This window comes from Bordetella muralis (genome assembly GCF_054781015.1).
Genome location: NZ_BAAGVF010000008.1, coordinates 286935 through 513320, shown reverse-complemented (window position 1 = coordinate 513320; position 226386 = coordinate 286935). Strand labels below are relative to the sequence as shown.

The following is a 226386-nucleotide window of genomic DNA, read 5'->3' as shown; positions in this document are numbered from 1 at the left end:
GTTAGCCGCGGCCAGAGCACGGGGAGACAAGATTCCTGAAGGCTCAGCAAAATACAAGGCGCTCTGGGAGTCCGTTGTACCTCCCTATGATGCGAGCAAGTTCCCGAATAAGTGGCGAAAAATGTGGCGTGACCAGCCGGTACGTACGCTCATGGCGCACCTGGGTAAAGATGGGTACAGCCACATTCATTACGACAGCAAACAGGCGCGGACTATCTCCGTGCGTGAGGCGGCACGCCTTCAGTCGTTTCCGGATGGTTTCCGCTTCAGCGGCACCATGAATCCTGCTTTCAAACAGATCGGTAATGCCGTACCGCCTCTGCTGGCCAAGGCGATTGCCACACATATGATGCAGACACTTCAGTCGGCACTTAAAGTCAAGGAGACGGCTGATGAGCCTCGTCGAGCGGCAGCGGCAGTTTCTTGAAGCAGCACAGCGGCATTTCGGAACTTCGAGAGCTGTCCGGCCTCGTGAGTTGTTCGGTGTTTCCAACAGCGCGAAGATTGTTGAGGGTGGTATTCAGCTTGGCGTAGTGAACCTGGACAATGTGCGGGATGATATTGAGGCGATGATATTTGGTTGCGTGCTGCGCTTTCCGCCCGAGGACGAGGTCTATTTCGCGGTGCTGGTACGCAATGACAAAGCGAATTTCCTGCAGCGTCTTGCTGATATGAAACGCTTTGGGGCCGCAGCAAGAAGCGATGGCGCTGATGAGTCTGCGTTCGCCTTGGAGTCCTCCACTAGTGATGACGACTCTTCTGAGCTCCCCGGGGCTACCATCAGATACAGCGCCAGAAATAACCTGGTGCCCATCTATCTGGCGCAGGATGGGAAGTTGTGGTTACGGAACGCTAAGTTCTGGGACAGTCTTGCCTTCGATCTGACGCCTTTCGGCCCGAGTACTGATCCGGATGAAATCGTAGTCGCATTGCACCCCCCCACCGCATCGGCCAGGCGCAGTCTGCTTGCCCGTGAGTTCATCGGCTGGCTGGGTACTCTGGTGGGCCGCGAGAAAATCCACGAGTTGCCGGTCTGGACAGATACGGCGACGCTCGGTCCAGACATGTGCCGCATGCCTGCGACGATTCCGGTTGAGGAGATTGAGGCTGCCGTCAGCGCCCTGGGCGGTCACTATCCCAATGGGGAAGTCCGGCGGTTTCATGCTGCACTGAATTTTCTGGATCACAAACACTTCGTGATTCTTTCGGGCTTGTCGGGGACGGGCAAGACGCAGCTGGCGTTGAAGTATGCCCGGGCGGTCCATGGTCTGACTTCTGATACAGCCGCTGATCCTCTGATTTTTGAGTGTCCGGTACGTCCAGAGTGGACTGACCCGTCTGGTCTGACAGGCTACTACGATGTATTGACTAACCGATATGTTGTGCCGACATTTCTGGAGGCGGTGCTGGTGGCGACAGCGCACAGGAACTCGCCAGTATTTGTCGTGTTGGATGAAATGAATCTGGCACGGGTGGAGTACTACCTGTCGGATGTGTTGTCTGCCATTGAGTCCAGGGGGGCGTTGCAATTGCATTCCAATAACGTCCCGCTGGAGGGGACGACGGGAACGAGTGTCCGGGCGGAAATCCCGCTGCCTCACAATCTTTTTATTATTGGCACGATTAACGTTGATGAGACGACTAATCCGGTCAGCGATAAGGTGCTGGACAGGGCGTCTGTGATTGAGATGTCTGCTGTGGATGTACCGGGCTTCCTGAGCTCTCTGGAAGCGCGTTATCCTGAACTGGCTGCCGCCCGTGCCGCGTCCGAGCCGAAACTGACTGAGGTTCACGGGCTCATGCAACAGCATGGTCTCGGGTTCGGCTACCGTCTAATTGAAGAGTTTGTGCGTTATCACGCCTTTGATGCCCGGCATTTGGGAAATGCGCCTGATGAGGTGACCGATCAATTGCTGGTGCAGAAGGTGCTGGTGAAACTGCGTGGCTCGGAACGCCAGCGGGCTTTACTTAATCGTCTGGATCAGAGTTGCGAAGGCTTGCCACGCGCGCAGGCCTTTATTCGCACACTCCTTAATGATCTTGACGAATTCGGGTCATTCCAGGCAATGAGGTAAAGGCGTGGCCGCACTATATATCCTGCGAGAAAATGGCGGATCCGCCTGGCAGGTCTGGCCGGTGCAGGATGAAATCCCGCCCGGTGAGGTGCGCGAAGCCGTTTCTTATCTGTTTGAGTTGCGCGAGTGCGACGATGCCCTTGATGCAGATCTGTCGATTGACGATGTTCCGGTGGAGGCGTTGCGGTCCCGCCAGCCTCGGGTAGCGCGGTGGCGCTGGACGCCCGGCTTTCACGCAGGCGTTGCTGAGGTGGCACTGCGTCTTCCGGGCACCGGGATACGCAGTTTTGAGATCACCACCGATCCGGACCTGCGCAAACTGACTCGGGCCGACTTCGACACTATGGTGCGGGAGGTTCTCGAAGATACTTTCGCCCTGTTTTCACTCAGCGCATTTCGCAAAGGCATCGCCCGGCAACCCGGTAACCGGCCGCCACCGCTGGCACGGCTGGAGTTTCTGCGGTCACGTGCGGATGAAATTATGCGGACTGTCTCTGCGATCAATCGTTCGCCGCGTCATTTTCTGCGTGCCATGGAGGTGGCGGTACCTCTGCACAGAGCGGTTCGGGCGACCGGTCCTGAGGTTATCAAATCGTTCAGGAGCGGTCGGATAAGAACCGAGACGAATACGACTTCCAGGCTACCTGCGGCACTTGGGGGGCGTTTGCCGGCCCGGATTACCTTACGTCAACGCCAGAACAGCGTGGATATTCCAGAGCACCGGCAGATCAAAGCCTGTCTGAGAGCCTGGGCTGCCTGGTTGTCCGGAGTTGCTGAGTTGCTTGCAAAGGCAGATAAGGAAGACGATCTGGAAATTCGCACCGCCACAGGAAGCTGGTCGCAGCGCGCGCGGCGTATAGCCCGTGGGTTTAACGATGCAACCAGTACAGGCTTTATGGCCGAAGTTAGCGACGGCCCGGCGATGTTGCAGATGTCTTCGCTGTTTCGTAACGACCCGGTCTATCACCGCTTTTACCGTCTCTGGCAGGACATGAATCTGGGGCTGGCGGCATTGTTCGGTGACTTTCTGCAGATGCCACTGGCCCGTACTTACGAACTGTATGAGTTGTGGTGCTTTCTGAGGCTGCTGCGAGCTGCTGTGCAGGAGTACAGTCCGGCTGGAGCGGAGCTTGGCAATTTATTCGTTGCCGATGCAGCGGGTGGGGTGACGATTGCCGCCGGTTCCGTCATTGTGCCCGTGGGGATAGACAAGCTGTTCTGCTTTCAGCGGCAATACCGGGAATACTGGGTTGAGCCGGAGAGCGAAGGCAGTTTCAGCCGTATGATGGTCCCTGATATCGTGTTCGCGCAAAAAAAGGCCGGGAGCTCCAGGCGGCGGGTGATCGTACTAGATGCGAAGTATCGTATTAACGACGGCTTGAACGAAGCGCTGAATTCGATCCACACCTATCGGGATGCACTTGTCCAGGAAGTACAGAGCGGTCAGGTGGAAGGCATCGTTACCGCTGCCTATCTGCTCACACCACACGTGCCAGTGCTGGGGACTGATTTCCAGAAGACGGCGATGCCGGGTCGTCTGTTTCATCCGGAATACCGTGAGCAGTTCCGCTTTGGTGCGCTGACGCTTCGGCCCGGTATGAGCACCGACGAATTGCAGGCAAGCTTGCGGACTCTTGTTGAAGACGCTGCAGCATAGGACGGCATATATATGGTTGATGTCCTGACGGAAGAGCAGCGTCAGCTCAATATGAGTCGCATCCGTGGGCGTGATACCAAGCCGGAGATGTTGATCCGTCGGGGGCTGCATGCACGTGGGTTTCGTTATCGCCTGCAGGATCGCAGTCTTCCCGGCCGGCCGGACCTCGTGTTTCCCAGATATAAGGCTGTCATTCTGGTGCACGGTTGCTTCTGGCACGGCCACGATTGCCCGATGTTCCGCCTGCCTGCCACACGTAGCGAGTTCTGGTCGGAGAAGATCGCTGCGAACCAGAGTCGCGATGCCAGAGCGCATGAGGCTCTGCTCGCTTCGGGCTGGCGCGTGCTCACTGTCTGGGAGTGTTGCTTAAAGGGTAGGGCACGCTTGCCGTTCGATGCTGTGTTACGGCTTTGCGATAGCTTTATTTGTGGCAACCAGACAGAGCTCATTATCTCAGGAGCATGGTCCGACTTCCGCTCAGCGCAGGCACGCTGACCGCCAGTTGGCAGCCGGTTTTCGCCAACGCCTTGAGTAGCTGCAGTCTTTCCATTGTTTTCCCCTGCGGCTGTCAGTGTACGGAGGACGGGATGACGTCGTGGACGCCGTTGTCAAAGACCGTCCGGTCCATCATTGTCTGAAAAATTTGCATGATTGCGGCTTCGCTGGGTGCCCCAGCACTTTGACGGCCAAGCGCACAGACTATGTCAGCGCAGCTTCGATATGCTGGCTTATCACGTGCGGCGGTGCCGTCCCGCCGGGAAAAGGGGTATCGAGTGGCCCCGATGTTTCGTCATTGTCGTCGTGATGGAACATGCCTCTGTCCTTTGATGTATTGGTTTCGTTCTCTGCGACGGGATAAAGGCTGTCTATTCATAGTTCTAACAGGGTTCAATTTTTCCTGCTTGGCTGTTTGCCATCCAGAAAAACTGAGCGTCACCCGCTGATGGCGGGTCGGGCGGATTCAGGTTCGCTGTTCGCTCATCCTTGGCGGGACTGGCGAAGCCAGTCTTGCTACCTCCTGACGCCTGCCGCGTGCCTGCCGGCACTTGCCTCAAACCCAGTGAGGGTGGGTGGCGGCCTTATTTCCTCCCAATGTGCCATGCCGTTCTCGGGTTCAAGGGCGGCGCGCATGCATGCGCTTGCGGCCTGGAGCCGTCTGGCGACCCTGTGACCCCTTGCGCTGCGGCATGACTCCTTCGGATCCAGGCAATTCCGCCTGATTCCGAACCGGAGGCTGACATGCAGCAATACGATCTTTCCCTTGAACCTCTGAACGCTGATGCACTGTTGGTACGCGAAGCAGACGGCGCTGTGCGCCCTGCCAGCCGCAAGGAGATCCTGGCGGTAGCGCGTGAACTGGTCAATGCTGACGATCTGCGCGGGCACAATTTGTCCAATCCTGTACTGGTCAGGGAGTTCCTGCAGTTGCGTCTGAATGCAGCGTTAGAGTACGAAGTCTTCGGGCTGATTCTGCTCGATGGCCAGAACCGCTTGATTGAATACCTGGAGCCGTTTCGCGGTACCGTCAATCAGACAGCGGTCTATCCACGGGAGGTAGTGAAGCTTGCATTGGCAAGGAATGCAGTGTCCGTCGTGCTGGTACATAACCATCCTTCCGGTTCGTGCGAGGCTAGTCGTGCAGACATCGTACTGACCAAGCATCTGAAGGATGCGCTTGTATTGGTGGACGTGCGGGTGCTCGATCACTTCATCGTGGCTGGCGCGCAGGTCGTGTCCATGGCGGAGGCAGGATTGCTTTGAGCCAACATAGGGGAAGCCGTCCGGCTTCCCCTATGACGGAACAGTCCCGATAATATGCTTGCGTGCAACTTGCTCCTCACCAGGAGTGGACAAGCTCAGACTAGAGAATCCGTCTGGTTTTGAGCATGAAGTCTTTGCTGTGCTATTCCTGAATACGTGCTACCGGGTGTGAGCCTTGCCGGCGTCAGGGCGCAAGTCGGTGAAGCCGTCATGCGGGAGTACCGAGCCGGCCACCCTCCATTCGGGAGAGTGTGGCCCCTGCCTCCTTGGCCTGTCGTGAACCTTGACGGTGGCACGGCTACGCTGTGGGCTTCATGGCCACAACCTTGCAGCGAAAGCAATTCCCCACCGCTATGCGGCTTCCTCGAGGGCCAAATTCTTTTCGCTTCTAGATTTTCCGCTGCGCTTCGACCGCAAGCGGTGCGGCCAGCCCATCCGCCGCCGGACGGCTCACAACAAGGACGCACTGGCGCGACCTTGTTCAACCCGAAAGGAGAAATCGCAATGGCTAACATCGGCACCTTCTCCGCAGAGAAAAAACGGCTTCACCGGCACGCTGCACCCCCTGACCATCAATGACAAGGGCGAGAACGAAAGCGCCCCCGACTTCCGCCTTCACACGGCCGGCCACAACATCGGCGCGGCGTGGAAGAAAATCAGCAGGGCCGGACGCCCCTATGTGTCCGTGACCCTGGACGATCCTTCGTTCCCGGCAACGGTCTATGCCCGACTGTTCGAAGGTGAGGAAGGCACGCACGCCCTGATCTGGTCGCGCAGCCCAAGGCGGCGTAACCACTGCAGCGCCTCGCCCACTAGGACGGGGCGCTACACCTCGATGGCTGAAAGTCGGTTTTCCGCTTCGGCCATCAGCGCTGCTGTGCTGCACTGCAGCGCACCGGCAATCTTGAAGATGATCGCCAGAGTCGGCGCATGCTCGCCACGCTCGATCTTGCCCATGTGCGAGCGCTCAATGCCGGCCAGGTTGGCCAGCGTTTCCTGGGCGATGCCGCGTTCCGTGCGCAGTGCACGCACCGCCACACCGAAAGCCTGAGCCAGCTCGGCGTCGAAGGTGGTGGAGCCGGCCGGTCGGCCGCGCTGGACGGTTCGCTTCTGCATAGACAGAAGCGTCGATTCGCAGCACAATTAAAACCACGTTATATTTAACTCATTCATCCAATCTCACCTGTTTTTGTGCCTTTACTGAAATCCGCATTGGCGGCTTTCTTCAAAAGCGGAGAGCCTGATCCGTGTCTTTCCCGACTTCCGTGCATGTGCCTTCGTGCTTCTACGTCTCTGCGGATACGTGGGATTGCGCATTGGTGCTTTCGTTGGAAGGCGCGAAAGCGCCTCTGATGCTCCACACGTCTGTGGGAGTACAGCCATGACCCAGCTCATCACCGCCGATGAGCGCACGCGCCTGCTGGCCAACGGCCGAGTCCGCGCCGCCGGGCAGGACACCGACCCGCTGCCTATGGTGCGCCTGTTCACGCCAGATGCGCATGCCACTTGGCTGCTGGCTTCGCTCGACCCAGCAGATGGCGATACTGCCCACGGCCTGATCGACTTGGGGATTGGCATGCCTGCACTGGGAACGGTGAAGCTGTCGGACCTGGCCGCCATCGTCGGGCCACACCGGCAGCCCGTAATGCGGGATCGCTACTTCCAGCCGGTGCGGCGGCTGTCGGAATACCTGCGACTGGCCGAAGACAACGGCTCGATCACCGATTGAGGGCGACCGCGAAGCGGTGGCGCACTGTGTCTATTTCGGTCTGGTCTATGACCCGTTCGGTCTGAATCGGCAGTGTTGCAGCGAGGCGGTGCGTGCCAGATCGAAACGGTCATGATGCCTGGCGCGGGCTGCGGCAAGCTGACCGACGCGGCATGCCATTGGAGTGCGTTGCCGCCGTCGCACTCGGACGATTTCAGCAACGCATCGGAGTTCATCGGTCTTGATACTGCCAGTTTACGCTTCACCCATGACGTTTTGACTATGGCCTCGTAGCACGCCGTTTCGCCGTGGCGACGCACCCCCAGCACAGGGAGGTTGCCGCATGGTTGATCGCAGTGCCGAGCCGTGGTATGCCACGGCGGCCTATCTCTACGTTCTGCACCTGGATGGCCCGGCGTTGGCCTGGGAGTACCTGCGCCGTCATCCAGACTATCGTCACGACTGGCTGCGCCGTCGTCGCCAACCGGATGCTGCTGGGCATTGGGGGCTGCGCCTGCTGGAAGATCCCGCGCTGGACGCGCGGGACGCGCACCCGGCCTGGTTCCCCGATCACGATGCCGTGGTGCAGCTCTACCCGGATGCCGATCCGCCGCCCGATGCCCTGTGCTTTGAGTTCTGGAAGCTGCCGGGCCACAAACACCTGATCCATGACGGCAAGCGCTTGGTGCTGGTGGCGCGCTGGCCCGGCTGCTGCCTGCGCTTCGTGCTCGCGCCAGGCTTGGCCGATGGCATGGCTTACGCCTATGCCATCCGGGCCTGCGCCGCGCCTTGCGAACGCTATGCGGCCCTGGCGAGCGAATTGAAAAAGATCGCCGTAGCAGCCGGTGCCGTACCTGCGGCGACCGTCCGGCCACGTCCGCCGCTGTCCGCATTGCTGGAACTGCACACGCTTCAGGCGCTGGACGCGACCCTGGCGGGTGCGTCCTTGCGGAAGGTGGCCGAAGGGCTGTTTGGTGTGGATGCCGTTACCGCCGACTGGCACGCCGACAGCGCTCTGCGCGCGCGCGTGCGACGGCTGGTGCGCCGGGGCGATGGGCTGATGCGCGGCGGTTATCGCCGTCTGGCACAGCTTCCGGTTGTCACTTCGCATGAGGGGGGACGTTTCGCATCCGCAGCAGAACGTCCCTGAGCAAGAGCCTCAAGTTTCTTGAGGCTGCCTCCATCCGGCTGCGCTGTGTGGCCGGGCTTGATGGAGGTACATCCCATGCGACCCGCTCCCTTGCGGCCTGCCGCCGCTCCCGTTGCCACACCCGCACAACCCCAGCGCTATCTCACCAACGATGAGGCTGCCGACTACCTGCGCCTGTCACCGCGCACGCTGGAGAAACAGCGCGTCATCGGTGGTGGCCCGAAGTTCCGCAAGTTCGGTCGCCGCGTCATGTACGCCGTGGCTGATCTCGATGCCTGGGCGGAAACGCGCAGCTTCGAGACCACTTCCGATCCTGAATATGCCGAGCACCACTCGGCTGACAGCCGTGCGCGCTGATCGGCGCATCGTCGGTGGCCATCGCCATGTCCCGCCCAGCAGGGCACGCCTTGCAGCAGCGCGAACAGCTCGACCTGTTCCGCGCACTGCCGGGCGAGGACATGGCACCGCGCGATGCCCAGGACTTGATGGCCTACCCGTTTTTCTCGCTGGCGAAGTCGCGGCGCACTGCGCCGATCAACTTTCGCAGCGGCAACATCACCATTCGCGTGGAAGGCACGCAGGAGCATGGTATTGCCACCATCTGGGATGCCGACATCCTGATCTGGGCGGCCAGCCAGATCGTCGAAGCCAAGGACGCGGGCATCCAGCCGTCCCGGCGGATGCAGGCCACGCCCTACGAGATCCTGCGCTTCATCGGGCGCGGCAAGTCGCTGCGCGACTACCAGCGCCTCAAGGCCGCGCTCGACCGACTGCAATCTACCACGGTGGCCACGTCCATCCGCGAAACGACGGGAAGGCGCTTGCACCGCTTTTCGTGGATCAACGAATGGAAGGAACTGGCCGATGCCAACGGCACGCCGCTGGGCATCGAGTTGATCCTGCCGGACTGGTTCTATGCGGGCGTGCTGGACGCCGCTCTGGTGCTGACCATCGACCCGACGTACTTCCGCCTCACGGGCGGCATCGAGCGCTGGCTGTACCGCCTGGTGCGCAAGCATGGCGGCAAGCAGGAATACGGCTGGCAGTTCGACTTCCGGCATCTGCACCGCAAGTCGGGCAGCAGCACGCGGCTTTCGGATTTCGCCTACGACCTGCGGGCGCTGGTCGCCCGGCAATCGCTGCCGGGATACGAGCTGGGCATCGTGCGGATTCCCGAGGACGACATGGAATTGCTCACCTTCCGGCCCGTGCCGCAGACGGCACGGGGATAACAGCGGGACAAGCTGTGGATGGGGTCGTGCTATCAGGAGTAAGAGGTGTCGTGCTATCAGGAGTACGCCTATCGTGCTATCAGGAGTACGAAAACGCCGGAAAGCCAGTAACGGCGAGAGTTTGCGATCCCTCTAACATTACTAACTTAAATTCTCTAACTATTGATAGAGAAACAGCATTGCGGTGGACAACTGCCGCAGGCCGAAAAAACAGCCAGCAAGAACCGAAAAAAACACCCCGTTCGGCACGGCAGAAACAGGCCGGTCTTCCAAGCTGGAGGGCCGCGCCATGATCGTCGCCTTGCTCAATCAGAAAGGCGGCGTCGGCAAGACCACGCTCGCCACCCACATCGCGGGTGAACTGGCGCTGCGCGGCCAGCATGTCGTCCTGCTCGATGCCGACCCGCAGGGTTCATCGCTGGATTGGACGCAGCGCAGAGGTCAGCAGGGCTTGCCCCGGCTTTTCGGCGCAGTGGGCCTGGCACGCGAAACACTGCACCAGGAAGCCCCAGAACTCGCCAGACGGGCCGAGCACGTCATCATCGACGGGCCACCCAGGATTGCCGCCTTGGCGCGTTCTGCGCTGCTGGCGGCCGAACGGGTGCTGATCCCGGTACAACCCAGCCCCTACGACCTGTGGGCCAGCGTCGAGATGGTGGCGCTGATCCGTGAGGCCCAGGTGTTCCGGCCTGCGCTACGCGCGGCCTTCGTCATCAACCGGCGCGTCAGCACCACGGTAATCGGGCGCGAAGCACGGCAAGCCTTGGCCGAGCAGCCGTTGCCAGCGCTGCGCAGCGAGGTGCGTCAGCGCATCGTCTTTGCCGACAGCGTGGCTGCGGGTCGATTGGCGCGGGAGACAGCCCCCGATAGCGCAGCGGCGCAGGAAATCACCGCGCTGGTCGATGAGCTGCTGCGGTGGCCGTCATGAGCGACAACAGCAACCTACCCAACGGCAAACGCCCGGCCAAGGGGGTCGGAATCGGCGCGCGTCCGCCCGCTAATCCGCACGCCGAGGCGTGGATTCGCAAGGGCGACGCGGATGCGCTCAACAAGGGCGACCTCTACACCGCTCGCCTGACCCTCGATATCACGCCCGCCATGCGGGCGCGCATCAAGGTGTCGGCCTTCACGCAAGGCGTGACCGTGGCCGATCTGCTGCGCGGTTTGCTGGAGCGCGAGTTTCCAGAACACCGCAGGGAGAACACGCCATGACCACATCCACATTGTCTGCTACCGCACCGCCCGCCATCGCGATCACGGCTGCGCACGCGGCATCGTCCAGCCAGCTTAGCAGCGCGCCGTTGACGCGCGTATCGCTCACCTACATCGAACCGCGTTTCAAGCTCTACCTGCGCTTCGGCGAACCAGCGTGCACGCTCCAGCTCGACCGCTGGCGGCGCTGCGCCATGTTCATGCCGGGTGCAATCCTCTGCCGCGTTCGTTGGCAGGCCAACGACTACGGCACGATCCGCTGGCAGCTCATGGTGATGCAGGCTGCTACACCGCTTGATGCCGTGCAGCGCATCCCCGGCGTGCAGCCAGGCGCGTGCCTGCTGCTGCATGCCGAAGGTGATGCCAATGTGCGCGCCGTGCTGGAACGCATCGACGGCATCGAGGCGCTGGGGATCGCTGCCATCGACGCGTCGCCCGCCTACTGGCGCACGCTCGCCAACCGGCTCGCCGCGCATTTGCCGCTGCCCGAATACACCGCCGAGCGGCACGCTGCCTGGCTGGCCGGGAGGGCGCTGCCATGACGGCCCATCCCACCGCCGCACGCACACCTAAAGCCGCGCCGCTTCCTCGCTCGCGCCTGCGCGCTCGCCTCGTGCTGGCGGGCTTCGCCGCCGTCGGCCTCGCTGCGCTGGCCTGGGCAGCTTTCGTGCAGCCGTTGCCGCGCCTGATCTACAACCCGTCCGACAGCGTTCCGGTCGGTTGGTATCGCGTCGATCCGCAGCGCCACGGTGCCGATTCGCTGCCACGTCCCTTGTCCGTGGGCAGCGTCGTCCTGACCACATTGCCGCCAGAGGTAGCCGCGCTCGCTGCGCAGCGCGGCTACCTGCCGGCACACGTTCCGCTGCTCAAACGTGTGGGCGCGGTCGCGCCGCAACACGTCTGCATTGTCGCGGGTCAGGTACGCATCGACGACGTGCCGGTGGCCGCTGCGCTGCCTACCGACCGGCTGGGCCGACCGTTGCCATCCTTGCAGCTTTGCCGTCGCCTTGAGGCGGGCGAACTGTTCCTGTTGAGCGTGACCAATCCGGCATCGTTCGACAGCCGCTATTTCGGCCCGGTCAGCGCATCCGCCGTGATCGGCGTTGCGCATCCGGTCTGGATGGAGGCACGCCCATGATGGCCGCCGATTCACTGTACGTTGCCGTGCCTCTTGTCGTGCCATCGGGCATGTCGTTCTGCTGGCCGTCGCGGTGTCGTCGTGCGGGTGCATTCGCACCGCACTTCGCGCTGCCTTCGGCGCAGCCGTCCAGCGTGCAGGCGTCTTGTCTCGAACGCGCTCGGCCTGCGGCCATTGGCGTGTTCGCCGGCGGGCTGGCTGCGGGTGCAGCAACGCCGCCGGGCCGCCGCTGCCCGGAGCGTCAGCGAGGGGCAAAGGCGGAAGGCAAGACAAAAGGACGCGGCACCGGGCCGCGTCGAAAGCCTGTCTGCACGTGGGGGTGGCGCGGCACGGAGCGGCTTCGCCGCCGTGCCGTGTTCGGCGCGAAGGTCGCGCCAATGCAGGCATGTCCGCGTGCTTCCCACGACCGGACACGCCATAACTTGCAGGGAGCGCAGCCATGACCGACCGCCGCGATGACGACTTCCGGGTGCGTCCCAGCGCCCCGAAGAGCCGGGGCAAGGGCCAGGGTCAGAGCTTCGTTTCCAAGGTGCTCAAACAGGCCGGCAAAGCCAGCAGCGGCAAGTCGGCGGTGCGCCGTCCTGGGACGGCTGGCACTGGCCAACGCCCCGGCTCGCGCCTGGGGCGCGGCCATACGGCGGCGCGCTTCGCGGGCGCGAAGCTGACGCCCATGTCGCGGCGCGTGACCATCAAGACCTTGCTGGTCAATCACCAACGGGCCAGCCCGCAATCGCTCGCCAAGCACCTGCGGTACGTCGAGCGCGACGGCGCGGGCCGCGATGGCGAACCGGGCCGGGCCTACGGGCCACAGGCGGACGAAGCCGACCTGGATGCTTTCAAGGAACGCTGCGCCGACGACCGGCACCATTTCCGCTTCATCGTTTCCCCGGAAGACGGCGCGGAACTGGACGACCTGCGCACCTACACCCGGCATCTGGTGAGCCGCATGGAAGCCGACCTGGGCACGCGGCTGGATTGGGTGGCGGTGGATCACTGGAACACCGACAACCCGCATACCCACTTGATCGTGCGCGGGCGCGACGACACCGGCAAAGACCTCATCATCGCGGGCGACTACATCACCCACGGCTTCCGCCATCGCGCCGCCGAACTAGCGACGGAGTGGCTGGGGCCGCGCACCGAACTGGAGATCCGGCAGACCTTGGGGCGCGAGGTGGAACAGGAGCGGTGGACGAGCTTGGATCGCACGCTGCAACGCGAGGCCGGCGAGGATGGCCGGGTGCGAATCGAACGCTTCAACGAGCCGAATTTGCAACGCCAGCGCCTGCTGCTGATCGGCCGCCTGCGGCGCTTGCAGCGCCTGGGCCTGGCCGACGAGACGCAGCCGGGCTCCTGGGCCATCCATACCGATGCCGAGAAGACCTTGCGCGCCCTGGGCGAGCGTGGCGACATCATCCGCACCATGCAGCGCGCCATGAGCGGGCAGCCGCGCGAGCTGGCGGTGTTCGAGCTGGGCGAGGATGGCCGCACCATCGTCGGCCGCGTGGCTGCCAAGGGGCTGGCCGACGAGCTACACGACCGCGGCTATCTGGTCATCGACGGCGTGGACGGGAGAGCCCACTACGTCGCACTGAACGCACGTGACGAGCTGGCGAACTACCCCACGGGCGCGGTAGTGGAGGTGAAGGGTTCGGCCGACGTGCGCGCCGCCGACAAGAACATCGCCGCGCTGGCGAGCGATGGCCTGTACCGCGCCGATCACCACCTAGCCATCGAACAGGGCCGGGCCAAGCCCGGACGCGACCCGCAGGAGGTTGTCGCCGCCCACGTCCGGCGGCTGGAAGCGTTGCGCCGGGCTGGCATCGTGGAGCGTGTGGCAGAGGGGCTATGGAAGGTGCCGGACGACCTGGCCGAGCGTGGCCGCCAGTACGATGCACAGCGCCTAAGCGGCGTGGCCGTAGAGTTGAAATCGCACCTGCCCATCGAGCGGCAGGCCCGCGTCACCGGTGCGACCTGGCTTGACCAGCAGTTGATCGGCGGCGGCCGTGGGCTGAGCGATATGGGCTTTGGCAGCGATACCAAGAACGCTTTGCAACAGCGCGCCGACTTCCTGGCCGAACAGGGGCTGGCTGAGCGGCGCGGGCAGCGCGTGATCTTGGCGCGCAATCTGCTGGCTACGCTGCGCAATCGAGAACTGGCGAAAGCCGCAGAGGACATTGCCGCCGAAACCGGCCTGATGTATCAACCCATCACGGACGGGCAGCGTGTGGCTGGCATCTACCGGCGCTCCGTCATGCTGGCGAGCGGGCGCTACGCGATGCTCGATGACGGTATGGGATTTAGTCTGGTGCCGTGGCGGCCGGCGGTCGAACAAAGGCTGGGGCAGCAGATCGCCGCGACAGTGCGCGGCAGTGGCGTGTCGTGGGAGATCGGCCGGCAGCGTGGATTGTCCAGATTGCTCTAATAGAGGAGGTATTCGCGCCAAGCCGCCGAGTCAAGCGCAGCAGTAGCGCAACCATCGCATCGTTAGGGATAGAGTCTTCGTCCGGCACGTAATCGAGCGGCTCGCTCAGCAAGACGGCAAGTGTCTGCGCGCGATTGGCTGGACGTGGGCAAAGTGGTGATCGGACTGAAGGTGATCAGGAACAGCCTGTTGCGGTTGACGCGGTCGCAAGAGGCCGGACTGGTACCAACATGAGGCGCGCAGCGGGCGCCGATCGCGGCTGCCGCTGCGAAACGAAGCTGAAATCGTCGCCGAGGCGCTGTATCCGGGCGCTTCAGCCAGCATGGAAAGCCGAAAGCTCATCGACCCATGTAATGCGAAGGGTCGTACGAAGTGTTGATGGAGATTTCTACATGCTCGGGCACCGCCGAGCTTAATCGGCCTTAGCTTTGGAGCTATGGTCACGGCGCGTGACCGAACCGGCTACGACCACCGGGCAGCGGCAGGTGTGCTCCTCAATGATGAAGACGGTGTCACAACAGTTGTGATTTGAAGTAAGGCGCCGCCGTTGAGAGGATTCTTTACTATCGCGTTCAAAGCGCAAGCCGCAGGTACGAAAAGGCAGTAGCGCATCTTGAGGTTAATGAATGAACGCGATTGAACTTACCGGCCCGGCTACTGATCGTTTGCAACGGATCGTTTTACCTGCACCTGACGCACCGGGTATCGGGCGTGTCCACGTCAGAATGGAGGCTGCCAGTCTCAACTATATTGATTTGGCTGTAGCGACAGGTCGTTACGGTAGTCTGTCTTACCCCTTGATTCCGATCGCCGATGGTGCAGGTGAGGTGATAGCGGTGGGCCGAGATGTCTGGCAGGTTAAACTCGGTGACCGTGTTGCGATCCACTCAAAGCCCTACTGGACGGCGGGCCACGGTAACGGCTTTGTCGCAAACCACACACGCGGCGTCACCGAGCGCGGGTCGCTGATTGAAATCGCCGAGGTTGATGCGTCTTCCGTTATCAAAGTGCCTGACCATCTCGGATGGGAAGCGATCGCGACGCTACCCGTTGCGGCAATGACGGCTTGGAGAGGATTGGAGGAAGCTGGGATCGGTCCAGGATCGACTGTGGTGGTGCTTGGAACTGGGGGCGTGTCAATCATTGGCCTGCAACTCGCCAAGGCGCGTGGTGCCAGAGTTATCGTCACTTCCTCTTCGGATGACAAACTAGAGCGGGCGCGGGCGCTTGGCGCAGATGACACCATCAACTATCGTCGGAATCCTGAATGGCAGCAAGACGTTCGACGGCTGACCGACGGCATCGGTGCAGATCTCGTCGTTGATACGGCCGGTGGGAATGAGTTTGGCCGCGCCATCATGGCCGTACGTTACGGCGGTACTGTCTACGCCGTTGGTTTTGTCGCTGATACAACTGTTCAACTTGCGCTTCTCTCTCTTATAAGCAATGGCGTCCGGGTAATCGGAATCAACGGAGGCTCTGCTGAAGATCTCGCCGGCGCAGTGGCTGCCATTGGTGCCAAAGGCATCAATCCGGTGATTGATCGCGTCTTACCGCTCTCCGCTTTGGAGGAAGGTTATCTACTACTCCAGCGCGGAGGGCACTTCGGCAAGATAGCCATAACGCTCGATTGGTGAGCCTTACCGTCGACTTCTTTCTCACGCCTCGTAATGCCTCATTGGTAAGCTTTGGCGGGAATTCGGTTATGGACGTTTCTAAAAATCCCTAACATCCTGTCACAATAGCTCCGCTGCCACGAGAGAGCGTCCTGTATGATCAGCCAGACGTCCCGGAAACTAGATATTTTGTGAAGTTGGCGCGCAAAAAGTCTACGAAGAGCCGTATCTTCGGTGTCATTTTTCGATTGCTGGGCCACACTACATGAATGGTGTTGGAGTCAGAAATATAGGTACCAAGTACTGTTTTCAATCGCCCATCTGCGACTGCGCTTTTTACAGAAAAATCAGGCACGCATGCGATCCCACGTCCTTCCAGAGCCATGTAGAGAAGGGCATCTAGGCTATTGCATACCATCGTCACGGGGAGCGAAGACGGCATCGCTATCATCTTTGAGCATTTCATTGGCCACTGATATATTTTTCCCGTAGACGCCCAGCGATAATGTAGGCACGCATGGTGCAAAAGATCGTCTGGCTTATGGGGTGTCCCGTTTTTTTTAACGTATGCGGGCGAGGCTACCAAACAAGCGCGATAGGGGCCCAGCGGACGAGATACCAGACGTGAGTCTCGAAGCGCACTTCCACGAATGACTACATCAAACCCCTCTTCGATGACATCGACAAGCCGATCGGTGAAATCAAGATCGAGTTCAATCTCGGGATGGCGCGCCATGAATTCGGAAAGCACAGGGAGCGGCAAACCCGCAGAAAGGGCCAAGCCGACCCTTAACCTACCTTGTGGGTGCTGAGCCATTGCGCTGAGCTCATCTTCAGCAGCCTGAATTTCCCCAAGAATTCGTCCGCACCTCTCCAAGAACACTTCGCCTTCGGACGTAAGGCGAACACTTCTGGTACTGCGCTGGAAGAGTCGTACACCGACGCGATCCTCCAGCCGAGAAATGCTTTTGCTTACTGCAGAGGCCGAAATTTCGAGATTTCGGCCAGCTTCGGCAAAGCTCCGCGTCCGTGCCGCCTGCACAAAGACATCTAGACCTCCTAAAGCGCTAAAACTTTCCATACCAGTCCTCAGGGCCTCTGATTGATGACATCCACGTCATGTTAGAAATGACTCATGCGTCCATGATGCTAGCAGAAGAAGGGAGCTAAGATTACCTCCTAGACGACCCATCCCCTGCGGGAAAATGGTCTTGATTGATTATTTGGAGGAATTTCTATGCTCACCACTGAGCATCTCGACGCTTACCTCAAGGCCATGGAAAATCGCGATATCGAAGCGACGAAGGACCATATGGCGGCTGATGTCGTACTCCGTAGCCCAATTGTCCCCACCCCTTTCGAGGGCAAAGAGAATGTCGTACGAGTCCTTACTCAACTTCTCGACACGGTGGACGCTTTCCAGCCAAAACTTCTGTTGCGTGAGGGGCGTGAGTTTGTGTCCGTATTCACGATCGAATTCAATGAACACATTCTGGACGGCATGGATCACATGCATTTAAACAATGAGGGATTGATCGACAGGATGACGATGGTGTGGCGTCCACTCCTATCCATTGTCGCAGTACAGCAAAAACTTGCCCCCAAATTGGGAGGCAAGGCCATGGTGTTAGTCCCAGCAGGATCGCAAACAGCTTGAATATCGACTTCCACTCAGATGAGAATCATCAAAAAATGAAGGAATATTTTTTGTCTGTTTGCAGGTCTGATATTCCAATCTCTTCCAATATTCGGTCGCACTATAAAAAAACCGACTTGCGAGATGCCTATTCTGTTTTATTGCCAAATAGTGCAACCGACGACCCCGAACGTTTGGCTCGCCATCTGCACGAAAATCCTGCGCCATGGTTTCACACGTTACTGCGTATACGCGACTTGCTGGTGGCTCCGTTGGGGATCAAGACCTCACGGCAGTTCGAGAGAGACGCCAAGCAGCAGAAAAGAGATCACATCTCGTTTTTCCTGATTTTCTCTTGCTATCGGCATGAAATCGTCTATGGGCTGGACGATGTCCACTTGGATTTTCGCGCATCAGTACTTGTCGTTCCTCCTAGTGCAGACAGTCCTTGTCGTAAGCTGGTGGCAGTCACAGTCGTCAAATGTCATAACAGCCTTGGAAGGCTGTATATCAGGCTGATCGCCCCATTCCATAAGTTGGCCGTCATCGGAGGACTCCGGCAGGCAGCCAAGATTGGCTGGCCTGCCATATAGGTGCTGGACATGATGAATTCCACCCCGGCGATCACGGGGACGCCATCTACCACTCGCGCCGTCGCTCTCCATGGCACCACGCTGGTAACCTTCTTCGCCGCCGCAAGTTCACCCACGCCGCTTTACCGGCTCTACCAAGCGCAGTGGCATTTCTCACCGCTGATGCTGACGGTGATCTTCGGCGTCTATGCACTGTCACTGCTGGCAACGCTGATAACGGCCGGATCGCTATCGGACTACATCTGCCGCAGACCAGTTATTACGCTCGCGCTGGTTCTGCAGATGGTCGCGATGGGATCGTTCCTAGCCGCATCCGATATCGTCTGGCTGATCGCAGCACGCATGTTGCAAGGCGTGGCCACAGGCTTAGCGACGGCTGCCCTAGGCGCGGCAATGCTGGATCTGCACCACGAGCGCGGGGCGCTCATTAATAGCCTCGCACCGCTCGGTGGTCTGGCCGCGGGCGCACTGGGAACGACCGCACTCGTCCAGTGGGCCTTCGCGCCACTGCAACTGGTATTTGCGCTGCTACTGGCAGCCTTCGCGATGCAGACGCTGCTCACGTGGACCACACCCGAAACCGCTTCTGGTCGCCCCGGCGCGCTGACCTCGCTGCGTCCGCGTGTGGTGGTGCCACTGCAAGCGCGTGCCACTCTGAAAGCAGTCTCACCCATCAATGTCGCGATCTGGGCGCTGGGAGGCTTCTATCTCTCTCTGATGCCCTCCCTTATTGCGCGCGCCACGGGCTCAGCCTCGGCTTGGCTGGGAGGCCTGAGCGTAGCGGCACTGACACTTAGTGGAGCGGTGGCCGTTGTTGCTTCGCGGGCGCACAATCCGCGCGTCTCTCTGCTTGGCGGGGCCATGTTCCTGGCGGCGGGACTGGTCTGCATCATGTCTGGTGTGGCCTTAGGCCGGGCCGGGCCGCTATTGGCTGGATCGGTAGCCGCCGGCGTGGGCTTCGGTGCTTGTTTCCTGGGAGCGATGCGCAGCGTGTTATCGCTGGCCGGCCCCGGCGAGCGTGCTGGGCTGATGGCGGCCTTCTATGTGGAAAGCTACCTCGCCCACGTGCTGCCCGCTCTCGCTGCAGGCTATCTGGCCCAGCACTTAGGTCTAGTAGTTACCACAGAGTGCTTTGGCGTGGCGATCATTGCTCTGGCCCTGATCGGTTTTAGAGCGATCGCGCGCCGTAAGCAATGAGTAACGACCAATCTAGTTGGATACATAGCATGATGAATACCTCGAATCCAGCAATGCCATCAGTCAAATTCGTTGAAACCAACGGAATTCGAATGGCGGTTTATGAAGACGGTCCTGCAAATGGACGCCCAGTCGTTCTCCTTCATGGGTTCCCAGAGCTTGCTTATTCTTGGCGACATCAGATTCCCGCTCTCGCCGAGGCGGGGTATCGCGTTATTGCGCCAGATCTTCGCGGATATGGCCTGACTAGTTGCCCGCCAAAGGTGGAGGATTATGACCTTGAGCATCTAATGGACGATCTCATCGGTCTGCTTGATGCCCTAAGTATCGAAAAGGCGATCTGGTTTGCCCATGATTGGGGCGGAATCCTCGGCTGGCAACTACCTCTCTTTCATCACGACCGCACCGCTGGTGTCATTGGCGTAAATACACCGTTCATTCCACATTGGCAGCTCTGGCTTCAACCGGACCAGATTGCTGATCTGGCTCCGGGCTTCGTGCCAGACCCATATAAGGACCCGATCGAACAGATGCGGCAAGTGTATTGCCCAGAAATGTATGTGTTGATGTTCCAGAATGGCGGTGTGTCTGACAAAGTTTTGGATCGCGATCCACGAAGAACCTTCCAGGCTTTCTTTCGCAAGAACGGCCTGCCCTATTCAGAATACCGAAAGCTTCCGCCGGCATCCAGGAACATGGATTTATTGACTCCATTGGCGAGGCTCAAGTCCGGCGCGTTCCTCGGCGACGATATTCTGACGCCTGAGGAGCTGAATTTCTACGCCGATCGCTATGCGAACACTGGATTCACGCCGGGAATTAACTGGTATCGAAATATCTCTCGAAATTGGAAAGCTGGTTTGGGAGTTGATCAAACAGTGCGAGTGCCGTCTCTCATGATCAGTGGCGAAGATGATCCTATATTGACGGCTGGCATGGCGAGTGGAATGAGGGCCCACGTTCCCGACCTGGAGTCTCAAGTTATTCCACGATGCGGTCACTGGACTCAGGAACACAAGCCGGACAAACTGAATGCACTAGCGCTTAATTGGCTGGCGAGACGTTTCCCGTCCCAAAAGACGGCGCGCATCATTTATCACGCCCAAGACCATTAAGCTAAATGGGCGCCATTTCAAAATGGTGCCACACGAATATTCACCACTCACAAATTAAGTAGAGGTTTAGGAATATGTCTAATTTCTCTGAAACGCATCAGAAAATCGCTCTTGTCACCGGCGCCAGCCGCGGTCTTGGACGGGCCGCCGCTGCCCGTCTCGCTAAAGCCGGATACGAGGTGTTGCTCGGCGTTAGGAACGAGACCGACGTGGCGGATTTTGTTGCCGAGGCCGCAGCTGCGGGCGAGAAGGTTCGGCCACTTATCCTCGATGTCACCGATCCCGCGACGATCACGCGGGTCGCGCAAGTGATCGAGTCCAATTATGGCTCACTAGACCTGTTGGTAAACAACGCCGGGATCATGCTTGACGGTAGCTGGCAAGGTAATACAGCGACGACCATCGATCCAGACAGTCTCCGCCGTACTTTCGAGGTGAATGTGTTCGGGGTCGTCGCAGTCACCCAGGCGATGTGGCCGCTGCTCGTCAAGGCTGGCCATGCGAACATCGTCAATGTGAGCAGCCAAATGGGATCGAACACGTTGCATGCGGATCCCCAAAGCATTCTCGCGGATCTGAAACCTTTCGCCTATGACGCGAGCAAGGCAGCTCTAAATGCCTTCACCACCCACCTGGCAGATGCCGGACGGGCCGTCGGCATCCAGGTCAACAGCGCCCATCCGGGCTGGGTCAAGACGGAACTCGGCACCGAGGATGCCTTCCTGTCGATTGAGGACGGTGTGAAGACGATCGTGGACCTCGCTCTTTTGCCGCCGAACAGCAGAACTGGTCGCTTCGAACATCGCAGCGAGGCTTTGCCGTGGTGATCTCAGGGCCGTGTCTTAAAAGGGTGCAAGACCATGCCTGAGTTCTCAAAAACTCGTCAGAAAGTTGCGCTTATCACCGGGGCCAGTCGTGGTCTTGGCCGTGCCTCCGCCGCGCGTCTGGCTCAAGCTGGCTACGTCGTGTGGCTCGGTGTCAGGAACGAAGCCGAGGTTGTTGACTTCGTTGCCGAAATCGAGGCTTCCGGCGGTCAAGCTAGGTCCATCACGCTCGATGTAACAGTTCCGGAAACGATCGAGCGATGCGCAAGTCTGATTGAGTCCGAGCATGGCTTCCTCGATCTGTTGGTGAACAACGCTGGCATTATGCTGGATATGCTAGACCGTAGCTGGCAAGGCAACACTGCTACGACCATCGATCCCACTAGCTTGCGGCGCACTTTCGAGGTGAATCTTTTCGGAGTCGTTGCCGTAACGCAGGCAATGTGGCCTCTGCTCGTCAAGGCGAGCCATGCGAACGTAGTCAACGTAAGCAGTCATTTAGGGTCGAATACATTACATGCAGATCCCGAAAGCCGTCTCGCTGGAAGGAAGCCTTTCGCCTATGCAGCCAGCAAGGCGGCGCTAAATACGTTCACCACTCATCTAGCGGATGCCGGTCGCTCGATCGGCATTCAGGTCAACAGCGCCCACCCGGGCTGGGTAAGGACGGCACTCGGAACCGAAGATGCCACGATGTCAACCGAGGAAGGGGTTGAGACCATCCTGGACCTCGCTCTTTTACCACCGAACAGCAGAACTGGTTGCTTCGAGCATTGTGGATGTGCTTTGCCCTGGTGATTTCGGGAGCGCGTCGGTACAGCTATGGGGGGCTGATCAACCTCGGCCTGCGGATTTTTAGCTGAAAACCACCTGCAAGAACTCCGCGCGCAAAGATCGTTGATGTGAGAGCCGATGGAGCGTGCGACACTTAGCCAATTCATCGTGAAGTGGGTGAAATATTAAGGCAGTCCGATATGGAATTTCGTCATTTGCGTTGTTTTCTGGCTGTGGCGGAAGAACTCCACTTTGCCCGCGCTGCTGAGCGGCTGCATATCGAGCAATCCCCGTTGTCGCGCACCATCAGAGAGTTAGAAGAAGACCTTGGCGTGCAGCTATTCGTCCGCACCAGTCGCAGCACGCGTCTGACGCAGGCGGGAAAGCTGTTTCTGGAACATGTGCCGCGTGTGTTCGCCGCTTTGCAACAAGCCCGCGACAGTGTGAAAGCAGCGGCCAATGGCTTCCAGGCGCAGCTGCGCATTGCATTGTCCGACGGTATCACGCCGTCGCGGCTGCCGGCCTTATTGGCAATGTGCCGACAGGAGGAGCCCGAGGTAGATATTCGGTTGTTCCAGGTGCCGCTATCGCAGCAGATGAAGGGGCTGCAGGACGATCTGTACGACGTAGGCTTCGCGCAGTCGGATGAGGCGGGCGAAGGCGTGGTTGCAGAAGCTGTATGGAGCGATCCGTTGATGGTGGCAGTGCCCGCCCGGCATCATCTGCTCAAGCACAAGCGCATCCCACTGGACGAAGTTCTGCAATTCCCATTGGTGTTATGCGATCCATTGGTATGCGAAGGTCACGCGCGGCAAGTCGAACGTGCGCTACGTCGCTCTGACAGAGAACCACTGGTGGTTGAGCGTGTCGCTTCGTTCGAGCTGATGATGATCGTAGTGTCGGCCGGCTTCGCCTTGGGGCTGGCCGGCGGCCCACACATCACGGCAAGTCGGGAGTCTGGCGTGGTAGCCCGTCCCTTGGCCGGGCGTTCGCCGATGCTGACGACCTACCTCCTGCGGCGCGAAGGCGAAGTTTCGGAAGTGCTGTCCCGGTTCATCGAACGGGTGCAGGCCATCGAATTGCCCGAAGGCACTAGGCCCGCTTTGCCGCCCGAACTTGATCCACAGGAGGAAATCGAGCTATGAAGAAATTTTTTTCGCTCCTGCTTGCTCTGCTGTTGACTGCTTGCGGCCCATCGGAGACACCGAAGCAGGCCAACGTCCCGACCGTGGATGAACTGGCCGCCGATCCAGGGCGGTTGAAGGAGTTGCGCCAGCAATGCAAGACCGACCGCGCTGCGCTTGGTGACGTGCTTTGCAACCGAGTAGCCGAGGCCACACGCAAGCGGTTCTATGGCGACGGAAAGACGCCCTACACGCCATCAGAAACACCACCGAAGTTCTGATCGCTAATCCTTCGCAAAAAACTCTCGTTCCTTTGCAAGCACGCCGCAGCGCGACCGCGCCTGCGGCATTTTTATTGGCTTCTTCGCAGCCTGAAACCTTGTTTTTTTCGTCATCTAGTTTCCGATAACGGTCTTTGACCGGCACTGACCCGGCACTGATCCTCGCGTTATGCGGCGCGTCCTTGTGCCGCTTTCTGATGAGGAATCAGCGCAGGGGAATCGGAGGCCAGTCATGCAATCTCAGGGCGTGCTGTTCGGGCAGATCGCCGCCGTCTTCGGCATCGTGATCGCCGGTGTGTGGAGTGCAACGCAATGGACAGCCGCCGCCCTGGGCTACCAACTACGCCTTGGCTCGCCGTGGTTCGACTTCTTTGGAACGCCGGTCTATCATCCCTGGCGGCTGTTCGAGTGGTGGTTCGTCTTCGATGCCTACGCGCCGCGCATCTTCAACACTGGCGGCACTATCGCGGGCGGCAGCGGCTTGGTGGCCGTGCTGGTTGCCATCGTCCTGTCGGTGTGGCGCTCGCGGCAATCGCGCCTTGTCACCACCTACGGTTCGGCACGCTGGGCCGATGCGGATGACGTTCGCAAGGCCGGGCTGACCCAGCCCGCCGGTGTTTTCCTCGGCCTGCATCGCGGCCAGTACCTGCGGCACGCAGGCCCGGAACACGTCCTGACCTTCGCGCCGACGCGCTCCGGCAAGGGTGTCGGCCTGGTCGTGCCGACCTTGTTGAGCTGGCCCGCGTCGGTCGTCGTTCACGACATTAAAGGCGAGAACTGGACGCTCACCGCAGGCTGGCGCTCGCGCTTCTCGCATTGCCTGCTGTTCAACCCGACCGATGCGAGGTCGGCCGCATATAACCCTCTGCTAGAAGTGCGGCGCGGCGCGCATGAGGTGCGCGACGTGCAGAACGTGGCGGACATTCTGGTCGATCCCGATGGCGCACTCGAACGCAGGAACCACTGGGAGAAGACCAGTCACGCACTGCTGGTCGGCGCCATCCTGCACGTGCTCTACGCGGACGAAGATAAAACGCTGCGCGGCGTCGCCAACTTCCTCAGCGATCCCGCTTGCCCGTTCGAGCTGACCTTGCACCGGATGATGACGACCAAGCACCTGGGCGATGCGCCGCATCCTGTCGTCGCATCTGCTGCGCGCGAAGTGCTCAACAAGTCGGACAACGAACGCTCCGGCGTGTTGAGCACCGCCATGTCGTTCCTCGGCCTGTATCGCGATCCCACCGTCGCCGAAGTCACATCGCGCTGCGACTGGCGCATCGCCGACCTGATTTCCGCCAAGCACCCGGTATCGCTGTACCTCGTAGTGCCACCTTCGGACATTAGCCGCACGAAGCCGCTGATCCGGCTCATCTTGAACCAGATCGGGCGACGGCTGACCGAATCGCTCGATGGCAGCGATGGCATCGAGCGCCGCCACAAGCTGCTGCTGATGCTGGACGAGTTCCCAGCGCTGGGCCGGCTCGACTTCTTCGAGTCCGCGCTGGCGTTCATGGCCGGCTACGGCATCCGCAGTTTTCTCATCGCGCAGTCGCTCAACCAAATCGACAAAGCCTACGGCCAGAACCATTCGATTCTGGACAACTGCCATGTGCGCGTGACCTTCGCCACCAATGACGAACGTACGGCCAAACGGATCTCCGAAACGCTCGGCACCGCTACCGAACTGCGCGCCCAGCGCAACTACGCCGGTCACCGGCTCGCGCCGTGGCTCGGTCATCTCATGGTGTCGCGGCAGGAAACGGCCCGGTCGCTGCTGACGCCGGGCGAAGTGATGCAGCTTCCGCCCGATGAATCGGTGGTGATGGTGTCCAGCCTGCCGCCGATCAAGGCGAAGAAGCTGCGTTACTACGCCGACGCCAATTTTAAGCGCCGTGTGCTGTCGCCGCCTGCGCTCGCCACCGGGCGCTATGCCGACGCGCCGCCAACTCGCCCCGACGACTGGAGCAGCCTGGCGATTCCCGCCACTCCCACCGCACCGGCCACGGCATCCGCCGATGACCTGGGCGGCACCGACGACGGCGGCCCACGCCATCAACCCGAGCTATCCGAAGTCACCGAATACAGCCCCGAACCGCAGCCCGCAGGCAACGACCTGGGACTGCTCGATGACGACGACGACCTGCCGTTGCCGCTCCCCCGCCAGTTCGACCCGGCCATGCAGCGCACGGCCCGGCTGGCTTCCCTCGACCCCAACGACGGAATCGACCTATGAGCCAATACCGCCTCAATCTGTTCATCCAGCACGAACACGCCAAACGTCTCGAAGAACTGGCCGCCAAGAAAGGCGTGTCCAAATCGTCCATCGTTGCGGCCGCGCTGGCGTCCTGGCTATCGCCGGACGCGGGCGATCAGCGCGAAGCCGCCATTGCCAAACGGCTGGATCGCCTGTCGCGGCAGACCGAACGCCTGGAGCGCGACCAGAACATCCAGATCGAGACACTGGCGCTGTTCGTCCGCTACTTCCTGACCGTCAGCACGCCCATTCCCGAGGCGCATCAAGACGCGGCCCGCGCCCAGGGCAAGGCCCGCTTCGAGCAGTTTATCGAGCAGCTCGGCAGGCACCTGCTGCGCGGCCGGAGCCTTGTACGTGAGGTGATGGAAGAACTGCATCCCGATCCAATGCGGATGGATGACGCGGCGGCACGGGCCGAAGCCCATGAACGTGCTGCGGAGCGTGCCTCATGAGCGCCGTTCCGAAGTCATCCGCAACCACCGCGCTGGATCGCCGCATCCAGATGCTGCGCACGGCAATGGGGCCGCTGATCGCCGCCGCGCTGGAAGACCCGGACGTGGTGGAAATCATGCTCAACCCCGACCGCACCCTATGGGTGGATCGGTTGTCGTCGGGCCGCACGCCGCTGGGCGTTGAACTGCCCGAGGCGGATGGCGAACGCATCATCCGGCTGGTGGCCGCCCACGTCGGCGCGGAAGTGCATCGCGGCCAGCCGCTGCTGACCGCCGAGCTGCCGGAAACCGGCGAGCGCTTCGAGGGCATCTTGCCGCCCGCCGCGCCCGGCCCAGCCTTCGCGTTGCGCAAGCGCGCCGTGAACATCATCGGCCTGGATCGCTATGTGGCCGACGGCATCCTGACAGCCGGACAAGCGGACTTCCTGCGCCGCGCCGTGCGCGAGCGGCAGAACATCCTGATCGCCGGCGGCACCAGTACCGGCAAGACCACGCTGGCGAATGCGCTGCTGGCCGAGATTGCCGCCACCGGCGACCGCGTGCTGGTGCTCGAAGACACCATCGAGCTGCAATGCGCCGCCCGCGACCATGTGCCGCTGCGCACCCGCGCCGGCGTGGTGTCGATGCAGGAGCTGGTGCGCGCCACGATGCGCCTGCGCCCGGATCGCGTCGTCGTCGGCGAAGTGCGCGGCGGCGAAGCCCTGGACTTGGTGAAGGTGTGGGGAACCGGCCATCCGGGCGGCATTGCCACCATCCACGCCGGTTCGGCGCTGGGCGCGCTGCTGCGCCTGGAGCAATTGATTCTCGAAGTGGCGGTAAACCCGCCCCGTGCGTTGATCGCCGAGGCGGTCAACGTCGTCATCCACATCGCCGGACGTGGCCGCAAGCGCCACGTCGAAACCATCGCCCGCGTCGGCGGCTTCGACGCTGCGGGCTATCGCCTGGCGGATGGGCTGGAAACGCCGTTTCCCGAACTGATGCCAGTTCCTCTTGCAGCCGATGCCGCTGCGCCTTCCTCGTCCCCTGACCATCCTGGAGAACTGCCATGACGCAGATGAACGCCCATGCTTTGCGCATTTCCGTAAATCCGGCTTCGGCCTTCGCCCGCCTACGGCGGCTGGCCGCGCCGACACACCACGGCCTGCTGCTGGCCGCCACCATGCTGATGACGGCCGGCACGGCGAAGGCTGCCGGTTCCTCGATGCCGTGGGAAGGCCCGCTGCAATCCATCCTCGATTCCATCCAGGGGCCGGTGGCGCGCATCGTCGCGGTCATCATCATCATCGCCACCGGCCTGGCGCTGGCCTTCGGCGATACCTCGGGCGGCTTCCGCAAGCTGATCCAGATAGTGTTCGGCTTGAGCATCGCTTTCGCCGCGTCCTCGTTCTTCCTGTCGTTCTTCTCGTTCTCCGGCGGGGCCGTCGTATGAGCACGGCCAACGACCTTCCGGGCTTCGAGGTGCCGCTGCATCGCTCGCTGACCGAGCCGATCCTCATGGGCGGTGCGCCGCGCACCGTGGCAATCGCCAACGGCACGCTGGCCGCCGCCGTCGGGCTGGGCCTGCAACTGTGGATTCCCGGCGCGGTGCTCTGGCTCGTCGGTCACTCGCTGGCCGTCTTGGGCGCTCGCGTCGATCCGCAGTTCATGCAGGTCTTCGCCCGGCACATCAAGCATAAGCCGCTGCTGGACGTGTAAGGAGACGCCGCCATGCTGAACCTTGCCGAATACCGCCAGCGGCCCGCCTTGCTCGCCGACTGGTTACCCTGGGCCGGGCTGATCGCGCCCGGCGTGGTGCTGAACAAGGACGGCAGTTTCCAGCGCACGGCCCGCTTTCGCGGCCCCGACTTGGACAGCGCCACGCAAGGCGAACTGATCGCCACGTCGGCGCGGCTCAACAACGCGCTGCGCCGGCTGGGTTCGGGCTGGGCCTTGTTCATCGAGGCCGACCGCCGGCCGGCGGCGGACTACCCGCACTCCGACTTTCCCGAGCCGCTGTCCTGGCTGGTGGACGAGGAACGCCGCTCTGCCTTCGAGGAATCGGGCCACCACTTCGAGAGCGGATATCACCTGACGCTGGCCTACCTGCCACCGGAGGAATCCCGCGCTCGCGCCGCGAAGATGCTCTACGAGAACGCCCCCGGCGACGGCGTGGACTGGCGCGGCCGGCTCGATGCCTTCGTGGCGGAGACCGATCGCGTATTCGACCTGCTCGACGGCGTGATGCCGGAAATCGCCTGGCTCGACGACGCGCAGACGCTGACCTACCTGCACGCCACGGTTTCGACGCGGCGCTACCGGGTGGCGGTGCCGGCAGTGCCGTTTCATATCGACGCGCTGCTGGCCGACTCCGCCCTGGTCGGCGGCCTAGCGCCCACGCTGGGCGACCAGCACCTGCGCGTGGTGTCGGTGCGGGGCTTCCCGACCTCAACCTGGCCGGGCCTGCTGGACGACCTCGACCGCCTGGGCTTTGGCTATCGCTGGTCAACCCGGTTCCTCTGCCTCGACAAAGCCGAGGCGGAAAAGGAACTCGGCCGCCTGCGCCGCCAGTGGTTTGCGAAACGGAAGAACGTCGTCGCGCTGCTGCGCGAAACCATCTTCCAGCAGGAAAGCCCGCTGGTCGATACCGACGCCAGCAACAAGGCGGCCGACGCCGATGCCGCCTTGCAGGAGCTGGGCAGCGATCAGGTCGCCTTCGGCTACCTGACGGCGACCGTCATCGTCATGGATGCGGACGCCGCCGTGGCCGACGAGAAGCTGCGTATGGTGGAGCGCGTCATCCAAGGGCGCGGGTTCGTCACAATCCCCGAAACCCTCAATGCGGTGGATGCTTGGCTGTCGTCCATTCCCGGTAACGCCTACGCGAACGTGCGCCAGCCCATCGTCTCGACGCTGAACCTGGCGCACATGATGCCGCTATCGGCGGTATGGGCCGGGCCGGAGAAGAACGACCATCTCGACGGCCCGCCGCTGATCGTCACCCGCACCGATGGGGCAACGCCGTTCCGGCTGGTCACGCACATCGGCGACGTGGGGCATACGCTGGTCGCCGGCCCCACCGGCATGGGTAAGTCGGTACTGTTGGCGACGTTGGCCTTGCAGTTCCGCCGTTACTTCGGCTCGCGGATCTTCGCCTTCGACATGGGCGGCTCCATGCGGGCCACGATACTTGGACTGGGTGGCGAACACTACGACCTGGGCACGGACGGAGAAATCGCCTTCCAGCCCTTGGCACGCATCGACCGCGAGGGCTATCGCACCTGGGCCGCCGAGTGGATCGAAGGCCGCCTACTGCATGAAGGCGTGACCGTCGGCCCGGACGAGAAGGTGGCCATCTGGTCGGCACTTGGCAGCCTCGCTGGTGCGCCGCAGGAACAGCGCACGATGACCGGGCTGTCGGTGCTGCTGCAATCGAATGCGCTGCGCCAGGCGCTGTCGCCGTATGTACTCGGCGGCGCACACGGCAAGCTGCTGGACGCTGATCGCGACAGGCTGGGCATGGCCGACGTGCAGGGCTTCGAGATGGAAGAGCTGATGCACAGCCCCGCCGCCGTGCAAGCGGTGCTGCGCTATCTGTTCGCGTGTTTCGATGAGCGGTTCGACGGTGCGCCCACGCTGCTGATTCTCGATGAGGCGTGGCTGTTCCTTGATGAGCCGTCTTTCGCGGCCCGGATCCGCCAATGGCTCAAGACGCTCAGGAAAAAGAACGTCAGCGTCATCTTCGCCACGCAGAGCCTGGCGGACATCAAGGATTCGACCATCGCGCCCGCGATCATCGAAAGCTGCGCGAGCCGGATTTTCTTGCCGAATCCGCAGGCGACCGAGCCGCAGATTCGCACGATCTACGAGGGCTTCGGCCTCAACAGCCGGCAAATCGAGATCGTCGCCACCGCACAGCCCAAGCGTGACTACTACTACCAATCACGCCTCGGCAATCGCCTGTTCGACCTCGACCTTAGGCCGGCCGCACTCGCATTCGCGGGCGCATCCACACCGCAAGACCAACGCGACATCGACCGCGTGCTGACGCAGGCCGGCGCTCCCGGCTTCGCCGGCGCGTGGCTGCGCCTTCGCGGCCTCGATTGGGCCGCCGACCTGCTGCCGTCCGCACCGGCGGCGGCTTCCTTCTTCGCTTCTCAACCGCTGGAGGTTTCGCCATGAAGACCCGTGCGCTTTCCGTTTCGCTCGCCATCGTGCTGTACGGCTCGCTGATGCTCGCCCAGCCGGCGGCTGCCATCACCGTGTTCGACCCGTCGAACTTCGTGCAGAACACGCTGACCGCCGTTCGCACGCTGGAGCAGATCAACAACCAGATCAACCAGCTCCAGAACGAGGCGCAGATGCTCATCAACCAGGCGCGCAACCTGACGAGCCTGGACTTCAACATCGTCAACCGCCTGCGCTCCACGCTCGCCGCGACCGAACGCCTGATCGCCGAGGCGCAGGGGCTGGCCTACGACGTGCAGAGCATGGATGCCACGTTCTCGCGCCTGTACCCGGAGCAGTACGCCGCCACCGTCAGCGGCGACCAGATGCTGCGCGATGCGCAAGAACGCTGGAAGAACACCTTGAACGGCCTGCACACCGCGATGCGGATGCAGGCGCAGGTGTCGCAGAACCTGACCCAAGACGAAAGCGCGCTGTCCGACCTCGTGAGCCAGAGCCAGTCGGCCACCGGCGCTTTGCAGGCCATGCAGGCGACGAACCAGCTTCTCGCCTTGCAGGCCAAGCAGTCCATCCAGGCGCAGCAGCTCCAGATCACGCAAGACCGGGCGGCCTCACTGGAACTGGCGCGGCAGGCGGCGGCCACCGAGCGCGCCCGCGAAGTCCGGCGGCGCTTCCTCGGCAGCGGCACGCCATACACGCCGCAGTCCGTCAACTTCTACAACAACTGACGGAGGCGGCCATGCGATGCGCTTCCGTCCTGCTGGCCCTGCTGCTGACCGCGTGCGGGCAGCAGCAGGGCGAAGACCTGGCCGACACCTTGACCACTGATCCCGCGCGGCTCAAGGCGCTGCGCGCGCAATGCGCGGCCGACCGGCAAGCCGTGGGCGAGGACGCCTGCTGCGCTGACGCCGAAGCGTTCCGGCGGTGCTTCTTCGCCGGTCAGGCCGGGCCGGACGAATGCCGGATGCTGGCAGACCTGCCGCCGATTCCACCGAGCTTCGATGAACGCCCCGATGACGGCGAAACGCTGGCCTTGCCTGCATACGAGGACGCGCCATGAACGACGTGACCATCATCGACCGCTTCCTCGACACGTTCTCGCGCTACATCGACTCCGGCTTCGGGCTGCTGCAAGGCGAAGTGGCGTTCCTGACCGCCGCGCTCATCGTCATCGACATGACCATCGCCGGCCTGTATTGGGCCATGAGCCACGCGACCGGCCAGGGTGAGGACGTGATCGCCAAGCTGCTGCGCAAGGTGCTCTACGTCGGTGCCTTCGCCTACATCATCAGCAACTTCAACTGGCTGGCCGGCATCGTGTTCCGCTCGTTCGCTGGCCTGGGGATCATGGCCACCGGCTCGGCCATCACGATGGAGAACTTGCTACAACCGGGGCGACTGGCGAAAACCGGGATCGACGCCGCCGCGCCGATTCTGGAGCAGATCGGCGACATGGCCGGCTTCCCCGAGGTGTTTGTGAATCTCGACCCCATCGTGGTGATGTTCATCGCCTGGCTGGTGGTGATCCTGTGCTTCTTCGTGTTGGCGGTACAGCTTTTCATCACGCTGATCGAGTTCAAGCTGACCACGCTCGCCGGGTTCGTGCTGGTGCCGTTCGCGCTCTGGAACAAGACGAGCTTCCTGGCGGAAAAAGTGCTCGGCAACGTGGTGTCGTCGGGCATCAAGGTCTTGGTGCTGGCGGTCATTGTCGGCATCGGCTCGGGCCTGTTCTCGCAGTTCCAGGTTCATCCCGATGAACCGTCCATTGACCATGCCCTGGTCGTGATGCTGGCTTCGCTCTCGCTGCTGGCCCTGGGCATCTTCGGGCCAGGCATCGCCACGGGCCTCGTGTCCGGTGCGCCGCAGCTTGGCGCGGGCGCGATGGCCGGTGCCACTGTCGGCGCTGTTGGCACGGGCGTTGCCATTGGTGCCGCCGCCACTGGCGTGGGCGGTGCGGTCATGGCCGGGGCGCGCATGGCGCCGGCCGCCGCCAAGTTGGCCGGTAGCGGTGCGCGTGCCGCTGCCTCGACAGCCGGCGGTGCCCGTTCGGCGTTTCAAGCCGGTTCCGCCGCAGCCGGTGGCGGTGCCAAGGGTGCGATGGCGGGCCTGGGTAACGTCGCCAAGACCGGCGCGCAGGCCGCGGGCCAAAAGGCCGCCGCCGGGGCGCGCTCGCTCAAAGACCAGACAGCCGCCGCTTTCCACGCCGATGGTGCGGCTCCGGCCTCTGGTGGCGGTGCGGCAGCGGCCAGTGGTGCCGCCGCCCAATGGGGTGCAGCCGAAGGCGATGCCCCGGCCGCCGCCGGGCAGAAGCAACCGGCCTGGGCCAAGCGCCTGCACCGCCGCCAGCAGATGACCCACGCTGCGACCACCACCGCTCACACGCTGCGCGGTGGCGATGGTGGCGGCTCGGGGCAAAGCCCGAGCCTGCGCGATTCCGATTCATAAGGAGAGACGACCATGCGATTCAAGCGACCGCAGGTGCGCTATGCCGACACGCCGCAGCCTGCCACTCCATATCAATCCGCCGCGCAGATGTGGGACGAGCGTATCGGCTCGGCCCGCGTGCAGGCCAAGAACTGGCGACTGATGGCCTTCGGCTGCCTGGTGCTGGCACTGCTGATGGCCGGCGGCCTGGTCTGGCGCTCGGCACAGTCCATCGTCACGCCCTATGTGGTGGAAGTGGACAACGCCGGCCAGGTACGCGCCGTGGGCGAAGCGGCCACGCCGTACCGGCCCAACGACGCGCAGACGGCGCACCACATCGCACGCTTCATCACGCTGGTTCGATCGTTGTCCATCGACCCCATCGTCGTGCGGCAGAACTGGCTGGACGCCTACGACTACACCACGGACAAGGGCGCAGCCGTGCTCAACGAGTACGCCCGCAGCAATGACCCGTTCGCCCGTATTGGCCGCGAGTCGGTGACGGTGCAGATCACCAGCGTCGTCCGCGCCAGCGACACGTCTTTCAACGTGCGTTGGACGGAGCGCCGCTACGTCAACGGCGCCGCCGCCGGGCTGGAGCGATGGACGGCCGTGGTGTCCATCGTGCAGCAGACCCCTCGCACCGAAGAGCGCCTGCGCCGCAACCCGCTGGGCATCTACGTCAATGGCCTGTCGTGGAGCCGCGACCTGGATTCTTCCGAAGGAGCCAAGCCATGAAATCAATGCAGACTCACCCCACAGCGCTACCGCTGTCTGGCAGTACCAAAAGAAAACAGGCCTATCTGGGTCGCAGCCAACGAGAGGCCGCTGAAGGCGAATATCGCCGGCGCTTGAACGATGGCCTGGCGCTGGTGTTCCCGTTGTTCTCGCCGCGCTTCGGACTGGATCGCCAAACCCTCTACGCGATCAGTTTGTTGACATTGGTAGCCGCGCTTTCCGGTTGCGCCTCGCAGGGCAAACCATCGCCGCGCATTTCACTGGACGAGCCAGTGCAGGCGCAGCCGCTGCCCGAACTGCCCAAGCCGGTCGAAGTGGTGGAGGTGCCAACAGTACTGCCGATGCCGGCGCAGTTGAAGCCGCTGCCGGAGGTGGGCAAAGACAAGCCCGCGCCGGAGCCGGCCGACGAAACCGTGCGTGTATCGAAGGCCAACGCTGAGGCGCGCATTGCGCCCACGCGCGAGGGCTACGTCAATGCCATTCAGGTCTGGCCCTTCACCGATGGCGCGCTCTACCAAGTCTATGCAGCGCCGGGGCGCGTGACCGTGGTTTCGCTTCAGCCGGGCGAAGAACTGGTGACTGTCGCTGCTGGCGATACCGTGCGCTGGATCGTCGGCGACACCTCCAGCGGCAGCGGCGACGAGCTGCGCATCAATGTGCTGGTTAAGCCGATCCGTTCTGGGTTGAAGACGAACCTGGTCATCACCACCAGCCGCCGGACATATCTGCTGGAACTGACCTCGACCGAACGCGCCTGGATGGCGTCGGTGTCCTGGGACTACCCGAGAGATCGGATGCTGGCCTTGCAGCGCCAGGCACAAGCCGCGCAGGCGACTGCGCCGGTCGATACCGGCCTGTCGCTTGAGCACATCCGCTTCCGCTACGCGATCAGCGGCAGCAATCCACCGTGGAAGCCACAGAGGGCTTTCGATGACGGCGAAAAGGTCTATATCCAGTTCCCGGCGGGCATCGTGCAAGGAGAACTGCCGCCGCTGTTTGTCATTGGCGCGCAGGGCGACGGACAACTGGTGAACTACCGATTCCGTCCGCCGTACTACATCGTCGATCGGTTGTTTGGTGCTGCCGAATTGCGCCTCGGCGGTGATGGCGGCGACGTGGTGCGCATCGAGCGCACGGATAGCACGCCGAGGAACTAGCCATGAGCCAGGATGACACTCCCGACGTTGCTGCACCGCCAGCGGGCAAGGTCGAACCCGAGGCGGTGGCATTGCGCGCCCAGCCTCGGCCGGTCACACGGCTGAACCGGCGCACGCTGGCCATCCTCGCTGGCAGCCTGTCGGTCGCCGTGCTCGGTGCGCTAATGTGGTCGCTGCAACCGCAGCGGCACGGGGCCAGTGAGCAGGCCGAGCTTTACAACGTGGATCGCGTCTCGCGCTCCGAAGGACTCGACCAGCTTCCGGCCGACTACTCGAAGTTGCCGCCAGAGGTGCCGGAACTGGGGCCACCGCTGCCGGGCGACCTTGGGCCGGCCATCGTGAATTCGCAGCAGCCGGCCGTGGCCGCCCCCGGGCACGACCCCGCCGAGGCGGAACGTCTGGCCCGGTTGAAGGAAGCTGAGGAAGCGGCCACATCGTCGGTATTCTTCCGCACCGGCACCCAGCAAGCCGCGCCGGTGGCGCAGTCGCAGCTGGCCGCCGCGCCGGGCTTCGCCACCAATGCGGCCTTCGACCCGATGGCCGCCGGGCCGGCCTCGACGGCGGCCCAGTCTGCCGACCCAACCACCGTGCAGAATCGCCAAGACCAGAAAGAGGCGTTCCAGCAGGCCGGAACCACGGAAACCCGTAATTCCGGCAACCTGCAAATGCCGGCATCGCCGTATCAGGTCATGGCCGGCACGGTGATCGCCGGGGCGCTGGTCACAGGCATCAAGTCCGACCTGCCGGGCGATGTCATCGCCACGGTGACGGAGCCGGTCTATGACACGGCCTCCGGGCGCTTCCTGCTGATCCCGCAGGGTTCGCGCATCCTGGGCAGATACAACAGCCAGGTCAGCTACGGGCAGAGCCGCGTACAGGTGGTGTGGAACCGCATCGTCCTGCCCGACATGTCTTCGCTTACGCTCGACAACCTGGCAGGCACCGACTCAGCCGGCTATGCCGGCTTGGAGGATGGTGTCGATTGGCATTGGGATCGCATCTTCGCTGGTGCGGCGCTGACCACGCTGCTAGGCGTTGGCGCCGAACTGGCCGCGCCGGAAAACCGCCAGGACGGCGATCGCGTCATTATCGCCGGGCGCGACAGCGCGCAGGACAGTATCAATCAGGTCGGCCAGGAGATGACCCGGCGCAACCTCAACATCCAGCCCACACTGACGGAGCGACCGGGTCTGCCGGTGCGCATCATCGTCAATCGGGATCTGGTGCTGCGGCCGTACCAGCCGCTCTTCTTCAATCGGGGGACTTCACGATGACGACGCGCAAATTGCGGCTCGGACCGCTGCCCAAGACCGAAAGCATCAAGTTGACCTTCGCGTGTCCAGCCAGCCTGAAAGCCGATCTCGACCGTTACGCTACGCTGCACTCGCAGGTGTATAGCGAGCCTGTTAGTGCTGTGACGTTGATACCGCACATGCTGGAGGCGTTCATAGCGGGGGACCGAGCGTTCAGAAAGGGGTAATAAAGACACGCTCGCATGTCCGAGGCTAAGTTGACGATGTCGGCTTGTTCCAGTCGGCGTGCCACTATGTCAGAAAATGTAATGCCAAGAAGCGTTTCTTGCGCTATGGGCTGGTTTCCCACTTGCGCAGTTATTCAATTCTTGCGTTGGATTTTTCTACTACTGCTTTCCAACGTCTTTGCTCCTCAGCCACGTACGCTTCGAATTCAGGTTTATCCATGAGCAGAACCTGTGCGCCGATCTCATCAAGCTTGGCGGCGATTTCGGGATCGCCTACGACTTTGTGCAGGGCGGCGCGTAGCACTTCCGTCGTTTCGCTAGGGGTTGCGGCAGGTACGAATATGCCTAGCCACGATGTTGCCAGGGCTTCTGCATACTGTAGTTCGGCAAGGGTAGGAACTTCCGGCAACGCCTGTAGTCGCTGGGCACCTGTGACGGCGAGCGCGCGGAGCTTGCCAGCCTGTATATGCGCCATGGTGCTGGAGGGGTAATCGAACGCGAGTTCGATGTTGCCCCCGAGCAGGTCGGTGATGGCGTGCGCACTGCCTCGGTAGGGCACATGCGTGAATTTGGTGCCACTGACCGATTGAAACAGCTCAGCTGCGAGATGCGCGCCGGTACCGTTCCCGGGAGACGCATAGTTGAGTTCGCCGGCACGTTTGGATTGGTGTAGAGCACCATCGGCGAGATCGCAACCTGTGCCACAGCACGGAAGTCCTTGTCGCTGTCATAGCTGATCGACTTGAACAGGAACGGGTTCACCGAAAACGATTGGGTCGTCACCAGTAGCGTATATCCATCCGGCGTGCTACGTGCGACAACGTCGCTACCGATACTGCTGCCCGCACCCACCCTGTTCTCGACGATCACCGGTTGCTTGAGCTCTTGCGATAGCTTCTCTGCGAGCAGTCTGGCGCCGTAGTCAGTGAAGCCACCTGCGGAGAATGGCGCAATCATGCGAATGGGCTTGTCCGGATATGAATCTTCCGAACTGGCGGCTAGGGTATTTCCGAGCGCGAGCACGCCCGCCAGGAAAGCGCCGCATACGCGTGCGATACAAGATTTATTCGATTTCATTGTCATCCTCTGATTCTCCAGTGCGGTGCCTTAAGACACTTTCCGGTTCGTTATTTGCGTGCATTGCGTCGTGACACAGGCGGTTGGGCGTGGCCCGGCACACTACTTACGCGTGCCGGGGTATGGGAAAGGCGATAGGGAGGCTTGAGCACGGGCCACAGCGTTCCGTTCGGATCGGACGCCATCGTTAGCACATCCATCTGAAAATCCGGGTCTTGTAGCAGCGCTTCTACGCCCGTCACTGGCACGGATCGCCGGCCCGTGCGCGGGTCCGATGTAGTCCAGGTGCTGCCATCCGCATCCACGTGGACTTGCCCCGGGGTCTCGGGGTTGCCGGCCGTGTATAGGGTGGCCCATGCCGCGACGTCCTGCATCGCGACCTCGACGAACTGGCCGCGGTCTTGTCGTTGCACAAGTGCCAGGATGACCGCGAATAGGGCGACTTGACCGCCGAGGATATCGCTTGCGGAGACGCCGGTCTTGACCGGGAAGTCGTTCTCAATCGTGCGCGTACGGTCCATGATTCCGCCCATGGCCTGGATCACCGTGTCGAACGCGGGACGGGCAGGGTAGGCGGAGCGGATGCCAAAGCCCGAGATCGAGCAATACACCAAGCGTCCATTGAGGCGGGACAAGGCTTCGCGTCCGAAGCCCAGTTTGGCCAGCGCACCGGGACGCAGGTTCTCGATCAGGACATCGGCCTCGGCTACCAAGGCAGCGAAATGATCACGGTCGGCGACGTCCTTGAGATTCAAGGCGATCGGAGTTTTGTCCGTGTTGTTCAGAGCGAAGAAAAAACTGGTGCCGTCGATCGCAGGGGTCCAGGCACGCGACGCTTCGCCCTCGAGCGGTTCCACCTTCAGGACTTCGGCCCCGAGTGCGGCCAGGTGTTTCGCGGCCAATGGAGCGGTGGTGTATTGGCCGATCTCGATGACCCGAAGACCGGCCAGGGGACCCGTCATCGACGAGTTCGCGGTGGTACCTACGTCTGGCGTCGACGTAGGGGCAGGCATTCCCGACGGGCTCGCCTCACTGTGCAGGCCTACGATCTGGAAAATCCGGACACCGCGGTAGGAATCGTGCGAGATACCTTGTTGCGTGATCTGCTGCGCCACCTCGGCGTGACGCAACTGGAAATTAGGTTCATCCGCTAAATGGGATACTTGCAGGATCGGTCCCGCTGCGATACCGATACCGTCGCAGGCAGCCACGCATTCGGCCGTCGAATGGTGGGAGGTCCATCCTTCGACCAAGCCATCCACGCGTTGGACGGCGGCGACGCGTTCGACGACCTTGTCGAGGCCGGCCCGGTCCGCGGGGGCCACGTTGATTAGATCGGCCAACTTACGCCATTGATCGTCGCTTCCTGTGCAGATCAGCACCCATCCATCCTCGGTGCGATAGGTGTTCCAAGGCGAGGCGGACGGATGCAGGTTGCCCATGCGGCTCGCGCGCGTGCCCACGAATGCTTTTGGCAGGAAGGTGGACAGCGCATTGACCGCGCAACTGTACAGCGAGACCTCGATGGTCTGTGTTAGGGCCTGCTGCGTAGGCGTGCACCGGGTCGCCATGATCGCGGCCGCCGCATACAAGGCGGCGGACGTCTCCGCGAAGGGAATGCCGATCGGCGTCGCCTGACTGAATCCGGTGGTGTCCATCAGTCCGCACAAGGCCTGAATCTCCGAATCAGATAAAGCGAGGTGTCGGCGTGGACTTTGCGCGCTCGTCGAGCTGATCTCGCAGACCAGAACACGTCTTTCGAGTTCGAGCTGACGCAGACGCAGGCGTCCGGCATCCTCCAGTTCGTCACCGCATACAACGACGATTGTGCAGTCCTGGCCGACCTCGCTGGGAAGGCGAGCCGCACGCGTCACGGGTATGCCTGCCTGTTCGAGCAGCGATGCGGCAAGCAGTACGCATGCGCGCGTGCCGCAGGCCAGTGCTCTGTCTTGTAGTGTCACGCCTGTCTCCTTCTCATGGCGGGTTTTCAGCGGCCTTTATATTCAGGACGACGCTTCTCGGCGAAGGCTCGTCGTCCTTCGATTCGGTCTTCCGAGTCGCGCATCGCGCCCCAGGCTAACTCCGTGAATTCGATGGCCTGCGTCAACGGCACATTGGTGCTGACCTGTGCCACCTTCTTGATCATCTGTATGGCCACTGGGCCGTTCGCCGCGATCGTGGCGGCGAGCTCCCTGGCGGTGCGGGTCAGGTCGACCAGGTCGACGCAATCGGATATCAACCCGACCCTCGCCGCGTGATCCGCATCGATCCTCTCCCCGGTCAGCAGCATCCTCATGGCGATGGCCGATGGCACTGCACGCTGCAGCAATTGGATTCCGCACACGCCCGGGATACTGCCCACCGTAGGTTCCGGCAGCCCGAAGGACGCGTTGTGTGATGCGATTCGGATATCGCATTGCAGCGCCAATTCGAGCCCCCCGCCCAGGCAATAGCCATTGATGGCGGCAATCAGGGGCTTGGATATATTGAGCTTGCCCAGATCCACCAGCCGCACATAGACGCCTTCCGCGATCGCTGCATCGTGTGATTTGACGAATGAGGCTCCGAAGTTGATGTCGGGTGGAAACGACTTCTTGAGATCCATGCCCACGCAGAACGACTTTGCGCCCGCGCCACCGACGATGATGACGCGAACGTTGGCATCGTCGCGAGCACGCTCCAGCAGTGTTCTCAGCGTGGTCAGATCTTCGACATCCAGGGCGTTCAGGGACTCGGGACGATCCAGTGTCAACGTGGCAATGTGGTCCGAGACTTCGTAATGTATTGTCATGCTCGTTCTCAGACGGTCGGCGACGACAATGAGCGGCCGCCACACACGTAGATCAGTTGGCCGGTGACATAGCTGCTGCCGGAATTTGCGAAGAACAGCGCTGTCTGGGCGATGTCATCGGGCGTTCCTATGCGTTGTGCCGGAACGGACGCTTGCAGCCGCCCCTTGAGTTCGTCGCCGTAGGCTTGGAAGAGAGGGGTGTCGATGATGCCCGGCGCGATGGCATTGACGGTAATACCGAACTTGGCCCATTCCAATGCCAGGCTGCGCGTCAGGCTTACCACGCCGCCTTTCGCGGCTGAATAGTTAGCCTGGCCGACGTTGCCCAACCAGGCACGCGACGAGATATTGATGATCCGGCCGCTGCGAGCCTCAACCATATGCTGCAGCGCGGCGCGGCAGCAAAGAAATTGCGAGCGCAGATTGATCGCGATGATGTCGTCCCAGTCATCGTCGCTCATCTTGGTAATGCGAGTGTCGCGAGACACTCCGGCATTGTTGACCAGTACATCGATGCGGCCGAACTGACGCGCCACGGTATCGACCGCTCGGTTGACGGCTTCGCTTTGTGTGACATCGACGGGGATTCCAATCGCCGTGGCACCGTCGCCGGTCAAGCGAGAGGTCGCTTCGTCGAGCGCATCGCGGTCAATATCGAACATGATGACGGTGTCGCCTTGGCGTGCGAACGCGCTCGATATCCCGTACCCGATGCCTTTCGCACCGCCAGTGACCACCGTCACGCGAGGTTCGTGTTCCATTTTCGCTTCCTTCAAGTGGTGAGGATGGTGACCAGCGCGACGGCGGAATCGCCCGCCAGCTGACCGCCGTTGTTCTCGGCTAGTGCGACCTTTGCATTGGGCCGCTGCCGTGTGCCAGATTTCCCGCGCAGTTGTTGGGTCAGCTCCACTATCTGCGCGACACCGGTTGCGCCGATGGGGTGACCGCGGGACAGCAGCCCGCCACTGGGGTTGACTGAGATGCGGCCGCCCAGGTCGGTGTCCCCCGAGCGCAGTAACCTCGCGCCTTCTCCGGGTGCGCAGAAACCAAGGTTCTCGTAGTGAATCAGTTCTGCTGGGGCTGACGCGTCGTGCAACTCTGCCACGTGGACGTCGGTCGGATCGACACCCGCTTCCTCATATGCGGCGTTGGCCGCGCGCGCCGCCACGACCTCGCCCTGCCCGTCTACCGTGGCGGTGACGATGGCGCTTGCGCGCAGATAGACGGGCTTGGTGGCTAGGCGCTTGGCGTAATCCTCGGAGCAGATGAATGCCGCTGCAGCGCCGTCTCCGATGGACGAGCACATGAATAGCGTCAGCGGATCGCTGATCATGCGGCTGTTCAGCACTGCCTCAATGCTGGTTTCTTCCCGGAACTGCGCGGCCGGATTACGTGCACCGGCCTTGCGACTTTTGACCACCACGCGGGCGAAGTCCTCGGCGGACGCCCCCGCCGATTCCATCCATTTGCGCGCCTTGATGGCGTACAGATCCATGAACAAGGAGCCCGAGCCACTCTGATATCCTTCGGGCAAGGGCTCTTCCAGGTCCACACCGCGTGCGAATGCACCGAATGAGACGGCCTTGTCCTCGTGCGTGAGCTTCTCCGTACCTACGACTAGGGCGGTCTCGCACGATCCTGATCTCACCGCCAGCCAGGCCAGATGTAAGGCCGAGCTGCCCGATGCGCAGGCGTTCTCGATGTTGAACATCGGCTTTCCAGCGAGACCTGTATTACGCAGCGAAGATTGCGCCCTGATCATTTCCTGGCCTGTCACTACCCCGGCCGCGGCATTGCCGAAAAACACGCGTTCCACGCAATCGACCCCGACCCCGGCATCGCCTAGCGCCGCCGCGACGGCTTCTTCGGACAGGCTTTTCATGTTGCGCTCGGTGAATTTCCCGAACGGCGTCATGCCGACGCCCGCAATGACTACTCTACGCATCGTTTGTCTCCGCTACCTATTGATGTGATTCGGCTTTTCAACGAAAGGCGGCTTCGCCTGTGATTTCCCGCGCCTGGATCAACGCCAGAATCCCGGGCGTTCCATCTGGCACTTGCAGCACGCGCGCGTCGCGCCATAGTTGTTCCAGCCCGAGTTCTTCGGTGATTCCCATCGCGCCGTGTACCTGCATGGCCAGATTGACCGCACGTACGGCGCTTTCGGTGGCGAAGCGCTTAGCCATGGCCGACGTGCCGTTGGCGCGCTCCCCGCGGTCCAGCGCATCCAGTGCGTACAGGCACAGCAGTCGCGAGCTGACGATGGCGGTCTGGATATCGGCGAGGTCCTGCTGTACCAATTGATGAGCACCCAGAGTCTTGCCGAACTGCTTGCGGACGCCGGCGTACTCGACGGCCAGCTCGAACGCGCGCTGGGCGATGCCCACGCCAAGCAATCCCAGCAGCGGGCGGTTGCCATTCCAGGCCAGCGTCATGTATTTGCCGGCATCTCCCGATGAGCCGATGACGTGATCCAGCGGGACTTGCGTCTGGTCGAAGATCACTTCGCTAAGGTGTCCTTGCCGTAACCCGGTAATCTCGGTCTCACGGATTTCGATTTTCGAGGTGCTGCGATCCACCAGCACCCGGCGCGTGATGGGCCTCCCTTTCTCGTTCATCCCGGCCTGACACGCGACGACCATTACGTCGCAGATGGACGCATTGGTGATCCACGCCTTCTGTCCGGTGATAGTGGCGTGCTGGCCGGCCAGCTCCAGGCGGGTACTGATGGTGTTGGAATCAGAGCCTGCGCCAGGCTCCGAGTTTGCCGTGCACGCAATCTTCCTGCCAGCAATCAGGTCCGGCAGGTAAGCTGCCTTGATGTGCTCGGGCGCCCCTGCGTTCAGCCGCGTGATGGAGCCATCATGAGAGATCAGCGACAGGGCGAGGATCGCGGGAATTTGTTCAAGTATCAAACCATAGTCGACCATGGACAGGCCAGGACCGCCGTCCTCTTGAGGCAGACGGGCGGCGGTGATACCGAAATTCGCGAAATGGGCGTAGGCCTCCAGCATGGCCGCCTTGGGCAGCGGGGCATCCTTGGGATGGGCGGCGAGCAGGGGCGCCAGGTAATCCCTTGAAAGCTTTTTGGCCGAATCGACCAGCATCTGTTGTTCGTCGGAAAGTGCGAAGTCCATCTGACCTGATTCCTGGTTCTGTGCCGCTTGCGGCGTGAGGTTCATCGGTTCAACGGTTCGAATGGTAGGGGGGGCAGACCCTACTCACAACCGACATTTTTTGGACGTTTGGCTTAGTTTTCCTGGGGCATGAGCTATCATTTGACATCCAATGACCAAGATCACATTTACGCGAGCGCTACCGTCCCTCAATGCACTACGTGCATTCGAGGCTGCGGGCCGTCTCAAGAGTTTTCAATTGGCGGCGCAGGAGTTGCACGTCACGGCGGCGGCCGTCAGTCGGCATGTCAAGCTACTGGAAGAAGAGCTAGGTTTTCCGCTGTTCGATCGTGGTCACCGATCGGTTGCCTTGACCTCCTTAGGACAGCAGTACTTGGCCGATATCGCTGAAGGATTCGACAGCCTGAAGCGAGCAACCCAGGATGTGGTCGAAGCCAGCCAGAAACGTAAACTCCGGATCCAGGCCTATACCACTGTCGCTATGAAGTGGCTTGTGCCACGACTCGCGTCGTTCCATGCCGCCTCTCCCGAGATAGAAGTTAGTCTGACTACTTCGCTAGAAGACGTGGACTTTTCCATCGACGCCCTGGACGGTGCCATTCGGCTTTCCAATCCACCGTTAGCCTTGGGGGCTGACAAGCTGATGGCAAATGAGCTTGTGCCGGTATGCAGTCCAGCGTTTATGGATAGGCATTCACAGATCCAGGGCGATAAGACGGAAGGGCTGCGTGGCCTGACACTGCTGCATTCTTTGGCGCGCCGGCAAGATTGGAGGAAGTGGCTGTCCGCCGCCGGCGTGCAGGGCGTGAACCCGCTTGCCGGACTCAGTTACGAGAGCTCGACCTTGGCGTATCAGGCCGCGATTCACGGTCATGGATTGGCGATTGCACAACGTGCACTGGTCATGCAGGAACTCGCGGCCGGCGACCTGGTTATGCCATTCTCATTCGTACTTGACGAGGGTGACTTCACGTACTACTTGGTCTACCCGCACGAGCACCTGAACCGGCCGGAATTTGCGGCCTTCAGAAGCTGGTTGATCTCCGTGTAGGAGCGGGTCGGATATCGCCTTAGGAGCGTCAGGCCTCAGCCCCATTTGGTTTCAATTAGAACATATGGCTTATAGCCCGCTAGCGAGCGCCAGAATGGCGCGCATTTCAGCGGCGGTGTTGATTGGACGCAGATTGTTTTTCGTTATTTGCGGATGGTCGAGGGCAGGTTGTATGAACGACTCGATCTGCTCATCCTTCAATCCCAGGTCAGCCAGTGTGCGTGGCATGCCGAGCTGGGCTAGCAGGGACTCCAGCACGACCGCGAAAGATTCTGTGCGTTTGAGCAAACGTAGAATCCTGCCATGCTGCTCGTTTGCGTACCCCTCCAGCCAGCGGGCTTGGGCGAGCATTAATACGCAAGCGGCATCGCTATGTGGCACCCCGGCCAAGGGCCCGACGATATGTACCATCCAATGGCTAAATCCATGCGGAACCGACATTTGACCCATGCCGGTGTACCAGGTGGCCAACTGCGCGCTCGTGAACGCTTCCATATCGCCGCTATTATGTAAGCGCGGAAGGTTCTCGACATATAGCTGGATCGCTTTTTCAGCAAGCAGGCTCGCCAAAGGATGGGGGTGCAGCGAACATGCTGTGTTGATCGCATGGTCCAGTCCCCGGATACCGGTGGACATCAGCAGTGATACGGGGGTTCGCGCTAGCAGGGAGGGGTCGTAGATAATTGCCTGCGGCGCTCCGTCGGTCACCAGAAAACGCGCCTTTTGATGCGTTTGCTCATTAATGGGTGTGCTGACGGGCGTCCATTCCGAGGTGGCCAGGGTTGTGGGAATCGCTATTTGCCGGATAGCGGGGGGCGCGTTCGAGCCGGCAAGCATTTCGGTGCCATCGTCCGACATCTGCATTTGGAGTTGCAACAGCTTTTCCAGGTCGAACGCCTGTTCGGATATGCATAGTTGAATCGCTTTACACATGTCCATCACAGAACCGCCTCCAACCGAGATGATGACATCTGCTTTGAGGTCAAAAATCTGTTTGGCTGCCGATAGTACATTCGATAGTGGCGAATGTTCTCCCACCTTGTCGGTCAGCCCAACACACCGTGCGCCCAGTCCCGCAACCAGCGTGTCTATAACGTCGCTGCGTGTATTCAGCGTGTGCGAACATACGATGAAGGCGCGACGGTAGTCGAACCAGTCCATCAGCTGGGGCAAGGCCTTGGATGCTTGGACGCTGTGCAGGACGCGTTCGTGGCCTGTGAAACGGTAACGAAGACCGGGAGGAGTCATTATGTTCATTACCTCGCATCAGTTCATGGTTGCATTGGCGTCGAATTATTCGGCCTTGATACCACTTTCCCTCACCGCTTTGGACCAGTTGTCGTGTTCGGAGGCCACACGGCGCGCCAGTACAGATGGCGGTTCGTAGTGCGCCTCAAATCCAGCAGCGTTAGCGGCCGCACGTGTTTCCGGTTTCTCCAGCGCGAGCTTCATTTGCGTCGTCAACTTCTCGACGATGGCATCTGGCGTGCCGGCGGGAGCAAAAACGGCCACCCAGGTTTCAAGTTCGTAGTCCGGTACCCCGGCTTGTGCTGTCGTCGGTACATCAGGTAACTCGGAGTATCGCGTTTTCCCGGTGACCGCCAGAGCACGCAGCTTTTCAAGTTTGATGTGGCCACTGATTGATGGGGGGGTTGTGATGATAATTTGGACTTGGTTAGCGAGAACGTCCTGCAATGCAGCACCGGATCCCTTGTAGGGTATGTGCAAAATTTGCGTGCCAGTGCGCTGCTTGAGAATTTCTGTGCCGATGTGAGCCACTGAGCCGTAGCCCTGCGACGCGTAGCTGAGTTCGCCTGGATGTGCCTTGAGATAGGATATTAGCTCGGCTAAGGTGTGAGCGGGTACGGAGGGATTGATAGCGATCACATTTGTCGATGTGGCGATGAGCGCAACGGGCCGCAAATCGTTCTGACTCCATGGGAGGTTAGGCATCAACAGAGGGTTCCCGACATGAAACCCGGAGTAGGAAGCCAAGAGCGTATATCCATCAGGTGCGGCTCTGGCTACCTGTGAGTAGGCCACATTGCCGCTGCCGCCTCCTTTGTTCTCGACGACAAAGGGCTGGGCCATCGCACGTGCTAGCTCCGCCGCGACGAGCCGCGTAGAAGCATCGATGATGCCTCCGGGCGGAGACGGCACGATTAGTGTCACGGCTTTGTTGGGATAGTCCAGTGGCGCGCTTGTGGCCTTAAGGGGTAACGTGGACAGCGCCATCAACAGCCATAAACCCGCAGTACTCCACCGCACAGATCGCCGGCATGTCTGTGCTTTCAAGTTATAGATCATTATGTCTCCCGTTATTCTATTGTGAACCCGACGCGGCGTTATCGCGGAACAGGCCCAGTCTTGCCGTTGATCGAGTTGCCGCTGTTCAGCGCATCAGTTCGCCAACGTCGGCGGCCGATTCCAGATGGAGTATCAAGGTCTCAAGTCTTTGCGCGGCGTTCGCAGTAAGGCAATTTCCACAAAGTGCGCGAAACTTGCGAATCAACCGTTCTTGTTGATCATCGAGATTCGGGTTTGGAATACTCGAGTCATGCAGTAGCTCAAACGTACTTGTATTGGCCAGGCGTATTCGCACCAGGGTCTGTGGCACGCGCAGGGTCGGATCGAGCACCACCTGAGCTAGCTCTTGCAAACGCAGCAGGTCTGGGCAACTTAGGTTTTCCAGATTGAAGGAAGCGGGGTTGGCCGTATCCCTGCCTGCCAATGCCAAGGCGACCGTGTGCCGAAGGCTGAACTTTGCCTGTAGCGCGGTAAGTGGGGATTGGATATTGCATATGTCATTGCAATGCGGGTTCACATGAATCGATATCGCGGTGATATCGGTATGCGAAAAATCGTTGTCCTGTGCGAGCTTCAACGCACTTTCGATAGCAGCGTGGGTTTCGTAGCATGCAGCATGGAACTTGAAAAGATTGGTCTCCATATGGAAGTCAAATATCGCAGGGTCGGCTGTCGCAACAGAGAAATCTGGCACATATCGTGCTGGTCCGAGTGCCGCTTCAGGATAGAAATCATCAGAATGCGTGTGCGCGAATCCCAGTCGATGTCCGATCATGTCGGCCGGCGCGTCAACCCCGGATTGGGCTAATCGCGCGGCTTCCAGACCGCTGCGTGCCGCCTCGCCGACTTGCAATGGTTTGCAAGACGAGCCGAATGCCGCCTTCAAGCCAGCCGCCTTGATCGCGGCAATACCCAGAGCCTGTGCGGTGGCGTTCTCATCCAGGCCCAAAATTCGCGCAGAAGCCGCGGCCGCTCCAAAGCATCCCATTGTTGCCGTGGCGTGAAAGCCTCGCGCGTAGTGATTGGGGGCGATCAATTGCGCGATGCGGCATGATGTTTCGTAGCCCACCAAGACGGCTTGCATCAGTTGGTGTCCCCCGGCATGAGTCTGCTCCGCCAATGCTAGTGCGGCTGCCAGAACCGGTGCCGTGGCATGTCCAGGAATGGAGAAACTGACGTCGTCGTAATCAATCGCATGTGAAGCCGTCCCATTCACCAGCGCGGCGACCGAGGCCGGCATTCGCGCTTTGCTGCCTACGATGGTGCATTGTGGATGTCCACCCTCGGACAATCGGTATTTCATCAACTGCCGCGTCACGAGTTCGGCCGAACCCGCCAGAGTCACCGCGAACCAGTCCAGGATTACTAATTTGACTCTTGTAGATAAAGTGCGCGGAGCCGTCGCCAGATCGAGTCCAACGGCCGCCTTTGCGAGTTCAAGGGTGATGTTCTCAGGTGCGGTTTGCATAGCTATCTCAGTCCGCACTCAAATTGGCGCGTCGGACCAGCTCGCCTGAAAGTGCGATCTCATCGCGGATGAATTGGTCGAATTCCGGCTGAGACATAGGAAACTCATCGATGCCATAGTCCTTATATTGTTGTTGAACGTCAGGCGATCTGACTGCTTGCTGGATGGCGGCATGTAGACGGGAAACGGTTTCGGAGGGGGTGTCGGAAGGGACGAACGCTCCTACCCAAAGCGGGTACTCCGCTCCGGCAAGTCCCGCCTCGGCAATCGTCGGGACGTCAGGCAACGCCGGACTGCGTTTCGTGGAAGTAACGGCGAGGGCATCGAAGCGCGCGCCCTGCATTAAGCCCATAATGGTATTGATGGGAGCCACAAAATAATCCGATCGACCCGCGGACACGTCTGCGATCGCCTCGGGCGTCCCTTTGTAAGGAATATGCGTCCCTTTCCATTTTGCGAGCATGTTGATCTTTTCAGCGCTCATGTGCGTGGAGCTGCCGTTGCCGGCCGAGGCAAAGTTCAAATTGCCTTGGGATTCTTGCCCTGCCTTGATCAATTGCGAGAAGTCTTTGTATCGACCGGCCGGTGCGATAACGACACCAGGCAGCGCGCCAAATGCCGCAACGCTGGTAAGGTCGCGCTGCGGATCATAGGCTAGAGATTTGTATAGCCAAGGCGCTGTCACATAGGAGCCAGAATGTACCAAGATGGTATAGCCGTCTGCTTGAGACTGGGCCACGTAGGCCGCGGCAATTGCCCCACCCGCACCAGGGCGATTCTCCACGACGACGGATTGCTTGAGGTCTGCCGTCAATTGGTTGGCAACGATGCGCGCCATGAGGTCCGAAGAGCTACCCGCCGTAAATGCGACGACCATCCGCACCGGACGGGTCGGGAAATCATTTTGTGCGCCTGCTGGGGAGCAAGCCACGGCCAGGGCCATCCCGATGGCACTGATGAAAAGGTTCTTTTTACTGTAGGTGGTTCGATCGAAAAGCGCGGTTAAATGGGATAGCCGTACGGAAAAAAGTTGGTACTTCGGTGATCGAATAGGCATTGTGGTCTCCTCTTGTCCACCGCGCGAGGCGGGGTTTTTTTCTCAATCGGATCGACACGTACGCACGTAGGTGCGCCTCCGATAGTGAGCTCGCATTCTGTAGTTTCGCGTCAAAGGCTTACAAACGATTTTTTTGCCGAGGGCGATTGAGTTTTTATCAATCGTCGATATTTGGCTATAAACTTCCCTTGAAGCGAAAATTCTCAGGATTTTTCAGTCAATCGACCGCCTGGTTGATTGATAAACAATCTGGTTTTTAGGAAGACTGTTGAAGAAACTGCCGCCACTGAGTGCATTGAAAGCCTTCGAGGCCGCAGCCCGGCACCTCAGTGTTACGCTCGCCGCCGAGGAATTGAACGTGACTCCTGGGGCGGTCAGTAGGCAGGTTCGCCAGTTGGAGGATTTTTTAGCTATACCCCTGTTCTTGCGCGGGCATCAGCAAATCGTATTGACCCGCCAAGGTTCCGAATACTTTCGCGCGATATCCCGAGCATTGAACGAGGTGCGTGAGGCAACGTCGAGCATTGGTCGGGGTGCAAAGAAGCAAGAGCTTCGTATCCGTGCCTATACGACGTTTTCTATGCATTGGCTTATTCCGCGACTGCCTGATTTTCACGCCAGACATCCTGAGATTCAGGTATCTCTCACGACGTCACTTGATGATGTGGACTTTGATCGCGAAGACATAGATGGCGCTATCCGACTTGGCCACGGAAAGTGGCGCGGCGCGCATAGCTACCGCTTGATGCCCAATCTGCTTTGTCCAGTTATGAGTCCAACGCTGCTCAAGAGTGGCCCGTCCCTGCGAACACCACACGACCTGTCACGCTATACGTTGCTGCACTCGCTCGCCCGCGCGGATGACTGGGCTGCGTGGCTGACAAGCGCGGGGGCACACGACGTTGATGCCAGCGGCGGCATGACGTTCCAGAGTTCGGTCATGGCATACGCATCTGCAATTCAAGGTCAGGGTATCGCCATGGCTCAGCGCTTTCTCGTAGAGGACAAACTACAAAGCGGAGAGCTGGTTGTGCCTTTCGATCATATTCTCGACTGTGGCACTTTTACGTATTATCTGATCACCGCCTCGGATCGTCCGGAGCGTCCTCAGATGGCCGCCTTCAGGCTATGGATGCTGGAGTATTTTTCCAGCGTTGCTTGATGTCGTGGCATCTCAGGGTATTAGCAGCTCACCCGCGAGGAGCGTCACGCGGAAAGCTAGATTGCCTGCTACAAAGATGTGCTCAGCATGCGTATCTCTAACAGCGCTAACGGGCTCTTAAACCGTATGATCCACTACTCTCCTTGGCAACTCTTGGTTCGGCGCCGTCTATGGTGTTCCCAACCCAGCAGCACGCGTTGCGGGGGAAAGAGCGCGAAATCCGAGCATAGAGCTACCCTGATGGAAGAAGGAAGATCAAGGTGGGAGTGGCAAGAGCGCAAGCCAGCGCTGTGCCCGGATGGTGCAGGGATCAAATCATTGTCATATCAGCAATTAGGCTAGGGTAGCGATGCAGGCGTTTCAGCAAGAGAGAACGTGACCTTGTAGCGCGTAGACAGCATATGCCCCGACGTTACGGGAGGGTACTTGGCGCCGGTTCCCGCACAACTGGGAATGCACTCAATGACCGCATCGTGGTTCGGAATGCAAAAATAAGGAATGGAAAGCCTGTCGGCCTTGTTGGCCACCGCGATGGGCGGGTTTACCACGCGGTGCATCGTCGAGACAAAACGGTCATTGGTCCACCGCATCATGATGTCTCCGATATTGACAATGAACGCCCCACGCACTTTCGGCACACCCACCCACTGTCCGTCGGGCAACTGCACTTGCAGGCCACCCGGAGCTTCGTCGACTTTCAGGATCGTAATTGCCGTCGCATCGGTGTGGGCGCCCGCGCGCTCTTCCCCTTCTTTTGGGCTCTGTGTCTGGGCAGGATAGAAGTTTGCCCGCAATATGCTGGCGTGCTTGCTGACACGCTCCCGGAAATAGGTGTTAGGCACGTCCAGCGCGTAAGCAAAAATATCTAGGATGGTGACGGAAAGGCGCTCCATCTCGCGGTAGTACTCGATGAAAGCCGGTTTTAGTCCATGGGGATTCGCTGGCCACAAGTTAGGCGAGTAGTTGGGCCCCGCGTTTGGACTCGTGTAGTATGGATCATCGGACACGTCCAGAGGGCCTATCGCGAAGCTTTCGAGCAGCGAAGGTTTGAGCCTGGCATCCCGGTCTTTGCCCACCGTCTTCTTCCCTTGTGGGGTAAAGCCCTTAGGGTTCGTTCCTGCGGGTTTTTCAACCAGCAACTTCTCAGCTTCCGGCAACGCAAAAAAAGATTTCGACTGGTTGTAGAGCACGTCGATCGTGGACTCGGCCACGCCATGCCCGGTAATGACCAGGAACCCTACCTGCTCGCACGCCGCGTTGACCTCGGCGGCCACGGCCCGGCGGCCTTCGGGCGACCCATCGATGAATGGGGAAATGTCGATCACAGGTACGTGGTCGAGGACGATATGCGTAGTTTCCATGGCTATCCTTTGGGAGGTTGAGCGATTTAATGTATCAATTGCTCCATTAATTTTCATGCGGGAAGACTGCAGACGCAAGCGTTTTCTGACCCAGCGGACGGGTTTCGTCGCAAGTAGCTCCACCGTTCTGGTAGTCGGGAATTCCCGAATCAAAAATTGATTGCGCATGTCTGAAAACATCGACACAATAAATAAATGTAGCTTTTACTACATTAAATATTTTGTTCCGTTCCGTACTTGTTGTCCTCCCTTGTGACTTTCCCACCACGACTAGGCGCAATGCTGCGCCGCCCCGGAGCTCGACCCATGGCCTGCCGGTATCTTCTCGCCTCGCTGCTAACCTTTTTCACGGCCACCTGTGCGACTGCTGCAGACTGGAGGCCGGAACGCCCGATCAAGATCACCGTCCCGTATGCGGCGGGCGGATCGGCCGACGTCATCGCTCGCGTCGTGGCGCAACGGATTCGTACTGAACTTGGCCAGCCGGTCATCGTCGAGAACAAGCCTGGCGCCGGCACGATCATTGGCGCCATGGCCGTCGCTAAAGCCCCGGCCGACGGATATAGCCTGTTGTTGGCAACCTCGACCACGATGAGCATCGCCCCGCTGGTCCAGAAACAAATTCCCTACTCGCCGTCCCAGTTCGTCCCGGTTGCAGGCTTCATGTCCGTGCCGTTCATGGTCCTGGTGAACAAAGACCTGCCGGTGAATACGGTGCAGGACTTGGTCGCGCTCTCGCGTAGTAAGCCCGGCGTGCTTAATTACGGCACGCTGGGCACCGGAACCTCGAACCACGTGCTGGGCGCCCTGCTGTCCACAGCAGCCGGTGATTCGATGGTGGCCGTGCATTACACAAGTGCCGGCCCTGCCCTGATCGGCCTGGAACGCGGCGATATTCACGTGTACTTCGATGGAATCCCCACATCGGTCCACAAGGTGGCCAGCGGTCAGTACAAGGGCATTGCCGTCACCAGCAAAACGCGCATTCCTGGTGTGTCGAACGTCCCGACTGTGTTCGAGCAGGGATTCCCGCAGGTGGGCTTATCGGTCTGGTACGGACTGGTGGCTCCGGCCGACACGCCCGCGAACATCATTTCCACCTTGAATGCCGCGGTGCGGGCTGCCATTTCAGACCCTGACGTAACGGCGCAGATCACCCGCGATGGTACGCAACCATTGTTGCTGGATCCCCAAGCCTTTCAACGGTTGATTGATCAGGACGCCAGCTCTTGGCGCACCGCATTCTCTACGCTCCAACTGAAACTCGACTGAAGTCCGAACCCACGTCTACAGGGACACAGATGAACGGCGCCGACACTCTCTTGCATACGCTGGTCCACGCCGGCGTCACCACATGCTTTGGCAATCCCGGAACCAGCGAAGTCCATTTCGTAAAAAGCCTGGATAAGGTCCCGCAAATGCGATGCATCCTGGCGCTAGCCGAAAACGTGGCCACTGGCGCCGCCGATGGGTATGCGCGCCTGTCCTCTGGCACGGCAGCGACATTGCTTCATTGCGGACCAGGATTAGCAAACGGGCTGGCCAACCTGCACAACGCACAGAAAGCGGGCAGTTCGATCGTCAATATCGTGGGCGACCAGGCCCAGTTCCATGCGTACAGGAACCCGCCGCTGGCGTCCGAAACCGAAAACATCGCTCGCACCGTCTCGACGTGGACCAGGCGGTCCAACGCATCGCTTTCCGTCGGCGTGGACGCCGCCGCAGCGATATCCCAATCGCGATTTGGCGGTGGCGCGATAGCCACCCTGATCCTGCCGTCAGATGTCTGCTGGGGTCCTGGCGGGCCCGTCGGTACGGTTCTCGAACAGCCTCGGCCATCGCAGGTTCCAGAACTGGCGATCGCCAGCGCGGTGGATCTTCTGAAGCAGGGGCATGCCACCGCATTGATTCTGGGAGACGACGCGCTTTGCGGCGCGTTACCGCAGCTGGCAGCCGCCATTGCTGAAAAAACAGGTGCACGCGTCCTGGTCCACAGCTTCATTCGACGTGTCGAACGCGGCCGTGGCAGGCCAGCCTTCGAGCGCGTTCCATACGCCGTTCCCGCTGCGCGCGAGATGTTCAGCGCTATAAACCATGTCGTGCTGGTGGGCGCCGAACAGCCCGTGTTCGCCTTTGCCGGACCGGACGAACTAAGCGGCCCGGAACAACCGGGCACGAGGTTCGTTTCGTTGGGTAGCCGGGGACAGGACCTGGAATCCGCGCTGCGCTCCGTCTGCGACCGACTGCAGTGCGACGGCCGTCCGCGCGCAATGGATGCCGACGCAGCTACGTCGTCGCCTGCAAGCGGCCAAGTTACCTCGACCGCGTTCGGGCAATCCTTGGCGGCACTGCTTCCCGAAGACTCCATCGTGGTCGACGAGGGCATCACATTCGGCAGATCGGTATATAGCGCCACGCATCAGGCACGCAGGCATGACTGGCTTCAATTGACTGGAGGCGCCATCGGATCGGGTATGCCACTGGCAACCGGCGCCGCGATTGCCGCGCCCCACAGGCGTGTAGTAACGCTGCAGGCAGACGGATCTGGCCTGTATACGGTACAGGCGTTATGGACTCAGGCGCGGGAGCGGCTGAACATCACGACCATCGTATTCGCGAACCGCAAGTACGAAATCCTGTTCAACGAAATGAGGCGCATGGGGGTTTCGCCGGGTGCCAGCGCCGACTACCTGTTTGCACTGGACAACCCGGCGCTGGACTGGGTGCAGCTGGCGCAGGGCTTCGGTGTTGAAGCCGCCACGGCCACCAGCATGGATCAGTTCAATGACCTGTTTACCCATACGCTGAACCACGATGGTCCGTTTTTGATAGAGCTGCGTATGTAGCCTCGGCTGCGTCAGTCGGTCGATTTTTCAAGAATGCGCAACACCGAATCGGAAACGAATACTGTCCATTCCTCGTGCGCCTTGACGTCCAGGGGTTCGCCCAGGAACCGCGACAGCGTGTAGCGGTTGGAGATGAAGAAGTACCCGGATGCCAGGATCATCAAATAAATATGCCGGGCCTTGACGCTGCGACGAAACAACCCCAGGCGCTGCCCCTCGGCCACGATGGTCTGGATGCGCGCCATGATAGGCGACACTGCGCCGTCGACCTGGGCCGGGCGGCTTTTTGCAAGGTGTCGTCCCTTGTGCATGTTTTCATCGTTCAGCAGTACGATCAATTCCGGGTGCGACGCATAGTAGTCAAACACAAACCGGATAGTTTTCGCGATGGCCTTTTTAGGGTCGTCCAAGTCTGTCTCTATCGCCGATTCTGCCACGCCCATGCGGCGGTACATTTCCTCCAAGGCTGCGTTATACAGACCCAGCTTGTTCCCGAAGTAGTAATAGATCATGCGATCGACGGTCTTGGCCTCTTTCGTGACCTTTTCAATGCTGCCGGCGTCGTAACCGTGCCGCGAAAACACCTTCACGGCGGCTTTCAGGATCGCGGTCTTGGTCTTTTGGTTTGAGGGGGCTAGCTTCGGCCGTCCTCTAACCGGCTTATCTGCGGAGTCATCAGCGGGTATCTTGTCGTTCACGTTGGGTTGGCTCCTTTCAGCTTTTCTTATTGTGTCATAACCCTTCCCGGCGGGCTGCTAGACCGGTACTCGACATGCCTTTTGCTGATAGAACTGGCGTTGCTGCGTCCGTAGTCGTAGGTTCCATGGCCTTGCCGGACCTGTTCTTGCGTCGGCGGAACCCGCAGTCGCGGGTCAAACGCATGGGATTTCATGCCTGGTGCCGTGCTGCCTGTGAACAGACAGCGGCGACGGCAATTTGGGGCGGACTCTTGCTCCAAGTGAAGGAGGATCACGGTGGCAGGTCATTAAAAGTGGTTACATATGGCGCCGCGCCGAAAGAGGAATGCCGCTCTACAGCGAGGCTTATCCTTCTTTGGGGAGCCAGCAGCTTTGGCGCGAGAGAATGGCTGCCGTTGTACCGTCGCGATCTCCCTTGCTTGTATGGTTAGGGTAGGGTGCGCGTCCTAGAGTGGAGGCGCTGGGGTGGAGGGACGTCCCTCCACCCCAGCGCATGTCTGCTGCCTTTCATGAGCAGCAGGACAGGATTCAGTACGTCACCTCATTCGCGATCATGGCGTTGTTGGTGTCGGCCCGCTATGGCATCGGGATTTTCGCGCAATCCCGTATCGCGCGTGCCCATTCCTGGGGCCTCACGATGCGCCCCTTGTCTGATGGTCTGTTCCAAGAATAAAAAAGCCGTCCCTGTATAAACAGGGACGGCTTTCGAAATTGGTGCCCGGGGCCGGAATCGAACCGGCACGCCTTGCGGCGGGGGATTTTCTTCCCACTTCGGCTTTCGCCGCCGACGTTCCGAAGAACGGCGTTCGTGGTCTGGAGCACGCCTTCACCATAGCATCGCGTATTACCGCTATGCCTTAGGTGCCCGCCGTCTGCTCTCTACACCTTCCGAGGGGCCTTTCGGCTCCAGGGCTTGGCTCGGCATTAGCTCGGACTTAATGTCCAGGGCCTTCACCGAGTTTGACGGGCTTCACCTCTGGAGTTTCCTCCGGAGGGCTCAAATTTGGTCTGAGTCCCCTGCGTCTACCAATTTCACCACCCGGGCAAAATTGTGAAGCAGTCCTACTTCACTACTACTTACTACCACTACGTAGGATCCAGTACGAAACATTCTGGCTCCTATTTGGCTCCTAGAACAAAAACCAGTGTTTCTGTTCCGACGCCTGCATTTCCCTAAAACCCTCATCCCATGCGGCTTGGCGAGCATTCGACTCATGCTGCAAATAGGTAGAAGTCCCTATTTTTGAGTCCCCTGCGTCTACCAATTTCACCACCCGGGCTAGGAGGTCGCGAGCAGTCTGATGACTTGCTGCGGGAGATGCGAAGACAGCGATTGTATGCTGTTTTTTAAAAAATGTCAGCTCACCCCAATTCTCGCCTTCGCGACGCGCAAATGCCGGGCGCGCACCACACAACATCCACTTCTATCTATGTCAAAAATTCACAACAATCGCAATGGACAGTTGCCTGGCGCGTTATAAAGCCTACTGGACGGCGGCAAGGGCTCATTGTGCATGCCTATAGACCGTCGCGCAGCTCACAGAGGAAGCCAGGACCATATGAAGCGCAGTAATTCGCCATCGATCTCGTCGCCGCGTCGGTTTCTGGCGGGGTTGGCGATAGTCATGTTGAGTGCCTGCTCATCGACCCCGCAGACGCCGAAGACCTCTGGAAACACCGGCCCTGTGGCCTATCTAAAGGCAAACAATGGTGCTAATAACATGCGTATCCCAGGCAGACCCCGCTCTGTGCTGGAACTGCATGTGATCGAGGGCCGTCACCATGTCGAGCCGGTCGCGCAATGCGACCAGATCTACACCGGTACGGCTCTGGGCGGAGGCACGGCGCGCGAGCTGCAGGTCGTGCTGTGCGACGGGGACTGGAATAACGACGGGGAATATTGGCTGATCAGTGAGGCGGGCGTCGTCAGCGTGCGCCGCGTTTCGGCCGGCGACTACCAGCAGACTGTCCTGGAATACCGCCTGCGCGATACAAAGGCTCGCGCTGTGGCGAAGACAGATTAGCAATCCGTCCGGAAGGCATTCGCTCACCAGCCTCGCCCTGGCCTCCGCCTATTGCAAGCAGAAGCCAGGATAAACGCATGCACGATTAGGCCCGTTTTCTCTCGGGCAAGAACCAATTCATCACCAACGCGCAGATCCCGCCTGTAGCTACACCGGACTCCAGCACGCTGCTCAGCGCATGCGGCAGATGCGACAGGATCTCCGGCACTTGCGATACCCCCAGCCCCAGGGCCAGAGACACCGAGATGATCAACAACGCCCGGCGGTCCAGCTGAATGCTGGCCAGAATATTGATCCCCGCCGCCGCGACGGCGCCGAACATCACCATGGCGGCGCCTCCCAGCACGGGCTCAGGCACGGCCTGTAGGGCCCCAGCCACGGCAGGAAATAGCCCCAGCACGATCAGCATCCCGGCGATCCAGATCCCGACGTGACGGCTGGCAATCCCCGTCAGCTGAATCACACCATTATTCTGCGCAAACACCGAGCTGGGAAAGGTGTTGAATACGCCCGCCAACAGCGAGTTCACGCCATTGACCAGCACGCCGCCTTTGATCCGCTGCATCCACAGGGGCCCCTCGACAGGTTGCTTGGAAACCTTGCTGGTGGCGGTAACGTCGCCGATGGCCTCGAGCGAGGTGACCAGATAGATGATCAGCATGGGCACAAACAGCGACCACGAGAATCCCAATCCAAAATGCAGCGGCACCGGAATCTGGAACAGCGCAGCCTCGCGTGCACCTGTGAAATCCAGTCGGCCCATGTAGGCGGCCGCGATGTAGCCGACGATCAGTGCGATGACCAGCGCCGTGCTGCGGATCCAGACGATGGGCAGGCGGTTCAGCAGGATGATGGTACCCAGCACCAGACCGGACAGGGTCAGGTTTTCCGCGCTGGCGAAAGTCCCGTCTTTCATGGCGTTGTAGCCGCCACCCATGCTGATGAGGCCGACTTTGATCAGCGTCAGGCCGATCAACAAGACAACGATGCCGGTGACGAGCGGGGTGATCAGCCGTTTGACGAACGGCAGGATTCGGCTGATAAAGATCTCGACAAAGGATCCCGCGATGACGACGCCGAACATGGTCGCGAGCACCGTTTCGACCGGGGTGCCGGATTTGACCATCGCCGACCCGGCGGTGATCAGCGGTACGACGAAGTTAAAGCTCGTGCCCTGCACGATGAGCAGGCCTGCGCCCAGCGGGCCGAATCGGCGGCACTGGATATAGGTGGCGATGCCGGAGACGACCAGCGACATGGAGACGATCAGAGTGGTGTCGCGGACGCTGACGCCCAGGGCCTGGCAGATCAGCAGGCCCGGGGTGACGATGGGCACCAGGATGGCCAACAGGTGCTGCAGGGCGGCGACAAAGGCGACCGGCGCGGCGGGACGGTCGTCAGGACCGTAGACCAGATCGTGCGCAGGGACGTCGTCGTCCGCAGCGCTGTGAGGGGCGGTTTGGGTGAGAGAGGCTGGTTGCATGAGCGGGCGCCGGCCGGCTGGGGAAAATGGGAATGGGCAGGATTTTAGCGAGGCAGCGGGCCACCTGTCTGAGGGAATGCCTTTTTTGGGGCTCGCAGGGCAGTTTGGCGCGGGAAAGATGCCGGAAAAACCACAAAAGGGCTCAAAAAAGGGCCGATTGAGAGGCGGCTCTCGCTCAGGTCGCGCCTGATGGCGGTCTTGAAACCCTGGCCATCACCCCCATATTGTTGGGGTTTCTCAGGTTTCGCCCTGGCGAATTGCGCGGGTGTCCCCTTTTTTTGGGGGGACTCTGGTGAAATTCGCGGGCCTGTCCAATTTTTCTCTTGTTTTTCTGACCGTTAAAACTATGAGCCAAACCGCCACGTCTTCCAATTCTGAAACCCTGGGGTTCCAGGCCGAGGTAAAGCAACTGCTGCACCTGATGATCCACTCGCTCTACAGCAACAAGGAAATTTTCCTGCGCGAGCTGGTTTCTAACGCGTCGGATGCCTGCGACAAGCTGCGTTTCGAGGCGATTGACCAGCCGGGGCTGCTGGATGGCGATAGTGAGCTGGCGATCCGGGTGGACTACGACAAGGACGCGCGCACGATCACGATCTCGGATAACGGGATCGGGCTGTCGCGCGATGAGGCGATCGCCAATCTGGGCACGATTGCGCGTTCGGGCACGCGTGAGTTTTTCTCGCAATTGACCGGTGACAAGCAAAAGGACGCGCAACTGATTGGTCAGTTTGGCGTGGGCTTTTATTCGTCGTTCATCGTGGCCGACAAGGTCACGGTGGTGAGCCGCCGCGCCGGCAGCGGCGAGGCGATTCGTTGGGAATCCGATGGCCAGGGCGAGTTCAACATCGCTGCCGCGGAAAAAGCCACGCGTGGCACGGATGTGACGTTGCATCTGCGCGCGGACGAAGACGAGTTGCTCAATGGCTGGAAACTGCGCGAGATCCTGCGCCGTTATTCTGACCATATCTCGCTGCCGATCCGCATGTTCAAGGAAGACTGGGATTCGGAAAAGAGCGCGCAGGTAAAGACCGAAGAGCTGGAAACGGTGAACCAGGCCAATGCGCTCTGGACGCGCAGCAAGGGCGATGTCACCGACGAGCAGTACCGCGAGTTCTACAAGACGGTCTCGCACGACTATGACGATCCGCTGGCCTGGACGCACAATCGCGTAGAGGGTCGCAGCGAGTACACGCAGTTGTTGTATGTGCCGAAGCATGCGCCTTTCGATCTGTGGGATCGTGATGGCCGTCGCGGTGTGAAGCTCTACGTCAAGCGCGTATTCATCATGGACGATGCAGAGCAATTGCTGCCGTCGTATCTGCGTTTTGTGCGTGGGGTGATTGATTCGGCGGATCTGCCGTTGAATGTGTCGCGCGAGATTTTGCAGGAAAGCCGTGATGTGCGCGCGATCCGCGAGGGCTCGGCCAAGCGTATTCTGTCCCTGCTGGAGGATATGGCCGAGCACAAGGCCGAAGACTACGCGACGTTCTGGACGGAATTCGGCCAGGTGCTGAAAGAAGGCACGGGCGAGGATACGGGCAATATCGAACGTATTGCAAAGCTGCTGCGTTTCGCATCGACGCATACGGGCGATGCGATTCAGAACGTGTCGTTTGCTGATTACGTGTCGCGCATGAAGGAAGGCCAGGACAAGATCTACTACGTCACGGCCGATACGTTTGCTGCAGCTAGCAACAGCCCGCATCTGGAGATTTTCCGCAAGAAGGGCATCGAGGTGCTGTTGTTGTCGGATCGCGTTGACGAGTGGATGTTGTCGTATCTGCGCGAGTTCGATGGAAAATCGTTGGTGTCGGTGGCCAAGGGCGGTCTGGATCTGGCCGAGTTGGCGGACGAGGACGAGAAAAAGCATCAGGCCGAGGTCGAGGAAAACTTCAAGCCTTTGGTCGAGCGTTTGAAAGAGACGCTGGCGGATCAGGTGAAAGAGGTGCGCGTGACGTTGCGTCTGGTGGATTCGCCAGCGTGCGTGGTGGTGGGACAGAACGAACTCAGCCCGCATTTGCTGCGCATGCTAAAGGCCGCGGGCCAGGAGGCGCCGGATGTGAAGCCGGTGCTGGAGATCAATCCGGAGCACGCCTTGATCGCGCGTGTGCGTGATGCCGACGATAGCGAGTTCGAGCAATGGGCGCGTCTGTTGTTGGATCAGGCCTTGTTGGCTGAAGGTGCACAGATTGCGGATCCCGCGGCGTTTGTGAAGCGGTTGAATGCGTTGTTGTTGAAGTAAGTAGATGGCCTCTGCTGAAAGCTGAGGCAGGTCAGCCGCGAGTCTCTGCGGCTGGCTAATACGCCGATCGCACTGCACCCCAAGGATTGAACATTGGTTCAGTCTTTGGGGTGTTTTTGTTTTCGAGGCGAAGATTTCTCTGGACGTCTGGGGACGCTGGGGCCGGTGGCTGGTTGTGTCATGTCTCTGGCGGCAGGCCCTTCGGTTGCAGATAGCGGGGGCAGGGGCAGCAACCGTTGTGAAATATCGTTCAGTGCGGCTTCGAGTTGCACGATGAGGGCTTGCGCAGCGGGCGACAGGGACCGGTCGCGGCGATGGAGCACACCGATATAGCGTCGCGCGGATGCGTCGCCCAACGGGACACAGCATAGTCCTGTGAGGTTCAGTTCGGGCAATGCCATGCGGGGCAGCACGCTGACCCCCAGCCCTTGACGCACCATGCCGGCAGCGGTGCCCATGTTGGTGACGTCATAACGCAGGGCGGTGACGGGGGCGCCTACTTCGTCCCGCACGGCGCGATCAAATTGTTGCCGCGCGTTGGATCCCTGGGATAACAAGATCAGGTCGTAGCGTAATACATCGCGCCAGTGCAGCATGCGGCGCACGTTACCCAAGGGATGGCCGGCCGGGTAGACCGCGCAAAAGCAGTCCTCGGCCAGCGGGGTAAAGGTGAGGTCGGGCGCCGGCTCGGCCTGGGCGGCGACTGCGAACTCGATCTGATTGGTGCGCAACATGGCCAGCAACTCGTCATTGTGGGCCTCGACGACGCGTACTTTTAATGCGGGATGTACGTGACGCAATGCCCCGACGGCGGCGGGTAACAGTGTCAGGGCCGTTGACGGCAGGGCGCCGAGCGCGACGTTGCCGCGTCGCACGGCAGCGAGGTCGGCCAGGCTGCGATAGGCTTCTTCCAAGTCGGCGATGGGGCGCTGGATGCGGGAATAGAAGTCTTCCCCGGCCGAGGTCAGGCTGATGGTGCGCGTGGTGCGCTCGAACAAGCGCAGTCCGAGGACTTCTTCCAGGTCCTGGATCAATGCGGTGAACGACGGCTGCGTGACGCCCAATTGATTGGCGGCATGGGTAAACGAGCCGGTATGAATGGCCAGCAAAAAGGCTTTCAGAGGGCGATATTTGATATTTATAGCCATGGACTAATAGTAGGGTAAAAATATCTATTTGTGTCTAATAATTGATCGGCTCATGATGGCGTCACCGAAGAACTCTCGGATTCAAAGACGTTATGGACGTATCAAGCCACAAGCCTTTTCGGTTGGGCGCCAAATGGCGTAGCAGCCAGGACGGCGACGCCGTCATCACTTCTATCAATCCCGCCGATGGCAGCATTGCCGGCATCGTGACGCGAGCCCTGCCTCGGGACGTTGATACGGCCGTCGAGGTCGCGCGGGATGCTTTTTTGCACAAACCGTGGCGCAAGTTGCGCCCCGATCAACGTGCCATCACGTTGTACGAGATCGGCCGGCGTCTGTCGGCCGAGCGCGAGTCCTTGGCGCGCCTGCAAATGCAGGACAGCGGCAAGCCGTGGAAAGAATGCCTGAACATGGTCGACAGTGCGGCCGGCCATTTTCGTTATTACGGGGCGGTCTGCGAGACGTGGCAGAACGAGATGACCTCGCCACGTGGGGAATATTTTTCCATGGCATTGGCCGAGCCGTTTGGCGTGGTGGCAGCGATCACGCCGTGGAATTCTCCGATCATGAATGAGGCGCAGAAGGTCGCGCCCGCACTCGCGGCCGGCAATTCGGTGTTGGTGAAGCCCTCTGAGGAAACGCCGCAACTCGCGTTGGAGTTGGCCCGCATCTGTGGCGAGGCCGGGCTGCCTGAAGGACTGGTGACGGTATTGCCGGGCCATGGCGAGGATGTGGGCGCGGCGCTGGTCAAGCACCCTGGCGTGCGTATGGTCTCGTTTACGGGGGGCACCGAGACTGGACGGGTGATCGGCGCGATCGCGGGTCAACGGTTGATCCCGGTTGGGCTTGAGCTGGGCGGCAAATCCCCGCACATGGTGTTTGACGACGCCGATCTGGATCGTGCTGTGGCCGGCGTGCTTTCAGGGATTTTTGGCTCTGCGGGGCAGAGTTGCGTCGCGGGTTCCCGCCTGTTTGTGCAGAAGTCGATCTACAGGCCGTTCATGGAAACGCTGGTGGCACGTACGCAGCAGTTGCGCGTCGGCATGCCCGACGATCCCACGACGCAAATGGGGCCGTTGGTATCGCGTGTGCATCGTGACAAGGTCGCGGACTATGTGGACGTTGGGCGCGCCGAAGGCGGCCGTGTATTGGTGGGCGGGTCTGCACCGGATCGGGCCGAGCTGGCGAATGGTTGGTTCTATCTGCCTACCGTGATTGACGGGTTGGATAACAAGGCGCGCGTGTGCCAGGAAGAAATTTTTGGCCCGGTATTGGTCGCGCTGCCGTTCGAGGACGAGGACGACGTGATCCAGCAGGCCAACGATACGCCGTTTGGCTTGGGCGCAGGCATGTGGACGGGGGATTACGCACGCGCGTGGCGCGTAGCGCGCGAAATCGAAGCCGGGTCGGTCTGGATCAACACGTATAAACAATCACATATCGCAACGCCGTTCGGCGGGTTCAAGGACAGCGGCATCGGACGCGAGAAAGGCCTGCATGGTCTGCGTCTGTACAGCCAGGTCAAGAGCTTGTACTGGGGCATGCACGAAAAACCTATGGGACTTTGACGAAAGATGAACAAGGAAAAGAAAGGCGCCGCGCTGGCGCTGGCGGATTCTCGTATCTTGATTGCTGGCGCGGCCAGTTTGGTGGGCTCGCACACCGCGGATGCGTTGCTGGCAGCGGGTGTGAAAGAAGTCATCCTGCTTGATAATTTCGCGTTCGGCACGCCGGAGGCCATCGCGCATTTGCAGGATAACCCGCGTGTAAAACTGGTGCGTGGAGATCTGATGCGGCTGCCGGATCTACTGGCGGCGACCGAAGGTGTCGACGGTGTGCTGCATTTGGCAGCGTATATGACGCTGGGTTTTGCGCAGACACCTTGGCAAGCGGTTGACGTGAACGTGCGCGGTGCGCAGAACATGTTGGAGGCCTGCCGCGCGAATAAGATAAAGAAGGTCGTGTTCGCGTCATCGAATGCTGTCTATGGCTATGGCACAGGCATTGTCGGAGCGTTGGAGGAAACCGGACCTTTTCATTCGGTGGGAGCGCCTCCAGCCGCGATTCTCTATGGCGCCTCCAAGATCATGGGCGAGCAACTGTGCCGTCAGTATTATCAGAAAGCAGGGCTGGACTATGTGGTGCTGCGCTATTCCACCGTCTACGGCGAACGGCAGCACTATCGTGCGGCGAACTCGCTGTACATCATGGAAACCTATGATCGCGTGCGCAAAGGCGAGCGTCCGGTGTTGCCGGGCGATGGCACGGATACCAAGCATTTTGTTCATGTCTCTGATGTGGCTCGCGCCAACGTCGCGGCGTTTCAGAGCGCGGCGACGGATGTGGCGGTGAACGTGTCGGGTCCTGAACCAATTACGACGGGCGAATTGGTGCGTCTGGTGCTGGACTATTGCAAGAGCGATCTGCAGCCTGAGATCAAGCCGGATCCTCCCGGGACGGTGCGTTTGACATCGGGTGGAGCGTTCCATATTCCCCATGATCGGGCCGGGCAGCATATCGGCTGGCAGCCCAAGGTGGGAATGGCCGAAGGTGTCGCTAGGCTGTTGGCTTGGCGCGAAACGCAGGAAACCCGCTAGCGTCCTTCGTTGTGCGGCGCTTTGTGATGTCACGAGCCGCCGCACAGCATCGAGAGTCCAGCGCAGACACACATAAGGTCGCAGAAAAAAGCGATCCAGGCGTTCATGAGGAGACACGAGGATGAGGTTCACAAAATGGGCCATGCTGGCATGTTTGTCGTTAGGCGTGGCGGCGCAGGCTGCCGCGGCGAATGAGTATCCCTCCCGATCTGTTCATTTGGTGGTGCCTTTTCCCGCAGGCAGTACGACGGATGCGATGGCTCGGTTTTTGGGCGAGCGTGTGGCAAAAGCGCTGGGGCAAAGCGTCATTGTGGAAAACAAGGCAGGCGCCCAAGGCAGTATTGCCGCTTCCGAAGTGAGCCGTGCCGCAGCGGACGGCTATACGTTATTGGTCGGAACCAACTCTACGCAATCGGCGAACGTACACCTGTTCAAAAAGCTGCCTTACGATCCGGCTCGGGATTTTGCGGCGATTACGCAGTTCACGATGAACCCGTTGATACTGGTGGTTCGGCCTGATTTGCCGGCGCAGGATGTGGAGCAGTTTCTCGCCTATGCCAAAGCCAATCCCGGCAAGCTCAATTACGGGACCGGCAATACCGGCAGCCTGGCGGCGGCGCAGATGTTGAAAAGCATGGCAGGGATTCAGGCGATGGAAGTGCCATACGCCGGGACCCCGCAGGCGATCACGGATTTGCTGGCAGGGCGGCTGGATTTCATGATCACCGACATCTCTGTGACGCGGCCATATATCGAGGCGGGCAAGCTGCGTGCCTTGGCCGTGACGCCGCGCGAGCGGGTGGTGTCGCTGCCCGATATTCCGACGTTTGCCGAAGCCGGTTTGCCCGACTACGAGTTTGTGGCGTGGGGCGGACTGTTCGCGCCGTCGGGGACGCCAGCGCCTGTGGTGGATCGGTTGAATCAGGTGTTCGTACAGGCGTTGCAAAGCGACGAAGCCGCGGCGTTCTTTGCCAAGCAGGGACAGCAGGCCGCGCCGCGAACACCACAGGATTTTGCGGATTATGTCGTGGCGCAGACCGATTTATGGGGCGAACTGCTCGCCGCAGCGGGTCAGAAAAAACAATAACGGCCGTTCTGCCAACTGGAAAATGAGGAGGTAGGCATGAACATCATGCATGTGGATGCAGATCGTGTTCGTCAACAAATCCTGAGTATTTTGAACGCTTGGGAAATGGCATCGGATCTGGCCCAGGTGGCGGCAGACATCATGGTCGAGACGGATCTGCTCGGTGTGGATTCGCACGGCGTGTCGATGCTGATGATGTACGAGGAGATGCGTAACGCCGGCATGCTGTCATTGCAAGCCAGGCCGACGGTAGTGCGTGATCGAGGATGCACGGCATTGTTGGATGGCGGCGCGAGTCTGGGACACCCCGTATCGTCCATGGCCATGAATCTGGCGATCGACAAAGCTCTGCTGCATGGCGTAGGCATTGTGGGGGTTCGTAATTCGCATCATTTCGGCGCTGCGGGGTTGTATGCGCGGATGGCGAGTGCTCGAGGCGTGATAGGGATGGTCACCACCGCGACCCGCGGTATATCGCTGGTGCCGCCGCGGGCATCGGTGCCTGTGCTGGGCACCAATCCCCTGGCGTTTGCAGCACCCGCCGGGCGCAATCGGCCTTTTGTGCTGGACATGTCTACGACCACGGTGGCGGCGAACAAGGTAAAGGTCTATCACCTGAACGACAAGACCATGCCGGCAGGATGGGTGGTCGATCGGTCAGGGCAGGTCGTGCGCGATCCGCATGTCGGCATGGACTATGTCTTTAAACAGCCCGATGGAGGGTTGACGCCACTCGGCGGGTCATTGGAGTTAGGAAGCCACAAAGGCTATGGCTTGGCCATGATGGTGCATATCCTGGCGGGCACGTTGATGGGCGGGTCGTTTTCTCCTATCCGCAATCGGACGCAAAAACAGGGCGATCCCGACAATATCGGCCATTTCTTTATGGCGATCGATCCCAGGGCGTTTCGTGACGAAGACGAGTTCGAGCGTGATCTGGATGCGGTCATCGACACGATGCACGCGACAACGGCGGCCAATCCGGACGAGCCCGTTCTCGTCGCCGGAGATCCCGAGGCGATGACCCACGAAAAACGCATGCGTGAAGGTATCCCCATCCCCGAGACGCTGGACGCGCATATTCGGGATATATGCAGCCGCAGCGGTGCGGCGTATCTGCTTCAGCAGTCATGACAACAACCTAGCACGGAGACAGGATGATGAAGAAGCTGAAAGGTATTATCGGTGTGTGTGCGGCTCTGAGTATGGGCCTGGCAGCGCCAACCGCGCTGGCTGCAGACTATCCCAATAAACCGGTCACGCTGGTCGTGCCGTATCCGCCGGGTGGTGCTACGGATGTGATTGCACGGTTGATCGCAGAAAAGTTGCCAGCGGAATGGGGGCAGCAAGTCGTCGTCAACAATCGTCCAGGCGCAGGAACGACGGTCGCTGCCGAAGCCGTGGCGCGCGCTCCTGGAGACGGCTACACGCTGTATATGACGACAGCCGCGCATACGATCAGCGCCAGCCTCTATAAGAAGCTCAACTACGATCCGCTGAAGGATTTTGCGCCGATTACGTTGACGTCAACGATTCCGCTGGTATTGGTGACTACGCCGTCTTTGCCTGCAAAGAATCTGGACGAACTGATCGCCTACGCCAAGAAATCACCCGATGGGCTAAGCATGGCCTCGACGGGAAACGGTACGCCACAGCACCTGACGGGCGAACTCTTCAAGGCGAGAACCGGAATCAATCTGGTGCACGTGCCGTACAAGGGCGATGCGCCGATGCTGACCGACTTGATTGGTGGACAGGTACAGATGGCATTCGTGACCTTGTCGGCGGCGTTGCCGCACATTCAGTCTGGAAAGCTGCATGCCATCGCGCTGGCGCATTCTCGCCGGGTCGATGCGATCAAGCAGGTGCCGACCATGGAAGAAAGCGGCATGAAGGATTTTGAGGCAGCTACCTGGTTTGGGTTGTTTGCGCCCGCCAGCATGCCGGACGGGCTGCGCGAAAAAATCTATCGCGACGTCGCCAAGATCGTCTCAACCCCCGATATGACGAAGAAGCTGCAGGACATGGGTGGCGATGTGAACAATAGTTCGCCCAAGGAATTCCAGGCATTTATCAACGACGAGGCTGCTCGTTGGGCAGAAGGCGTAAAGCTCTCAGGCGCGCAGATCGATTGATCGGTGATACGGCACATAGTCGAGAGGAGAACCAAGCATGAGTGATTCGGATCAGGCGTTGTTGGCGCGTTGCGCGGCAATCGGCACTAGCACGTGGGCGGACGCGATGGATACGTTGGGTATCGCGGGCGTCACGCAAGGGATTACGCGTCGGGCAGGGCTGGGGCGCATCGTGGGGTTTGCGGTGACCGCCAGGCATGTATGGGGAGAGCTGGGGGATTTTGAGAAGGCAGATTTTGCGGTAGGCCGGCTCGTCGCCGCCACCGGCCCTGGCCGGGTGTTGATGGTCGATGCGGGTGGCACATGCATCTCGACCTTTGGCGGTATTGCATCCTTGGCAGCCTCGAAGCGGGATGCGACTGCTGTCGTGATCGACGGCGCATGCCGTGATGTGGACGAAATCCAGGCAACGGGCCTGTGGCTCGCCAGCCGCCATGTCACGCCGTTGACAGGCAAGACGCGATTGCGTCTGCAGGCCATGGGTGAGCCAGTCACGATAGGGGGCGTCGAGGTCGAGGAAGGCGATCTGGTGGTCGGCGACGACACCGGTCTGGTGGTGATTCCGCGGGGGCGTGTGGACGAGGTGTTGGTCGCCGCGCAAGAGGCGCTGGCGGTAGACGAGCGCGTGGAGCAAAGCGTCCGCGAAGGCATGTCATTCGCGGAGGCGGCCGCTGCAGCCAACTATATCCCGGCGAGCACGGGAGCGGGGAAGTGACAGCAGCGTACGACATCGTCCAGGTGGCATCGCTGGGGCAGGTGTTTGATGATCGTCTGGCGGCGCACTATCGGGTCCTGCAAACCTGGCATTCCCCACAGGGAATGATGGCATATCCCGAGGCGCTGCAGGGCGTGCGCGTGGCGGTAACCTCAGTCCGATATGGATTTACGCGTGCCATGTTTGACGCGCTGCCCGCGTTAAAGGCTGTATGCAGCTGGGGCGTCGGCCACGATACCTTGGATCTGCAGGCGGCGGCGCAGCGTCATGTCGAGGTGAGCACTACCCCCGATGTGCTGGATGATTGTGTGGCCGATCTCGCGTGGGCGCTGTTGTTGTCTGCAGCGCGGCGTACCGCGGTGGGCGATCGTTATGTGAAGGCAGGGCAATGGCGTGAGCTGGGGCAGTTCCCACTGGCCACTAAAGTATCGGGAAAACGATTAGGTGTTTTAGGGCTGGGTCGCATCGGCGAGGCGATTGCCAGGCGCGCATCGGGTTTCGAGATGGAGGTCCGTTATCACAATCGGACGCCGCGTGCGCAGGCTCCTTATGGTTATGAGGCGTCGCTGGTTGATCTGGCGGTGTGGGCTGATTTTCTTGTCGTCGCCTGTGTGGGCGGGCCGAGTACGCGGCATCTGGTGAATGCGTCAGTGATTCGCGCGTTGGGGCCGCAGGGCATTCTGGTCAATATCGCGCGGGGCAGTGTGGTCGATCAAGCTGCGTTGATAGCGGCGCTGCGCGAGGGCGAACTAGGCGGCGCGGGTTTGGATGTGTTGGAGCAGGAGCCCGCATCCGCGACGGAATTCGCCGCGCTGGATCAGGTGTCGCTGATGCCTCACGTGGGCAGTGCTACGCGGGAAACGCGGGCGGCGATGGCTGATCTGGTGTGGGACAACGTCGTCGCGTTCATGCAGTCCGGCAGATTGTTGACGCCGGTAATGCGGGAGCAGACGCCATGACACCGTCAGTGCTGTTGGCGGATCTGGCGGCGTGCGTCGGCGAGGGCCATGTGCTGACGGGAAACGACGCCGATCCGTATTTGACCGATTGGCGTCGCGCCATCACGGGCCGTGCATTGGCAGTTGTGCGGCCGGCCAGTCGCGACGAGGTTGCACAGGTCGTGCGGCGATGTGCGGCAGCCGGCGTGCCGGTGGTACCCCAGGGAGGAAATACCGGTCAAGTGGCCGCTGCCACGCCCGATGACAGCGGCCGTGCGGTGGTGTTGTCATTGTTGCGTATGAACAGCGTACGCAATATCGATCTGGATACCGACACCATTACGGTAGAGGCGGGTTGTGTGTTGCAAGCCGTCCAACAGGCCGCGCGCGAGGCAGGTCGATTATTTCCTCTGTCATTAGGGGCAGAAGGCAGCTGCACGATCGGCGGCAATCTGGCGACGAATGCGGGTGGAACACAGGTATTGCGGTACGGCAATGCACGGGAGCTCGCGCTGGGGTTGGAGGTCGTCACGCCGCAAGGCGAAATCTGGCATGGACTGCGTTGCCTGCGCAAAGACAATACGGGATATGACTTGCGCGATCTGTATATCGGCAGCGAGGGCACACTCGGTGTCATTACGGCTGCGGTGTTGAAACTTTTTCCCTTGCCACGCGCACAGCGCACGGCATTGGCGGTGACGTCCGGACTGCACGAGGCTTTATCGCTGTTGCAGCGTGCCCGAGCGGGGTTTGGGGCAGGCCTGACTGCGTTTGAAGTCATGTCAATGCACTGTCTGTGGGATGTGACAACGGCTTTTCCGCAACAGCGTCTACCTTTTTCGGCGACGGCGGAGCATTCGTGGTGCGTGCTGTTGGAGTTATCGGATAACGAAAGCGAACAGCACTCGCAGGATCAGTTAGAGGCGGTATTGTCCGCAGCACTGGAGGCCGGCGAGGTACAGGATGTCGTCGTGGCGATGTCCGAGTCGCAGAGTGTCGAGTTCTGGACCTTGCGCGAGAGCATCACGCTGGCGCTCGCGTTGGCACCGGCGTGCGTCAAGCACGATATTTCATTGCCGACCTCCAGGATTCCTGAGTTCGTACGCGGTACGGATCAGGCTTTGGCTGCTGCGTTTCCCGGTGTGGAGATGCGCGTTTTTGGTCATCTGGGTGACGGTAATCTGCACTACAACCTCTTGCCGGCGCCAGGTGCAGTGGAGGCGGATATCCAACGTCTCGTCCACGATCGTGTGCATGCGGCAGGCGGATCCGTCAGCGCTGAACAAGGTATTGGCCAACGCCGCATCGAGGATTTGCGGCGCTACAAAAACGATGTCGAGCTGGCCTTGATGCACCGAATCAAAACAGCACTGGACCCGCAAAGCGTGATGAACCCCGGCAAGGTATTGCCCCCTTGGCCATAGCGTCCTGTCGTTGGATACAGATGCTCTTTACAGAGTCATGTTCCGGCGGCCTTCATTCTTATTCATATCCAGGAGAATAGTCATGTTTCATTCATGCAAGTCCATTGCGCGCGCGGTATTTTCGGTGGCAACGCTGTGCGCCACACTGCCGGCCTGGGCCTGGCCGGATCGGCCCATTGAGCTGATCGTGGGGTTTGCGCCCGGCGGTGGCACGGATATCACGGCTCGATCGCTGGCCGTGTTTTTGGAGAAAGAGCTGGGAACGACAGTGGTCGTGCAAAACAAGCCCGGGGCGTCCAGTGCTATTGCGCTGTCTTACGTGGCTCGCGCCAAGCCGGATGGTTACACGCTGGCCATGACGAATATGCCGGGGTTGGTGTCGTTACCGATCGAGCGCGATGCGGGGTTTACCACGGCTGATTTCACGTATTTGGCGAATTTGGTACGTGATCCGAGCGCATTCAGCGTCGCCAGCAACAGTCCCTATCAGACGCTGGAGTCGCTGATCGCCGACGCCCGCGCGAATCCCGGGTCGATAAGCTATGGCTCTACCGGTGTGGGGACCGATGATCATCTGGCATTGGTGCTGTTCCAGAGTTTGACGGGAACCAAGTTGAACCATGTGCCTTACAACGGCGCGGGGCCGCTGCGCAGTGCCGTGCTGGGTGGCCATACTGTGATCGGTGGGCTGAATCTGGGCGAGGTCATGCCGTATCACGGCAAGAATATGCGTGTGCTGGCGCAGGCCAGCGAAAAGCGCTCGCCGCTGGGCCAGGATGTGCCGACATTCAAGGAGCAGGGTGTCGATCTGGTGTTTGCATCCGAGCGCGGTATTGTGGCACCCAAGAATTTACCGCCGGAGGTATCGGAGAAATTGCGTCAGGCATTGGGCAAGGTGGCGGCCAATCCCGATTTTCAAGCGCAGATGAAGCAGCAGTTTACGGAAATGGATTATCTCGATGGGCCGCAGTGGCAAGAGCGGCTGAAAGGCGATGATGCCCGTTTGCGTGACATCTGGGCCAAGACGCCATGGGTTGAGTGACGCGCTATGTTGATTGTCGCAATGACAGTTTGAATGCCTTGTCAAAGGCAGCATATCCGCTGGGTGTGACGGCTACGGCACGCGTGCCCTCCAGGCGCCTCACCCAGTCTTGCTTTACGTAGTGCGATAGCATCGCAGCACCGAGCGTGCCTGCGATATGGTGGCGGCGCTCGCTCCAGTCCAGGCATGCGCGGCAGAATACGCGGCCGGATCTTTTGGGCTTGGATTCGATGCTGATGCTGTCGATATCCATGCCCAAGATCGCGAGTGCGTCGACGCCCTTTGGCGTCAATGCTCCTACCTCGGCCGTTAATTCGATGTGCCCCGCGTCGACCATGCTGTCGGTGATCGCCACGGCAATTTCACCGGCCAGATGGTCGTAGCAGGTGCGGGCGTAGCGTAACGCCTTGTCGCGCGGCCCGGTGATGACGCGGGGGCCTCGCGCTGCGGCGCCTTGTTCGCGCTCGATGGAGACGGACATGATCTGTTCCAGCATGCGGGCGACCGATGGGGTAGCAAGGCGGTGATAGTGATGACGGCCTTGTTTTTCCCGGGCTAAGAGTCCTGCGTCAGTCAGTTTTGCCAAATGTCCGCTGGCGGTCTGAGGCGAGATGCCGGCGATGTGAGCGAGCTCGGAGGCGGTCAGGGCGCGGCCATCCATGAGGGCGGCGAGCATGTTCGCGCGCGCCAGGTCGCCGATGAGGGCGGCGGTTTCGGCGAGTGAGGCGGTGCTGACCATGACGGCTCCTGTGATAAATCCGTTTTTGGATTTCAGTCAGCTTAGCAATTTTTTTTGCTGGCGATACTACGGTCTGGACCGTAGCATAGGCGCGTCGACACACGGCACAGTGTGGGCTCTGATTCTTTGGAGCGTCTACGGGATGGCTAACGAATTTGCGTTACCACAGTATCGTTTTTTCGGGCCCTGGGTGATCCGGGCGGCGTTTGTGATGGCCATGTTCGGCTGGGGCGTGGGTTTTTACGGGCCTTCGATTTATCTGGCCGAGGTGATTGCGCGTACGGGATGGTCGTTGCAATGGGTGTCGACGGCAGTGACGGTCCATTTTTTGTTCGGCGCATTGGTGGTGGCGAATTTGCCACGCGTGCATGCCCGGTTGGGATTGGCGCCGAGTATTGCGGTAGGGGCGGTGTGTACGGCGCTGGGCGTGTTTGGCTGGGCGATGGCTGCGCAACCCTGGCAATTGTTTGTGGCGGCCCTGGTCAGTGGTTCGGGCTGGGTGATGATGGGTGCGGTGGCCGTCAATGCGGTGATTGCGCGATGGTACGCCGCGGGCCGGCCCTCTGCGCTGGCCAAAGCATATAACGGCGCCAGTATCGGCGGGGCGATTTTTGCGCCCTTGTGGGTCGCGCTGATACACGGCCTGGGGTTTCCTGCGGCAGCAGGGCTGGTCGGGGTGGTGATGATCACGGTCATCGCGGCGTTGAGTGTGACGGTTTTCTCCAAGACTCCACAGAGCGAGGGGCAATCGCTGGATGGCCGCGTGACTGCGCACGAGACGGTAGGCAAGGCCTCGTCGTCAGCGCGTGGTGTGCTATCGGGCAGGGCACTGTGGCGGGATCGCGCCTTTGTCACGCTGTCGTTAGGGATGGCAATCGGCTTGTTTGCACAGATTGGTTTGCTGGCACATCTGTTCAAACTGTTGCTGCCGATGCTTGGTGCGCAGCCCGCAGGGTGGTTGATGGGAGGGGGCACGGCGTGCGCCATTATCGGCCGCATGGTGGCGGCACGGGCGATGGGCTATGTAGGAGATCGACGCACGATCGCGGCGGCCAGCTATTTCATGCAGGCGATCGGCTCTGCGGTGTTGTTGGTCGCGCCGGCGGGTGCTGTTTGGCCCTTGGTGGTAGGTGTCGCGTTGTTGGGGGCGGGGATCGGTAATGCTACGTCGTTGCCGCCCTTGATCGCACAAACGGACTTTGCATCACAGGATGTGCCGCGCGTGGTGGCGTTGATTGTGGCGATCAGCCAGGGGACTTATGCGTTTGCGCCGGCTATTTTTGGGGCGTTGCAGCAGTCTGCAGTCGATGCGCCGGTTGCTATTGGACATCAAGCGAGTGCGCTTTTTGTGACGGCGATGGTGATTCAGTTGGCGGCCGCTCTCGTATTCTTGGTGGGCCGGCGTCGTGACAGCAGATGACAGACGCAAAGCTGACTTCTACGCTTTGCGTCCGGCTCGATATCAATTGGCCTTGAATCCCGTGGCCTTGACGACGGCAGACCAGCGTCGGGCTTCGCTGTCTAGCAGGCGTTGCAGATCTTGCCGCGTGGACCCCACTACGATAAAGCCCGCATCTCCTAGCGTTTTTGCGGCTTCGGGGGTGCGCAGCGCAGCAGCGCTTTCTGTTTGCAGGCGATCCAGAATGTCTGCGGGCGTGCCCGCCGGGGCGAACAGAGCGAACCATGCGCCGAAGTCGACTTTTCCGTAGCCGGCTTGGACAAAGGTGGGCACTCCGGGTAGGGCGCTGGAGGGCTTGGCACCTGTGATGGCCAGGGCGCGCATTTTGCCGCCTTTTACTTGTGGTGCGGCCAAGGCGGTGGTGACGAATTCGGCTTGTACGCTGCCCGAGACCAATCCGGACACGGCATCACCGGTGGATCGGTAATGGACGGGTTCGATTTGCATGCCGACTTCGCGTGCGAACAGTTCAGCGCCAAAATGGCCCGGTGTGCCCGCGCCGAATGTGCCGAAGTTCACGCGGTCCTTTGAGGCCTTGCCGGCCTTGATGAAGTCGGCCAGCGTTTGATAGGGTGAGCTCGCGGGTACGACCAGGACGAAATCGGCGCGTACTACTTCGGAAATCGGTGCAAAGTCTTTGGCCGGATCGTAGTTCAGGTTGTTATACGTAGCAGGTGAAATGCTGATGGATCCGACTTCGCCCAATAGCAGGGTGTAGCCATCGGCCGGGCTGCGAGCAACGGTTTGTGCGGCGATCTGGCCGCCCGCGCCTGCGCGGTTTTCTACGACGACGCTTTGTTTCAGACGTTCGCCCAGTTGCTGCGAGAGCGTGCGAGCAACAATGTCAGGTCCTGTGCCGGGCGGGAAGCCGACGTTCAGGCGTATGGGCGCGTTCGGATACTGTGCGAGGGAGATGGCGGGCAAGCACAGCATGGCTGTGACGAGCAGTCGGCGCAGGAGGGATGGCATGGGATGTCTCCGTGTCGGTGATGTGAGCTGCCAGTACGTTGCTGGTGGCGATAAGTATTGATGGAACAGTGGTGTGATGAGCGTGGGGATGGGGGCGGCTGATAGAACCGTCAACGCTTTCTCAGCAAACTCGGTAAAAGCACAACTCAACGTGATCGGGAAAGCGTGCGCCGGTGCCGATGAATATCTGTTCGTGCAACCAGCTCAATTCAGGCGCGGCCGTTTCGAATCGTGGATAGCTGCGAAAGTAGATGCGCGATGGATCGACTTTTTCGCCGCGGGCCAGTTTCGCGATGTCTTCGGCGCTGCCGGTGCGGATACCTGTGTTCTCGACATATACGCGATGCCCGTCGGTCGTTTCGATCACGTAGCGTGCGTGAATATCGGTATACGTGGCTGAACGGATCGACTGAAAATCCGCGCCGCCGGGCAGGATGGTGCCGTTGAGCTTGGGGCCTGTGACGGTGCCGCCCAGAATCGGAATGACGCGGCGACGGCCCTGCGGGGTGTCTCCAACCTCTTGCGGCGGGCCGACTTGTACGTGCAGCGTGGCGAGGTGTTCGAGTTTCGGAGGCGTGGGCTCGGTTGGGGTAGCGGCGTTCATTTTTTTTCTCCGGTGTGACGGCGCAGCGCGGCGGGATCAAAGCCCGCCAGCTGCTTATAGCGCAGCGATACGGCTTGCAGTTCGTGTTCGGGGATGACGTCGGCGATGTTGGCAAAGCCTTGCGGGGCGCGCTCTTCGGCCATTTGCATGACTTGCTCGGGGCCGTTCAGGCGATTGCGCAGCACGATGCCTGCGGTGCGCGGTAGACGTTCTGCTTCGTATTCGAGCAGGGCCGTCTCGAGTGCGCGGACGTTGCCTTGTTGTGCCTGAGCCAGGCTGTTTGCCAGACAGCGTGCATCCAGGATGGCCTGTGCTGAGCCGTTCGAGCCTATGGGATACATGGGGTGTGCTGCGTCGCCTAGCAACGTGAGACGGCCTTTGGTCCAGCGCGGCAGGGGATCGCGATCGACGAGCGGGAATTCGTAGATGGCCTGCGCGCCGTCGATGATCGAGGGAATGTCAATCCAGTCCCAACGCCAGTCGGCGAATCGATCGGCAAACACGGATTTGTCTACGCGGCGATTCCAGTCGGTGGCAGGCAGCGTCGCATCGGGAATAGCCAGCTCGGCGATCCAGTTGATGAGCGAACGGCCTTGGCGATGCAAGGGAGCCGAGATGGGATAACAGACAAACTTCTGATCCTGATGGCCCGCCATGAACATCGTGCAGCCATCCAGATAGGGCGAAGCCTCGGTGACGGCGCGCCACAGCATGCGGCCAGAGAATCGTGGCTCGTCGCCGGTGGGATAAAACTGTTTGCGCAAGGCCGAATGGATGCCGTCGGCGCCGATCACGGCATCGCCCACCGCAGTGTGCAACGAGCCATCGGCGCGGTTGCGGAAATGCGCACGCGCTGTATTGCCGTCATTCTCTGCAGATTCCAACACCACGCCGGTGACGATGGCATCGTCGCCGAGCCGCGCGCGTACGGCTGCGGCCAGCAGCATCTGAAACTCGCCACGATGTATCGAGAACTGCGGCAGCGGATAGCCCGCTTTCAGGCCGCGTGGTTCTTGCCAAATGGGCTGGCCGAGCTTGTTGTAGTAGTGCAGTGCGGATGTCGGGATGGCGTGTTCGGCCAGCGTATCCAAGAGGCCCAGAGGCTCCAGTTCGTTTACGGCGTGGGGTAGCAGGTTGATACCCACGCCCAGCGGACGCAGTTCTTGCGTGCTCTCATAGACGCGACTGTTGATGCCTCGCTGATGCAGCATCAGGGCCAGCGTCAGCCCACCTATGCCGCCGCCGGCAATCACGATATTCATGGGTCTCTCTCCAACTTGCGGGTCCAGCGTATGCCGTCAATTTATATTGTTATGTACCATAACAAATTGGGTGTCTGCATCGGCACTGGTACTAACCCGTACGAAACACGGTTCGGCAGGTAGCGTTATCCGCTGGTCTCAGGTAGTGTGTAGTTCCCTTTGATCTCTTTCATAGCCATGCCTTCCGCCTCTGCATCGCGCCCGCGCCGACCCGCTGCCCGTGGCGAACACTTCGATCCGCATGTCGCCGGTATCGAATACGGCGCCTTGGACTCGCTGGTGGGCTATGCCATCCGGCGGGCACAGATTTCTATTTACGAGGATTTTCTGGCGGCGTTGGCGCCATGGGACATTACGCCGCAGCGATTCTCGGCGTTGACGTTGATCGCCGAGAATGCAGAGTTGAAGCTTACTGACCTCGCGCGTATTCTCGGTATCGCGCGCTCGGGCGCTGTGCAATTGGTGGATCAGTTGCAGGCGATGGGCTACGTCACGCGCCGCGATGCGGCAGCAGACAAGCGGGCCTATGCGTTGACACTGACGTCCGCCGGGCGGCGTGCGTATAACAGTGTCACTCGTGCGGTAAAGGCCCATGATCAACGTATCAGCGCGCAATTGAGTGATGCCGAGCGTGAGCAACTGATCGTGTTGTTGGGGCGGCTTGGGTGAATTCGAAATTACCGATCGGGAATATTTTCCAGGGAGTGTCGTTTTTTGAATATTAAAATTCCCGATCGGTAATTTTTGGTCGACATCGACCCGTCAGGCCACATAAAATTACCGATCGGGAATTAGGAAGGCACAATCATGGCAACCGATTCGATACCGCTCGATGTGTACGCACCGACCAAGGTCCGCACTGCCGCAGAGTTGGGCAGACTCGTCAAAACGGTACGAGCGGATCAAGCCTTGCTCCAGACAGACTTGGCTGGGCTTGCTGGGACGGGCAACCGATTTGTGGTCGATCTGGAGCGAGGCAAGCCGACGTTGCAGTTGCAAAAGGTGCTCGACATGTTGGATCTGCTGGGATTAGAGGTTGTGATTCAACGTAAACGCGGGGATTTTTGATGGCGACAGTGGATGCGTTGGATGTCTATGCCGCAGGACGTTGTGTCGGGCGTCTTTTTGACGAGCAGCCTTTGCGGTTTCGCTATGATCCGGCTTGGTTGACGTGGTCCGAGGCGAGGCCGATCGCGCCGAGCCTCGGTTTAGGGCAACAAGATCACGTTGGTGACCATGTGCTCGCGTATTTCGAAAACCTGCTGCCAGAGGGGCATATCCGGCGGTTTTTGTCCGTCAGCCGCCATGCCAGCACGGCATTTGGGTTGCTGCGCAGTGTAGGCGGAGATACCGCAAGTGGGTTGACGATTGTGCCGCAAGGCGAAAAACCGGCACCACCCGGTTATCGGCCGACGACGTGGGTGGATATTGCCCAGCAGTTGCAGCACGCAGTGATCCCCGCCTTGGCTGCCGAAAACGCGGAAGGCACTCGCATATCTTTGGCGGGGGCACAGGACAAGCTATTGCTGATGGTGCTGCCGGATGGTGTTCCAGCGATTCCGCAAGGCACGGCACCCTCGTCGCATATTCTCAAACCAGATATTCGCGGTTTGGACGGAGTCTGGTCATCGGCATTGAATGAAGCGATGGTCATGAAGCTGGCCTCGGCGCTGGGGCTGCAAGCAGCCGAGGTCGAGTATCAACCGGATACGCGTGCTTGTCTGGTGCGACGATATGACCGCAGGGCTGATGGGGCAGGAGGCTTGGCTCGGCTGCATCAGCTGGATTTGTGCCAACTGGCGGGCACGCCATCGGCGGTGAAGTACGAGAGCGATGGCGGTCCGACACTGGCGCAATGTCGCGAAATCCTGCGGCGCATGGGGGTGAAGGCGCAGGATATGCAACGATTCGTGCGCTGGGTGTTCTTTAACTTGTTCGTGGGTAATAACGATAGTCACGCCAAGAATCTATCGGTGATGCAGGATACCGGAGACGCCTGGCGGATGACGCCGTTCTACGATTTGATGTGTACGGCTATCTATCCCGGGTTATCGCGACGGTTCGCATTTCGGATCGGTGGTGAGGCGCTGCCCGGCAAGATCGGTGTGGAACAACTGCAGGGTTTGTCGCAGGATCTCGGTTTTTCAGATCGTTATGTATTGCGGGCAGGACGTGAGTTGGCCGAGCAGTTGCCTGCCGCATTGGGGCAGGTAGCCGCGGAGTTACGGAATCAGACTCGGCCAGGTACGGAGCATACGTTGCTTGAACGATTGGAGCAGTGGATCCGCAGCAATACGCGCAAACATGTGGCTCGGTGGGAATTACGATAGGGGCAGCGTCAGCACGCCCTGCGTCGCCGGGCGCATCATCAGGCGGCGGTACCAGACGTTCAAGGCGGGTGTCGCGGGACGCTCGATCGGCATCGCCAGCCAGCGGTGAGCAACGCAGCCCAGGACGATGTCGGCCATGGTGAGATGGCTGCCGGCGATGTATTCCTTGTTTTGCAGGGCGCTTTCCAGGATCAGGCCCAGGCTGTTGGTTTTGCGCGTCGATGCTTCGATGGCCGCGTGATTGCGTTGATCTTCAGGTGTGCGGATCAGGCCCAGAAATGCCGGGCCCATAGCAGACTGCCATTCGGTCGCGGTCCAGTCCATCCAGCGGTCGGCCTGCGCCCGCACGGCGACGTCGGTGGGCCAGAGGGTGCCTTCGCTGTAGCGTGCCGCCAGGTAGCGGACGATGGCATTGGATTCCCACAGGATCAGGCCGCCGTCGTCGATGACGGGGACTTTGCGGTTGGGGTTCATGGCGCCGTATTCGGGCGTGTCCAGGCCACCGAATTTGCCGCCGACTTGTTCCGTGGTGTGCGGCAGCGCGAGTTCGCGCACGGTCCACATGACTTTTTGTACATTGACCGAGCTTGAACGTCCCCAGATTTTCAGCATCATGATTCCTTAGGTTTGCGGCGCAAGTTGGCGCCGCGCAAAGCCAGTCATACGGCCAAAGCGCGACCACTTGAATGCGGGCCCAGGGTCGGTCTTGCGCCCTGGGGCAATGTGCTCGTGGCCCCACGCCGCGCGCAGCGGATAGCGGGTGCGCAACACGCGGGTCAGTTTGGCCAGACTGGTGTACTGGGCATCAGTGTAGGGCAGGAAGTCCGTGCCCTCGAGTTCGATGCCCAGAGAAAAATCATTGCAGCGTTCGCGGTTTTCAAATCGCGAGACGCCAGCGTGCCAGGCCCGCTTGTCGGTCGATACGAATTGTACGATCTGGCCGTCACGCCTGATGAAGAAATGCGCTGATACCCGCAGGCCTCGCAGTCGTTCGAGCCAGGGGTGGGCGGAATAGTCCAGGCGGTTCAGAAACAAACCGGCGACGTGCGGGCCGCCAAATTGGTTCGGCGGCAGGCTGATGTTGTGGATGACCAGTAATGAAACCGTGGACCCGGCAGGGCGCGCGTCATGGTTGGGCGAGGGTAGCAGGCGCACCGCAGGAGCAGGCCTCAGCCACCCGTGTCGATCAAGCTGTAAAGACATAGATGCGGCTCGTTAATGGTAACTGTAAGCCTAATTATGCCTGCCTTGCTTGATGCATCAACTGGATGCCACGTTACGGCATGTGTGATCAGGTTAACGCTTGCCCAATCGCGCGTGCTCGTTGCTGCACCAGGTCTTGCCTGCGATCAGCAGCGCCTCTGAGCGCGGCAAATGCACGCCGCAGTGCGCACAGCGCACCATGGATTCGACGGGGCCGCTGCCGGGCTGGCGCGCAGGGGCGCTCGGGGGAGGCTTGGCTGCGGCGCTGCGCCTGGCGCTATTGCGGGCCGACACGATGCGCATCACCACCATGACCGCCAGGATGATGACGACCCAGATTAACAACTTGCCCACTTCAACTCCGATGAAGAATGACTTCCAGTACAAACCGGCTGCCGGTGTAGGCCAGGATTAGAAAGGCGAATCCGGTCAGTGTCCAGCGCAACGCGACGCGGCCGCGCCAGCCGCGAATGTGGCGGCCCAGCAGTAATACTCCAAAGGTCAACCATGACAACAGTGTGAAAACCGTTTTGTGGTCAAAGGGCAGGATCTTGCCCGTCAGGTCCATCGAGGCGATGGAGCCGGTGATGACGGCGGCCGTCAGGACAGCGAAGCCGATCCAGATGACACGAAACAACAGCCGTTCCTGGACGAGTAGCGGCGCCTGGGCATCGAGGACGCGGCCGATGAGGCTGCGTTCCGCAGGGGCTTCGAGCGGACGGTGCAGGTGGCGGTCGAGCAGGGCCATTAGCAGGGCGTGCAGGGCCGCCACCGTGATCAGGGCATAGGCCGCCAGGGCAATGAGCAGGTGCACGCGCAGGGAACTGTCTTCGGCGTGGGGGACGAGCTGCCCCTGGGGAAACAGCGCCGCGAGGGCGCAGATCACCGTGGCGGCTGGCAATAGCAGTAGCTGCAGCCCGTCAATGTGAACCAGCAGGCTTTCCAGCCAGAACACCACCATGCCCAGCCATACCGTGGCGGACAGGGCGAGCGCCCATCCGATGAACAGATGCGAGCCGCCCAGCATGGCCTGATACAAGCCGATACCGTGCAGAACCAGGGCGCCCAGCAGGCTCGCACGGGCGACTTTGCCCGCTTTTTCGACGCTGCCTGCACCTTTCAGGCGCCACCAGAGGGCCCCGCCGAGCACGGCGTAGGCCAGGGCGGCCGCTGCGTGAAATACAATGCCTAATGACATAAAAACCGTTGTCTGGATGGGGCCTCTCAGGCGCTAGTCGCTGGCAGGGGTGAAAACCCCCTGCTGCCCGGGCCACCGTTCAATCAACTAGTGTAAGCGGAAACGCCTCTCATGCTCGATAACCTGACTCAACGTTTGTCGCGCGTCGTCAAGACGCTGCGCGGCGAAGCCCGCCTGACCGAGGCCAACACGCAGGAAATGCTGCGCGAAGTGCGCATGGCCCTGCTCGAGGCTGACGTAGCCTTGCCCGTCGTGCGCGATTTCGTCGCACGCGTCAAAGAAAAAGCCCTGGGCGAAGAAGTCGTCGGCAGCCTCAGCCCTGGCCAAGCCCTGGTGGGCGTGGTCAGCAAAGAGCTGACCGCCCTGATGGGCGGTGACCTGGGCGCTGGTGCCGGCGACCTGTCGCTGGCCGTGCAGCCTCCCGCCATCATCCTGATGGCCGGTTTGCAGGGGGCGGGTAAAACCACCACCACCGGCAAGCTCGGCCGCTGGCTGGCCGAGGGCAATCACACCCAAAATGGCCGCAATACCGGCAAGAAAAAGGTTCTGACGGTTAGTGCCGACGTTTATCGCCCGGCCGCTATCGACCAGCTGAAGGCCGTCGCGGCCCAGGCAGGTATCGATTTCCTGCCCTCGGATCCCAGCCAGAAACCCGAGGACATCGCCCGCAACGCCGTCGATCACGCCCGCCGCCATCACTATGATGTGCTGATTCTGGATACGGCCGGCCGCCTGGGTATCGACGAAGCCATGATGCGCGAGATCCGCGCGCTGTACGATCTGGTCAAACCCGTCGAAACGCTGTTCGTGGTCGACGCGATGCAGGGGCAGGATGCGGTCAACACCGCCAAGGCCTTTGCCGACGCGCTGCCCCTGACAGGGGTGGTGCTGACCAAGCTGGATGGTGACGCACGCGGCGGCGCGGCCCTGTCCGTGCGGCATGTGACTGGCAAACCCCTGAAATTCGTCGGTGTTTCGGAAAAACTGGATGGCCTGGAGCCTTTCCACCCCGACCGTATGGCGCAGCGCGTGCTGGGCATGGGCGACATTGTGTCGCTGGTCGAGCAGGCACAAAAGAACATCGATATCGCCGAGGCGCAAAAGCTCGCGACCAAGCTCAAATCGGGCAACAAGTTCGATCTGAACGATTTCCGCGAGCAATTGGGCCAGGTGAAAAAGCTGGGCGATATGGGGTCGCTGCTGGAAAAGCTGCCTTCGCAGTTTCAACAGGCTGCCGGTCAACTGCAGGGCGGCCAGGCGGAAAAGCAGCTGCGCCGTACCGAAGGCATCCTGAACTCGATGACGGCTGCCGAACGCGCCAAGCCTGAATTGATCAAGGCCTCGCGCAAACGCCGTATTGCTGCGGGCTCCGGCGTCCCGGTGCAAGAGGTCAACCGTTTGCTGTCCCAGTTCGAGCAAATGCAGGGCATGATGAAGCAAATGAAAAAGGGCGGTATGGCCAAGATGATGCGCGCCATGGGCGGGATGAAGGGCCTGGGGCGCTTTGGCGGGATGCGCTGAATCTCACCCGGACGGCAACGCTCGTACAAAGTCAATGAATGCCCGTAGCGGCGCAGGGACTAATTGCCGGCCGGGGTAATACAAGAATGGCCCCGAGAACGATTGCCACCAGGATTCCAGTATGGGTTCCAGTGCGCCGCTCTCGAGGTGCGGGCGCAGCCAATCCTCGAACAGGTGAATGACACCTGTGCCGGCGATGGCCGCATCCACGGCGAGGTCGACGCCACCCCCGAGTTGCACCAGCAGTGAACCGCTCGGGTTGATGGTTACCACTTTGCCGCTACGCTCGAATTCCCAGGGGTAAATGGTGCCGCTGCTGAAGCGGCCACGAATGCAGTTGTGGTTGAGCAGGTCTTTGGGATGTTTGGGGCGGCCGTGCCGATCCAGGTAGGCGGGCGCGGCGGCCGTGGCTGCGCGTTGGAGGCGCGGGCCTATCGGGATGGCAATCATGTCCTGCTGCAGGCGTTCTTCGTAGCGGATACCCGCATCGCAACCGGCAGTAATCACGTCGACGAAACTTTCTTCGACCATGATTTCTACCCGTACATCCGGGTAGGCAGCCATGAATCCCGGCAGAATCGAGGGCAGCACCAGGCGCGCGACGCTGGCGGGTACGTTCAGGCGCAACGTGCCTGTAGGACCGCTGCGAAATTGATTCACGACGTCAATGGCGGCTTCAACCTCATTGAGGGCAGGGCCCAGCCGTTCCAATAATCGTTGCCCGGCCTCGGTGGGGGCGACGCTGCGCGTTGTGCGATTGAGCAATCTGACGCCCAGTTGGGTTTCCAGACGGCGTACGGCTTCGCTCAAGCCTGAGGCGCTGGTGCCTGTCAGACGCGCGCCATCGCGAAAACCGTTTGCTCGTGCAACCGTCACGAATGCATGCAAGTCGCCTAGATCTGTCTTCATTGTTCGGATTTTCGCACAACTTGTGCGCTTTATGATGGATTGTCGTACATGTGCCCCACGCGTACATTTCCGATGTCGTTTAGGAGAAATCACATGACGAGTCTTGAAAAAGCCGGCTGGTATTCATTAGGTCCCCGCAGGGTCCATCGTCTGGGCTATGGCGCGATGCAGTTGGCCGGTGCTGGCGTATTTGGTCCGCCGAAGGATCGAAACGCCGCAGTGGCTGTATTGCGAGAGGCGATCGAACTAGGTGTCGATCACATCGACACCAGCGATTTTTACGGTCCGCATATTACGAACCAGATCATTCGTGAGGCCTTGCACCCGTATCGTGATGATCTGACTATTGTGACCAAGATCGGCGCCAAGCGCGGCGCCGACGCTTCCTGGCTGCCAGCGACATCGCCGGATGAGCTAACGCAGGCTGTTCACGACAATCTGCGCAATCTCGGTCTGGATGTGCTTGATGTCGTTAATCTACGCAGCACAATCAGCATGTACGGTCCGGCGGAGGGATCGCTAGAGCCGCAGGTGACGGCAATGGCCGAGCTCCAGCAGCGCGGCTTGATTCGTCATATCGGATTGAGCAATGTGACGCGCCGACAGATTGAGGACGCTCGGCATATCTGCCCCATCGTTTGCGTGCAGAATCTGTATAACCTGGCCCACCGTGATGATGATGGGTTGATTGATACCTTGGCGGCCGAGAGCATTGCCTATGTGCCGTTTTTTCCGCTAGGCGGGTTTTCACCATTGCAGTCGTCGACGCTGTCTCATGTCGCTACGAGGCTGGAGGCGACCCCGATGCAGGTGGCATTGGCGTGGTTGTTACGCAGATCTCCCAATATTCTGTTGATTCCCGGGACGTCTTCGGTGGCGCATTTGAGGGAAAACCTGGCGAGCGCAGAGATCTCTTTGCCTGAGGGTGCGATGGCGGCGCTGAATGATCTGGATGGCGTGAAAAAGGGAGTGGACGTATCGCCGGCCGTTTAGCTCGGACGTAGGCATCCACGAAAAAAACGGCCAGACGGGAGTCTGGCCGAGTCAACCAGTGCGAACGGGGATTGTTCGCGCTGGTCCAAACCGGCAAACGCTGCGGGGCTTGCCGGTTTGTGCTGTGGTGTTCAGTTCAGCGGCGGGATGCGCAGTACTTGGCCCGGATAGATCTTGTCCGGATGCGTCAGCATGGGTTTGTTGGCTTCGAAAATCACGGTGTGCTTGGCGCCCTGGCCGGCACCGTAGTGAGCCTCGGCGATTTTCCAGAGGTTGTCGCCTTTTTTGACGGTGTACATCTGGGCTTCGGGGGCGGCTTGTTTGGCGGTCAGTTGGTTGTCCACTGAGGCCACACCGACAGTGTTGCCGAGCGCCAGCGTGATTTTCTCGGCTTCTTCGGTCGAGGCCGCTTCGCCGGTCACGGTGACTTTGTCGCCATCGACTTGAATGTTCAGGCCATCGGCACTCAGACCGTGCTTGTCCAGTTCCTTCTTCAGTTCATCTACCGATGCCGCCTGGGCTTCGCTGGCGCCAAACAGTTTTTCGCCGACATCTTTAATAAAGCTGAGCAGACCCATAGTGTTTCCTCTTTTAGACTGTTAAGAAACGTTAAGTGCTTGTTGGCAGGAGATGGCGTGATTTAGCTTGCTGACGACATCTTCTGGGAACCCATTATGGGCCGATTCCGTGAACGCTGTGCTCTTCTCGTGCTGATAATAAGTAATTAAACGTTACTCAATGGGCGCATGCAGGGCGCCAGCCGCTGTACGCCGGGTCAATTTCCAGACATGGGCGGGCGGCACATTGGCAATGACCGTGTCGACACGCCGCGCCCGCAGGCCGAGGCGATCGAGCACACGTTGTCGAACCGGGCAACGTGGTCCATATGTAAATAGGACCATTGAACCGCCGGGGCGCAGTTGAGCAAATGTGCTGCGCAAAATGCCAATCTGCTGTTTCACTGGCATATTCAACAAGGGCAGCCCACAGACGGCGACGCCAGCCAAGCAGTCGGCAAACAATGGCACGCCGACCAGTTTCGCGGCATCCCCTTGATAAACATAGGCGTCGGGGAAATCGTGCCGCAATTGCTGCGCGAACTGCGGATCCATTTCCACCAAGGTCAACTGCGCCGATGTCAGGCCGCGCGCCACCAGGGCACGGGTAAAGGACCCGGTGCCTGCCCCCAATTCGAGGCACGGCCCCGAACTGGGCGTGATATCGCGCGTCATGGCGGCGGCCAGGCGGGCGCTGGACGGCCAGATAGCGCCGATGCCTTTGGGATTGGCGCGCCAGGCGCGCAGAAAACGTATGCGCTCAGCCACCCAGGAATGGCGGCTAATGCGACTCGCAACATGCCCGGTGGCGCGGCCTGCAACCCCTGCGATACGAAACAGTCGCGAGCCTACGGGCAGACCGGGCTCTTCTCCGGTCCGGAACTTGAGCAGCATATGAACTCCTGTGAGCAGAGCTGGCTTGCCGCCACGCAATAGACGTGCTTCTTGCGAGCCAACATCAAACACAGGCGCCAGCGTACTACGTGGTTGGCCTTGCGCAAGTACTAACTTCGTTTGGGTAGCTCACCGTTGATAATTTTCACATTCTGTGTCGGATATTCCTGATCGGGACACGCTTAGTCACGCCTGCGTGCCCCAGGTCAGTGCAACCCGCGATTCAGCCTCCGCCGACGGCCACTACGATTTCGATTTGGTCGCCGTCTTTCAGTACGGTGGCGTCGTGCTGGCTCTTGGGAACGATTTCGCCATTGCGTTCGACCGCCACGCGTTTGCCTGCGTAGCCCAGCGTCTGGAGCAGTTCGATGACCGTGGTGTCCAGCGGGAATTCGCGTGCGGCACCGTTGAGCGTGATGTGCATGATGGCTCCTTATTGTGCGGCGTAGGCGTCGGTGGCTTCGATGAGTTTGGCCAAGGTGCCGGGCTCGTCAAAGGCATGGCCCGCATCCGGCACCAGGTGAAACTGCGCCTGGGGCCATGCGCGGTGCAGGTCCCACGCGGTGCGTGCGGGGGTGCAGATATCGTAGCGCCCCTGCACGATGGTGCCGGGGATGTCATGCAGTTTGTACGCGTCGCGAATGAGCTGGCCTTCTTCCATGAAGCCGTTATTCACAAAGTAGTGGTTTTCGATGCGGGCAAAGGCCAATGCGGCGCGATCTGCGGCGTGGCTTTGCTGGTGGCGCGGGCTGGGCATCAGGGTAATGGTGCTGTCTTCCCATTTGCTCCAGGCCTTCGCAGCGCGCAGTTGTGCCACCGGATCCGGGCCAGTCAGCCGCTTGTGATAAGCGCCGATCATGTCGCCCCGTTCCTCTGGCGGAATGGGTTCGAGATAGGCTTCCCAGTGGTCGGGAAACAGCCACGAGGCTCCCTCTTGGTAGAACCACCGCAGCTCCGAACGGCGCAGGCTGAAGATGCCGCGCACGACCAGCTCGCTGACATGGCTGGGGTGCGTCTGTGCGTAGGCCAGCGCCAGCGTCGAGCCCCAGGATCCGCCGAACACCAGCCAGCGGTCGGCGCCCATGACTTCTGTGCGCAGGCGTTCAATGTCCGAGACCAGATCCCACGTGGTGTTGTTGTCCAGGCTCGCGTGCGGCGTCGAGCGGCCGCAGCCGCGTTGATCGAACAACAGCACGTTGTAGCGCTGCGGATCAAACAATTGACGGTGCACGGGAGCGCTCCCGCTACCTGGGCCACCGTGCAAAAACACGGCAGGTTTGCCCTGCGGATTGCCGCAGAGTTCCCAATAGATCAGGTGCCCATCGCCAGTGTCCAGCATGCCGTGGCGATAGGGCTCGATAGCGGGGTACAACATAGTTAAGCGGTCCTCTGGAAGATCAGGTCCCAAACGCCATGGCCCAGACGCAGGCCGCGGGTTTCGAATTTGGTTTGCGGGCGGTAGTCAGGGCGCGGCGCGTAGTCGGCAACGGTGTTGCGCAGCAGCGGTTCGGCGCTCAGGACTTCCAGCATTTGTACGGCGTAGTCTTGCCAATCGGTGGCACAGTGCAGGTATCCGCCGGGGGCGATGCGGCTGGCCAACAGCGAGACGAATGGGGGCTGCAGCAGGCGGCGTTTGTGATGGCGTTTTTTGGGCCACGGATCGGGGAAATAGACGTGGACGCCAGCCAGGCTGTCGGGGGGGATCATGTCGCGCACGACTTCTACGGCGTCGTGCTGGATGATGCGCAGGTTCTGCAGGCTGGATTCTTCGATGCGGCGTAGCAATGAGCCTACGCCAGCGTTGAAGACTTCCACGCCCAGGAAATTGTCGTCAGGGCGGGCCTGGGCGATTTTCTGGGTGGTTTCGCCCATGCCGAAGCCGATTTCCAGCACAGAGGGGGCTTGGCGGCCGAAGGGGGCTGCCAGATCCAGGCGCTGGGGGGTGTAGGGGATGGACCATTTCTCCAGCAGCTGCTCGAGTGCGTCGCGTTGGCCTTGGGTAATGTGGCCACGGCGGTGGACGAAACTGCGGATGTGGGTCGCGCCGGGGCTGTGCGGGGCTTGCGTGGCCGGTTCTAGGGCGGCGCGGGTGGCTTCCGACAGGGGCGCGGTATCAGGGGAGTCGGGGGTGTTCGTGTTCATAGGGGGGATTGTAGTAGGCCCGGGGGCAGTTGTTCTCCCGGACGTCGGTCCGGGGCCATCGGGCCGGCTGGCAGTGTTGGAAAATTCCGCGGCCGCAAAAAGCTATCGGGTTGTGGGGTAGCATTTCGATCATGAATGTCGCTCGGTTTGATCTCACTACGCTGGCTTTGTTCGCCGCTGTTGCGCGGGCGGGCAGTATTTCTGCGGGCGCGCGGCAGTCGCATCTGGCGGTGGGAGCGGCCAGCAAGCGGATTTCGGATCTGGAGGCGGCGTTGGGAACGCCTTTGCTGTATCGGAATACGGCCGGGGTGGAGCTGACCGACGCGGGGCAGGTTTGCCTGGTGCATGTGCAGCGGGTGCTGCAAGAGGTCGAGCAGATGGCGGGCAGCTTGTCTGACTTTGCCCAAGGGGTGAAGGGGCAGGTGAGGATTGCCGCGAATACGTCGTCATTGACGCAGTTCTTGCCGGAGGACCTGGCAGCGTTCATGGACGAGCACCCGGCCGTGCGGATCGATCTGGAGGAGCAGAACAGCACCGATATCGTGACGGCGGTACTGGAAAATCGCGCAGATATTGGCGTGTTTGCAGATCGCACGCCGGCGCAAGGCTTGTTGACGGTGCCTTATCGACCGGATGAGTTGGTGTTGATTGCGCCGCAGCGTCATCCGTTGGCGAATTCGCCGTCTATCGCGTTCGCGCAAACGTTGGATTACGAGTATGTGAGCCTGCCGCCGTCGACGTCGTTGGCATCGCGCTTGAACGAGGAAAGTGTGCGCTTGGGCCAGGCAATGCGGCTGCGGATCCAGGTGCGCAGTTTTGATGCGATCTGTCGGATGGTGGTGGCGACGGGGGGCGTAGGGGTGTTGCCGCGTATCGCGGCGGAGCCGCATGCGCGGTCGATGTCGATTCGCTTGATCCCGCTGACGGATGAATGGGCGCACCGCTGGTTATTGTTGGGCGTGCGCGATGCGGATACGCTGACGGTGGCGGCGCGATTGTTGCTGGCACACCTGCGCAGTGACGAGAGCTCGAACGTGTAGGGACGCGGATACGCTGGTATTTCTGATGTACCCGCGTCATGCGGTGTTTGATGGGCCGCGTCGTCCACCAACCGATCCATTGATTCGTCCACACGGTGTCAGACGTTGACGGCTAGTTATCATCGTTCGGAAAGTAAATGCCTTCTGTGCCAGATACCCATGGGGCGTATTTTTCCATGACTTGCTGAAACCGCGTGTCTGTCAGAAAGGCCTCTAGCCACTGCGTCAACGCAGGCCAGGGCTGCGCCTCGAACCATGCCGGGTCGACATGCGCAAACTGGCGCACGAAGGGTGCGATGGCCATGTCGGCCAGGCTGCGCCGTGCGCCAAACAGATAGTCTTGTCCTTGCAGGAGGCGGTCCAATTCCGTCAAGTATTGTGCCCCCGCCGTGCGATGGGACAGGGCATCGGCGTTTTCGTAACGATCAGGGTATTTATAACGATCCAGATCGCTCTTGAACGAGCCATCGCATTGCTGAATCAAGGCCTCCATATCGGCTGCCGAGCCTCGATCGGGTGTCAGCCAATGTTCCGGGTCGTGCTGCGCCAAGGCCCAACGCATGATGTCCAGGCTCTGGTCTATCACTTTTCCGCCCGGCAGCACCAACACCGGTACCGTGCCCTTGGGCGAGGCCGCCAACAATTCCGCAGGTTTGGCGCGCAAGACTACCTCGCGTAATTCGCAACGCTGGCCACTGGCCGCTAATGCCAATCGTGCGCGCATCGCATAGGGGCAACGGCGAAATGAATAGAGGACGGGTAAAACGGGCGAGGGCATGAGCTGGGTAATAGACGGATTTCTTTGCACGACTTCTCAGGTTAGTACATTCCCTAGTTTTTCCGTGAGATTTCTCCGTTCGTCAGTCGGGCCTTTCTCGTTTGGGAAACCCCATTTCTTATAAGAACAATTCCCCTGCCGCATGCTTTCGCGCACACTCCCATCCGCTGAAATCCATCATTCATAGGAACACACATGGCAGGGCAAATTCTGGCGGGCATACGCGTGTTGGAGTTGGGGCAATTGATCGCTGGCCCCTTCGCCGCCAAAACCTTGGCCGATTTCGGCGCGCAAGTCGTCAAGATCGAGCCTCCTGGCCTAGGCGATCCACTGCGTAAATGGCGATTGTTGCACGAGGGTACCTCCGTCTGGTGGGAGGCCCAATCCCGCAACAAGCAATCCGTTTGCGTCGATTTGCGCCAGAAAGAAGGCCAGGAAATCATTCGCCTGCTGGCTGCCCAAGCCGACGTGTTGATAGAGAATTTCCGCCCTGGCACCATGGAAAAATGGGGCATGTCGTGGGAGGAGCTCCACGAACTCAACCCACGCCTGATCATGCTGCGCGTATCCGGCTATGGCCAAACCGGCCCCAAAGCCCGCGAGCCCGGTTTTGCTGCGATTGGCGAGGCCATGGCCGGTCTGCGTTATCTGAACGGCGAACCCGGCCGCGCTCCTGTACGCGGCGGGCTTTCATTGGGCGACACGATCGCTGGTCTGCATGGTGCGCTGGGCGTGCTGCTGGCCCTGTATCAGCGCGATGCTCGCGGTGGACAAGGCCAAGTCATCGACGCAGCGCTCTACGAGAGCCTGTTCAACCTGACCGAAAGCCTGCTACCCGAATACACCGCCTTTGGTGCAGTGCGCGAGCCATCCGGCGCATCCTTGCCAGGCATTGCGCCCTCGAATGCCTACCGCTGCAAAGACGGGTACGTCCTCATTGCTGGCAATGGTGACGGTATCTACACACGATTGATGTCTCGCATCGGCCGCGATGATCTGGGCAAAGATCCCGGCCTGGCACACAACGATGGCCGCGCTGCCCGCGTGCACGAAATCGACGGCGCCATCAGCGCCTGGACGGCGGAACGGGATATCGACGAAGTTCTGCAAGCCATGCGCGAGGCTGACGTTCCCAGCGGCCGTATCTATTCGGTCGCCGACATCGCCCGTGATCCGCATTATCGTGCGCGCAACGCTATCGCTGAAATACAGGGCGCTAGCGGCATTCGCGTCGAAATGCCTGCTGTTTTCCCCATCCTGTCCGATAATCCCGGCGCTATTCATGATCGTGCACCCACACTGGGCGAGCATACCGATACCGTACTCGCCGACGCCGGGATGACTGAAGAACAACGCGCCGAATTGCGCGCCCGTGGAGTCATCGCATGAACACCGGTACGCCCAGCATCGAAATCAACGAAGTCGGCCCGCGCGACGGCCTGCAAATCGAAAAGGCGTTCGTTTCTACCGAAGACAAAATCGCTTTGGTCGACGCGCTCTCCGACTGCGGATTCGCACGCATTGAAGTCACGAGCTTTACCTCGCCGAAAGCGATCCCTGCTCTGGCCGATGCGCAAGAAGTCATGCGCCGCATCCGCCGGCATCCCGATGTCATCTATACCGCGCTGGTTCCCAATATCCGCGGCCTGGAGCGCGCTATCGAAGTCGGCACCCAGGAAATGAATCTGGTGATGTCCAGCAGCGAAACGCATAACCGCGCCAATTTGCGTATGACGCGAGATCAATCCCTGACTGAGCTGACCAGCATTCTGCATGCGGCGCAGGGCACCTCGACCCCTTGCAACGTCTCGCTGTCTACCGTGTTCGGTTGTCCCTTTGATGGCGATGTGCCGGTGGACGATGTGTTGAGCCTGGCCCACCAACTCGCCGAGGCGGGCGCGGCTGGCATTACGCTGTGCGACACCACGGGCATGGCCTATCCCACCCAGGTTGCGGCGTTGTGCGAGACCGTATTGCGGGAACTGCCGGGCTTGCCCATCACCATTCATTTGCACAACACACGTGGCATGGCGCTAGCCAACGCCATTGCCGCATGGCAAACCGGCGTGACGCGCTTTGACGCAGCGGCGGGCGGATTGGGCGGCTGTCCCTATGCGCCTGGCGCCAGCGGCAATGTCAACACCGAAGAGCTCGTTCACATGTTCGAGTGCATGGGCGTGAAAACCGGTGTGTCCTTGCAGCCGCTATTGAACATCGTGCGCGGGCTGCCGCAACTGGTGCAGCGCGAATTCTCGACCCCATTGCTGGCGGCAGGCCATCGGCTGGCTACGCACCAGCCGCCGGCATGGTTGGCGGAAAAATTTGGGCCGGCTGACGGCGTTCATGCGTAATCAACCGTATGTAGTGACGGATTCTACAGTGCGCTATCGCAGGACACGTGTTCAAGCTGAGCAACGCATTACCGCAGATTAAAAATTTTTCGCAGCATTACCCATAACAAGCTAGCCATCAGAATCATTCCAACAACATCGTCCAGAAAAACTATCAGGAGACCCTGTCCATGACGCTATCTTTACTGTCTAAAACTCTGCGCGCCGGTTTGGCCGCGACCACCCTGGCTATTGCCGCCAGCCCCGCTATTGCGCTGGCCGACTATCCTGATCGTCCTGTTACGCTGCTCGTTCCCGCAGCACCTGGCGGTACGACGGATCTGGCCGCGCGTCTGATCGCACAACCCTTGGGCGAAGCCCTGGGCAAAAGCGTCGTCGTGGAAAACAAACCCGGCGCCTCGGGCAGCATCGCCTCACAAGCCGTCGCCAAAGCCGCGCCGGACGGCTATACCTTGTTGCTGCAGTATTCCGGCTACAACGCGATTTCTCCGCATGTGCAGCCCGTCGATTGGGATCCGATCAAGGATTTTGCACCCATTGCCAACATCCTGTCCGCCCCGCAGGTCATCGTTATTCGTCCGAGTTTGCCGATCAATTCCTTAAAAGAATTGGTCGCCTATGCCAAGGCCAATCCCGACAAGCTGAACTATGCCTCATCTGGCAATGGTGCCCTGCAGCACGTGGCAACGGAACTGCTGAAGCAGATGGCGGACATCAAAATCGCACACATCCCGTACAAAGGCACCGGACCCGCCTTGAACGATTTGCTGGGTGGTGCGGTGGATATGACGATTACGACTCCGCCACCGTTGCTGGGGCATATCGCTGCAGGCAAGCTCCGCGCGTTGGCAGTGACTGGGCCGAATCGTCTGGCGTCATTGCCGGACGTACCGACTGTCGCTGAGGCGGGCTATCCGGATTTGCTGGTGTCGTCGTGGTTTGCCATGTATGCGCCTAAAGGCACGCCCCAGGCCGTTATCGACAAGCTGGCAGGCAAGATCGAGACCATCATGAAGACCGACGATTTCCGCAAAAAAGCGGAAGCGCAGGGCGCGGAAGCCGAGTTCATGGGACCGGCAAAGCTCGGTGAATACACCCAGCAGGAATATGACCGTTGGGGCAAAGTCGTGAAGGCTGCCGGGATCAAGGCGAACTAAAACACGGTGTTGAAACCCGCGCTATAATCCAACCCCTCTGCCGCGCCTATGGGCGCGGCACGACACCCAAGCGGGTGTAGTTCAATGGTAGAACGGCGGCTTCCCAAGCCTCAAGCGTGGGTTCGATTCCCATCACCCGCTCCAGAATTTTGGCTATTTTGCGTGCTGATACTCATTGATTGGGGATGAGCGCGCTTAATCAGGTGGGCCATAAGGGAATGAGCCTGGGTGGGTTCTAAATTCCATTAGCTGGCGGCGAATATGCTTAGTTGGCTTAGCTCCGAGGTAGCAGTCCTTGAGCGTATCGTCGCTGATCGGCAAGCGCTTGCCAACGCAATTCATTTTGCGCTTGATTCCGCATTCCCTCATCCTGAGCATGCTTTCGCCCAAAGTGTTTACGTCGGGATCAATATTCCAAGCTAAGTTAAAGCTTGCTCCTGATCAACGACCAGGTGACATTGATCACTCATCAGGTTCAATCCAAAAGCTGCGCTATCAGTGGTGGTCATCATCAGGTGGTTCGACCGTGGCCGGGTGATCGCCGCGAGAGCAAGACATGGCTGGCCGAGGATATCGTTGCTCAGGCGTGCGCAAGAATGTTGACCAGCCTTCCAAAAGGATCGCGAACATAGAATCGACGTACTCCCCACGGCTCATCAACCGGCCCATACTCGACGGAAAACCCGGTTTCCCTCATCCGTCGCAGCGCTTCGTCCACGTCATCGACTTCGATCGATAAATCCGGCACAGGCGTTCCAGATCCGCCTTGCACTGCAAAGCTCAACTGAACGGTCATTTTTTCCGCCGCGCAGCCATAGGTCTGAAGCCAACCATGATCCATCAAAAGCTCCAGGCCGAGAATGTCTTGATAAAAGGCGCGAGCTCGACTCGGGTCCGGCACGTCCAGGTTGGCCACTATACGTTTGACTTGCAATCTTGACTCCTTCTACCGCGCGGCGAAGTTAGCAAAAAGTTGCTGCAGGTGCTTTAGAGAACGCTGACAAGAACATTGCAGGCTGAGCGCATCACTCTCCGCAGCGTATTTACTGTCGAAGCGCTGCTGCTACTACGTCGGCCAGGCCTCGTCCTGCGCTGCCGTCTTCGTCCAGAAGTGGGTTATAGATGGTGATCTCGATGCCGACTGCCTTGCCACTCGCCAGGGCAATCCGAAGCGTGGTGCTTAGCGCATCCCACGACAACCCTTCCGGCACACGGAAGTCGACTGCCGGCATGATGCCATCATCGAGGCAATCGGCGTCGAGATGAATGAAGAATCCGTCGAGCTCCTCTCGGGTCAGGTGGTCGACTGCTTCCCGCGCGGCGGCCTCGATGCCCTTTGCGCGTACGGCAGGAAGGTCAATCGCCTTGAGCGCTTTGGGGAGCGGCTGGCTTCCGTACTCCTCCTGGTCTTTATGATCACGATACGCGAACGCTACTGCGTCTTCGGGACGCACCAGCGGGCCGCGACCTTCAATGTCGGTTAGATGCGATGGGCCGTGGCCAGTGACCCAGGCTAGGTCCATCGAGGCGCCTTCGCCATTGGGCTCCGCCTCAGGCTGAAAGAAATCAGCGTTGCCATCGATGAAGAACAGGCCGTAGCGGCCGCGCCGTCGAAGGGCGAGCATCGAGCCCAGCACAATTGTGCAGTCGCCGCCGAGGACCACCGGAAATTCCCTCGCGTCCAGTATCGCCTCCACGGCGTCGGCAAGCTGGGGCGACCACGCCGCAATTGCCTCGGCATTCAAGACGCCCGTCGTGGGATCGGGCGTAGGATTCTTGGGAGGCACAGCCAACCGCCCGGCGCGTCGCGCACGGATGCGCTGGGCGAGACCGAGTTCCAAGAGCCGATCAGGCAAGCATTCCACGCCGTCGGTCGCCAAGCCCAACGTGGAGGGGGCTTCGAGAATTGCATAGGAGAGGGTTTGCATGCGCATCTCCATTAGCAGCAATTTGCAGAGTAAGTCACTACTGCGACGGTACGTCGGCCGGCCCCCTCGATTTCCGATTGACGGTCGGGCTTGAGCGACGAAGCGAACATCATTCGGTGCCAACTACCGAGGCGCGCTTTATTGAGCAGTGACTCTGGCCGGTGACAGGAACGGTACGCGCATGAGGATTTGAGCTATGCCGATCCCCATTTTGCAAGATTTATATCTGACCGATAGCGAAACAGTGTGACTCTTTGTTCCAGTCACCGCATCCGCAATGGCCTTTCAGGTATAAAAAACTCGTACGTGTTCGAGTTTGTCCATTCAGCCCGCCATCCCTCAAGGAGAGCCCAGCCATGGCCAATATGCCGAAAAGACGTTCCGGTGCATCCGTCAGCAAGAGCAAGTCCGATCGCCGTGGAAACGGTGATGAGCTTCACCAGGAAGCAGGCGGGACACATCCGCCGCTGACGACCAACCAGGGTATCCCGATCTCCGACAACCAGAATTCCTTGCGCCCGACAATGCGCGGGCCGACGTTGCTGGAAGATTTCATCCTGCGCGAGAAGATCACTCATTTCGACCATGAACGTATTCCGGAGCGTATCGTGCATGCGCGCGGTTCTGCAGTCCATGGTCACTTTGAGTTGAGCAAATCGCTGAAGAAGTACACCACCGCCAAATTGTTGACTGAGATCGGTACCAAGACACCCGTTTTTGTCCGATTTTCCACCGTTGCCGGCGGCGCAGGCTCGATCGACACACCGCGTGATGTGCGGGGCTTTGCAGTGAAGTTCTATACGCAGGAAGGCAACTTCGATCTGGTCGGCAACAACATCCCCGTGTTCTTCATTCAGGATGCCATTAAGTTTCCCGATCTGGTACATGCGGTGAAGATGGAGCCGGATCGCGGATTCCCCCAGGCGGCCTCGGCCCATGACACATTCTGGGATTTCATTTCGCTCACCCCCGAATCGATGCACATGATCATGTGGGCAATGTCCGACCGGGCAATTCCCCGCTCTCTGCGCATGGTCGAGGGTTTTGGCGTTCACAGTTTCCGACTGCTGAACGACAAGGGAGAGAGTACGTTCGCCAAGTTCCATTGGCGGCCGAAGCTCGGCCTGCAATCGACGGTATGGGACGAGGCGGTGAAAATCGCGGGCGCCGATCCGGATTTCCACCGACGGGACTTGTTCGAGGCGATACAGCGAGGAGATTTCCCGCAATGGGAACTGGCCGTGCAGCTATTCACGGAAGAGGACGCCGCGAAGTTTCCATTCGATCATCTCGATGCGACCAAGTTGATTCCCGAAGAAACCGTACCGCTCACTGTGATCGGGACCATGGTGCTCGATCGATGGCCGGATAATTTCTTTGCGGAAACCGAACAGGTAGCGTTCTGTCCGGCCAACATCGTGCCGGGGATCGATTTCAGTAACGATCCTCTGCTGCAGGGGCGTTTGTTCTCGTATCTCGATACTCAGCTGTCCCGGCTCGGATCACCGAACTTTCACCAGATTCCCGTCAACGCGCCCAAGTGTCCGTTCGCTAACCTGCAACGCGACGGTCATATGCAGATGCAGGTTCCAAAAGGGCGAGTGAACTACGAGCCTAGTTCCCTGCAGGTCGATACGCCTCGAGAAACAGCGTCGGGCTTTCGCAGCTACGCGCAACCCGCCGAGGACGGAAGCAAGGGGCGCATCCGGCCGGAGAGCTTTGCCGATCATTACAGTCAGGCGCGATTGTTTTACAAGAGCCAGACGGCACCGGAGCAGGCACATATCGCTTCGGCGCTGGTGTTCGAGTTGTCGAAGGTGGAAACGCCTCATGTTCGGGAAGCCGTCGTTGGGCACCTGCGCCATATCGATGGCGACCTGGCCAAGCGCGTGGCCGATGGTCTGGCGTTGGATAGCCTGCCGCCCGCGCCGCCGGCCGCAGTCAAACCCCAGGATATGCCGCCGTCGCCGGCATTGCAGATCATCGGCAAGATGAAGGCCACGCTGGAGGGCAGGGCGGTTGGTATCCTGGTTGACGACGGCTCGGACGCCGCTGTGATTCAGGCGCTACGCCAAGCGGCGCAGGCGGCTGGGGCCAGCGTCAAGATCGTTGCGCCCAAGGTGGGCGGCGCCAAGCTGAGTGACGGGACCAAGCTGCCTGCCGACGGGCAGCTTGCGGGAACGCCATCGGTCGTCTTCGACGCAGTCGCTATCGTGCTGTCCGCCGAGGCCGGCAAGAAACTGGCCAAGGAGGCTGCGGCAGTTGACTGGGTACGCGACGCCTACGGACATCTCAAGGCGATAGCCGCCAACGTGGGTGCGCAAGCGGTCCTGCAGGCAGGAGGCGTCATGAAGGACCCGGGCGTGGTAGAAGCCGACGATATTCGCGGCTTTATCAAGGCAGCCAAGACGCGGCAATGGGACCGTGAGCCCAAGGTGCGAACGCTGGCTTGATTCCGTACCTGTTTTGCAGAGAGAGTGCGCTGGCGCCTGTATCCGCCGGGGACCTGGGCGGCGCCGCGCACTCAGTTTCGCGAGGCTGCGATCTCGGAGACGATCCTGCGTCGAGCCGCGAACCCAGGTTCGGACTGTTGTTTTACAAGCTCCACGATTGACCGTGGAGCGACATCCGGGCTGCCAGCATTGAAAGGCGGCGCCGGATCATATTCGAGCTGGAGTTGAATAGCCTGCGCTTGCTCAGCGCCCGCCAGTTCCGCGACTACGGTCAATCCGAAATCAATACCCGCTGTCACGCCGCCACCTGTGATGATGTTGCCATCACGGACTACCCGTTCGTGAACCGGAATGGCGCCCAAGGGCTCAAGCAATGAGTGGGAGGCCCAGTGCGTAGTCGCTCGCCGGCCATGCAGTAAACCTGCCGCACCCAACAATAACGCTCCGGTACACACGGATGTGACGTAACGGGCGCTGGTGGCTTGTCTTTTGACAAAGTCGATGGTCTGACTGTCCTGCAGCAAGTCCGTCACGCCACTCCCGCCAGGTACGCAGATAACGTCCAGCGGCTGGCAGTCTTCATAGGTGGCGGTGGGCGTCAAGATGAGGCCACTGCTGGACACAACCGGCTCACGTGTTTTCCAGATCAATTGGATCGTTGTGTCAGGCAACGACGCCAGGACATCGTGAGGACCGGTCAGGTCCAGTTGTTGTACGCGGGGAAATACCAGAAATCCGATTTGAATCGTCATGAGGATGCCTTTTTCAAAGACGCGGGACAACGACGGGGCCCGGGATAGACATAGACATTCTATGCAGGTAGTCTTTGGCGGAATTGCCAATTACCCCTCGGTTTCTGCCAAATCATGTCAGCCCAAGCTCGATCCATTTTGCTGCTGGCGTTTCCGGACGTTCAATTGCTGGACGTCAGCGGGCCATTGCAGGTTTTTGCCTCGGCCAATGAGCTCTTGGCAGCGCGAGGGCTCGCACGGCCCTATGCGCCCAGAGTCGTGTCAGCCGATCCCGGGCTCGTGACCTCGTCCTCCGGCTTGGCCCTGTTGAGCCACTCCCTGCGTACCGTGAAAGGGCCCATCGACACGCTGGTGGTACCGGGCGGGCGTGGCGTCCACGCCGCGTCGGCGGATGCGCGGCTGACTAATTGGATTCGGCGGCAAGTAGGCAGGTCCAGGCGTATCGCCTCGGTTTGTTCCGGTGCGTTTCTGCTGGCAGAGGCCGGATTGCTGGATGGACGTCGCGTGGCAACGCATTGGTCGCGCTGCGAAGAGCTCGCGAACCGTTATCCAACACTGCGTGTAGAAACGGATCCCATTTTCGTTCGCGACGGTGATATCTGGACATCCGCGGGAGTCACTGCGGGCATCGATCTTGCTCTTGCGTTGTTGGAAGAGGACCTGGGGCGCTCGATGGCGCTGGCGGTCGCTCGTGAACTCGTCGTCTTTCTGAAGCGGCCGGGAGGCCAGTCTCAGTTCAGCGCCACGCTCTCGATGCAAAAGGCGAACGATCAGTTTGGCGAATTGCACACGTGGATGGGGGAGCACCTGGGCTCCGACCTGTCCGTTCCTGCGTTAGCCAGACGGCTCCACATGAGCGAGCGCAGTTTCATGCGCCACTACAAAGCAGAAACGGGCATGACGCCCGCGCGTGCTGTTGAGAAACTGCGGGTCGAGACGGCACGGCGGCTGCTTGTCGATACTGCGTGGTCAGTCAAGCGTGTCGCAGCCCGCTGCGGATTTGGCAACGAGGAAGGCATGCGGCGCAGTTTCATTCGGTTGCTACGGATCAGCCCTCAAGCCTATCGGGAGCGATTCTCGATTTCCTGACAGGGCTCCAGGGCCGGAACTGCCTTCCCATTTACTTTCCACCTGTATAGTCTTTCATCACCTGAGTCATGAATTCTGCTTTGGCGATGCGGCCGTCGCGGTTCGCGTCCATCGCTACAAACTGACTCTCGCTGACTTCTTTGGGGAAATCGTTTTTGCCGAGATAGCCGTCCGAGTCCGCGTCCAGTTTGCCAAAGGCCGCTTCCATGAAGGCCCGGTATTCCGTTTGGCTCACGTTGCCGCTGCGGTCGGTGTCGAGTTGTTGGCGCTGCTCAGCTGTCAGCGAGGTCGATGCGGGAGGCGACGCCGCTGCGGCGCAGAGAACGGGAAACAGGACGAGTGCCCCAATTGCGGCCGAAAGTGTGGTTTTATTCATGGGTGCTCCTTCAGTTCGCGAACAGCTTACTTCAATGAGCATAACTGCTTTTCCCGTGGTCTCCAACCCTTCTGCGACAAGGACAGCATTAAATGCAAGCTAGTGAAATCATCGAAACCCTAGGCATGCAGCGCCACCCGGAAGGCGGCTGGTATGTCGAGACCTTTCGTGATGTACGCGGCGACACGCGCGCTCATTCAACGGCTATCTACTATTTGCTTGAGGCCGGTGACAGCTCCCACTGGCACCGCGTGCGCGATGCGGCGGAGGTCTGGCACTTCTACGCCGGCGATCCATTGCTTCTCTCGCTGTTCGATGGCAATCAGGTGGAAGCCGTCACGCTGGGTACCGATTTCGCGAACGGCGAACGGCCGCAAGCTGTGGTGCCGGCTGATGTCTGGCAGGCTGCGCGTCCGCTTGGACGTTACACGCTGATAGGTTGCACCGTCGCGCCCGGGTTCGAGTACGCCAGCTTCGAGTTGGCCCCTCCCGATTGGAGTCCCGAGGGGCGTCAGCGCGGCTAGCTCTGCGTGTCGCGTCTGGGCCAGTTATTCCTGCACGGCCGGGACGATTGAAAACATCAACGCCGATACCGTGGTGCCGTGTAATTGGAGCCGATTCCGCGCGATCCCTTCGAATTGCGCGCCACCTTTGCGAGCTACCGCTTCGCTTGCTGTGTTGCCTACGGCAATCACTATCTCTACGCGCTGCATGCCCAGCGTATTGAATGCATATGGCGCCAAAGCCTGCACGATGCGAACCGCCACACCTTGTCGTTGAGCCGATTGTCTTACCCAATAGCCTAAATTGCAGAAGAGATACTGACGATTTATCGAGTTCAGTGCTGCCCCTCCTAGCAGTTCACCCGTCTTTTCTGAAAACACCCCCAGTTCGTACCCCGTCTCGGCGCGCATACTCGCACGGCATTGGTTGAACCACGCGCGCGCATCTTGTTCTGAAAAGGCGGACGTGCACCATGGCATCCATCGCCCAACCGTCTCGACAGATTCCCGCGCGGCACGTGCAAATTCCTTCGTGTCACTGTTCCGAAAACTACGGAAAACCAGTCCTTCAAAGGTAATTGGAGACATAAGTAGTCCAGCGCTGTTGTTTGCGTTCTAAGGTGCCAGTTCAGCTCAACCCTGCGACGTTGATCGCCCTTGCTCCGCAAACCTGGACCAGCTCGTAATCGTGACTGGCGAACAGCACCACGCGATCCAGAGACCAGATTCGGAATTGTTCGGCCAGCGCGACGCGGGCCTGCGCGTCCAGTCCGTTGCTGGGACCATCTGCGATGATGGCAACCGGGTCGCCAATGGCGGCGGCCGTCAGAAAGACTTTGCGGCGTGTCCCTGTCGACATTTGATCGAAGCGCTTGTCCAGATGAGGCGTCAACCCCAGCCGGGAAGCAAGGTCGAGCACGGCCTCGTCTATGGGAGCTTTCTTCTGCAAAGCTACCTGTTCGAGCAAACCTTTGCCCGTCTGCTCGGGAAATGCCAGACAATTGTCGGGCACGTAGGCCAGGCGGAATTTGGCCTGCTCAGGAGCGTTGACGATCGAATGTCCATCGATCCAGACGTCTCCTTCATCCGGTGCAATGACGCCTGCGATAATGCGCAGCAGGCTGGATTTGCCCGTGCTGTCTTCTTCGCATAGCGCCACACAACCTGAGGGAAAAGATTGTGTCAGCCCCTGAAATACGAGGTGATCGCCATAGCGTTTGCTGAGGTTGTCGATGCGTAGCATATTGGATGGATGTGCTGATGTTCAGGTCATGCAGGGTCTGGGCCATCAATCCGGCAGGGCGTACGCCACCAGATAGTCTCCCATCTTGGTGCCGAACGAGCCATGGCCTCCGGCCATGACGACTACATACTGTTTGCCATTGACGGCGTAGGTCATCGGCGTGGCTTGGCCACCTGCTGGCAGGCGTCCTTCCCACAGCAGTTCGCCGTTGCTGACGTCAAAAGCGCGCAGATAGTTGTCCTGCGTGGCCGCGACGAACATCAGATTCCCGGCTGTCGAGATGGGGCCTCCCAGGCCGGGCACGCCGATCTTCAAGGGCGGCAGTTGGAACAGCTGCGGCAAGCTGTCGCGTATGGTGCCTATACGTTTTTTCCATACCACCTGGTGGTTCTGCAGATCGACGCCTGCGACGTAACCCCAGGCCGGAGCCTTGCATGGCAGGCCTAGCGGTGACAGGAAGGGATTCAGTTCGACGCCATACGGCGTGCCGTACATGGGCTGCACGCCGCTTTCCGTGCCTGCGCCTTTCTCTTTGTGCGGGCGATTCGCGTCTTCGGGTACGAGCTTGGAGACGAAGGGCAGGCCGATGGGGTTCATCAGTGCCACTTGGCGATCCTGGTTCACCGACATGCCACCCCACTCAAACACACCGAGGTTCCCGGGGAACACCAGTGTGCCGTTTTCAGAAGGCGGCGTGTAGATGCCGTCGTAATTCAGGCGTTTGAATATCACACGGCACATGAGTTGGTCGAGCATCGTGGCGCCCCACATGTCCTTGTCCGTGAGCTTTTCTTGCGGCGCGAGATTCAGGCTCGAGAACGGCTGCGTCGGTGCATAATGCTCGTCGCGTGTTTGCGGACCGCGTGCCACGTTCTGCGGCACGGCTTTTTCCGTCACGGACACGATAGGCTGGCCGTTGCGGCGGTCAAGCACGAATACGTTGCCGGTTTTGGTGAGCACATAAATCGCCGGCACGGTTTGGCCATTCGCCAGTGTCACGTCCATGAGTGATGGTTGCGCCGGCACGTCCATGTCCCACAGGTCGTGGTGTGTCGTCTGGAAATCCCAGATGAGACGCCCCGTGGTGGCGTCCAGCGCCAGCATGGAATTGGCATAACGTTCCTTCAGCGGGTCGCGGTCACCGCCCCAGATGTCGGGGGTGCCTACGCCAGTCGGGACGTAAACGATGTCGCTCTGCGCGTCATAGGCCAGCGGCGCCCAGGCATTCGGCGAGTTGTGCACGAACTGCGTGGACTCGCCTGGCATGGCGTTCGGGTCCTGCGCGCCGGTGTCGAACACCCATTTCAGCGCGCCAGTGCGCACGTCGTAGCCGCGAATTACGCCAGAGGGTTCTTTGTTGGAAAAATTGTCCGTGACCGAGCCGCCAATGACGATGGTGGTCGATGTCACCACTGGTGGCGAGGTCGGGTTGTAGCCGCCAGGGTAGGCATGCGGCATGCTTTTTTGCAGGTCGATCTCGCCATCGTTACCGAAGTCGGTGCATTTCTGGCCGTTGTCGGCGTTCACGGCGATCAGGCGGCCATCATTGGCGGGAAGCAATATTTTCCGTGGGCAGATGGTGGACGCGGTGCTGTCCTCCTTGGTCTGGCTGGCCGGGAAGCGCTCAGTGTTGCCAGCATCGTGGTAAGACACGCCGCGGCAGGTCAGATGCTGAAACGTCCTGTCGGCTTTGAGTTTCGGGTCGTAGCGCCATAGGCGTTTACCGGTGGCAGCGTCCAGCGCGTCAAGAAACTGGTGAGGGGTGCACAGGAATAGCTTGTCGCCGACTTTGATGGGCGTTACCTCGTTGGTAGTCTCGCCGGAATCATTTTCCGTACGAAAATCGCCCGTGCGATAGGTCCATGCGACTTGCAGGTTTTTGGCGTTACTGTCGTTGATCTGCGTGAGCGGCGAGTAGCGTACGCCGCCTTCGGTGCGCCCATAGGATGGCCAGTCCTCAGCGGCGACCCCGGATACGGGCTTTGCCTCGGCCGGTTGCGCGCGGCTCAAGGTGCCGTTGATCTCCTGCGGGTCGTTGAATATGCCGTATCCCAGCACGCCAAGCATGGCTATCATGGCTATGCCGATAGCGCCTTTCGCGGGGCGGGGAGCGGCAAAGCCACGCGTGGCTGGCGGTAACAACAACCATAGGCCCAGCAGGAAAAGAATGTCATAGCGCGGCGCCAGCGCCCAGAAATCGGTTCCGGCTTCCCACACGCCCCAGACCACGGTGGCCGCCAGCACCAGCGCGTAAAGCCACAGTCCCGTCTCACGATTGCGCCACAGCAGCCCCGCGCACGCCAGCAGCACGATACCCAGCACGGCGTAATACCACGAGCCGCCCAGCGTCGCCAACCAGACGCCACCCACTAGAGAATAGAGCGCAATGAGCAGCAAGATTACCCAGCCGATGGTCTGGGCCACGCTCCTGTATTGACCGTTGGTATTCATGGCGTGATCCTTTAGGAGTGAGATCAACAACCCATCCATCATACCGGTTCGTAGTACAACAGTATTCGGCCAATTTAAAGTAGCCTCTACAGCCACCGCCTGTGCGATGGCTGTGTGGGACGTGGCTCAAGCCATCGCACTGGCTCGGCCAAGGGCATTACTCACCGAACTTGATGCCTTGGGCGAGCGGCAGTTGACGCGTATAGTTGATCGTGTTGGTGGCGCGGCGCATGTAACTGCGCCATGCGTCCGAACCGGATTCCCGACCGCCGCCCGTTTCCTTTTCACCGCCGAACGCGCCACCAACCTCAGCGCCCGAGGTGCCGATGTTCACATTGGCGATACCGCAGTCGGAGCCCGACGCCGACAGGAAGGTTTCGGCTTCGCGCAGATCATTGGTGAAGATGGCCGATGACAGGCCTTGAGGCACACCGTTGTGTAGCGCCAGCGCCGCGTTGAAATCGGTATAGCGCATTACGTAGAGGATAGGCGCGAAGGTTTCGTGACACACTACATCGGTCTGGCCGGGCATCTCGGCGATGGCTGGGCGCACGTACCAGGCATCCGGGTACTCCTCGGCCAGCACGCGTTCGCCGCCGGTCACCTTGCCGCCCTGTTCGCGCGCGGCCTTCAGCGCCGCCTGCATAGTGTCGAACGACGCGCGGTCGATCAGCGGGCCGACCAGTTTGGTCGCATCCAGCGGATTGCCGATAGGTGCGCTGGCATAGGCTTTGTGCAGACGCTGCAACAGATCGTCGGCCACGCTTTCGTGCACGATCAGGCGGCGCGTGGTGGTGCAGCGCTGACCCGCCGTACCGATGGCGCCGAACACGATCCCGCGCGCGGCCATGTCCAGGTCGGCCGTCGGGCCGACGATGATGGCATTGTTGCCGCCCAACTCCAGCAGCACGCGGCCGAAACGCTGGGCCACGCGCGGCCCCACCTGGCGGCCCATGCGGGTCGATCCGGTGGCCGACACCAATGCCACTGTAGGTGAGTCCACCAGCACTTCCCCGATGTCGCGGCCACCGATCAGCACTTCCACCAAGCCGGCGGGCGTATCGCCGAAGCGCTGCGTGGCCTGGGCAAAGAGTGCCTTGCAGGCCAGCGCGGTCAGCGGCGTTTTCTCCGACGGTTTCCACACTACGGCATTGCCGCAGACGAGTGCCAGCGCAGCGTTCCAGGACCACACGGCGACCGGGAAATTAAAGGCGCTGATCACGCCGACCACGCCCAGCGGATGCCACGTCTCCATCATGCGGTGGCCCGGGCGTTCGGACGCGATGGTCAAGCCATACAGTTGGCGTGACAGGCCCACCGCGAAATCGCAGATGTCGATCATTTCCTGCACTTCGCCTTCGCCTTCCGCGATGATTTTTCCGGCTTCCAGGCTGACCAAACGGCCCAATTCGCGCTTGTGCTGACGCAGAATCTCGCCGAACAGACGCACCAGTTCGCCGCGGCGCGGCGCTGGGACGTCGCGCCAAACCAAGCTGGCCTGATGCGCACGCGTGATGGCGGTGTGGGCCTGCGCGGCGCTGTGTTCGTGCACCCGGGCTAGTTCGGCCCCGTCGATGGGGCTGCGCGCAATCAGCGTTCCTCCAGTCAGCGAATCCGCATTCAGGCCGAGCGCTCGCAAGATTTCTTGGGGGGTGTTCATGCCGGTTCCTTCGCTTTTTAAGGGTTATGCCTAAGTGGCGATTCTGGAAAAAAATTTACTATACGAAACTCTGGCGTGAAATGCGAAACCTTTTCTGCAGGGGACTCCGTGACGGATCCGTTGTTGGTTGTGCAAGCAGTCACCAAGACCTATCAGCGTGATGGGCAGGCCCCTCATCGCGCGCTGGACGCTATCAATTGCGAGCTCGGCAGGGGTGAGGTGATGGCTGTGGTGGGGCCGTCGGGCTCTGGCAAGAGCACCTTGCTGCGCACCCTGAACGGTCTGGAGAGCATTGATAGCGGCACGATTCGCGTGGAGGGTGTTTCGCTCACCGATCCGACCACCGACGTCAATCTTTGGCGTACCGAGGTGGGCATGGTGTTCCAGCATTTCAACCTGTTCCAGCACCGAACCGCGCTGGACAATGTCGTGCTGCCTCAACGCGTGGTGCGAGGGCGCAGCCGCGCTGAAGCCGAGCGCCACGCCCGCGATCTGCTGGGCCGCGTCGGCATGGCCGATTATGGCGATCGCTACCCGAGCCAGCTGTCCGGCGGCCAGCAACAACGCGTCGCTATCGCCCGCGCGCTGGCCATGGATCCCAAGCTGATGCTGTTCGATGAGGCGACCTCGGCGCTCGATCCGGAAACGGTGGGCGGCATCCTGGAGTTGATGCGCACGTTGGCGAGCGAGGGCATGACTATGGCCGTCGTAACCCATGAAATGAACTTTGCCCGCGACGTGGCAGACCGCGCCCTGTTCATGGACGCAGGTCGTATCGTCGAAATGGGGTCGCCTGAAGAAGTTTTCTGCCATCCCAGAGAGGCGCGCACGCGCGCGTTCCTGGAGATGATTCTGTAGTTCCAGCAGCAAAGAAGCAAACAAGAAACAAGGGGCACGCGTGGCGCTGTGCCCGGAATGACAGGAATCCATTCACCACAAGGGGTTAGACATGCTGAAGATTAAACAATGGCTAGGCGTGGCGGGTTTCGCGTTGGCAGCGATGGCTGTCAGCGTGCCGGCACAGGCCGATGAACTGGCGGACATCCTCAAGCGCGGCGAGCTGCGGGTGGCGGTCCAGACGTCTGGACCGCTCATGAGCTTCATGGACAAAACCGGCAAGCGCACCGGTCTGGCTGTGGAAGTGGCCAAGCGCATGGCCGACGATCTGGGCGTAAAGCTGGTGCTACAGGACTATGAGTGGAAGGGCCTGATTCCCGCGCTGCTATCGGGCAAGGCTGACATGGTCGCTGCCGACATGACGCCCACGCCGCAGCGCGCTGCCCAGGTGCTGTTCTCGCTGCCCATGTTCTACGCCGACACGGTGGCAGTCGTTCCCAAGGACTCGCCGTATAAGTCGTATGGTGAACTCGACAAGGAAGGCGTGACCGTCGGCGCGTTGGGGGCCAGCACGTATGCGGAGGTAGGCAAGAAAATGCTGCCCAAGGCCACCCTGAAAGAGTTTTCGGGCGGTAGCGCCCCGGTGGGGCAAGCCCTGTCCAGCGGCCGGTTGGACGCGGGCATCATGTCGTTATCCACCGCCAACCAGTTCCTCGCGGACTTTGGCACCCTGCGGGTGCTGGACGGCGTCATGGTGCGTGAGCCCCTGGCCTTTGCCGTGGGCCCCAATGCCGTGCGCCTGAAGTTCTGGCTGGATAACTGGCAGACCCTGAAGACTGCCGATAACTCGCTGCCTGAACTGGTCAAGTATTGGTATTCCACCGAATGGAAGAAAGAGCACTGAGCTCATGGACTGGCTGATCGATTTTTATAACTGGCGCATCGTCAGCCAGTACGCAGGCGAGTTCGCGACCGGCCTGGGCAACACTCTCATTGCCGCTGGCGCGAGCCTCGTGTTGTCGGTGTTGGCGGGCATACCGATAGCACTGGCCCATATGTCGTCACGGGGCATTATTTGGCGCCCCGTGGCGGCTTATGTGCAGTTCATCCGTTCGACGCCGCTCCTGGTGCAGATCTATCTGGTCTACTATGCCGTGCCATACCTGGTGCCAGGGGCCAAGGGCTGGAGCGAGATGCTGCTGGGTATCATCGCCATGACATTGCACCACGCTGCCTACATGAGCGAGATCATTCGCGTGGGCATCGAATCTGTGCCGCGCGGTCAGGTCGACGGTGCCAAGGCCTGCGGCATGAATTACCGCCAGCGTTTGCGCTACGTCGTGCTGCCACAGGCCTTCGTCAATACGCTGCCGCCGCTGCTGGGCCAGACCGCGGTGCTGATCAAGGATACGTCCTTGCTGTCATTGATCACCGTATTCGAGCTGGTCGCCGCTGGCGTACAAATGAACAGCGACCGCATTGTGCCCAGCGAGAGTTTCTTGACTATCGCGGCGGGCTATCTGTTGATCTACGGTTGCATGCTGCTGTTGTCCAAAGGTGTGAGCCTCTGGCTAGCGGGTCCTGCCTGGAACGCGAGGTGATCATGCTGGACTCCTATCTTTCCACCGCGGGCGTCGTGCTGCCCTTCCTGTTGAAGGGCTTTTGGGAAACGCTGAAGGTTTCCTTCGTGGCTATCATCGCCGGTTCGCTGCTGGGATTCGTCATCGGCGTGATCCGCAGTTATCGCATACGCGGCGTGCATCAGTTGCTGGGGTTGTATATCCACCTTTTGCGCGGTACGCCGTTTCTGGTGCAGCTGTACATCTTCTATTTCGTGCTGCCCAGCACCGGCATCGAACTCCTGCATTGGGATTCCGCCACAGCGGCGTTCGTGTCGCTATCAGTCTACACATCCTGCTATGTGGCAGAGATCGTCATGGGCGCTATTCAGTCGGTACCGCGTGGCCAGACCGAGGGCGCAATGACGCTTGGCCTCAAACCTCTCCAGATCCTGTGGCTGGTCATTTTGCCGCAGGCCATGCGTCTCATCGTGCAGCCGATGAGCGGCGTCTACGTCATGCTGATCAAGAGCACGGCCATTCTGTCGGTGGTCGGCATCACTGAACTGACGCGGCAGGGTGAAGTGTTCATCATCACCTTCCCGTCCAAATCGCTCTTTATCTACGGCATGATCGCGGCCATCTATTTCATTTACTGCTACCCGCTGCTGCGCCTGGCCAACTGGCTCGAAAAGCGGCTGGCCGGCGGCCTGCAGGGCGCAAGCCTGCACTGAGACACAGCATCATGGCATCCGAGTACGTTGACACTTATTACCGCCGTACGCTAGCCGATACTGGCACTTACTATCCACCGTTGACGGGGGCGGATAGCACCGATGTCTGCGTGATAGGAGGAGGGTTGGCTGGCCTGTCCACCGCGCTGGAGCTGGCACGGCGCGGGCGTAACGTGACCTTGCTGGAAGGGCGGCGCATCGCCTGGGGGGCATCGGGCCGCAATGGCGGATCAGTGTCGCCCGCCTTTGCTGCGGGCACGGACACCATTCGCCGGCATGTGGATGAAGACCACTACCGTGAGCTCTACTGGCTTTCTATGGAAGGCGTGGAAATTATCCGCGCCAATATCCGCGATCTGGCGATCGGCGATGCGCACAAGGTAGACGGCCGTTTACGCGTCGTGCGCTACGAAGCGACCGATGCGCTGCGGCAATGGTGCGATGGCCAGCAGCGCGACTTCGGGCGAGACGTCCGCTTTCTGACCCGTGCCGAGGTGCGTGAGCGGCTGCTATCGGATGTCTATCACCAGGGGATCGAGGATCCTTCGTCGTTTCACTTTCATCCGTTGAATTACGCTCGCGCGCTGGCCCGCGAATGCGTGCGGCTGGGCGTACGGATTCACGAGGATACTGCCGTCAAGCACGTCGAACTGGACGGCGCAGTCAAGCGCGTGCTTACGGGGCAGGGCCAGGTCGACGCCCGCTCCGTGGTGCTGGCCACCGGCGGCTATACAGACGGAATCGTGCCCACGTTGCGCCGGGCAATGCAACCGATAGTCACCTACATCATGCTGACGGAGCCTCTTGGCGACCGGGTCCGAGACGCCATCCGCAGCAATGCCGCCATCGGCGACGACCGCCGCGCCGGCAACTACTACCGGGTGCTCGATGGCGGCCGCATCGGCTGGGGCAGTAGAATCACCACCCGTGTGGATGATCCACCGGATCTGGCAGAGTCGCTGCGTCGCGAATTACTTTCCGTCTACCCTCAACTGACGGGGGTGAAGGTCGAGACGGCGTGGTCGGGGCGTATGGCCTACGCTCGACATCTGATGCCGCAGATTGGCCAGTTGGCTCCGGACGTCTGGTACTGCACGGCATTCGGCGGGCATGGCATGAATACCACCGCGATCGGCGGCCGAGTCGTCGCCGAGGGCATCACAGGCGATACCCAGCGCTACAAGTTATTTGCCCCCTTTGGACTTGCATGGGCCGGGGGCAGTGTCGGCAGGGCGGCGGTTCAATTGACTTATTGGTCGTACCAGGCCCGCGACTGGTGGCGGGAGAGGCGGTCGCGGGCATGACAGGGCGTATAGATGGAAGACGACAAACAGAGCGTGTTGGCACAACGGCTGAGAGCCTTGCGCCGAGCGCGGACCTGGACTTTGAAGCAGGCGGCGGCGGCTACCGGCGTGTCCGCATCCACGTTGTCCAAAATCGAGAACGGCCTGCTCTCGCCTACCTATGACAACTTGATCAAGATCGCAGCGGGCCTGGATCTGGACGTGGCCGAACTGTTCACGGCATCCGACGCCCATATGGGTACCGGACGCCGCAGTCTCAGCCTTGCGGGAGAAGGGCGCCCGTACGAAACGCCGTACTACGGCCACCGTCTGCTCTGTACCGCGCTGTCGCACAAGCGCATGATGCCGTTCCATACCCGAGTGAAGGCTCGCTCGTTTGAGGAGTTCCACGACTGGAGCCGCCATCGGGGCGAGGAGTTCGTCTACGTCCTGGAAGGCGAAGTCCAGCTCTACACCGAGTTTTACGAGCCCGCCCGCCTGCGAGCGGGCGAGAGTTTCTACATCGACAGCCGCATGGGCCATCGGGTGATCAGCCTGAGCAAGAAAGACGCGCTGGTACTGTGGGTGTCTACGCACGCAGACATTGGCGAGGAGTAAACCTTCCGGCAGTTCGAAAGGCTTACTTCACCCTAACCTTTACGCCAGACGCATCATCCAGCCGTGAGGGTCCGCCGTACGGCCATACTGGATGTTCGTCAATTCCTCGCGCAAGGCCATGGTCAGCTTGCCTGCGGGTGCATTCTCGTCGCCCACGGTGAAATCGGCGCCTTTCAGCACCGATATCGGCGTCACCACTGCTGCGGTACCGCAAGCGAAAGCCTCTACGATGTCGCCAGACGCAAAGCCATCGCGCCATTCTTGCACCGAGACTTTGCGCTCTTGCACCTCATGGCCGCGGTCACGAGCCAATTGAATGATGCTGGCGCGAGTCACACCCTCGAGAATGCTGCCGGACAACTCGGGGGTGACCAAGGTTCCGTCCTTCCGGACCAGGAACACGTTCATTCCACCCAGTTCCTCGAGGTATTTGCCCTCGAGTGGATCGAGGAACAGCACCTGAGCGCAGCCGTTTTCGTAGGCTTCCTGTTGGGGCAGCAGCGAGGCTGCATAGTTGCCACCGCACTTGGCAGCACCCGTACCCCCCTTGGCCGCACGCGCGTAGTCGGTCGACAGCCAGATCGACACAGGCTTGACTCCGCCGGCGAAATACGAGCCCGCCGGGCTGGCGATCACATAGTAGGCTGCACGGTGCGCCGAACGAACACCCAGGAAGCTCTCGTTGGCGATCATGAACGGACGCAGGTACAGGCTGGTTTCCGGCGCGGAGGGCACCCACGGGGCGTCGACGGCCAGCAACTGCTTGAGCGATTCGATGAATATTTCGGTGGGCAGCTCCGGCAGGGCCAGACGGCGCGCGGAGCGTTGCATGCGTTCTGCATTGGCTTGCGGGCGGAACGTCCAGACCGAGCCGTTTGCATGGCGGTAGACCTTCAGGCCTTCGAAGATTTCCTGCGCATAATGCAGGACCGAGGCCGCCGGATCCAGCTGCAACGGACCGTAAGGCCGTACCTCGGCATCATGCCAACCCTTTTCCTTGGTCCAGTCGATCGAGACCATGTGATCCGTGAAATATTTCCCAAACCCAGGATCGGCCAGGATGGAGTCGCGTTCGGCGACCGTCCGCGCTGTCGTAGAACGTATCGTATTGAAGGAAACGGAAGAAGAGGCGGTGTTGGACATGGGAATATTCGCTAGTTCACTGAAATAACGGCTTGAATTCAAAAGGCAAAGCCGCAGGCCGGGATCACGTGCCCGTTGTCAGCAAGTGTAATCCTTTCGGACGACGGGCCGGGTGTGGCGGGTCGCTCTGCAGGGTGAGATTACTCCTTTCCGCCATCAAGACGGCAATACGGTACGCTTTAGCCTGTTTCAATGCCAGTATCCAAGCATGCAAGACGACTTATTTGGAGATACCGCTACGCAGCCGGAGGCCGCTGCCGCCTCTCAGGGGGATGCGGTGTCTTTCATCAACCTGAACCCTAACAAGGTGCAGCCCGCGCCCAGCGTTGAGGGCTGGCGCGATCTTGCGCGGCAGTTGCCAGCGCAATTGCGTTTTGGTGTCTCTACCTGGTCCTATCCGGGCTGGGATGGATTGGTGTGGGATGGGGATTACGCTTCGGCTACGCTGTCCAAAAACGGCCTTGAGGCCTACCATCAGCACCCGTTGTTGCGGACAGTGTGCGTGGACCGTACTTTCTGGCGCCCGTTGACGACAAGCCAATACGCCGCTTACGCAGGGCAAGTCGACGAGGATTTCCGTTTTGTCGTCAAGTGTCCCGCCAGCATCACCGATGCCCAGGTACGCAGCGAGGACGGCAAGGCACGCAAGGCCAACCCGAATTTTCTCGATCCGCGCCTGGCCGTGGAGCACTTTGTACAGCCGACGCTCGCCGGTTTGCGCGCCAAACTGGGCGTCCTGGTCTTTCAACTCAGTCCTTTGCCCTGGAACTGGCTCGGCCATCCCGCATCGCTGCTGGAGCGGCTGGACGGTATGCTGGCGGCCGTCCAGCAGGCCTTGCCTGCGGATGGCGCCGTAATCGTGGCCGTGGAAGTCCGAGATCCCGAGTTGCTGAGCCAAGGGCTGGTAGACACACTCAAGGCGCATAGGGCCACGTTCTGCCTGGGCTTGCATGGCAAGATGCCGCCGATCGAGGAGCAACTGCCCATGCTGCGTGCGCTATGGCCGGGCCCGCTGGTCTGCCGTTGGACCCTGAATCGGATCTTTGGCGCGTACGGTTATGCCGACGCGCAAAAGAAGCACGATCCATTTAATGCCATCCTCAGCGAAGACCCTCATACACGTGCCGTGCTGGCACGCACCATCCGTGGTATCACGGGCGCAGGCCAGCCTGCCTATGTGACGGTCAGCAATGATGCCGAAGGTTGTGCGCCGCTTTCCATCCAGATGCTTGCGCAGGCGATCGGAGCATAGTGCATGCCGACACGGTATCGCGGCGGCCGAGGATTAAATAGCGCGGGCCATGACGATAGGACAGCATTGCCTGATAGGAGTGCCAACGTCTTATCTGTTATTTCGACATCGGATAACTGTTAGCCGAATTCTGTATTAGCCACCCTGGCAACTAGTCTCTAGAGTGATGTTCCATGGTCATGACAGGAATGTCACCGCGACATTGCACAGGAGCAACAATGCAGCCGGTTTCTCAATCCTCCTCGTCGTTCGACAGCGACGACGGTGTCCACCCTGCTGGGCAGAACAGGATGCGCTACAAGATAAAGCGCCCGAATGGCGTCGAGTTGGAAGTCTATGCGTATGGCGATCGCGGTGGCGATCTGATCGTGATGCTGCCGTCGCTCGGCCGCGGCGCAGAGGACTTGGCCGACATTGCCACCCCGTTGAGTCAGGCAGGCTATCGGGTGTTGTGCCCCGAGCCGCGTGGTAACGGTGGCAGCACTGGTCCCTTGGAAGGAAAGACGTTGCATGACTGGGCCGAGGATATCGCGGCCGTCATCGAACATGACGGCGGAGGGCCAGCGTTCGTCATCGGGCATGCTCATGGAAACTGGATTGCCAGGACGGTCGCGTCTGACCGGCCCGACTTGGTACGTGCATTGCTGCTGTTGGCGGGCTCCGCTGGTAAAGTGCCCGTAGGTTACCAAGGCGTTCCTATCAGCGATGAGACCCGGGCTCAGATCGAGGTCTGCGGAAATATGCTGTTGCCTGAAGCAACGCGCCTGGAAAGCCTGCAAAAGGTCTTTTTCGCGCCGGGCAATGATGCGAGAGCCTGGCTCAATGGGTGGAACACGACGCTGATGACTATGCAGACACTCGCGCAAAAGAGAACGCCGGTGGATGATTTCTTTGCGGGTGGGACAGCGCCGATATTGAATCTGCAGGCCGAGTACGACGTCATTGCTCCTGCGCGCTTCGCAAACGTGCTCAAGGATTATCTGGGCGAGCGCGTGACGAACAAGACCATTCAGAACGCTGCGCATGCACTGCTGCCCGAGCAACCGCAGGCCGTCATACAGGAAATGCTTGCGTACCTGGCTGCACAGTCACGCCTTGCCAATCATACCCGCGACGAATGACTCAATCATCCATCTCCTTGTTGGACAATGCCACGCGGGAACTCGCCAGCTTTTCGGCTGCCCTGTCGTTCAATCAGATTCCCGACAATGTCGTCGGCAGAATCAAGACCAGCATATTGGACAGCATCGGTTGTTGCCTGTTCGGGATGACCTTGCCCTGGACACAGAAAGTTCAAGCCATGGTGGAGGAACAGGGCAGCATTCCTGTCGCCTCGTTGTACGGCTGCGGACGGAAAGCCTCTGTCGCGGATGCCGTGCTGGTCAACGCCACCGCGGGCCATGCATTCGAATTGGACGATATTCATAAGGAATCGATCCTTCATCCTGGTTCCATTGCTGTCCCTGTGGCGGTCGCCTTGTCGGAAAAGACGGGCAAGCGCCACGGCCGGGACCTGATAACTGCGATTGTGGCCGGATATGAAATCGGGACCCGTATTGGCAACGCGGCGACCATGGATCTATTTTTCCGAGGCTTTCATCCGCAGGGGACGTCCGGCGTTTTCGTTGCTGCCGCAACGGCGGGCCGCATGTTGGGGCTCGATGCGCATCGTATGCAACACACCTTGGGTATCGCAGGGTCTCAAGCGGGCGGACTGATGGCGGCTCAAGAAGGGGCAATGGTCAAGCGATTCCATTCTGGACGTGCGGCTCAGAGCGGGGTCTATGCGGCGCTGCTGGCTGACAAGGACTTTACCGGCATCACTGATGTGCTGGAGGCTTCTTATGGAGGCTACTTGAGCTCCTACTCGGGCAAGCCCAATCCTGGGCGATTGACCGATGGACTGGGCGTTGTTTGGGAAACGGAAAAAGTCGGCTATAAGCCACATGCCAGCGTTACAAGCATCCATGCCGCGCTCGATGCGCTGGCACAACTGATGCAGACTCACGATCTACGGCCGGATACGATAGCAAGCATTGATGTCGGCGTCAGCCACATGACTCATGTTCATTGCGCCTGGGAATACAAAGCGCAGGGAGTCACTGCCGCGCAGATGAACCTGTTTTATAGCTTGGCAGTGATGGCTTGCGATGGCATGGCGTTCGTAGAGCAGTATCGCCAGGAGCGTTTGGCCGATCCCCGCCTCCTGGCGCTCATTGCCCGCATGACGGCTCGTGTCGATCCCCGCATCGACGCGATGGGACCGGCATTCCGGCACGCGGCGGTGGTGACTATTACGTCGATCTCTGGGGAAGTGTTTACCACCGAAATACTGCATCGGCGCGGCAGTCCGGAAAGCCCGCTCAGCCCATCCGAGATCGAATACAAGTTCCGCAATATTGTGAGGCCTTGCCTACGGACGGAAGACATCGATACTGTGATTGAGCTGACACGCAACCTGGATCAATTGGAGGACATCCAGCCGTTGCTCGATATTTTGAGCGCAACCCGCGCCTAGTCAAGCGGGGCAGCGGGTTGGCTGGTTGAGGAGCGTGCGGGATCGTTACTCGGGATCGGCGAATGGCTCGTACATCACCTGACGGATGACTTTCTTGACCAGTTCCGTCGATACCTCGTCTCTCCAGATTGCGTACAGATGCAGATGGCCGGCGCTGTTGTCGACGTCCTTGAAGACGATGCCGGGAAAGGGTAGTCGCGAATACGGCTTGGGAACAATGGAGATGCCCAGCCCGGAACGGATCAGTTGAAAAACCGTGAATGGCGTTCTTGCCTGGTGTACCAGCGTGGGACGAAAGCCTTTTGCGAGGCAGCACGCCAATTGCGCATCATACAAAGACGGCGAGTGATCCCGTGAGAAACCAATGATGCGGTGTTTTTCCAGCTCCGCTGCGGTGATTTTCTCTGCGTGCTCGAGCTCATGACCTTCAGGAATGGCCAGGATAAACGGTTGAGAATAAATTGGCAGCTTGTTGAATGTCGAAATGGCCGGGATGGAGTGAACGATGCCGATGTCCAGCCGTTCCTGCATCAACGAGTCGACTTGGTCGCGCGACGACATGTCGTAGATGCTTAATTCGATGCCGGGAAAGTCTTTTGATATCCGGTCCAACACAATGGGCAATACCTGCAGTAGCGCCGATGTGACGAAACCGATTCTTATATTGCCGCCGTCGACAGCGGCCGCTCTGATCGTGGCGCCGACCGCGCTACGCAGGTTCGCGAGAATGTTGCGGCTCTCGTTCAGGAATATCTTGCCGGCCTCTGTCAATCGGACTTCGCGCCGGCTGCGCTCGAGCAATTGGACGCCCAGATCGTCTTCCAGTGCCTTGATCTGCTGCGATAGCGGTGGCTGCGACATATGAAGCCGGACCGCCGCCTTGCTGAAGCTTAGTTCTTCCGCGACAGCCACAAAGTAGCGCAGATGCCTGATTTCCGGACTATGCATGGCAGCCCCCCGTTTTGATAGCGCCTCCATGCACTCCCGGCATGGTATGCGGATCATAGCGTTGTTCGTTATATCCGCGGCAAATAACTCGGGTATCGAAACGGTATTGGACGGGCTCGAGGATGGCGCCTAGATTGTCAATACACACAAAAGCGGTGTCGATGAACGACTTACCGCACCGATCATTCACACGGAGACAATAATGACGAACCTGCATACCTCGCGACGGATATGGGCAATGATCGCCGTGGCGGTGACTTCCTTGATGGCGGCTCAAGCGCACGGCGACACTGACAAATATCCTTCCAGACCCATTACCGTCGTCGTGCCTTACACGCCGGGCGGGTCTGTTGATACCGTGGCTCGCCTGGTCACCGCTCAATTGCAGAAGCAGTTGGGACAACCGATCGTGATAGAAAACAAGCCCGGCGCGTCCGGCATGATCGGCTCGGAATATGTCGCTCGTGCCAAGCCCGATGGCTACACGCTGCTGCTGCACGCCTCTAGTCAGGTATATCTGCCCTTGGTGGATGCGCGAGTCAAATACGATGCGCTGAAGGACTTTACCCCGATCGCCCGGCTCGGCACGGTGCCGCTATTGGTAGTCACAGGGGCGCAGTCGCCCTTTAACACGCTAAAGGAACTGCAAACCCAGGCTCACGCAAAAAAGGATTCCTTGACGTGGGCGACGTCGGGTTATGGGACATCGAGCCATCTCGTGGAGGAGATGCTGAATCGTGATCTGAAACTCGGCATGCAGATTGTGCCGTATCGCGGTGCTGCACCGCAGCTGACCGATGTGACGGCTGGGCATGTTTCGGCTGCGGCTTCACCCATGCCCGGCGCTTATCCTTATGTCGCATCCGGAAAGCTCAAGGCCCTCGCGGTGACAAGCTCGTCGCGAGTCTCCAGACTGCCCAACGTGCCTACCGTGGCGGAAAGCGGGGTAGAAGGCTTCGATTTTTCCTCGTGGTATGGCGTATGGGGGCCGGCGGGCCTGCCGGCCAACATCGCGAGCCAACTCGCCACCGAAATCAACAAAGCGATCCATGCGCCCGAAGTGACCAAGGTCTTTGACACCATGATGTTCGAGGTCGCCGAGACTTCACCCCAGGACTTGGCAAAAGTACAGCAAGACGAGCACGACAAGATCAGCCTGCTCGCCAAAGAAGCCGATATTGCGGTCAAGTGAAATAAAGGGACCCTCACATGATAACGAGTAGCTTGGCCACGTGGTTGGCGGATTTATCCCCCGACCAGATCCCCGACGCAGTCACTCGAGAAATGCGTCATCTGGCGCTGGACACCTTTAGTGTGGCGCTCAGTGGCAGACGCACTCCGTGGTATCAGGCGATTCGCAACTGGGCCGTCCAGGACAACCGCTTGCAGCGGGGCGCGACCCTCTGGGGGGAAGGCGATACGCGGCTAAGGCCATCCGATACCGCCTTGGTCAATGGTGCAGCAGCTCATGCGTTGGAGCTCGACGACTTCCACAATGCCAAGGTGCATCCAGGCGCTGTCATTGTTCCGTCCGTGTTCGCGGTGGCAGAGCATTATCGCGTTGACCCTGCGCAACTGGATATGGCTCTGGCTGTGGGCTATGAGGTGATGATAAGGACGTCGCTGGCATTATCGCCGGCCGAAACGCGTCTGCGCGGTTGGCATCTGACGCCGGTATGCGGGCCGCTGGGGGCGGCTGCGGCCGTATCGGTCATGTTGCAGTTGAAACCATGCGAGATCCAGTCCGCTTTGGGATTGGCAGCTACCCAATCTAGTGGACTATTTGCCTTTACGTTGGACGGCTCCGACTCGAAGCGGCTGCACGCGGGCATGGCCGCCAGAGCCGGTGTGGTATCGGCAGAGCTCGCGCGCAATGGTTTGACCGGCCCGGCGTATGCCATCGAGGCGGAAGACGGAGGCATGATGAAGGCGTTTTCCGATCATTCGGATGCCACTCGCTTGCTGCATGAGTTAGGTAAAACCTGGCACGCCGCCAAGACCAATTTCAAACCCTATAGTTGTTGCGGCAGTGCTCATGCTCACGTTGATGCAGCCCTCGAGCTACGGCCTGTATGGTCGCATGGTGGGGTGGTGCGGGTGGGTGTGCCGACGCTGGTGGACATCCAATGCGGTTACCGATACGAGCCAGGGTCCGAGCTGCAGGCTCAGATGAGCGTACGTTATGCCGTCGCTGCTGCACTGTTGCGAGGTTCGGTGTTGCCACAGGATTTCGGCGAAGCGCAACGCCGTGATCCAGCCATCGTTCAGCTGGCCAATGCGATCGAGATGGTCAGGGACGATGATCTGGATCGGCGTTATCCAAAGGAGTTCTGTGGTTGGGTGGAGGTCATTGATCGTTCTGGCACGCCACATCGGATCATGCAATCCAATCCGTCTGGATCCTCAGAGAACACAGCACGACACGAAAAACTCCGGGAAAAATCCCTGGTGCTCTTGAACCAGGATTGCGACCCGGAGATCTCCGAGGCAATTTGCGATCAATTCCTGAGGTCCGGCCCGTTGGATATTCGAGGGATTCTAGGATCGCTGCGCATTGAGTAACCTCAACGCCGTCCGAGTCAGGAATCCGCCTCCACGCATCATCCAATGCCCGAGGCTATCCTCGGCGACGGAAAACCATGCCGCCGTGATGAAGGGTGTTCTCATCGATGAATACGCCATCTGCGGTGAATCCGGTGTCGTCCCAATAATCGATGTGGTTGCCCTTCACCTCATAACGGCCCTGATAGGCGCTCTCCCGACTACCGCGCGCCTCGTCGTATCGACCGTTGGCTAGAAGCTCATGGCGGATGTGTCCGTCGTCAGTCACCCACATTCCTACGTAAGGGTGCTCATTCATGTGCGTTTCTCCTTGTTGTTCAATAGAAATCCGTTTTATGACATCGTCATAGGGCGCGAGGTCGAGGAAGGCGATGACTTCGATTGCGCGTTGATTTTCCATTCGGAAAATCCACACATAGCTGTTGTGGTAGGGCTCCCCGTCGGCGGCGGTTGCCGTGCCATCCCAATGAACGACGACATCGTCACCCTCGGCCCATACGTCTTTCACTGTGGGCCGCACGGGTGTAGACAGGCGCGCTGCGAAGGGCGCGACTGCCTGCTCCATGAACGCATCTCGGCCCCGGTATGTTCCGGCAGCAGGGCTCGTTCCCTTGATTGTCCAGACGACGTCAGGTGACAACACGTCTTGGAAGAACGTCCCGGTGCCAGCGGCCCATTGCTCAAAGGCCTGTACGATGAACTGCCGATTACGCTCGGTCGTGGAATCGCCGGGTTGGGCATTCGCGCAGCCAGCGATCAGCGTGGCGAACGTCAGCGCCGTTACTGTGATGAGATATCTGAAAATCAGCATTCGCTGTGCTCCTATGGGTATGAGAGTGCTCTGGAATAGGGAGACGTTGTGGTTGCCAGTGCATCGGCACTGACGGACACCGAGACAGGAGGCCACGCCGATTTGTTCGGATGCGTCATTGACCGAAAATCGTGTATCTGGCCAGGCAGCAGTTTGCGTTGAGTGAGGTCAATGGGTGTAGCAGGATCGTCCTGAGTTCTTGTACGATCGTCCGAGCACACGGCTCTGCGGCCGTTGATATGCCAACATTCTCATAGAGTGACACATGGGTTCTCTGACAAAGCTTGTCGATATTCTGAATCGCCATGCCCCGGGTAATGGCGCCTATGACACGCCGATTCCAGGTGTGAAATTGCTTCGTTCAAACAGCCCTACCATGCCGATGCCGGTGGTGTATGAGCCGACACTTTGTCTTATTGCACAGGGCCGAAAGCGGGTAATGCTGGGGACGACTACGTACGTGTACGACCCGGCCAGATACCTGGTTGCTTCCGTCGATCTACCTGTTACGGGGACAGTCATTGAGGCCAGCGAGGCGGCTCCCTATCTGTGCCTCGTGGTCGATCTCGATTTGGCCGAGCTGAGCGACCTTTGTTTGCGTTACCCGGTGCAAGATCAGAACGACGATGTACCGTCGGCCGGCATCGCGCTCAACGACACCACACCAGAGGTGTTGGACGCCGCGGTACGCCTGGCAGCGCTGCTCGACACGCCGAGGGATATCGACGCCCTGGCTCCGCTAATGATCCGCGAGATTCTCTATCGTCTTCTGATGGATCCGGGAAATGGCATCCTGCGCCAGATGGCTGCAGCGGACAGCCGCCTGAATCAGATCGCCAAGGCCATTGCCTGGCTGCGCGGGCATTACAGCAAAAACTGCCGGATTGAAGAAATCGCCGACGTCGCCGGAATGAGTCGCTCGGCCTTCTATGCGCACTTCAAGGCGGTCACATCAATGAGTCCGCTGGATTTTCGGAGCCAATTGCGATTGCAGGAAGCGCGCCGGCTGATGGTTGCGGAGTCGATGGATGCCGCAGGCGCCGGGTTTCGGGTGGGCTACGAAAGCCCGTCTCAGTTCAGCCGCGACTATGCCCGTATGTTCGGTGATCCTCCGGCCAAGGACGCCTCTCGATTACGCAGAATGGCGCAGGCGTCTGCCGCACGTCCATAACAATGCGTCAGCCTGATGGCCTGACGCGCAGATCATCTACGCCGGCTGCTTTCCCTGACAATCAATTCGCTCTCGAATTCATCCCGCACCAGATCCGCCGGGTTTTCCCCTTCAGTATTCAAGAGCTTCAATATCGCTCGCGCCGCGTGTTGACCGATCTGGTATCTCGGAGGCCGCACGGTCGTCAATGCAGGTGTCAAACGTGAAGATATTGCCGCATCCCCGAATCCCGCGATCAGGCAATCCCGAGGCAGTCCTGCACTACACGCCGCCGCATGCAGAATAGCCCCGGCAGCCATATTGTCGTTGGAAAAAATCACTGCCTCGGGCCGCGAGCGTTTCGGCGCTTTTGCGAATGACTCGATCCATTTTTCCCCGACATCAAAGTCATCAGAATGCGCCGCGATCTGGATATCTGGTTTCAGCCCTGCTTTTCGCATCTGCGATGCGTACCCGTCAGCCCGTTGTCTGGCACGAAAATCTTCTTCAGCCATGGGCAGAACAAACTGAATGCGCTTGCATCCTTGATCTAGAAAATGCCCAGCGAGTATTGCGCCGACTTCAGCGTGCGGAAATCCCACTTGATGAAAAGGTCGCTCCGGAACAAATCCCCAGGCCTCGACGATTGGAATGTTCAACCCTCTCAGCATGGTTTCCGATGCGGGCGTGTGATCATCCCGTGTCAGTATCAGCGCACTCGGATGCCAACCCACAAAGGTGCGGATGGCTTGTTCTTCCTGTTCTTTTGAATATTGGGCGTTGGCCAGCAAGAGCTGCAGACCGGACGATTGCAGTTCATCGGTCATCCCCTTTACGAGGTCGGCAAACGTCGTGCTGGCAATGTTCTGCATGACTGCGCAGACCACGCGGCCTCTGCCTGAGGCGAGCCCGCCGGCGACTTGGCTGGGGACATAGCCAATGCTGTCGACGATCTCTTTCAGGCGCTCGCGTAATCCGGCAGACACTTTATCGGGCGAGTTGAAGTAGCGGGAGACGGTAATCGAGGACACGCCAGCCATGTGGGCAACGTCATGGATGGTGTAGGTCCCGGTCTTGCGACGGGCCGCGCGAGGAGTCTCTTTGGTGTCAGGCTTATTGTGTTGAGTCATGGTTTCTACTGATGGCGCCAGATCGAATGTTGATCCTACACTGCCTTCGATGTTACCGGTAACAGTTACCGGTAACATCCGAGCTAACCCTGAGATGCAATTCGCTAGAAATTGCACGAAAACGAAGAGGGGCCTGTGCCCCGGGAGACAAAAGATGGCCGTACATGGAGCTGGATCAAGACGTCGATTTGCCCTTGCCGCAGCGCTGCTGGCCTGCTTGCCGCTATGCCCCGTGCCCGCCCAAGCGAATGAGGCGCAGGGTTACCCGAAAAAGCCGGTATCCCTGGTGGTGCCGTATCCGGCCGGCGGCGTTGCCGACCAGTTTGCGCGCAGTATGGCTAGCGAGCTGGGCAAGCGGCTGGGGCAAAGCGTCATTGTGGAGAATCGCCCTGGTGCGAATGGCAACATCGGCTCAGCCTTGGTCGCCAAGCAAGCAGCGGACGGATATACCTTGCTGCTCGGCTCGACCAGTACGCTCGCGGTCAATCCGCACCTGTACAAAAACATGGGTTATGACCCGGTCAAGGACCTGCAACCGATCACGCTGACGCACCAAATGCCCAACGTGCTGATCGTCAATAGCGGCACGCCATATCGCAGCGTTGCGGACGTGATTGCAGCGGCAAAGAGGGCGCCTGGCCAGATTGCATTCGGGTCGGCAGGGAATGGCAATTCCATGCATTTGGCAGGGGTGTTGTTTCAAAAGCAAGCGGGCATTGAGTTGATGCATGTTCCGTATCAGGGAGCGCCTCCGGCGTTGACCGATGTCATGGGCGGCGCCATTCCGATGATGTTTATCAACTTGCCCGCCATCGTCGGCTATCAAAAGTCGGACAAGATTCGCATTCTGGCTGTGACGGATACCAAGCGCGCCAACAGTGCGCCCGGCGTGCCTACCTTCAGCGAGGAAGGTGTCGATGGGGTGGTGTCCCGCGTGTGGAATGGGTTGCTGGTGCGTCAGGGCACGCCCGATGCCATCGTAAAAAAATTGAACACCGAGATCGTGGCCATCCTCACCGATCCCACATTTCGCAAACCGCTAGAGGCGCAGGGCTACGAAGTCCTTTCGTCTTCTCCGCAAGAATTCTCGGATCTATTGAACAAGGATCTGAAAGCAATGGGCAAGCTCATCGAGGCTGCCAATATCAAGCTGGATTGAAACATGGTTGAAAGAAAGAAAATCGGCGAACTGCGCAGCCAACGCTGGTTCGCCGGAGAAAGCATTCGCGGTTTTGCCCATCGGCAGCGCATGCAGCAGCAAGGGCTGAATCGCGAAGAGTTCATGGGACGGCCCATCATCGGCATCCTGAACACGTGGAGCGATCTGTCTCCTTGTCACGCGCACCTGCGAGATCGCGCACAAGCTATCAAACGAGGCGTGTTGCAGGCAGGGGGGTATCCGTTAGAGCTGCCGGCGATGAGTCTCGGCGAGGTCATGGTGAAACCGACGACCATGCTCTATCGAAACTTTCTGGCCATGGAGGCCGAGGAGCTTATCCGCAGTTTGCCTCTGGACGGCGTGGTGCTACTGGGCGGCTGCGACAAAACCACGCCCGGCCTGGTGATGGGGGCTATATCGATGGGGATTCCTGCCATCTTTTGCCCTGCAGGTCCTATGTTGAACGACCGATACAAGGGACAAGCAGTCGGAGCCGGCACGCATACCAAGAAATACTGGGAACAGTACACCATTGGCGCCATCGACCAGGATGAATGGATATCACTGGAGGCGCGGATGACGCGTGCCCCCGGTACGTGCAACACGATGGGTACAGCCAGCACGATGACCGCCATCGTAGAGGCCATGGGACTGGCCTTGCCGGGCTCGACGAGTGTGCCTGCCATGGACGCGGGGCATACTCGAATGGCCTGGTCCTGCGGAACTCGGATTGTCGACATGGTGTGGGATGACCTCACGCCGTCGAAGATCCTGAGCCGTGCGTCGTTTCTGAATGGGGTGGCGACGTGGATGGCGTTGGGTGGGTCCACCAATGCGGCTGTTCATCTACCCGCCATGGCGAATCGCGCCGGCATTGAGCTGGGGCTGGATGATTTCGACAGCATGGCGCGCAAGGTACCCGTCATCGCCAATCTGTTCCCCTCGGGTAACCGCCTGATGGAAGACTTTTACTACGCAGGTGGATTGCCCGCGTTGCTGAACCGTATCAGCGATGTATTGGCACTGGACACATTGACGTGTACGGGCAAGACATTAGGCGCCAATATCGAGGGGCATGTCAGCACAGACGACGATGTGATCCGGCCGTTGAGCAATCCGGTTGTGAGTGCGGCGGATGGCTGTCCTGAGGCCAGTATGGCGCTCGCCGTGTTGCATGGAAATCTATGCCCGCAGGGGGCTGTCATCAAACCGTCTGCCGCATCTGCACGCTTGCTGAAACATACCGGACCGGCGTTGGTCTTTGATTCCAACGCAGATATGTTGGCTGCCATCAACGATCCCGCATTGGATGTGGATGAGAATACAGTTCTCGTGTTGCGTAATGGCGGTCCGGTCGGTGGCCCTGGCATGCCGGAATGGGGCAATCTGCCGATTCCCAAAAAGTTGCTCGAAAAAGGCGTCACCGACATTTTGCGTCTCTCGGATTCGCGAATGAGCGGCACACATTATGGGACTTGTGTTTTGCACATCAGCCCCGAGTCCGCTGTGGGCGGGCCCTTGGCTCTGATTCGTACGGGCGATCTGATTCAGCTCGATATCGCGAAACGGCAACTCGACGTTCTGATTTCCGACGCCGAACTGGCTGAGCGGAGAAAACAATGGGTGCCACCCGCCACGACCTATGAGCGCGGCTACACCCGTATTTACCAGGCAGAAGTGACACAGGCCCATCAAGGCTGCGATTTCAAGGCCCTCGAAGGGACCGCGCCTACGCCCGAACCCTCTATTTACTAAAAACGCAGACAAGGACACGTAATGCCAGCGCCGAAAGACTTGTTAGAAAACGCATTTCGCACCCGTTTGAATGAACCTGGCGTGCCGCTTGGAACGTGGCTGATGTCAGGCACCTCCAGTACGGCGGAGGCCATGGGCCACGCTGGATTCGATTGGCTATTGGTCGACCTGGAGCATGTCCCGCTTGATGAAAAAGAAACGCTCGCGGTACTGCAAGCGATCGCCGGCACTAATGCCTGCCCGATTGCCCGGTTGGCGGCCAATGATCCGATCCTGTTCAAGCGTGCCTTGGATCTCGGTGCCAAAACCGTCATGGTGCCGTTTGTGGACAGCGCTGCGGCGGCTCAGCAGGCGGTATCGTATGCAAAGTATCCGCCTGAAGGAATTCGCGGTTTTGCGGCCGTGCATCGTGCCAGCGGCTATGGCACAGCAAACGAGTACGCCAAACGCGCGAATGACTCGGTCTTCACCATCATTCAGTTGGAAACGCCGCAGGCTGTGGCTGCGTTGGAGGATATTGCGAGTGTGCCGGGCGTCGATGCGCTTTTCCTGGGACCAGGCGATCTATCCGCCAACATGGGGCATATCGGCAACATCGCTCATCCCGACGTCGAAGCCGTGATCGCCGATGTGGCCAAACGTTGCCAGGCGATCGGCAAACCTTGCGGCATTGTCGGTCCTACCCCCGAGATGGTTTCCGAGTTCATCGAACTCGGTTACTCGTTCGTTGCCGTGGCTTCGGATATGGGCATGATGATGCGGCAGGCGACTGCTTTCATCGGTGCTATCCGGCCCGCCATCGCAAAAAAATTCGAAAGCAGCGTGTACTAAAGAGAGATTGGGAGACAACACGATGAAATCACCATTGGCTCTGGTGAGCGCGATCGCGACCGCCACGGCGCTGGCCATGGCGCCTCAGATCGTGTCTGCACAGCAGGCGAACTACCCCAGTAAACCCGTCACCATGATCGTGCCGTTTGGTCCAGGCGGCACCTCCGACATCATGGCTCGAATCCTGGCGAAGCATCTGAGCGCCGCGCTGCCTGCGACGATTGTTGTTGAAAACAAAGCCGGAGCGGGCGGTGCCATCGGGATGACCCAACTGAAGCGATCTGCGGCAGACGGATACACGGTGGGCCTGTCCGTTATCGGGCCGGAAGTCCTGCAACCCGCGATCCGACAGACGGGATACACCTATCAGGATTTTGACCACGTATGTGCCACCTATTCAGTGCCGCTGATGATGATGGTCACGGAGGATTCGCCTTTTCGCAGCGTCTCGGATGTCATCTCTTATGCGAAAGAAAACCCGGGCAAGCTGACGTATGGGTCATCAGGGCACGGCACATTGCTGCATCTGGCCATGGAGATGTTGATGGATCAGGCTGGGGCCACGGCGCTGCACGTTCCATACAAAAGCTCTGGAGAGATGGTCACTGATCTGATGGGGAAACAGATCATGGTGTTCAACGAGACGCCGACGGTGTCCAAGCGCTATAAGCTGCGCCCGTTGGCGGTGTTCTCGGACAAGAGGCTGGCCGGCTATCCCGATGCTCCGACCATTCAAGAAGCGGGATGGTCTATCAATGCGTCTATATGGGGCGGGTTGATTGCGCCAAAGGGCCTGCCTAAAGAGGCGATAGCTGCATTGGAAAACGCATGCCAAACGGCATTGAAAAGCGATGCGTATCGGGCTGACGTCGAGCCGGTGGATACCCCAGCCTATTACATGGACTCGCAAGCCTTCGCCGCGTTTGCACAGGACCAGTTCAAAATGTATGGCGATCTTATCAACCGTCTGGGTTTAGTGGAAAAGCAATAACTTGGCGCATGGTTTGATGGGCTGAGTTTCGTTAATGTCCGAGCAGGCTTAGGCTGCCGAGGGCAACCGAGGATGCTCAGATCCTCATTGAAGGGGGATGCTGGTGCCAATATTCAGCATTCCCCTTGTTGGTTCACGCGTCCCCTTTTTGTAGGGACGATCAGCACCATTGTCGTGCGGGCAGATGTCCGCGAGAACCCAGCAGCACCTGATTGGTGCACATTCACCCGGAATGAGTGCGCGTAGCACTCGTTTGGTGCGACGCAGCATTGTCTTGTCTTGGTGGCCTCGTTTGGCACGGTTTTTGCATAGTTTCTAAGGCAAAAAAGATCCGTGCCAGCCGGTACACCAGCTGGTCTCAAGTAATTCGTCATTGGGACAGACATGACTGCCAGAGCTACTCGCATTGATTTATTCAGCCTGCGTACGCCGCAGATGCGTGCCTTTCATTTGACTTGGCTGGCATTCTTTGTGTGTTTCTACGCCTGGTTCGCGTGCGCGCCGCTGATGCCCGTGCTAAAGGGCGAATTCAACCTCACGCCCGGACAGATTGCCAATATCAATATTGCCGCGGTAGCGGTGACCATTCTCGTGCGCCTCATTGTCGGGCCGTTGTGTGACCGCTATGGACCGCGCAAGGCCTATACCGGTTTGCTGGTGTTGGGAGCGATCCCCGTGTTGGGCGTGGCGTTGGCACAGAGCTACGAAGCCTTCTTGTTTTTTCGCCTGGCGATAGGTGCGATCGGCGCGAGCTTCGTGATCACGCAGTATCACACCTCTGTGATGTTCGCACCCAACGTAGTCGGCACGGCCAACGCCACCACGGCAGGCTGGGGGAACGCAGGTGGTGGCGTGGCGCAGGGCACGATGCCGCTACTCTTGACGGCCATTGTGATGATAGGCGTGAGCCAAAGCCTGGGTTGGCGGCTGGCCATGGTGGTGCCCGGTGTAGCCATGCTGATTGTTGCCGCGCTGTATTGGCGCTACACGCAGGATTGTCCCGAAGGCAACTATGCAGATCTGCGGGCAGCCGGAAAGACGATCGATGGCGCCAAGAAAGGCGGCTGGGCGAGTTTTGCCACGGCGGCCTGTAACTATCGCGTGTGGCTGTTGTTTGTGACCTATGGCGCCTGCTTTGGTGTCGAGATTTTTATCCACAACGTGGCCGCTATTTACTACGTCGAGCATTTTGGTCTGTCGCTCTCCTCGGCAGGCATGGCGGCCGCGAGCTTTGGTTTGCTGGCGTTGTTTGGCCGTGCGTTGGGCGGCATCGTGTCTGACCGGATGGCCCAGCGCCGCGGATTAGATGGACGCACGCTGTTGTTGTGCGTGCTGATGGTGGGCGAGGGTGTGGGGCTGTTGGGCTTTGCTCATGCGGATAACACCACGCTGGCCGTGCTGGCAATGCTGGTGTTCGGCCTCTTTACCCATATGGCCTGCGGTGCGACGTATGCGCTCGTGCCCTTTGTTGATCGCAATGCCTTGGGCGGTGTGGCGGGCATCATCGGCGCCGGCGGCAACGTAGGCGCGGTGGCGGCAGGTTTCTTGATGAAGGGGATGGGCGATACGCAGAGCACCCTGTCCGTGCTGGGTGTGTTGGTGATCCTGTCGGCGGCATGTGCGGTTGCCGTGCGTTTTTCTGCAGAACATAAGGCCCGAGAACAAGCCTTGTACAACAACACGCTGAACCCCAGCGCCGCGGGCGCCTGAGGAGGAGTTTTTCATGAGTATGAAGATCATCGTAGTTGGCCACGGCATGGTGGGCCACAAGTTTCTGGAAAGTCTGGCTGAGACGGGGCTGCAAGATGTCGAAGTCACGGTGTTGTGCGAGGAACCCCGTCCTGCCTATGACCGGGTGCACTTGTCAGAGTTTTTCAGCGGACGTACCGCTGACGATCTGTCGCTGGTAGAGCCTGGTTTCTTTGAACGTACCGGTTTCAAGTTGCGCCTGGCTGCGCGCGCCGTTGCGGTAGAGCGCCGCAATAACACCGTGACGACTGCTGATGGTGAGGTGCTGCCCTATGACAAGCTGGTGCTCGCCACGGGCTCCAATCCCTTTGTGCCGGGTTTGCCTGGACGTGATCGTCCGAATTGCTTCGTTTATCGCACCATCGAAGATCTGGAAGCGATGCAAGCCGCTGGCCGTGGGGCCAGGCGCGGTGTGGTCGTCGGTGGCGGGCTGCTGGGCCTGGAGTGTGCGAAAGCCCTGCGCGATATGGGCCTGGAAACGCATGTAGTCGAGTTTTCGCCTCGCTTGATGACGGTACAGGTAGATGAGAGTGGCGGCCAGATGTTACGCCGCAAGATCGAGGCCTTGGGCGTTCAGGTGCATACCGACCGAAACACGGTAGAGATCGTTGACGGGACGCTGGCGCGCCACCGTATGGTGTTTGCCGACGGCAAGCTCCTGGAAACCGATATGATTGTGTTCTCTGCCGGCATACGGCCGAGAGACGAACTGGCGCGGCAGTGCCTGCTGGCGGTGGGCCCGCGTGGCGGCGTAGTGATCGATGATTTCTGCCGCACAAGCGATCGCAATGTTTATGCGATTGGCGAATGCGCGTCGTGGCAGGAACAGGTGTTTGGCCTGGTGGCGCCCGGTTATGACATGGCTCGTGTGGCGGCTCGGCATATCGCCGGCGAGGCTGGCCTGACCGGTGTCGAGTCCATCCGGTTCACCGGCGCCGACATGAGCACCAAACTCAAGCTGATGGGCGTGGATGTGGCCAGTATCGGTGACGCGCACGGCAAGACGAAGGACTGCCGCAGTTACCAATATGTCGATGAGCGCAAGCAGGTCTACAAGAAAATCGTCACCAGCGAGGATGGCAAAAAATTGCTCGGCGCCGTGCTGGTAGGCAACGCCGACGAGTATGGCACGCTGCTGCAGATGGCGCTGAACGGTATTGCCCTGCCCGACGAACCAGAGTTTCTGATTCTGCCGTCCAGCGATGGCAAGGCCAAGCCTGGCCTGGGCGTGGACGCGTTGCCCGACAGCGCACAGATTTGCTCCTGCAATAACGTCAGCAAAGGACAGATCTGCGCGGCCGTAGGGGAAGGGGTATGCACGATCGGCGATCTGAAAGCCTGCACGAAGGCGGGATCGACGTGCGGTGGCTGTGTGCCGTTGGTGACGCAGGTCATGAAGGCCGAAATGAAAAAGCAGGGAATGGCCGTCAACAACCATTTGTGCGAGCATTTCCCCTATTCGCGTCAGGAAATCTACCACTTGGTCCGAGTGGGCGGCATCAAGACTTTCGACGCATTGTTGGAAAAGCATGGCAAGGGCCTGGGTTGCGATATCTGCAAACCCGTCGCGGCGAGCGTGCTCGCGTCCTGCTGGAACGAATTCGTTCTGCAACCGCCTTTGGCTGGCCTGCAGGACAGCAACGACTATTACCTCGGCAATATCCAAAAAGACGGCAGCTATTCCGTCGTGCCGCGTATGCCTGGTGGCGAGGTGACTCCCGACGGTTTGATCGCAGTCGGTCAGGTGGCCAAGAAATATGGCCTCTACACCAAAGTCACAGGTGGCCAGCGCGTGGATATGTTTGGCGCGCGGGTAGAGCAACTGCCTCTGATTTGGGAAGAGCTGATCGCTGCCGGCTTCGAATCGGGCCACGCGTATGGCAAATCGTTGCGTACCGTCAAAAGCTGCGTGGGATCCACGTGGTGCCGTTATGGTGTGGGTGATTCCGTGGGCTTCGCCATTTCTCTGGAGAACCGATACAAAGGCCTGCGTTCTCCGCACAAGATCAAGTTCGGCGTGTCGGGTTGTACCCGTGAATGCGCCGAGGCACAGGGCAAGGACGTGGGCATCATCGCCACCGAGAAAGGCTGGAATCTCTACGTTTGCGGCAATGGCGGCATGAAGCCACGTCACGCCGAGTTGTTGGCATCCGATCTGGATCAGGCCACGCTGGTGAAGTATGTCGATCGATTTTTGATGTTCTACGTGCGTACGGCAGATCGCTTGCAACGCACCAGCACCTGGCGCGACAACCTCGAAGGCGGCCTGCAGTATCTGCAAGATGTCGTGGTGCACGACAAGCTGGGCATTGCGGCCGAGCTGGAAGCCGAGATGCAGCACGTGGTCGATACCTATCAGGATGAGTGGAAAGTCGCTGTCACACAGCCGGAGGTGCGCAAGCGTTTCCGCAGCTTTGTGAATAGCGAATCGCTTGACGAGAAAATCGTCTTTGTCCCGGAGCGCGGACAGATTCGCCCTGCCTCGCCGCAGGAGCGTGAAGAATCCGAGCGAGCGGAAGCCCTCACCGTCTAGCACGGCCTCATTGGATATAGAGAAGGAATGGCAGCATGACAACCTTTGAAAAAGGCTGGGAAGACGTCTGCGCAGTTCAAGACATCGTGCCCGGCACCGGCGTCTGTGCCTTGGTCGGTGGGCAGCATGTGGCGGTATTTCGTTTGATCGACGGGCGCATCTTCGCCATTGGCAATATCGACCCCAAGAGCGGCGCCAGCGTGCTGGCGCGCGGTTTGGTCGGAAATCTCGGTGATCGTGTCGTCGTCGCGTCGCCGTTATACAAGCAACATTTCGACCTGTTCACCGGTGAGTGCCTGGAGGAGCCAGAGCAGTCAGTGCCAGCATACCCTGCCAAGATCGACAACGCTCGGGTCTGGGTGGCAGCATGAGTCAGGCGGGGCGCCCCAGCCTGGTGGTAGTAGGCAATGGTATGGCTGGTATGCGTACCGTAGAGGAACTGCTGCAGCTCGCCCCGGATCTGTACGACATCACCGTATTCGGTGCAGAGCCGCATGGCAACTACAACCGTATCCTGTTGTCCCCGGTGCTGGCCGGTGAAAAGAGCGTGGGCGATATCATGCTCAATACGCGTGAATGGTACGCGGAGTACGGCATCACGTTGCATGCTGGTGATCCGGTGGTGCAGATCGATCGTTCGCGCCGGTTCGTGCATGCGCAAAGCGGCCTGCAAGTTCGCTATGACCGATTGTTGATCGCCACGGGGTCGCGGCCCTTCATTCCTCCTGTGCCGGGCAGCGACCTCGATGGCGTAATCGGGTTTCGCGACATTCAGGACGTGCAAACCATGCTGGAGGCCTCGCGCCAGCATCATCATGCTGTGGTGATCGGCGGTGGGCTGCTGGGGCTGGAGGCTGCCAACGGTTTGCTGCGTCAAGGGATGACGGTGACCGTGGTGCACTTGCATCCGAGTTTGATGGAGCGCCAGCTGGATGCGCCGGCCTCTGCATTGTTGCAGCGGGCGCTGGAGTCCAGCGGCCTGCGTTTTGAAATGAGCGCGCAGACTGCCGAGCTGGTAGGCACGGAGCGCGTCACCGGGGTGCGTTTCAAGGACGGGCGCGAGATTGCCGCCGATCTGGTCGTGATGGCGACAGGCGTGCGGCCAAATGTCGACCTGGCCCGTGACTCGGGCCTGCATTGCGAGCGTGCGATTGTCGTCGACGATACGCTGCAAACCTATGATCCGTGCGTGTACGCGGTGGGCGAGTGTGTAGAGCATCGGCGCAGCACGTTCGGCCTGGTTGCCCCAATATGGGAACAGGCGCGCGTATGTGCTGCACATCTGGCGGGGGCGGGCCACCGCCGCTATGTTCAGCGTGCCACGGCGACCAAACTCAAGGTCACGGGCGTCGATCTTTATTCGGCAGGCAACATTGTAGGCGGCGCGGATACTGAGGATATCGTTCTGCGTGATCCACGGCGGGGTATCTATAAGCGGCTGGTACTCAAGGATGATTGCGTCGTCGGCGCGGTGTTGTATGGCGACGTGACGGACGGGCCGTGGTATTTCGATCTGATCCAACGGCAAGCGCCGATTACCTCGATCCGGCAACGCCTATTGTTTGGCCAAACACTCTGCGAAGCAGATTGACGGCATGATTGCAGATGACAACGACGATTAAGATAGCTTCCGTTGATGCGCCGGTACGTACCACGTGCCCCTATTGTGGCGTGGGTTGTGGCGTGTTGGCTACGCCGCAGGTTGATGGCGAAGTACACATTGCGGGGGACCCTCAACATCCTGCCAATGCAGGGCGTCTATGCGTGAAAGGCTCCGCGCTGGGTGAGACGGTTGGCCTGGAGGGCCGCCTGCTTTATCCTGCGATGCGGCAGGCCGGGTCCGATAAAAACGCGCCTTTGCAACGCGTATCGTGGGATCAGGCACTCGACACTGCAGCCCAGGGATTGCGTCGCATCATCGAATCGCATGGTCCTGACGCCGTGGCGTTTTATGTGTCCGGTCAGTTGTTGACCGAGGACTACTACGTTGCCAATAAATTGATGAAGGGCTTTATCGGCAGCGCCAACATCGACACGAATTCCCGGCTGTGCATGTCGTCGGCCGTGGCAGGACACAAGCGGGCCTTTGGTGAAGATCTCGTGCCTGTCTGCTATGACGATCTGGAATTGGCGGACCTGGTCGTTCTGGTGGGATCGAATGCCGCATGGTGCCATCCCATCCTGTTCCAAAGGATCGCGCGTGCCAAAGAGGCCCGGCCAGACATGAAACTGGTAGTAATCGATCCACGTCATACCGCTACCTGCGAGCTGGCCGATCTGCACCTGCCGGTCAAGTCTGGCACCGATGTCTGGCTATTCAATGGTTTGCTGGCGCATCTGGTGCGGCAGGGTCTCACTGATGAGAGTTTCGTTTCCGAGCACACTATGGGTCTTGATGAGGCGCTGCTCGCCGCGGGCGTTGAGAGCGACATCGCATCTGTGGCCCGCGACTGCCGGCTCGATGAGGAATCGGTTCGCACTTTCTTTCAGTGGTTCAGCGAGCGGCCCCGTACGATCACCGCGTTTTCGCAAGGCGTGAATCAGTCCTCCGCAGGTACAGATAAAGTCAACAGCATCATCAACTGCCATCTGCTCACGGGTCGTATTGGTCAGCCCGGCATGGGGCCGTTCTCAATCACCGGCCAGCCCAATGCCATGGGCGGACGCGAGGTTGGGGGCTTGGCCAATATGCTGGCAGCCCATCTGGAACTGCATGAGCCGGCGCATCGCGAACTCGTCCAGGCATTCTGGCATGCGCCGCGCATGGCCAATCGTGTGGGTTTGAAGGCCGTCGACTTGTTTCGTGCCATCGAGGCGGGGCGCGTAAAGGCAGTATGGATCATGGGAACGAATCCCGTGGTCAGCCTGCCCGATGCAGACCAGGTCCGACGTTCCCTGAATGCGTGCGAGCTTGTGGTGGTGAGCGATATCGTCGCTCATACCGACACCATGGCGCACGCTGACGTCGTACTGCCTGCATCGGGTTGGGGAGAAAAAGACGGCACCGTCACCAACTCGGAACGCCGGATCTCGCGCCAACGTGCGTTCCTGCCGGCGCCAGGCGAGGCGCGAGCGGATTGGGACATCATTGCCGATATGGCACGGCGTATGGGCTACGAGGGCTTTTCGTATCGCCACCAACGAGAGGTGTTCGACGAGCACGCGCGCTTGTCGGCGCAGTCCAACGAAGCGAGTCTCATACCGAGAGCTTTTCATATTGGCGGGCTGGCGGGACTATCACCAGCCGCATACGACGCGATGACGCCGGTGCAATGGCCTCTGCCATCGCCGGGCGACAGTGGCGTCGCGCGCCTGTTCAGCGACGGCGGTTTTTCCCATGCAGACGGACGTGCGCGTTTTGTACCCACGCCGGTGCGTACTCCGGAATACGCCGTAGATGACGAGTATCCGCTGATACTCAACACGGGCCGTGTGCGTGACCAGTGGCACACCATGACACGCACGGGCCGCGCTCCAAAACTGGCCGAGCACGTTCCCGAGCCCTTTATTGACCTGCACCCGCACGATGCGCTCCTTGCTGGCGTGCGGGAAGGGGCGTTGGCACGCGTGCGTTCTCGCTGGGGCAGCGTGGTGGCCAGAGTGCGCCAAGGGGGCGGCATCGCTCGCGGCAGTGTGTTCGTGCCCATTCACTGGAATGGTCAGTTTGCTTCTGACGCGCGCGTGGGGGCTGTGGTCAACCCAGTCGTCGACCCAGTTTCGGGCGAACCGGAGTTCAAGCACACACCGGTGATGGTGGAGCCTTTCGACGTGGCATGGCATGGTTTTGTGCTGACGCGCCGGGAGCTGAATACCCATGATGTAGCTTGGTGGACGCGTATCCAGGGGCGACAGTTTCTGCGCTATGAACTGGCCGGACGGCAGCTGGTCGATATCCCCCACGATTGGGCGCGCGCGCTGCTGGGAGTGGACGACGCGCAGGCCGACTGGTTGGAATACGAGGACCGTACTGCACGCATCTATCGCGCCGTGTACGTCGTCGACGATCGCATCGAAGCCTGTGTGTATCTGTCGCCGCGTCCCGATCTGCCGTCGCGTCAATGGTTGGCCAGCTTATTTGCTCAGGAGCGTCTGGAAGACATCGATCGCGCAGGCGTGCTGTTGGGCCAGCCCATCGTGGCTGGAGCTGATACCGGTCCAGTCATTTGCTCCTGTTTCGGTATCGGCCGCAATACTATCTGTGATGCGATCCGTGACAAGGGACTGCAGACGACCGGTGAGATAACGGCCTGTGTCAAAGCCGGTGGTAACTGTGGTTCGTGCGTGCCAGAGCTCAAACGGTTGCTCACGGAGACACAGGTATTGATGCGCGCGGCGGCTTGATTCTTTGAGTGTTCCAATGCTGATCAGGCACTCGCGCTACACGTATCCCGGACTTAAAACCGGTGTCTCAGCCCCACCGCATACTGCGTCTGGTGCCAGGACGGATCGTCCCATGCACCACGTAAGTATCCCGCAATGGCGTAGACGCCCGTGCGTTTGGACAGTTCGTGGGTGTAGCCCAGTGAATAGACTTGCTGGTGATGCGTGGCATTGGCTGCGGCCAATGCACCGTCGTTCTGCGGCACACTCGCCTGCCAGGATGCCATGACCGAGCCTGCGCCCACACGCCAGGTCAGGCCCGCTAATAGTCCATGTACCGTGCTATCGGGAAAATACGCCTGTTGCCCCGGTGACGGAACGGCGGGAATTGTGGAGCCGTGCCGTATCCACGACCATGCGGCGTAGACTGTCAGCGCCTCCCAGGTGGCACGCACCGCGGCCGTCGTGGAATAAGGCTGGCGTGCGGCGCCCTGGGCAGCCATCGCCTGGGCCTGTGGGGTGTTTTCTGCCCAGTGGGCGCGCTCGTGCGTCAAGGTCATCGCGTAGGCGTCTTGTTCATAGACGACCGCCGCGCCGGCCAGCTTATTGGAGGTATCCGTGGCGAACCCGCCAGCACTGTCGTAGTCGAAGCTATAGTCTGCGCCGGCGCGCCATCCGTTCCACGATGGCGTCCAATAGGACACCATGTTGTCGGCGCGATTCGCATTGAACGGCAACAGGTCGGTCTGCGCACCGGTATTCAGATAGGAGGCCAGGAACGGATCAAATTCAGCCAGCGTAGCGGATGATGCCGAGGTCTGACGCCCCAGTCGTAACTCTCCAATGGGGCCGGACAAGCCCACCCAGGCGGCGCGCCCAAATAGCCGGCCACCCTGCGCGGACCGTCCATTGGTCGCCAGAATGCCGCTTTCCAGATTGAAGTTCGCACGCCAGCCCGAGCCCAGGTCTTCGGTGCCGCGCAATCCCCATCGCGATCCCGATTGCACGCCGCTTTGCATGGAGATCGATGTGCCTTGCTCTTGGGAACTGATGCCCGCTATGCTGAGATCGATGACGCCATACAGCACGAGTTTCTGCGATTGCGATTGTGCGTGTGCGACGTACGGCGTACAGGCGGCAGTCGCGCATCCGGCATGGATTGCCGCGTTCCGTAGCCAGCTGTGCATCACAGATACTTCAGCCAAGTGATGTCACGACGACGCGCTTTCAGTTGGCCATACCAGCGCACGGGCAGAAACAACGCCGCGGCCAGCAATATCGAAATGACCCACAAAGCAGGCACGCCAGACACACCAAAGTAGTCGCCCTGGTTCAATCCCCATATCGCAACGCACGCCAGATATAGAGCTTTCAGAACATAAAGGTGCAGCAGATAAAAGAACATGGGTGCGGCACCAAACACGCACAAGACGCGTATCCACGCGGCTCGTCCTGCACGTTCCATCCACGCCAGCAACACCAATCCCAGGCCGAGGGTCAGCAACAGGAACATGAGCGATGGCGGGTACTTTGTCACGTTCAAAAAGCTCATGAGTGTGTGTATCGTGTCGTCTTGCATCCCCCATTCTTGGGCTTGGCCATAGCCATTGATTGCACGCAGTACGATAAACGCTGCCAAGACTCCCAAGCCGCCATAAAGCAGGCCGCGTTGTCGCGCCGTTGAATGGATTCTCGCGTGAAACCAGGGACCGGCGGCATATCCCAATGCAATGACGCCTATCCAGGGCAGCAGAGGATATGAGGTGCGCAGACGCAACGCGTCGCTCACTTCGATCCAGCCGCGATCGTGGAGGACGGCCCAGGGGATGTGTGCCCAGTGATCTTGTGCGAAGTGGACGGAATCCAGCAGATTGTGCCCTGCGACCAGCAGCAATCCCACGCCGGCCACGACAGGGCGAGGCAGCCACAGTAACGCTGCCAGGGCCAGCATGCTCAGGCCGATGACCCAGATGACTTGCAGATAAATGACCGATGGCGGAAACGCAAACGTCCACGCGAAGTTCACGACCACGATTTCCAGCGCGATCAGGAATAGACCACGCTTGGCCAGGAATGCTGCCGTGGCGGCTCGGCTACCGGCGCGATCGCCATATAGCCAAGCCGAAATGCCGGTCAGTAAAACAAAAACCGGGGCGCACAAGTGAGCCAGCAAACGGGAAAAAAACAGGTCGGGCGGCGTGGCCGCGGCATCCATCGGATCGCCCACCTGAAAATGCAGGTAGAACGTTTCTCGGACGTGATCCAACAGCATGATGACGATGACCAAGCCACGCAAGGCATCGATGGAATACAGGCGGTGAGAGGCGGCAGAAGGGTGGGGCGAGTGAGGCTGGACGGCAGACATGTAATGGTGGCAGGCGTGCCGGCGATGCGGCAAATGCGTCGGTGCTTAAAAGTGGCTGTATTGTAATGTAATAACATTCCAATACAACTGGGGCACCCTGTCACGCTACTCGTCCAGGCAGGCCGATGCAGCACCTGCCTGCCTCACCATGCCGGACTCACAATACGGCGATACGCTTACGCTCAATAAGATCAAAATCGATTTTCGCGCCGAGCCCCGGCTCGGTCGGAGCGTGAACAAACCCCTGCGCATCAGGTTCGATGTCTTCGATCAGACCGTACTTCTGCGCGCCAGCGGGTAAGAGCACCTCAAAGAACTCGGTATTCTTCAACGCCATTGCAACGTGCAACTGAGCCACGTTGTTCAACGAGTTTCCACCATGGTGAATTTCATAATTCATGCGAAAGGCTTCGGCCAGATGAGCGGCTTTCAGCATGCTGGTAATGCCGCCTTTGAGCGGGATATCCCCTCGCAGGAAATCAGTCGCATTTTGCTGAATCCACGGCACATAGGCATCGAGCACAGCTGCCGGGGCCTCGGTGGCCATGATGGGAATATGCAGTTGCTGCTTGAGTTTTACGTAGTTGTAGAGGTCCGAATCCTGTAGCGGATCTTCGTACCAGTAGTAATTCAATTCCTCGATAGCGCGGCCAACGCGGACGGCCTCGGGATACTGATATGCCCACGCGGCATCGAGCATGACCAGATAATCATCGCCGACCGCCTTGCGTACCGCTTGGCATACGCGGATATCCTCTTGCCAGGGATGAGGCGGGTGGATCTTGTAGGCGGCCCAGTTCAAGGATTGATAATGCAACGCCTCGTCGGCATATTCCTGAGCCGAGTCCAAAATCATGGAGCTGGCGTAAGCCCTGATCTTGGTGCGATAGCTGCCGATCAGGCGATGGATGGGCAGACCTGCGACTTTACCGGCAATGTCCCATAGCGCCACGTCGCAGGCGCCAATCGTGCGTATGGTGGTGGTGCGGGCGCGACGCCACATGGCTTGAAACAGCCGCTCCCGATCCAGAGGATCCTGGCCCATCAAGATGGGCTTGAGATACTTGATCAGATTAGGGGCATCCAAGTCCGCGGGATAGTACGCGGACCCCAGAAACGCATGCCCGGTCACGCCGTCGTCGGTCTGGATGGATAGCAGACCCATTTTGCTTGATCCCGCGAACTTGCCAGTATGGGCGGCGTAGCTGGTAGGAGGGATGTCATCCCAAGAGAAAAGGGTGACGCTGACATTGTCGATCTTCATGAATACTCCGTTATGGGGCGCCTGTGCTGTCCGGCTCAATGCAGTAGTCCGGCAGTAGCCTCGCCGATCATTGACTTGCTTCGGTATATAGGCGCATACCTTCGATGACGCCAGGCCGTGCCGCCATGCGTTGCGCCCATGCGGTCAGTGCGGGATATGTTCCAGGATCCAGCAGATTGCGGCGTAGCGCATAGTTGGGGTAGAGGATGAAGTCGGCATAGCTGATCGCACCCGCCAGATACTCGCGCGTTTTGAGATGTTGCTCGACAATGCCGAAATAGCGCAGGAAACGTTTCCGAAAGAGATCGATGTGTGACTGGACTTTTTCCGGGGAAACGACCTCTACCTGGTTCATGGCGGCGCTGGTGCCGCCAATGTCGGTGCCGGCTTGCCAGGCCCATTGCATTGCCTGGGCCTGTCCTGCTGCGTCTTGAGGCACAAAGCGGCCGGATTTCTGGCACACATAGAGCACGATGGTTCCCGATTGCGCCAGTACGAGAGGGCGGCCATCCGGGCCGTCAGGATCCACGATGGCAGGAATCTGGCTGGCCGGATTGATCTTTAGATATTCCGGTGTCTTGTGTGCACCCGCGCCTACATCGATAGGGATCACGCGGTGCGGCAACCCTGATTCCGCTAAAGCGATCGTAGCGCGTAGACCGTTGCTGGTACGCCAAGCGTAGACATCTATCATTCATTTACCTTTCTGTTGATGTGGGGTGACAGCGCTTTGCTGGCGATGCGGCCAGTTTCCGTCGGATCATTCCACTTTCACGTTTGCCCGTTTGATCAATCCGGCCCAGTCGTTGGATTCCGCATCCAGCCATTGTTTGTATTCAGCGGCCGACTGGTACACAGGCTCGACCATCATTTTTCTCAGCGTCTCCACCGTTTTAGGATCACGCATGAAATCCTGCACCGCCTGATTAAGCTTCTGGATATCTGCCGCCGGCATCGTTGCCGGTGCAAACAGGCCTTGCGAGATCATCGCGGAAAATCCCGGCACACCAGCTTCACTGATGGTCGGGATGTCTGATGCGTAGGGGGAGCGATTGGGCGTCGCGATCGCCAGAGCACGCAGCTTGCCTGCCCGTAGCAATTCCAATACCGACGGCAATCCCGTAAACACCATGTCGATATGACCGCCTACGGTATCCGAAATGGCGGGGCCGCTGCCTTTGTAGGGGACATGCACCAGCTTGATCTTGGCCTGCTCCATGAGTTTTTCTGCAGCCAAATGCGTGATGCCACCTGCGCCGGAAGAGCCGATGGTGAGCTTGCCTGGTGTTTTGCGGGCGGCTTCGAGCACGTCCTGGAACGTCTTGAAGCGGGAGTTGGCGGGGACCACGAGTACGTTGCCAAAACTCGCCAGGTTGGCCACGGGAATCAAGTCTTTGCGCGAGTAGCTCAGAGAAGCATAAAGAGAGGGAATGATGCTATAGACCGCGGAGTCCGAAACCAGCAGCATCTTGTTTGGGGGCGTTGATTTGACGACAGTTTCGGTGCCGATGATGCCGCCTGCTCCGGCGCGGTTTTCAACGATGACTGTTTCTTGCAGCGCTTTTCCCAGCGCTGGTGCGACCATGCGGCCGAACAGGTCAGAGCCGCCGCCGGGGTTGTACGGCACGACCAGTTGCACCGGTTGCCCGCCCTGCGCACTCGCGGCGATAGGAACGAGTGGTAGTCCGAGCGCGATGCCAGCCGCGCATAACAGCTTTTTCAACATTGCTTGTCTCCGAATTTTGTTCGTACTACCGATTGGCATGCTTTGCATGTCAAACTCGTCTTCTCGGCTGTCGTGGCCGACGATTTATTTGTTTGGTAAATTACATCATTGTTAAGTTGTCAGGCAACTATTTTATGGCTAGCGTTCCGACAAATAACCGTTCGCGGAAGACGCCTCCCCATGAGCCCTCCGACGAGGACCTGCGTGCAGCGCGCCCACCTCGACTGGCCGATCAACTCTACGATCGTCTGCTGCAGCAGATCACCTATGGGAAATATCCCGAAGAAAGCCGGCTGCCGTCGGAGTTCGATTTATGTGCGACGTTCGGCGTTTCCCGGCCGGTGGTTCGCGAGGCACTGTTTCGCCTGCAGGCTGATGGCGTCATCGTGTCGCAGCGCGGCGCGGGGTCTTATGTGCGAAAGCGCCCCAGTCCAGAGTTGATACGGCTGGCTCCGATAGGAGGCTTGGCGGAACTGGTGCGTTGTATGGAGCTACGCAGCGCAATCGAGGGTGATGCGGCCTATATGGCTGCGGCGCGACGCAGCGACGATGATCTAGCCATCATGGCCAAAGCCCTCGAAGATATGCGAATCGCTTTCGAGGCACGTCAAGTCGGCAACGATGCCGATTACCGTTTTCATCAGGCGATTGCGGCGGCATGTGGCAACGATCTATTCGTGACGACGCTGCAGTCGCTTTCCCAGCAGATATTCGACTACATGCGTGTCATGCGCAGCTTGGCGTTATCCAGCGCGGTGACACGAGGCCAGCAGGTGCAGCGCGAGCATGAATGTATTTTCCAGGCGATTCGTGATCAGCAACCTGAGGCGGCACGAGATGCAATGCGTGAGCATATCCACAATTCCAGGATGAGAACGCTGGACGAGAATTTTCTGCCTGCGAGAAAGCGGTAATGGGCGGATGTTGTAGGTACCTCCGGCCAGGAGCATGTCAGGTCCTGATCGAGTAAATGTGCTGGTGCGCCAGCCATCACCCGGAACCGCAAACGGCGTGCGACAGATGATGGCCCGGCGCTAGAGCTTCATCACGCCTCAGACATCGGCCCGCCCCGATATTTCGGACGCTTGGCCGCAGTCACAATGATTTCCACCAGCAGCTCCGGCGAGGCCAATTTGGCCTCGCACGTCGCACGCGTAGGCATTGCGTTCGCCGGCACCCATTCGGCCCAGGCGGCGTTCATGCCGTCGAAGTCGCGTTCGATGTCTTTGAGCCAGATCTGCACGGACAAGAGTCGGGACTTGTCCGATTTGGCCTGTGCCAGATAGCCATCGATTTTCTTCAGCACATCGCGGGTCTGTTCGGTAATGCCTCCCGCGGCATTCGATGTCACGCCCGCCACATACACGGTATCTCCGTGAATCACGATTCGGCTCAAGCGCTCGTTGGACTCTCTGCGTACGATATCGGTCATGGGGGTCTCCTTTGCGCGTGGACGGGCGTGAATGATCGTCAGGATCGTGTCGGTTCGATCTTATCCTGAGTTTTGGTTTCAAAGTCACCCGCGTCGTGGCGCTCGCGCAATTGTTCGGATGGCTCTCCGCTCATGCGATTGACCATACGGCCGCGGCGTACTGCGGGGCGCGCCAGAATGGTATCGGCCCAGCGCTGGACGTGCTTGTAGTCCTGGACGCTGAGGAACTCTGCGGCGCCGTATTGCCAGCCTTTCGCGAGCCCGCCGTACCATGGGAACACGGCGATATCGGCAATCGTATAGTCGTTGCCAGCCAGGTACTCGCTCTCGGCCAGCCGCCGATCGAGTACGTCGAGTTGACGTTTGACCTCCATGGCGAAACGATCGATGGCGTACTCGATCTTGGTCGGTGCATAGGCATAGAAATGACCAAAGCCCCCGCCCAGATAAGGGGCGCTGCCCATTTGCCAGAACAGCCAGTTCAACGTCTCGGTACGCCCCTGGATAGCCTTCGGGATGAAGGCACCGAATTTTTCGGCCAGGTACAACAGGATCGAGCCTGACTCGAACACACGAATCGGCTCGGAGCCGCTGCGATCGAGCAGGGCAGGGATCTTGGAATTGGGATTGACGTCGACAAATCCGCTGCCGAACTGATCGCCGTCACGGATATTGATCAGCCACGCGTCGTACTCGGCGCCAGTGTGCCCCAGCGCCAGCAGTTCCTCCAGCATGATCGTGACCTTGACGCCGTTGGGCGTGCCGAGCGAATAGAGCTGTAGCGGATGCCGGCCGACCGGCAATTCCTTGTCGTGCGTCGGCCCCGCGATGGGCCGGTTGATACTGGCGAAATGACCGCCGCTGGGTTGGGTCCAAGTCCAGACCTTTGGTGGGACATATTCGGGAGAGTCTGCCATGCTGATGCTCCGGGATAGCGTCGATGCCGCTCAGGCGGCCGGGGGATAGTTGGAGGGAAAGAGCGCGCGTTTGGTTTCTTCGTCGTTGACGCGCTTGAACTCGTGGTCCTGGCCTACGGCGCGTGCTCGCGCAGCCGCTGGGCGCGCTTCAACGGTTTCAAAGAGACGCTTGAGATTGGGGAAGGGCGCCAGAGGATCGTCCGCACCTTTGCGTACTCGCGAGGCACGGTCGAGCCAGCCCCAAGCCGACATATCTGCGATCGTGTACGTGTCACCGACGATGTAGTTGCGCCCTTCGAGGTGGTCGTTCAACACCTGATAATGACGTTCCGCCTCGCGCCGATAGCGATTGACGGCATAGTCCAGGCCCTCCGGTGCGGCAAACTGAAAATGTACCGCTTGTCCCGAGAATGGGCCCAGGCCGGATGCCAGGAACAATAGCCACGAGAGCAACTCTGGCCGGTCTTGGGCGGAGCCCATGAACTTGCCGGTTTTTTCTCCGAGGTAGAGCAGAATCGCGGTGGAATCAAAGACGCGCGCTTCTTTGCCATCGGGCCCATCCGTGTCGACGATGGCGGGAACTTTGCCGTTGGGGTTGATCGCCCGGAAGGCAGGCGTATGTTGTTCGCCCTTGCTGGTATCGACCGGGAAGACTTCGTAGGGCAGGCCGGCATCCTCGAGAAATAGTGAGATCTTTGCGGGATTCGGCGTGGGATGAAAATAGAATCGGATCATCTTTTGCTCCGAGCAACCTCGGCGTCTATGCCGGGGAGGAAAGGGGGAACGGGGTTTGTACTATTGAGTTTTAGTACAACCATTCTATAATCGCTCAACAGCAAAAGAATGGCAAGCACTGCGATGCCATGACGGGATCAGAAAACGATATGGCAAGGCCCAGAGAGTTCGACGAGGATGTGCTGCTCGATGCGGTGATGCATTGCTTTTGGTCGCAAGGCTATGAGGCCACGTCCGTGAAAGACCTCACTTGCGAGACGGGAATCACTGCGGCCAGTCTCTACAACGCCTATGGGGATAAACGCGGGCTGTTTCGAGCCGCGCTTGATCGCTATGTGGTTCACATCACAGAGCGGATACAGAAAGGCGAAACGCTCCCGCCTCACGAAGCCATCGCCTATTTTTTTGACCAGATTCTGAGCCGTTCGCTGAATGATCGCGAACACAAGGGGTGCATGCTGGTCAATTCTGCGTTGGAGCTCGCCCCTCATGATCCCGAGTTTCGAAGGACCATTGCCGATGCATTGAAGAACATTGAGATGTTCTTTCTACGTTGCATCACTGCAGGGCAGACTGACGGGACGGTCACGCGTGCGTTGCCCGCAGAGCAATTGGCTCGCCATTTGCTCAGTGTGTTGATGGGTGTGCGTGTGTTGGCCCGAGCACGCCCGGAAAAAGCGTTGCTGGAAGGAGCGGTTAAGACTGCTTTAGCATTGCTGAGAAGTTAGGGCTGCCAATCCGTATAGTAACTCCAGTCGCCTTCTTTTCCGGGACGTGATCTGCTGAACGTCAGGGGGTGAAGAATGACACCGGGGTCATCAGGCGGTTTTCCTGGCTGACGACATAGCCTGCTTCGGCGCTCTTGGTCAGGTAGCTCGCCCATTCTGGATCGCTTTGCAAGGCCTGGCGCCGCGCTGCGCGGTCAGCGGCGTCTTGATAGACCCAGATGTGCATGTAGCTGTTTACATTGCCCGTCTCGGTCTGCATATAGGCCAGGGGCTTGCCCAGATGCCGGCTCTGTATCTCGTAGCCATGCTCCGCATATAGGGCGAGATGTTTTTTGATCGTGCCGGGGCGGCAGGTGTAGGTACGGACGTCGTAAAGCATGCGTGTTCCTTCGTGTAGCATGAGTATTGATGCCAGGCTGCGACAGCCACTTGCACTTTTTGCCTTTGGGTGGCGAATTAGTACGAGTGGTACTGTACGCAGCCAAGGGAACGGCGCGTTAGGACAGATCAGATGTCGTCCAGGACTTTTTTGCGGTAGTGGGAGGCCCGGACCGTTAACGGTCAGATCAGCGCAATCCTGTTTTTACCGTTTCGCGATAGGCCAGTACCGATATCAAAGTCAGAACGGCTGCGCCGATGACAATCCACGATGGCGATAGCAGGTTGCCGGTACGCGACACAAAGTATGTCGCCAGGAAAGGCGCAGTGCCTCCCAGCAGTGTGACGGGGATATTCAGGCTGACCGATAGTCCGGTGTAACGCAACTTGGTGGGCATGATTTCCGACATGGCGCATAGTGCGGTGGCAGAATGGGGGGCGAACGCCAGGCTCATGAGGCACAGGGCGAACACGGTCTGGTTGAAATCCTTCGGATCCAACAGATGGTAGGCCGGATAAGTAATCAGGGCCACGGCAATCATGCTGATCAGCATCAAGGGTTTGCGGCCGACAATGTCGCTGAGCAGGGCGAAGAAGGGCAGTAGGGCGCAATAGAAAACAAGGTTGTACAGATTAGCGCGTTGGGCATCGGCCAGACTGAATCCCAGTACGCTGGATAAGTAAGTGGGCGAGTAGATGTAATAAATGTAGATGCACGCAGACGGTGCGGAGATCAGACCCATGCCGATGAGAATGGATTTCCATTCCTGTTTCAAACCCGTCAGTAGAGGGGCTTTTTCGATTTCGGCGTGCTGTTGTACTGACGTAAAGTGTGGTGTTTCTTCGAGTTTCAGGCGTAGGTAAAGCCCGACTAAGCCAAGCGGGACGCCTGCCAGGAACGGCAGGCGCCAGCCCCAGCTGTGTAGCTGTTCCGTTGTCAGTGTTGCCGTGATCAGGGATGCTACGCCGCCGCCCACCAAAAGGGCCAGGCCGATGGTGAATGTCTGCCATCCAGTGTAGAACCCGCGGCGGTTGGGGGGCGCGTATTCCGAAATGAACGAGGTCGCACCTCCATATTCACCCCCTACGGAGATACCTTGTATGAGTCGCAGTGTGGTGAGCAGAATCGGAGCGGCAATCCCGATCGCGGCATAGGTGGGCATTACGCCGATCAAGGTAGTCGCAGCTGCGATCAGGATGATGGCCACGGCCAGGGGCGTTTTGCGTCCGTATCGATCTCCCAGATGCCCGAATATGATGCCGCCAAGCGGACGCGAGGCGTAACTGATGGCGAAGACCGCAAATGTCAGCAGCAGACTGGCAGCGGGATCATCGGCCGGGAAAAACAGACGGGCGATGACCGTCGCGAAATAGCCGTAGATGACGAAGTCGAAATACTCGATAAAGTTTCCTATGCAGGCTGCTATCAACGCACGCTTGTGCTGTGCGGGTTCCCGCCGACTGGCGGGCAAAGTGGTGGTGGCGGTTTGCATGATGTCTCCTCGGAATATTCTGTAGGGGGTATTAGGCGAGCGTGCTGCCGCCGTCGACGACCAGCGCCGCGCCGTTGCAATGGCGTGCTTGGGGGGACAACAGGAATGCCACCATGTTGGCCACGTCTGCCGGTTGCCCGTAGGGGGCGGAAACAGCGCGTTGAATTTGATTGACTGCGGTATCGCTCTGGCCGGCCATGACATTGATGGCGTCGATCATGGCGGTCTGCGTAGGGCCAGGCAGTACGGCATTGACCCGTACGTTGGACCCAACGGTTTCCAATGCTGCGCTACGTACCAGTCCCAGGACAGCGTGCTTGCTGGCTACATAGCCGGACAGGCCGGCCCGACCTCGGATAGAGGAGGTCGAGCCGATGGCCACGAAACTGCCGCTGTCCGATGTGCGTAACGCTGGCAAGGCATATTTCAGGCACAAGAAAGTACCCGTCGTATTCACCGCCATGGTGCGAGCAAAGACATCGACGGGATACTCAGCGATCGGCTGCACCACGCCAGCTACGCCCGCATTGCTGACTACGCCGTCCAACCGACCATGGCGAGCCAATACATGCTGGATGGTCTCGGCGACGTTTTCTTCACATGTGACGTCCAACGCCCGGATCTCGATGTGCTGCCCGAGGGCCTGACACTGTTGCTGAGTGTCCCGTAGCGCGGCGACATTGTGATCGGTGAGCAGCAGCCGGCAGCCCTGACGCGCCAACGTCAAGGCGATGGCAGTGCCGATGCCGCCAGCGGCACCGGTCACGAGCACCGTTCGTACGGGTTCGCCTGTGTGGGTCATGTCAGGGAATCAGTCGTTGCAGCAAGCGGCGATCCTCTACGGCAAAGCCTCCGCCATAGACGTTGGAGGTCATAAAGTGTGCGCTGAGAACTTCAGGCTCCAAGGCGGCAATAGGGTCGTACTCGCTGGCATGCAGCGTCCAGTCGATGCGGCCGGACAGCGGCTTGCTGTATTGCAACGGCGTGCGCCGGTAAACCACGTCGGCGTAGGCGGTGCCGACCTTTTCCGGGTCGGGCAAACGGCGCACATGGATTTCGCCTGCCGGCTGTTCGGCCTCGTCGGTCAGCAGGATCAGCGGTGCGTCTGGGTCGGGTGTGAAGTGGTAGTCGACCAGTTGTACGCCACGCCGGCGTACCCATCCGCTAATCTGTCCGTCGCGGGTTTCATCGAACGCGTAGTGAGTGTCTTTTTTGGTATAGCCAAAGAGTTCGCGGCCCGCGCAGATCCCCATGGGGTCACTGCAGTACATGAAAATGTGTGTCTGTGTGAATAGATCCTGATAGCGCACCGGTACGGTCACCATCAGATCGAACATTTGGCCGGCGTGGACAGCCAGCGTATGACCAGGCGACAACATGAAGCGGAAGGCAACCCGGTCATTGACCAGTTCGAAGGGCGTATCCGACAAGAGTTTCTCGATCTTGCTACGCTCTACACGGGTGATGACTTCCAGTGTGCGCAGTGGGCATTCCCATTCAACAGGATAGGCGGGGGAGTAAGGCGGGTTCACACCACTGTTCTGGTGCATCTTGTAGTTTCCGAACATTGCGGTCATGCGTGGTCTCCTTGCATGGATTGGATATAGGGATTGACGATTACATCTGGACTGGCATTGTTGATATCGGTCAGGCCGCAGAGGGCCATGGTGGATTCGAGTTCGTGACGCAGGATTTCCAGGCAGCGCGTGACACCGGTTTGTCCCGCGGCGCCTAGGCCGTACATATAGGCTCGGCCAACGAAGGCTGCGGTAGCGCCTAGCGATAGGGCGCGCAGTACGTCCTGGCCACTGCGAATGCCGCCGTCTACGTAAACTTCAGCGCGGCCCGAGACGGCCTGCACGATGGCGGGCAAGGCTCGAATACTGGATGGCGCGCCATCCAATTGGCGGCCGCCGTGGTTTGATACCACGACGGCATCGGCGCCCGCATCAATGGCGCGGCACGCGTCATGCGGATCCATGATGCCTTTTACGACGAGCTTGCCTCCCCATCGTTGTTTTAACCATTGCACGTCTTTCCAAGAGACTGTGCGGTCGAATTGCCGGCTGACCCACTCGGAAAAACCCAGCGTGTCGGATACTCCTTTAGCATGACCGACGATATTGCCGAATGTGCGGCGAGGGGTGCGCAGCATGGATGCGCACCAGCGCGGGCGCGTCAGCAATGCTGAGAGGCCATGTAGCGTAATGCGCGGCGGCACCGACAAACCGTTGCGGATATCTTTGTGGCGCTGTCCCTGAATGGGCAGGTCCATGGTCAGTACCAGCGCGGAACATTGTGCTGCACGGGCGCGTTCGATCAACTGCTCGATGAAGCCGCGATCTTTGAGCATGTAGATCTGGAACCAGAACGGTTGTGCGGTGTGACGGGCGAGATCTTCTATCGAGCAGATGCTGACGGTGGACAGAACGTACGGTACGCCGAACTTGGCAGCTGCGCGTGCTGCCAGGATCTCGCCGTCTGCATGGACCATGCCCGCCAGACCCGCCGGCGCCAAGCCGACAGGCATGGTGACAGGCGTGCCCAGCATGGTGGCATTGACACGGATATCGGCCACATTACATCCCACTCGCTGGCGAAACTTCAGGCGAGCCAAGTCGTTGCTGTTGGCGCGATAGGTAGACTCGCTCCAGGAACCACTATCGACGTAGTCATAAAAAAGACGTGGCACCCGCTTGCGGGCGATAGCCTGCAAGTCGTCGACACAGGTAATGACATTGGCCATGTCGTCAAGCCGCCGACTGCGTGCGGTTTTGTTGCGTGCCCAGCCCCTGAATGCCCAGTTGCAGGGTTTGGCCCGGTTGCAAATACACGGGTGGCGCAAAACCCATACCTACGCCGGCAGGCGTGCCGGTGGCAATGATGTCACCGGGATGCAAGCTCATGAACTGGCTGACGTAGGCGATGAGTTCGGCAACGCCGAAGATCATGTCTGCGGTGTTACCGTCCTGACGGCGCACACCGTCTACGTCCAACCATAGGGGCAGGCGTTGAGGGTCCGTGACTTCATCGCGCGTTACCAGCCAAGGGCCGATAGGGGCGAAGGTATCAGCGGACTTCCCTTTATCCCATTGACCGCCGCGTTCCATTTGCCAGGCGCGTTCGGACACATCGTTGACGATGCAATAACCTGCCACATGATCCAGCGCCTGGGCTGGATTGATACGACGCGCGGTCTTGCCGATGACTACACCAAGCTCGACTTCCCAGTCGACTTTTTCTGCATTTGCGGGAAACTCGATAGGATCATGCGGACCAATGATGGCGCTGGTGGCCTTGAAGAAAATAATGGGTTCTTTGGGTTCGGCCAGTTTGGCTTCACGGGCATGATCCCGATAGTTGAGCCCGATGCAGATGATCTTGCCAATGGCGCCTACGCAAGGGCCAAGACGAGTCTGCGCCGCGACGATGGGCAGGTTGGCCGGATCCGTGGCGGCGATGCGTGCCAAACCCTCGTCTGACAGGTTTGCGCCTGCGATATCGTCGATCAGGCTCGACAAATCGCGAATCTGGCCGCTTTCATCCAGCAACCCGGGGTGTTCGGTTCCCGTGTTTCCCCACCGTACCAGCTTCATATCGATTCACTCCAGAAATTTGGTCGCCAGGACATTGGCGATAGGAATAATGTACATTGTGTGCAATGTACATTTTAGTAGGGTAATCCCGAAGGATGCGCTGTTGTGCTGCATGAGACACTTTCGGATAGTGCCCGCCTGACGCGTGCCCGGCAGTCGCGATACCATTGCGCGCAAGGAGTACATGGGCGGATATGCAAACGATGACCAAGACAGTATGTTGAAACCTACAAACGATCCTTCCGTGGCATTGGACAGAATGTCCATCCAAGACCGTGCCTATCAGTTGCTGAAGAGCATGATTGATGAAGGCCGTCTGCAGGCGGGGGAGAAATTGCTGGAAGCTGAAGTCGCCAAGGCATTCAGCATCAGTCGATCGCCTGCGCGTCACGCATTACGGACCTTGTGTGAAGAGAAACTGATTCGTGAGTCGGCCGGACGTGGTTATGAGGTGATTGGCGTACGCGGCAAGGGCGTTGCGCCAGTGACGGGATTGCCCCGTCGTGCTGTGCTGGATAACGTGCAGATCATGCCTGTGCCGCAGTGGGAACGCATGTATGGCCAGTTGGAGCGTGAGCTGTGCACACAAATGATTTTTGCCAACGTGCGCATTGTGGAAGAGCGCGTGGCCGAGCATTTTGGGGTCAGCAGAACGGTGGTCCGCGATGTGCTGGCGCGCATGCATAGCGTAGGATTGGTCAGCAAGGATTCACTGGGGCACTGGATTGCTGCGAACGTTACTCCGGACAAGACACATCATTTATATGAGTTGCGCTGGATGTTGGAGCCCGAGGCATTGCGTCAGGCTGCACCGCATGTTTCGATGAGCTATCTCGAGCGTGCGCGTGCTACGGCGCTGGATGCATTGGATGGATTTCCGCGCGAGGGCTTCGATACTGACGTTGTCGAACATGACCTGCATGTCACGTTGCTATCGCATTGTCCCAATGAGGAAATTCTGCACGCGTTGGGGCGTACCCGAGTGTTGTTTGTGCCAACCCGGTATTTATTTGACCCCGTACTGCATATCCCATTGAGCCTGATCGAGGATGCCCTGCGCGAACATGTGCAGATATACACGTTGTTGCTGGATCGCAAGCCGGCTCAGGCTGCGCGCGCGTTGCATGAGCATCTGCGGCAGGCTGATGATCGCTGGCTCAAGCGTTTTCAGGGCGCATCATCGATCAAACCGATGGAAATGCCCCCCTATTTGGTAAAACTGTGATGCGACGGTGTGTGCCGGGCTCAAGCTGATCTTGCCGCTCGCGACTCGACCTGTTCCCACGCGATATCGGCGACTCTCGTAAACCGATTTCCCATCGCCTCTGCATCCGCGCTGGCTGCTGTTCCCCGCAGCACACGGCCCTTGATCCCGTGCAGGATGGCGGCAAAGCGGAACATGTTGAAGACGACGTAAAAATCCAGGTCGGGAATTCCCGCGCGCCCAGTGCGTTCGCAATAGGCCCGCACATAGGCCTGTTCATCGGGCAACCCCGAGGCCTGCAAGTCCAGCCCCCCGATCCCTCCCAATATGTCCGGCGGCATGCGGAACATCATGGCGTGATACGCAAAATCCGCTAGAGGATCACCCAAGGTGGACAGCTCCCAATCCAGCACCGCGAGTACCTTGGGTTCTGTCGGATGGAAAATCATGTTGTCTGCCCGAAAGTCGCCGTGCGTGATGGTGACATCCTCCGTATCGGGCAGATGTTTGGGCAGCCATTGGACGAGTTGGTCCATCGCCGGATGACGGCCCGCGAGATCATCCTCGAGATATTGCTTGGACCAGCGGTCGATTTGGCGTTTGACGTAACCTCCGGGCCGGCCGTAGTCACCCAGGCCGATAGCGGTGTAGTCGATCTGGTGCAGCGCTGCCAGCGTGGCATTCATGGCATCCATGTACTGAGCGCGTGCTTCACGCGGTACGTCGGCGAAACTGGCATCCCAGAATACGCGCCCCTCCACCATGTCCATGACAAAGAACCAGCTGCCGATGACGCTGTCATCGGTGCACAGGCCATAGATCCGTGGTACTGCGAAACCTACAGTCCCTAGTGCGCTCATCACGCGGGCCTCGCGTTCTACGGCGTGCGCGCCTTTCAGCAATACGCCTGGCGGTTTGCGTCGCAGGACATAGTTGCGAGCCGGTGTCTGCAGGCGATAGGTCGGATTGGATTGCCCGCCCTTGAATTGGTCTATCGTCAGCGGTCCTTGGTATCCCTCCACGTTGGCCTGCATCCACGCCTCTAAAGCAGCCTGGTCGATGCGATGCTCGGGTCGGATGGCCGTGGTGCCTGCGAAGTTGCCGCTCGCCTTACTCATGCGAGCCTCCGTGCAAAGCATCGCGTTTCATCTTTTTCGCCAGCGACCATTTGTGGACCTCGGTCGGGCCGTCATAAATGCGGAACGCACGGACTTCGCGAAAGATCTGTTCGACGATGGTGTCACGCGAGACACCAGTACCGCCCATGACTTGCACGCAGCGGTCTGCTACGCGAAATAGTGCGTCCGATACCGCGACCTTGGCCATGGAGCTTTCAGTGGTGGCTTGAGAGCCGGAATCCAGTACGCCAGCGCACCAATCGATCATCAGGGCGGCTTGTTGCAGATCGATCAAGTTATCGGCCAGCATGAAGCCCACACCCTCGTGATCGATCAGCGGCTTGCCGAAGGCTTTGCGTTTGACGGCATATGCAGTCGCGATTTCGTGCGCGCGCGCGGCGCCGCCGAACCAACGCATGCAATGCGACAGGCGGGCCGGAGACAGGCGGATCTGCGCATAGCGAAAACCCTCGTGCACTTCGCCGAGGACGTCTTCCTGTGGAACGATGAGGTTATCGATGACGATCAAGGCGTGGCCGCCGGGCATCGAGCTGTCTATGGTATCGAGGATGCGTTCGATACGAATGGCGGGATGGGGCAGTTTGACCAGGAACATCGTGGCTTGGACTTTGTCGCCGGTATTGCTGCGTGCCATCACGATGCCGACTTCGGCGCCTTCTGCACCGGTGATGAACATCTTGCGTCCGTTGATGATCCAGTTATCGCCCTGTTGAACGGCGGTCGTCTGCAGCATCGAAGGATCGGATCCCGCACCGCCGTCGACCGCAGGTTCGGTCATGTAAAAGGCCGAACGCGCGTGTCCACTGACCAGCCGGTCCAGGTACTTGGCCTTTTGCGCTGGGGTGGCGACTTTGCCCAGCAAAAACATATTGCCTTCGTCGGGCGCCATGGTGTTGACCGCTATCGGTCCCAGTGGCGACAGGCCTGAACGCTTGAGCACGGCAGCAGTCTCCTGCTGCGTCATGTGGCTGCCATCGGACAGGATGTGCGGCGTCATTACACCGGCAGCGCGAGCCTTGGCACGCAGTTCCTCGACCAGTTCTGATGTCGGGCCATGTGCAGTGCGGCGCGGATCGTTCTCATAAGGCACCACGACGTTACGCACAAACGCCTCAACGCGTTCACCGGCTTCGCGGCTGCGTTCGCTGGGGTAGGGGGTGTACATGCCTGTTTCCTCAAAGCGTGTTGACGAGATGGCCGCCATCGACCACCAGCACCGAGCCTGTCATGTAGCGCGACGCGTCGCTGCATAACAGCAGCAAGGGTCCATCGAGATCCTCGAGCTGGCCGAGACGCCGTTGCGGAATACGTTTGATCAATGCTTTACCGGCGTCGGATTGCCAAAAATCGGCGTTGATCTCGGTCTCGATATAACCCGGCGCCAGGGCATTGACGCGAACGCCATAACGCGCCCACTCCAGTGCCAGCGTCTTGCTCAGCTGGATGACCCCAGCCTTGGACACGGCATAGGACACGATGCCGCCCGCCTGGCGCAGACCCAGAATGGAAGCCACATTGATGATGCTGCCACCATTGGCCTGTAGCGCGGGCAGCAAGGATTGCGCCAGGAAAAACATCCCTTTGAGGTTGGTGTCCAGCACGGCATCCCAGTCCTCCGAACTGTGCGTGGCTGCCGCACTTTCGCGCACGATGCCCGCGTTATTGATCAGCACATCGAGAGTATCGATGTGCTTGACCAGCTCGGTATGGCTGGCGGCATCCGTGACATCAAAGGGCAGGCACAGCGGGGCCACGCTGCACGATAGCGTGTCGGCAAAGGCCTGCAGCCGGTCCAGCCGCCGGGCGGCGAGGATCAATTGCGCACCCTCGGCGGCCAAGGTTTTGGCAAAGTGCTGTCCCAGGCCGCTGGAGGCGCCTGTGATGAGTACCCGCTTGTTTGCGACGGATAGTGATGACGCCATCGTATTTGTCTCCTCTGGTTCTATTGATCCGCTGCCGGGCGCTAGGCTAGGCGATGAGCAATATTGTCATCCGTGGGGTAGAATTGTTCCATAAAATTGTAGGATGATTTATCTGGCCTGACCAGACCTTTATTTTGATGTGACTAGATCCTTGCTCATGAGCCCATCTGCCCTCGTTGCTGAAACCGGCGATTTGCCGTCGCTACAACCGAAAGCCAAGAGCGCCTCCGATATGGTGTTTCAGGGCATCTTGCGCGAGCTCGAGGCGCATGCCCTGGTGCCTGGCCAACGTCTGGTCGAAGTCGATCTGGTTGCACATTTCGGGGTGGGGCGCAATTCTGTGCGCGAAGCCCTGCAGCGGTTGGCGGCAGAGGGGGTCATCGAGCTCTCGCGGCACAAGGGGGCGGCGATACGATCGCTGAGCCAGCAGGAAACACTGGATGTGCTGGACGTGGCCGAGCGCATGGTGGGCCTGTTGGCGCGCACGGCGGTTCGGGGTGCAGGCGAGCCGTCCGCCCGTGCATCGTTGCAAGAGACCTTGCAGCAATTGGAACAGGCCGATCAGACGCAGGACGGCATTGCTTTTGCCCGCGCCCGCCGGCGGTTTTATCGGGTATTGCTGGATATGGGGGGGAACCTGGAACTCAAGCGCCTGTTTCCTACGATTTTGATGCCGGTGGTGCATGCCCAGCATCGTTTGCCCAGCCTGCAGAAAATGCGTCTTGACGACTATCGGCGCATTGCCTTGGCCGTATTGGACGACAAACCGGACCAGGCCGAGGCGGCGGCCAGCGCGCACGTGAACCATGTGCGCACGACGATTCAGACCGCCTATGCCGCTGGTACGTCGTCCTGACCCAGAAAGCCGCCGCTCTGGTGTTGCCACAAGTTGGCGTACACGCCATTCTGCTGCAGCAGCTCAGCATGAGTGCCTTGCTCGATGATGCGGCCTTGGTCCATCACGATCAGCCGGTCCATCGCTGCGATCGTGGACAGGCGATGCGCGATCGCAATCACCGTCTTGCCCTGCATCATTTCGCTGAGGCTCTCCTGTATGGCGGCTTCGACTTCGGAGTCGAGGGCGCTGGTGGCCTCGTCCAGTAACAGGATCGGGGCATTCTTGAGCATGACCCGTGCAATCGCGATGCGTTGGCGCTGTCCGCCCGACAGCTTCGCTCCGCGTTCGCCGACCTGGGTGTCGTAGCCTGTGCGGCCTTGCGGGTCGCTCAGGCGTTGAATGAAATCATCGGCCTGGGCATGCATGGCGGCCGCTTGTATATCCGCATCGCTGGCCTCGGGCAGTCCATAGGCGATGTTGTCGCGAATACTGCGATGAAGCAATGACGTGTCTTGGGTGACCATGCCGATGGCTTGCCGCAAGCTGTCCTGGGTCACGTGAGCGATGTTTTGTCCATCAATGCAGATGCGGCCTGCATCGACATCGTAAAAGCGCAGCAGCAGATTGACGAGTGTGGACTTGCCTGCGCCGGAACGGCCGACAAGGCCGATTTTCTCGCCCGGTTTCACGGTCAGGCTCAGTCCATCCAGCACCTGACGGTTGCCGTTGTAGTTGAACGAGATCTGGTCGAAGACGACTTCGCCCTTGGTGATCTGCAGCGTCGTTGCGTCGGGTTGATCCTGGACTTTGACCTTGCGGGAAAATGTCCCGATGCCATCCTGCACCGTGCCGATAGCCTCAAAGAGCGAGGTCATCTGCCACATGATCCAGTGCGACATGCCGTTGACCCGCAAGGCCATTGCCGTCACGGCGGCCACCGCGCCGGGCCCTACTGAACCGACATGCCACAAATGCAGGGCATATCCGCCAGCAGACAGAATCAGCCCGACCACCAATGCCTGATTGGTAATTTCGAATTGGCTGACCAGGCGCATCTGCCTATAACCGGTCAGCTTAAAGTCTTCCATCGCGGCGCGCGCGAAATGCGCCTCGCGATTGGTATGCGAAAACAATTTAACGGTAGTGATATTGGAATACGCATCTGTCACACGGCCTGTCATGGACGAGCGCGCGTGTGCTTGTTCCTGCGATACCTTGCCCAATCGCGGAATGAAATATCGCATCGTCAGCCCATACAGGACGATCCAGGCGAGAAACGGGATCATCAGCCGGCTGTCAAAACCTCCTGCCAGGGCGATGATGGTCACAAAATAGATGCCGATGCCCAGCACAATCTCGGAAAACGTAAACAGCACCTCGCGTACGGCGAGGGCGGTCTGCATGACCTTGGTGGTGACACGTCCGGCAAACTCGTCGGCAAAGAACGACAGGCTTTGCTGCAGCATCAGGCGGTGAAAATTCCAGCGCAGCCGCAGCGGGAGATTGATCGCCAATATCTGATGCTGGATGATGGTCCGTGCGGCAACCAGGCCGATACTGGCGACCAGCACGATACCGATGCTCCACAGCACCCGCGTTTCCTCGGCAGATATCGCATCCGTCTGCCAATCGGCCAGAAAATCCACGATCTGGCCGAGAAAGGCAAATAACCAGGCCTCATAGATCGAGACGCTGGCGCTGAACAGCGCCAGCAGGGCGAGATAGCCACGCGCGCCTTTGGAGCACGCCCATAGGAACCGCAACAACCCCTTGGGAGCGATGGCGGGAGATTCGGTGGGAAAGGGATCAAGCAGGTGTTCAATCGGGCGGGGCAAGATAGCCTCCGGTGATGCAGGGAAAAAGGAGACTTTACGACATTCGATGCCTATTCTGCCCGATCGTGACCGTGCCGGGCATATCGGCGCCCCGGTTGCGAGGCTTTCTGGGATGAATCGATAGTGCGCGCTTTCCTGCTGTGCTCGTGGGCCGCCCTTTTTGGGAGTGATTTGGCTAAAGGATCAGTTCGCTTTTAAACCCGCAGTCTCGATTACGGGCGCCCATTTCTGGCGTTCGCTTTGGGCAAACTCGGCCAGGGCGCGGGATGAACCGCCGGCAGGTTCATGGCCGAGTTCGAGTAAACGTTTTTGAACATCAGGCCGCTTGAGGATCTTGGCCAATGCCTGGTTGAGCGTTTTGACGGTGGCAGGCGGCGTTCCGTGGGGCGCGTATACGCCGTTCCAAGCGACCACCTGAAAGCCGTCTATCCCTTCGCCTGCGACGGAGGGTACGCCAGGCAAGAGGGCCGATGGCTTGAGAGATGTGACCGCCAGAGGCTTTATTTTGCCGCTGTCTATCAGGGACCGAGATGCGCTGACGGTATCAATGGCGAGAGCGACGCGACCGCCGATGAGGTCTGTCATGACGGTACTGGAACCTTTATAAGGGATGCCAGTAATGCGCGTGCCTGTCTGTTTTTCAAAAAGTTCCAGAACCAGGCGTGCTGTGGTGCTGGGCAGGCCTGCATCAATACTGTCAGGTTTGGCTTTGGCGGTGTCGAGCAGCGCCTTAATGCTGGTATACGAGGATCCTGGCGACGTCAGAAGAACCATTGGAAAGGTGCTGACCAGAATCACAGGCTCGAAATCCCTCTCAGGATCGAACGGCACGCTGTTGTAGAGATAGGGGTTGAGTACGTGGGTGCCGTTTGTCCCCATAAGGATTGTGTATCCGTCAGGGGCGGCGCGTGCTGCTTCGGCCGCACCGATGTTGCCTCCAGCGCCGGGACGGTTCTCCACGACGAAGGCCTGACCTAGTTCTTTGGTCAGATGCTCCGCCAGCAAGCGCGTGGCGACATCGGTGCCCTGGCCCGCTTGATATGGCACGATCACGCGTACCGGTTTTTCCGGATAGGAAGCAGCGGCGGCGAGTTGGCTGAGGGACAGCATTACTGCAGCAAACAATCTTTTCATCTTTGTCTCCAGGTGGATGAGGTGTTGCTGTTTTTTTGCTATGTCTGAGTTTCTAGGGACTGGGCAAAACCCCGCGCGCGCGCAATTGCGCAATATGTTCGTGGCCAAAGCCGCTCTCGAGCAGAATTTCTTCAGCGTGCTGAGCGAATCGAGGTGGTACGTTGCCCGGCGTACCGGGCGTACGGCACAAGTGGTTAGGCAGACCGACGCCGTGATAATCATCTCGGTCGACTCGTGCGGCAGCCGCCTGGGCTTGCGCGAATGCTTCCGGCACACTGTTAATAGGGCCGACAGGTACGCCCAGTTGCATTAACTCCCGGCACAGGTTCAGACGATCTTTGTTTGTCAGTGCACGACTGATGGCGGCGGTCAGCGCGTCACGATGGGAAAGCCGCGCGGCATTGCTGGCGAAACGTGGATCAGCGATCAACTCGGTCAGTTCAAGATGGTCGCAGAATCGACGAAACTGCCGATCATTGAGTATGCCCAGAAATACCGATCCGTCTTTGCAATGGTATTTGTCGTAAGGGGCGATATTAGGGTGTGCGCTACCCAGCAGCTGCGGGGTCTTGCCTGAGTACATCCAGTTGGCAGCGTGCGGGACAAGCAGGCTTAGGGCGGTGTCGAATAGAGTCGCTTCGACACGCTGGCCACGATTGCTGATGCTGCGCTCTACCAGCGCCATCAGTATTCCAGTCATGGCCGTGTAGGCGGTCAAATGGTCAACGATCGGAATGCCGATGCGCGTAGGGCCGGACTCGGGTTCTCCGTTGACACTCATCAAGCCGCACATCGCCTGCAGAATGGCGTCGTAACCTGGCATCCCACCCATAGGGCCTCTGTCGCCAAAGCCGGAGATAGAGCAATAAATCAGGCGGGGAAATTTTTCGGCGAGAACGGCGTCGAAATCCAGTTGCCAGCGTGCCATGGTGCCGGGCAGGAAGTTCTCGACCAGCACGTCCGCGTTTTCCAACAGCCGCAGCAAGACTTCGCGTCCCTCCGGTTGGGCCAGATCGAGTGCCAGGGCGCGCTTTCCGCGATTGACGGCATTGAAGTAGGCTGCAGTGCCGCAGCTGTCGAAAGGAGGCCCTAGCGTCCGTGTTTCATCGCCCGCAGGCGGCTCGACCTTGATAACGTCTGCGCCGTTGTCTGCCAGCATCTGGGTGCATAATGGTCCTGCCAATACCCGGGATAGGTCTATCACCCTAAGGCCACTCAGCGAGCCCTTGTGATGATGGTCTAGCATGATCGTTACCTCACATGCAGCGAGTCCGGCCGCAGGCCGGAACTCTGTGGGGCGGTGGTTAGCCGCGAGAGGGGAGCTCCACTACGCCGATACCCAGCACTGACAGTTCATTGTCCTGATTTCGAGCCTCTTGCTCGATTTCAACGAGATGCCTGCCCTCTTCGACATATTTACGCTTGACCTTGCCAGTAAAGAAAAGCATGTCGCCTTCGGGGTTATGGCGGCGGATCTTGCAATACGATCTACGCAGAAAACCATCATCGCCCATCCAATTGGTCAGATGGTGAGTAAGCCACGAGTTTCGTTCCGGGCCATAGTCATAGGCACCCGGAGCGCCGACCTCCAGCGCGAAGTCTTCTTCCCAGTGCACCCGTTCCGGCACGTCCGGAATGCCAAAACGGTTGGTGATGCCGACGCCGGGATGGGCATCTATCAGTTGCCACGCAAGTTTATTGGCCCGAATATACAGGCCGCCCCAACCTTGCGCGTAGGCAATGAAACCAGTCACCGTCATGGGGCCCTTGAACAGAGTGGGGAGGCTTTCCCCTTCTGTGACGTCATCCCAATAGCGCGTTTCTGAGCCGCGAATTTCTTCGCGGGCATAGAGCTTATAGGCCTCGCGTATTTCTTCCTCGCTGTAGCGGCGTGGTTCGCGTGCGCGTACTTCCTTGTATTTGCTGCCTTGTTCACGGGCGTGGTCGCGCTCTGTGCGAAAGCACCAGCTGTCGGCTTCGGCCAGCTTGTCGCCCGCCTGGTTAAAGAAGTCGACGTGATAAATCTGCTGCACTGCGCGTCCGGCAAAGCGGGTCTCATGTTCAATGAGATCCTTCAGATAGGCCTCGGTGGAAATCACATCATTACGACGTATGGGCTTGTGCCAGGTCCAGTCTGCGCCCGACCACATCGCATGTACGCCTGGCAGTCCTCCTACATAACCCGATACGATGCGGCTGGTCGAGAACAAAAAGCTCGGCAGAGCGATGATGCCGCCGTAACGCGTTTTGGCGGCATATACCGGATCGCACCATAGAGGGTTATCGTCACCAATGCCATGCGCGTAATGACGGATATTGTCCCGGGTCGCCTCGTAGCACCACGGTTCGGCCGTAAAGCCGATTTTTACGCCGATACGTTGACGTAGCTCTTCCAGCCCCTGCTCGGTGATTTTGGGAAAGCTTCTTTGCATTTGAGTTTGAGTCAGCATGATGTCTCCGGTTCTGATTGTCATTGCACTGCGTCGGCCGCAGCGAGGTTGGCGATTTCCTGTTCGCGCAGTTTTTTGCGATGAATTTTTCCAGCAGGGGTCTTGGGCAACTCCGTCACGAAAACGACTTGACGCGGATATTCGTGCTGGCTGAGTTGCGTGCGTACCGTGTCTTGGATCTCTTGCGTGAATATGCCGTCGCCAGCGCGCCGTGTGACAACGAACGCCTTGACCACTTGACCACGCAGAGTGTCGGGCACCCCGATCGCAGCGGCTTCAATGACGTCAGGATGTTTGAGGATGGCGTCTTCGATTTCGACTGCGCTCATCGTCCATCCTGCAGAAATGATGACGTCGTCGGCGCGCCCGCCATGCCAGAAATAACCATCTTCGTCGATGCGGCCCAGGTCCTTGGTGGCGACCCAGGCGCCTCGCCGCCAAAGTTTGAGCTCTCCGGTAACGCCTGCCGGACATGGAAATCCATTGGCGTCTTGCACCTCTACACGCAAGCCTGGTACGGGTTTGCCAAGTGATCCAGGCTTGATCTGAAAATCTGGCGCACCGGGATAATTGACAAGGCAGACACCGATTTCGGTAGTGCCATACATACTGCCGGCTGGATGCCCGAATACGCTGGCGACAAATTCTGCTGTCTCGCTATCAATGGGTTCGCCGGTAAAGGAAAGCTTGTCCAAATAGTATTGGTAGTGCGTCGCGACACCGGAATTCCGCATCATGCGGTAATGCGTGGCTGCCGCCGATAGATTATTGAATCGATGATCCTGCAGAGCCTTGAGCAGTCGCTCGGCTTGATATTTGCCGCTATAAGCCCCGATTGTGACGCCCAGAGCCAACGGGGCTAGCGTGCCATGCCACAAACCATGCCCCCACGCGGGCGAGGAAGGGCACATAAACCGGTCGCCCGGGCGGATCCCGCTACCGTATAGTGCTGCCAGCATGAGCGTGACGATGGCACGATGCGAGTGCTTCACCGCATCAGGCAACTCTCGTGTCGTACCCGAGGTGTACTGAAAGATAGCGAGATCGTCGGCACGGCTTTGGCATTGGAAATGGTCGGGGTAGCCGATCAGGTCAGCCAGGAAACGGTCACTCGTCACGATCACATCGAGATTCGGCAGGTTTGGCACCTGCGGGGCCTTTTCGGAGTTGGTTATCAGTAGACGGGGCAAGCAGTCTTCAATGCGTAAACGAATTCCGTCCGGGCCAAAAAGGGTGAACAGGGGGACCGCGATTGCCCCCATCTTGATCGTGCCAAATAGCGACACATAGAATTCGCGCGAAGGCTCCAACATGACGGCAACCCGGTCCCCTGGCTGGACGCCACGCGCGACCAGGGCATGCGCAAAGCGTGATGCGTCGCGAGAGAGTTCGTCGAATCCCAGAATTTCGTCATCGCCGTTCGCCTTGACCAGGATCACTGCCGCTCGGCCGCTCTCGGCATGGCGATCAATGCACTCATGCGCAATGTTCATGTATTGGCTATCGCCGTCGAACAGCTCCCATAGCTTTTCAGGCGAGCAATGCGCCTGCGCATCGGCGTACGTCAGGTACTCCGTCAACTTTGTCATGACGTCCTTGTCTCCTCTTTCTTGTTGTGGCTCACTTTACGCAGCAGCGAATAAATTGTCAATTACGTTTATGAATTGTATTAGTACAATTATTGGCCGTGCGTTAAGAAGACCAAAACGCCGAAAGCGTCGTATCCTTAGCGCCATAGATGGAGACGAACGTATGAGCGATGTACATGGCGTTGCCCCCAAAGCGGGGCCGCGTATCCGGGAAGTGCCTGCGGTGACGCGGGCTTTTGCGATCTTGCGATTACTCGGGCGTGAAGGCGATCCGATGACGCTCAAGACCATTTCTGAAGAGCTCGGAATGGTCACCAGCACGTGTCTGCATATCTTGCGGGCGCTGGTAAGCGAGGGGCTGGTCAAGGTCGACGTGGGCAGCAAGCGATATAGCCTGGACGTAGGCATGCTGACGTTGGCGCGCAGCGTGATCGAGAGCAGTCCTTTTCCCGCATTGGCACAGCCTGTGCTGGACCGCCTGTCTAAAGAGGCAAATGTCACGGCGATCGGTGTCGAGATCGCGAGCCAGGACCATATGGTGGTACTGGCGCTTTCTCGTTCCCATGCACCATTCCGCTTGCATGTCGATGTGGGCAGCAGATTTCCTGCGCTGATCAGCGCAACAGGAAGACTGGTCGCGGCCTATACCAGCATGGACGAGGCTGATGTGGAACGTCGTTTTAAAGCCTTGCGTTGGGATCAACCGCCTGATATCGATGCTTGGCGTAAAGATGTAGCAAGCGTGAGAAAGAAGGGTTACAGCATCGATCGCGGAAACTATATCGACGGGGTGACAGTCGTTGCTGTGCCGGTATTCAATGGACAGGGCAGGCTGTCGCACTCTCTGGTTGCCGCAGCATTGTCGAATCAGTTGGTGGCGGCCAAAGCACAGGCATTGGCGAAAGACCTGCAGAACGAGGCCGAAACCTTGTCGGCACTGCTGGCCGGGAGAGCCTGAATATGACAACGGCAGTCGTGACGGAACAAATGCTGCGCGAGGGCGGTTGGCGTGAGCGCACAAACCAGGGTTTTTCCGCGTTGGTCGGGCCGATCTGGTCTCGCCGTGAAAAAGATACCTGGATGCTGGGCGTGTTGACGGGCGATCAGCATGCCAATGTCATGGGCATTGTGCATGGTGGATTGATAGCGACGCTCATGGATCAGGTGGTCAGTGTTGCCGCGTGGGAGGCGCTATCCCGTACACCTTGTGTAACTGTTCAATTGGATATGCACTGCCTGGCGCCAGCACAGGTAGGGCAGTTTCTGCAAGCACGTGGACAGGTGCTGCGTATGACGAATAGCCTCGTGTTTGTACGAGGGGAAATATCCGTGGGGGCGGATCCGATCGCCAGCGGCCAGGCCGTGTTGAAGAAAGTACGCGGGTAATTTTCGGGATTCATCTGTTGAGCGTCCTGTCTGCTCGGTAGTTGCCTCGGTTGCCTGAGGTGCCGACAGTCCAACGATGCAGAGGAACTGGTATCGATCGGTTTGACGCCATACTACGGAAATGGCGAGGCATTGGCGGCCAGTATCGAAGAGTCTCCGCTGATGAGCCATTTAGCGCTGCAACGATGCGCCTCCACAGATGCTTATATCCTGCCCGGTGATCGCGGCCGCTGCCGGAGACAGCAGGTAGCCGACCAATTGCGCAATTTCGCCGGGCTCGATCAATCTGCCAATCGGCGGCAGTTGCGCTGAGCTGGCAGATCGCGCCGGGTCATTCACCATACCTGTCGCGGTCGCCGCTGGCGAAACCACGTTGACCGTGACGCCGTGTGCGGCGACCTCTGCCGCCCAGCTGCGCGATAGCGCAATCAACGCGGCCTTGGTTGCGGCGTACTGGCCGCGGCCCGGCATGCCCTGCGCGACGCGGCTGCCGATGAATACGACCCTGCCGTCACGGCGGTCCACCATGGCGGGCACGATGGTGTTACACAATATGCTGGCAGCGTCGACGTGTAGGCGCCACATCAACTCGCCTGCATGACGATCCAACGCACCGACGCGTCCCACCCGCAGCACGCCTGCTGCATGTACCAAAGCATCGGCATCAAGCAATCGGGCGGCTATGCTTTCGACTTCCGCGGCGATGCCTAGGTCGGCCGTGACGGAGCGGAAGTGTTCGGACTCCAGTGTCGGTGCTGTGCGGTCCACCCCCGTCACACGCCAGCCGGCCTGCAACAGAAACTCGGCGATCGCTCGTCCGATTCCTGCGCTGGCGCCGGTTACGATGGCGTGTTTTTGCGGGGCGTCATCGTTCACATGTTGGTCATTGCACACGGATATTGGCCTCGGTCACAATTTTTTGTGCTTGTGCCATCTCCTCGCGTTGAAAGTTGGCGAAATCGGCTACCGAGCCAGGTTGGAACATCAGGCCTTGTTCGGTGAGCTTGGCCCTCATATCGGAGGCCAACGCGATGTTGACTTCTTTATTCAAACGCTCGGTGACCTCCGCAGGTAGATTGGCGGGGCCCCATAGCCCATACCAACTGTAGAACGCGTAACCAGGAATCGTTTCTGCGACGGTCGGTACGTCAGGCAAACTGCTTGCGCGTTCTGAGGATGTGACGGCGATGACCCGTAGCATGCCTGTCCTGTGATACTGCAGCGATCCCAGAATGGGGTCAATAAAGCCATTGATCTGTCCGCCGATCAAGTCGTTGAATGCCGGGGCGGTCCCTTTGTAGGGCACCGTCAAATATTCCAGATGGCCGGCACGCTTGAGCGATTCGGTGGCCAGATGGCCCGCTGATCCTATGGATCCCACCGCAAAGGTCATTTTGCCGGGGTTGGCCTGCGCATAGCTGATGAGCGACTTGATGTCGGTAATGGGCAGGTCTTTATTGATGGCCACGGAAAGCGGGGCTTTTGCAACCAACGCAATAGGAGTGAAGTCTTTCTCGACCCGATAGGGAACAGACTTCATTGTCATTTGCGTCGTGGTAAAGGTCGACGCGCTGAACAACAGGGTATAGCCGTCGGGTGTCGCACGGGCAACGGCGTCGCCACCAATGATGCCGTTGCCGCCAGGGCGATTTTCCACAACGATGGATTGACCCATCTGCTTGCCCAGTTTTTCCGCGAGCATACGGCCAACAATATCCAGCGTGCCACCCGGTGGAAAGGGAATGATCATACGTATCGGACGGGTGGGATAGTCTGCCGCGCCAGCTTGAGCAGACATCGCCAGAATCACTGCCGTGACGCACGCGCTGAGCAAAGTCTTGATGTGCATGATTGTCTTCCTCCTTGTTATATGTTGGCCGTTACGTTGTCAGCGTACGAGCAATCCTGCCTGTTTGACCGCGGCACGCAACGCGTCGAGTTCGCCTGCGGAAGGCGCCTCGGTGGGCGGGCGCACAGTGGCATCGTCGATGACGCCGGCGAGATACATGCCGCCCTTCATGCGCGCATGGGCTTCGCCTGTGGGCTCGCCGCCGCCATAGACGGCGTCTTTCAGAGGGGTAATGATGGCCTGGATTTCCACCGCTTTTTTGAGATCGCCCGCTTTGACGGCATTCCACAGATCGATGATCAGTTGCGGGATAAAGGTGGCAAAACCGACCAGCGCACCATCCACGCCCTGAACCATCGACGCGAGCAGATACTCATCGTGGCAGGTCAGAATGGCTTTGCTGGCGTTGGCCTCGCGGATCGCCTGAATGTCGCGGGCATACTTGTTCATGTCGCGCTGGCCGACCTTGAACGCTTGCACGTAGGGCAGACGAGCCAGGTCCGCCAATAACCGGGACGAGTACGAGGCGCGTGTCCAGGCGGGATAGACATGGCAGACCAGGTCGAGATCCGGCGCAGCATTGTGAATCGCCTCGAAATATTGCAGCGCATGGCCAGGGGTGAATCCAAAGCGCAGCCAATGGTGTGGCGGCATGACGTCCAACGCGGCGGCGCCTGCTTCTTTGGCGGCACGGGCATGATCTGCAGCATCGGCGAGACCTTCGCACACGATAGACGAAATGACGGGGGTCTTGCCTTTCAGTTCGTCGGCGACGATGCGAGTGACTTCCGCTCGCTCATGCGGCGTCAACGCGAAGACTTCGCCGGTATGGCCGTTGGTCATGACGGCAACGACTCCCTCGTGGCCGGCAAGCCAGGAAGCCAGCTTGCGCAGGGCAGGCTCGTCGATGCGATGATCGGGGGTAAACGGGCAGGAAATAGCAGGTATGATTCCCCGATAATTATTAATGGAAGGCATAGTCGTCTCCGGGTGTAGATAGCGAGTTCGATTCGAACTCGGATGCCGCTATGGTTTCTCATCCGCCTGCTGTCCGTCCAATACTCGAATCGCATAGAACTATTCACGGCAAAGATGGGCCCCGGAAACCGACCTCTCGATCTCGAATGGCTAGAAGATTTTCTGGCCCTGGCAGAATGCGGCAATTTCTCGCGGGCGGCCGAGGCTCGCCGCATTGCACAACCCGCTTTCAGCCGCCATATTCGGGCGCTCGAGGAATGGGTGGGGGTGGATCTGTTCGATCGCAGTGCGCATCCTGCCGCGCTGACGGCGGCGGGCAAGCGCTTTCATCCGTTGCTGGAGGACATCCTTGCCAGCCTGCAGGCCGCACGCATCAAGGCGCAGATCGCGCATGACGTGGCAGCCGCGAGCCTGCGGTTTGCTGCGACGCACGTGCTGTCGTTGACGTTTTTCCCATCCTGGTTGAGCCGCCTGGAGGGGCAACTGCACCTCGGGTCGATTCAGACCATGTCTGATAGCGCGCAGACTTGCGAGGACGCCATGCTGCAGCGCCGGGTGCAATTCATGCTTTGCCATGGCCATGCCCGGATGGTCAATCGATTGGATGAGGCGAATTATCCAAAATTGATCCTGGCACAAGACGTCTTGATGCCGGTATCTGTACCCGATGAGCAAGGGCGAGCGCGGCATAGTCTGGACGCAGCGTGTGTTCCGCCTTTGTTGGCCTATAGTGAAGGCGCGGGGCTGGGGCGGATATTGCGCGCCGAAATGCGCCAATGGTTTGGGAGCAGTGCAGAGGCGATTTCGCATCCTGGCGCGTCCGTCGTGTTCACGGCGCATCACGCCTTGTTGCTCAAGTCCATGGTTCAAGCCGGCCGTGGCGTAGCGTGGCTGCCCGAAAGCCTCATTCGCCGAGAACTGGAACTAGGTGAATTGGTGGCTGCTGCGCAATCCTCGGCATATGTCTCCGTGGATATTCGCCTGTATCGGCAGCCCTTTGAAATGGCGCCCGCCGCGGAAAAAGTATGGCAATTGGCGAGCGGCGAGAATTGAACAGGTGCAGTTTTCTTTGACTGCGCCGCACCGCGGATTTCAGCGTCTCAGCTGACGGCCTTCAGCGGAAAAACAGTGTGGACGCGTTCGCCTCTGGCGTCGATCGCCACCGTGACGGGCATGTCGCGCACCTCGAATTCATAAATCGCCTCCATGCCCAGGTCCTCGAACGCGACGACACGTGCCGCCTGGATCGCGCGTGCCACGAGATAAGCGGCGCCGCCCACTGCACTCAGGTAGGCGGCACCGTTTGCCTTGATGGCATCTATCGCAATAGGGCCGCGCTCCGCCTTGCCTATGGTTACCAGCAATCCGGTTTCGGCTAATAGCCTCGGCATGAATTTGTCCATGCGGGTGGCGGTGGTGGGACCTGCCGGACCGACAGCTTCGCCGTCGATGGGATCCACGGGGCCGACATAATAGAGCGCACGGTTGCGCAGTGGCACCGGCAGGGGCAGTCCTTTAGCGAGCAGGTCCACCATGCGCTTGTGCGCCGCATCGCGTCCGGTCAGGAGTTTGCCCGACAACAAAAGTGTCTCGCCCGCTGTCCATTGAGCGACATCGCTTTGTGTCAGGGTGTTGAGATCAACGCGTTTGCCTTCTTGCAGAGGCAGCGCATCGGGGATACCGTCCCAGACATGAGGGTCTGTTTGTGCAAGGCGCGCAGGACCCTCCGCAGGCATCTCAAAGGAAACAAAACGCGTCGCCGCGCAGTTTGGTACCAGGGCGACGGGCAAGAGCGCCGCATGCGAGGCCGAGGTAGCGACCTTGACGTCCAGGACGGTCGTGTCGCCGCCCAGGCCCTGCGCGCCGATGCCTAGTGCGTTGACGCGCTGAAAGACTTCTATCCTGAGCTGCTCCTCGGCGTCACGAGGGCCCCGTTTGAGCAGGTCTTGCATGTCGATGGGCTTGAACAGTGCACGTTTTGCCATCGATACGGCTTGTTCGGGTGTGCCTCCGATGCCTAAGCCCAGTACGCCGGGTGGGCACCATCCCGCTCCCATGCCGGGTAGCTGGGACACGACCCAGTCCGCGACAGAATCGCTGGGATTGAGCATGGCATAGCGCGTCTTGACGTCACCGCCACCGCCTTTGGCGACGACGGTGAGCGTCAGTGCATCGCCTTCGACGAGGTCCACTTGGACAATTGCGGGAGTATTGTCTCGCGTGTTGCGGCGTGTTCCGAGCGGGTCCTGGATCATCGACGCCCGCAATGGATTTGTCGGGCAGCCATAGGCGCGAGCGACGGCGCGATTGGCGATGCTTTGCAGACTGGGCGTGGGGCCCGGCTCATCGTGGCAGATGCGGACATCCATGCCCATAGTCACATAGACATGCGCAACGCCCGTGTCCTGACAGACGGGCCGGCGAGCCTGTGCACTGAGCTTGCTGTTGATCAGCAACTGCAGCAATGCATGGCGCGCCGGGACCTTGCTTTCCGTTGCGTGCGCCGCCTTCAGGGCTTGCACAAAATCCGCGGGGTGGGTGTAGCTGATCGCTTGCAAGGCCTCAGCAATGCTGGTTTCGATATCGGCGGCTGACACGCGGCGCATGGTGTTTTTCCCTTATTGCAGGGTGATGCCGGCTTGTTTAATGACCGCTGCCCAGCGTTTGCCTTCGTCTGCGGTGAACTGCTGGAATGCCGCGGGGGCATATTGCTCGGGTGGCAGCAATTTGATGCCTTGGTCACTCATCTTGCTGGTGAAGTCTTTGTCTTGCACGGCCTTCTGCCATGCTTGATACAAGGTCTGTACGACTTGATCCGGCGTGCCCTTCGGTGCATATAAACCAAACCAGGTCGCGACCTCGAATTTCGGAATTGCTTTTTCTCCTATCGTAGGCACATCGGGAAACTGTGCCATGCGGTCCGGAGAGGTCAGGCCCAGTGCCCGCACTTTGCCGCCCTTGGTTTGTGGCAAGGCGGTGTTGGTCTGGTCGAACATGGCATCGACTTGGTTGCCCATCAGGTCGTTCAATGCAGGGCCGGCGCCCTTGTAGGCGATAGGCGTGATTTCTATGCCGGCCTGGCTGGCGAACATTGCCGCGACCAAGTGCGAGGTGGACCCTACGCCTGCATTACTGAAGTTCAGTTTCCCGGGATGCTGTTTACCATAGGCGACCAGGTCGGACACGGATTGGTGGGGTGAGGACGCGCCTACCAACAACACCAATGGGGTATCGGGAAACCGAAACACAGCCTTGAAATCTTTGACCGGGTCGTACGGCAAGCTTGAATACAGCGCAGGAGCTGCCGCCATATAGCCGATGTGGCCGACCAGGAATGTATAGCCGTCCGGCGCTGATTTGGCGGCTTTGGTTGCGCCTATCGTGCCTCCTGCGCCGCCGACGTTCTCGACCAGAATGGTTTGCCCCAGCTCTTGGGAAACGCGATTGGCGACATTGCGCGCCATCGCATCCGTCGGGCCGCCTGCGGCAAACGGCACGATCCAGGTAATTGCCCGGTTGGGATAGTTGTCTTGTGCTTGCGATGACATCGGCAGGGCGAATGCCCCGGCGATGGTGAGTGCAGCTATCAAGTTTTTCATAATGTCTCCGTCCTGTTATGTGTGGTGGAGGCGAATGCTCAGGCTCGCCCCGAGAGTGAATAGGCGCGCATGCGATCCACCATGGCGGGCGCAGCGCCCAGATAATTGGCGGGGTCGCACAGGCGTTCAATTGCCGTACCGTCCAACCGCTCGGTGACGCGGGCATCCTCTTTCAGGACATCAGCCAAGCGGCGGCGTGAAGTCGCGGCAGCACGGCAGGCGTCATAGACCACGTCATGCGCGGTCTGGCGGCCGATATGCGGAGCCAGGCCCATCATGACGGCTTCGGCCACAATGAGGCCGCCGGAAATATCCAGATTGCTCGCCATGCGTGCAGTGTCGACCTCCAGGCCGCCCAGCATGAACTTCGCCTGGTGCAGCGCGCCAGCGGTCAAGACGAACGCTTCCGGCACGGCTGACCATTCGATATGCCACGGACCTGTCGCGCGTTCGAAGTCCTGCAGCATGGCATCCAACGCCAGACCGGCATGTTGACGCACCGTTTTAGAGGCGCTCCACATGAGTTCGCAAGAAATCGGATTGCGTTTTTGCGGCATCGTGCTGGATGCGCCACGGCCTTTGACAAACGGTTCAAAGGCTTCGCTGAATTCGTTGGTCATCATCAGCATGATGTCGACAGCGATCTTGCCCAACGACCCGGCGACCAGGGCCAGAAACTGTACGGTTTCTGCCAGGCCGTCTCGGGCGACATGCCACGTGATGGGCGTTGCCCCGAGGCCCAATTCTTGCATGAGCGCGGCATGTACGGCCAGGCCCTGGTCTCCGAGCGAGGCCAGCGTGCCGGCGGCGCCGCCAAATTGGCCGATCAACACGCGTGGGCGTAATTGGGCCAGGCGTTCGCGATGACGGCGCACCATCAGCAGCCACACGGCGGCCTTGTAGCCGAAGGTGATGGGCAGGGCATGTTGCAGGTGTGTGCGGCCCGCCATCGGTGTGTCACGATATTGCAGCGCGAGCTTGTCCAGTATGCCGTCCAGCGCGGTCAGGTCGGCGTCGATGATCTCCAGTGCATCGCGCACCTGCAGCACAGTAGCCGTGTCCATGATGTCTTGCGTGGTGGCACCCCAATGCAGGTATTCGCCCTCGGCGCCACATATCCGGGACAACTGGTGTACGAGCGGCAAGATGGGATAACCGACGATTTCGGTTTCGATGCGCAGCGCTTCCATATCGATAGCCGCCGCGTCCGCGCGCGCCGCAATCGCGTCGGCGGCCTGCGCCGGGATGACGCCTAGTCGGCCCTGCACACGGGCCAGCGCGACTTCGGTTTCCACATAACGCCGTACCGTGGCGGCGTCGTCGAACACGGCGCGCATCGCGTCGGTGCCGAACATGTCTTTGAACAGGGCAGATTCGAGAACGGAGACTGGCATATATGTACGCTCATAAAAAGTTGTACGTACATTTAAGCAGGCCTGATTTTGCGCGTCAATATCGGGAATTACCCGTAACGGGGTGGCATCTGGGGCAGCAGATAGAATGGAGGTTGTTGCTGACTTTCCCGCCGCCATGTCAATTACGCTGTACACCCGCATCTCAGAAGAACTCGCACGGTTGATCGCAAATGGCGTGTATCCCGTGGGCACAGTGCTGCCTGCCGAGCACACGTTGACCGAGCAGTTCGACGCCAGCCGCCATACGGTGCGCGCTGCGCTGCGTCAGTTACAGGATCTGGGATTGATCGCGCGCCGTCGCGGGAGTGGAACGGTGGTGATTGCGGCTAGACCGAAGGCGGGTTTCAGTCAGTCCTTGAGCTCGCTGGAAGATCTCGTACAGCTGGCGGTGCGCAGCCCCCGGACGATCAAGCAGGTTCAGGAAGTCGTGGTGGACGTGGAACTAGCCGCTTATCTGGGCGTGGGGCCAGGGACGCGATGGTTGAAGTTTTCATCGACACGCGGCGTTGACGGCGCGCCACCGGTGGCGTGGACGGATCTTTATGTCGATGCTCACTATAAAGGCGTTCGCAAGCTCGCTCGCGAACATCCAGATCGATTGGTCTCTGAGTTGATCGAAGAACATTACGGTCGCCGCATTGCGTCGGTTGAGCAGACGATTTCGGCAGTGGCGATTCCGGCGTCGGTCGCAAAGGAGCTGGCAGTGCCGGCCGACTCTCCTGGCCTGTTGATTCGCAGGCAGTACAAGGATCAGGCCGGTCAATTGGTCGAGGCGTCGTGTTCTTATCATCCCGCAGGGCGGTATGAGTTTTCAACGACGCTGATTCGAGAGCAGTGATACGAAAGTAATTGCCAAGCCTGCCTGTCTAACCGCCGGTGTCGGTCGATGTGAGCAGGTGGTCGAGAATGGGGCGTCCGCCTTCGATGATGTCGCGCACGATGCTGGCCTCGCACGCCTGCGGGTCGCGGGCTTTTAGTGCTGAAAACAAGGCTTCGTGCTCGTGAGGTTCGATTTTACTGGGATCGACATTCTTGTAGATCAGGTTGAGGTAGGGACCCGTGCGCACCCATAGCGATTCGATCATCGCCACGAGTTCTTCGCGTTGACTCAGTTCGTATACGCCGAAGTGAATTTCCCGATTCAATCGCAAGGTGGTCGAGTACTGGCCCTCTCGCTTGGCCGCAATCATTCTCTTGTGCAGGGCCTTTAGCGCGGTGATGTGCTGCGTCTGGACGTGCTCTGCCGCGCAGCGAGCCGCCAAGCCCTCTAGCGCGACACGCATGTCGCGCAGTTCCACGAACTTTTCGCGTGATAGCGTCGGCACGGTGACGGAACGATTGATGTTCATCGTCAATGCCCGCTCCGCTACCAACTGCAGCATGGCTTCACGCACGGGCGTCTGGCTGACGCCCAACTTTTCGGAGAGCATCCGGCCGGTCAATTTCTGGCCCGGCATTAATTCTCCGATCGCCAACGACGATCGCAGTGCTTGATAGACCTTCGATGACAGATTGGAGTGGCTGATTCGAGCCGCGGACAGACTGTCTGGCTGTTCCGAGGGGGAGGTGGGGTCGACTAGTCGCATAGGGTGGGTTGTCTTGTCAGTACTGCTTCATACCACATCCACACGGGTACTCAGACTGCTCGACGATATTTCGAAAGAAGTGTTGACGTAAATTATATTTTATAAAATACTTAAAAAAACACCACAACACTGACTCGGAGACAACTCTCATGGCGGCATCGGCGGCAGGCAATGCATTGGTTTCGCGCGGGCTTTTGTATCAAGGCACCGTGGCGCATCGACTGGCAGAGGGGCTGAAGCGGCACGGCGTGACGTGCCTGTTTGGCCAAAGCCTGCCGTCGCTGGTGCATCTGGCAGGGCGGGAGTTCGGGATCAAGCAGATCGCCTATCGCCAGGAAAATACAGGCGGCTATATGGCTGACGCCTATGCGCGCGTCACGGGAAAAGTGGGCATCGTGACGGCGCAAAACGGCCCGGCCGCCGCGTTGCTGGTGGCACCACTGGCCGAGGCTCTCAAGGTTTCCGTGCCAGTCATTGCCCTGGTCCAGGAGGTCTCCAGAGACCAGACGGACAAGAATGCGTTCCAGGAACTGGACCATGAATCGATGTTCCGTCCGGTCACCAAATGGGTCAGGCGAGTGACCGAGGCCAGTCGGATTGATGACTACCTGGATATGGCTTTCACGGCAGCCTGCGGTGGCCGTCCTGGTCCGGCGGTTCTGCTATTGCCAGCCGATTTGTTGCTGGAGCCCGCACCGGCAAGTGCCGCCCGCAAGGCGAACCTGGGGCAGTTCCCGCTAGACCGGTCCCTCCCGCATAGTGACTCCCTGAAGGCGGCGGCCGAGTTGCTGGCTTCAGCGCAGCGCCCGGTAGTGATTGCGGGCGGAGGCGTACATTTGTCAGGCGCAGCACAGGCCTTGGCTCGCCTGCAGGAACAGTACAGCCTGCCTGTTGCGACCACCGTGATGGGCAAGGGCGGCGTGGACGAGACACATCCCTTGTCGATCGGCGTGGCTTCGTACTTTATGGGCGAGAATGGCTCTGCCCGATACATGCGCCATTTGATCTCGGATGCTGACGTCGTGCTATTGGTCGGGAATCGCACCAATCAGAATGGCACCGACTCCTGGAAACTCTATCCGTCGGGTGCGCGGTTCATCCACATTGATGTAGATGCCCAGGAAATCGGCCGGAACTATGAGGCATTGCGGCTGACCGGCGACGCTCGTACCACCTTGGAGGCACTATGCGATCAGCTTGCCACGGTCGATACCTCCGCCAGAAGGCAAGCACGTGCAGAGGTCGAATCGGCGATTAAACGTGGCCGGGAACAGCACGAAGAACAAGTCGCCTCGCTCATAGGCAGTGACTCTGCGCCCATGCGCCCGGAGCGCATCATGCGCGAGATCGACAAACGATTGACAGCCGAATCGGTCGTGGTGGCCGATGCCAGTTACTCGTCAATCTGGATCGCCAACTATATGCGCGCGCGCGCAGCCGGCAGCCGGTTCATTACCCCCCGGGGGCTGGCAGGCCTAGGATGGGGGTTCCCCATGGCGTTGGGCGTACGCGTGGCTCGGCCGCAAGCGCCGATATTCTGCGTCGTCGGTGATGGCGGTTTCGCCCATGCGTGGGCAGAGCTCGAAACCGCCGTACGTATGAAACTGCCCGTGGTGCTGGTCGTGCTGAATAATCAGATTCTGGGCTATCAAAAGCATGCGGAAAATATCAAGTTCGGCGAATACACCAGCGCCTGCGAGTTCAGCCCCGTTGATCATGCCGCTATCGCCCGGGCGGTAGGTGCCGAGGGTATCCGCGTGGAAAAAGCAGAGGATCTCGGCGCCGCCTTGGACCGAGCCATGTCGTCAGATACGGTGACCCTCATCGACGTCATTACCGACCCCAATGCCTTTCCACCGGTGACGTGGTACGAGTCCAACTGATTTCATCCACTGCAAAAGTGTGCCCCACTGCGGAGGGTGAATGGAAACGGTTCTGCAACTACTGATCTCTGGCGTACTGCTAGGCGGCGTCTATGCCCTGGGTGCGATGGGGTTAAATCTGATTTTTGGTGTGGCCAAGGTCGTCAACTTCGCTCATGGCGAGTTCTTGATGATTGGCATGTACGCGGCATATTGGCTGTGGAAGCTGACCGGATTGAATCCGTACGCCGGAGCGCCAGTGATCCTCGTGTTCGGGGCGGCGATAGGTTGGGTTTTCTATCGCTGTTTGATTCGCTACACCATCTACAAGACCGAGATGACGCAGGTGTTTGCCACATTGGGCTTGTCCATCGTGTTGCAGAACCTCGCGCTGATGTTGTTTTCGGCGGATTTCTTGACGGTGAAGGTCTTTACGGCCGATTGGGAGTCCATACCCTTTCTGGGCGGCTACGTCAGTACTACACGTCTGGTGTCGTTCCTTTTTGCCGTCGTGGCCATGGTCCTCACTCTGCTCTTCATGAAGCGCACCTATACCGGCCGCGCCATTGAGGCGGTATCGCAGGACCTGTCCGCTGCCCGGTTGGTCGGCATCGATGTCAATAAAGTCTTGACGATTGCGTTCGCGCTCGGTATCGGCCTGACGGTGTTGGCGGGAGGTGTTCTGGTCCCCAGTTTCTATGCCTTTCCGACCGTGGGATCGAGCTTTGTTCTGATTTCGTTTGTCGCCGTCGTGCTGGGAGGTTTAGGCAACGTCGCCGGAACGGTCGCGGGCGGATTGATATTGGGAGTGATTGAAACGCTGGTCGGATATCTGGAACCCGACTTGAAAGAGGCGACGCACTTCGTCCTGTTGATTGTGTTGCTGGCCTTTCTGCCAAATGGGCTATTTGGCGTGGGTGGTGCCGAGAAAGAGGGCCTCAAATGACGTTACATCGCATTGATTACCGTGATGGCGATGCGCTGGGCGCTGTCTTGCTTGTTGCGATTGCGATCGGTCTGCCGTTTTTGGTGGCGGACAGGTTTTATCTGAATCTGCTGTTTCTTATTCTTCTATATGGTGGTTTGGCCTCGGCCTGGAATCTTCTTGGCGGTTATGCGGGGCAGTTCTCTCTGGGGCATACGGCGTTCTTTGGGATCGGGGCATACAGTTCGACGCTGCTCTACACGATGGCGGGTGTTTCTCCCTGGCTAGGCGCGCTGGGTGGCATGGCGATCTCGATGGCGCTGGCTTTCCTGATTTCGTACCCCGTGTTTCGGCTGCGTGGCGTGTTCTTCGCGATGGCGACAATCGCCGTTGGCGAAACTGTACGCATTGTGCTGTTGTGGTACCGCCGCATTGCTGATATTCCGTACGGTATCAGCATTGACTACAAGCCCGGTCTCGCCCGCATGATTTTTTCTGAGCCACGCAGTTATGCGTTGATGGCAGGCATATTTTTGCTGGTCGTCGTCGCCGTCTGTTATGCCGTTTCTCGCAGCCGGGCTGGCTACTATCTGCAAGCGTTGCGCGATAACGAAGACGCAGCGCAGGCTGTGGGTATAGATCTGCGGCGATACAAGCTCATTGCATTTCTGATCAGCGCGGCCTTTACGTCGCTGGGGGGCACGTTGATGGCGCAATATGTGCTTTATATCGAACCCAGCACGGTGTTCAACACGACTATCTCCATCGATCTGGCGTTGATGTCCATATTAGGGGGGATAGGCACGCTGTGGGGGCCATTGCTCGGAGCAGCTGTCACCATGCCGTTGCAGGAGTTCCTGAGGGATTGGCTGGGCTCGGCGGGGGCGGGCGCTCATCTGGTGGTATACGGCGCGTTGTTGGTGGTAATCGTCATGCTGCTACCTCAGGGCGTCGTGGGAGCCTGGAAAGACTGGCGCGCCAAACGCCGCCGGTACGGAGGCCAGCATGCTCGAGGTTAAAAATCTATCGAAGCGGTTTGGTGGTTTGACTGCAGTGAACGAAGTCAGCCTGTCGGTTGCCGAGGCCGAGATCGTGGCGCTCATCGGGCCTAACGGCGCGGGAAAAACCACGCTATTCAATTTGATTGCGGGAGCGATGCCGAGAGATGGCGGCGAGGTCGTATTCGACGGTCGCGATTTACCTCATCAAGGCAGCGCCGCCACGTGTCTGGCCGGCCTGGCCAGAACCTACCAGATCCCGCAGTTGTTTACCTCAATGACTGTGCTGGATACCGTCTTGGTTGCTGGCTTGTGCCGTGGCTCATCAATCCATCTAGCCCGCATCAAGGCCAGGGATGTGCTGGCACGCGTCGGTTTGGCAGGGCGCGAAGACCAAGTCTGCACCACATTGACCATCAGCGGGAAAAAACGCCTGGAAGTCGCCAGAGCCTTGGCCACCGAACCTCTCGTGCTGTTGTTGGATGAAGTCATGGCGGGGCTGAATCTGTCAGAGGTGAACGGATTGCTCGACATGATTCGAGAGTTGCGTGCAGGGGGCATGACCATTCTGCTGGTCGAACACAATATCGACGCTGTTCTTAATATTGCCGATCGGGTCATTGTCATGGACCAGGGGCGAAAAATCGCAGATGGCTTGCCACGTGAGGTGCTGAGCCAGCCCGAGGTCGTCCGCTCGTACCTGGGAGATGGCTATGCCGTTGCTTGAAGTGCAAGATGTGCATGCATCCTACGGCGATACGGAAGTGCTGTTCGGTGTCGATATGCATGTCGACGAAGGCGAGGTGGTGGCAATTGTCGGCTCTAACGGCGCGGGAAAGACAACGTTGATGCGCACGGTCGCAAAGCTCATGCCGGCAAGCCGTGGAAACCTCAAGTTCGGAGGGAAAAGCCTGAGCCCCCTGGCGACGCACGAGGCAGTCGAACAGGGGCTGGTGTATGTCCCTGAAGGACGGCGTCTGTTTCCGCGATTATCCGTGCGAACAAATCTGGAACTTGGCGCTTACAGCCCGCGAGCGAGAGACCAGCGCGACGCAACACTGGAAACGATATTTCAGTTATTCCCCGTGCTCAAACAACGCGAGTCTCAGCTCGCCGGCACGCTGTCGGGTGGCGAGCAACAGATGTGTGCGATTGGCAGGGGCCTGATGTCAAAGCCCAGATTGCTGATGGTCGACGAGGTGTCGCTTGGGCTGGCGCCCGTCATCGTCTCCAAGGTTTACGAGGCCATTGCGCAGATCAGGCAGTTGGGTACGACCGTGCTGTTGGTCGAGCAGAACGTACGGCAGGCTATCAAAGCGGCCGACCGGGGCTACGTCATCAAGCATGGCCGGGTCGTGCTATCGGGCAGCAGCGATGAGCTGATGGGAAATCCAGAAGTCAGAAAGGCCTATCTGGGCATGTAGTCGAACATAGAGGCGAGGGTCAATCGCCAGAAGGAGGAGATATGAACATACATAAAAGAATCCGTCTTGGCTTGGGCATGCTCATGGTGGCAGCGTCGGCCAATGCCGTAGCGGATGTAAAAATCGGCGTGTTATTGCCGCTGACCGGTCCGCTGTCGTCGCTGGGGAATGATGTCAATCGCGGCTTTGAGCTCGCCAGAGATATGGTGAACGACAAAGGCGGCGTGAACGGCGAAAAAATCGTATTTGCGACCAGTGATGTGCCTGGATCGAACGAGGCTGCGTCGCAGGCCACACGGCTGATTACACGGGACAGAGTGCAGGTGATTGTCGGGTCATACGCGAGTTCGATCTCATTTGCCGCCAGCCAGGTCGCCGAACGAAATGGTGTCATTTATGTCGAGCAAGGCGCTGTCGCGGATGACATTACCAAGCGGGGTTTCAAGAATCTTTTCCGCTTTATCTACCCCGCTACGGAGCTGGGCCGCGGGGGCGCCAAGTATGCGACAGACATCATTCTGCCTAAACTCAATATCTCGCTGAAAGATGCCCGCGTGGCGATCATGAACGAGGACAGCTCCTATGGTACGGCCGTTGCCGAAGGGGCGAAGAAGTGGCTGCAGGATAAGGGCGTGCAGGTGGTGGATACTGCCAGCTATAGCTACAAAACGACTGACCTTTCATCGGTGGTACAGCGCTTCAAGTCCGCCAAGCCGGACATCGTCATTGCGTGTTCCTATACCCCTGATGGCATTCTTTTCTGGCGCCAGGCGCGTGAAGCCAAGCTGGAACTGAAGGCGTTGATCGGCAACGGCGGCGCCCATAATATTCCCGATTTTGCCGAGGCCTTGGGTGATGATGTCAACGGACTGTTCAATGCTGGCACGTCCGCCTATTTCAATCCGAGCGGGTTGAGCCCCGAGGCGGCACAGCTGTTCAAGGACTTTCATTCCGCCTACGAAAAGAAGTTTCAGCGTAAACCGTCGGCGCATTCTGCGATGGGTTTCAACGCCATGTGGGTGCTGCTGTCTGAAATATTGCCTGCCGCCGGAGGTACGGATCCGGAAAAAGTACGGGCGGCATTCCTCGCGCTGGATAAACCCGTAGGCTCGACGATCGTGGGTTGGGGGTTGAAATTCGACCCTCAGACGGGGAACAACACGCGTGCCTTTCCGATGATAGATCAGTGGCAAGAGCGGCAAATCCGAACGATTTACCCGCCGGAGTTTGGAGTGACGAGCAATATCACCATGCCTCTGCCAGAGTGGGGAAAACGCGCGGACGTGGGCAAATAGGACGATCGTTGCCGAGAGGACATTCGTTCGATCAATACTTTGAAAGATGAGGAGTCGCCATGCTCGCGTTGAGAAAAACGGCACCTGTACAAGGACTCAATCTGGAGCACGTGGAGGAGCCTTGCGACCTGCAGCCAGATGAGGTCTTGGTCGAGGTCGCTGCAGTGGGAATCTGCGGTTCTGATCTCCATGTGTACGACTGGGGTGCTAACTATGAGTTCATGCGCGAGCGTCTTCCCGTCACGCTAGGGCATGAGTTCTCTGGGCGCGTGGTCAATATAGGGGCCGATGTTTCCAGTTCGAAGATTGGCGATCTGGTGGCGATAATTCCGAGCACCAGTTGTATGAGATGCGAGCATTGCCTTGCTGGATATCCACAGCGGTGTATGCAGCGAAGCACGGTGGGGCTGACTCGGGACGGTGCGTTTGCACGCTATGTCCGTGTGCCCTCCGTCAGTTGCATTCGATTGCCTGAGAACATCGATATGGCGCTGGCCGCGCTCATGGAGCCGCTGAGTGTGGGAGATAACGCCGCGCAGATTGGCGCAGTGTCCATGGGGGACACCGTGGTCGTACTGGGACCGGGGACCATCGGCCAGGCTATTGCACGATGCGCCCGATGGCGGGGGGCATCCCAGGTCATCGTGGTGGGGAAAGGTGATGAGTCCCGGTTAAAGACGGCATTGCAGGTGGGGGCGACCCACGTCATTGATCTGGACGAGACGCCGGATCTCAAGTCCGCGGTGATGGCGCTCACCGGGAATCGACTGGCTGACGTGGTGTTGGAAGCGACGGGGCGTGCCTCCAGTGTCGGCGATGGGTTGGGTCTGCTGCGTAAAGAGGGTGTGCTGGTCTGCGCGGGAATCCACGAGGAACAAGCCATGTTCGATGTGACGTCATTAGTCCGAAATCGTCAGCAAATACGGGGGGCGCACGCGTCGCGCCGTCCCTCCTGGCATGCCGTCGCACACAGAATTGCGAACGAGCCGGATAGTGTGCGGGCCATGATCTCGCGCGAAATGCCTTTGTCCGACGGATTGGTGGGCTTTGACCTTTGTCGAAATCGAGAAGTGTCGAAAGTCATCCTGCGTCCTTGACGCGGGGGGGCAAGCGCTACTTACAACAGGAGTGCAAGGAAATGTCGAAGCGTTGGAAAGTACGTCCACCCGGTTCGAACTGGGGGGATTATGGCGAGGACGATGAACTGGGGCGATTGAATCTCCTCACGCCCGAAAAGCGCCTGGCGGCTGCCCGGGAAATCCGCGAGGGGATTGCGTTCTGCCTGAGCCTGCCATTGGATTTGCCCGGCGGGACGGCGCTGAATCCGAACCGGCACCCGCCGCAACGTCACGTGGCCACTCGAAAACAAGGCAAGCCCAGCGTCAATTACCCGCTGAAGCTGGAAGATAGCCGTTATGTGGATTGTTCCAGCGATGACTCGGTCACGCTGTTTACTCAGTATTCGACGCAATGGGACGCGTTGTCTCACGTGGGCCAATATTTCGATTCGCAGGGTGATGGCACTGCGCAGCCGATGTACTACAACGGCTTTCGCGCGGACGAACACATCAAGCCGCCGCAGTCAGCCGAGCCGGCGTATGCACACCGATTGGGCATCGAGAAGATGGCCGAGACTTGCGTTCAGGGCAGGGGCGTATTGATAGATCTGCATGCGCACTATGGCGATGCACGGACGCTTGTCGATTATGAAATGTTAAAGCGGGTGATCGATACGGATAAAGTCGATGTCGCTCCTGGCGATATGTTGTGCCTGCATACGGGATTTGCTCAGAAACTCGTCGATATGAAAGGCGATCCGGATCCGCATGTATTGCATCATTCATGCGCGGTGCTGGACGGTCGCGACAAGCGGCTTGCGCAATGGATAGAGGATAGCGGTATCTCTGTCTTGATTGCGGATAATTTTGCTGTCGAGGCCTATCCCTATGATCACCAGGGTTGTGATCATTGCGAGGGGTTGCCGCTGCACCAGGTCTGTTTGTTCCGGTTGGGCATCCATCTGGGCGAACTCTGGTATCTCACGCCACTTGCGCGATGGCTGCGCGCCAATAACCGGCATCATTTCATGCTGACCAGCCCGCCGTTGCGGTTGCCGGGCTCGTTCGGTTCTCCTCTTACTCCCGTGGCCACGGTGTAGCTATGGGAATAGACATCATGAAAGCTCGTTTCGAGGGCCGAGTGGCGATCGTGACTGGGGCCCGCCAGGGGATCGGATATGCCGTCGCACAGCGCTTTTATGCCGAGGGCGCTTCTGTCGTGTTGTGGGATGTGGACGAAACACAGACGCGCCGGGCACAAGATGAGCTGGACGCGAATGGGCAGCGGTCATTGGCTGTCTCGGGCAGCGTGGCTGACAGTGAGGCCGTTGCATTGGCTTTTCGCGCCATCGCCGATCGATTTGGCAGAGTCGATATTCTCGTCAACAACGCAGGCATATCACCAAAGCACGGCGGCAAACGGGCGTCGATGGAAACGGTAGACGTGGCCGAGTGGCGCGAGGTCATCGACGTCAATTTAACAGGCGCTTTCCTATGTGCTCAGGCCAGCTTGCCGTTCATGAGAAAGCTGGGCTATGGACGGATAGTGAATATCTCGTCTCAAGCTGCACGCACGTTGTCAACGGTCGCCGGAGGCCACTATGCGGCGTCCAAGGCTGGATTGGTGACCTTGGCGCGCAATCTCGCAGGCGAGGCTGGGCCATACGGGGTGACGGCGAACTGTGTGGCGCCCGGCCGCATCGTGACGCCGATGGCCAATGCGGCAGGCGCTGACGTCAACGCTCAGTATTTGACTCGCATCCCGGTTGGACGGCTAGGAACGGTGGGGGACGTTGCAGCAGCAGTGGCGTTCTTGGCCTCGGAGGAGGCTGGCTTTGTTACCGGCGCCGTGCTTGATGTGAATGGTGGTTCGTTTATGGGCTAGCACGATGCACGTCGCTTTTGATCGACGCGCCACAATAACAGGAGACAAAAAATGGGCTGGATGAGATATCTGCTTGCGGGGTTGTGCATCAGTTTTTCGATGTCGATGGTCTGTGCGGCTGCGTATCCTGATCGGGAAGTGCGTCTGATCGTAAATTATGGCGCAGGGGGAGTCACCGATGTCGCGGCCAGACTGCTGGCGAAAGCCTTGGAACAGGAACTCAAAAAACCTGTCGTCGTGGAAAACAAGGCAGGAGCCCAGGCAACACTGGGACCTGCTCATCTAATGCGGCAGCCCCCTGACGGCTATACGCTCGGCATTATCACGCTGTCCGCCGTATCAATTACGCCTCATATGATCGATGTTCCCTATACGATTGACGATTTCGAATTTATCGGTGGTTCAGGTCGATATCGCTATGGATTGGCAGTTCAGGCAAACGCACCGTACAAGACGGTACAGGAATTTGTGCAAGCCGCACGCGGTGCCAAGGGACAGCCGCTGTTCTTCGGCACGCCGGGAGCACCCAATAATCTCGCTTTTTTTGACATTGCCAAGAAGACCGGCGCCAATCTGGAGCAAGTCCTGTATAAGTCCGGCACCGAGGCTGTGACAGCATTAGCTGCGGGGCAGATTGCGGCCGTGATCCAGACTCCTTCAGAGATAACCCCATTCGTAGAGTCGGGGAAAGTCCGCCTATTGGCGTCAGCCAGCCCCGATAGATGGCAGACCTTGCCGGACATGCCTACCTTGAAAGAAGCCGGCGTGGATGTGGAAATCGGTTCCTGGATGGGCGTCGCTGTACCGAAGGGAACGCCTGCATCTGTGCGCTCGAGGCTGGAACAGGCGTTGGCAGCGGCGATGAAGAATCCCGATCTTGTGAGCGGTTTGAGCAAGATGGGCATAGACCCCGCCTATCTCAGCGGACAGGACTATGCCCAGCTCCTCAAACAGGAATACAAGCTCATGTTGCCGCGCTTGGAGGCTGCGGGGGCGCCGGTGAAAGACCGGTAGGCGTCTATTTGCTGGCGCTGTGTGGAGCAGCTGGCGTCGTCATGCCGCCAGGTCCGATATTGGCGCAGCAGGTTCAGGATTGCGGTAGAACAGCCTCCGCACCTGGTATCTCGATCCCCGAATGTCCTTCTTTCCGAATGACGTCCTTCAGCGTGTCAATAAAGGACTGCGATAGTTGCGAGACGGGCTCATCGCGCAGACGAACCAAGTGAGCCCGCAGGGTCGGGCTCTCTGCAATCGGACGCGTGACAAATCGGCTGGCCGACCAGCTGCGGGCCGAGAACTGGTCAACCAGGGCTATGCCTGCGCCCGCTTGGACAAGCGCACACGCATTTTGCGGCGACCCTACCTCGACGACGGGACGCAGCGGCAGCTCGCTTTCTTCGAACATGCCCTGCACCATGCGTCCAAACGGCGACGATTTTTCGTACGAGATGAATGGATACGCCAGCAGGTCTTTGATCTCGAGGACGGCCCTGCGTGACAGCGGATGGTTGTATGGGCAGATGCACACCAATTGCGCGCGTGCGATTTCTTCTTGTTCCAGACTGGGGTGTTTGATGGGGAGGATCGTGACGGCGAGATCCGCCTGTCGTTTCAGCAACCGTTCGGTCAACGGGTTGTGATTCAGATAATGGAACGTGAGCTTTACGTGCGGGTGCGTATGCCGATAGCTGGCAATGGCAACCGGTATGAGCATCTGGCCCAGGCTAGGGCTGGCGACAATGTTGAGAATTCCTTCCTGGTGTTCAAACAGTTCGCGCGCCATATCGTTTACGCGCTGCACGCCTTCGTATACGACCTCGACTTCATGAAACAGCTTCTTGGCTTCCAGCGTGGCCTGCAGGCGTCCGCGGATCCGATTGAATAGCGGAAAACCGATGCGCTGTTCGGTGTGCGAGAGCAGCCGGCTGACGGCGGGCTGCGAGACGAACAGCATTTCGGAAGCTCCCCGGATGGACCCGGTAATCATCACGGCACGAAACACTTCGATCTGTCGGATATTGAGCTTCATAGGAGGGGGTATCGAGGCTGGCCTGAGGGGCGCCGGTTGCGATTAAGGGTTAACACTTATGCCAACGTTGGGTAGTCAAATTTGAACAAAGGGCGAATTTTCCCCAATTAATTAAGGGTTTTCCCTTGAAAAACATCTACGCTGGCTGAAAATCCTTAACCTCATGTTAATCAATGGGGCTAAAGAAGCAATAGGCATAAGGGTAAAGGAGGTCCAATAATTCTCCCAATTGGAACTCCCTGAGCCATTCACCGATGCAGCCTTCAGATACGTCTCCCGTCGAATTCGATCTCACTATCCGCAACGGGCGGATAAGCAATGCGGACCGCACTTTTTTCGCCGATATCGGTGTGCGCAACGGTGTCATCGTTGAGATTGGGCAGGGGCTGCCTGCCGGCAAGCAGGACGTGGATGCGGACGGTCTGTGGGTACTGCCCGGCGGCATCGACAGCCATACGCACATTGAGCAATTGTCCGGCATGGGTGTGATGTGCGCAGACGATTTTTACTCCGGTACGGTCTCCGCTGCTTTTGGCGGCACCACCACGATTCTGTCCTTTGCCGCTCAGCATCGAAATGACCGTATCCCCGATGTGCTGGAGGACTACTCGCGCCGGGCCAGAGAAAAAGCTGTCATCGACTACGGATTCCATTTGATCCTGGCCAACCCCGACGAACAGGCGTTGATGCACGATCTGCCCGCCGTCATCGATGCAGGCATTACCTCGTTCAAGGTCTACATGACCTATGACAAGCTCAAGCTCGATGACTATCAACTGCTGGATGTGCTGGCAGTGGCGGGTGAGCGTGGGGCGATGGTCATGCTGCATGCCGAGAATCACGACATGATCCGTTGGGTCGCACGCCGCTTGCTGGAGCGCGGCCATACGGCGCCAAAGTTTCATGCGGTATCGCACGATCCGCTGGCGGAATCAGAGGCAACGCATCGCGCCATCGCGCTGTCTCGGTTGATCAATGTGCCGGTGCTTATCGTGCACGTTGCAGGCGCCGAGACTGTGGACATCATTCGCAAGGCGCAGCATTTGGGGGCTCAGGTGTATGCCGAGAGCTGCCCGCAATACCTGTTTCTCGAGGCGAAAGACTCTGATTTGCCGGGATTCGAAGGCGCGAAATTCTGCTGCAGCCCGCCTCCTGGAGACAAGGCGTCGCAAGAAGCCGTGTGGCAAGGTTTCAAGGATGGGACGTTGAATGTCTATTCCTCTGACCATGCGCCTTATCGTTTTGACGAGTCGGGAAAGCTGCCCAAAGGCGACGCCACCACGTTCAAAGAAATGGCCAATGGCGTGCCCGGGATCGAGTTGCGCTTGCCCCTGCTGTTTTCCGAAGGGGTGATGAAAGGCCGTTTGACGCCCGAGGAGTTCGTGGCCTTGACGTCGACCAATCATGCGCACATGTACGGTCTGGCTCCGCGAAAAGGGTCGATCGCTGTGGGCGCGGATGCCGACCTGGTGCTTTGGGATCCGAATCGCAAGACGGTGGTGTCTGCCGAGATGCTGCACGACCGTGTCGGCTACACGCCCTATGAAGGCAGGGAAATCCAAGGCTGGCCGGTCGAGGTCTACAGCCGCGGGCGTTGTGTCGTCAAAGACAACCTGCTCCAAGTCGAGCGCGGCAGCGGCCAATTCATCGCGAGGTCTCGTCCCGATCCCGTGTTGAACCGCCGCGCGCCTGCCGAAGGCCGCGGGATATTCAGCCAGTTTATCGGGCTGAAATCCGCAACCGCAACTGAGTAGTTTCACACAAGCCGGTATTCCGGTGAATTCCTGACAGAACAAGGGGATGTTCATGCAAGGTCTGAAACTGTTTTTTCGTAGTTGCTTGATCGGAAGTTCGTTGTTGGTCGGGGTGGCAAATCAGAGCGCTGCGCAAACCGCACCTATACGGACGGCCGTGGACGCCACGTTCGCGCCGCACGCCATGGCCAGTCTGGGTGGCGGGCTGCAAGGGTTCAACGTAGATCTCGGCAAAGAGATCGCAAAACGTCTGGGCCGTGAAATCACCATCGAGCCTGCGGAGTTTTCCGGGCTGGTGCCGGGGCTGAACAGCCGCCGATACGATTTCCTGATTGCGCCGGTCACTGTGACACCGGAACGCGCGAAGGCCTTGTTGTTCACAGAAGGGTACCTGGATACGGACTACACGTTTCTCGGCCGCAAGAATGAGCCGCCCCTCGAGTCACTGGAGCAATTGAAGGGCAAGGTGATCGCCGTGAACAAGGGCTCCAATTACGAGGCCTGGGCACACGACAACGCCGCGAAATATGGTTTTCGCTACGACGTTTATGGCGGCAATGCGGATGCGGTTCAAGCGGTGCAGGCATCGCGCGCAGATTTCAATCTGGCGGGAACAACCGTGGTCGCCTGGGTGGCGAAGCAGAACCCGCGTATGGTGACCAGCTACACCATCAAGACGGGCCTGGTATGGGCACTGGCATTTCGCAAGGATGACCAGGAGGGACGGCTCCAGGTATCGAATGTCCTGAAATGCATGAAGCAGGATGGAACGGTGTCAAAGCTGGCGGAGAAATGGTTCGGATTCAAGCCCGTGGCAGAAGATGCCGCCGTGCGCATCGCGCCGGGAACGGGCGTGCCCGATATGGAAGGCTACGACCCCGCGCCGGTACAGCCTAAGTGCGCCTGAGCAGCAGACCTGAACTGAGGGAGTGTGTCATGAGTACCAATGCCATTCTTGAGATTTCCGGTTTGTGCAAACAGTATGGTCAGACCGAGGTGTTGCGCGGCATAGACCTGCAGGTGGATAAAGGGCAACTCGTGTGCGTGATCGGCCCTTCGGGTTCCGGGAAAAGCACGATGTTGCGATGCTGCAATCTGCTGGAAGTCCCCAGCTCTGGCCGCATCGTAGCCAATGGCCATAACGTGCTGGATCCCAAGACGGATATCAACCGGATGCGTCAGGATGTGGGGATGGTGTTTCAACAGTTCAATCTGTATCCCCACCTGAATGCGTTGGATAACGTCAAGCTGGCGCTGTGCAAAGTGCAGAAACACAGCACGGACGAAGCTCGCAAGATCGCCATGTCGGCATTGGAGCGCGTCGGATTGGGGCATAAGGCAGATGCCATGCCGGCACAGCTGTCGGGTGGACAGCAACAGCGTGTCGGCATCGCACGAGCCATTGCGCTCGCGCCCCAGATCATCTTATTTGATGAGCCGACCAGTGCGCTGGACCCCGAGCTGGTCGAAGACGTGTTGGGCGTCATGCGAGAGCTGCGGGCAAGCGGCATGACGATGCTGGTGGTCACGCACGAAATGGCATTTGCGCATGCCGTCGCGGACAAAGTCGTCTTTATGGATGGCGGGGTCGTTGTAGAGCAAGGCAGCGCGGCCGATATCTTCGAGCATCCAAAAGAAACACGAACCCGCAGCTTTTTGGCTCGCTACGCAAACAGGCTCGTTCACTGATGGGGACGTCCAGCGGATTTTTCTTTACGTTTTTCAACGTCGATATTGCCGTCCAATATCTGCCGGCACTCGCTGCCGGCGCGGCGGTGACGTTGGGAACCGGGCTGGCTGTGGTGCTGACGGGCACTGTCCTGGGTGTGGCCCTGGCCATACTCCGGGCGCTGGAATGCCGCGTCCTGACGTTGATGATCGTGGCGTTTGCCGATGTGTTGAGGTCGTTGCCGCCCCTGGTGATCCTGATCGTGATGTATTTCGGTCTGCCCGAGGTGGGCCTGCCCTTGTCGGCATTGTTCGTGACGTGGTTTGCGCTCTCTCTGGTGCTGGCTGCTTATGCCGAAGAAAGCGTCTGGGCGGGAATCTCGTCATTGCCTGATGGCCAGATGGAGGCGGCGCGATCGACAGGCTTGTCATGGTGGTCCGCGATGCGATGGGTCGTATTGCCGCAGGCGCTGCGGCGTGCCGTGCCTACGCTGACCAATCGCATCATTTCCATCACGAAGAACACGGCATTGGGATCGGTCGTGTCACTGAACGAGTTGCTCAATGCGGCGCAAGGCGCAAGCAGCCTGTCCGGGAATCCCACGCCTTTGATGATGGCGGCCTTGTCGTACGTAGTCATTTTCCTGCCTTTGGTGATCCTGTCCAGATGGCTGGAAAGAAATTGGGTTCGATGCTGAGCGCTGGATGACACTATGGAAAATCTGATCCAGAACTTCTTTAACCTGCCTCTTTATGCGGATGTTTTTCCGTATTTGATGAAGGGCCTCTGGACCACCGTATGGTTGTCGGCCATCGTGATTCCGCTTGGCGCCCTATCAGGGCTGGTGCTGGCGGTGATCGTCACACAATCCAGCCGCCGATGGCTGCGTTGGGCGGTGATTGCGTATATCGATTTTTTCCGCGCTTTTCCTCCGTTGGTGTTGCTCATACTGGTCTACTTCGGTTGGCCGTTCCTCGGGGTGGAACTGGACAAGCTGACTGCCGTCGTCATCGCTTTTGTATTGAATAACGCGAGCTATTACGCAGAGGTGTTTCGAGCCGGTCTCGAGGGCGTACCGAAAGGGCAGATGGAAGCTGCTCGCTCGACCGGGCTGGCGCGCTGGCAGGCGCTTTGCTATGTCCTGATTCCTCAGGCCGCGCGGAATGTGCTGCCTGATCTGGTGGGTAACAGTATCGAGGTGTTGAAGTTGACGACCATCGCCAGTGTCGTGGCGCTCCCGGAGCTGCTGCGTTCTGCCAGAGATGCTCAGGCGCTGCTCTATAACCCGTCGCCCATTGTGCTCGCGGCGCTGATGTATCTGGTGTTGTTGTGGCCGCTGACCCGCTGGTTGGGTAGGCTGGAGCATAGGCGGTCGCGCTAGACGATACAGACACTATTCACGAATTTCAGGACGCACTGATACGTCCTCGTGGGGAAACTACGCCCTGAGTGGGCTGATCAAGACTTTTTGGAGTGATTCTACCTATGGCTACCCAATCGCATCGCCTCACAGAGCAGGCCAGCGGCGTGTACATCATTGCGGCGACGCCGTTTGATGATCAAGGTGAGGTTGACCTGTATAGCATCGACAGCCTGACCGATTTTTATCTTGAGAAAGGCGTGACCGGCTTCACTATCCTGGGCATGATGGGCGAGGCCCCCAAGCTCAGCGAAGCGGAAACAACCCTGGTGATGGAACGCATCCTCAAACGCGTTGATGCCCGAGTGCCGGTCGTGGTGGGCGTGAGCCATTCGTCGAATCGACACATCGAACGGCTCTCCAAGGAGGCAATGGATCTGGGCGCGGCGGGAGTCATGGTTGCCCCGGTCCCCAATCTGAAGACTGACGAGCAGGTCTACGGTTACTACGCCAATATTGCGAAATTACTGGGGCGAGACACACCGATCTGCCTGCAGGATTTCCCTCAGGCGACGGGTGTGCACACATCGGTATCAGTCATCAATCGGCTGATCGACGAGTTCGAGCAGGTGGTCATGCTCAAGCACGAGGACTTTCCCGGTATGCGCAAGCTGAGCCAAGTCCGGCAGGACAGTGAGGCGGGCGGACGCCGCCGCATCAGTATTCTGGTGGGCAATGGCGGACTGTTCCTGCCGCAGGAAATGCTGCGCGGCGCCGATGGCGCGATGACGGGGTTTGCGTTTCCCGAGATGTTGGTTCAGGTATGCCGGCTGTTTAGCGAGGGGAAATCCGAAGCCGCGGAAGATCTGTTCAACGTGTATCTGCCGTTGCTGCGTCATGAGTTCCAGTACGGCATCGGCTTGGCCTTGCGCAAGGAAACGTTGCGCCGCCGCGGCGCGATTCGTTCGGCATTTGTGCGCAAGCCCGGCCCCGTTCTGGATGCACGGGATTATGAAGAACTGACGCGTCTGATCGCGCGCCAGGAAATCGCGTTGGCTCGATAAGAAAAACTGACAGCCACCAAAGGACAAGCCATGAAGAAAACGCTTTATGTGATCAATCCAAATAGCAACACGGGTGTGACCGCCGGGATTGACGCTGCGCTGGATATTCTGCGCCAGGATGACGCGCCGAAGATCGAGTGCGTGACATTAAAGGATGGGCCGCCTGGGATTCAGACCCAGCGCGATGTTGATCTGGCCGCTGTGCTGGTGCGAGAGTTCGCCGAGCAGCATCGAGAGGATGCTGCGGGGTTCGTGACGGCGTGCTTCAGCGATCCCGGGCTGCATTCGCTGCGCGAGATACCGGGCGTTTTGTCGCTGGGTATCAGCGAAGGCTCGGCTCTGACGGCGATGACTCTAGGCCAGAGGTTTGGCGTCATCGCCATCCTGGATGTGTCCATTCCCCGGCATATGCGGGCCTGGGCCGCGATGGGGATCAATGATCGTGTGGCAGGAGAGGTCGCGATTGGGCGTACGGTGGCGGAGTTGGCCGACAGCGAAGCGACCTTGAAGTCCATGATCGAGGCCGGCAAGTCGCTGCGAGACGAACATCGGGCCGATGTCCTGGTCATGGGATGCGCCGGGATGGCGAGCTATCGCGAATCGTTGCAACAAGCCGTCGGGCTGCCCGTCGTCGAGCCCAGCCAGGCAACCGTCGCCATGGCGCTGGGACGCCTGCGCCTGGGATGGTGAGCGCATGAGCCGATCCATTCCCCACCTCAAGTCCCAGTTCTTGCAGCGTTTATCCGAAATCGTCGGAGAGCCGGGACTCGTCAGCGACGCGCAGCAGAAAGACGATCACGACACTGACTGGCTGAAGAAGTGGCACGGCCGCAGTTGCGCGGTGGTGCGTCCAGAGAGTACTGAGCAGGTCGCACAGGTGATGCGGCTCTGTCACGAAACACGCATTCCCGTAGTGACTCAGGGAGGCAATACGGGAATGAGTGGCGGGGCCACGCCTGATGACAGCGGTGCGCAGTTGATCCTGAGCACGTCGCGGCTGCGGCGCATCAGAGAAGTCGATCCCTTGAACAATACGATCACCGCTGAGGCAGGGGTGTTGCTCGCACATGTTCAAGAGGCGGCTCAGGAGGTGAATCGCTATTTCCCTCTCAGCCTGGGGTCCGAGGGCAGTTGCACCATTGGGGGCAACCTGGCGACCAATGCCGGGGGTGTTGCGGTACTGCGTTATGGCAATACCCGCGACCTGGCGCTGGGACTGGAGGTCGTACTGCCCGATGGCCGCATCTGGAATGGTCTGCGTGCATTGCGTAAAGACAATACCGGCTATGCGTTGAGAGACCTGTTCATCGGCTCGGAGGGAACGCTCGGCGTGGTGACCGCCGCCGTACTCAAACTGTTTCCGCGACCCGTGGCCCGCGTGGCGGCGTGGGTCGGTTGCGATAGCATGGAAAACCTGTTGGCCTTGCTGGCACTGAGCCGAGATACCTGCGGCGACCGCCTTGTCGCGTTCGAGATGCTGACGCAAGCCTCGGTGGATCTCATCATGCAGCACATCACGGATGCAAGACAGCCGTTGGCGAGTGCGCATAAATTCCATGCTCTGGTCGAGCTGGCCGATACTCGCGAGAGTGGCTTGGCAGAAATGCTGGAAGGGACGCTCGAGCGGGCCATGGCCGCTGGCTATGTCGAAGACGCCGTTGTCGGGCTCAATATTGCACAACGGCAGGCATTCTGGAAAATCCGTGAGGGAATCTCGCAGGCGCAGGTCCGGGCTGGCAAGGCGATCAAGCACGATATTGCTTTACCCATATCGAAGTTACCTCGATTCGTGGCTGATGCGGACGCCGCCGTGAAAAAGGTCAAGCCCGACGCTTGCATCATTAATTTTGGACATATGGGCGATGGCAACTTGCATTTCAATGTGCTGATGCCGCTAGACACGCCCGCGGCTGAAATGTCGCAAGCCGTGAGGCTGCTCAATCGCGTTGTGCATGACCTCGTCCATGAGGCCAATGGCAGTATCAGCGCCGAACATGGCGTCGGGCAATTGCGGCGCGATGAGCTGCGTAACTACAAATCCTCCGTCGAGCTGGATCTGATGATGCAGCTCAAGCAGTCTATGGATCCGAACCAGATCATGAACCCTGGGAAGCTGCTTTGAGCATTGCGGCTCAAACATCAGGGCATGAAATTTTTTCGCAGTACTGCACGGTTTTTTTCAACGTCGTGCATTTTTTTAAATGAGATAAGTATGAGTAATAGCAGACACTTGGGAATCGCCGTTGCCCAGATGGGGCCGGTGCATTTGGACGATAGCCGTGCCGCCGTGGTAAAGAGACTCGTCGAAATGTTGAACGAGGCCGCCTCCAGAGGAGCGAAGCTCGTTGTTTTCCCGGAGCTGGCCCTGACCACCTTCTTTCCGCGTTACTGGATGACCGAGGAAGAGGCCGTCGAACGTTTTTTTGAACGGTCCATGCCGAACAAGGATGTGCAGCCGCTATTCGATGCTGCGAAGGCTCGGGGCGTCGGGTTCTATCTGGGATATGCAGAACTGACTCCCACCGGCCAGCGCTTTAACACCAGTATCCTGGTCGATGCGAACGCCAACGTCATCGGAAAGTATCGCAAGATCCACTTGCCAGGGCATTCCGATCACAAGGTGGATGCACCGTTTCAGCATCTGGAGAAGAAATTCTTCGAGGTGGGCGACGTGGGTATTCCGGTATTTGAGGCATTCGATACGCGCGTTGGCATGTGCCTGTGCAACGATCGCCGTTGGCCCGAGACCTGGCGCGTGATGTCGCTGCAGAGTGCAGAGGTCGGGGTATTGGGCTACAACACGCCGTCTGTCAACATTCATTGGAATGAGCCTGTGCATTTGCGCATGTCGACTCATCTGGTGTCGCTGCAGGCCAGTGCCTATCAGAATGCAATGTGGATCGCCGCCGCCGCCAAATGCGGATCGGAAGATGGGCATCACATGATTGGCGGCTCCGTTATTGTCGCGCCGACCGGTGAAATTGTTGCACGCGCCATATCCGAGGACGACGAGGTCATTGTGACCTCGGCAGATCTGTCGTGGGTCGAGAATTTCCGTAATCACGTCTTCAATTTCGCCAAGCATCGCCGCCCGGAGCACTACAAAATCATTGTAGAGCGCACCGGTGCGGGCGAGCCTTTGCCGATTCCAAAGATCTGATCTGCACGTCTTTGAGGCCGGCGAATCCGTGTTTCGCCGGCCAGGCAAAAAAGGGAAATAAATGAGTCAATACAATACCTCGGGTACCGAGGCCTTGAGTGCCGCCCCGGCATCTCACGATGCCGACACTCAAAATGATGGGGCGCGCAACAGCCCGATGCGGGCACTGATCGCGGCCGTCTCCGGCTATGCCATGGATGGCTTTGATCTCCTGATCCTCGGGTTCATGCTGAATGTGATTGGACTTGAGCTCGGCTTGACCGAAGCACAAAGCGGGTCGTTGGTCACCGCGACGCTGATCGGCGGGATTTTTGGCGGAATCGGTTTCGGTATCCTCAGCGATTACTACGGTCGAGTCAGGGTGTTGACGTACACCATCCTGATGTTCGCGATATTCACAGGCCTTTGCGCCTTGGCCGTTGGCTACTGGGACTTGATGGCGTATCGATTCCTGGCGGGGCTTGGTCTGGGCGGCGAATTCGGTATCGGTATGGCGCTGGCTATCGAGGCATGGCCGGCAGAGAAACGTGGCCGTGTGTCGTCGTATGTGGGAATGGGATGGCAACTGGGGGTGCTGGGGGCGGCGGTATTGACGCCATTGCTCTTGCCGCACATCGGGTGGCGCGGCATGTTTGTTGTGGGGCTCTTTCCTGCAGTGGGATCGTTCATCATTCGCAAAGTCATTGGCGAATCCGAGATCTTCCTGCGCTCTACAAAGAAGAAAAAGCGCGAGTTCCCGATCAAGACATTGTTCCGTGATGCTGAGACGACCAAGCGCAGCATCGGCGTGATCATTCTGTGTTCGGTACAGAACTTCGGGTACTACGGACTCATTGTCTGGATGCCGGCCTATTTGTCGAAGATGTTCGGCTATAGCCTGGCAAAATCCGCCGTGTGGACGGGGGCATCGATCATCGGGATGCTGGTGGGTATCTGGATCTTCGGCCAATTGGCGGATCGGATCGGCCGGCGCCCCACGTTTGTCGGTTATCAGATCGGTGCGCTTGTCATGGTGTTCGTTTATTCGACCCTGACCTCGCCGGAGGCATTGTTGATCGGTGGGGTGGTGATGGGCGTGTTCGTCAACGGCATGATGGGCGGGTACGGCGCGCTCTTGGCAGAGCTCTATCCGACTCACGCGCGGGGGACTGCCCAAAACGTGCTCTGGAGCATCGGGCGGGGAGTGGGGGGCTTCAGTCCGTTGGTGATTGGCGCTCTGGCCTCCTATTATTCGTTTGGGATTGCCATCGCCGCATTGGCCATGATTTATCTGATCGATATCTTTGCCACGATCTGGCTGATTCCCGAGTTGAAAGGGGCGGAGCTCGAATAAGCCGCGCGACCATCGCTGTGGCGCTACAGCGATGGTCAAACCATCAGTTCATTCCACCATTGGCCCGCAGCGTCTGCCCGTTCACCCATGAACCCTGCGGGCTCGCGAGAAACGATACGACGTTGGCAATGTCTGCCGGTGTGCCCAGCCGCTCCATCGGATTCAGTTTGGCCAGCCGCTCGATCAGCTCGGTGGATTTGCCGTCCAGAAACAAGTCGGTCGCAGTAGGGCCGGGAGCCACGGCATTGACCGTGATCGACTTCCCCCGTAACTCTTTAGACAGCACGCCAGTCAGGGTTTCGACCGCGGCCTTGGTGGCGGCGTAGACGCCATAACCCTCTTGTCTCAGGCCGATGACGCTGGTCGAGAAGTTGATGATGCGTCCGCCCTCGCGCATGCGCCGTGCGGCCTGGCGCATGGCGTTGAAGCTGCCTTTCAGATTGATGTTGATCAGGCGATCGAACGCAGCATCGTCAAACTGCGCGATGGCCGATAGATGCATAACGCCCGCGTTGTTGACCAACACGTCGATGCCGCCGTAGCGGGCCTCGGTGGCATCGAACAACTGTTCGACTGCGGCGTTGTCGCTGACGTCGGCTTGCAGGGCGTGGGCCTCGCCGCCTGATGCGCGGATACGTTCCACGACTTGTTCCGCATCGTCGCGCCGACCGGCGTAATTGACGGCCACCGCGTAGCCGTCAGCTGCCAGGCGCTCCGAGATGGCGGCACCGATGCCGCGGGATCCTCCTGTGACCAGGGCGACTCGCAAGGGGGAAGGGGCGTTCATGTTGATGTCCTTGGTTATCTGCCGGAATGGCGTAAAGAGACTTTATTCGTTATTTTTAGTTGGATAATCTGGCCAAATTTGCATGGACTATTCAAGGATTTGAATAATGGCGGGGTTTAAAGTCGGGCGATAGCCTGGCCGATGCGCGTTTACCCCGAAACCTGGAATGCGCTTTCCCGATGATTCTCGTGCAAGGCGATCGACGATTGGTGTTATTCAATCAACATCATGATCCCCTCGGAGGACCTACCGGTGGACTCCCTGGCCCCCTACGATGTGACTGTCCGTTGCTGCACCGTTGCAACGACCGTTTTCGAGCCGCCGGGCGGGCGGCGTCAATCTATATCGAGGGAATCATCATGAGTCAGCGTATCAACGCGTTTGCGCAATCCCCTGAGTTGTTCAAGAAATTCGTCGAGTTTGGCATGCTCGTGAAATCCGGCTCCATCGAGCACGAGATCCTCAATCTGGTCGATATCCGTGCGTCGCAACTCAATGGCTGCGGGTTTTGCCTCGATATGCACGTCAAGCAGGCCAAGATCCAGGGCGAACGCGAGCTGCGTCTGCACCACGTTGCCATTTGGCGCGAATCTACATTGTTTTCGCCGCGTGAACGCGCCGCGCTGGCATGGACCGAGGTACTGACCCACCTGCCTGCACAGGGCGTGCCTGCCGATATCTACGAGCGCGTGCGTACGCAGTATTCGGAAAAAGAGCTGACGGAGCTGAGTTTCGCCATCATGGCGATCAACGGCTGGAATCGTCTGAACGTGGGATTCCAGACGGTTCCGGGTTCAGCGGACAAGGCCTATGGCCTGGACAAAGCCAATCTGAGCTAAGGAATTCATCATGAAAATCCTGGTCATTGGTGGTACGGGCCTGATCGGCTCCAAACTGGTCGCCATCCTGCTTCAGCACGGCCATAATGCCATCGCGGCATCGCCGGCTACGGGAGTGAATACGATCACTGGCGAAGGCCTGGCCGAGGCGCTCAAGGGTGTGCAAGTCGTCGTAGACGTGGCGAATTCTCCGTCGTTCGAGGACAAGGCTGTGCTGGAGTTTTTCGCCACGTCAGGGCGGAACCTGCTCGCTGCCGAGGCCGAGGCTGGCGTTCGCCATCACGTGGCGCTGTCGGTGGTCGGTACGCATCGACTCGCGGAAAGCGGCTATTTCCGCGGCAAGATCGCCCAGGAAAAGCTGATCAAGGCCAGCGGCATTCCGTACACGATCGTCCATAGCACGCAGTTCTTTGAGTTCTTGGGCGGTATCGTGCAGTCCGGCGCCGAAGGCGATCATATTCGTTTGCCTGCGGCCTACGTGCAGCCTATTGCGTCGGACGATGTGGCCAGGGCGATGGCAGACGCCACACTGGCGGCACCGGTGAACGGGACCATTGAAATCGCCGGTCCGGAAAAGGTGCGCATGGCCGCATTGGTCGAGCGCTATCTGGCCAATACAGGTGATGCTCGTTCGGTCATTGCGGATCAGCAGGCCCGTTATTTCGGCGCACTGTTGGAGGACGATACGCTCGTACCAGTTCGCAATCCCCATTTGGGGGCGATTAATTTCGATACGTGGTTTCGCCGATCACGAGCCACGTTGTAAGTCGATCGGCAGGAGTGGTGGAGGTGATAGCATCCGTTGTCGCCTCCATTCTCAGATCTGAAATGAGACAAGTATGAGCAAATTGCAGCCCCCCCCGTTAACTTTATTAGATAAATATCGTGGGGACGATTTCCAAGCTGTCTATACCGCCAATGTCACCGTACACGGGGGCGAAGTAGAGCATGGCCGGGCGTCGGGCGTTGCTCGTTCCGACGATGGTGCTTTGCAGGTGGAATTGCGCCTGCCGACTGAACTGGATGGTCCCGGAGGCGGGACAAACCCGGAACAGCTGTTTGCCGCTGGTTATGCGGCCTGTTTTCATGGCGTACTGAGTTTGCAGGCAATGAAGGCGGGTGTGATGTTGCGTGACGTAGAGGTCAAAGCGTCAGTGAGTTTCGGCCGCGATCCGGTTGACGGCTTGCATGCGCTGACTGCGCACATCCATGTGCATTTACCAGGCCTGGACAAGGCTGCGGCACAGGAGCTGGTGAGAAATGCCGAGCGCCTATGCCCCTATGCCAAGATGGCACGGCAAGGCATACATAGTGTCGTTACGGTGAATGATCCGATTTAGCCTTTGAGCAGGTAGTTGTCTACGCTCAACAGATCCAGGGCGCGGATTTGGGCGGTCATGTAGTCAATGAAGACGCGAATTCGGCCGGGCAGGTGTTGCCGGCTCAGATAACACAGGTAATGGCCCCGATCATCGGGCGCGTAGTGCGGCAGGCAGGGGACGAGCGTGCCCTGTCTCAGGTATTCGATTACCTGATAGCCTGCCATTTGGGCGATTCCCTGTCCTTCGAGAACGGCTTGCAGTATGAGATCAGCGTCGTTGAACGAGAGCATGGATTGTGGCGTGAATTTGCGCGCCAAGCCATTTACTTTGAATTCCCAGTCATAGAGCCGCCCCGACGGCAACCGGAAATTGATGCAGCAATGCCGGGCAAGATCATCTATTTCTGCGGGCATGGAATGCGTTGCTATATAGCTGGGAGCGGCGCATAACAGCATCTGCATCGGGACGATCTGTTTGGCGATGACCTGACTGTCCTCCATGCGGCCATCACGGAACGAGACGTCGATCCGGTTACCCGTGAAATCAGTCGGTCCATCATCCAACAGCAACTCTACAGAAATGTCAGGATAGGCCGTGCGAAACCCCTTCAATAATGGCGCCACGATTTTTCGTCCGAAACCGGCGGTGGCGTTGACGCGCAGATGTCCTGCCGGAGGGCCTTCTCGCAGTTCCCGCATGTCGTCCAAGGCCTGCACGATATGTTTGACCCCTGTATGACAGTTTTCATAGAATCGTTCGCCTTCGCGGGTCAGCGAGGTACTGCGCGTGGTGCGCAGGAACAACCGTGTTCCCAGCTGGTCTTCCAGCTTTTGTACGCTGCGGCTGACGGCGGAGCGTCCGATGCCGAGGCGGTCGCCGGCTTTGGCAAAATTGCCTTCCGATGCCACCGCGATAAAAGCGACGACGCCCGCGTAGCTGGTCGCGAAGCTGTAGGCCAGCGAGTCGGCACCGGTACCCGATGCAGCGATCGCAGAACTGTCGACGGATCTGCCCGATAGTCCGTCGTTAGGGGAGGCTGTGTTTTCCATATCCCTAAGACGTGCGGGCTATCGAATTTGTGACGTTACTTTTGAAAAAATGCTCAAAATGAGCTTCATGTTCGGGTATACCCTATATAAAGGCCGCCGATCGCCACTCGGGAGGTGGCGCCTGAGGGGTTATTGCACAGGTATCAGTGCCGGGGCGCCTTGTTCTTTGATCAACACCACAACGAATTTGGCCGGCTTGGTTTTGCTGGCATTGCGTCCGACGGTGTGGAGATCATTGGGGCCTTCGTAATACGTCTGGCCCGGGGTCAGGGTCACTTCCTTTTCGCCTTCGACCTGCATCACGATGCTGCCTTCGAGGACATAGACAAACGCGTGTGCGTCGTGACGGTGGATAGGGTCGGCTGCGCCGGGCGGGTAATCGACCGTAATCATCAGCGCCTCTTTACCCGGGAGGTCGGGCAAAGCCTTGGTCATCAGCGGCGTAACAACGGGTTCAGGCACGCCGGCGCTATGGGCCCCGTGAGGCGATGCGGCGACTGCGATAGTGGTGACCAGAGCGCTGGCGGCGCTCACGAGTAGTCCGTGCTTGAGAATATTGCGCATGACCTGTCCTTGTGCTGGTTGGGGAACAGGTCCATCGTAGGGCGGCGGGCGTTGCGCCGGTAGATAGGCGAAAGGGATCACGATGTTGCCCGGACGGCACCAATGTCCGGGTTCAGATCGCCACGGCGCCGCGGGTTAGTTTGGGGAGTACGAGGCGGCGATGCGCGCGAGTTTGTCCGGATTGCGCTGGACGAGCACGCGGGTGATGCGTTGTCCGTCGGTCTCATAGGACTGTACGGATTCCAGCGCGCCCTGGATATAGCGCAGCAGCGTCCATTGCCCGTTGACGAGTGCGACCTCCACTCGCAGCGCATCGCGATAGCGCCGCTGACCGGCGTAAAACAACTGGGCCAGGCGCTTGCCGCCCACCAAGCTGGAAAAGCTGGGCACCTTGCCGCCGCCGTCGCCGATCAGTTCCGCGTCGTCACTGAGCAGCGCGTACAGGCTGTGGAAGTCGCCGCGCTGCATGGCATTGGCAAAACCTAGCATCAGGCGATGATGCGTTTCGCGGGATACCTTGTGGCGGGGAGGCGATTGTTGCAGTTGTTGTTTGGCACGCCGAACCAATTGACGGCAGGCGGCCTCGGTCTTGTCCAGGGCTTTGGCGATATCTTCGTAGTCGACGTCAAAGACCTCGCGCATCAGGAAAGCCGCGCGGGCCTCGGGGGACAAGCGTTCGAGCATGAACAGGAACGCGACCGAGACGTCGTCCGCGAACTCGTGGATTTCCTCGGGAGTGGAGGGCGGCGCCATCAAGATCGGCTCCGGCAACCAGACACCGGTGTAGTTTTCCCTTTGGGCCTTGGCCGTGCGCAGGCTATCGATGGATAGCCGGGTGGTGACGGTGACCAGCCAGGCTTCGGGGTTGTCCAGGGTCGAATGATCGACTTCGTGCCAGCGCAGCCAGGCGTCCTGGACGATGTCTTCGGCGTCGGCGACAGAGCCCAGCATGCGATACGCGATCGCCAGTAGACGGGGGCGATGACGATTGAACAGACTGGTGGAGTCGGTCATGGAGAGAGGGCGCGCCGCCGGAGCATGAGTGGGCTGGAACGGGCGTTATTGTGCGGTTTCCCTCCGGAAACGGCAAGTATGTCTCCAGCAACTCTCATTTCACGACGGTTCGTCCTGGGGGACCGGGAACCGCCCTGGTCGCAGGCGGATCCTTATGCTTGAGGCCGAAGTATCAGTGTTCGAGGAATTCGCGCAGGCTGTCTACGCCAATTTGCGTTTTCCTGAGTGCTCTGGCTACCATGGCGCGTCGCCAGTAGCGATACACAATGTAGAGCGGTAAAGCGGAACCGATGATCACCAGTGCGCGCCAGCCTAGCTCGGACAATAGCGCAAAGATTTCCTCGATCTGGGATGCAAAAACTCCCCCGATGATCAGTCCGGACGATGCCCATAGGGCGACGCCCGCACAGTCGTGCCACAGGAAAGATCGCAATCTGACGGCCATGGCGCCGCAAAGAGGCACAGACACCAGCGACAGCCCGGGGATGAAACGGGCGACGATGAGCAGCCGCACACCCCATCGGCTGAAGAAGTTTTCGGTCCGGGCGATGCAGGTTTCGCGGGAAAGGGAAAGGCTGCAAACGGTGTACAGCGTGCGTTCTCCGTATCGCTTGCCGCCGTGAAACCAGACCAGATCGCCCAGAATCCCGCCTGTAACCGCCGCGCCCAATATGATGGCCAACTGTGGCAACATGGCCGTCACGGTCGGTGACGCAATGGCACTGCTGGCGCCGATGGTGATCAAGGTAGGAATCACCGGCAGGGGCAGGCCTAGAGAGGCGCCAAGCACGTTGAGAAAGACAACGAGGACGCCGTAGTGCGCGATGATCTCATGCGACACCATCATGGTCTCCTTTGACGAATGTCTGTCTACAGGAGCAAATCGTATCGAAGGCAAACGCAGGACAGTAGCCCTGATGAGGGACGCGTCGTGTTGCTCAGGCGGCAACAATCCGTATTGGCGATGAAGACCGGATAGCTGTCATGTGCGTAAATCAGGTTGCCCCAGGGGGTTTCCGGGCTTTTCGCAGCAATACCCATCCGCCGATGATCAATGCCAACCCGGAAATCAGCATGGGCAACCCGAAAATCAGGGACCAGAAGAAGAGCGCGACGCGGCCGTCATTGCCTCCCTCTCCTCTGAGTTCGCCGGTGTCCATCATCAGTATGGCAGCGAGCAGACCGAGTAGCAGTGCGATGCCGAGAGGGATGCAGCCTCGACCGAGCAACTGATACAGGTTTGTGCTGCGCAAGAGGAACGCGGCGACGGCGATGGCGACCAGCAATGACAGGACCGATGCGCCTATCAACACGCCGTTGATGGCGTCGGGATTCGTCGTGGCAGTGTCCGTGCCAAATAGGCCGAACAGGGCCGGGCTGATGAAGCCATAGCTCGCACGTCCGACAAACAGGCCAAACAGGATGCTGGCAATCCATTTGAGTGAGGTAGGGATCATGCGTGGGTTCGGGTTGTAGGCTCTGTGGCCGAGCATACCCGGTTTTCGGTAATTCAATTTTTATATCACCGCATACGCTCTTCGCATTGGACGAGTGCGGGGCAAAGGTGTTCAATCTATCAAAATCCACCCGGGCGTCCGCTCGGTCAGATCCACAAACGAGACGAGAGTTACATGAGTCAGGCCCCTACCGCGTTGCGTGCCGCCCTGAACGGGATTTCCGGCATTCTGGTGACCCCTTTTGACGATGCCGATAAACTGGCGCCTGCGCGATTGGCGCCCATTGTGGATCGTGCAGTCAATGCAGGGGTGCATGTGCTGGTGGCCAACGGGAATACCAGCGAGTTTTATGGCCTGACGACTAACGAAGCCGAACAAATGGTGCATGCGGCGGCTGAACATGTTGCCGGCCGCGTGCCGCTGTTGGCCGGGGTAGGGCGCAGTCTGCATGACGCGATTGCCTTGGCGCGCGCATCGCGTGCCGCGGGGGCAAGCGCACTGATGGTGCATCAGCCGCCAGATCCCTTTGTGGCCCCGCGTGGCGTGGTGCAGTATGTCACGCGTATCGCCGAGGCGGGCGACGGCCTGCCGTTGGTGCTGTATCTGCGCGATGACGGGATCGGGCTGGACGCGGTAGAGGAGCTTTGCGCCATCCCTGGCGTTGTCGGCGTGAAATGGGCTTCGCCCACACCGTTGCGTCTGGCGGAAATCATCGAGCGCACGCGTGAGCGCGATCTGGCCTGGGTCGGCGGCTTGGCCGAACATTGGGCGCCGCCATTCTATGCGGTCGGCTCGCGTGGTTTTACCTCGGGCCTCATCAATGTGCTGCCCGAGCGCTCGGTCGCGATTCATGCCGCGCTGGAGGCAGGCGACTATCCGCGTGCCATGGAGCTGATTCGCAGCATGGCCGAATTCGAGGCGTTGCGCGCATTGGAGCGCAACGGCACCAACGTGACCGTGGTCAAGCGTGCATTGCAATTGATGGGCAATGACTGCGGTGCCGTGCGGGCGCCGGGTGCCTGGCCCCTTTCTACCGAAGCCGACGATACGCTGCGCCGCCTGCTCGGCCAGTGGGGCTTGATCTAATTTCCGTGTTTTTGATGTTCACGCCGGCCTGAAATTCTACAGGCCGGGCGTGATAGTGCGCCTGTCTTTTGATACAGGCGTGGCGTACTGCTGCGCGTCGCTGCCGTGCGACCAGAAATCCAATCATAGGAGTAGGAGACTTCATGTCTGTTTTTTCTCATACTGCCCGGATAGCGCGTCTGGCGGCTGCTTTTGTTGTTGCTGCCGTTGGTGCCAGCGTTGTTCCTGCTGTTGCCGCTGATTTTTCCAGTCAACCTCTCACTATCATCGTGCCTTATGCGCCGGGCGGCTCGTCGGACGCGATTGCCCGCCATTTATCGCAGCCGTTGAGCGACGCGTTGGGCACCACGGTGATCGTGGACAATAAGGCGGGCGGGAACGGCGCGATCGGCGCGACACAGTTGGCACGTGCCAAGCCAGATGGCCATACGATTCTGATCGGTGCCTTGGGCGTGTTGGCCATCAATGAGGGCTTGTATCCAAATCTGAGCTATTTGCCGCGCAAAGATTTCGACATGCTCACCATTGCGGTACGTACGCCGAACGCCTTTGCGGTGACGCCGACGTCTTCTGTTCAGACCTTGCCCGAATTGATCGAGCATCTCAAAGCAGAAAAGGGCAATGTGCCGGTTGCAACATCGGGTTCCGGATCGAGCGAGCATCTGACTTTGGCGCTCTTTTTGCAGAATAGCGGGACGCAGGCAATTCATGTGCCGTATAAGGGCGGCGGGCCGGCGATCACCGATACGATGGCAGGCCATGCCGAGGTCCTGGTGTCGAACCTGGGCGCTGTAGCGCCGCACATTCAAGCCAAGCGTTTGCGTTTGATTACGGTGACAGGAGCGGAACGATCGGCATTGTTCCCGGATGTGCCGGTGCCAGGCGAAGCGGGCGTGCCTGGCATGGACGTGTATTCCTGGCAAGGTATTGCCGCACCCAAGGGCTTGCCGCCTGAGGTCAAGGAAAAACTGGTGGCTGCCCTGCATAAGGTGCTGACGTCCGCGGAGTTTCGTCAGAAGATGTCGGGCCTGGGTTTTGAAGTGGTAGCCGACGGGCCTGATAGCGCGACCCAGTTTCAGATCGCAGAAGCCGAGCGTTGGAAGAAAGTCATCCAGGACGGCAATATCACCGTTGACTGATCCTGCGGCTCAGTTGAGTCCACCCTGCTCGATGAGCAGGGCCCGCATGCGTTCCATCGCCGGATTGGCGATGGTTCCGCTGCGCCGCCAGACGAGATGCATCTCGGCACGGATGTGGTCTGGCAGATTGATGTCGCGCACGGTTATGTTATCCAGACGCATGAGCGCCGTCGATGCCGGTACGAGCGCCAGGCCTATCCCCGCGTTGACCAGTGCAATCATGGAATGTGTGTGCCGCACATGTTGCATAAAGCGCGGCGCGACGCCGGTCTCGTGAAATAGCGCCTGCAGCATTTCATGAAAGTAACGGCCATCACCCGGCTGATACATGATGAATGGCTCACCGTGCAGATCACCCAATTGCAGGGCTCGCCGGCGACGGACCAGGGGGTGGGCGCGAGGCAGCACCAGTGACATGGGTTCACGCACGACACAGGTCATTTCCAGGCCCTGCAAATCGGCGGGCAAGCGGATGAGCCCCAGATCGATGCGTTCGGTGCGCAGTGCCTCTAACTGATCGTCGGACACCATTTCGCGTAGTTCGAGATCAATGTCCGGTAATTGCTGTTGCGCAGCCGCCACCACGCGGGGCAGCAAGTCATAATTGGCACCGGCCGAATAACCCAGAACGACGCGCCCGGCTTCGCCTTGCAAGGCATAGCGGGCCTTGCTGGTCGCTGTGACGCAGCGCTGCAGGATATCGCGCGCTTCGGGTAGAAATGCCCGTCCGGCTGCGGTCAGACGTACGCTGCGCCGAGTGCGTTCGAGCAAGGGGGTGCCCAGTTCGTGCTCCAGCTGACGGATTTGCCGGCTCAGAGGCGGCTGCGTCATGTTCAGGCGCTCGGCCGCCCGACCGAAATGCAATTCGGTCGCGACTTCGACAAAGCAACGCAGTTGGCTGAGCTGGAACATGGCATAGGCGAAGCAAAAGCGTTATGTTAGCTAACTTTGAGGAATCGCCTCCCTTGGCAAGTGCCACAGGTTCCACAGGTTTCGGCAACAACCGCCGCTGTTTCCCTCTATGTCGCAATCAGTTCATAACCCTTCGCACGTCGCATCAGATCCCATTCTTTCCTCCAGTACAGGCAAAACGGCACTCGTGCTGCGGTTACGAGAACTACATAGTTCTCGGCTGACACCGGTCACGCTTGATGTGATGGCGGGGGAGTGTGTTGCCATCGTCGGCCCGTCGGGCTCGGGCAAATCTTTGTTGCTGCGCCAGATCGCCGATCTGGATCCTGGACAAGGATGTGCCGAGGTGGATGGCCGGGATCGTATGCAGATGCGTGGTTTTGAATGGCGGCGCCAGGTGGTGTATTGCCAGGCCGAGGCGGGTTGGTGGGATGACGCGGTCGCGGCACATTTTGCAGATCTGGATGCCGCGCGAGTCCTCGCACAACGATTGGGTTTGTCTGCCGACAAGCTCGATGCGCAGGTGCGGGAGCTGTCGACCGGCGAGAGGCAGCGGTTAGGGTTGATGCGAGCTCTGTTGTTGCAGCCGCGCGTGTTATTGCTGGACGAACCCACGGCAGCCCTGGATGAGCAGGCGACGGCGTTGGTCGAGCAAGAGTGGCAGCGCCGTATGCAGCAGGGCGCAAGTATTGTGCTGGTGACGCATAACATGGAGCAAGCCCACCGTATGGGTCATCGGCGATTCCGTATGGACGCAGGCAAACTGGAGGCCCTATGAACGTGATTCCGTTGCACGCATCGGACTTGCTGATCGCGTCCTGTCTGGTCGTGTTGTGCGCGCTCGTGTCGTTTGTTTTACGGTTGAATCTGCAGCGGCAGATTCTCTGGGCGGCGATTCGTACGGTGTTGCAACTGTTGCTAGTCGGACATTTGTTGCGTGTGGTCTTTACGCATGCCAATCCCTGGCTGACGCTGCTGATTATTGCCGTGATGATGGCGCTGGCGATTCGAGAGGTCGCGGCCCGGCCCAAAGCTCGCCTGAAACAGCATGGCAATCTTGTGATCAGCGCCGTCGCGGTGGCAGCGGCGACGTTGATCTGCGTGTTTTTCATCACGAATACCGCCGTACAACCGACACCTTGGTATGACCCGCGTTACGTCGTGGCGCTGGTGGGGATCGTGCTGGGCAGTGCGCTGAACGCGGCGAGCCTGGCGCTGGATGCCGTCTTGTCTGGCGTGAGAAGAGAACGCTTGGCGATCGAGGCCCGCTTGTCGCTGGGGGCCACGGTGCGCCAGGCGTTTTCCAGCTTGCTGCGCGAATCCGTACGCCGCGGCATTGTGCCCAGTATCAATCAGATGGCTGCCGCGGGGATTATCACGCTGCCCGGAATCATGACTGGGCAGATTCTCGCGGGCATGGATCCGACGGACGCTGCCAAATATCAGATTTTGTTGATGTTTCTACTGTGCGGAGCGAGCAGCATGGCTGCCATGGGGGCCGCTTATGGGGCGGTGCACCGTTTGACAGACGAACGGGGACGCTTGCGTCTGGATCGGTTCCGGCAAGAGAGCTGACTCGGCGTTTAGGTATTTGTTATCGACCTCGCGTCATAATGCACGCATTCATTGTGCAGGCGCCGCTCTCTCTGACACCCAAGGACGCGCCAATTTTTCGCCCCTATCATGCAAATTGAGAATGTCGATATGGAGCCCAGGCCGAGCGCATGGAGCTTATTCCTGATCTTTTCTCGTATCGGATTGTCGAGTTTTGGCGGTGGGCTGAGCGGGTGGTTTTATCGCGAGTTCGTCCAGGACAGGAAATGGATGAGCGAAGAGGAGTTCCTAAACGGATTGGCCTTGTCTCAGGCCTTGCCGGGTGTCAATGTCAAGAACATGGCGATCTGGATCGGCTACCGATTGGCCGGTGCGCGGGGGGCCGTGGCGGGTTTCATGGGAATCATCGTTCCCCCGGCGATTTTCATTATCTTGCTGGCGACGGTGTTTGCCGCGCTGACCGGATATTCCATCACGAATATTGCCTTGGCAGGCGCAGCGGCGGCCGCGATCGGTCTGTCCGCCAGTATGGCGATCACGACGGCGATCCGGGTACCCAGGCGGGTTTTGCCATGGATTTTCGTCGTGACCACATTTGTCGCGGTGGGAGTACTGCAATGGCCGCTGCTGTGGGTAGTGCTAGGCGAAGGTGTCCTGAGTGTTGGCATTGAATATGCCCGTCTTTTAAGACAGGAGGCCTGAGATGGGCAATATCCAGTGGACACTCTGGGGGGTGTTCGCGCCGCTTTCGCTCGTGACGATCGGGGGAGGGCAGGCGACTGTGGCCGAGATTCACCGGCAAGTGGTCGATGTGCATCAGTGGATGACGGCTCAGGAGTTTTTGAATACGTTTGCGATTGCCCGGCTCGCGCCCGGGCCGGGTTCGTTGCTGGTGACCTTGATAGGTTGGAATGTCGGGGGATTTTGGGGAGCGGTAGTCGGGACTATTGCGATTTTCGGACCGACTGCCTTCTTGATCTATGCCGTGGCGTATGTATGGCGACGGCATCAGGGCGCGCGTTGGCAATTGGCATTGGAGGCCGGACTGCGTCCCATCGCCGCGGGTATGATTCTGGCGGCAGTATACGTATTGTTCATGTCGCTGGAGGGCGGCTGGTGGGCGCGCGCAATTGCCGTGACGGCCACGGCGTTGATGATGCGCACGCGATTGAATCCATTACTGTTGATCGCATGCGGCGCCGCTGTGCTGAGTGCGGCGCATATGGCAGGATGGGTGTAGCACGAGATCCGAGGCAGCCTGTGGGGTCTGCCTCGGGTGTCGATGTTTGATGGAAGAGCGGTCGTTGCACGCTTCGATCATCGGCAAGGTCGATCAGGCGATACGCAACGTGACGTCAATATTGCCGCGAATCGCCGCCGAGTATGGGCAGGTCTGGTGGGCCGTATCGACGAGTTGTTGCTTTTGAGCGGAATCCAGGCCGGGCAAATCAATGGTCAGCGTGACGGCCAGCGCGTAAGCATTGGTGGCTGTTTTTCCCAGCGACACTTCTGCGTCGATGGCGGAGTCTGCCGGAAATTTGATGCCCAGCCTGCGTCCGGCCAGTTGCATGGCGCCGATGAAGCATGCTGAATAACCGACGCCGAACAATTGCTCGGGATTGGTGCCAGGCTTGTTCGAGCCCGGGGTGCTGAGTTTGACGGCCAAGGCGCCGTCGCCGGCGCTGCCGCTGCCTTCGCGGCCGCCAGTGGTGCGGGTGTTCGCCGTGTACAGGACCTGTGCAAGCTGTTGGGTCATGATGGATCTCCTCAAGAGAAAAATGAACGATTGAATCGAGCCATCATTTCAGCCTGCTTGTGTATCCGCAGTGTGTCTCGGTGAGGATGGTTTTGTATGGCAGTGTTTATGTACAGCTGAGCGGAATGTTTGACATGGGCGCCTCGGGAGCGAGGAAATCCGAAAGAACGTCATCGCGGATACGGACGATTCGAGGGTCGCTGCGGTTGCGGATGAGCGAGCGGCACGGGAACGATGCGGCGGATGCGGCTGCATGATCACGACGCGATTGCCTAGAAAGAGTGAGGGCTGAACGATGTGCAGACTAAGGACGGCGCGTTGGAAGATAAGCCCCCGAATGATGCAATTGGACTTCGGCATGCTCGATGGCTTTGATGGCGCCTTTGCCTTTCTTGGCGAGCAGTTGTTCGAGCAGGGCCTCGGTCAAGGCCGTGGCGGCGGTGGTGGACGGAAAAAACGATGGGCTGTCCGTGGAAAACAAAAGCGTGCAATCCGCATCCAACGCGATGGGAGAGACCTTGCTGTCCGTCACGGCCACGAGCTTGCAACCTGTCGCACGAGCGGTGCGTGCAATCTGGCTGATTTCTTGTGAATACGGGGCAAAACTGATCAGGACCATCGCATCGTTGGCGGTCAGCGAACGAAGCTCTAATTCGAGCGTGCCGGCGTCGCCGCGGATGAGAAATGTGCTGCCGCGAAACAGTCGATAGACATAGTGAAAACCGAATGCAATGGGATAGCTCGCGCGAAAGCCGGCGATATATACGTTTGCGGCACGCGTCAGCAGCTCTGCGGCGACGGGCAGGGTCTCGGTGTTCTGGGCGCTGGTGTTCTCAAGGTTTTTGAATTGTGTGGCCAGCATTTCGGCCTGCAGCCGTGATGCCTTGCCAGTGCCGATGATTTTGCGGGCGCGCTCGGCATAAGGCTGGGAGCTGCCGTGAAGGGCATCGACAAAGAGTTCGCGCAGGTCTTGCCAGCCGGAATAGCCCAGGTGTTGAGCCAGTCGAACGAGCGTGGCCGGCTGCACGCGAGCCTCCGCGGCGATTTTGCGCATCGACAGGATAGGGACGTTGCGCGGATGGTTGAGCAGATAACGTGCTGCCTTTTGAAACTGCGGGGTGAGTGCGGAGAACACCTGACGTAGGTGGTCAATCAATTGATCGAGCGATTCGGGCGGGGGTGGGCTATCGGAATGCATAGTTGGAATGCCGTGGGTTTGAAACGATTGTTGCATAAGTGCGTCGCCGTTGCATATCGGTAGGCGTGGCGCGGGAGCCATGCGTAGAATTGGCGATGGTGATGATTCGTTTGTTCCCTTTTTTGGTATTTATGAAACAAGTGTTGCTTCGGCGGAAAAGAATCCATATACTGACTGAACGACGCTATCGTCAGCCGCTACCGTTTTCCCCTACAAAGAGACTTGACCATGACGCACGTTTTCCATCGTCAGCCCAAACAAAAACTCCCTGTTGCTGTTGGCGGAAAAGGGATAGAACTGTTCGATCAGGATGGCAAAAGCTATATCGACGCATCGGGCGGGGCGGCGGTATCTTGCCTCGGCCATGGCCACCCTGTTGTGATCGATGCGATCAAACGGCAGGTGGAGTCGCTGGCCTATGCACACACGTCGTTCTTTACGACCGAGGTGGCGGAAACCCTGGCCGACAAATTGGCCCAGTCTGCGCCCGGGGATTTGAACCATGTGTATTTTGTCTCGGGGGGATCGGAGGCGGTCGAGGCGGCGTTGAAGCTCGCGCGTCAATATTTTGTGGAAATCGGCCAGCCGTCGCGCCGTCATTTCATTGCGCGGCGCCAGAGTTATCACGGCAATACGCTGGGAGCGCTCGCGATAGGCGGTAATGCCTGGCGGCGCGAGCCGTTTTTGCCATTGCTGGTGCCGGCGCATCATGTGTCGCCCTGCTATCCCTACCGCGAACGCAGGGAGGGCGAGAACGATATGCAATATGCCCAACGGCTGGCCGACGAGCTGGAGGCCACGATTCTGGAGCTAGGCCCCGATACGGTGGCAGCCTTTGTCGCGGAGACGGTGGTAGGCGCCACGGCGGGTGCGTTGGCGCCGGTAGGGGACTATCTCAAACGTATTCGCGCGGTGTGCGATAAGTACGGGGTGTTGCTGATCCTGGACGAAGTGATGTCAGGAATGGGACGTACGGGATACCTGTTTGCCTGCGAAGAAGACGGTGTGGTGCCGGATCTGATCACCATCGCCAAGGGCTTGGGAGCAGGATATCAGCCGATCGGCGCGACCTTGTGTACCGACCGTATCTATGACGCCATTGTGGCCGGCAGCGGCTTCTTTCAGCATGGGCATACCTATATCGGTCATGCGACGGCATGTGCGGCATCGCTGGCGGTGCAGCGTGTGATTCAAGAAGATAATCTCCTGGCCAACGTCCTGGCTCGAGGCGAACAACTGCGTGCAGGACTCAGGGCCGCGCTGGCAGATCATCCGAATGTCGGGGACGTGCGTGGACGGGGCTTGTTTGTAGGCGTCGAGTTTGTGGCGGATCGCAATACCAAAGAGACGCTGGACCCTGCCCAAAAGACCCATGCCCGACTCAAGGCGACGGCCAAGCAGAACGGCCTGCTGGTGTATCCCATGGGCGGGACGGTGGATGGCGTCCGGGGTGACCACGCACTGTTGGCGCCGCCGTTTATCTGCACGCCTGCAGATATTGATCAGATCATTGACCGGTTTGCGCAATCGGTGCGCGAAGTCCTGCCGGTGGCGTGACACATAGACAGCGTATGGGCGGGCAACCCTCGGATGCATCGAGTTGGTGCATCCGAGGGTTGCGCTGAGGCGCGCAGCGTGAGCCTTCAGGCGGTCGGGTATGCTTTCGCCATGACGAGAAATGTTCAATCTGCTGGCGTATTTGCGTTGCTGATGGCAGCGACCCTGCCAGCCATATCCCAAGAGCAAGAATTCGACCGCTATGGTCACGCGTTGATTCAGGATAAACACGGCTGGGTCTATGTCGATCGGGATCAGCGCCCTGTATTGCGGCCGTATATCTTCGATAACGGTCCGGATTACTACGAAGAAGGGCTGGCCCGCTTTGTCGATAACGGCAAAATGGGCTTTCATAACGAGGCCCTGCACGTGGTGATTCCGGCGGTGTACGATTTTGTCTTTCCATTCGAGAACGGAGCAGCCCAAGCGGGGACCGACTGCACCTTCCATCGCGCGGCTGAGCACTCGAGCGTATCTTGCCAGCAATGGAAAACACTTCGCAATCCGATGCGTCCCGCAGGCGCCAGATAGCGGCTCAACGTCCAGGCAGTCCTGGGCGCGTGTATGCGCGATGGGCGCGGAACGCCGGATTGCTGCGTTGCACGATTCCTTGATTTGATAGTGAACACGAGTACACTCGGCAAACATCTTTCGTAGTCGATGTCTTTGCCGAACAAGGAGCTCGTATGGCTAGTCTGACGATCAATGGCAAATCCCAAGAGGTAGACGTTCCCGATGATATGCCATTGTTATGGGTGATTCGCGACCGGCTGGGGATGACCGGCACTAAATTCGGGTGTGGCATGGCCATGTGCGGCGCCTGTACGGTCCATCTGGACGGACAGCCGATACGCTCCTGTATTACGCCGGTCGCCGCTGCGGCCGGCAAGCCGATCACCACCATCGAGGCGATCGGCGATGATGCCGTAGGCAAAGCTGTCAAAGAAGCCTGGGTAGAGGTCGGCGTGCCGCAATGCGGGTACTGCCAGTCGGGCCAGATCATGTCTGCGACCGCGTTGATCAAGGGCAACCCTAAACCTACCGATGAGGACATCGACGCCGCCATGAGCGGCAACATCTGCCGCTGCGGTACCTATCCGCGCATCCGGGCGGCGATCAAGGAAGTCGCCATTAAACAGGTCGCCAGCACGGGAGCCGCGAAATGAACCAGTTTGCACATTTGATGGCACAGCCGTCCGGGGCGATGGCTGATATGGCTCGTGCAGATCAGCTGGCCTCGCCGGGCCGGCGCGATTGGATGAAAGCCGCAGGCGCGTTGACCGGTCTGGTGCTGATGGTGGGCGCGGGCGGCATGGTGCGCGCTGCCGAGGCGGCTAAAGAGGAAAAAAAGTACGGTGCGGACGGCATGCCGCACGGTACGGTGGATGATCCTCTGGTGTTCGTATCGATCGACAAGGATGGCATTGTCACGATCATCGCGCATCGCGCCGAGATGGGTACCGGGGTACGGACGGGCTTGCCGATGGTGGTGGCCGATGAGCTCGAAGCTGACTGGAGCAAAGTCCGCGTGATCCAGGCGCCAGGCGATGAACCGCGCTATGGCAACCAGGATACGGATGGTTCGCGCAGTACGCGGCATTTCTTTCAGCCCATGCGGCGTGTCGGTGCGTCAGCGCGAGCGATGTTGGAGATCGCGGCGGCCAAACAATGGAATGTGCCTGTGACCGAGGTCGTGGCGCGCAATCACGAAGTCCTGCATGAGGCCTCCGGGCGCAAGCTCGGTTATGGCGAGCTCGCCGAGGCTGCTGCCGCGCTGCCGGTACCTGCCACAGACACATTGCGGTTGAAAAAGCCAGAGCAGTTCCGCTATATCGGCAAGCAAAGCACGCGCAGCGTCGATATCCAGGACGTTGTTTCCGGCACGACGCATTTCGGTATCGATACCCGGCTGGATGGCATGTTGTATGCCGCGGTCGCACGGCCCGCGGTATTGGGCGGCAAGGTCAAGAGCTACAAGGCCGATGCGGCCATGAAAGTACCGGGTGTGCTCAAGGTCGTAGAGATTCCTGCGGGTCCGATCCCGCCTGTGTTTGCCGCATTGGGCGGCGTGGCCGTTGTCGCGGCCGATACGTGGGCGGCGATGAAAGGGCGCAATGCCCTCGAAATCGAGTGGGATGATGGCCCTAACGCCAGCTACGATTCGGAGGCATTTCGCAAGACCTTGAGCGAGGGGGCGAATAAACCTGCCCCGGCGGTGCGCAATGACGGCGATGCCATGAAAGCCCTGGAGGGCGCCGCACAACGCATTCAAGCGGAATATTACCTGCCTCATCTGGCGCATGCGACCATGGAGCCTCCTGCGGCGACGGCGCGCGTGGCCGACGGCAAGTGCGAGGTCTGGGCCTGTGTGCAGTCGCCGTACGGCACGCGCGAGAACGTGGCCAAGCAACTGGGCCTGGATATCTCGGCCGTCACGGTTCATCAAACGCTGTTGGGTGGTGGCTTTGGGCGCAAGTCCAAGTCGGATTACGCCGTCGAAGCGGCGTTGTTATCGCGTGCCATGGACGGCAAACCGGTCAAGGTCACCTGGTCGCGCGAGGATGACATCACCAACGATTATTTCCATACCGTATCGGTCGAGCGCCTGGAGGCAGGTGTCGACGCCAACGGCAAGGCTGTCGCATGGCTGCATCGTACTGCCGCGCCGACCATAGGTTCGACCTTTGTCGCGAATGCGCAGGGACAGCAGCCTTTCGAGTTGGGTATGTCGGCCGTGAATATTCCGTTTGATATTCCGAATTTTCGGGTCGAGTCGGTGCCGGTCCCTGCCCATACGCGTATAGGCTGGTTCCGGTCCGTGTCGAATATTCCGCACGTTTTTGCGGTGCAGAGTTTCGTCGCGGAAATGGCGCATGCGCTCAAACGCGATCCGAAGGATTATTTGCTGGAGCTCATCGGTCCTGCGCGCAAGATCTCTCCGCCAGATATGTCCGACAGCTGGAACTATGGCGAGTCGCCTGCGATTTATCCGCTGGACACGGGCCGTATGCGGCATGTGGTCGAGGTAGCCGCCAAAGCCGCGGGCTGGGGGCGCCAGTTGCCGGCCGGCCGTGGGCTGGGCTTGGCGGTGTCATATAGCTTTGTGACCTATGTGGCCACGGTGGTAGAAGTCGAGGTCGGCAAGGATGGCAGTCTCACCGTGCATCAAGTGGACGTAGCGGTCGACTGCGGTCCGCAAGTCCATCCCGATCGGGTGCGTGCCCAGGTGGAAGGAGCATGCATCATGGGGCAAAGCCTGGCTACGCGCAGTGAGATTTCGTTTGCAAAGGGCCGCACCAACCAGACGAACTTTCACCAGTATGAGGTTACGCGTATGTCGGAGGCGCCGCGGGCGATCAAGGTGCATCTTGTTGAGCACGGCTTCGATGTGCCCTTGGGCGGCGTAGGCGAACCGGCTGTGCCGCCGTTTGCGCCGGCCTTGTGTAATGCGATTTTTGCCGCGACCGGCAAGCGTATTCGCAACCTGCCGATCCGGGATCAGCTCAAGGCATGACGTAGCAAATGCTTCGGCCCAGGCGATGTGCCCGGGCCGAAGTTCGCGTCACGATGGCGATCAGTTGACGTTAATGCCTTCTGCTTTCAGGATGGGCGTCCATTTGTTGATTTCGGATTGCACCCATTTTTTGAGGGATTCCGGGGTCTGACGATCCTCGGAGACGATTTCTGCTCCCAGGTCGGCCATCTTTGCAGTGAAGTCCGGCGACTTGAGTGCGGTCTTGAGTGCTTTATTAAAGATGGCGATGTCTGCGGCGGGCGTGCCCTTCGGCGCGTAAATGCCATGCCACACTTTTACCTCGAAATCCTTGAGACCTTGTTCGTTCAGCGTGGGAGCGTCCGGCAGTTTAGAGATACGGTTGAGTGTGGTGACGCCATAGAACTTGACGTTGCCTGCCTGGATGTGCGGGATGGTCTGCGTGGTCTGGTCGCACAGCACGTCGACTTGTCCGCCCAGCAGGGCCGACATGGCGGGGCCGGTGCCTTGGTACGGAATGGTGGTGAATTTCACGCCGAGTGCTTGTTGCAGCAGTGAGCCGCACAGCTGCGAGACTGCGCCCGGGCCGGCATTGGCCAGGTTGATCTTGTCGGCGTTGGCTTTGGCATAGGTGATGAATTCCGCCATGTTGTTGGCCGGGAAGTCTTTGCGAGCCAGCACGGTCATGGGAACATCAATGACTTCGCCGACGTACTCGAAACTTTTTAACGGGTCGTATTTCAATGCGGGATAGAGCGCGGTGGCGGTCGCCATGCCATTGTGGTGAATGAAATACGTATAGCCATCAGGCGCCGCATTGGCGACATAGTTGGCAGCGACGGTCCCGCCCGCGCCGGTGCGGTTTTCTACGACGATGGGCTGCTTGAGTATTTTGCCGAGTTCAGCGCCGAGCGAGCGGGCGACGACATCAGTGGGGCCGCCTGCGGCAAACGGAACGACCAGCGTGATGGGTCTGGAGGGGTAGTCCGCGGCCTGTGCGCTCGATGCGATGGAAAAGGAAAGCGCGAGCCCAGACAAGGCAATATTTATAGAGCGATGGAAAAGCATACTGTCTCCTGTTAGGGAGGCTATGTTTTCCGAACCGCTTCAGTTCAGCAATTTGATTTTTTGGAAGCAAGGGTTTGGAGCGAGGAAAGTCGGGTAAACCCTGGTACTGCATTGCGGAAAAATACAGCAAAAGCTATGGCTTTAATTGGAGCCATAAATATATTGCCGTGTTGGTGCCCTATTAAAGGAAAGAATTAAAAATAAGTGTCACAAATAGGCCTGACTTGGTACTGAAAAAGCACAGCCATCTGTCGGGATAGAGGCCATTGTGGAACGGCAGTATTGTTTCAATTTATTGAAATTACCTGTGCGGAATTTGTTCGAAGATTTTCTTATTTGTTAATGAATAGTAAGAAAAAACAGTAGCTGTTAGGTGTCATTGGGATGCGTGCCGGCTATGCCTAGAATCCGAATTCTCGGGGAGATAAGCGAAGTTGGCCTATTTTGGGCCCAGGGTAATCCCGGATATGAACGATAGCTATGGAATTTGCCGATATTCTGACCGCCCTCGATCCACGTCTGCCTTGCGGTGAAGACCTGGAGTACGACGCCGAGTTTCTGCAATTGCAGCAAGCTGCGGTCGAGCGTAGCGAGCAGCAATTCGGGTCGACGATCATCCCGGCCCAGCCGCCTGACTGGCGCGAAGTCGAAAGGCTGGCGCGCGGGTTATTGGATCGGACGCGCGACCTGCGCATCATGGGCTATCTGACGCAAGCCTGGACCGAAACTCGCGGTCTGCCGGGCTATGCCGACGGCTTGACGTTGGTGGCGGACACGTTGGAGCGTTATTGGGACGCGGTGCATCCTCGTCTGGATAGTGTGGACGATCACGATCCGATGCCGCGTATCAATGCGTTGGTATCGTTGGGTGACCATGCCGGTGGTGCACGGAGTGCACGTTCCAGCCGACTGGTCAATGGCGTGCACGGGCAATTGTCGTTGCGCGATGCCGAATCCTTGCTGGATGGCAGCCGTTCGGATCCGGATTTCTATCCGGGCGGCCGTACACGCCTGATCGAACATCTGCGTCAAGCATGGCTGCAGCAAGATGAGGATTTGATTGCCTTGTCGGCCGCCGTACAGGCGTTGCGCCGCATCCAGAATCAAGTCGCCGACAAGCTGGGGCAAGAATGGGTGCCGGATTACGTAGGCATCCTGCGGACACTGGATGTGGTGATGCAGGTCCTGGGTGATAACGCACCAATGAGTGGTGCGGGCCCATTAACTGGGGACGCAAGCGCGACGGCTCAGCCGGAGGCGGCTGTGCAGCCCTCTGCAGAGCTTGCATCATCGCCCGCTGCCACAGTGCCCGTGATGCGTTGGCAAGATGCCCAGATTCAATCACGCGAAGAAGCGGCGGCCATGTTGGCCAAGGTCTGTGCGTATTTTGAAGTGCATGAACCCAGCCATCCGGCACCGTATTTGATACGGCGGGCGCAGCAATTGATTTCCATGAGTTTTCACGACATTGTTAAAAATCTGGCGCCGCAAGGTCTTGAGCAGTTCGAGGCCTGGTTGCCCAGGGACGCCAATGGCGGACCTGGCAACTGAGGTGACGTAATGCAGGCACACATATAGCTGGACAGGAGAGCACACATGGTAACGACGACATTAAAGGGTAGCGGGCAGAAGTTCATCGCACGTAACCGAGCCCCGCGCGTGCAGATCGAATATGACGTGGAAATCTATGGTGCGGAGCGCAAGATTCAACTGCCTTTTGTGATGGGTGTGTTGGCAGATCTGGCCGGCAAGTCCGTGGAGCCTCAGCCTGATGTGGGCGAACGCAAATTTCTGGATATCGACATCGACAACTTCGATGAGCGCATGAAAGCCATTCAGCCGCGCGCAGCTTTCCAGGTGCCTAATACGTTGACCGGCGAAGGCCATCTGAATGTGGATATCACATTCGAGAGCATTGACGATTTTTCGCCTGCTACGGTGGCACGCAAGGTGGGCGCGTTGAACGAATTGCTGGAGGCCCGTACGCAGTTGGCGAATCTGCTGACCTATATGGACGGGAAAACAGGCGCCGAGGAACTGATCGGCAAGGTATTGAAGAACCCCGCTCTGATGAATGCGTTGGCTGCCGCACCGAATCCGGATGCGCCGACGACGGGCGCCGATACGTCCGAATCTGATCCGGCCGCGAAATAAACGATAACGGAGATCGCGATGACTGCAGTAGCCAAACACGCAGATGCCCGCAGTACCGAAACGCTGGAGGCCGATGGCCTGTCCGCGTTGCTGAAGAAAGAATTCAAACCCAAGACCGAACAGGCCCGCGAAGCCGTCGAACACGCTGTTCGTACGCTGGCGCATCAAGCGCTGGAAAACAGCGGTGTGGCGGTGTCCGCCGATGCTTATCGAACGATTCAGGCCATCATCGCCGAGATCGACCGCAAGCTGTCGGATCAGATCAATCTGGTGATGCACCATGCTGATTTCCAGCAACTGGAAGGGGCGTGGCGTGGTTTGCATTATCTGGTGACCAACACCGAAACGGACGAGCTGCTGAAGATCCGGGTGATGTGCATTTCGAAAAAAGAACTGGGCCGGACCCTGAAGCGCCACAAAGGGGTGGGTTGGGATCAAAGCCCGATCTTCAAGCGTGTGTACGAAGAGGAATACGGTCAGTTTGGCGGCGAGCCGATCGGCTGCCTGGTAGGCGATTACCATTTTGATCACAGCCCTCCCGATGTGGAGCTGCTGAGCGAAATAGCGAGGATCTCTGCTGCTGCGCATTGCCCGTTCATCGCAGGCGCATCGCCCAATGTAATGCAGATGGATTCCTGGCAAGAGCTGGCGAATCCGCGCGATTTGACCAAGATCTTTACGAACACGGAATACGCAGCATGGCGCAGCCTGCGCGAGTCGGAAGATTCGCGTTATATCGGCTTGGCAATGCCGCGATTCTTGGCGCGCCTGCCCTACGGCGCGCGTACGAACCCCGTCGATGAGTTCGACTTCGAGGAAGACACCGACGGCGCGAATCACGATCGTTATGCGTGGGCGAACTCGGCGTATGCCATGGCCGCCAATATCAACCGTTCGTTCAAGTTGTACGGTTGGTGCACGTCGATTCGCGGCGTGGAATCGGGCGGCGCCGTGGAGAATCTACCGTGCCATACGTTCCCGACTGATGACGGTGGCGTCGATATGAAGTGCCCCACCGAGATCGCGATCAGCGATCGCCGCGAAGCCGAGTTGGCCAAGAATGGCTTCATGCCGCTCGTGCATCGCAAAAACTCTGACTTTGCGGCGTTCATCGGCGCACAGTCTCTGCAAAAGCCGCACGAATACTACGATGCCGATGCCTCGGCCAACGCCAAGCTGTCGGCACGCCTGCCGTATTTGTTTGCCTGCTGCCGTTTTGCGCACTATCTGAAGTGCATCGTGCGCGACAAGATCGGTTCGTTCCGTGAGCGTGATGATATGGAACGCTGGCTCAATGACTGGATCATGAATTACGTCGATGGTGATCCTGCGAACTCGTCCCAAGAGACCAAAGCGCGCAAACCGCTCGCGGCTGCCGAGGTCCAGGTGCAAGAGATCGAGGACAACCCCGGCTATTACTCCGCGAAGTTTTTCTTGCGGCCTCACTATCAGTTGGAAGGGCTGACAGTGTCGCTGCGTCTTGTGTCCAAGCTGCCATCGTTGAAAAAGAATGATGGTTGAGATGGGCATTTTTTTCAGGGCACTTCGTGCCGTGACAGCAACTTAGGGAGAGAGAAGTGTCTGTTGACATGTTCATGAAGATCGACGGTGCCAACGGCGAGTCGAAAGATGCCAATCACAAGAATTGGACCGATATCGTTTCGTTCTCGTGGGGTGCCACACAGCCCGGCAACATGGCTAGCGGTGGAGGCCTGGGTGCTGGAAAAGCCAGCTTTAACGACCTGCATGTCGTGGCGCGTATTGACAAAGCCGCTCCGGCTGTCATGAAGCATTGCGCCAGCGGCAAACACCTGAGCATGATTGAATTGTCGGTGTGCAAGGCCGGCGGCCAGCAGATTGAATACACGAAGATCACGCTGGAAGACGTACTGGTGTCGTCCGTGCAATTGACGGGCGAAATGAACCAGGAGTCCGTGACGGTGAACTACGCATTTCAAGCCGCCAAGGTCAAACAACAATACTGGGAGCAGACGGAACAGGGCGGCAAGGGCCCGGAAAGTGTGGTTGCTTGGGATATCAAGAAGAACCAGGAAGTTGGTTAAGGCGTCGGTACGGACCTGACGTCTCCTGGCGTCCGGTCCGTTCACGTCAATTCTTGCTCCCTTGAGCTGGCGCCACTGCGGGAAGTGTGTTGTGGTGGAGTCTCTCCGTTTTATGGCGACGGGCGATTTTCGGATCGACCGTCGACTTTGTTTTTTGTCTGCGGTGCTTTCTTATGATCAGACCTGCCGTTGCGTTGCGTGAAAGCAGCTTGTCCCAGCATCTGGAGACGATCCAGTCGCAGATACGCCGTCAACCGGCGGACGCTGACTTGCGGGCACAGTTGTTCCAGTTGATGGTTGTGCAGGGTGATTGGGGACGGGCATCCGAACAATTGAAGCTGTCGGCCCAGCTTAATACACAGGCTCAGCCTACCGCCATCTTGTATGAGCAGGCGATTGCTGCCGAGCGTCAACGCGAGCGCGTGTTGCTTGGCCAGGAGCAGCCCGCCGTGTTTGGCGAGGCGCCCTCGTGGTTCGCTGATTTATGGCGGGCCTTGAGTTGCGATGTCGATGCGCCGGAAGAAGCGGCGCAATTGCGTGACCGTGCCTATGAGGCGGCCGAATCGCGAGCCGGGACATTGACGGTGTCCATGGACGATGCTGCGGCGACCTTCGAGTGGATCAGCGACGGCGACAGCCGCCTGGGCCCGGTTTTTGAATTCATGTCGGCGGGGCGTTATGGCTGGCTCCCGTTTTCGGCGTTGCGCGAGGTGCGGTTGTTGCCCCCCGAAGGATTGTGCGATGTGGTGTGGGCGCAAGCGGAAGTGACGCTTGACGAAGGCCGCACGCAGTACGGCCTGATCCCGGCGCGTTATCCGGCTCTGCCGGGACAAGTGTTCGCCGACCTGCCGGATGGCGTGAAACTCGGGCGAATGACAGATTGGCATCCCCTGCAAGGCGAGATGTATGCCGGCGTGGGACAAAAAATGTGGATGACCGATCAAGGGGAATACGCATTGCTCGATATCCGATCGCTGGAGATGCGCTGATGGCAGTATCTGAGTCGACGGCGAGCCTGCGCCCTTGGGAGCAATTGCCACGCAGTGAACGTGTGGCTCGGGACCGTTTGCAGCCGTCGCTGTTGGATCGTTTGATGGATAACGATCCATCCAAACGGCAGGAGCCTCGCGAGGCCTCGATGCTGACCCATGAAGAACTGCGCATCGCTGTACTGCGGGATCTGCGGTGGTTGCTCAATACGGTCAACTTGCAAACCACGGACGACTTGTCGTCGTACCCGTCGGTGCCCGAGTCGACATTGAATTTTGGTGTGCGCGCCATGGCGGGCAAGCGCATGTCGGAGATCGACTGGATCGATGTCGAGGATTCGATTCGTAATGCGATTGCGGCGTTTGAGCCTCGTATTCTGGATTCGTCGGTTGAGGTGCGCTGTGTGACGGACACGGGCACTTTGGAACATCACAATGTGTTGAGCCTGGAAATCAAGGGCATGTTGTGGTGTGTGCCGCATCCCATGGAATTCTTGTTCCGCACAGATATTGATCTGGAAAGCGGTCATATGGATCTGCGCGACCTGGGGGGGCTTGCCTGATGGATTCGCGCTTGCTCGACTATTACAACCGCGAGTTGGTGTACATGCGGGAAATGGGCGCCGAATTTTCCCAGATGTACCCCAAGGTGGCCGGCCGTCTGGGAATGCACGGCACCGAAGTGGCGGATCCCTATGTCGAGCGGCTGCTTGAGGGTTTCAGCTTTCTGACTGCGCGCATCCATCTGAAGATGGATGCCGAGTTTCCGCGGTTTTCGCAGCGCCTGTTGGAGGTGGTGTATCCCAATTACCTGGCGCCTACGCCTGCGATGGCGGTGGTGCAGTTCTCTCCCAGCATGAATGAGGGCACGCTGGCCCGCGGTTTCGATCTGCCGCGAGGCACCTTGTTGCGCGGACGTGTGCCGCGCGGCGAGCAGACGCCGTGCGAGTTCATGACGGGCCACGCGGTGCGTCTGTGGCCGTTGCGTGTAACGCAGGCCGAGTTCACGGGGACGCCACCGGACCTGCCATTGGCACGCCTCGGATTGGGCGGACGCAATAGCCGCGTGCTGAGCGCTTTGCGAATTCGCATTGAGGTCTGCGGCGGAGTGCGTCTGGAAGACATGGACCTGGACCAGCTCGTGTTCCATCTGGCGGGCCAGGATCTGCAGATGCAGCGCCTGCTGGAAATCCTGATGGGCCATACTGTGGCGGTGTTGGGGCACGATACGCAGCGGCCGGTCAGCTGGATCAACAAGCTGTCGCCCTCGTCGGTACGTCATGAGGGATTCGATGACGATCAGGCATTGCTGCCGGCCGATTCCCGTGTGTTTCAAGGGTATCGTTTGCTGCAGGAGTACTTTGCGTTTCCGCGGCGCTTCCTGTTTTTCAGCGTGAATGACCTGAAACGCGGCCTGCGCACGGCACCTTTATCGGGAGGCACGCGCCGAGAGACGCGCAGCTTTGACCTGACATTTTTGTTCTCCGTCGCCGCGCCGGAACTCGAAGGCGCCATTGCGGCGGAACATCTGGCATTGCATTGTGCGCCGGTCATCAATCTGTTTCCCAAGCGTGCTGATCGTATCGCAGTGACGTCGCGCACGAGCGAGTACCACCTGGTCGTGGATCGTACGCGTCCGCTGGATTACGAGGTGTTTGGCGTGACGCAGGTGTTGGGCCATGCTTCTGCAGAACGGCCCGAGCAAGAGTTCCGGCCTTTCTACGGCACCCTGGGGTCCGACCCGGATGACTACGGCGCCTACTATTCGATGCGCCGCGAGCCGCGTTTGTTATCTGAGCAGGCGAAGCGCAATGGCACGCGAACGGGTTACATCGGCAGCGAGGTGTTTGTGTCGCTGGTAGATCGGAACGAGGTGCCGTTTTCCGGCCAGCTACGTCATCTGACGCTGGATACGCTGTGCACGAATCGTGATCTGGCGATGTTGTTGCCGTTGGGAACGGATACGGATTTCACCCTGCGCGTATCGGCGCCGGTGGGTGCAGTAAAGGTGCTGCATGGTCCCACCCGTCCGCACGCGGCGTTGGCAGAGAATGCGGCGACGTGGCATCTGATCAGCCACTTGGGCTTGAATTACCTGAGCCTGATGGACCTGGATGCGGAGCAAGGCGCCCAGACGCTGCGTGAAATGTTGAACGTGTATGGCAACCTGGCCGATCCGGTAGTGCGCAAGCATATAGGCGGCGTGCGACATGTGCGTGCCGATCCGATGCACCATCGCCTGCCCGTGCCCGGTCCCATTGTGTATGGACGAGGAGTGCGCATCAGTCTGCAAGTCGATGAGGCGGCGTTTTCGGGCATCAGCCCGTATTTGTTTGGCGCCGTACTGGAACAGTTTTTTGCTCGGCACGTATCGATAAATATGATGTCGGAATTGGTGTTGTCTACATTGCAGCGTGGCGATATCGCCCGCTGGAAGCCCCGCATGGGGGCACGGCCCGCCGTATAGGGCTGTCAAGGTTGAGTGAAAGGAGTCGTGCCATGAATACCGCTGCGAAACGTCAGTATCCGGTCTACGATCCGGTGCATTTGATTGGCACGGTGTTGCATCGTGATGACGACGGCGGTTTTGTTGTCGAGTGTGATGGACACCAATGGCGCACGCGCTTGGCCGCCAGTTGCTTGCTGATGCCGCAAGCGGGCGATCATGTGTTGATCAGCGGCCCGGAAGCGTCGCGCGTATATCTGATCGCCGTCGTGGAGCAGGCAGATCCGCAGCGTACGCAGCTCGAGGCGGTGGGCGATGTCGTACTGCGATCACGCACGGGCAGCGTGTCTCTGGAGGGAGCAACTGACGTGCATGTGTCTGGACAGAATGCGGTCACGATCGAAACCGCGTCACTGGCACTGCAGGCGAAAGAAGCCAGCTTTGTCACGGAAAAGATGAAATATCTCGGTGCCGAGGTGACGGCCACGGTAGGGGCTACACGCGTGGTCGGCAAGGTCTATGAGGCAGTCATGGACCGATTGTCGTTTCTCTCGCGTGTGACGTTCCGCGCGGCGGAGGAGGTCGAGCACGTGCGCGCCGGTTCCTTGGACTATCGCGCCGACAAGAGCGCGCGATTGCATGCGTCGTACACCATGGTGACCGGCGAGAAGCTCGTGAAGGTAGACGCCAAGCAGATTCATATGGGCTGACGGATGACAGACACGATGGCGCAAGCAGGGGTACAAGCGACGGCCGACGACATGTCCGGCTCGCAACCCGCTGCGGGCGAAGCGGGCCGGCAGGCGTCTGAGACCTCGCCACCCTCTGCGGCAGGCGTCCTGCCGGGCATGCCTGCCGAGTTCTGGCGGGCGCTGTCGCAGGATCCGTATTCCCACGATCTGTTTCATACTTTGCGCTGGATCGATGCGCGGGCCGGCGCTCGTTTGCCGCTGGGGCGCGATACGGTCGCGCGTAATGAACCCGTACGCTTGAGACAGGAACCCTCGATGGCTTTTGCACCATCGACTCTGGCTTCGGTCTCGTTGGGACGCGGAAGCCGGCCGCCGGAACTCTCGATCTACAGTTTTGGCCTGTTCGGTCCGAACGGGCCGTTGCCGCTGCATTTGACCGAGTATGCGCGTGAGCGCATGTATCACTATGGCGATCGAACATTGTCGGGTTTTGCCGATGTGTTTCATCATCGGCTGATCCTGTTGTTTTATCGGGCATGGGCCGACGCGCAGAGCACGGTCAGCCTGGATCGCAAGGAAGCCCGCTTTACCCGCTATGTGGCGAGCCTGCTGCATATGGGCATGCCCTCGTTGGCCAGACGCGATGCGGTGATGGATCACGCCAAGTTTTTCATGGCGGGCCATCTGCTGCGGCAAACCCGGAATCCCGAAGGGTTAAAGCAGATCCTGCAGACTTTCTTTTCCGTGCCGGTACGTATTGCGGAGTTTGTGCCTCAGTGGATACGGTTGGATCCGTCGCAGCGGCTGGGGCTGGGCGGCGCCATGGGATTGGGGCAGGACACCATTCTGGGGGCGGCGGTGCGCGACGCGCAGCACAAGTTCCGCATCGAACTCGGCCCGTTGACGCGAGCCGATTACACCAGTTTCCTGCCTGGCGGCCGGCGCGCCAAACAATTGCTGCATTGGGTCCGAGACTACATTGGTGTCGAACTGGCGTGGGATGTTCGGCCCGTGCTAAAGCGGCAGGACGTGCGGGGCGTCAAATTGGGCGAGCCGCAGCCCCTGGGCTTGTCGTCCTGGCTGGGTAAGCGCCGGGCGGAGCAAGGGGACGCCCGCGATTTATTACTGGATTACGAAGGCCGTGACCGTGCAAAGCGTGACGCACGCCAAGCAGCCGCAACATCACAACCCGAGGAGGTGAGATCGTGACGCATGACATGTTCTACGATGGTCAGGTATTGCATTGGCCAGGCCATGGAAAATTCCGTGCGACGAGCGGCATGCGCGGCTCACAGATTCCGTCTGAATCATGCACGCCGGACGCAGGCCCGGTGCCGCCCGGCTTGTACAAGATATTCCTGGCGGATCAGGGCGCGGCGCAAGATGACGGGCGCGGCGCTTGCGCGTTGCAGCCGGCGTGGGGAATTCAGACGATCCCGCGTGGCGCTG

219 protein-coding genes, 1 tRNA gene and 2 pseudogenes (2 of these 222 running past the window's edge) are annotated in these 226386 nt (G+C 59.5%); 139 read left to right on the top strand and 83 right to left on the bottom strand.

The features are described from left to right. From ACYVIT_RS20115 to ACYVIT_RS20090, 6 genes and pseudogenes are all read left to right on the top strand, one after another. Positions 1–427, top strand: the 3' portion of a protein-coding gene (locus tag ACYVIT_RS20115) for a DNA cytosine methyltransferase (protein ID WP_415804251.1). It extends 1079 nt beyond the left edge of the window; only the last 427 of its 1506 coding nucleotides appear in the window; its start codon lies beyond the left edge, outside the window; it ends in the stop codon at positions 425–427. Next, complete coding sequence (locus ACYVIT_RS20110; RefSeq protein ID WP_415804250.1) at positions 393–2075, top strand: McrB family protein; 1683 nt, start codon at positions 393–395, stop codon at positions 2073–2075. The genes ACYVIT_RS20115 and ACYVIT_RS20110 overlap by 35 nt, the downstream gene beginning before the upstream one ends. A gap of 4 nt (positions 2076–2079) precedes the next feature. Next, on the top strand, positions 2080–3732 hold the full coding sequence (locus ACYVIT_RS20105) for a DUF2357 domain-containing protein (RefSeq protein ID WP_415804249.1): 1653 nt from the start codon (positions 2080–2082) through the stop codon (positions 3730–3732). 12 nt (positions 3733–3744) lie between these two features. Beyond that, the gene (locus tag ACYVIT_RS20100; protein WP_415804248.1) at positions 3745–4227 is read left to right on the top strand and encodes a very short patch repair endonuclease; all 483 of its coding nucleotides are present in this window, start codon (positions 3745–3747) and stop codon (positions 4225–4227) included. Positions 4228–4971: 744 nt separating this feature from the next. Beyond that, entirely contained in the window at positions 4972–5493 is a 522-nt protein-coding gene (locus ACYVIT_RS20095; protein WP_415804247.1) for a JAB domain-containing protein, read from the top strand. Positions 5494–5997: 504 nt separating this feature from the next. Beyond that, positions 5998–6271, top strand: a pseudogene (locus tag ACYVIT_RS20090) (DUF736 domain-containing protein); the annotation flags it as partial. Between the two features lie 47 nt (positions 6272–6318). On the opposite strand, the gene ACYVIT_RS20085 reads toward ACYVIT_RS20090, so the two are convergent. Beyond that, positions 6319–6609 carry a helix-turn-helix domain-containing protein gene (locus ACYVIT_RS20085; RefSeq protein WP_415804246.1) on the bottom strand — a complete coding sequence of 97 codons (291 nt, stop codon included), beginning with the start codon at positions 6607–6609 and terminating at the stop codon, positions 6319–6321. Between the two features lie 265 nt (positions 6610–6874). Here ACYVIT_RS20085 and ACYVIT_RS20080 point away from each other — a divergent pair, with 265 nt between their 5' ends. The 10 genes from ACYVIT_RS20080 (at position 6875) to ACYVIT_RS20035 (ending at position 15995) form a co-directional block, all read left to right on the top strand. Then, entirely contained in the window at positions 6875–7222 is a 348-nt protein-coding gene (locus tag ACYVIT_RS20080; protein ID WP_415804245.1) for a DUF2958 domain-containing protein, read from the top strand. A gap of 322 nt (positions 7223–7544) precedes the next feature. Next, a complete protein-coding gene (locus ACYVIT_RS20075; RefSeq protein WP_415804244.1) occupies positions 7545–8351 on the top strand; it encodes a DUF2285 domain-containing protein in 807 nt (268 codons plus the stop codon). Positions 8352–8426: 75 nt separating this feature from the next. Continuing rightward, positions 8427–8708, top strand: coding sequence for a helix-turn-helix domain-containing protein (locus tag ACYVIT_RS20070; RefSeq protein WP_014995090.1), 282 nt, complete (start codon positions 8427–8429; stop codon positions 8706–8708). A 26-nt stretch (positions 8709–8734) separates the two neighbouring features. Beyond that, complete coding sequence (locus ACYVIT_RS20065) at positions 8735–9583, top strand: replication initiator protein A (protein WP_460478282.1); 849 nt, start codon at positions 8735–8737, stop codon at positions 9581–9583. 289 nt (positions 9584–9872) lie between these two features. Further along, the gene (gene parA / locus ACYVIT_RS20060; protein ID WP_415804242.1) at positions 9873–10511 is read left to right on the top strand and encodes a ParA family partition ATPase; all 639 of its coding nucleotides are present in this window, start codon (positions 9873–9875) and stop codon (positions 10509–10511) included. Further along, positions 10508–10795: a chromosome partitioning protein ParB gene (locus ACYVIT_RS20055; protein WP_415804241.1), complete on the top strand. Its 288-nt coding sequence runs from the start codon at positions 10508–10510 to the stop codon at positions 10793–10795. The genes parA and ACYVIT_RS20055 overlap by 4 nt, the downstream gene beginning before the upstream one ends. Continuing rightward, positions 10792–11337, top strand: coding sequence for a DUF2840 domain-containing protein (locus ACYVIT_RS20050; protein WP_415804240.1), 546 nt, complete (start codon positions 10792–10794; stop codon positions 11335–11337). The genes ACYVIT_RS20055 and ACYVIT_RS20050 overlap by 4 nt, the downstream gene beginning before the upstream one ends. Continuing rightward, positions 11334–11933 carry a S26 family signal peptidase gene (locus tag ACYVIT_RS20045; RefSeq protein ID WP_415804239.1) on the top strand — a complete coding sequence of 200 codons (600 nt, stop codon included), beginning with the start codon at positions 11334–11336 and terminating at the stop codon, positions 11931–11933. Before ACYVIT_RS20050 ends, ACYVIT_RS20045 begins: the two co-directional genes overlap by 4 nt. 439 nt (positions 11934–12372) lie before the next feature. Continuing rightward, positions 12373–14358 (top strand): DUF3363 domain-containing protein, encoded by a 1986-nt coding sequence (locus ACYVIT_RS20040; RefSeq protein WP_415804238.1) that lies wholly within the window; start codon positions 12373–12375, stop codon positions 14356–14358. A 626-nt stretch (positions 14359–14984) separates the two neighbouring features. Further along, positions 14985–15995, top strand: a complete 1011-nt coding sequence (locus tag ACYVIT_RS20035; RefSeq protein ID WP_415804237.1) for a zinc-dependent alcohol dehydrogenase family protein — start codon at positions 14985–14987, stop codon at positions 15993–15995. A 139-nt stretch (positions 15996–16134) separates the two neighbouring features. On the opposite strand, the gene ACYVIT_RS20030 is transcribed toward ACYVIT_RS20035, so the two are convergent. Next, on the bottom strand, positions 16135–17055 hold the full coding sequence (locus tag ACYVIT_RS20030) for a LysR family transcriptional regulator (RefSeq protein WP_415804236.1): 921 nt from the start codon (positions 17053–17055) through the stop codon (positions 16135–16137). A 156-nt stretch (positions 17056–17211) separates the two neighbouring features. Between ACYVIT_RS20030 and ACYVIT_RS20025 the strand changes: the two genes are divergently transcribed. From ACYVIT_RS20025 to ACYVIT_RS19925, 21 genes are all read left to right on the top strand, one after another. Then, complete coding sequence (locus ACYVIT_RS20025; protein WP_415804235.1) at positions 17212–17631, top strand: nuclear transport factor 2 family protein; 420 nt, start codon at positions 17212–17214, stop codon at positions 17629–17631. Beyond that, positions 17628–18203: a DUF2867 domain-containing protein gene (locus tag ACYVIT_RS20020; protein WP_415804234.1), complete on the top strand. Its 576-nt coding sequence runs from the start codon at positions 17628–17630 to the stop codon at positions 18201–18203. The genes ACYVIT_RS20025 and ACYVIT_RS20020 overlap by 4 nt, the downstream gene beginning before the upstream one ends. 9 nt (positions 18204–18212) lie before the next feature. Further along, the gene (locus tag ACYVIT_RS20015; RefSeq protein ID WP_415804233.1) at positions 18213–19400 is read left to right on the top strand and encodes an MFS transporter; all 1188 of its coding nucleotides are present in this window, start codon (positions 18213–18215) and stop codon (positions 19398–19400) included. 29 nt (positions 19401–19429) lie between these two features. Continuing rightward, positions 19430–20515 carry an alpha/beta fold hydrolase gene (locus ACYVIT_RS20010; protein ID WP_415804232.1) on the top strand — a complete coding sequence of 362 codons (1086 nt, stop codon included), beginning with the start codon at positions 19430–19432 and terminating at the stop codon, positions 20513–20515. A gap of 74 nt (positions 20516–20589) precedes the next feature. Further along, positions 20590–21342, top strand: a complete 753-nt coding sequence (locus tag ACYVIT_RS20005; protein WP_415804231.1) for an SDR family NAD(P)-dependent oxidoreductase — start codon at positions 20590–20592, stop codon at positions 21340–21342. 33 nt (positions 21343–21375) lie between these two features. Further along, positions 21376–22137, top strand: coding sequence for an SDR family NAD(P)-dependent oxidoreductase (locus ACYVIT_RS20000; RefSeq protein WP_079390969.1), 762 nt, complete (start codon positions 21376–21378; stop codon positions 22135–22137). Between the two features lie 176 nt (positions 22138–22313). Then, the gene (locus tag ACYVIT_RS19995) at positions 22314–23258 is read left to right on the top strand and encodes a LysR family transcriptional regulator (RefSeq protein ID WP_023980326.1); all 945 of its coding nucleotides are present in this window, start codon (positions 22314–22316) and stop codon (positions 23256–23258) included. Further along, entirely contained in the window at positions 23255–23518 is a 264-nt protein-coding gene (locus ACYVIT_RS19990) for an EexN family lipoprotein (RefSeq protein WP_415804230.1), read from the top strand. Before ACYVIT_RS19995 ends, ACYVIT_RS19990 begins: the two co-directional genes overlap by 4 nt. Positions 23519–23750: 232 nt before the next feature. After that, entirely contained in the window at positions 23751–25751 is a 2001-nt protein-coding gene (locus tag ACYVIT_RS19985; RefSeq protein WP_415804229.1) for a conjugal transfer protein TraG, read from the top strand. Next, entirely contained in the window at positions 25748–26224 is a 477-nt protein-coding gene (locus ACYVIT_RS19980; protein ID WP_023980323.1) for a CopG family transcriptional regulator, read from the top strand. Before ACYVIT_RS19985 ends, ACYVIT_RS19980 begins: the two co-directional genes overlap by 4 nt. Next, on the top strand, positions 26221–27273 hold the full coding sequence (trbB, locus tag ACYVIT_RS19975; protein ID WP_415804227.1) for a P-type conjugative transfer ATPase TrbB: 1053 nt from the start codon (positions 26221–26223) through the stop codon (positions 27271–27273). The genes ACYVIT_RS19980 and trbB overlap by 4 nt, the downstream gene beginning before the upstream one ends. Further along, positions 27270–27653 (top strand): TrbC/VirB2 family type IV secretion system protein, encoded by a 384-nt coding sequence (locus tag ACYVIT_RS19970; protein ID WP_023980321.1) that lies wholly within the window; start codon positions 27270–27272, stop codon positions 27651–27653. The genes trbB and ACYVIT_RS19970 overlap by 4 nt, the downstream gene beginning before the upstream one ends. Beyond that, the gene (locus tag ACYVIT_RS19965; protein WP_023980320.1) at positions 27650–27919 is read left to right on the top strand and encodes a VirB3 family type IV secretion system protein; all 270 of its coding nucleotides are present in this window, start codon (positions 27650–27652) and stop codon (positions 27917–27919) included. The genes ACYVIT_RS19970 and ACYVIT_RS19965 overlap by 4 nt, the downstream gene beginning before the upstream one ends. A 12-nt stretch (positions 27920–27931) precedes the next feature. Beyond that, positions 27932–30382 carry a conjugal transfer protein TrbE gene (gene trbE, locus ACYVIT_RS19960; RefSeq protein ID WP_415804226.1) on the top strand — a complete coding sequence of 817 codons (2451 nt, stop codon included), beginning with the start codon at positions 27932–27934 and terminating at the stop codon, positions 30380–30382. Further along, positions 30379–31116: a P-type conjugative transfer protein TrbJ gene (gene trbJ, locus ACYVIT_RS19955; protein WP_415804225.1), complete on the top strand. Its 738-nt coding sequence runs from the start codon at positions 30379–30381 to the stop codon at positions 31114–31116. The genes trbE and trbJ overlap by 4 nt, the downstream gene beginning before the upstream one ends. Before the next feature lie 11 nt (positions 31117–31127). Further along, positions 31128–31448: a hypothetical protein gene (locus ACYVIT_RS19950; protein WP_415804224.1), complete on the top strand. Its 321-nt coding sequence runs from the start codon at positions 31128–31130 to the stop codon at positions 31446–31448. Then, on the top strand, positions 31445–32833 hold the full coding sequence (gene trbL, locus ACYVIT_RS19945) for a P-type conjugative transfer protein TrbL (protein ID WP_415804223.1): 1389 nt from the start codon (positions 31445–31447) through the stop codon (positions 32831–32833). The genes ACYVIT_RS19950 and trbL overlap by 4 nt, the downstream gene beginning before the upstream one ends. 12 nt (positions 32834–32845) lie before the next feature. Further along, entirely contained in the window at positions 32846–33550 is a 705-nt protein-coding gene (trbF, locus tag ACYVIT_RS19940) for a conjugal transfer protein TrbF (RefSeq protein ID WP_415804222.1), read from the top strand. Further along, positions 33547–34707: a P-type conjugative transfer protein TrbG gene (gene trbG / locus ACYVIT_RS19935; protein WP_415804221.1), complete on the top strand. Its 1161-nt coding sequence runs from the start codon at positions 33547–33549 to the stop codon at positions 34705–34707. The genes trbF and trbG overlap by 4 nt, the downstream gene beginning before the upstream one ends. Before the next feature lie 2 nt (positions 34708–34709). Continuing rightward, a complete protein-coding gene (locus tag ACYVIT_RS19930) occupies positions 34710–35981 on the top strand; it encodes a TraB/TrbI/VirB10 family type IV secretion system protein (RefSeq protein WP_415804220.1) in 1272 nt (423 codons plus the stop codon). Beyond that, a complete protein-coding gene (locus ACYVIT_RS19925; protein ID WP_415804219.1) occupies positions 35978–36187 on the top strand; it encodes a DUF2274 domain-containing protein in 210 nt (69 codons plus the stop codon). The genes ACYVIT_RS19930 and ACYVIT_RS19925 overlap by 4 nt, the downstream gene beginning before the upstream one ends. Positions 36188–36317: 130 nt before the next feature. Here ACYVIT_RS19925 and ACYVIT_RS19920 read toward each other — a convergent pair. From ACYVIT_RS19920 to ACYVIT_RS19895, 6 genes and pseudogenes are all read right to left on the bottom strand, one after another. Further along, positions 36318–37144 (bottom strand): annotated as a pseudogene (locus tag ACYVIT_RS19920) (tripartite tricarboxylate transporter substrate binding protein). Positions 37145–37314: 170 nt separating this feature from the next. Beyond that, positions 37315–39225, bottom strand: coding sequence for a CaiB/BaiF CoA-transferase family protein (locus ACYVIT_RS19915; protein ID WP_415804218.1), 1911 nt, complete (start codon positions 39223–39225; stop codon positions 37315–37317). Between the two features lie 26 nt (positions 39226–39251). Beyond that, entirely contained in the window at positions 39252–40055 is an 804-nt protein-coding gene (locus ACYVIT_RS19910) for an enoyl-CoA hydratase/isomerase family protein (protein ID WP_415804217.1), read from the bottom strand. A gap of 8 nt (positions 40056–40063) precedes the next feature. After that, entirely contained in the window at positions 40064–40816 is a 753-nt protein-coding gene (locus ACYVIT_RS19905; protein WP_415804216.1) for an SDR family oxidoreductase, read from the bottom strand. A gap of 11 nt (positions 40817–40827) precedes the next feature. Continuing rightward, complete coding sequence (locus ACYVIT_RS19900; protein ID WP_415804215.1) at positions 40828–42000, bottom strand: thiolase family protein; 1173 nt, start codon at positions 41998–42000, stop codon at positions 40828–40830. A gap of 37 nt (positions 42001–42037) precedes the next feature. Further along, positions 42038–43192: an acyl-CoA dehydrogenase family protein gene (locus tag ACYVIT_RS19895; RefSeq protein ID WP_415804214.1), complete on the bottom strand. Its 1155-nt coding sequence runs from the start codon at positions 43190–43192 to the stop codon at positions 42038–42040. A gap of 151 nt (positions 43193–43343) precedes the next feature. Between ACYVIT_RS19895 and gcvA (ACYVIT_RS19890) the strand changes: the two genes are divergently transcribed. Continuing rightward, positions 43344–44243: a transcriptional regulator GcvA gene (gene gcvA / locus ACYVIT_RS19890; protein ID WP_415804213.1), complete on the top strand. Its 900-nt coding sequence runs from the start codon at positions 43344–43346 to the stop codon at positions 44241–44243. A 69-nt stretch (positions 44244–44312) separates the two neighbouring features. Here the strand turns inward: gcvA (ACYVIT_RS19890) and ACYVIT_RS19885 are convergent, their stop codons facing one another. The 4 genes from ACYVIT_RS19885 to ACYVIT_RS19870 form a co-directional block, all read right to left on the bottom strand. Next, entirely contained in the window at positions 44313–45500 is a 1188-nt protein-coding gene (locus ACYVIT_RS19885) for an iron-containing alcohol dehydrogenase (RefSeq protein ID WP_415804212.1), read from the bottom strand. 36 nt (positions 45501–45536) lie between these two features. Beyond that, complete coding sequence (locus tag ACYVIT_RS19880) at positions 45537–46550, bottom strand: Bug family tripartite tricarboxylate transporter substrate binding protein (protein WP_415804211.1); 1014 nt, start codon at positions 46548–46550, stop codon at positions 45537–45539. 85 nt (positions 46551–46635) lie between these two features. Beyond that, positions 46636–48018: an MmgE/PrpD family protein gene (locus ACYVIT_RS19875; protein WP_415804210.1), complete on the bottom strand. Its 1383-nt coding sequence runs from the start codon at positions 48016–48018 to the stop codon at positions 46636–46638. Between the two features lie 7 nt (positions 48019–48025). Beyond that, on the bottom strand, positions 48026–49075 hold the full coding sequence (locus ACYVIT_RS19870) for a Bug family tripartite tricarboxylate transporter substrate binding protein (RefSeq protein WP_415804209.1): 1050 nt from the start codon (positions 49073–49075) through the stop codon (positions 48026–48028). Between the two features lie 268 nt (positions 49076–49343). On the opposite strand from ACYVIT_RS19870, the gene gcvA (ACYVIT_RS19865) reads away from it, so the two are divergent. Further along, the gene (gcvA, locus tag ACYVIT_RS19865; RefSeq protein WP_415804208.1) at positions 49344–50237 is read left to right on the top strand and encodes a transcriptional regulator GcvA; all 894 of its coding nucleotides are present in this window, start codon (positions 49344–49346) and stop codon (positions 50235–50237) included. A 338-nt stretch (positions 50238–50575) separates the two neighbouring features. On the opposite strand, the gene ACYVIT_RS19860 is transcribed toward gcvA (ACYVIT_RS19865), so the two are convergent. Then, positions 50576–51598 carry an isopenicillin N synthase family dioxygenase gene (locus ACYVIT_RS19860; protein WP_415804207.1) on the bottom strand — a complete coding sequence of 341 codons (1023 nt, stop codon included), beginning with the start codon at positions 51596–51598 and terminating at the stop codon, positions 50576–50578. A gap of 306 nt (positions 51599–51904) precedes the next feature. Between ACYVIT_RS19860 and ACYVIT_RS19855 the strand changes: the two genes are divergently transcribed. After that, the gene (locus tag ACYVIT_RS19855; protein WP_415804206.1) at positions 51905–52870 is read left to right on the top strand and encodes a Bug family tripartite tricarboxylate transporter substrate binding protein; all 966 of its coding nucleotides are present in this window, start codon (positions 51905–51907) and stop codon (positions 52868–52870) included. A 29-nt stretch (positions 52871–52899) separates the two neighbouring features. After that, complete coding sequence (locus tag ACYVIT_RS19850) at positions 52900–54444, top strand: acetolactate synthase large subunit (RefSeq protein WP_415804205.1); 1545 nt, start codon at positions 52900–52902, stop codon at positions 54442–54444. 11 nt (positions 54445–54455) lie between these two features. Here ACYVIT_RS19850 and ACYVIT_RS19845 read toward each other — a convergent pair whose 3' ends face one another. Continuing rightward, a complete protein-coding gene (locus ACYVIT_RS19845) occupies positions 54456–55142 on the bottom strand; it encodes a TetR/AcrR family transcriptional regulator (protein ID WP_415804204.1) in 687 nt (228 codons plus the stop codon). Between the two features lie 493 nt (positions 55143–55635). On the opposite strand from ACYVIT_RS19845, the gene ACYVIT_RS19840 reads away from it, so the two are divergent. Together ACYVIT_RS19840 and ACYVIT_RS19835 are read left to right on the top strand one after the other, a co-directional pair. Beyond that, positions 55636–55815 (top strand): hypothetical protein, encoded by a 180-nt coding sequence (locus ACYVIT_RS19840; RefSeq protein WP_415804203.1) that lies wholly within the window; start codon positions 55636–55638, stop codon positions 55813–55815. Between the two features lie 886 nt (positions 55816–56701). Then, complete coding sequence (locus ACYVIT_RS19835) at positions 56702–57166, top strand: hypothetical protein (protein WP_460478281.1); 465 nt, start codon at positions 56702–56704, stop codon at positions 57164–57166. 85 nt (positions 57167–57251) lie between these two features. Here ACYVIT_RS19835 and ACYVIT_RS19830 read toward each other — a convergent pair whose 3' ends face one another. Then, positions 57252–58649, bottom strand: a complete 1398-nt coding sequence (locus tag ACYVIT_RS19830; protein ID WP_094839138.1) for a nucleobase:cation symporter-2 family protein — start codon at positions 58647–58649, stop codon at positions 57252–57254. Between the two features lie 346 nt (positions 58650–58995). On the opposite strand from ACYVIT_RS19830, the gene htpG reads away from it, so the two are divergent. Further along, complete coding sequence (htpG, locus tag ACYVIT_RS19825; RefSeq protein WP_415804201.1) at positions 58996–60894, top strand: molecular chaperone HtpG; 1899 nt, start codon at positions 58996–58998, stop codon at positions 60892–60894. A 98-nt stretch (positions 60895–60992) separates the two neighbouring features. Here the strand turns inward: htpG and ACYVIT_RS19820 are convergent, their stop codons facing one another. Further along, positions 60993–62042 carry a LysR family transcriptional regulator gene (locus tag ACYVIT_RS19820; protein ID WP_415804200.1) on the bottom strand — a complete coding sequence of 350 codons (1050 nt, stop codon included), beginning with the start codon at positions 62040–62042 and terminating at the stop codon, positions 60993–60995. Between the two features lie 92 nt (positions 62043–62134). On the opposite strand from ACYVIT_RS19820, the gene ACYVIT_RS19815 reads away from it, so the two are divergent. The 9 genes from ACYVIT_RS19815 (at position 62135) to ACYVIT_RS19775 (ending at position 71980) form a co-directional block, all read left to right on the top strand. Continuing rightward, a complete protein-coding gene (locus ACYVIT_RS19815; RefSeq protein ID WP_415804198.1) occupies positions 62135–63610 on the top strand; it encodes an aldehyde dehydrogenase in 1476 nt (491 codons plus the stop codon). Between the two features lie 6 nt (positions 63611–63616). Next, a complete protein-coding gene (locus ACYVIT_RS19810) occupies positions 63617–64639 on the top strand; it encodes an NAD-dependent epimerase/dehydratase family protein (protein WP_415804197.1) in 1023 nt (340 codons plus the stop codon). Positions 64640–64760: 121 nt separating this feature from the next. Next, positions 64761–65726, top strand: coding sequence for a Bug family tripartite tricarboxylate transporter substrate binding protein (locus ACYVIT_RS19805; protein WP_415804196.1), 966 nt, complete (start codon positions 64761–64763; stop codon positions 65724–65726). A 36-nt stretch (positions 65727–65762) separates the two neighbouring features. Next, the gene (locus tag ACYVIT_RS19800; RefSeq protein WP_415804195.1) at positions 65763–66860 is read left to right on the top strand and encodes an Ldh family oxidoreductase; all 1098 of its coding nucleotides are present in this window, start codon (positions 65763–65765) and stop codon (positions 66858–66860) included. Positions 66861–66883: 23 nt separating this feature from the next. Further along, positions 66884–67861: a Bug family tripartite tricarboxylate transporter substrate binding protein gene (locus ACYVIT_RS19795; protein ID WP_415804194.1), complete on the top strand. Its 978-nt coding sequence runs from the start codon at positions 66884–66886 to the stop codon at positions 67859–67861. A gap of 37 nt (positions 67862–67898) precedes the next feature. After that, positions 67899–68576: an RraA family protein gene (locus ACYVIT_RS19790; protein WP_415804193.1), complete on the top strand. Its 678-nt coding sequence runs from the start codon at positions 67899–67901 to the stop codon at positions 68574–68576. Further along, complete coding sequence (locus ACYVIT_RS19785) at positions 68573–69535, top strand: 2-hydroxyacid dehydrogenase (protein ID WP_415804192.1); 963 nt, start codon at positions 68573–68575, stop codon at positions 69533–69535. Before ACYVIT_RS19790 ends, ACYVIT_RS19785 begins: the two co-directional genes overlap by 4 nt. Further along, positions 69532–70938, top strand: coding sequence for an FAD-binding oxidoreductase (locus tag ACYVIT_RS19780; RefSeq protein ID WP_415804191.1), 1407 nt, complete (start codon positions 69532–69534; stop codon positions 70936–70938). The genes ACYVIT_RS19785 and ACYVIT_RS19780 overlap by 4 nt, the downstream gene beginning before the upstream one ends. An 82-nt stretch (positions 70939–71020) precedes the next feature. Continuing rightward, a complete protein-coding gene (locus ACYVIT_RS19775) occupies positions 71021–71980 on the top strand; it encodes a tripartite tricarboxylate transporter substrate binding protein (protein ID WP_415804190.1) in 960 nt (319 codons plus the stop codon). Between the two features lie 4 nt (positions 71981–71984). Here ACYVIT_RS19775 and ACYVIT_RS19770 read toward each other — a convergent pair whose 3' ends face one another. Next, positions 71985–72719, bottom strand: a complete 735-nt coding sequence (locus ACYVIT_RS19770; RefSeq protein ID WP_415804189.1) for an ArsR/SmtB family transcription factor — start codon at positions 72717–72719, stop codon at positions 71985–71987. A gap of 142 nt (positions 72720–72861) precedes the next feature. Between ACYVIT_RS19770 and ACYVIT_RS19765 the strand changes: the two genes are divergently transcribed. Then, positions 72862–74139, top strand: coding sequence for an MFS transporter (locus ACYVIT_RS19765; RefSeq protein ID WP_415804188.1), 1278 nt, complete (start codon positions 72862–72864; stop codon positions 74137–74139). A gap of 42 nt (positions 74140–74181) precedes the next feature. On the opposite strand, the gene ACYVIT_RS19760 is transcribed toward ACYVIT_RS19765, so the two are convergent. The 3 genes from ACYVIT_RS19760 to ACYVIT_RS19750 all read right to left on the bottom strand — a co-directional run bounded on the left by ACYVIT_RS19760 (position 74182) and on the right by ACYVIT_RS19750 (position 77013). Next, complete coding sequence (locus ACYVIT_RS19760) at positions 74182–75147, bottom strand: Bug family tripartite tricarboxylate transporter substrate binding protein (RefSeq protein ID WP_415804187.1); 966 nt, start codon at positions 75145–75147, stop codon at positions 74182–74184. 121 nt (positions 75148–75268) lie between these two features. Then, positions 75269–75751, bottom strand: a complete 483-nt coding sequence (locus ACYVIT_RS19755; protein WP_415804186.1) for a DUF3237 domain-containing protein — start codon at positions 75749–75751, stop codon at positions 75269–75271. Next, complete coding sequence (locus tag ACYVIT_RS19750; RefSeq protein WP_415804185.1) at positions 75748–77013, bottom strand: flavin-dependent oxidoreductase; 1266 nt, start codon at positions 77011–77013, stop codon at positions 75748–75750. Before ACYVIT_RS19750 ends, ACYVIT_RS19755 begins: the two co-directional genes overlap by 4 nt. 177 nt (positions 77014–77190) lie before the next feature. Between ACYVIT_RS19750 and ACYVIT_RS19745 the strand changes: the two genes are divergently transcribed. The 3 genes from ACYVIT_RS19745 to ACYVIT_RS19735 all read left to right on the top strand — a co-directional run bounded on the left by ACYVIT_RS19745 (position 77191) and on the right by ACYVIT_RS19735 (position 79343). Next, positions 77191–77682, top strand: coding sequence for a MarR family winged helix-turn-helix transcriptional regulator (locus ACYVIT_RS19745; protein WP_415804184.1), 492 nt, complete (start codon positions 77191–77193; stop codon positions 77680–77682). A gap of 138 nt (positions 77683–77820) precedes the next feature. Further along, positions 77821–78081, top strand: coding sequence for a helix-turn-helix domain-containing protein (locus tag ACYVIT_RS19740; protein WP_415804183.1), 261 nt, complete (start codon positions 77821–77823; stop codon positions 78079–78081). Beyond that, positions 78081–79343, top strand: coding sequence for a type II toxin-antitoxin system HipA family toxin (locus ACYVIT_RS19735; protein WP_415804182.1), 1263 nt, complete (start codon positions 78081–78083; stop codon positions 79341–79343). Before ACYVIT_RS19740 ends, ACYVIT_RS19735 begins: the two co-directional genes overlap by 1 nt. Here ACYVIT_RS19735 and ACYVIT_RS19730 read toward each other — a convergent pair. The 4 genes from ACYVIT_RS19730 to ACYVIT_RS19715 form a co-directional block, all read right to left on the bottom strand. Beyond that, on the bottom strand, positions 79335–79955 hold the full coding sequence (locus ACYVIT_RS19730; RefSeq protein ID WP_415804819.1) for a glutathione S-transferase family protein: 621 nt from the start codon (positions 79953–79955) through the stop codon (positions 79335–79337). The genes ACYVIT_RS19735 and ACYVIT_RS19730 overlap by 9 nt on opposite strands. A 9-nt stretch (positions 79956–79964) precedes the next feature. Then, on the bottom strand, positions 79965–80546 hold the full coding sequence (ampD, locus tag ACYVIT_RS19725; protein ID WP_415804181.1) for a 1,6-anhydro-N-acetylmuramyl-L-alanine amidase AmpD: 582 nt from the start codon (positions 80544–80546) through the stop codon (positions 79965–79967). Positions 80547–80639: 93 nt separating this feature from the next. Next, the gene (locus tag ACYVIT_RS19720; protein WP_415804180.1) at positions 80640–80900 is read right to left on the bottom strand and encodes a PP0621 family protein; all 261 of its coding nucleotides are present in this window, start codon (positions 80898–80900) and stop codon (positions 80640–80642) included. Between the two features lies 1 nt (position 80901). Further along, the gene (locus ACYVIT_RS19715; protein ID WP_415804179.1) at positions 80902–81744 is read right to left on the bottom strand and encodes a cytochrome C assembly family protein; all 843 of its coding nucleotides are present in this window, start codon (positions 81742–81744) and stop codon (positions 80902–80904) included. A gap of 111 nt (positions 81745–81855) precedes the next feature. Here ACYVIT_RS19715 and ffh point away from each other — a divergent pair, with 111 nt between their 5' ends. Next, positions 81856–83265 carry a signal recognition particle protein gene (gene ffh / locus ACYVIT_RS19710; RefSeq protein WP_415804178.1) on the top strand — a complete coding sequence of 470 codons (1410 nt, stop codon included), beginning with the start codon at positions 81856–81858 and terminating at the stop codon, positions 83263–83265. Between the two features lie 3 nt (positions 83266–83268). Here ffh and ACYVIT_RS19705 read toward each other — a convergent pair whose 3' ends face one another. Then, complete coding sequence (locus ACYVIT_RS19705; RefSeq protein ID WP_415804177.1) at positions 83269–84174, bottom strand: LysR family transcriptional regulator; 906 nt, start codon at positions 84172–84174, stop codon at positions 83269–83271. A 93-nt stretch (positions 84175–84267) separates the two neighbouring features. Here ACYVIT_RS19705 and ACYVIT_RS19700 point away from each other — a divergent pair, with 93 nt between their 5' ends. Continuing rightward, positions 84268–85167, top strand: coding sequence for an aldo/keto reductase family oxidoreductase (locus ACYVIT_RS19700; protein WP_415804176.1), 900 nt, complete (start codon positions 84268–84270; stop codon positions 85165–85167). A gap of 131 nt (positions 85168–85298) precedes the next feature. Here the strand turns inward: ACYVIT_RS19700 and lysM are convergent, their stop codons facing one another. The 5 genes from lysM to trmB all read right to left on the bottom strand — a co-directional run bounded on the left by lysM (position 85299) and on the right by trmB (position 88760). Then, entirely contained in the window at positions 85299–85745 is a 447-nt protein-coding gene (gene lysM / locus ACYVIT_RS19695; protein WP_415804175.1) for a peptidoglycan-binding protein LysM, read from the bottom strand. Positions 85746–85898: 153 nt separating this feature from the next. Further along, positions 85899–86618 carry a class I SAM-dependent methyltransferase gene (locus ACYVIT_RS19690; protein ID WP_415804174.1) on the bottom strand — a complete coding sequence of 240 codons (720 nt, stop codon included), beginning with the start codon at positions 86616–86618 and terminating at the stop codon, positions 85899–85901. A 223-nt stretch (positions 86619–86841) separates the two neighbouring features. Then, positions 86842–87042: a sulfur carrier protein ThiS gene (gene thiS, locus ACYVIT_RS19685; protein WP_415804173.1), complete on the bottom strand. Its 201-nt coding sequence runs from the start codon at positions 87040–87042 to the stop codon at positions 86842–86844. Between the two features lie 9 nt (positions 87043–87051). Continuing rightward, positions 87052–87993, bottom strand: coding sequence for a prolyl aminopeptidase (gene pip, locus ACYVIT_RS19680; RefSeq protein WP_415804172.1), 942 nt, complete (start codon positions 87991–87993; stop codon positions 87052–87054). A gap of 2 nt (positions 87994–87995) precedes the next feature. Then, on the bottom strand, positions 87996–88760 hold the full coding sequence (trmB, locus tag ACYVIT_RS19675; protein WP_415804171.1) for a tRNA (guanosine(46)-N7)-methyltransferase TrmB: 765 nt from the start codon (positions 88758–88760) through the stop codon (positions 87996–87998). A 131-nt stretch (positions 88761–88891) separates the two neighbouring features. On the opposite strand from trmB, the gene ACYVIT_RS19670 reads away from it, so the two are divergent. Then, on the top strand, positions 88892–89800 hold the full coding sequence (locus tag ACYVIT_RS19670; protein ID WP_415804170.1) for a LysR substrate-binding domain-containing protein: 909 nt from the start codon (positions 88892–88894) through the stop codon (positions 89798–89800). A 112-nt stretch (positions 89801–89912) separates the two neighbouring features. Here the strand turns inward: ACYVIT_RS19670 and ACYVIT_RS19665 are convergent, their stop codons facing one another. Then, the gene (locus tag ACYVIT_RS19665) at positions 89913–90578 is read right to left on the bottom strand and encodes a glutathione S-transferase (protein WP_415804818.1); all 666 of its coding nucleotides are present in this window, start codon (positions 90576–90578) and stop codon (positions 89913–89915) included. A 195-nt stretch (positions 90579–90773) separates the two neighbouring features. Here ACYVIT_RS19665 and ACYVIT_RS19660 point away from each other — a divergent pair, with 195 nt between their 5' ends. From ACYVIT_RS19660 to ACYVIT_RS19645, 4 genes are all read left to right on the top strand, one after another. Then, positions 90774–91967, top strand: coding sequence for a CaiB/BaiF CoA transferase family protein (locus ACYVIT_RS19660; protein ID WP_415804169.1), 1194 nt, complete (start codon positions 90774–90776; stop codon positions 91965–91967). Beyond that, positions 91964–92929, top strand: coding sequence for a hydroxymethylglutaryl-CoA lyase (locus tag ACYVIT_RS19655; protein ID WP_415804168.1), 966 nt, complete (start codon positions 91964–91966; stop codon positions 92927–92929). Before ACYVIT_RS19660 ends, ACYVIT_RS19655 begins: the two co-directional genes overlap by 4 nt. 170 nt (positions 92930–93099) lie before the next feature. Further along, complete coding sequence (locus tag ACYVIT_RS19650; RefSeq protein ID WP_415804167.1) at positions 93100–94086, top strand: Bug family tripartite tricarboxylate transporter substrate binding protein; 987 nt, start codon at positions 93100–93102, stop codon at positions 94084–94086. Positions 94087–94156: 70 nt separating this feature from the next. Continuing rightward, positions 94157–94230, top strand: a tRNA-Gly gene (locus ACYVIT_RS19645). A 436-nt stretch (positions 94231–94666) separates the two neighbouring features. On the opposite strand, the gene ACYVIT_RS19640 is transcribed toward ACYVIT_RS19645, so the two are convergent. Then, positions 94667–95020, bottom strand: coding sequence for a VOC family protein (locus tag ACYVIT_RS19640; protein WP_415804166.1), 354 nt, complete (start codon positions 95018–95020; stop codon positions 94667–94669). Positions 95021–95129: 109 nt separating this feature from the next. Continuing rightward, positions 95130–96014, bottom strand: coding sequence for an arginase family protein (locus ACYVIT_RS19635; protein ID WP_415804165.1), 885 nt, complete (start codon positions 96012–96014; stop codon positions 95130–95132). A 356-nt stretch (positions 96015–96370) separates the two neighbouring features. Here ACYVIT_RS19635 and ACYVIT_RS19630 point away from each other — a divergent pair, with 356 nt between their 5' ends. Further along, positions 96371–98467 carry a catalase gene (locus ACYVIT_RS19630; protein WP_415804164.1) on the top strand — a complete coding sequence of 699 codons (2097 nt, stop codon included), beginning with the start codon at positions 96371–96373 and terminating at the stop codon, positions 98465–98467. Positions 98468–98538: 71 nt separating this feature from the next. On the opposite strand, the gene ACYVIT_RS19625 is transcribed toward ACYVIT_RS19630, so the two are convergent. Continuing rightward, a complete protein-coding gene (locus ACYVIT_RS19625; protein WP_415804163.1) occupies positions 98539–99219 on the bottom strand; it encodes a DJ-1/PfpI family protein in 681 nt (226 codons plus the stop codon). Positions 99220–99333: 114 nt separating this feature from the next. Between ACYVIT_RS19625 and ACYVIT_RS19620 the strand changes: the two genes are divergently transcribed. Continuing rightward, on the top strand, positions 99334–100308 hold the full coding sequence (locus ACYVIT_RS19620; RefSeq protein WP_415804162.1) for a GlxA family transcriptional regulator: 975 nt from the start codon (positions 99334–99336) through the stop codon (positions 100306–100308). Positions 100309–100339: 31 nt separating this feature from the next. On the opposite strand, the gene ACYVIT_RS19615 is transcribed toward ACYVIT_RS19620, so the two are convergent. Continuing rightward, the gene (locus ACYVIT_RS19615; RefSeq protein WP_415804161.1) at positions 100340–100684 is read right to left on the bottom strand and encodes an EF-hand domain-containing protein; all 345 of its coding nucleotides are present in this window, start codon (positions 100682–100684) and stop codon (positions 100340–100342) included. Positions 100685–100776: 92 nt separating this feature from the next. On the opposite strand from ACYVIT_RS19615, the gene ACYVIT_RS19610 reads away from it, so the two are divergent. Beyond that, complete coding sequence (locus ACYVIT_RS19610; RefSeq protein ID WP_415804160.1) at positions 100777–101208, top strand: cupin domain-containing protein; 432 nt, start codon at positions 100777–100779, stop codon at positions 101206–101208. 24 nt (positions 101209–101232) lie between these two features. Here the strand turns inward: ACYVIT_RS19610 and ACYVIT_RS19605 are convergent, their stop codons facing one another. The 4 genes from ACYVIT_RS19605 to amaB form a co-directional block, all read right to left on the bottom strand. Continuing rightward, complete coding sequence (locus ACYVIT_RS19605; protein WP_415804159.1) at positions 101233–101775, bottom strand: GNAT family N-acetyltransferase; 543 nt, start codon at positions 101773–101775, stop codon at positions 101233–101235. Between the two features lie 40 nt (positions 101776–101815). Next, the gene (locus ACYVIT_RS19600; RefSeq protein WP_415804158.1) at positions 101816–102430 is read right to left on the bottom strand and encodes an ABC transporter ATP-binding protein; all 615 of its coding nucleotides are present in this window, start codon (positions 102428–102430) and stop codon (positions 101816–101818) included. A 45-nt stretch (positions 102431–102475) separates the two neighbouring features. Continuing rightward, entirely contained in the window at positions 102476–104881 is a 2406-nt protein-coding gene (locus ACYVIT_RS19595) for a glucose/quinate/shikimate family membrane-bound PQQ-dependent dehydrogenase (RefSeq protein WP_415804157.1), read from the bottom strand. Between the two features lie 157 nt (positions 104882–105038). Continuing rightward, on the bottom strand, positions 105039–106541 hold the full coding sequence (gene amaB, locus ACYVIT_RS19590; protein ID WP_415804156.1) for an L-piperidine-6-carboxylate dehydrogenase: 1503 nt from the start codon (positions 106539–106541) through the stop codon (positions 105039–105041). Between the two features lie 108 nt (positions 106542–106649). On the opposite strand from amaB, the gene ACYVIT_RS19585 reads away from it, so the two are divergent. The 6 genes from ACYVIT_RS19585 to ACYVIT_RS19560 all read left to right on the top strand — a co-directional run bounded on the left by ACYVIT_RS19585 (position 106650) and on the right by ACYVIT_RS19560 (position 111572). Continuing rightward, positions 106650–107399 (top strand): amino acid ABC transporter ATP-binding protein, encoded by a 750-nt coding sequence (locus ACYVIT_RS19585; RefSeq protein ID WP_415804155.1) that lies wholly within the window; start codon positions 106650–106652, stop codon positions 107397–107399. A gap of 91 nt (positions 107400–107490) precedes the next feature. Next, positions 107491–108282, top strand: a complete 792-nt coding sequence (locus ACYVIT_RS19580) for an ABC transporter substrate-binding protein (protein ID WP_415804154.1) — start codon at positions 107491–107493, stop codon at positions 108280–108282. Positions 108283–108286: 4 nt separating this feature from the next. Next, positions 108287–108979 (top strand): amino acid ABC transporter permease, encoded by a 693-nt coding sequence (locus ACYVIT_RS19575; RefSeq protein ID WP_415804153.1) that lies wholly within the window; start codon positions 108287–108289, stop codon positions 108977–108979. A gap of 2 nt (positions 108980–108981) precedes the next feature. After that, positions 108982–109671: an amino acid ABC transporter permease gene (locus ACYVIT_RS19570; protein WP_415804152.1), complete on the top strand. Its 690-nt coding sequence runs from the start codon at positions 108982–108984 to the stop codon at positions 109669–109671. A gap of 11 nt (positions 109672–109682) precedes the next feature. Then, on the top strand, positions 109683–110975 hold the full coding sequence (locus tag ACYVIT_RS19565; protein WP_415804151.1) for an NAD(P)/FAD-dependent oxidoreductase: 1293 nt from the start codon (positions 109683–109685) through the stop codon (positions 110973–110975). A gap of 12 nt (positions 110976–110987) precedes the next feature. Beyond that, the gene (locus ACYVIT_RS19560) at positions 110988–111572 is read left to right on the top strand and encodes a helix-turn-helix domain-containing protein (protein ID WP_415804150.1); all 585 of its coding nucleotides are present in this window, start codon (positions 110988–110990) and stop codon (positions 111570–111572) included. 39 nt (positions 111573–111611) lie between these two features. On the opposite strand, the gene ACYVIT_RS19555 is transcribed toward ACYVIT_RS19560, so the two are convergent. Further along, on the bottom strand, positions 111612–112715 hold the full coding sequence (locus tag ACYVIT_RS19555; RefSeq protein WP_415804149.1) for a branched-chain amino acid aminotransferase: 1104 nt from the start codon (positions 112713–112715) through the stop codon (positions 111612–111614). 208 nt (positions 112716–112923) lie between these two features. Between ACYVIT_RS19555 and ACYVIT_RS19550 the strand changes: the two genes are divergently transcribed. The 3 genes from ACYVIT_RS19550 to ACYVIT_RS19540 all read left to right on the top strand — a co-directional run bounded on the left by ACYVIT_RS19550 (position 112924) and on the right by ACYVIT_RS19540 (position 116485). Then, entirely contained in the window at positions 112924–113967 is a 1044-nt protein-coding gene (locus ACYVIT_RS19550; RefSeq protein ID WP_415804148.1) for a DUF72 domain-containing protein, read from the top strand. A gap of 218 nt (positions 113968–114185) precedes the next feature. After that, positions 114186–115088, top strand: a complete 903-nt coding sequence (locus tag ACYVIT_RS19545) for an alpha/beta fold hydrolase (protein ID WP_415804147.1) — start codon at positions 114186–114188, stop codon at positions 115086–115088. Next, complete coding sequence (locus tag ACYVIT_RS19540) at positions 115085–116485, top strand: MmgE/PrpD family protein (protein ID WP_415804146.1); 1401 nt, start codon at positions 115085–115087, stop codon at positions 116483–116485. The genes ACYVIT_RS19545 and ACYVIT_RS19540 overlap by 4 nt, the downstream gene beginning before the upstream one ends. Before the next feature lie 45 nt (positions 116486–116530). Here the strand turns inward: ACYVIT_RS19540 and ACYVIT_RS19535 are convergent, their stop codons facing one another. Next, a complete protein-coding gene (locus ACYVIT_RS19535) occupies positions 116531–117433 on the bottom strand; it encodes a LysR substrate-binding domain-containing protein (protein WP_415804145.1) in 903 nt (300 codons plus the stop codon). A gap of 202 nt (positions 117434–117635) precedes the next feature. On the opposite strand from ACYVIT_RS19535, the gene ACYVIT_RS19530 reads away from it, so the two are divergent. Further along, positions 117636–118625 carry a Bug family tripartite tricarboxylate transporter substrate binding protein gene (locus tag ACYVIT_RS19530; protein WP_415804144.1) on the top strand — a complete coding sequence of 330 codons (990 nt, stop codon included), beginning with the start codon at positions 117636–117638 and terminating at the stop codon, positions 118623–118625. Positions 118626–118642: 17 nt separating this feature from the next. After that, the gene (locus ACYVIT_RS19525) at positions 118643–119995 is read left to right on the top strand and encodes an MmgE/PrpD family protein (RefSeq protein ID WP_415804143.1); all 1353 of its coding nucleotides are present in this window, start codon (positions 118643–118645) and stop codon (positions 119993–119995) included. A gap of 55 nt (positions 119996–120050) precedes the next feature. Here ACYVIT_RS19525 and ACYVIT_RS19520 read toward each other — a convergent pair whose 3' ends face one another. Beyond that, positions 120051–120806 (bottom strand): Atu4866 domain-containing protein, encoded by a 756-nt coding sequence (locus tag ACYVIT_RS19520; RefSeq protein WP_415804142.1) that lies wholly within the window; start codon positions 120804–120806, stop codon positions 120051–120053. Between the two features lie 346 nt (positions 120807–121152). On the opposite strand from ACYVIT_RS19520, the gene ACYVIT_RS19515 reads away from it, so the two are divergent. Beyond that, positions 121153–121977 (top strand): AraC family transcriptional regulator, encoded by an 825-nt coding sequence (locus ACYVIT_RS19515; RefSeq protein ID WP_415804141.1) that lies wholly within the window; start codon positions 121153–121155, stop codon positions 121975–121977. Between the two features lie 32 nt (positions 121978–122009). Here ACYVIT_RS19515 and ACYVIT_RS19510 read toward each other — a convergent pair whose 3' ends face one another. Then, on the bottom strand, positions 122010–123203 hold the full coding sequence (locus ACYVIT_RS19510; RefSeq protein WP_415804140.1) for a LacI family DNA-binding transcriptional regulator: 1194 nt from the start codon (positions 123201–123203) through the stop codon (positions 122010–122012). A 37-nt stretch (positions 123204–123240) separates the two neighbouring features. On the opposite strand from ACYVIT_RS19510, the gene ACYVIT_RS19505 reads away from it, so the two are divergent. The 9 genes from ACYVIT_RS19505 to ACYVIT_RS19465 all read left to right on the top strand — a co-directional run bounded on the left by ACYVIT_RS19505 (position 123241) and on the right by ACYVIT_RS19465 (position 136445). Next, positions 123241–124245: a Bug family tripartite tricarboxylate transporter substrate binding protein gene (locus tag ACYVIT_RS19505; protein WP_415804139.1), complete on the top strand. Its 1005-nt coding sequence runs from the start codon at positions 123241–123243 to the stop codon at positions 124243–124245. Between the two features lie 3 nt (positions 124246–124248). Next, the gene (gene araD / locus ACYVIT_RS19500; protein WP_415804138.1) at positions 124249–126000 is read left to right on the top strand and encodes an L-arabinonate dehydratase; all 1752 of its coding nucleotides are present in this window, start codon (positions 124249–124251) and stop codon (positions 125998–126000) included. Between the two features lie 21 nt (positions 126001–126021). Next, entirely contained in the window at positions 126022–126831 is an 810-nt protein-coding gene (locus tag ACYVIT_RS19495) for an HpcH/HpaI aldolase family protein (RefSeq protein WP_415804137.1), read from the top strand. Positions 126832–126853: 22 nt separating this feature from the next. Further along, positions 126854–127822, top strand: a complete 969-nt coding sequence (locus ACYVIT_RS19490) for a Bug family tripartite tricarboxylate transporter substrate binding protein (protein ID WP_415804136.1) — start codon at positions 126854–126856, stop codon at positions 127820–127822. A 384-nt stretch (positions 127823–128206) separates the two neighbouring features. Continuing rightward, on the top strand, positions 128207–129532 hold the full coding sequence (locus ACYVIT_RS19485; RefSeq protein ID WP_415804135.1) for an MFS transporter: 1326 nt from the start codon (positions 128207–128209) through the stop codon (positions 129530–129532). A gap of 19 nt (positions 129533–129551) precedes the next feature. Further along, entirely contained in the window at positions 129552–132104 is a 2553-nt protein-coding gene (gene nirB / locus ACYVIT_RS19480; protein WP_415804817.1) for a nitrite reductase large subunit NirB, read from the top strand. 35 nt (positions 132105–132139) lie between these two features. Then, positions 132140–132475 carry a nitrite reductase small subunit NirD gene (gene nirD, locus ACYVIT_RS19475; protein WP_415804134.1) on the top strand — a complete coding sequence of 112 codons (336 nt, stop codon included), beginning with the start codon at positions 132140–132142 and terminating at the stop codon, positions 132473–132475. Next, positions 132472–133695 carry an NAD(P)/FAD-dependent oxidoreductase gene (locus ACYVIT_RS19470; RefSeq protein ID WP_415804133.1) on the top strand — a complete coding sequence of 408 codons (1224 nt, stop codon included), beginning with the start codon at positions 132472–132474 and terminating at the stop codon, positions 133693–133695. Before nirD ends, ACYVIT_RS19470 begins: the two co-directional genes overlap by 4 nt. Before the next feature lie 14 nt (positions 133696–133709). Next, positions 133710–136445 carry a molybdopterin-dependent oxidoreductase gene (locus ACYVIT_RS19465; RefSeq protein WP_415804132.1) on the top strand — a complete coding sequence of 912 codons (2736 nt, stop codon included), beginning with the start codon at positions 133710–133712 and terminating at the stop codon, positions 136443–136445. A 53-nt stretch (positions 136446–136498) separates the two neighbouring features. Here ACYVIT_RS19465 and ACYVIT_RS19460 read toward each other — a convergent pair whose 3' ends face one another. The 5 genes from ACYVIT_RS19460 to ACYVIT_RS19440 form a co-directional block, all read right to left on the bottom strand. Continuing rightward, positions 136499–137629, bottom strand: coding sequence for a porin (locus tag ACYVIT_RS19460; RefSeq protein ID WP_415804131.1), 1131 nt, complete (start codon positions 137627–137629; stop codon positions 136499–136501). Beyond that, the gene (locus ACYVIT_RS19455) at positions 137611–138789 is read right to left on the bottom strand and encodes a DUF1624 domain-containing protein (protein WP_415804130.1); all 1179 of its coding nucleotides are present in this window, start codon (positions 138787–138789) and stop codon (positions 137611–137613) included. The genes ACYVIT_RS19460 and ACYVIT_RS19455 overlap by 19 nt, the downstream gene beginning before the upstream one ends. 157 nt (positions 138790–138946) lie before the next feature. Further along, the gene (locus ACYVIT_RS19450; RefSeq protein WP_415804129.1) at positions 138947–140053 is read right to left on the bottom strand and encodes an enolase C-terminal domain-like protein; all 1107 of its coding nucleotides are present in this window, start codon (positions 140051–140053) and stop codon (positions 138947–138949) included. Positions 140054–140120: 67 nt separating this feature from the next. Then, the gene (locus tag ACYVIT_RS19445; RefSeq protein WP_415804128.1) at positions 140121–140747 is read right to left on the bottom strand and encodes a glutathione S-transferase family protein; all 627 of its coding nucleotides are present in this window, start codon (positions 140745–140747) and stop codon (positions 140121–140123) included. A gap of 66 nt (positions 140748–140813) precedes the next feature. Continuing rightward, positions 140814–141779: a Bug family tripartite tricarboxylate transporter substrate binding protein gene (locus ACYVIT_RS19440; RefSeq protein ID WP_415804127.1), complete on the bottom strand. Its 966-nt coding sequence runs from the start codon at positions 141777–141779 to the stop codon at positions 140814–140816. 134 nt (positions 141780–141913) lie between these two features. On the opposite strand from ACYVIT_RS19440, the gene ACYVIT_RS19435 reads away from it, so the two are divergent. After that, complete coding sequence (locus tag ACYVIT_RS19435) at positions 141914–142693, top strand: FadR/GntR family transcriptional regulator (RefSeq protein WP_415804126.1); 780 nt, start codon at positions 141914–141916, stop codon at positions 142691–142693. Positions 142694–142824: 131 nt separating this feature from the next. Here ACYVIT_RS19435 and ACYVIT_RS19430 read toward each other — a convergent pair whose 3' ends face one another. Genes ACYVIT_RS19430 through ACYVIT_RS19420 form a run of 3 tightly spaced genes read right to left on the bottom strand, consistent with a single transcriptional unit; the run spans position 142825 to position 144863 of the window. Beyond that, positions 142825–143211, bottom strand: coding sequence for a RidA family protein (locus ACYVIT_RS19430; RefSeq protein WP_460478280.1), 387 nt, complete (start codon positions 143209–143211; stop codon positions 142825–142827). Positions 143212–143249: 38 nt separating this feature from the next. Continuing rightward, entirely contained in the window at positions 143250–144128 is an 879-nt protein-coding gene (yghU, locus tag ACYVIT_RS19425; protein ID WP_415804124.1) for a glutathione-dependent disulfide-bond oxidoreductase, read from the bottom strand. 30 nt (positions 144129–144158) lie between these two features. Next, on the bottom strand, positions 144159–144863 hold the full coding sequence (locus tag ACYVIT_RS19420; RefSeq protein ID WP_415804123.1) for a glutathione S-transferase family protein: 705 nt from the start codon (positions 144861–144863) through the stop codon (positions 144159–144161). Between the two features lie 149 nt (positions 144864–145012). On the opposite strand from ACYVIT_RS19420, the gene ACYVIT_RS19415 reads away from it, so the two are divergent. Beyond that, entirely contained in the window at positions 145013–145591 is a 579-nt protein-coding gene (locus tag ACYVIT_RS19415) for a TetR/AcrR family transcriptional regulator (RefSeq protein ID WP_415804122.1), read from the top strand. A gap of 61 nt (positions 145592–145652) precedes the next feature. On the opposite strand, the gene ACYVIT_RS19410 is transcribed toward ACYVIT_RS19415, so the two are convergent. The 6 genes from ACYVIT_RS19410 to ACYVIT_RS19385 all read right to left on the bottom strand — a co-directional run bounded on the left by ACYVIT_RS19410 (position 145653) and on the right by ACYVIT_RS19385 (position 151058). Next, positions 145653–145970 (bottom strand): NIPSNAP family protein, encoded by a 318-nt coding sequence (locus tag ACYVIT_RS19410; RefSeq protein ID WP_415804121.1) that lies wholly within the window; start codon positions 145968–145970, stop codon positions 145653–145655. Positions 145971–146157: 187 nt separating this feature from the next. Continuing rightward, a complete protein-coding gene (locus ACYVIT_RS19405) occupies positions 146158–147462 on the bottom strand; it encodes an MFS transporter (protein WP_415804120.1) in 1305 nt (434 codons plus the stop codon). Positions 147463–147493: 31 nt separating this feature from the next. Then, complete coding sequence (locus ACYVIT_RS19400; protein ID WP_415804119.1) at positions 147494–148264, bottom strand: SDR family NAD(P)-dependent oxidoreductase; 771 nt, start codon at positions 148262–148264, stop codon at positions 147494–147496. 1 nt (position 148265) lies between these two features. After that, positions 148266–149039, bottom strand: coding sequence for an acetoacetate decarboxylase family protein (locus ACYVIT_RS19395; RefSeq protein WP_415804118.1), 774 nt, complete (start codon positions 149037–149039; stop codon positions 148266–148268). After that, complete coding sequence (locus ACYVIT_RS19390; RefSeq protein ID WP_415804117.1) at positions 149036–150208, bottom strand: alpha-hydroxy acid oxidase; 1173 nt, start codon at positions 150206–150208, stop codon at positions 149036–149038. The genes ACYVIT_RS19395 and ACYVIT_RS19390 overlap by 4 nt, the downstream gene beginning before the upstream one ends. A gap of 4 nt (positions 150209–150212) precedes the next feature. Then, positions 150213–151058, bottom strand: a complete 846-nt coding sequence (locus ACYVIT_RS19385; RefSeq protein WP_415804116.1) for a fumarylacetoacetate hydrolase family protein — start codon at positions 151056–151058, stop codon at positions 150213–150215. A gap of 217 nt (positions 151059–151275) precedes the next feature. Between ACYVIT_RS19385 and ACYVIT_RS19380 the strand changes: the two genes are divergently transcribed. Continuing rightward, positions 151276–152283 (top strand): GntR family transcriptional regulator, encoded by a 1008-nt coding sequence (locus tag ACYVIT_RS19380; protein WP_460478279.1) that lies wholly within the window; start codon positions 151276–151278, stop codon positions 152281–152283. Between the two features lie 20 nt (positions 152284–152303). On the opposite strand, the gene ACYVIT_RS19375 is transcribed toward ACYVIT_RS19380, so the two are convergent. Genes ACYVIT_RS19375 through ACYVIT_RS19365 form a run of 3 tightly spaced genes read right to left on the bottom strand, consistent with a single transcriptional unit; the run spans position 152304 to position 155323 of the window. Continuing rightward, positions 152304–153380 carry a phosphotransferase gene (locus tag ACYVIT_RS19375; RefSeq protein WP_415804114.1) on the bottom strand — a complete coding sequence of 359 codons (1077 nt, stop codon included), beginning with the start codon at positions 153378–153380 and terminating at the stop codon, positions 152304–152306. Next, the gene (locus tag ACYVIT_RS19370) at positions 153373–154566 is read right to left on the bottom strand and encodes an acyl-CoA dehydrogenase family protein (protein ID WP_415804113.1); all 1194 of its coding nucleotides are present in this window, start codon (positions 154564–154566) and stop codon (positions 153373–153375) included. The genes ACYVIT_RS19375 and ACYVIT_RS19370 overlap by 8 nt, the downstream gene beginning before the upstream one ends. A gap of 10 nt (positions 154567–154576) precedes the next feature. Then, entirely contained in the window at positions 154577–155323 is a 747-nt protein-coding gene (locus ACYVIT_RS19365; protein ID WP_415804112.1) for an SDR family NAD(P)-dependent oxidoreductase, read from the bottom strand. Between the two features lie 157 nt (positions 155324–155480). On the opposite strand from ACYVIT_RS19365, the gene ACYVIT_RS19360 reads away from it, so the two are divergent. Next, complete coding sequence (locus tag ACYVIT_RS19360; protein ID WP_415804111.1) at positions 155481–156179, top strand: GntR family transcriptional regulator; 699 nt, start codon at positions 155481–155483, stop codon at positions 156177–156179. Here ACYVIT_RS19360 and ACYVIT_RS19355 read toward each other — a convergent pair. The 5 genes from ACYVIT_RS19355 to ACYVIT_RS19335 all read right to left on the bottom strand — a co-directional run bounded on the left by ACYVIT_RS19355 (position 156155) and on the right by ACYVIT_RS19335 (position 163169). Continuing rightward, positions 156155–157999: an ABC transporter ATP-binding protein gene (locus ACYVIT_RS19355; RefSeq protein WP_415804816.1), complete on the bottom strand. Its 1845-nt coding sequence runs from the start codon at positions 157997–157999 to the stop codon at positions 156155–156157. The genes ACYVIT_RS19360 and ACYVIT_RS19355 overlap by 25 nt on opposite strands. Positions 158000–158179: 180 nt before the next feature. Continuing rightward, on the bottom strand, positions 158180–159238 hold the full coding sequence (locus ACYVIT_RS19350) for a Bug family tripartite tricarboxylate transporter substrate binding protein (protein WP_415804110.1): 1059 nt from the start codon (positions 159236–159238) through the stop codon (positions 158180–158182). After that, positions 159183–160376: a CaiB/BaiF CoA transferase family protein gene (locus ACYVIT_RS19345; RefSeq protein WP_415804109.1), complete on the bottom strand. Its 1194-nt coding sequence runs from the start codon at positions 160374–160376 to the stop codon at positions 159183–159185. Before ACYVIT_RS19345 ends, ACYVIT_RS19350 begins: the two co-directional genes overlap by 56 nt. A gap of 58 nt (positions 160377–160434) precedes the next feature. After that, a complete protein-coding gene (locus ACYVIT_RS19340; RefSeq protein ID WP_415804108.1) occupies positions 160435–161580 on the bottom strand; it encodes an FAS1-like dehydratase domain-containing protein in 1146 nt (381 codons plus the stop codon). Positions 161581–161600: 20 nt separating this feature from the next. Further along, a complete protein-coding gene (locus ACYVIT_RS19335; RefSeq protein ID WP_415804107.1) occupies positions 161601–163169 on the bottom strand; it encodes an acyl-CoA synthetase in 1569 nt (522 codons plus the stop codon). A 163-nt stretch (positions 163170–163332) separates the two neighbouring features. Between ACYVIT_RS19335 and ACYVIT_RS19330 the strand changes: the two genes are divergently transcribed. Together ACYVIT_RS19330 and ACYVIT_RS19325 are read left to right on the top strand one after the other, a co-directional pair. After that, a complete protein-coding gene (locus ACYVIT_RS19330) occupies positions 163333–164127 on the top strand; it encodes an IclR family transcriptional regulator (protein WP_415804106.1) in 795 nt (264 codons plus the stop codon). 2 nt (positions 164128–164129) lie between these two features. Beyond that, entirely contained in the window at positions 164130–164555 is a 426-nt protein-coding gene (locus tag ACYVIT_RS19325) for a PaaI family thioesterase (RefSeq protein WP_415804105.1), read from the top strand. 171 nt (positions 164556–164726) lie between these two features. Here ACYVIT_RS19325 and ACYVIT_RS19320 read toward each other — a convergent pair whose 3' ends face one another. From ACYVIT_RS19320 to ACYVIT_RS19310, 3 genes are read right to left on the bottom strand one after another with little or no spacing between them, the layout of a single operon-like run. Further along, positions 164727–165431 (bottom strand): SDR family NAD(P)-dependent oxidoreductase, encoded by a 705-nt coding sequence (locus ACYVIT_RS19320; RefSeq protein WP_415804104.1) that lies wholly within the window; start codon positions 165429–165431, stop codon positions 164727–164729. Positions 165432–165438: 7 nt separating this feature from the next. Further along, positions 165439–166404, bottom strand: coding sequence for a Bug family tripartite tricarboxylate transporter substrate binding protein (locus tag ACYVIT_RS19315; protein WP_415804103.1), 966 nt, complete (start codon positions 166402–166404; stop codon positions 165439–165441). A 39-nt stretch (positions 166405–166443) separates the two neighbouring features. Then, entirely contained in the window at positions 166444–167382 is a 939-nt protein-coding gene (locus ACYVIT_RS19310; RefSeq protein ID WP_415804102.1) for a dihydrodipicolinate synthase family protein, read from the bottom strand. Positions 167383–167496: 114 nt separating this feature from the next. Between ACYVIT_RS19310 and ACYVIT_RS19305 the strand changes: the two genes are divergently transcribed. After that, positions 167497–168435 (top strand): LysR family transcriptional regulator, encoded by a 939-nt coding sequence (locus ACYVIT_RS19305; RefSeq protein ID WP_415804815.1) that lies wholly within the window; start codon positions 167497–167499, stop codon positions 168433–168435. Between the two features lie 47 nt (positions 168436–168482). Here the strand turns inward: ACYVIT_RS19305 and ACYVIT_RS19300 are convergent, their stop codons facing one another. From ACYVIT_RS19300 to ACYVIT_RS19290, 3 genes are read right to left on the bottom strand one after another with little or no spacing between them, the layout of a single operon-like run. After that, positions 168483–169988, bottom strand: coding sequence for a fumarate hydratase (locus ACYVIT_RS19300; RefSeq protein WP_415804101.1), 1506 nt, complete (start codon positions 169986–169988; stop codon positions 168483–168485). A 12-nt stretch (positions 169989–170000) separates the two neighbouring features. Then, positions 170001–170981, bottom strand: coding sequence for a Bug family tripartite tricarboxylate transporter substrate binding protein (locus ACYVIT_RS19295; RefSeq protein WP_415804100.1), 981 nt, complete (start codon positions 170979–170981; stop codon positions 170001–170003). A 38-nt stretch (positions 170982–171019) separates the two neighbouring features. Beyond that, a complete protein-coding gene (locus ACYVIT_RS19290; RefSeq protein ID WP_415804099.1) occupies positions 171020–172375 on the bottom strand; it encodes a class-II fumarase/aspartase family protein in 1356 nt (451 codons plus the stop codon). 106 nt (positions 172376–172481) lie between these two features. Between ACYVIT_RS19290 and ACYVIT_RS19285 the strand changes: the two genes are divergently transcribed. Beyond that, a complete protein-coding gene (locus tag ACYVIT_RS19285; protein ID WP_415804098.1) occupies positions 172482–173234 on the top strand; it encodes a GntR family transcriptional regulator in 753 nt (250 codons plus the stop codon). A gap of 28 nt (positions 173235–173262) precedes the next feature. Here the strand turns inward: ACYVIT_RS19285 and ACYVIT_RS19280 are convergent, their stop codons facing one another. Beyond that, positions 173263–173982, bottom strand: coding sequence for a GntR family transcriptional regulator (locus tag ACYVIT_RS19280; RefSeq protein ID WP_415804097.1), 720 nt, complete (start codon positions 173980–173982; stop codon positions 173263–173265). A 149-nt stretch (positions 173983–174131) separates the two neighbouring features. Between ACYVIT_RS19280 and ACYVIT_RS19275 the strand changes: the two genes are divergently transcribed. From ACYVIT_RS19275 to ACYVIT_RS19230, 10 genes are read left to right on the top strand one after another with little or no spacing between them, the layout of a single operon-like run. Next, positions 174132–175865, top strand: a complete 1734-nt coding sequence (locus ACYVIT_RS19275; protein WP_415804096.1) for an acetolactate synthase catalytic subunit — start codon at positions 174132–174134, stop codon at positions 175863–175865. 40 nt (positions 175866–175905) lie between these two features. Next, positions 175906–176790 carry a branched-chain amino acid ABC transporter permease gene (locus ACYVIT_RS19270; protein WP_415804095.1) on the top strand — a complete coding sequence of 295 codons (885 nt, stop codon included), beginning with the start codon at positions 175906–175908 and terminating at the stop codon, positions 176788–176790. Beyond that, positions 176787–177788 carry a branched-chain amino acid ABC transporter permease gene (locus ACYVIT_RS19265; RefSeq protein ID WP_415804094.1) on the top strand — a complete coding sequence of 334 codons (1002 nt, stop codon included), beginning with the start codon at positions 176787–176789 and terminating at the stop codon, positions 177786–177788. Before ACYVIT_RS19270 ends, ACYVIT_RS19265 begins: the two co-directional genes overlap by 4 nt. Beyond that, the gene (locus ACYVIT_RS19260) at positions 177775–178494 is read left to right on the top strand and encodes an ABC transporter ATP-binding protein (RefSeq protein ID WP_415804093.1); all 720 of its coding nucleotides are present in this window, start codon (positions 177775–177777) and stop codon (positions 178492–178494) included. Before ACYVIT_RS19265 ends, ACYVIT_RS19260 begins: the two co-directional genes overlap by 14 nt. Next, on the top strand, positions 178481–179191 hold the full coding sequence (locus ACYVIT_RS19255) for an ABC transporter ATP-binding protein (protein WP_415804092.1): 711 nt from the start codon (positions 178481–178483) through the stop codon (positions 179189–179191). The genes ACYVIT_RS19260 and ACYVIT_RS19255 overlap by 14 nt, the downstream gene beginning before the upstream one ends. Before the next feature lie 41 nt (positions 179192–179232). Beyond that, positions 179233–180486, top strand: coding sequence for an ABC transporter substrate-binding protein (locus ACYVIT_RS19250; protein WP_415804091.1), 1254 nt, complete (start codon positions 179233–179235; stop codon positions 180484–180486). Positions 180487–180545: 59 nt separating this feature from the next. After that, on the top strand, positions 180546–181583 hold the full coding sequence (locus ACYVIT_RS19245; RefSeq protein ID WP_415804090.1) for a zinc-dependent alcohol dehydrogenase: 1038 nt from the start codon (positions 180546–180548) through the stop codon (positions 181581–181583). 41 nt (positions 181584–181624) lie between these two features. Then, positions 181625–182644 carry a cyclase family protein gene (locus ACYVIT_RS19240; protein ID WP_415804089.1) on the top strand — a complete coding sequence of 340 codons (1020 nt, stop codon included), beginning with the start codon at positions 181625–181627 and terminating at the stop codon, positions 182642–182644. A 17-nt stretch (positions 182645–182661) separates the two neighbouring features. Continuing rightward, positions 182662–183429 carry an SDR family oxidoreductase gene (locus ACYVIT_RS19235; protein ID WP_415804088.1) on the top strand — a complete coding sequence of 256 codons (768 nt, stop codon included), beginning with the start codon at positions 182662–182664 and terminating at the stop codon, positions 183427–183429. Between the two features lie 51 nt (positions 183430–183480). Further along, positions 183481–184443 carry a tripartite tricarboxylate transporter substrate binding protein gene (locus ACYVIT_RS19230; protein ID WP_415804087.1) on the top strand — a complete coding sequence of 321 codons (963 nt, stop codon included), beginning with the start codon at positions 183481–183483 and terminating at the stop codon, positions 184441–184443. Positions 184444–184516: 73 nt separating this feature from the next. On the opposite strand, the gene ACYVIT_RS19225 is transcribed toward ACYVIT_RS19230, so the two are convergent. Then, positions 184517–185458, bottom strand: a complete 942-nt coding sequence (locus tag ACYVIT_RS19225) for a LysR family transcriptional regulator (protein ID WP_415804086.1) — start codon at positions 185456–185458, stop codon at positions 184517–184519. A gap of 254 nt (positions 185459–185712) precedes the next feature. On the opposite strand from ACYVIT_RS19225, the gene hydA reads away from it, so the two are divergent. The 10 genes from hydA to ACYVIT_RS19175 all read left to right on the top strand — a co-directional run bounded on the left by hydA (position 185713) and on the right by ACYVIT_RS19175 (position 195798). Next, entirely contained in the window at positions 185713–187212 is a 1500-nt protein-coding gene (gene hydA, locus ACYVIT_RS19220) for a dihydropyrimidinase (protein ID WP_415804085.1), read from the top strand. 52 nt (positions 187213–187264) lie between these two features. Then, positions 187265–188119, top strand: a complete 855-nt coding sequence (locus ACYVIT_RS19215; protein WP_415804084.1) for a transporter substrate-binding domain-containing protein — start codon at positions 187265–187267, stop codon at positions 188117–188119. A 29-nt stretch (positions 188120–188148) separates the two neighbouring features. Next, positions 188149–188901, top strand: coding sequence for an amino acid ABC transporter ATP-binding protein (locus ACYVIT_RS19210; protein WP_415804083.1), 753 nt, complete (start codon positions 188149–188151; stop codon positions 188899–188901). Continuing rightward, on the top strand, positions 188901–189578 hold the full coding sequence (locus tag ACYVIT_RS19205; protein WP_415804082.1) for an amino acid ABC transporter permease: 678 nt from the start codon (positions 188901–188903) through the stop codon (positions 189576–189578). Before ACYVIT_RS19210 ends, ACYVIT_RS19205 begins: the two co-directional genes overlap by 1 nt. Positions 189579–189593: 15 nt before the next feature. After that, positions 189594–190262: an amino acid ABC transporter permease gene (locus tag ACYVIT_RS19200; RefSeq protein WP_415804081.1), complete on the top strand. Its 669-nt coding sequence runs from the start codon at positions 189594–189596 to the stop codon at positions 190260–190262. 104 nt (positions 190263–190366) lie between these two features. Next, positions 190367–191305: a dihydrodipicolinate synthase family protein gene (locus tag ACYVIT_RS19195; protein WP_415804080.1), complete on the top strand. Its 939-nt coding sequence runs from the start codon at positions 190367–190369 to the stop codon at positions 191303–191305. Positions 191306–191335: 30 nt separating this feature from the next. Further along, the gene (locus tag ACYVIT_RS19190; protein ID WP_415804079.1) at positions 191336–191995 is read left to right on the top strand and encodes an aspartate/glutamate racemase family protein; all 660 of its coding nucleotides are present in this window, start codon (positions 191336–191338) and stop codon (positions 191993–191995) included. A 4-nt stretch (positions 191996–191999) separates the two neighbouring features. Next, a complete protein-coding gene (locus ACYVIT_RS19185; RefSeq protein ID WP_415804078.1) occupies positions 192000–193427 on the top strand; it encodes an FAD-binding oxidoreductase in 1428 nt (475 codons plus the stop codon). A 90-nt stretch (positions 193428–193517) separates the two neighbouring features. Continuing rightward, entirely contained in the window at positions 193518–194465 is a 948-nt protein-coding gene (locus ACYVIT_RS19180) for an N-carbamoyl-D-amino-acid hydrolase (RefSeq protein ID WP_415804077.1), read from the top strand. Positions 194466–194526: 61 nt separating this feature from the next. Continuing rightward, the gene (locus ACYVIT_RS19175; protein WP_415804076.1) at positions 194527–195798 is read left to right on the top strand and encodes an MFS transporter; all 1272 of its coding nucleotides are present in this window, start codon (positions 194527–194529) and stop codon (positions 195796–195798) included. A gap of 43 nt (positions 195799–195841) precedes the next feature. On the opposite strand, the gene ACYVIT_RS19170 is transcribed toward ACYVIT_RS19175, so the two are convergent. Continuing rightward, positions 195842–196585 carry an SDR family oxidoreductase gene (locus ACYVIT_RS19170; RefSeq protein ID WP_415804075.1) on the bottom strand — a complete coding sequence of 248 codons (744 nt, stop codon included), beginning with the start codon at positions 196583–196585 and terminating at the stop codon, positions 195842–195844. A 359-nt stretch (positions 196586–196944) separates the two neighbouring features. Between ACYVIT_RS19170 and ACYVIT_RS19165 the strand changes: the two genes are divergently transcribed. From ACYVIT_RS19165 to ACYVIT_RS19155, 3 genes are all read left to right on the top strand, one after another. Next, positions 196945–197424: a carboxymuconolactone decarboxylase family protein gene (locus ACYVIT_RS19165; protein WP_415804074.1), complete on the top strand. Its 480-nt coding sequence runs from the start codon at positions 196945–196947 to the stop codon at positions 197422–197424. Positions 197425–197434: 10 nt separating this feature from the next. Then, entirely contained in the window at positions 197435–198190 is a 756-nt protein-coding gene (locus ACYVIT_RS19160; RefSeq protein ID WP_415804073.1) for an SDR family oxidoreductase, read from the top strand. Positions 198191–198263: 73 nt separating this feature from the next. Next, the gene (locus tag ACYVIT_RS19155) at positions 198264–198764 is read left to right on the top strand and encodes an Ohr family peroxiredoxin (RefSeq protein WP_415804072.1); all 501 of its coding nucleotides are present in this window, start codon (positions 198264–198266) and stop codon (positions 198762–198764) included. Here the strand turns inward: ACYVIT_RS19155 and ACYVIT_RS19150 are convergent. From ACYVIT_RS19150 to ACYVIT_RS19130, 5 genes are all read right to left on the bottom strand, one after another. Next, the gene (locus ACYVIT_RS19150; protein ID WP_415804071.1) at positions 198761–199795 is read right to left on the bottom strand and encodes a LysR family transcriptional regulator; all 1035 of its coding nucleotides are present in this window, start codon (positions 199793–199795) and stop codon (positions 198761–198763) included. The two genes, ACYVIT_RS19155 and ACYVIT_RS19150, sit on opposite strands and share 4 nt — an antisense overlap. Positions 199796–199924: 129 nt before the next feature. After that, the gene (locus ACYVIT_RS19145; RefSeq protein WP_415804070.1) at positions 199925–200359 is read right to left on the bottom strand and encodes a cupin domain-containing protein; all 435 of its coding nucleotides are present in this window, start codon (positions 200357–200359) and stop codon (positions 199925–199927) included. 135 nt (positions 200360–200494) lie between these two features. Then, positions 200495–201373, bottom strand: coding sequence for an RNA polymerase sigma-70 factor (locus ACYVIT_RS19140; RefSeq protein WP_415804069.1), 879 nt, complete (start codon positions 201371–201373; stop codon positions 200495–200497). A gap of 172 nt (positions 201374–201545) precedes the next feature. Then, positions 201546–202220 (bottom strand): DedA family protein, encoded by a 675-nt coding sequence (locus ACYVIT_RS19135; RefSeq protein WP_415804068.1) that lies wholly within the window; start codon positions 202218–202220, stop codon positions 201546–201548. A 148-nt stretch (positions 202221–202368) separates the two neighbouring features. Beyond that, positions 202369–202830 carry a hypothetical protein gene (locus ACYVIT_RS19130; RefSeq protein WP_415804067.1) on the bottom strand — a complete coding sequence of 154 codons (462 nt, stop codon included), beginning with the start codon at positions 202828–202830 and terminating at the stop codon, positions 202369–202371. A gap of 174 nt (positions 202831–203004) precedes the next feature. Here ACYVIT_RS19130 and ACYVIT_RS19125 point away from each other — a divergent pair, with 174 nt between their 5' ends. Continuing rightward, positions 203005–203916, top strand: coding sequence for a dihydrodipicolinate synthase family protein (locus ACYVIT_RS19125; protein ID WP_415804066.1), 912 nt, complete (start codon positions 203005–203007; stop codon positions 203914–203916). Positions 203917–204059: 143 nt separating this feature from the next. Then, positions 204060–205055, top strand: a complete 996-nt coding sequence (locus ACYVIT_RS19120) for a Bug family tripartite tricarboxylate transporter substrate binding protein (RefSeq protein ID WP_415804065.1) — start codon at positions 204060–204062, stop codon at positions 205053–205055. Between the two features lie 9 nt (positions 205056–205064). Here the strand turns inward: ACYVIT_RS19120 and ACYVIT_RS19115 are convergent, their stop codons facing one another. Next, complete coding sequence (locus ACYVIT_RS19115) at positions 205065–205967, bottom strand: LysR family transcriptional regulator (protein WP_415804064.1); 903 nt, start codon at positions 205965–205967, stop codon at positions 205065–205067. Between the two features lie 109 nt (positions 205968–206076). On the opposite strand from ACYVIT_RS19115, the gene ACYVIT_RS19110 reads away from it, so the two are divergent. The 4 genes from ACYVIT_RS19110 (at position 206077) to ACYVIT_RS19095 (ending at position 208761) form a co-directional block, all read left to right on the top strand. Continuing rightward, a complete protein-coding gene (locus ACYVIT_RS19110; protein ID WP_415804063.1) occupies positions 206077–206745 on the top strand; it encodes an ABC transporter ATP-binding protein in 669 nt (222 codons plus the stop codon). Continuing rightward, positions 206742–207542: an ABC transporter permease gene (locus ACYVIT_RS19105; RefSeq protein WP_415804062.1), complete on the top strand. Its 801-nt coding sequence runs from the start codon at positions 206742–206744 to the stop codon at positions 207540–207542. Before ACYVIT_RS19110 ends, ACYVIT_RS19105 begins: the two co-directional genes overlap by 4 nt. Positions 207543–207650: 108 nt before the next feature. Further along, entirely contained in the window at positions 207651–208223 is a 573-nt protein-coding gene (locus ACYVIT_RS19100; RefSeq protein WP_415804061.1) for a chromate transporter, read from the top strand. 1 nt (position 208224) lies between these two features. Beyond that, positions 208225–208761, top strand: a complete 537-nt coding sequence (locus tag ACYVIT_RS19095; RefSeq protein ID WP_415804060.1) for a chromate transporter — start codon at positions 208225–208227, stop codon at positions 208759–208761. A 93-nt stretch (positions 208762–208854) separates the two neighbouring features. Here the strand turns inward: ACYVIT_RS19095 and ACYVIT_RS19090 are convergent, their stop codons facing one another. Continuing rightward, positions 208855–209277, bottom strand: a complete 423-nt coding sequence (locus tag ACYVIT_RS19090) for an organic hydroperoxide resistance protein (RefSeq protein ID WP_415804059.1) — start codon at positions 209275–209277, stop codon at positions 208855–208857. Between the two features lie 304 nt (positions 209278–209581). Beyond that, positions 209582–210475, bottom strand: a complete 894-nt coding sequence (locus tag ACYVIT_RS19085) for a MurR/RpiR family transcriptional regulator (protein ID WP_415804814.1) — start codon at positions 210473–210475, stop codon at positions 209582–209584. A gap of 228 nt (positions 210476–210703) precedes the next feature. On the opposite strand from ACYVIT_RS19085, the gene ACYVIT_RS19080 reads away from it, so the two are divergent. The 4 genes from ACYVIT_RS19080 to ACYVIT_RS19065 all read left to right on the top strand — a co-directional run bounded on the left by ACYVIT_RS19080 (position 210704) and on the right by ACYVIT_RS19065 (position 215546). Then, the gene (locus ACYVIT_RS19080; protein ID WP_415804058.1) at positions 210704–212032 is read left to right on the top strand and encodes an aspartate aminotransferase family protein; all 1329 of its coding nucleotides are present in this window, start codon (positions 210704–210706) and stop codon (positions 212030–212032) included. 111 nt (positions 212033–212143) lie between these two features. Continuing rightward, positions 212144–212563, top strand: a complete 420-nt coding sequence (locus tag ACYVIT_RS19075; protein WP_415804057.1) for a WG repeat-containing protein — start codon at positions 212144–212146, stop codon at positions 212561–212563. A 155-nt stretch (positions 212564–212718) separates the two neighbouring features. Then, positions 212719–213198, top strand: coding sequence for a (2Fe-2S)-binding protein (locus ACYVIT_RS19070; protein ID WP_415804056.1), 480 nt, complete (start codon positions 212719–212721; stop codon positions 213196–213198). Further along, the gene (locus ACYVIT_RS19065; RefSeq protein WP_415804055.1) at positions 213195–215546 is read left to right on the top strand and encodes a xanthine dehydrogenase family protein molybdopterin-binding subunit; all 2352 of its coding nucleotides are present in this window, start codon (positions 213195–213197) and stop codon (positions 215544–215546) included. Before ACYVIT_RS19070 ends, ACYVIT_RS19065 begins: the two co-directional genes overlap by 4 nt. A gap of 60 nt (positions 215547–215606) precedes the next feature. Here ACYVIT_RS19065 and ACYVIT_RS19060 read toward each other — a convergent pair whose 3' ends face one another. Beyond that, entirely contained in the window at positions 215607–216593 is a 987-nt protein-coding gene (locus ACYVIT_RS19060; RefSeq protein WP_415804054.1) for a tripartite tricarboxylate transporter substrate-binding protein, read from the bottom strand. Positions 216594–217073: 480 nt separating this feature from the next. Here ACYVIT_RS19060 and tssA point away from each other — a divergent pair, with 480 nt between their 5' ends. The 10 genes from tssA to ACYVIT_RS19010 all read left to right on the top strand — a co-directional run. After that, the gene (gene tssA, locus ACYVIT_RS19055; RefSeq protein WP_415804053.1) at positions 217074–218144 is read left to right on the top strand and encodes a type VI secretion system protein TssA; all 1071 of its coding nucleotides are present in this window, start codon (positions 217074–217076) and stop codon (positions 218142–218144) included. Positions 218145–218189: 45 nt separating this feature from the next. Then, positions 218190–218747, top strand: coding sequence for a type VI secretion system contractile sheath small subunit (gene tssB, locus ACYVIT_RS19050; protein WP_415804052.1), 558 nt, complete (start codon positions 218190–218192; stop codon positions 218745–218747). 18 nt (positions 218748–218765) lie between these two features. Further along, complete coding sequence (gene tssC / locus ACYVIT_RS19045; RefSeq protein WP_415804051.1) at positions 218766–220268, top strand: type VI secretion system contractile sheath large subunit; 1503 nt, start codon at positions 218766–218768, stop codon at positions 220266–220268. A gap of 56 nt (positions 220269–220324) precedes the next feature. Further along, entirely contained in the window at positions 220325–220810 is a 486-nt protein-coding gene (locus ACYVIT_RS19040; protein WP_415804050.1) for an Hcp family type VI secretion system effector, read from the top strand. Between the two features lie 173 nt (positions 220811–220983). Beyond that, positions 220984–221799 (top strand): type VI secretion system accessory protein TagJ, encoded by an 816-nt coding sequence (locus ACYVIT_RS19035; protein WP_415804049.1) that lies wholly within the window; start codon positions 220984–220986, stop codon positions 221797–221799. Continuing rightward, positions 221799–222362, top strand: coding sequence for a type VI secretion system baseplate subunit TssE (tssE, locus tag ACYVIT_RS19030; protein ID WP_415804048.1), 564 nt, complete (start codon positions 221799–221801; stop codon positions 222360–222362). The genes ACYVIT_RS19035 and tssE overlap by 1 nt, the downstream gene beginning before the upstream one ends. Continuing rightward, positions 222362–224266: a type VI secretion system baseplate subunit TssF gene (gene tssF / locus ACYVIT_RS19025; RefSeq protein ID WP_415804047.1), complete on the top strand. Its 1905-nt coding sequence runs from the start codon at positions 222362–222364 to the stop codon at positions 224264–224266. The genes tssE and tssF overlap by 1 nt, the downstream gene beginning before the upstream one ends. A gap of 32 nt (positions 224267–224298) precedes the next feature. Then, positions 224299–224955 (top strand): DUF3540 domain-containing protein, encoded by a 657-nt coding sequence (locus ACYVIT_RS19020; protein WP_415804046.1) that lies wholly within the window; start codon positions 224299–224301, stop codon positions 224953–224955. Between the two features lie 51 nt (positions 224956–225006). Further along, a complete protein-coding gene (gene tssG, locus ACYVIT_RS19015) occupies positions 225007–226146 on the top strand; it encodes a type VI secretion system baseplate subunit TssG (RefSeq protein WP_415804813.1) in 1140 nt (379 codons plus the stop codon). After that, positions 226143–226386: the 5' end (the start) of a DUF2778 domain-containing protein gene (locus tag ACYVIT_RS19010; protein ID WP_415804045.1), read on the top strand. Its footprint extends 281 nt past the window's final position; the window shows 244 of its 525 coding nt (coding positions 1–244); the start codon lies at positions 226143–226145; the stop codon falls past the right edge of the window. The genes tssG and ACYVIT_RS19010 overlap by 4 nt, the downstream gene beginning before the upstream one ends.

Bases quoted from the DNA above. Each gene is read 5' to 3' on its own strand.
- ACYVIT_RS20110 (WP_415804250.1), top strand. From the start codon at position 393: ATGAGCCTCGTCGAGCGGCAGCGGCAGTTTCTTGAAGCAGCACAGCGG.
- ACYVIT_RS20100 (WP_415804248.1), top strand. From the start codon at position 3,745: ATGGTTGATGTCCTGACGGAAGAGCAGCGTCAGCTCAATATGAGTCGC.
- ACYVIT_RS20095 (WP_415804247.1), top strand. From the start codon at position 4,972: ATGCAGCAATACGATCTTTCCCTTGAACCTCTGAACGCTGATGCACTG.
- ACYVIT_RS20085 (WP_415804246.1), bottom strand. From the start codon at position 6,609: ATGCAGAAGCGAACCGTCCAGCGCGGCCGACCGGCCGGCTCCACCACC.
- ACYVIT_RS20080 (WP_415804245.1), top strand. From the start codon at position 6,875: ATGACCCAGCTCATCACCGCCGATGAGCGCACGCGCCTGCTGGCCAAC.
- ACYVIT_RS20075 (WP_415804244.1), top strand. From the start codon at position 7,545: ATGGTTGATCGCAGTGCCGAGCCGTGGTATGCCACGGCGGCCTATCTC.
- ACYVIT_RS20070 (WP_014995090.1), top strand. From the start codon at position 8,427: ATGCGACCCGCTCCCTTGCGGCCTGCCGCCGCTCCCGTTGCCACACCC.
- ACYVIT_RS20065 (WP_460478282.1), top strand. From the start codon at position 8,735: ATGTCCCGCCCAGCAGGGCACGCCTTGCAGCAGCGCGAACAGCTCGAC.
- parA (WP_415804242.1), top strand. From the start codon at position 9,873: ATGATCGTCGCCTTGCTCAATCAGAAAGGCGGCGTCGGCAAGACCACG.
- ACYVIT_RS20055 (WP_415804241.1), top strand. From the start codon at position 10,508: ATGAGCGACAACAGCAACCTACCCAACGGCAAACGCCCGGCCAAGGGG.
- ACYVIT_RS20050 (WP_415804240.1), top strand. From the start codon at position 10,792: ATGACCACATCCACATTGTCTGCTACCGCACCGCCCGCCATCGCGATC.
- ACYVIT_RS20045 (WP_415804239.1), top strand. From the start codon at position 11,334: ATGACGGCCCATCCCACCGCCGCACGCACACCTAAAGCCGCGCCGCTT.
- ACYVIT_RS20040 (WP_415804238.1), top strand. From the start codon at position 12,373: ATGACCGACCGCCGCGATGACGACTTCCGGGTGCGTCCCAGCGCCCCG.
- ACYVIT_RS20035 (WP_415804237.1), top strand. From the start codon at position 14,985: ATGAACGCGATTGAACTTACCGGCCCGGCTACTGATCGTTTGCAACGG.
- ACYVIT_RS20030 (WP_415804236.1), bottom strand. From the start codon at position 17,055: ATGGAAAGTTTTAGCGCTTTAGGAGGTCTAGATGTCTTTGTGCAGGCG.
- ACYVIT_RS20025 (WP_415804235.1), top strand. From the start codon at position 17,212: ATGCTCACCACTGAGCATCTCGACGCTTACCTCAAGGCCATGGAAAAT.
- ACYVIT_RS20015 (WP_415804233.1), top strand. From the start codon at position 18,213: ATGATGAATTCCACCCCGGCGATCACGGGGACGCCATCTACCACTCGC.
- ACYVIT_RS20010 (WP_415804232.1), top strand. From the start codon at position 19,430: ATGATGAATACCTCGAATCCAGCAATGCCATCAGTCAAATTCGTTGAA.
- ACYVIT_RS20005 (WP_415804231.1), top strand. From the start codon at position 20,590: ATGTCTAATTTCTCTGAAACGCATCAGAAAATCGCTCTTGTCACCGGC.
- ACYVIT_RS20000 (WP_079390969.1), top strand. From the start codon at position 21,376: ATGCCTGAGTTCTCAAAAACTCGTCAGAAAGTTGCGCTTATCACCGGG.
- ACYVIT_RS19995 (WP_023980326.1), top strand. From the start codon at position 22,314: ATGGAATTTCGTCATTTGCGTTGTTTTCTGGCTGTGGCGGAAGAACTC.
- ACYVIT_RS19990 (WP_415804230.1), top strand. From the start codon at position 23,255: ATGAAGAAATTTTTTTCGCTCCTGCTTGCTCTGCTGTTGACTGCTTGC.
- ACYVIT_RS19985 (WP_415804229.1), top strand. From the start codon at position 23,751: ATGCAATCTCAGGGCGTGCTGTTCGGGCAGATCGCCGCCGTCTTCGGC.
- ACYVIT_RS19980 (WP_023980323.1), top strand. From the start codon at position 25,748: ATGAGCCAATACCGCCTCAATCTGTTCATCCAGCACGAACACGCCAAA.
- trbB (WP_415804227.1), top strand. From the start codon at position 26,221: ATGAGCGCCGTTCCGAAGTCATCCGCAACCACCGCGCTGGATCGCCGC.
- ACYVIT_RS19970 (WP_023980321.1), top strand. From the start codon at position 27,270: ATGACGCAGATGAACGCCCATGCTTTGCGCATTTCCGTAAATCCGGCT.
- ACYVIT_RS19965 (WP_023980320.1), top strand. From the start codon at position 27,650: ATGAGCACGGCCAACGACCTTCCGGGCTTCGAGGTGCCGCTGCATCGC.
- trbE (WP_415804226.1), top strand. From the start codon at position 27,932: ATGCTGAACCTTGCCGAATACCGCCAGCGGCCCGCCTTGCTCGCCGAC.
- trbJ (WP_415804225.1), top strand. From the start codon at position 30,379: ATGAAGACCCGTGCGCTTTCCGTTTCGCTCGCCATCGTGCTGTACGGC.
- ACYVIT_RS19950 (WP_415804224.1), top strand. From the start codon at position 31,128: ATGCGATGCGCTTCCGTCCTGCTGGCCCTGCTGCTGACCGCGTGCGGG.
- trbL (WP_415804223.1), top strand. From the start codon at position 31,445: ATGAACGACGTGACCATCATCGACCGCTTCCTCGACACGTTCTCGCGC.
- trbF (WP_415804222.1), top strand. From the start codon at position 32,846: ATGCGATTCAAGCGACCGCAGGTGCGCTATGCCGACACGCCGCAGCCT.
- trbG (WP_415804221.1), top strand. From the start codon at position 33,547: ATGAAATCAATGCAGACTCACCCCACAGCGCTACCGCTGTCTGGCAGT.
- ACYVIT_RS19930 (WP_415804220.1), top strand. From the start codon at position 34,710: ATGAGCCAGGATGACACTCCCGACGTTGCTGCACCGCCAGCGGGCAAG.
- ACYVIT_RS19925 (WP_415804219.1), top strand. From the start codon at position 35,978: ATGACGACGCGCAAATTGCGGCTCGGACCGCTGCCCAAGACCGAAAGC.
- ACYVIT_RS19910 (WP_415804217.1), bottom strand. From the start codon at position 40,055: ATGACAATACATTACGAAGTCTCGGACCACATTGCCACGTTGACACTG.
- ACYVIT_RS19905 (WP_415804216.1), bottom strand. From the start codon at position 40,816: ATGGAACACGAACCTCGCGTGACGGTGGTCACTGGCGGTGCGAAAGGC.
- ACYVIT_RS19900 (WP_415804215.1), bottom strand. From the start codon at position 42,000: ATGCGTAGAGTAGTCATTGCGGGCGTCGGCATGACGCCGTTCGGGAAA.
- ACYVIT_RS19895 (WP_415804214.1), bottom strand. From the start codon at position 43,192: ATGGACTTCGCACTTTCCGACGAACAACAGATGCTGGTCGATTCGGCC.
- gcvA (WP_415804213.1), top strand. From the start codon at position 43,344: ATGACCAAGATCACATTTACGCGAGCGCTACCGTCCCTCAATGCACTA.
- ACYVIT_RS19885 (WP_415804212.1), bottom strand. From the start codon at position 45,500: ATGAACATAATGACTCCTCCCGGTCTTCGTTACCGTTTCACAGGCCAC.
- ACYVIT_RS19880 (WP_415804211.1), bottom strand. From the start codon at position 46,550: ATGATCTATAACTTGAAAGCACAGACATGCCGGCGATCTGTGCGGTGG.
- ACYVIT_RS19875 (WP_415804210.1), bottom strand. From the start codon at position 48,018: ATGCAAACCGCACCTGAGAACATCACCCTTGAACTCGCAAAGGCGGCC.
- ACYVIT_RS19870 (WP_415804209.1), bottom strand. From the start codon at position 49,075: ATGCCTATTCGATCACCGAAGTACCAACTTTTTTCCGTACGGCTATCC.
- ACYVIT_RS19860 (WP_415804207.1), bottom strand. From the start codon at position 51,598: ATGGAAACTACGCATATCGTCCTCGACCACGTACCTGTGATCGACATT.
- ACYVIT_RS19855 (WP_415804206.1), top strand. From the start codon at position 51,905: ATGGCCTGCCGGTATCTTCTCGCCTCGCTGCTAACCTTTTTCACGGCC.
- ACYVIT_RS19850 (WP_415804205.1), top strand. From the start codon at position 52,900: ATGAACGGCGCCGACACTCTCTTGCATACGCTGGTCCACGCCGGCGTC.
- ACYVIT_RS19840 (WP_415804203.1), top strand. From the start codon at position 55,636: ATGTCTGCTGCCTTTCATGAGCAGCAGGACAGGATTCAGTACGTCACC.
- ACYVIT_RS19835 (WP_460478281.1), top strand. From the start codon at position 56,702: ATGAAGCGCAGTAATTCGCCATCGATCTCGTCGCCGCGTCGGTTTCTG.
- ACYVIT_RS19830 (WP_094839138.1), bottom strand. From the start codon at position 58,649: ATGCAACCAGCCTCTCTCACCCAAACCGCCCCTCACAGCGCTGCGGAC.
- htpG (WP_415804201.1), top strand. From the start codon at position 58,996: ATGAGCCAAACCGCCACGTCTTCCAATTCTGAAACCCTGGGGTTCCAG.
- ACYVIT_RS19820 (WP_415804200.1), bottom strand. From the start codon at position 62,042: ATGGCTATAAATATCAAATATCGCCCTCTGAAAGCCTTTTTGCTGGCC.
- ACYVIT_RS19815 (WP_415804198.1), top strand. From the start codon at position 62,135: ATGGACGTATCAAGCCACAAGCCTTTTCGGTTGGGCGCCAAATGGCGT.
- ACYVIT_RS19810 (WP_415804197.1), top strand. From the start codon at position 63,617: ATGAACAAGGAAAAGAAAGGCGCCGCGCTGGCGCTGGCGGATTCTCGT.
- ACYVIT_RS19805 (WP_415804196.1), top strand. From the start codon at position 64,761: ATGAGGTTCACAAAATGGGCCATGCTGGCATGTTTGTCGTTAGGCGTG.
- ACYVIT_RS19800 (WP_415804195.1), top strand. From the start codon at position 65,763: ATGAACATCATGCATGTGGATGCAGATCGTGTTCGTCAACAAATCCTG.
- ACYVIT_RS19795 (WP_415804194.1), top strand. From the start codon at position 66,884: ATGATGAAGAAGCTGAAAGGTATTATCGGTGTGTGTGCGGCTCTGAGT.
- ACYVIT_RS19790 (WP_415804193.1), top strand. From the start codon at position 67,899: ATGAGTGATTCGGATCAGGCGTTGTTGGCGCGTTGCGCGGCAATCGGC.
- ACYVIT_RS19780 (WP_415804191.1), top strand. From the start codon at position 69,532: ATGACACCGTCAGTGCTGTTGGCGGATCTGGCGGCGTGCGTCGGCGAG.
- ACYVIT_RS19775 (WP_415804190.1), top strand. From the start codon at position 71,021: ATGTTTCATTCATGCAAGTCCATTGCGCGCGCGGTATTTTCGGTGGCA.
- ACYVIT_RS19770 (WP_415804189.1), bottom strand. From the start codon at position 72,719: ATGGTCAGCACCGCCTCACTCGCCGAAACCGCCGCCCTCATCGGCGAC.
- ACYVIT_RS19765 (WP_415804188.1), top strand. From the start codon at position 72,862: ATGGCTAACGAATTTGCGTTACCACAGTATCGTTTTTTCGGGCCCTGG.
- ACYVIT_RS19760 (WP_415804187.1), bottom strand. From the start codon at position 75,147: ATGCCATCCCTCCTGCGCCGACTGCTCGTCACAGCCATGCTGTGCTTG.
- ACYVIT_RS19755 (WP_415804186.1), bottom strand. From the start codon at position 75,751: ATGAACGCCGCTACCCCAACCGAGCCCACGCCTCCGAAACTCGAACAC.
- ACYVIT_RS19750 (WP_415804185.1), bottom strand. From the start codon at position 77,013: ATGAATATCGTGATTGCCGGCGGCGGCATAGGTGGGCTGACGCTGGCC.
- ACYVIT_RS19745 (WP_415804184.1), top strand. From the start codon at position 77,191: ATGCCTTCCGCCTCTGCATCGCGCCCGCGCCGACCCGCTGCCCGTGGC.
- ACYVIT_RS19740 (WP_415804183.1), top strand. From the start codon at position 77,821: ATGGCAACCGATTCGATACCGCTCGATGTGTACGCACCGACCAAGGTC.
- ACYVIT_RS19735 (WP_415804182.1), top strand. From the start codon at position 78,081: ATGGCGACAGTGGATGCGTTGGATGTCTATGCCGCAGGACGTTGTGTC.
- ACYVIT_RS19730 (WP_415804819.1), bottom strand. From the start codon at position 79,955: ATGCTGAAAATCTGGGGACGTTCAAGCTCGGTCAATGTACAAAAAGTC.
- ampD (WP_415804181.1), bottom strand. From the start codon at position 80,546: ATGTCTTTACAGCTTGATCGACACGGGTGGCTGAGGCCTGCTCCTGCG.
- ACYVIT_RS19715 (WP_415804179.1), bottom strand. From the start codon at position 81,744: ATGTCATTAGGCATTGTATTTCACGCAGCGGCCGCCCTGGCCTACGCC.
- ffh (WP_415804178.1), top strand. From the start codon at position 81,856: ATGCTCGATAACCTGACTCAACGTTTGTCGCGCGTCGTCAAGACGCTG.
- ACYVIT_RS19705 (WP_415804177.1), bottom strand. From the start codon at position 84,174: ATGAAGACAGATCTAGGCGACTTGCATGCATTCGTGACGGTTGCACGA.
- ACYVIT_RS19700 (WP_415804176.1), top strand. From the start codon at position 84,268: ATGACGAGTCTTGAAAAAGCCGGCTGGTATTCATTAGGTCCCCGCAGG.
- lysM (WP_415804175.1), bottom strand. From the start codon at position 85,745: ATGGGTCTGCTCAGCTTTATTAAAGATGTCGGCGAAAAACTGTTTGGC.
- ACYVIT_RS19690 (WP_415804174.1), bottom strand. From the start codon at position 86,618: ATGCTGCTCAAGTTCCGGACCGGAGAAGAGCCCGGTCTGCCCGTAGGC.
- thiS (WP_415804173.1), bottom strand. From the start codon at position 87,042: ATGCACATCACGCTCAACGGTGCCGCACGCGAATTCCCGCTGGACACC.
- pip (WP_415804172.1), bottom strand. From the start codon at position 87,993: ATGTTGTACCCCGCTATCGAGCCCTATCGCCACGGCATGCTGGACACT.
- trmB (WP_415804171.1), bottom strand. From the start codon at position 88,760: ATGAACACGAACACCCCCGACTCCCCTGATACCGCGCCCCTGTCGGAA.
- ACYVIT_RS19670 (WP_415804170.1), top strand. From the start codon at position 88,892: ATGAATGTCGCTCGGTTTGATCTCACTACGCTGGCTTTGTTCGCCGCT.
- ACYVIT_RS19665 (WP_415804818.1), bottom strand. From the start codon at position 90,578: ATGCCCTCGCCCGTTTTACCCGTCCTCTATTCATTTCGCCGTTGCCCC.
- ACYVIT_RS19660 (WP_415804169.1), top strand. From the start codon at position 90,774: ATGGCAGGGCAAATTCTGGCGGGCATACGCGTGTTGGAGTTGGGGCAA.
- ACYVIT_RS19655 (WP_415804168.1), top strand. From the start codon at position 91,964: ATGAACACCGGTACGCCCAGCATCGAAATCAACGAAGTCGGCCCGCGC.
- ACYVIT_RS19650 (WP_415804167.1), top strand. From the start codon at position 93,100: ATGACGCTATCTTTACTGTCTAAAACTCTGCGCGCCGGTTTGGCCGCG.
- ACYVIT_RS19635 (WP_415804165.1), bottom strand. From the start codon at position 96,014: ATGCAAACCCTCTCCTATGCAATTCTCGAAGCCCCCTCCACGTTGGGC.
- ACYVIT_RS19630 (WP_415804164.1), top strand. From the start codon at position 96,371: ATGGCCAATATGCCGAAAAGACGTTCCGGTGCATCCGTCAGCAAGAGC.
- ACYVIT_RS19625 (WP_415804163.1), bottom strand. From the start codon at position 99,219: ATGACGATTCAAATCGGATTTCTGGTATTTCCCCGCGTACAACAACTG.
- ACYVIT_RS19620 (WP_415804162.1), top strand. From the start codon at position 99,334: ATGTCAGCCCAAGCTCGATCCATTTTGCTGCTGGCGTTTCCGGACGTT.
- ACYVIT_RS19615 (WP_415804161.1), bottom strand. From the start codon at position 100,684: ATGAATAAAACCACACTTTCGGCCGCAATTGGGGCACTCGTCCTGTTT.
- ACYVIT_RS19610 (WP_415804160.1), top strand. From the start codon at position 100,777: ATGCAAGCTAGTGAAATCATCGAAACCCTAGGCATGCAGCGCCACCCG.
- ACYVIT_RS19605 (WP_415804159.1), bottom strand. From the start codon at position 101,775: ATGTCTCCAATTACCTTTGAAGGACTGGTTTTCCGTAGTTTTCGGAAC.
- ACYVIT_RS19600 (WP_415804158.1), bottom strand. From the start codon at position 102,430: ATGCTACGCATCGACAACCTCAGCAAACGCTATGGCGATCACCTCGTA.
- ACYVIT_RS19595 (WP_415804157.1), bottom strand. From the start codon at position 104,881: ATGAATACCAACGGTCAATACAGGAGCGTGGCCCAGACCATCGGCTGG.
- amaB (WP_415804156.1), bottom strand. From the start codon at position 106,541: ATGAACACCCCCCAAGAAATCTTGCGAGCGCTCGGCCTGAATGCGGAT.
- ACYVIT_RS19580 (WP_415804154.1), top strand. From the start codon at position 107,491: ATGCTGAAGATTAAACAATGGCTAGGCGTGGCGGGTTTCGCGTTGGCA.
- ACYVIT_RS19575 (WP_415804153.1), top strand. From the start codon at position 108,287: ATGGACTGGCTGATCGATTTTTATAACTGGCGCATCGTCAGCCAGTAC.
- ACYVIT_RS19570 (WP_415804152.1), top strand. From the start codon at position 108,982: ATGCTGGACTCCTATCTTTCCACCGCGGGCGTCGTGCTGCCCTTCCTG.
- ACYVIT_RS19565 (WP_415804151.1), top strand. From the start codon at position 109,683: ATGGCATCCGAGTACGTTGACACTTATTACCGCCGTACGCTAGCCGAT.
- ACYVIT_RS19560 (WP_415804150.1), top strand. From the start codon at position 110,988: ATGGAAGACGACAAACAGAGCGTGTTGGCACAACGGCTGAGAGCCTTG.
- ACYVIT_RS19555 (WP_415804149.1), bottom strand. From the start codon at position 112,715: ATGTCCAACACCGCCTCTTCTTCCGTTTCCTTCAATACGATACGTTCT.
- ACYVIT_RS19550 (WP_415804148.1), top strand. From the start codon at position 112,924: ATGCAAGACGACTTATTTGGAGATACCGCTACGCAGCCGGAGGCCGCT.
- ACYVIT_RS19545 (WP_415804147.1), top strand. From the start codon at position 114,186: ATGCAGCCGGTTTCTCAATCCTCCTCGTCGTTCGACAGCGACGACGGT.
- ACYVIT_RS19540 (WP_415804146.1), top strand. From the start codon at position 115,085: ATGACTCAATCATCCATCTCCTTGTTGGACAATGCCACGCGGGAACTC.
- ACYVIT_RS19535 (WP_415804145.1), bottom strand. From the start codon at position 117,433: ATGCATAGTCCGGAAATCAGGCATCTGCGCTACTTTGTGGCTGTCGCG.
- ACYVIT_RS19530 (WP_415804144.1), top strand. From the start codon at position 117,636: ATGACGAACCTGCATACCTCGCGACGGATATGGGCAATGATCGCCGTG.
- ACYVIT_RS19525 (WP_415804143.1), top strand. From the start codon at position 118,643: ATGATAACGAGTAGCTTGGCCACGTGGTTGGCGGATTTATCCCCCGAC.
- ACYVIT_RS19520 (WP_415804142.1), bottom strand. From the start codon at position 120,806: ATGCTGATTTTCAGATATCTCATCACAGTAACGGCGCTGACGTTCGCC.
- ACYVIT_RS19505 (WP_415804139.1), top strand. From the start codon at position 123,241: ATGGCCGTACATGGAGCTGGATCAAGACGTCGATTTGCCCTTGCCGCA.
- araD (WP_415804138.1), top strand. From the start codon at position 124,249: ATGGTTGAAAGAAAGAAAATCGGCGAACTGCGCAGCCAACGCTGGTTC.
- ACYVIT_RS19495 (WP_415804137.1), top strand. From the start codon at position 126,022: ATGCCAGCGCCGAAAGACTTGTTAGAAAACGCATTTCGCACCCGTTTG.
- ACYVIT_RS19490 (WP_415804136.1), top strand. From the start codon at position 126,854: ATGAAATCACCATTGGCTCTGGTGAGCGCGATCGCGACCGCCACGGCG.
- ACYVIT_RS19485 (WP_415804135.1), top strand. From the start codon at position 128,207: ATGACTGCCAGAGCTACTCGCATTGATTTATTCAGCCTGCGTACGCCG.
- nirB (WP_415804817.1), top strand. From the start codon at position 129,552: ATGAAGATCATCGTAGTTGGCCACGGCATGGTGGGCCACAAGTTTCTG.
- nirD (WP_415804134.1), top strand. From the start codon at position 132,140: ATGACAACCTTTGAAAAAGGCTGGGAAGACGTCTGCGCAGTTCAAGAC.
- ACYVIT_RS19470 (WP_415804133.1), top strand. From the start codon at position 132,472: ATGAGTCAGGCGGGGCGCCCCAGCCTGGTGGTAGTAGGCAATGGTATG.
- ACYVIT_RS19465 (WP_415804132.1), top strand. From the start codon at position 133,710: ATGACAACGACGATTAAGATAGCTTCCGTTGATGCGCCGGTACGTACC.
- ACYVIT_RS19455 (WP_415804130.1), bottom strand. From the start codon at position 138,789: ATGTCTGCCGTCCAGCCTCACTCGCCCCACCCTTCTGCCGCCTCTCAC.
- ACYVIT_RS19450 (WP_415804129.1), bottom strand. From the start codon at position 140,053: ATGAAGATCGACAATGTCAGCGTCACCCTTTTCTCTTGGGATGACATC.
- ACYVIT_RS19445 (WP_415804128.1), bottom strand. From the start codon at position 140,747: ATGATAGATGTCTACGCTTGGCGTACCAGCAACGGTCTACGCGCTACG.
- ACYVIT_RS19440 (WP_415804127.1), bottom strand. From the start codon at position 141,779: ATGTTGAAAAAGCTGTTATGCGCGGCTGGCATCGCGCTCGGACTACCA.
- ACYVIT_RS19435 (WP_415804126.1), top strand. From the start codon at position 141,914: ATGGCTAGCGTTCCGACAAATAACCGTTCGCGGAAGACGCCTCCCCAT.
- ACYVIT_RS19430 (WP_460478280.1), bottom strand. From the start codon at position 143,211: ATGACCGATATCGTACGCAGAGAGTCCAACGAGCGCTTGAGCCGAATC.
- yghU (WP_415804124.1), bottom strand. From the start codon at position 144,128: ATGGCAGACTCTCCCGAATATGTCCCACCAAAGGTCTGGACTTGGACC.
- ACYVIT_RS19420 (WP_415804123.1), bottom strand. From the start codon at position 144,863: ATGATCCGATTCTATTTTCATCCCACGCCGAATCCCGCAAAGATCTCA.
- ACYVIT_RS19415 (WP_415804122.1), top strand. From the start codon at position 145,013: ATGGCAAGGCCCAGAGAGTTCGACGAGGATGTGCTGCTCGATGCGGTG.
- ACYVIT_RS19410 (WP_415804121.1), bottom strand. From the start codon at position 145,970: ATGCTTTACGACGTCCGTACCTACACCTGCCGCCCCGGCACGATCAAA.
- ACYVIT_RS19405 (WP_415804120.1), bottom strand. From the start codon at position 147,462: ATGCAAACCGCCACCACCACTTTGCCCGCCAGTCGGCGGGAACCCGCA.
- ACYVIT_RS19400 (WP_415804119.1), bottom strand. From the start codon at position 148,264: ATGACCCACACAGGCGAACCCGTACGAACGGTGCTCGTGACCGGTGCC.
- ACYVIT_RS19395 (WP_415804118.1), bottom strand. From the start codon at position 149,039: ATGACCGCAATGTTCGGAAACTACAAGATGCACCAGAACAGTGGTGTG.
- ACYVIT_RS19390 (WP_415804117.1), bottom strand. From the start codon at position 150,208: ATGGCCAATGTCATTACCTGTGTCGACGACTTGCAGGCTATCGCCCGC.
- ACYVIT_RS19385 (WP_415804116.1), bottom strand. From the start codon at position 151,058: ATGAAGCTGGTACGGTGGGGAAACACGGGAACCGAACACCCCGGGTTG.
- ACYVIT_RS19380 (WP_460478279.1), top strand. From the start codon at position 151,276: ATGTTGAAACCTACAAACGATCCTTCCGTGGCATTGGACAGAATGTCC.
- ACYVIT_RS19375 (WP_415804114.1), bottom strand. From the start codon at position 153,380: ATGAGTAAGGCGAGCGGCAACTTCGCAGGCACCACGGCCATCCGACCC.
- ACYVIT_RS19370 (WP_415804113.1), bottom strand. From the start codon at position 154,566: ATGTACACCCCCTACCCCAGCGAACGCAGCCGCGAAGCCGGTGAACGC.
- ACYVIT_RS19365 (WP_415804112.1), bottom strand. From the start codon at position 155,323: ATGGCGTCATCACTATCCGTCGCAAACAAGCGGGTACTCATCACAGGC.
- ACYVIT_RS19360 (WP_415804111.1), top strand. From the start codon at position 155,481: ATGAGCCCATCTGCCCTCGTTGCTGAAACCGGCGATTTGCCGTCGCTA.
- ACYVIT_RS19345 (WP_415804109.1), bottom strand. From the start codon at position 160,376: ATGCTAGACCATCATCACAAGGGCTCGCTGAGTGGCCTTAGGGTGATA.
- ACYVIT_RS19340 (WP_415804108.1), bottom strand. From the start codon at position 161,580: ATGCTGACTCAAACTCAAATGCAAAGAAGCTTTCCCAAAATCACCGAG.
- ACYVIT_RS19335 (WP_415804107.1), bottom strand. From the start codon at position 163,169: ATGACAAAGTTGACGGAGTACCTGACGTACGCCGATGCGCAGGCGCAT.
- ACYVIT_RS19330 (WP_415804106.1), top strand. From the start codon at position 163,333: ATGAGCGATGTACATGGCGTTGCCCCCAAAGCGGGGCCGCGTATCCGG.
- ACYVIT_RS19325 (WP_415804105.1), top strand. From the start codon at position 164,130: ATGACAACGGCAGTCGTGACGGAACAAATGCTGCGCGAGGGCGGTTGG.
- ACYVIT_RS19315 (WP_415804103.1), bottom strand. From the start codon at position 166,404: ATGCACATCAAGACTTTGCTCAGCGCGTGCGTCACGGCAGTGATTCTG.
- ACYVIT_RS19310 (WP_415804102.1), bottom strand. From the start codon at position 167,382: ATGCCTTCCATTAATAATTATCGGGGAATCATACCTGCTATTTCCTGC.
- ACYVIT_RS19305 (WP_415804815.1), top strand. From the start codon at position 167,497: ATGGGCCCCGGAAACCGACCTCTCGATCTCGAATGGCTAGAAGATTTT.
- ACYVIT_RS19300 (WP_415804101.1), bottom strand. From the start codon at position 169,988: ATGCGCCGCGTGTCAGCCGCCGATATCGAAACCAGCATTGCTGAGGCC.
- ACYVIT_RS19295 (WP_415804100.1), bottom strand. From the start codon at position 170,981: ATGAAAAACTTGATAGCTGCACTCACCATCGCCGGGGCATTCGCCCTG.
- ACYVIT_RS19290 (WP_415804099.1), bottom strand. From the start codon at position 172,375: ATGCCAGTCTCCGTTCTCGAATCTGCCCTGTTCAAAGACATGTTCGGC.
- ACYVIT_RS19285 (WP_415804098.1), top strand. From the start codon at position 172,482: ATGGAGGTTGTTGCTGACTTTCCCGCCGCCATGTCAATTACGCTGTAC.
- ACYVIT_RS19280 (WP_415804097.1), bottom strand. From the start codon at position 173,982: ATGCGACTAGTCGACCCCACCTCCCCCTCGGAACAGCCAGACAGTCTG.
- ACYVIT_RS19275 (WP_415804096.1), top strand. From the start codon at position 174,132: ATGGCGGCATCGGCGGCAGGCAATGCATTGGTTTCGCGCGGGCTTTTG.
- ACYVIT_RS19270 (WP_415804095.1), top strand. From the start codon at position 175,906: ATGGAAACGGTTCTGCAACTACTGATCTCTGGCGTACTGCTAGGCGGC.
- ACYVIT_RS19265 (WP_415804094.1), top strand. From the start codon at position 176,787: ATGACGTTACATCGCATTGATTACCGTGATGGCGATGCGCTGGGCGCT.
- ACYVIT_RS19260 (WP_415804093.1), top strand. From the start codon at position 177,775: ATGCTCGAGGTTAAAAATCTATCGAAGCGGTTTGGTGGTTTGACTGCA.
- ACYVIT_RS19255 (WP_415804092.1), top strand. From the start codon at position 178,481: ATGCCGTTGCTTGAAGTGCAAGATGTGCATGCATCCTACGGCGATACG.
- ACYVIT_RS19250 (WP_415804091.1), top strand. From the start codon at position 179,233: ATGAACATACATAAAAGAATCCGTCTTGGCTTGGGCATGCTCATGGTG.
- ACYVIT_RS19245 (WP_415804090.1), top strand. From the start codon at position 180,546: ATGCTCGCGTTGAGAAAAACGGCACCTGTACAAGGACTCAATCTGGAG.
- ACYVIT_RS19240 (WP_415804089.1), top strand. From the start codon at position 181,625: ATGTCGAAGCGTTGGAAAGTACGTCCACCCGGTTCGAACTGGGGGGAT.
- ACYVIT_RS19235 (WP_415804088.1), top strand. From the start codon at position 182,662: ATGAAAGCTCGTTTCGAGGGCCGAGTGGCGATCGTGACTGGGGCCCGC.
- ACYVIT_RS19230 (WP_415804087.1), top strand. From the start codon at position 183,481: ATGGGCTGGATGAGATATCTGCTTGCGGGGTTGTGCATCAGTTTTTCG.
- ACYVIT_RS19225 (WP_415804086.1), bottom strand. From the start codon at position 185,458: ATGAAGCTCAATATCCGACAGATCGAAGTGTTTCGTGCCGTGATGATT.
- hydA (WP_415804085.1), top strand. From the start codon at position 185,713: ATGCAGCCTTCAGATACGTCTCCCGTCGAATTCGATCTCACTATCCGC.
- ACYVIT_RS19215 (WP_415804084.1), top strand. From the start codon at position 187,265: ATGCAAGGTCTGAAACTGTTTTTTCGTAGTTGCTTGATCGGAAGTTCG.
- ACYVIT_RS19210 (WP_415804083.1), top strand. From the start codon at position 188,149: ATGAGTACCAATGCCATTCTTGAGATTTCCGGTTTGTGCAAACAGTAT.
- ACYVIT_RS19205 (WP_415804082.1), top strand. From the start codon at position 188,901: ATGGGGACGTCCAGCGGATTTTTCTTTACGTTTTTCAACGTCGATATT.
- ACYVIT_RS19200 (WP_415804081.1), top strand. From the start codon at position 189,594: ATGGAAAATCTGATCCAGAACTTCTTTAACCTGCCTCTTTATGCGGAT.
- ACYVIT_RS19195 (WP_415804080.1), top strand. From the start codon at position 190,367: ATGGCTACCCAATCGCATCGCCTCACAGAGCAGGCCAGCGGCGTGTAC.
- ACYVIT_RS19190 (WP_415804079.1), top strand. From the start codon at position 191,336: ATGAAGAAAACGCTTTATGTGATCAATCCAAATAGCAACACGGGTGTG.
- ACYVIT_RS19185 (WP_415804078.1), top strand. From the start codon at position 192,000: ATGAGCCGATCCATTCCCCACCTCAAGTCCCAGTTCTTGCAGCGTTTA.
- ACYVIT_RS19180 (WP_415804077.1), top strand. From the start codon at position 193,518: ATGAGTAATAGCAGACACTTGGGAATCGCCGTTGCCCAGATGGGGCCG.
- ACYVIT_RS19175 (WP_415804076.1), top strand. From the start codon at position 194,527: ATGAGTCAATACAATACCTCGGGTACCGAGGCCTTGAGTGCCGCCCCG.
- ACYVIT_RS19170 (WP_415804075.1), bottom strand. From the start codon at position 196,585: ATGAACGCCCCTTCCCCCTTGCGAGTCGCCCTGGTCACAGGAGGATCC.
- ACYVIT_RS19165 (WP_415804074.1), top strand. From the start codon at position 196,945: ATGAGTCAGCGTATCAACGCGTTTGCGCAATCCCCTGAGTTGTTCAAG.
- ACYVIT_RS19160 (WP_415804073.1), top strand. From the start codon at position 197,435: ATGAAAATCCTGGTCATTGGTGGTACGGGCCTGATCGGCTCCAAACTG.
- ACYVIT_RS19155 (WP_415804072.1), top strand. From the start codon at position 198,264: ATGAGCAAATTGCAGCCCCCCCCGTTAACTTTATTAGATAAATATCGT.
- ACYVIT_RS19150 (WP_415804071.1), bottom strand. From the start codon at position 199,795: ATGGAAAACACAGCCTCCCCTAACGACGGACTATCGGGCAGATCCGTC.
- ACYVIT_RS19145 (WP_415804070.1), bottom strand. From the start codon at position 200,359: ATGCGCAATATTCTCAAGCACGGACTACTCGTGAGCGCCGCCAGCGCT.
- ACYVIT_RS19140 (WP_415804069.1), bottom strand. From the start codon at position 201,373: ATGACCGACTCCACCAGTCTGTTCAATCGTCATCGCCCCCGTCTACTG.
- ACYVIT_RS19135 (WP_415804068.1), bottom strand. From the start codon at position 202,220: ATGATGGTGTCGCATGAGATCATCGCGCACTACGGCGTCCTCGTTGTC.
- ACYVIT_RS19130 (WP_415804067.1), bottom strand. From the start codon at position 202,830: ATGATCCCTACCTCACTCAAATGGATTGCCAGCATCCTGTTTGGCCTG.
- ACYVIT_RS19125 (WP_415804066.1), top strand. From the start codon at position 203,005: ATGAGTCAGGCCCCTACCGCGTTGCGTGCCGCCCTGAACGGGATTTCC.
- ACYVIT_RS19120 (WP_415804065.1), top strand. From the start codon at position 204,060: ATGTCTGTTTTTTCTCATACTGCCCGGATAGCGCGTCTGGCGGCTGCT.
- ACYVIT_RS19115 (WP_415804064.1), bottom strand. From the start codon at position 205,967: ATGTTCCAGCTCAGCCAACTGCGTTGCTTTGTCGAAGTCGCGACCGAA.
- ACYVIT_RS19110 (WP_415804063.1), top strand. From the start codon at position 206,077: ATGTCGCAATCAGTTCATAACCCTTCGCACGTCGCATCAGATCCCATT.
- ACYVIT_RS19105 (WP_415804062.1), top strand. From the start codon at position 206,742: ATGAACGTGATTCCGTTGCACGCATCGGACTTGCTGATCGCGTCCTGT.
- ACYVIT_RS19100 (WP_415804061.1), top strand. From the start codon at position 207,651: ATGCAAATTGAGAATGTCGATATGGAGCCCAGGCCGAGCGCATGGAGC.
- ACYVIT_RS19095 (WP_415804060.1), top strand. From the start codon at position 208,225: ATGGGCAATATCCAGTGGACACTCTGGGGGGTGTTCGCGCCGCTTTCG.
- ACYVIT_RS19090 (WP_415804059.1), bottom strand. From the start codon at position 209,277: ATGACCCAACAGCTTGCACAGGTCCTGTACACGGCGAACACCCGCACC.
- ACYVIT_RS19085 (WP_415804814.1), bottom strand. From the start codon at position 210,475: ATGCATTCCGATAGCCCACCCCCGCCCGAATCGCTCGATCAATTGATT.
- ACYVIT_RS19080 (WP_415804058.1), top strand. From the start codon at position 210,704: ATGACGCACGTTTTCCATCGTCAGCCCAAACAAAAACTCCCTGTTGCT.
- ACYVIT_RS19075 (WP_415804057.1), top strand. From the start codon at position 212,144: ATGACGAGAAATGTTCAATCTGCTGGCGTATTTGCGTTGCTGATGGCA.
- ACYVIT_RS19070 (WP_415804056.1), top strand. From the start codon at position 212,719: ATGGCTAGTCTGACGATCAATGGCAAATCCCAAGAGGTAGACGTTCCC.
- ACYVIT_RS19065 (WP_415804055.1), top strand. From the start codon at position 213,195: ATGAACCAGTTTGCACATTTGATGGCACAGCCGTCCGGGGCGATGGCT.
- ACYVIT_RS19060 (WP_415804054.1), bottom strand. From the start codon at position 216,593: ATGCTTTTCCATCGCTCTATAAATATTGCCTTGTCTGGGCTCGCGCTT.
- tssA (WP_415804053.1), top strand. From the start codon at position 217,074: ATGGAATTTGCCGATATTCTGACCGCCCTCGATCCACGTCTGCCTTGC.
- tssB (WP_415804052.1), top strand. From the start codon at position 218,190: ATGGTAACGACGACATTAAAGGGTAGCGGGCAGAAGTTCATCGCACGT.
- tssC (WP_415804051.1), top strand. From the start codon at position 218,766: ATGACTGCAGTAGCCAAACACGCAGATGCCCGCAGTACCGAAACGCTG.
- ACYVIT_RS19035 (WP_415804049.1), top strand. From the start codon at position 220,984: ATGATCAGACCTGCCGTTGCGTTGCGTGAAAGCAGCTTGTCCCAGCAT.
- tssE (WP_415804048.1), top strand. From the start codon at position 221,799: ATGGCAGTATCTGAGTCGACGGCGAGCCTGCGCCCTTGGGAGCAATTG.
- tssF (WP_415804047.1), top strand. From the start codon at position 222,362: ATGGATTCGCGCTTGCTCGACTATTACAACCGCGAGTTGGTGTACATG.
- ACYVIT_RS19020 (WP_415804046.1), top strand. From the start codon at position 224,299: ATGAATACCGCTGCGAAACGTCAGTATCCGGTCTACGATCCGGTGCAT.
- tssG (WP_415804813.1), top strand. From the start codon at position 225,007: ATGTCCGGCTCGCAACCCGCTGCGGGCGAAGCGGGCCGGCAGGCGTCT.